The organism is Desulfonauticus submarinus, assembly GCF_900104045.1.
GTDB lineage: Bacteria > Desulfobacterota > Desulfovibrionia > Desulfovibrionales > Desulfonatronovibrionaceae > Desulfonauticus > Desulfonauticus submarinus.
Window position 1 is genome coordinate 1 of sequence record NZ_FNIN01000003.1, and the last position, 214,145, is coordinate 214,145.

The 214,145-nt window shown below is 32.2% G+C and carries 208 protein-coding genes, 8 tRNA genes and 1 CRISPR repeat array; of the genes, 81 read left to right on the forward strand and 135 right to left on the reverse strand.

Going from position 1 to position 214,145, the window contains the following annotated elements:
- From BLP60_RS04270 to BLP60_RS04280, 3 genes are all read left to right on the forward strand, one after another.
- Positions 1-317: CBS domain-containing protein (locus BLP60_RS04270; RefSeq protein ID WP_143338912.1), on the forward strand; the 317-nt coding region annotated here is incomplete at its 5' end.
- Between the two features lie 12 nt (positions 318-329).
- Positions 330-1,664: an ArsB/NhaD family transporter gene (locus BLP60_RS04275; protein WP_092063970.1), complete on the forward strand. Its 1,335-nt coding sequence runs from the start codon at positions 330-332 to the stop codon at positions 1,662-1,664.
- Positions 1,665-1,720: 56 nt separating this feature from the next.
- Entirely contained in the window at positions 1,721-3,643 is a 1,923-nt protein-coding gene (locus tag BLP60_RS04280) for a KUP/HAK/KT family potassium transporter (RefSeq protein WP_092063973.1), read from the forward strand.
- On the opposite strand, the gene BLP60_RS04285 is transcribed toward BLP60_RS04280, so the two are convergent.
- The 10 genes from BLP60_RS04285 to BLP60_RS04330 all read right to left on the reverse strand — a co-directional run bounded on the left by BLP60_RS04285 (position 3,627) and on the right by BLP60_RS04330 (position 14,459).
- On the reverse strand, positions 3,627-4,454 hold the full coding sequence (locus BLP60_RS04285) for a 2Fe-2S iron-sulfur cluster-binding protein (RefSeq protein ID WP_092063976.1): 828 nt from the start codon (positions 4,452-4,454) through the stop codon (positions 3,627-3,629). The genes BLP60_RS04280 and BLP60_RS04285 overlap by 17 nt on opposite strands.
- Before the next feature lie 13 nt (positions 4,455-4,467).
- On the reverse strand, positions 4,468-6,333 hold the full coding sequence (locus BLP60_RS04290; RefSeq protein ID WP_092063979.1) for an NADH-quinone oxidoreductase subunit NuoF: 1,866 nt from the start codon (positions 6,331-6,333) through the stop codon (positions 4,468-4,470).
- Between the two features lie 2 nt (positions 6,334-6,335).
- Entirely contained in the window at positions 6,336-6,830 is a 495-nt protein-coding gene (locus tag BLP60_RS04295) for an NADH-quinone oxidoreductase subunit NuoE family protein (RefSeq protein WP_092063991.1), read from the reverse strand.
- 1 nt (position 6,831) lies between these two features.
- Positions 6,832-7,350, reverse strand: coding sequence for a 4Fe-4S dicluster domain-containing protein (locus BLP60_RS04300; protein ID WP_092063994.1), 519 nt, complete (start codon positions 7,348-7,350; stop codon positions 6,832-6,834).
- Positions 7,351-7,469: 119 nt separating this feature from the next.
- Positions 7,470-9,377 carry a selenocysteine-specific translation elongation factor gene (gene selB, locus BLP60_RS04305; RefSeq protein ID WP_092063997.1) on the reverse strand — a complete coding sequence of 636 codons (1,908 nt, stop codon included), beginning with the start codon at positions 9,375-9,377 and terminating at the stop codon, positions 7,470-7,472.
- Between the two features lie 15 nt (positions 9,378-9,392).
- Positions 9,393-9,758 (reverse strand): hypothetical protein, encoded by a 366-nt coding sequence (locus BLP60_RS04310; protein ID WP_092064000.1) that lies wholly within the window; start codon positions 9,756-9,758, stop codon positions 9,393-9,395.
- A gap of 20 nt (positions 9,759-9,778) precedes the next feature.
- Positions 9,779-10,630, reverse strand: a complete 852-nt coding sequence (locus BLP60_RS04315; RefSeq protein WP_092064003.1) for a M23 family metallopeptidase — start codon at positions 10,628-10,630, stop codon at positions 9,779-9,781.
- Complete coding sequence (gene xseA / locus BLP60_RS04320) at positions 10,602-11,951, reverse strand: exodeoxyribonuclease VII large subunit (RefSeq protein WP_092064006.1); 1,350 nt, start codon at positions 11,949-11,951, stop codon at positions 10,602-10,604. Before xseA ends, BLP60_RS04315 begins: the two co-directional genes overlap by 29 nt.
- Positions 11,952-12,202: 251 nt before the next feature.
- Complete coding sequence (locus BLP60_RS04325; protein ID WP_092064009.1) at positions 12,203-13,606, reverse strand: sensor domain-containing diguanylate cyclase; 1,404 nt, start codon at positions 13,604-13,606, stop codon at positions 12,203-12,205.
- A 49-nt stretch (positions 13,607-13,655) separates the two neighbouring features.
- Positions 13,656-14,459, reverse strand: coding sequence for a TIGR00266 family protein (locus BLP60_RS04330; RefSeq protein WP_092064012.1), 804 nt, complete (start codon positions 14,457-14,459; stop codon positions 13,656-13,658).
- 208 nt (positions 14,460-14,667) lie between these two features.
- Here BLP60_RS04330 and xseB point away from each other — a divergent pair, with 208 nt between their 5' ends.
- From xseB to BLP60_RS04350, 4 genes are read left to right on the forward strand one after another with little or no spacing between them, the layout of a single operon-like run.
- Positions 14,668-14,871, forward strand: coding sequence for an exodeoxyribonuclease VII small subunit (xseB, locus tag BLP60_RS04335; RefSeq protein ID WP_092064015.1), 204 nt, complete (start codon positions 14,668-14,670; stop codon positions 14,869-14,871).
- Complete coding sequence (locus tag BLP60_RS04340; RefSeq protein ID WP_092064018.1) at positions 14,861-15,787, forward strand: polyprenyl synthetase family protein; 927 nt, start codon at positions 14,861-14,863, stop codon at positions 15,785-15,787. The genes xseB and BLP60_RS04340 overlap by 11 nt, the downstream gene beginning before the upstream one ends.
- 36 nt (positions 15,788-15,823) lie before the next feature.
- A complete protein-coding gene (gene ftsY / locus BLP60_RS04345) occupies positions 15,824-17,146 on the forward strand; it encodes a signal recognition particle-docking protein FtsY (protein WP_092064020.1) in 1,323 nt (440 codons plus the stop codon).
- A gap of 2 nt (positions 17,147-17,148) precedes the next feature.
- Positions 17,149-17,730 carry a TetR/AcrR family transcriptional regulator gene (locus tag BLP60_RS04350; protein ID WP_092064023.1) on the forward strand — a complete coding sequence of 194 codons (582 nt, stop codon included), beginning with the start codon at positions 17,149-17,151 and terminating at the stop codon, positions 17,728-17,730.
- A 74-nt stretch (positions 17,731-17,804) separates the two neighbouring features.
- Here the strand turns inward: BLP60_RS04350 and thiD are convergent, their stop codons facing one another.
- Genes thiD through BLP60_RS04365 form a run of 3 tightly spaced genes read right to left on the reverse strand, consistent with a single transcriptional unit; the run spans position 17,805 to position 21,664 of the window.
- Positions 17,805-19,157, reverse strand: coding sequence for a bifunctional hydroxymethylpyrimidine kinase/phosphomethylpyrimidine kinase (gene thiD / locus BLP60_RS04355; protein ID WP_092064026.1), 1,353 nt, complete (start codon positions 19,155-19,157; stop codon positions 17,805-17,807).
- Between the two features lie 24 nt (positions 19,158-19,181).
- The gene (locus tag BLP60_RS04360; RefSeq protein ID WP_092064028.1) at positions 19,182-20,870 is read right to left on the reverse strand and encodes a glutamine--tRNA ligase/YqeY domain fusion protein; all 1,689 of its coding nucleotides are present in this window, start codon (positions 20,868-20,870) and stop codon (positions 19,182-19,184) included.
- A gap of 50 nt (positions 20,871-20,920) precedes the next feature.
- Entirely contained in the window at positions 20,921-21,664 is a 744-nt protein-coding gene (locus BLP60_RS04365; RefSeq protein WP_159427683.1) for a biotin--[acetyl-CoA-carboxylase] ligase, read from the reverse strand.
- A 134-nt stretch (positions 21,665-21,798) separates the two neighbouring features.
- Here BLP60_RS04365 and BLP60_RS04370 point away from each other — a divergent pair, with 134 nt between their 5' ends.
- The gene (locus BLP60_RS04370) at positions 21,799-23,493 is read left to right on the forward strand and encodes an ABC-ATPase domain-containing protein (RefSeq protein WP_092064034.1); all 1,695 of its coding nucleotides are present in this window, start codon (positions 21,799-21,801) and stop codon (positions 23,491-23,493) included.
- A gap of 13 nt (positions 23,494-23,506) precedes the next feature.
- Here the strand turns inward: BLP60_RS04370 and nadD are convergent, their stop codons facing one another.
- Genes nadD through BLP60_RS04390 form a run of 4 tightly spaced genes read right to left on the reverse strand, consistent with a single transcriptional unit; the run spans position 23,507 to position 26,032 of the window.
- Positions 23,507-24,166, reverse strand: coding sequence for a nicotinate (nicotinamide) nucleotide adenylyltransferase (gene nadD / locus BLP60_RS04375; RefSeq protein ID WP_092064037.1), 660 nt, complete (start codon positions 24,164-24,166; stop codon positions 23,507-23,509).
- Complete coding sequence (locus tag BLP60_RS04380; RefSeq protein WP_092064040.1) at positions 24,163-24,957, reverse strand: ABC transporter permease; 795 nt, start codon at positions 24,955-24,957, stop codon at positions 24,163-24,165. The genes nadD and BLP60_RS04380 overlap by 4 nt, the downstream gene beginning before the upstream one ends.
- Positions 24,945-25,583, reverse strand: coding sequence for an ABC transporter ATP-binding protein (locus tag BLP60_RS04385; protein ID WP_092064043.1), 639 nt, complete (start codon positions 25,581-25,583; stop codon positions 24,945-24,947). The genes BLP60_RS04380 and BLP60_RS04385 overlap by 13 nt, the downstream gene beginning before the upstream one ends.
- Before the next feature lie 11 nt (positions 25,584-25,594).
- Positions 25,595-26,032 (reverse strand): CoA-binding protein, encoded by a 438-nt coding sequence (locus BLP60_RS04390; protein WP_092064046.1) that lies wholly within the window; start codon positions 26,030-26,032, stop codon positions 25,595-25,597.
- A 102-nt stretch (positions 26,033-26,134) separates the two neighbouring features.
- Here BLP60_RS04390 and BLP60_RS04395 point away from each other — a divergent pair, with 102 nt between their 5' ends.
- The 11 genes from BLP60_RS04395 to BLP60_RS04445 all read left to right on the forward strand — a co-directional run bounded on the left by BLP60_RS04395 (position 26,135) and on the right by BLP60_RS04445 (position 37,022).
- Positions 26,135-26,542, forward strand: coding sequence for a gamma-glutamylcyclotransferase family protein (locus BLP60_RS04395; RefSeq protein ID WP_092064049.1), 408 nt, complete (start codon positions 26,135-26,137; stop codon positions 26,540-26,542).
- 102 nt (positions 26,543-26,644) lie between these two features.
- Complete coding sequence (locus tag BLP60_RS04400; protein WP_092064052.1) at positions 26,645-27,739, forward strand: inositol-3-phosphate synthase; 1,095 nt, start codon at positions 26,645-26,647, stop codon at positions 27,737-27,739.
- 60 nt (positions 27,740-27,799) lie between these two features.
- Positions 27,800-28,516, forward strand: coding sequence for a rhomboid family intramembrane serine protease (locus BLP60_RS04405; RefSeq protein ID WP_092064055.1), 717 nt, complete (start codon positions 27,800-27,802; stop codon positions 28,514-28,516).
- 23 nt (positions 28,517-28,539) lie between these two features.
- Positions 28,540-29,364, forward strand: a complete 825-nt coding sequence (locus BLP60_RS04410) for an SDH family Clp fold serine proteinase (protein ID WP_092064058.1) — start codon at positions 28,540-28,542, stop codon at positions 29,362-29,364.
- A 345-nt stretch (positions 29,365-29,709) separates the two neighbouring features.
- Complete coding sequence (locus BLP60_RS04415; protein ID WP_092064061.1) at positions 29,710-30,435, forward strand: pyridoxine 5'-phosphate synthase; 726 nt, start codon at positions 29,710-29,712, stop codon at positions 30,433-30,435.
- A gap of 1 nt (position 30,436) precedes the next feature.
- Positions 30,437-30,808, forward strand: coding sequence for a holo-ACP synthase (gene acpS / locus BLP60_RS04420; RefSeq protein ID WP_092064064.1), 372 nt, complete (start codon positions 30,437-30,439; stop codon positions 30,806-30,808).
- A gap of 64 nt (positions 30,809-30,872) precedes the next feature.
- On the forward strand, positions 30,873-32,435 hold the full coding sequence (locus BLP60_RS04425; RefSeq protein WP_092064067.1) for an NAD(P)H-hydrate dehydratase: 1,563 nt from the start codon (positions 30,873-30,875) through the stop codon (positions 32,433-32,435).
- A gap of 10 nt (positions 32,436-32,445) precedes the next feature.
- Positions 32,446-32,907 carry a tRNA (adenosine(37)-N6)-threonylcarbamoyltransferase complex ATPase subunit type 1 TsaE gene (tsaE, locus tag BLP60_RS04430; protein WP_092064070.1) on the forward strand — a complete coding sequence of 154 codons (462 nt, stop codon included), beginning with the start codon at positions 32,446-32,448 and terminating at the stop codon, positions 32,905-32,907.
- Positions 32,908-32,925: 18 nt separating this feature from the next.
- Positions 32,926-34,146 carry an aspartate kinase gene (locus BLP60_RS04435; protein ID WP_092064073.1) on the forward strand — a complete coding sequence of 407 codons (1,221 nt, stop codon included), beginning with the start codon at positions 32,926-32,928 and terminating at the stop codon, positions 34,144-34,146.
- Positions 34,147-34,170: 24 nt separating this feature from the next.
- A complete protein-coding gene (gene cimA / locus BLP60_RS04440; protein WP_092064076.1) occupies positions 34,171-35,793 on the forward strand; it encodes a citramalate synthase in 1,623 nt (540 codons plus the stop codon).
- On the forward strand, positions 35,793-37,022 hold the full coding sequence (locus BLP60_RS04445; RefSeq protein WP_092064079.1) for a replication-associated recombination protein A: 1,230 nt from the start codon (positions 35,793-35,795) through the stop codon (positions 37,020-37,022). Before cimA ends, BLP60_RS04445 begins: the two co-directional genes overlap by 1 nt.
- Before the next feature lie 55 nt (positions 37,023-37,077).
- Here BLP60_RS04445 and BLP60_RS04450 read toward each other — a convergent pair whose 3' ends face one another.
- The 15 genes from BLP60_RS04450 to BLP60_RS04520 all read right to left on the reverse strand — a co-directional run bounded on the left by BLP60_RS04450 (position 37,078) and on the right by BLP60_RS04520 (position 53,104).
- Entirely contained in the window at positions 37,078-37,932 is an 855-nt protein-coding gene (locus BLP60_RS04450; protein WP_092064082.1) for an adenine nucleotide alpha hydrolase family protein, read from the reverse strand.
- Positions 37,933-37,955: 23 nt separating this feature from the next.
- Positions 37,956-38,741 carry a hypothetical protein gene (locus BLP60_RS04455; protein ID WP_092064085.1) on the reverse strand — a complete coding sequence of 262 codons (786 nt, stop codon included), beginning with the start codon at positions 38,739-38,741 and terminating at the stop codon, positions 37,956-37,958.
- Between the two features lie 31 nt (positions 38,742-38,772).
- Entirely contained in the window at positions 38,773-39,159 is a 387-nt protein-coding gene (locus BLP60_RS04460) for a response regulator (protein WP_092064088.1), read from the reverse strand.
- Positions 39,160-39,193: 34 nt separating this feature from the next.
- Positions 39,194-41,743: a PEP/pyruvate-binding domain-containing protein gene (locus tag BLP60_RS04465; RefSeq protein ID WP_092064091.1), complete on the reverse strand. Its 2,550-nt coding sequence runs from the start codon at positions 41,741-41,743 to the stop codon at positions 39,194-39,196.
- 73 nt (positions 41,744-41,816) lie between these two features.
- The gene (locus BLP60_RS04470) at positions 41,817-42,584 is read right to left on the reverse strand and encodes a TIGR02186 family protein (RefSeq protein ID WP_092064094.1); all 768 of its coding nucleotides are present in this window, start codon (positions 42,582-42,584) and stop codon (positions 41,817-41,819) included.
- Between the two features lie 2 nt (positions 42,585-42,586).
- Entirely contained in the window at positions 42,587-43,513 is a 927-nt protein-coding gene (locus tag BLP60_RS04475; RefSeq protein ID WP_092064097.1) for a sulfite exporter TauE/SafE family protein, read from the reverse strand.
- Positions 43,514-43,516: 3 nt separating this feature from the next.
- Positions 43,517-43,906 (reverse strand): hypothetical protein, encoded by a 390-nt coding sequence (locus BLP60_RS04480; protein ID WP_092064100.1) that lies wholly within the window; start codon positions 43,904-43,906, stop codon positions 43,517-43,519.
- A 300-nt stretch (positions 43,907-44,206) separates the two neighbouring features.
- Positions 44,207-45,556, reverse strand: a complete 1,350-nt coding sequence (locus BLP60_RS04485) for a sigma-54-dependent transcriptional regulator (protein WP_092064103.1) — start codon at positions 45,554-45,556, stop codon at positions 44,207-44,209.
- Between the two features lie 35 nt (positions 45,557-45,591).
- On the reverse strand, positions 45,592-46,998 hold the full coding sequence (locus BLP60_RS04490) for an ATP-binding protein (RefSeq protein ID WP_092064106.1): 1,407 nt from the start codon (positions 46,996-46,998) through the stop codon (positions 45,592-45,594).
- Positions 46,999-47,024: 26 nt separating this feature from the next.
- Positions 47,025-48,353: a DNA repair protein RadA gene (radA, locus tag BLP60_RS04495; RefSeq protein WP_092064109.1), complete on the reverse strand. Its 1,329-nt coding sequence runs from the start codon at positions 48,351-48,353 to the stop codon at positions 47,025-47,027.
- A 2-nt stretch (positions 48,354-48,355) separates the two neighbouring features.
- The gene (locus BLP60_RS04500) at positions 48,356-49,186 is read right to left on the reverse strand and encodes a DUF3426 domain-containing protein (protein WP_092064112.1); all 831 of its coding nucleotides are present in this window, start codon (positions 49,184-49,186) and stop codon (positions 48,356-48,358) included.
- Between the two features lie 14 nt (positions 49,187-49,200).
- Positions 49,201-49,719: a hypoxanthine phosphoribosyltransferase gene (gene hpt, locus BLP60_RS04505; protein WP_234970951.1), complete on the reverse strand. Its 519-nt coding sequence runs from the start codon at positions 49,717-49,719 to the stop codon at positions 49,201-49,203.
- 22 nt (positions 49,720-49,741) lie between these two features.
- Positions 49,742-50,209: an N-acetyltransferase gene (locus BLP60_RS04510; RefSeq protein ID WP_092064117.1), complete on the reverse strand. Its 468-nt coding sequence runs from the start codon at positions 50,207-50,209 to the stop codon at positions 49,742-49,744.
- On the reverse strand, positions 50,206-50,670 hold the full coding sequence (locus BLP60_RS04515; RefSeq protein WP_159427684.1) for a TlpA family protein disulfide reductase: 465 nt from the start codon (positions 50,668-50,670) through the stop codon (positions 50,206-50,208). Before BLP60_RS04515 ends, BLP60_RS04510 begins: the two co-directional genes overlap by 4 nt.
- A gap of 28 nt (positions 50,671-50,698) precedes the next feature.
- Positions 50,699-53,104, reverse strand: a complete 2,406-nt coding sequence (locus BLP60_RS04520) for a homocysteine S-methyltransferase family protein (RefSeq protein WP_092064123.1) — start codon at positions 53,102-53,104, stop codon at positions 50,699-50,701.
- Positions 53,105-53,299: 195 nt separating this feature from the next.
- Here BLP60_RS04520 and BLP60_RS04525 point away from each other — a divergent pair, with 195 nt between their 5' ends.
- Genes BLP60_RS04525 through rpiB form a run of 6 tightly spaced genes read left to right on the forward strand, consistent with a single transcriptional unit; the run spans position 53,300 to position 58,177 of the window.
- The gene (locus BLP60_RS04525) at positions 53,300-54,238 is read left to right on the forward strand and encodes a sigma-70 family RNA polymerase sigma factor (protein ID WP_092064126.1); all 939 of its coding nucleotides are present in this window, start codon (positions 53,300-53,302) and stop codon (positions 54,236-54,238) included.
- The gene (locus BLP60_RS04530; RefSeq protein WP_234970952.1) at positions 54,231-54,977 is read left to right on the forward strand and encodes an HD domain-containing protein; all 747 of its coding nucleotides are present in this window, start codon (positions 54,231-54,233) and stop codon (positions 54,975-54,977) included. The genes BLP60_RS04525 and BLP60_RS04530 overlap by 8 nt, the downstream gene beginning before the upstream one ends.
- A complete protein-coding gene (locus BLP60_RS04535) occupies positions 54,970-56,631 on the forward strand; it encodes a tetratricopeptide repeat protein (RefSeq protein ID WP_092064129.1) in 1,662 nt (553 codons plus the stop codon). The genes BLP60_RS04530 and BLP60_RS04535 overlap by 8 nt, the downstream gene beginning before the upstream one ends.
- Positions 56,632-56,640: 9 nt before the next feature.
- A complete protein-coding gene (locus BLP60_RS04540) occupies positions 56,641-57,381 on the forward strand; it encodes a hypothetical protein (protein WP_092064132.1) in 741 nt (246 codons plus the stop codon).
- Positions 57,382-57,388: 7 nt separating this feature from the next.
- Positions 57,389-57,721, forward strand: coding sequence for a hypothetical protein (locus tag BLP60_RS04545; RefSeq protein ID WP_092064135.1), 333 nt, complete (start codon positions 57,389-57,391; stop codon positions 57,719-57,721).
- A gap of 15 nt (positions 57,722-57,736) precedes the next feature.
- Positions 57,737-58,177 carry a ribose 5-phosphate isomerase B gene (gene rpiB / locus BLP60_RS04550; protein ID WP_092064138.1) on the forward strand — a complete coding sequence of 147 codons (441 nt, stop codon included), beginning with the start codon at positions 57,737-57,739 and terminating at the stop codon, positions 58,175-58,177.
- A 63-nt stretch (positions 58,178-58,240) separates the two neighbouring features.
- Here the strand turns inward: rpiB and BLP60_RS04555 are convergent.
- A tRNA-Lys gene (locus BLP60_RS04555) sits at positions 58,241-58,316 on the reverse strand.
- 144 nt (positions 58,317-58,460) lie between these two features.
- On the opposite strand from BLP60_RS04555, the gene BLP60_RS04560 reads away from it, so the two are divergent.
- The 4 genes from BLP60_RS04560 to BLP60_RS04575 all read left to right on the forward strand — a co-directional run bounded on the left by BLP60_RS04560 (position 58,461) and on the right by BLP60_RS04575 (position 63,812).
- Positions 58,461-60,254: a protein-disulfide reductase DsbD family protein gene (locus BLP60_RS04560; protein WP_092064141.1), complete on the forward strand. Its 1,794-nt coding sequence runs from the start codon at positions 58,461-58,463 to the stop codon at positions 60,252-60,254.
- Between the two features lie 95 nt (positions 60,255-60,349).
- The gene (gene murJ / locus BLP60_RS04565) at positions 60,350-61,888 is read left to right on the forward strand and encodes a murein biosynthesis integral membrane protein MurJ (RefSeq protein WP_234970953.1); all 1,539 of its coding nucleotides are present in this window, start codon (positions 60,350-60,352) and stop codon (positions 61,886-61,888) included.
- Positions 61,889-61,890: 2 nt separating this feature from the next.
- Positions 61,891-63,090, forward strand: a complete 1,200-nt coding sequence (locus BLP60_RS04570; protein ID WP_092064144.1) for a DUF1015 family protein — start codon at positions 61,891-61,893, stop codon at positions 63,088-63,090.
- Positions 63,081-63,812: a tRNA1(Val) (adenine(37)-N6)-methyltransferase gene (locus BLP60_RS04575; RefSeq protein WP_092064147.1), complete on the forward strand. Its 732-nt coding sequence runs from the start codon at positions 63,081-63,083 to the stop codon at positions 63,810-63,812. Before BLP60_RS04570 ends, BLP60_RS04575 begins: the two co-directional genes overlap by 10 nt.
- Positions 63,813-64,032: 220 nt before the next feature.
- Here the strand turns inward: BLP60_RS04575 and BLP60_RS04580 are convergent, their stop codons facing one another.
- On the reverse strand, positions 64,033-64,395 hold the full coding sequence (locus BLP60_RS04580; RefSeq protein ID WP_092064150.1) for a CGGC domain-containing protein: 363 nt from the start codon (positions 64,393-64,395) through the stop codon (positions 64,033-64,035).
- A 178-nt stretch (positions 64,396-64,573) separates the two neighbouring features.
- Here BLP60_RS04580 and BLP60_RS04585 point away from each other — a divergent pair, with 178 nt between their 5' ends.
- The 5 genes from BLP60_RS04585 (at position 64,574) to BLP60_RS04605 (ending at position 70,678) form a co-directional block, all read left to right on the forward strand.
- Positions 64,574-67,045, forward strand: a complete 2,472-nt coding sequence (locus tag BLP60_RS04585; protein WP_092064153.1) for a sensor histidine kinase — start codon at positions 64,574-64,576, stop codon at positions 67,043-67,045.
- Between the two features lie 21 nt (positions 67,046-67,066).
- Positions 67,067-67,705 carry a response regulator gene (locus BLP60_RS04590; protein ID WP_092064156.1) on the forward strand — a complete coding sequence of 213 codons (639 nt, stop codon included), beginning with the start codon at positions 67,067-67,069 and terminating at the stop codon, positions 67,703-67,705.
- A gap of 115 nt (positions 67,706-67,820) precedes the next feature.
- Positions 67,821-68,339 (forward strand): TRAP transporter small permease, encoded by a 519-nt coding sequence (locus BLP60_RS04595; RefSeq protein ID WP_092064159.1) that lies wholly within the window; start codon positions 67,821-67,823, stop codon positions 68,337-68,339.
- A gap of 21 nt (positions 68,340-68,360) precedes the next feature.
- Positions 68,361-69,644, forward strand: a complete 1,284-nt coding sequence (locus BLP60_RS04600) for a TRAP transporter large permease (RefSeq protein WP_092064162.1) — start codon at positions 68,361-68,363, stop codon at positions 69,642-69,644.
- A 38-nt stretch (positions 69,645-69,682) separates the two neighbouring features.
- Entirely contained in the window at positions 69,683-70,678 is a 996-nt protein-coding gene (locus tag BLP60_RS04605; protein ID WP_092064165.1) for a TRAP transporter substrate-binding protein, read from the forward strand.
- Positions 70,679-70,782: 104 nt separating this feature from the next.
- On the opposite strand, the gene BLP60_RS04610 is transcribed toward BLP60_RS04605, so the two are convergent.
- From BLP60_RS04610 to BLP60_RS04695, 18 genes are all read right to left on the reverse strand, one after another.
- On the reverse strand, positions 70,783-72,135 hold the full coding sequence (locus tag BLP60_RS04610; protein ID WP_092064168.1) for a DNA methyltransferase: 1,353 nt from the start codon (positions 72,133-72,135) through the stop codon (positions 70,783-70,785).
- 2 nt (positions 72,136-72,137) lie between these two features.
- The gene (locus BLP60_RS04615) at positions 72,138-73,565 is read right to left on the reverse strand and encodes a cobyrinic acid a,c-diamide synthase CobB (RefSeq protein ID WP_200779105.1); all 1,428 of its coding nucleotides are present in this window, start codon (positions 73,563-73,565) and stop codon (positions 72,138-72,140) included.
- A gap of 43 nt (positions 73,566-73,608) precedes the next feature.
- Complete coding sequence (locus BLP60_RS04620; RefSeq protein ID WP_092064174.1) at positions 73,609-73,851, reverse strand: dissimilatory sulfite reductase D family protein; 243 nt, start codon at positions 73,849-73,851, stop codon at positions 73,609-73,611.
- 71 nt (positions 73,852-73,922) lie between these two features.
- Complete coding sequence (dsrB, locus tag BLP60_RS04625) at positions 73,923-75,086, reverse strand: dissimilatory-type sulfite reductase subunit beta (RefSeq protein ID WP_092064177.1); 1,164 nt, start codon at positions 75,084-75,086, stop codon at positions 73,923-73,925.
- Positions 75,087-75,141: 55 nt separating this feature from the next.
- Entirely contained in the window at positions 75,142-76,464 is a 1,323-nt protein-coding gene (gene dsrA / locus BLP60_RS04630; RefSeq protein ID WP_092064180.1) for a dissimilatory-type sulfite reductase subunit alpha, read from the reverse strand.
- A 149-nt stretch (positions 76,465-76,613) separates the two neighbouring features.
- Positions 76,614-77,234 (reverse strand): tetratricopeptide repeat protein, encoded by a 621-nt coding sequence (locus BLP60_RS04635; RefSeq protein ID WP_092064183.1) that lies wholly within the window; start codon positions 77,232-77,234, stop codon positions 76,614-76,616.
- Between the two features lie 18 nt (positions 77,235-77,252).
- Positions 77,253-77,624 (reverse strand): hypothetical protein, encoded by a 372-nt coding sequence (locus BLP60_RS04640; RefSeq protein WP_092064186.1) that lies wholly within the window; start codon positions 77,622-77,624, stop codon positions 77,253-77,255.
- Positions 77,621-78,337, reverse strand: a complete 717-nt coding sequence (locus tag BLP60_RS04645) for a CxxCxxCC domain-containing protein (RefSeq protein ID WP_200779106.1) — start codon at positions 78,335-78,337, stop codon at positions 77,621-77,623. The genes BLP60_RS04640 and BLP60_RS04645 overlap by 4 nt, the downstream gene beginning before the upstream one ends.
- Before the next feature lie 93 nt (positions 78,338-78,430).
- Positions 78,431-78,619: a ferredoxin gene (locus BLP60_RS04650; protein WP_092064189.1), complete on the reverse strand. Its 189-nt coding sequence runs from the start codon at positions 78,617-78,619 to the stop codon at positions 78,431-78,433.
- 84 nt (positions 78,620-78,703) lie between these two features.
- Positions 78,704-79,861, reverse strand: coding sequence for a sulfate reduction electron transfer complex DsrMKJOP subunit DsrP (gene dsrP, locus BLP60_RS04655; RefSeq protein WP_092064192.1), 1,158 nt, complete (start codon positions 79,859-79,861; stop codon positions 78,704-78,706).
- A 13-nt stretch (positions 79,862-79,874) separates the two neighbouring features.
- Positions 79,875-80,621 carry a sulfate reduction electron transfer complex DsrMKJOP subunit DsrO gene (dsrO, locus tag BLP60_RS04660; RefSeq protein WP_092064194.1) on the reverse strand — a complete coding sequence of 249 codons (747 nt, stop codon included), beginning with the start codon at positions 80,619-80,621 and terminating at the stop codon, positions 79,875-79,877.
- Positions 80,621-81,001, reverse strand: a complete 381-nt coding sequence (dsrJ, locus tag BLP60_RS04665; RefSeq protein ID WP_092064197.1) for a sulfate reduction electron transfer complex DsrMKJOP subunit DsrJ — start codon at positions 80,999-81,001, stop codon at positions 80,621-80,623. The genes dsrO and dsrJ overlap by 1 nt, the downstream gene beginning before the upstream one ends.
- Positions 81,002-81,004: 3 nt before the next feature.
- Positions 81,005-82,621, reverse strand: a complete 1,617-nt coding sequence (dsrK, locus tag BLP60_RS04670; protein WP_092064200.1) for a sulfate reduction electron transfer complex DsrMKJOP subunit DsrK — start codon at positions 82,619-82,621, stop codon at positions 81,005-81,007.
- Positions 82,622-82,626: 5 nt separating this feature from the next.
- Positions 82,627-83,649, reverse strand: coding sequence for a sulfate reduction electron transfer complex DsrMKJOP subunit DsrM (gene dsrM / locus BLP60_RS04675; protein WP_092064203.1), 1,023 nt, complete (start codon positions 83,647-83,649; stop codon positions 82,627-82,629).
- A 31-nt stretch (positions 83,650-83,680) separates the two neighbouring features.
- Complete coding sequence (locus BLP60_RS04680; protein WP_092064206.1) at positions 83,681-84,196, reverse strand: RsbRD N-terminal domain-containing protein; 516 nt, start codon at positions 84,194-84,196, stop codon at positions 83,681-83,683.
- 211 nt (positions 84,197-84,407) lie between these two features.
- Positions 84,408-85,748: a trypsin-like peptidase domain-containing protein gene (locus BLP60_RS04685; RefSeq protein ID WP_092064209.1), complete on the reverse strand. Its 1,341-nt coding sequence runs from the start codon at positions 85,746-85,748 to the stop codon at positions 84,408-84,410.
- 30 nt (positions 85,749-85,778) lie between these two features.
- Positions 85,779-86,633, reverse strand: coding sequence for a zinc metalloprotease HtpX (gene htpX, locus BLP60_RS04690; protein ID WP_092064586.1), 855 nt, complete (start codon positions 86,631-86,633; stop codon positions 85,779-85,781).
- 11 nt (positions 86,634-86,644) lie between these two features.
- The gene (locus BLP60_RS04695; protein ID WP_092064212.1) at positions 86,645-87,088 is read right to left on the reverse strand and encodes an Hsp20/alpha crystallin family protein; all 444 of its coding nucleotides are present in this window, start codon (positions 87,086-87,088) and stop codon (positions 86,645-86,647) included.
- Between the two features lie 210 nt (positions 87,089-87,298).
- On the opposite strand from BLP60_RS04695, the gene BLP60_RS04700 reads away from it, so the two are divergent.
- Positions 87,299-88,594 carry an ATP-dependent 6-phosphofructokinase gene (locus tag BLP60_RS04700; RefSeq protein ID WP_092064215.1) on the forward strand — a complete coding sequence of 432 codons (1,296 nt, stop codon included), beginning with the start codon at positions 87,299-87,301 and terminating at the stop codon, positions 88,592-88,594.
- Between the two features lie 9 nt (positions 88,595-88,603).
- Complete coding sequence (locus BLP60_RS04705; protein WP_092064218.1) at positions 88,604-90,043, forward strand: UTP--glucose-1-phosphate uridylyltransferase; 1,440 nt, start codon at positions 88,604-88,606, stop codon at positions 90,041-90,043.
- A 40-nt stretch (positions 90,044-90,083) separates the two neighbouring features.
- On the opposite strand, the gene BLP60_RS04710 is transcribed toward BLP60_RS04705, so the two are convergent.
- From BLP60_RS04710 to BLP60_RS04720, 3 genes are read right to left on the reverse strand one after another with little or no spacing between them, the layout of a single operon-like run.
- Positions 90,084-91,001 (reverse strand): patatin-like phospholipase family protein, encoded by a 918-nt coding sequence (locus BLP60_RS04710; protein ID WP_200779107.1) that lies wholly within the window; start codon positions 90,999-91,001, stop codon positions 90,084-90,086.
- A 1-nt stretch (position 91,002) separates the two neighbouring features.
- A complete protein-coding gene (locus BLP60_RS04715) occupies positions 91,003-91,371 on the reverse strand; it encodes an acyl-CoA thioesterase (protein ID WP_092064224.1) in 369 nt (122 codons plus the stop codon).
- Between the two features lie 3 nt (positions 91,372-91,374).
- Complete coding sequence (locus BLP60_RS04720) at positions 91,375-92,394, reverse strand: DUF1786 domain-containing protein (protein ID WP_092064227.1); 1,020 nt, start codon at positions 92,392-92,394, stop codon at positions 91,375-91,377.
- Positions 92,395-92,532: 138 nt separating this feature from the next.
- On the opposite strand from BLP60_RS04720, the gene rfbB reads away from it, so the two are divergent.
- The 19 genes from rfbB (at position 92,533) to BLP60_RS04815 (ending at position 111,587) form a co-directional block, all read left to right on the forward strand.
- A complete protein-coding gene (gene rfbB / locus BLP60_RS04725; RefSeq protein WP_092064230.1) occupies positions 92,533-93,549 on the forward strand; it encodes a dTDP-glucose 4,6-dehydratase in 1,017 nt (338 codons plus the stop codon).
- The gene (gene rfbD, locus BLP60_RS04730) at positions 93,539-94,399 is read left to right on the forward strand and encodes a dTDP-4-dehydrorhamnose reductase (RefSeq protein ID WP_092064233.1); all 861 of its coding nucleotides are present in this window, start codon (positions 93,539-93,541) and stop codon (positions 94,397-94,399) included. Before rfbB ends, rfbD begins: the two co-directional genes overlap by 11 nt.
- Positions 94,400-94,520: 121 nt before the next feature.
- Complete coding sequence (gene hrcA, locus BLP60_RS04735) at positions 94,521-95,543, forward strand: heat-inducible transcriptional repressor HrcA (RefSeq protein WP_092064236.1); 1,023 nt, start codon at positions 94,521-94,523, stop codon at positions 95,541-95,543.
- 23 nt (positions 95,544-95,566) lie between these two features.
- Complete coding sequence (gene grpE / locus BLP60_RS04740) at positions 95,567-96,142, forward strand: nucleotide exchange factor GrpE (RefSeq protein ID WP_092064239.1); 576 nt, start codon at positions 95,567-95,569, stop codon at positions 96,140-96,142.
- Between the two features lie 93 nt (positions 96,143-96,235).
- A complete protein-coding gene (gene dnaK / locus BLP60_RS04745; protein WP_092064242.1) occupies positions 96,236-98,140 on the forward strand; it encodes a molecular chaperone DnaK in 1,905 nt (634 codons plus the stop codon).
- 89 nt (positions 98,141-98,229) lie between these two features.
- Positions 98,230-100,245 (forward strand): penicillin-binding protein activator, encoded by a 2,016-nt coding sequence (locus tag BLP60_RS04750; protein WP_092064245.1) that lies wholly within the window; start codon positions 98,230-98,232, stop codon positions 100,243-100,245.
- Complete coding sequence (gene gatC, locus BLP60_RS04755; RefSeq protein ID WP_092064248.1) at positions 100,232-100,516, forward strand: Asp-tRNA(Asn)/Glu-tRNA(Gln) amidotransferase subunit GatC; 285 nt, start codon at positions 100,232-100,234, stop codon at positions 100,514-100,516. Before BLP60_RS04750 ends, gatC begins: the two co-directional genes overlap by 14 nt.
- Before the next feature lie 75 nt (positions 100,517-100,591).
- On the forward strand, positions 100,592-102,052 hold the full coding sequence (gene gatA, locus BLP60_RS04760; protein WP_092064251.1) for an Asp-tRNA(Asn)/Glu-tRNA(Gln) amidotransferase subunit GatA: 1,461 nt from the start codon (positions 100,592-100,594) through the stop codon (positions 102,050-102,052).
- 1 nt (position 102,053) lies between these two features.
- Positions 102,054-103,091, forward strand: coding sequence for a tRNA 2-thiouridine(34) synthase MnmA (gene mnmA / locus BLP60_RS04765; protein WP_092064254.1), 1,038 nt, complete (start codon positions 102,054-102,056; stop codon positions 103,089-103,091).
- Positions 103,081-104,331, forward strand: a complete 1,251-nt coding sequence (gene mtaB / locus BLP60_RS04770; protein WP_092064258.1) for a tRNA (N(6)-L-threonylcarbamoyladenosine(37)-C(2))-methylthiotransferase MtaB — start codon at positions 103,081-103,083, stop codon at positions 104,329-104,331. Before mnmA ends, mtaB begins: the two co-directional genes overlap by 11 nt.
- A 181-nt stretch (positions 104,332-104,512) precedes the next feature.
- Entirely contained in the window at positions 104,513-105,043 is a 531-nt protein-coding gene (locus tag BLP60_RS04775) for a DUF4416 family protein (protein WP_092064261.1), read from the forward strand.
- A 13-nt stretch (positions 105,044-105,056) separates the two neighbouring features.
- Complete coding sequence (locus BLP60_RS04780) at positions 105,057-105,932, forward strand: YicC/YloC family endoribonuclease (protein WP_092064263.1); 876 nt, start codon at positions 105,057-105,059, stop codon at positions 105,930-105,932.
- 4 nt (positions 105,933-105,936) lie between these two features.
- Positions 105,937-106,203 carry a DUF370 domain-containing protein gene (locus BLP60_RS04785; protein ID WP_092064266.1) on the forward strand — a complete coding sequence of 89 codons (267 nt, stop codon included), beginning with the start codon at positions 105,937-105,939 and terminating at the stop codon, positions 106,201-106,203.
- Positions 106,187-106,807: a guanylate kinase gene (gene gmk / locus BLP60_RS04790; protein WP_092064269.1), complete on the forward strand. Its 621-nt coding sequence runs from the start codon at positions 106,187-106,189 to the stop codon at positions 106,805-106,807. Before BLP60_RS04785 ends, gmk begins: the two co-directional genes overlap by 17 nt.
- Positions 106,804-107,496, forward strand: coding sequence for an orotidine-5'-phosphate decarboxylase (gene pyrF / locus BLP60_RS04795; protein WP_092064272.1), 693 nt, complete (start codon positions 106,804-106,806; stop codon positions 107,494-107,496). Before gmk ends, pyrF begins: the two co-directional genes overlap by 4 nt.
- Entirely contained in the window at positions 107,493-108,263 is a 771-nt protein-coding gene (locus BLP60_RS04800; RefSeq protein ID WP_092064276.1) for a tetratricopeptide repeat protein, read from the forward strand. Before pyrF ends, BLP60_RS04800 begins: the two co-directional genes overlap by 4 nt.
- 14 nt (positions 108,264-108,277) lie before the next feature.
- Complete coding sequence (gene recJ / locus BLP60_RS04805) at positions 108,278-109,972, forward strand: single-stranded-DNA-specific exonuclease RecJ (protein WP_092064279.1); 1,695 nt, start codon at positions 108,278-108,280, stop codon at positions 109,970-109,972.
- Positions 109,969-110,727, forward strand: a complete 759-nt coding sequence (locus BLP60_RS04810) for an alpha/beta hydrolase (RefSeq protein WP_092064282.1) — start codon at positions 109,969-109,971, stop codon at positions 110,725-110,727. Before recJ ends, BLP60_RS04810 begins: the two co-directional genes overlap by 4 nt.
- Positions 110,728-110,738: 11 nt before the next feature.
- Positions 110,739-111,587, forward strand: a complete 849-nt coding sequence (locus BLP60_RS04815; protein WP_092064285.1) for a damage-control phosphatase ARMT1 family protein — start codon at positions 110,739-110,741, stop codon at positions 111,585-111,587.
- A 113-nt stretch (positions 111,588-111,700) separates the two neighbouring features.
- Here the strand turns inward: BLP60_RS04815 and BLP60_RS04820 are convergent, their stop codons facing one another.
- The 6 genes from BLP60_RS04820 to BLP60_RS04845 all read right to left on the reverse strand — a co-directional run bounded on the left by BLP60_RS04820 (position 111,701) and on the right by BLP60_RS04845 (position 116,391).
- A complete protein-coding gene (locus BLP60_RS04820) occupies positions 111,701-113,083 on the reverse strand; it encodes a Ni/Fe hydrogenase subunit alpha (protein WP_092064288.1) in 1,383 nt (460 codons plus the stop codon).
- Positions 113,084-113,089: 6 nt separating this feature from the next.
- Entirely contained in the window at positions 113,090-113,836 is a 747-nt protein-coding gene (locus tag BLP60_RS04825) for an NADH-quinone oxidoreductase subunit B family protein (protein WP_092064291.1), read from the reverse strand.
- A 17-nt stretch (positions 113,837-113,853) separates the two neighbouring features.
- Entirely contained in the window at positions 113,854-114,684 is an 831-nt protein-coding gene (locus BLP60_RS04830) for an FAD/NAD(P)-binding protein (RefSeq protein WP_092064294.1), read from the reverse strand.
- The gene (locus BLP60_RS04835; protein ID WP_092064297.1) at positions 114,674-115,720 is read right to left on the reverse strand and encodes a 4Fe-4S dicluster domain-containing protein; all 1,047 of its coding nucleotides are present in this window, start codon (positions 115,718-115,720) and stop codon (positions 114,674-114,676) included. The genes BLP60_RS04830 and BLP60_RS04835 overlap by 11 nt, the downstream gene beginning before the upstream one ends.
- Before the next feature lie 134 nt (positions 115,721-115,854).
- Positions 115,855-116,304: a tRNA (cytidine(34)-2'-O)-methyltransferase gene (locus tag BLP60_RS04840; protein WP_092064300.1), complete on the reverse strand. Its 450-nt coding sequence runs from the start codon at positions 116,302-116,304 to the stop codon at positions 115,855-115,857.
- An 11-nt stretch (positions 116,305-116,315) separates the two neighbouring features.
- Positions 116,316-116,391, reverse strand: a tRNA-Val gene (locus tag BLP60_RS04845).
- 209 nt (positions 116,392-116,600) lie between these two features.
- Here BLP60_RS04845 and BLP60_RS04850 point away from each other — a divergent pair.
- Positions 116,601-116,677, forward strand: a tRNA-Arg gene (locus tag BLP60_RS04850).
- 76 nt (positions 116,678-116,753) lie between these two features.
- On the opposite strand, the gene BLP60_RS04855 is transcribed toward BLP60_RS04850, so the two are convergent.
- The 15 genes from BLP60_RS04855 to BLP60_RS04925 form a co-directional block, all read right to left on the reverse strand.
- Positions 116,754-117,854: an SLC13 family permease gene (locus tag BLP60_RS04855; RefSeq protein WP_092064303.1), complete on the reverse strand. Its 1,101-nt coding sequence runs from the start codon at positions 117,852-117,854 to the stop codon at positions 116,754-116,756.
- Positions 117,855-118,026: 172 nt separating this feature from the next.
- Positions 118,027-118,248 carry a hypothetical protein gene (locus BLP60_RS04860; RefSeq protein WP_092064306.1) on the reverse strand — a complete coding sequence of 74 codons (222 nt, stop codon included), beginning with the start codon at positions 118,246-118,248 and terminating at the stop codon, positions 118,027-118,029.
- 268 nt (positions 118,249-118,516) lie between these two features.
- A complete protein-coding gene (locus BLP60_RS04865; RefSeq protein WP_092064309.1) occupies positions 118,517-118,744 on the reverse strand; it encodes a hypothetical protein in 228 nt (75 codons plus the stop codon).
- A 12-nt stretch (positions 118,745-118,756) separates the two neighbouring features.
- Positions 118,757-119,518: an RNA methyltransferase gene (locus BLP60_RS04870; RefSeq protein ID WP_092064312.1), complete on the reverse strand. Its 762-nt coding sequence runs from the start codon at positions 119,516-119,518 to the stop codon at positions 118,757-118,759.
- A complete protein-coding gene (locus BLP60_RS04875; protein ID WP_092064315.1) occupies positions 119,511-120,521 on the reverse strand; it encodes a DUF933 domain-containing protein in 1,011 nt (336 codons plus the stop codon). Before BLP60_RS04875 ends, BLP60_RS04870 begins: the two co-directional genes overlap by 8 nt.
- Before the next feature lie 9 nt (positions 120,522-120,530).
- Complete coding sequence (gene secF / locus BLP60_RS04880; RefSeq protein ID WP_092064318.1) at positions 120,531-121,586, reverse strand: protein translocase subunit SecF; 1,056 nt, start codon at positions 121,584-121,586, stop codon at positions 120,531-120,533.
- A 13-nt stretch (positions 121,587-121,599) separates the two neighbouring features.
- Positions 121,600-123,198 (reverse strand): protein translocase subunit SecD, encoded by a 1,599-nt coding sequence (secD, locus tag BLP60_RS04885; protein WP_092064321.1) that lies wholly within the window; start codon positions 123,196-123,198, stop codon positions 121,600-121,602.
- Positions 123,199-123,298: 100 nt separating this feature from the next.
- Positions 123,299-123,664 carry a preprotein translocase subunit YajC gene (gene yajC, locus BLP60_RS04890; RefSeq protein WP_092064324.1) on the reverse strand — a complete coding sequence of 122 codons (366 nt, stop codon included), beginning with the start codon at positions 123,662-123,664 and terminating at the stop codon, positions 123,299-123,301.
- 79 nt (positions 123,665-123,743) lie between these two features.
- Complete coding sequence (locus BLP60_RS04895; protein WP_092064327.1) at positions 123,744-125,003, reverse strand: class II fructose-bisphosphate aldolase; 1,260 nt, start codon at positions 125,001-125,003, stop codon at positions 123,744-123,746.
- A 269-nt stretch (positions 125,004-125,272) separates the two neighbouring features.
- Positions 125,273-125,350, reverse strand: a tRNA-Glu gene (locus BLP60_RS04900).
- Positions 125,351-125,365: 15 nt separating this feature from the next.
- Positions 125,366-125,439, reverse strand: a tRNA-Gln gene (locus BLP60_RS04905).
- Positions 125,440-125,576: 137 nt separating this feature from the next.
- Positions 125,577-125,984, reverse strand: a complete 408-nt coding sequence (queF, locus tag BLP60_RS04910; protein ID WP_092064330.1) for a preQ(1) synthase — start codon at positions 125,982-125,984, stop codon at positions 125,577-125,579.
- Positions 125,985-126,061: 77 nt separating this feature from the next.
- Positions 126,062-126,919, reverse strand: coding sequence for a protease modulator HflC (gene hflC, locus BLP60_RS04915; RefSeq protein WP_092064333.1), 858 nt, complete (start codon positions 126,917-126,919; stop codon positions 126,062-126,064).
- A gap of 2 nt (positions 126,920-126,921) precedes the next feature.
- Entirely contained in the window at positions 126,922-127,980 is a 1,059-nt protein-coding gene (gene hflK / locus BLP60_RS04920; RefSeq protein ID WP_092064336.1) for an FtsH protease activity modulator HflK, read from the reverse strand.
- A 144-nt stretch (positions 127,981-128,124) separates the two neighbouring features.
- A complete protein-coding gene (locus BLP60_RS04925; RefSeq protein WP_092064339.1) occupies positions 128,125-128,706 on the reverse strand; it encodes a hypothetical protein in 582 nt (193 codons plus the stop codon).
- A 283-nt stretch (positions 128,707-128,989) separates the two neighbouring features.
- Between BLP60_RS04925 and BLP60_RS04935 the strand changes: the two genes are divergently transcribed.
- From BLP60_RS04935 to rnhA, 3 genes are read left to right on the forward strand one after another with little or no spacing between them, the layout of a single operon-like run.
- Positions 128,990-130,366, forward strand: coding sequence for a phosphomannomutase/phosphoglucomutase (locus BLP60_RS04935; RefSeq protein WP_092064344.1), 1,377 nt, complete (start codon positions 128,990-128,992; stop codon positions 130,364-130,366).
- A gap of 1 nt (position 130,367) precedes the next feature.
- Positions 130,368-130,850 (forward strand): hypothetical protein, encoded by a 483-nt coding sequence (locus tag BLP60_RS04940; RefSeq protein WP_092064347.1) that lies wholly within the window; start codon positions 130,368-130,370, stop codon positions 130,848-130,850.
- On the forward strand, positions 130,837-131,298 hold the full coding sequence (gene rnhA / locus BLP60_RS04945; protein WP_234970954.1) for a ribonuclease HI: 462 nt from the start codon (positions 130,837-130,839) through the stop codon (positions 131,296-131,298). The genes BLP60_RS04940 and rnhA overlap by 14 nt, the downstream gene beginning before the upstream one ends.
- A gap of 46 nt (positions 131,299-131,344) precedes the next feature.
- Here the strand turns inward: rnhA and BLP60_RS04950 are convergent, their stop codons facing one another.
- The gene (locus BLP60_RS04950) at positions 131,345-132,409 is read right to left on the reverse strand and encodes a phosphotransacetylase family protein (RefSeq protein WP_092064350.1); all 1,065 of its coding nucleotides are present in this window, start codon (positions 132,407-132,409) and stop codon (positions 131,345-131,347) included.
- A 176-nt stretch (positions 132,410-132,585) separates the two neighbouring features.
- Here BLP60_RS04950 and rnc point away from each other — a divergent pair, with 176 nt between their 5' ends.
- On the forward strand, positions 132,586-133,281 hold the full coding sequence (rnc, locus tag BLP60_RS04955; protein WP_092064353.1) for a ribonuclease III: 696 nt from the start codon (positions 132,586-132,588) through the stop codon (positions 133,279-133,281).
- Between the two features lie 63 nt (positions 133,282-133,344).
- On the opposite strand, the gene BLP60_RS04960 is transcribed toward rnc, so the two are convergent.
- On the reverse strand, positions 133,345-134,283 hold the full coding sequence (locus tag BLP60_RS04960; RefSeq protein WP_092064355.1) for a flagellin N-terminal helical domain-containing protein: 939 nt from the start codon (positions 134,281-134,283) through the stop codon (positions 133,345-133,347).
- A 109-nt stretch (positions 134,284-134,392) separates the two neighbouring features.
- On the opposite strand from BLP60_RS04960, the gene BLP60_RS04965 reads away from it, so the two are divergent.
- Positions 134,393-134,737 (forward strand): flagellar protein FlaG, encoded by a 345-nt coding sequence (locus tag BLP60_RS04965; RefSeq protein WP_159427685.1) that lies wholly within the window; start codon positions 134,393-134,395, stop codon positions 134,735-134,737.
- Positions 134,738-134,788: 51 nt separating this feature from the next.
- Here the strand turns inward: BLP60_RS04965 and BLP60_RS04970 are convergent, their stop codons facing one another.
- Genes BLP60_RS04970 through BLP60_RS04980 form a run of 3 tightly spaced genes read right to left on the reverse strand, consistent with a single transcriptional unit; the run spans position 134,789 to position 138,788 of the window.
- Positions 134,789-136,447: a flagellar hook protein FlgE gene (locus tag BLP60_RS04970; protein ID WP_092064362.1), complete on the reverse strand. Its 1,659-nt coding sequence runs from the start codon at positions 136,445-136,447 to the stop codon at positions 134,789-134,791.
- Positions 136,448-136,470: 23 nt separating this feature from the next.
- On the reverse strand, positions 136,471-137,160 hold the full coding sequence (locus BLP60_RS04975) for a flagellar hook assembly protein FlgD (RefSeq protein ID WP_092064365.1): 690 nt from the start codon (positions 137,158-137,160) through the stop codon (positions 136,471-136,473).
- 17 nt (positions 137,161-137,177) lie between these two features.
- Complete coding sequence (locus BLP60_RS04980; protein WP_159427686.1) at positions 137,178-138,788, reverse strand: flagellar hook-length control protein FliK; 1,611 nt, start codon at positions 138,786-138,788, stop codon at positions 137,178-137,180.
- On the opposite strand from BLP60_RS04980, the gene BLP60_RS04985 reads away from it, so the two are divergent.
- Entirely contained in the window at positions 138,787-139,779 is a 993-nt protein-coding gene (locus BLP60_RS04985; RefSeq protein ID WP_092064592.1) for a tRNA dihydrouridine synthase, read from the forward strand. The two genes, BLP60_RS04980 and BLP60_RS04985, sit on opposite strands and share 2 nt — an antisense overlap.
- A gap of 123 nt (positions 139,780-139,902) precedes the next feature.
- Positions 139,903-141,606 (forward strand): FAD-dependent oxidoreductase, encoded by a 1,704-nt coding sequence (locus BLP60_RS04990; protein WP_092064370.1) that lies wholly within the window; start codon positions 139,903-139,905, stop codon positions 141,604-141,606.
- Here the strand turns inward: BLP60_RS04990 and BLP60_RS04995 are convergent.
- The 11 genes from BLP60_RS04995 to BLP60_RS05045 form a co-directional block, all read right to left on the reverse strand.
- Positions 141,603-142,055, reverse strand: a complete 453-nt coding sequence (locus tag BLP60_RS04995) for a metal-dependent hydrolase (protein WP_092064372.1) — start codon at positions 142,053-142,055, stop codon at positions 141,603-141,605. The genes BLP60_RS04990 and BLP60_RS04995 overlap by 4 nt on opposite strands.
- Before the next feature lie 69 nt (positions 142,056-142,124).
- On the reverse strand, positions 142,125-143,300 hold the full coding sequence (locus tag BLP60_RS05000; protein ID WP_092064375.1) for a SufB/SufD family protein: 1,176 nt from the start codon (positions 143,298-143,300) through the stop codon (positions 142,125-142,127).
- The gene (locus tag BLP60_RS05005; RefSeq protein ID WP_092064378.1) at positions 143,288-144,049 is read right to left on the reverse strand and encodes an ABC transporter ATP-binding protein; all 762 of its coding nucleotides are present in this window, start codon (positions 144,047-144,049) and stop codon (positions 143,288-143,290) included. The genes BLP60_RS05000 and BLP60_RS05005 overlap by 13 nt, the downstream gene beginning before the upstream one ends.
- A gap of 51 nt (positions 144,050-144,100) precedes the next feature.
- On the reverse strand, positions 144,101-145,693 hold the full coding sequence (gene coaE / locus BLP60_RS05010) for a dephospho-CoA kinase (protein WP_159427687.1): 1,593 nt from the start codon (positions 145,691-145,693) through the stop codon (positions 144,101-144,103).
- Positions 145,694-145,750: 57 nt separating this feature from the next.
- A complete protein-coding gene (gene argB / locus BLP60_RS05015; protein WP_092064384.1) occupies positions 145,751-146,626 on the reverse strand; it encodes an acetylglutamate kinase in 876 nt (291 codons plus the stop codon).
- Positions 146,627-146,640: 14 nt separating this feature from the next.
- Positions 146,641-147,138: a bifunctional nuclease family protein gene (locus BLP60_RS05020; protein ID WP_092064389.1), complete on the reverse strand. Its 498-nt coding sequence runs from the start codon at positions 147,136-147,138 to the stop codon at positions 146,641-146,643.
- A complete protein-coding gene (gene miaB / locus BLP60_RS05025) occupies positions 147,138-148,460 on the reverse strand; it encodes a tRNA (N6-isopentenyl adenosine(37)-C2)-methylthiotransferase MiaB (protein ID WP_092064392.1) in 1,323 nt (440 codons plus the stop codon). Before miaB ends, BLP60_RS05020 begins: the two co-directional genes overlap by 1 nt.
- Positions 148,457-149,041 carry an adenylyl-sulfate kinase gene (locus BLP60_RS05030; RefSeq protein ID WP_092064395.1) on the reverse strand — a complete coding sequence of 195 codons (585 nt, stop codon included), beginning with the start codon at positions 149,039-149,041 and terminating at the stop codon, positions 148,457-148,459. The genes miaB and BLP60_RS05030 overlap by 4 nt, the downstream gene beginning before the upstream one ends.
- 18 nt (positions 149,042-149,059) lie before the next feature.
- A complete protein-coding gene (locus BLP60_RS05035) occupies positions 149,060-150,139 on the reverse strand; it encodes an aminoglycoside phosphotransferase family protein (protein ID WP_092064398.1) in 1,080 nt (359 codons plus the stop codon).
- Positions 150,140-150,182: 43 nt separating this feature from the next.
- Positions 150,183-150,500 carry a divalent-cation tolerance protein CutA gene (gene cutA / locus BLP60_RS05040; protein ID WP_092064401.1) on the reverse strand — a complete coding sequence of 106 codons (318 nt, stop codon included), beginning with the start codon at positions 150,498-150,500 and terminating at the stop codon, positions 150,183-150,185.
- A 115-nt stretch (positions 150,501-150,615) separates the two neighbouring features.
- Positions 150,616-153,351: a PD-(D/E)XK nuclease family protein gene (locus tag BLP60_RS05045; RefSeq protein WP_092064404.1), complete on the reverse strand. Its 2,736-nt coding sequence runs from the start codon at positions 153,349-153,351 to the stop codon at positions 150,616-150,618.
- 155 nt (positions 153,352-153,506) lie between these two features.
- On the opposite strand from BLP60_RS05045, the gene BLP60_RS05050 reads away from it, so the two are divergent.
- The 3 genes from BLP60_RS05050 to BLP60_RS05060 all read left to right on the forward strand — a co-directional run bounded on the left by BLP60_RS05050 (position 153,507) and on the right by BLP60_RS05060 (position 155,531).
- Positions 153,507-153,583 (forward strand) — tRNA-Met (locus BLP60_RS05050).
- Between the two features lie 113 nt (positions 153,584-153,696).
- Positions 153,697-154,797, forward strand: coding sequence for a glycosyltransferase family 4 protein (locus BLP60_RS05055; RefSeq protein ID WP_092064407.1), 1,101 nt, complete (start codon positions 153,697-153,699; stop codon positions 154,795-154,797).
- A complete protein-coding gene (locus BLP60_RS05060) occupies positions 154,794-155,531 on the forward strand; it encodes a UPF0280 family protein (RefSeq protein ID WP_092064410.1) in 738 nt (245 codons plus the stop codon). Before BLP60_RS05055 ends, BLP60_RS05060 begins: the two co-directional genes overlap by 4 nt.
- Positions 155,532-155,554: 23 nt before the next feature.
- On the opposite strand, the gene dnaA is transcribed toward BLP60_RS05060, so the two are convergent.
- From dnaA to BLP60_RS05110, 10 genes are all read right to left on the reverse strand, one after another.
- Entirely contained in the window at positions 155,555-156,898 is a 1,344-nt protein-coding gene (dnaA, locus tag BLP60_RS05065) for a chromosomal replication initiator protein DnaA (protein WP_092064413.1), read from the reverse strand.
- Between the two features lie 369 nt (positions 156,899-157,267).
- Positions 157,268-159,910, reverse strand: a complete 2,643-nt coding sequence (locus BLP60_RS05070; RefSeq protein WP_092064416.1) for a chemotaxis protein CheA — start codon at positions 159,908-159,910, stop codon at positions 157,268-157,270.
- 10 nt (positions 159,911-159,920) lie between these two features.
- Positions 159,921-160,292, reverse strand: coding sequence for a response regulator (locus BLP60_RS05075; protein ID WP_092064419.1), 372 nt, complete (start codon positions 160,290-160,292; stop codon positions 159,921-159,923).
- Positions 160,293-160,988, reverse strand: coding sequence for a chemotaxis protein CheW (locus BLP60_RS05080; protein WP_092064422.1), 696 nt, complete (start codon positions 160,986-160,988; stop codon positions 160,293-160,295). It lies immediately after the preceding gene.
- On the reverse strand, positions 160,985-161,746 hold the full coding sequence (locus BLP60_RS05085) for a ParA family protein (RefSeq protein ID WP_092064425.1): 762 nt from the start codon (positions 161,744-161,746) through the stop codon (positions 160,985-160,987). The genes BLP60_RS05080 and BLP60_RS05085 overlap by 4 nt, the downstream gene beginning before the upstream one ends.
- Positions 161,746-162,144 carry a PilZ domain-containing protein gene (locus BLP60_RS05090; RefSeq protein ID WP_092064428.1) on the reverse strand — a complete coding sequence of 133 codons (399 nt, stop codon included), beginning with the start codon at positions 162,142-162,144 and terminating at the stop codon, positions 161,746-161,748. The genes BLP60_RS05085 and BLP60_RS05090 overlap by 1 nt, the downstream gene beginning before the upstream one ends.
- On the reverse strand, positions 162,141-163,019 hold the full coding sequence (locus BLP60_RS05095; protein ID WP_092064431.1) for a CheR family methyltransferase: 879 nt from the start codon (positions 163,017-163,019) through the stop codon (positions 162,141-162,143). Before BLP60_RS05095 ends, BLP60_RS05090 begins: the two co-directional genes overlap by 4 nt.
- 2 nt (positions 163,020-163,021) lie before the next feature.
- On the reverse strand, positions 163,022-164,968 hold the full coding sequence (locus tag BLP60_RS05100; protein ID WP_159427688.1) for a HEAT repeat domain-containing protein: 1,947 nt from the start codon (positions 164,966-164,968) through the stop codon (positions 163,022-163,024).
- Positions 164,969-164,987: 19 nt separating this feature from the next.
- Positions 164,988-166,085: a protein-glutamate methylesterase/protein-glutamine glutaminase gene (locus BLP60_RS05105; RefSeq protein ID WP_092064437.1), complete on the reverse strand. Its 1,098-nt coding sequence runs from the start codon at positions 166,083-166,085 to the stop codon at positions 164,988-164,990.
- Between the two features lie 10 nt (positions 166,086-166,095).
- On the reverse strand, positions 166,096-167,586 hold the full coding sequence (locus BLP60_RS05110; RefSeq protein ID WP_092064440.1) for an HD domain-containing phosphohydrolase: 1,491 nt from the start codon (positions 167,584-167,586) through the stop codon (positions 166,096-166,098).
- A gap of 48 nt (positions 167,587-167,634) precedes the next feature.
- Between BLP60_RS05110 and BLP60_RS05115 the strand changes: the two genes are divergently transcribed.
- Positions 167,635-167,712 (forward strand) — tRNA-Pro (locus BLP60_RS05115).
- 4 nt (positions 167,713-167,716) lie between these two features.
- On the opposite strand, the gene BLP60_RS05120 is transcribed toward BLP60_RS05115, so the two are convergent.
- A complete protein-coding gene (locus tag BLP60_RS05120; protein ID WP_092064443.1) occupies positions 167,717-169,063 on the reverse strand; it encodes a UDP-glucose dehydrogenase family protein in 1,347 nt (448 codons plus the stop codon).
- Between the two features lie 401 nt (positions 169,064-169,464).
- Here BLP60_RS05120 and BLP60_RS05125 point away from each other — a divergent pair, with 401 nt between their 5' ends.
- From BLP60_RS05125 to BLP60_RS05150, 6 genes are all read left to right on the forward strand, one after another.
- Entirely contained in the window at positions 169,465-170,094 is a 630-nt protein-coding gene (locus tag BLP60_RS05125; protein ID WP_159427689.1) for a phosphatase PAP2 family protein, read from the forward strand.
- Positions 170,064-171,656, forward strand: a complete 1,593-nt coding sequence (locus BLP60_RS05130; protein WP_159427690.1) for an ArnT family glycosyltransferase — start codon at positions 170,064-170,066, stop codon at positions 171,654-171,656. The genes BLP60_RS05125 and BLP60_RS05130 overlap by 31 nt, the downstream gene beginning before the upstream one ends.
- A gap of 3 nt (positions 171,657-171,659) precedes the next feature.
- Entirely contained in the window at positions 171,660-172,043 is a 384-nt protein-coding gene (locus BLP60_RS05135; RefSeq protein ID WP_092064595.1) for a flagellar basal body rod C-terminal domain-containing protein, read from the forward strand.
- 246 nt (positions 172,044-172,289) lie between these two features.
- Positions 172,290-172,703 carry an Hsp20/alpha crystallin family protein gene (locus BLP60_RS05140; protein WP_092064452.1) on the forward strand — a complete coding sequence of 138 codons (414 nt, stop codon included), beginning with the start codon at positions 172,290-172,292 and terminating at the stop codon, positions 172,701-172,703.
- A gap of 11 nt (positions 172,704-172,714) precedes the next feature.
- A complete protein-coding gene (locus BLP60_RS05145) occupies positions 172,715-173,083 on the forward strand; it encodes an Hsp20/alpha crystallin family protein (RefSeq protein ID WP_092064458.1) in 369 nt (122 codons plus the stop codon).
- Positions 173,084-173,111: 28 nt separating this feature from the next.
- Complete coding sequence (locus tag BLP60_RS05150) at positions 173,112-173,576, forward strand: Hsp20/alpha crystallin family protein (protein WP_092064461.1); 465 nt, start codon at positions 173,112-173,114, stop codon at positions 173,574-173,576.
- Between the two features lie 70 nt (positions 173,577-173,646).
- Here the strand turns inward: BLP60_RS05150 and BLP60_RS05155 are convergent.
- Positions 173,647-173,736 (reverse strand) — tRNA-Leu (locus tag BLP60_RS05155).
- A 214-nt stretch (positions 173,737-173,950) separates the two neighbouring features.
- On the opposite strand from BLP60_RS05155, the gene BLP60_RS05160 reads away from it, so the two are divergent.
- Positions 173,951-174,970 (forward strand): radical SAM protein, encoded by a 1,020-nt coding sequence (locus tag BLP60_RS05160; protein ID WP_092064464.1) that lies wholly within the window; start codon positions 173,951-173,953, stop codon positions 174,968-174,970.
- Here the strand turns inward: BLP60_RS05160 and BLP60_RS05165 are convergent.
- The 18 genes from BLP60_RS05165 to mraZ form a co-directional block, all read right to left on the reverse strand.
- Complete coding sequence (locus BLP60_RS05165) at positions 174,967-175,221, reverse strand: DUF6899 family protein (protein WP_092064467.1); 255 nt, start codon at positions 175,219-175,221, stop codon at positions 174,967-174,969. The two genes, BLP60_RS05160 and BLP60_RS05165, sit on opposite strands and share 4 nt — an antisense overlap.
- Positions 175,222-175,506: a MoaD/ThiS family protein gene (locus BLP60_RS05170; RefSeq protein ID WP_092064470.1), complete on the reverse strand. Its 285-nt coding sequence runs from the start codon at positions 175,504-175,506 to the stop codon at positions 175,222-175,224.
- Positions 175,490-177,151 (reverse strand): radical SAM protein, encoded by a 1,662-nt coding sequence (locus BLP60_RS05175; RefSeq protein WP_092064473.1) that lies wholly within the window; start codon positions 177,149-177,151, stop codon positions 175,490-175,492. The genes BLP60_RS05170 and BLP60_RS05175 overlap by 17 nt, the downstream gene beginning before the upstream one ends.
- A 45-nt stretch (positions 177,152-177,196) precedes the next feature.
- Entirely contained in the window at positions 177,197-178,411 is a 1,215-nt protein-coding gene (gene ftsZ / locus BLP60_RS05180) for a cell division protein FtsZ (protein ID WP_092064476.1), read from the reverse strand.
- 62 nt (positions 178,412-178,473) lie between these two features.
- Positions 178,474-179,703, reverse strand: coding sequence for a cell division protein FtsA (ftsA, locus tag BLP60_RS05185; RefSeq protein WP_092064479.1), 1,230 nt, complete (start codon positions 179,701-179,703; stop codon positions 178,474-178,476).
- 15 nt (positions 179,704-179,718) lie between these two features.
- The gene (locus BLP60_RS05190; protein WP_092064482.1) at positions 179,719-180,510 is read right to left on the reverse strand and encodes a cell division protein FtsQ/DivIB; all 792 of its coding nucleotides are present in this window, start codon (positions 180,508-180,510) and stop codon (positions 179,719-179,721) included.
- Between the two features lie 24 nt (positions 180,511-180,534).
- Positions 180,535-181,404: a UDP-N-acetylmuramate dehydrogenase gene (gene murB, locus BLP60_RS05195; protein WP_092064485.1), complete on the reverse strand. Its 870-nt coding sequence runs from the start codon at positions 181,402-181,404 to the stop codon at positions 180,535-180,537.
- On the reverse strand, positions 181,401-182,756 hold the full coding sequence (gene murC, locus BLP60_RS05200) for a UDP-N-acetylmuramate--L-alanine ligase (RefSeq protein ID WP_092064488.1): 1,356 nt from the start codon (positions 182,754-182,756) through the stop codon (positions 181,401-181,403). The genes murB and murC overlap by 4 nt, the downstream gene beginning before the upstream one ends.
- Positions 182,746-183,816, reverse strand: a complete 1,071-nt coding sequence (murG, locus tag BLP60_RS05205) for an undecaprenyldiphospho-muramoylpentapeptide beta-N-acetylglucosaminyltransferase (RefSeq protein ID WP_092064491.1) — start codon at positions 183,814-183,816, stop codon at positions 182,746-182,748. Before murG ends, murC begins: the two co-directional genes overlap by 11 nt.
- A gap of 2 nt (positions 183,817-183,818) precedes the next feature.
- Positions 183,819-184,931, reverse strand: a complete 1,113-nt coding sequence (gene ftsW / locus BLP60_RS05210; protein ID WP_092064494.1) for a putative lipid II flippase FtsW — start codon at positions 184,929-184,931, stop codon at positions 183,819-183,821.
- Positions 184,915-186,228, reverse strand: coding sequence for a UDP-N-acetylmuramoyl-L-alanine--D-glutamate ligase (murD, locus tag BLP60_RS05215; protein WP_092064497.1), 1,314 nt, complete (start codon positions 186,226-186,228; stop codon positions 184,915-184,917). Before murD ends, ftsW begins: the two co-directional genes overlap by 17 nt.
- A gap of 10 nt (positions 186,229-186,238) precedes the next feature.
- The gene (gene mraY / locus BLP60_RS05220; RefSeq protein ID WP_092064499.1) at positions 186,239-187,315 is read right to left on the reverse strand and encodes a phospho-N-acetylmuramoyl-pentapeptide-transferase; all 1,077 of its coding nucleotides are present in this window, start codon (positions 187,313-187,315) and stop codon (positions 186,239-186,241) included.
- Positions 187,315-188,673, reverse strand: coding sequence for a UDP-N-acetylmuramoyl-tripeptide--D-alanyl-D-alanine ligase (locus BLP60_RS05225; protein ID WP_092064502.1), 1,359 nt, complete (start codon positions 188,671-188,673; stop codon positions 187,315-187,317). The genes mraY and BLP60_RS05225 overlap by 1 nt, the downstream gene beginning before the upstream one ends.
- 17 nt (positions 188,674-188,690) lie before the next feature.
- Positions 188,691-190,115 carry a UDP-N-acetylmuramoyl-L-alanyl-D-glutamate--2,6-diaminopimelate ligase gene (locus tag BLP60_RS05230; protein ID WP_092064505.1) on the reverse strand — a complete coding sequence of 475 codons (1,425 nt, stop codon included), beginning with the start codon at positions 190,113-190,115 and terminating at the stop codon, positions 188,691-188,693.
- A gap of 7 nt (positions 190,116-190,122) precedes the next feature.
- A complete protein-coding gene (locus BLP60_RS05235) occupies positions 190,123-192,063 on the reverse strand; it encodes a penicillin-binding transpeptidase domain-containing protein (RefSeq protein WP_092064508.1) in 1,941 nt (646 codons plus the stop codon).
- Positions 192,060-192,326, reverse strand: a complete 267-nt coding sequence (locus tag BLP60_RS05240) for an FtsB/FtsL family cell division protein (protein ID WP_092064511.1) — start codon at positions 192,324-192,326, stop codon at positions 192,060-192,062. Before BLP60_RS05240 ends, BLP60_RS05235 begins: the two co-directional genes overlap by 4 nt.
- 8 nt (positions 192,327-192,334) lie before the next feature.
- The gene (rsmH, locus tag BLP60_RS05245) at positions 192,335-193,261 is read right to left on the reverse strand and encodes a 16S rRNA (cytosine(1402)-N(4))-methyltransferase RsmH (RefSeq protein WP_092064514.1); all 927 of its coding nucleotides are present in this window, start codon (positions 193,259-193,261) and stop codon (positions 192,335-192,337) included.
- 3 nt (positions 193,262-193,264) lie between these two features.
- Positions 193,265-193,720: a division/cell wall cluster transcriptional repressor MraZ gene (gene mraZ, locus BLP60_RS05250; protein WP_092064517.1), complete on the reverse strand. Its 456-nt coding sequence runs from the start codon at positions 193,718-193,720 to the stop codon at positions 193,265-193,267.
- 231 nt (positions 193,721-193,951) lie between these two features.
- On the opposite strand from mraZ, the gene pyk reads away from it, so the two are divergent.
- Positions 193,952-195,355 (forward strand): pyruvate kinase, encoded by a 1,404-nt coding sequence (gene pyk, locus BLP60_RS05255; RefSeq protein ID WP_092064520.1) that lies wholly within the window; start codon positions 193,952-193,954, stop codon positions 195,353-195,355.
- Positions 195,352-196,332 (forward strand): HD-GYP domain-containing protein, encoded by a 981-nt coding sequence (locus BLP60_RS05260; protein ID WP_092064523.1) that lies wholly within the window; start codon positions 195,352-195,354, stop codon positions 196,330-196,332. Before pyk ends, BLP60_RS05260 begins: the two co-directional genes overlap by 4 nt.
- Before the next feature lie 12 nt (positions 196,333-196,344).
- Here the strand turns inward: BLP60_RS05260 and BLP60_RS05265 are convergent, their stop codons facing one another.
- Both BLP60_RS05265 and BLP60_RS05270 read right to left on the reverse strand, forming a co-directional pair.
- Positions 196,345-196,584 carry a YlcI/YnfO family protein gene (locus BLP60_RS05265; RefSeq protein WP_092064526.1) on the reverse strand — a complete coding sequence of 80 codons (240 nt, stop codon included), beginning with the start codon at positions 196,582-196,584 and terminating at the stop codon, positions 196,345-196,347.
- Between the two features lie 61 nt (positions 196,585-196,645).
- Positions 196,646-197,077 (reverse strand): putative toxin-antitoxin system toxin component, PIN family, encoded by a 432-nt coding sequence (locus BLP60_RS05270; protein WP_200779108.1) that lies wholly within the window; start codon positions 197,075-197,077, stop codon positions 196,646-196,648.
- 89 nt (positions 197,078-197,166) lie between these two features.
- Here BLP60_RS05270 and rfaD point away from each other — a divergent pair, with 89 nt between their 5' ends.
- Positions 197,167-198,141 carry an ADP-glyceromanno-heptose 6-epimerase gene (gene rfaD, locus BLP60_RS05275; RefSeq protein ID WP_092064529.1) on the forward strand — a complete coding sequence of 325 codons (975 nt, stop codon included), beginning with the start codon at positions 197,167-197,169 and terminating at the stop codon, positions 198,139-198,141.
- A gap of 58 nt (positions 198,142-198,199) precedes the next feature.
- On the opposite strand, the gene BLP60_RS05280 is transcribed toward rfaD, so the two are convergent.
- The 4 genes from BLP60_RS05280 to rsfS form a co-directional block, all read right to left on the reverse strand.
- Entirely contained in the window at positions 198,200-199,846 is a 1,647-nt protein-coding gene (locus BLP60_RS05280) for a methyl-accepting chemotaxis protein (protein ID WP_092064532.1), read from the reverse strand.
- A 137-nt stretch (positions 199,847-199,983) separates the two neighbouring features.
- Entirely contained in the window at positions 199,984-200,211 is a 228-nt protein-coding gene (locus tag BLP60_RS05285) for a hypothetical protein (RefSeq protein WP_092064535.1), read from the reverse strand.
- A gap of 3 nt (positions 200,212-200,214) precedes the next feature.
- Entirely contained in the window at positions 200,215-201,732 is a 1,518-nt protein-coding gene (gpmI, locus tag BLP60_RS05290) for a 2,3-bisphosphoglycerate-independent phosphoglycerate mutase (RefSeq protein WP_234970955.1), read from the reverse strand.
- A gap of 11 nt (positions 201,733-201,743) precedes the next feature.
- Positions 201,744-202,112, reverse strand: a complete 369-nt coding sequence (gene rsfS, locus BLP60_RS05295; protein WP_234970956.1) for a ribosome silencing factor — start codon at positions 202,110-202,112, stop codon at positions 201,744-201,746.
- 513 nt (positions 202,113-202,625) lie between these two features.
- On the opposite strand from rsfS, the gene BLP60_RS05305 reads away from it, so the two are divergent.
- Positions 202,626-203,423, forward strand: a complete 798-nt coding sequence (locus tag BLP60_RS05305; protein ID WP_092064544.1) for a lysophospholipid acyltransferase family protein — start codon at positions 202,626-202,628, stop codon at positions 203,421-203,423.
- A gap of 296 nt (positions 203,424-203,719) precedes the next feature.
- Here BLP60_RS05305 and BLP60_RS05315 read toward each other — a convergent pair whose 3' ends face one another.
- Genes BLP60_RS05315 through dksA form a run of 3 tightly spaced genes read right to left on the reverse strand, consistent with a single transcriptional unit; the run spans position 203,720 to position 205,966 of the window.
- On the reverse strand, positions 203,720-204,136 hold the full coding sequence (locus tag BLP60_RS05315) for an iron-sulfur cluster assembly scaffold protein (RefSeq protein ID WP_092064550.1): 417 nt from the start codon (positions 204,134-204,136) through the stop codon (positions 203,720-203,722).
- 5 nt (positions 204,137-204,141) lie between these two features.
- Positions 204,142-205,593 carry an NFACT RNA binding domain-containing protein gene (locus tag BLP60_RS05320; RefSeq protein WP_092064553.1) on the reverse strand — a complete coding sequence of 484 codons (1,452 nt, stop codon included), beginning with the start codon at positions 205,591-205,593 and terminating at the stop codon, positions 204,142-204,144.
- A 10-nt stretch (positions 205,594-205,603) separates the two neighbouring features.
- Positions 205,604-205,966 carry an RNA polymerase-binding protein DksA gene (gene dksA, locus BLP60_RS05325; RefSeq protein ID WP_092064556.1) on the reverse strand — a complete coding sequence of 121 codons (363 nt, stop codon included), beginning with the start codon at positions 205,964-205,966 and terminating at the stop codon, positions 205,604-205,606.
- Between the two features lie 402 nt (positions 205,967-206,368).
- Here dksA and ald point away from each other — a divergent pair, with 402 nt between their 5' ends.
- Positions 206,369-207,490: an alanine dehydrogenase gene (gene ald / locus BLP60_RS05330; protein ID WP_092064559.1), complete on the forward strand. Its 1,122-nt coding sequence runs from the start codon at positions 206,369-206,371 to the stop codon at positions 207,488-207,490.
- 29 nt (positions 207,491-207,519) lie between these two features.
- Here ald and BLP60_RS05335 read toward each other — a convergent pair whose 3' ends face one another.
- Positions 207,520-208,266, reverse strand: coding sequence for a Mut7-C RNAse domain-containing protein (locus BLP60_RS05335; protein WP_092064562.1), 747 nt, complete (start codon positions 208,264-208,266; stop codon positions 207,520-207,522).
- A gap of 4 nt (positions 208,267-208,270) precedes the next feature.
- On the opposite strand from BLP60_RS05335, the gene BLP60_RS05340 reads away from it, so the two are divergent.
- Positions 208,271-209,518 (forward strand): M48 family metallopeptidase, encoded by a 1,248-nt coding sequence (locus BLP60_RS05340; RefSeq protein ID WP_092064565.1) that lies wholly within the window; start codon positions 208,271-208,273, stop codon positions 209,516-209,518.
- Between the two features lie 8 nt (positions 209,519-209,526).
- On the opposite strand, the gene BLP60_RS05345 is transcribed toward BLP60_RS05340, so the two are convergent.
- A complete protein-coding gene (locus tag BLP60_RS05345) occupies positions 209,527-210,894 on the reverse strand; it encodes a DNA recombination protein RmuC (RefSeq protein WP_092064568.1) in 1,368 nt (455 codons plus the stop codon).
- 54 nt (positions 210,895-210,948) lie between these two features.
- A complete protein-coding gene (locus tag BLP60_RS05350) occupies positions 210,949-211,152 on the reverse strand; it encodes a hypothetical protein (protein WP_092064571.1) in 204 nt (67 codons plus the stop codon).
- 129 nt (positions 211,153-211,281) lie between these two features.
- On the opposite strand from BLP60_RS05350, the gene BLP60_RS05355 reads away from it, so the two are divergent.
- Complete coding sequence (locus tag BLP60_RS05355) at positions 211,282-211,479, forward strand: hypothetical protein (RefSeq protein WP_092064574.1); 198 nt, start codon at positions 211,282-211,284, stop codon at positions 211,477-211,479.
- Positions 211,480-211,740: 261 nt separating this feature from the next.
- On the opposite strand, the gene BLP60_RS05360 is transcribed toward BLP60_RS05355, so the two are convergent.
- Complete coding sequence (locus BLP60_RS05360; protein WP_092064577.1) at positions 211,741-213,561, reverse strand: YcaO-like family protein; 1,821 nt, start codon at positions 213,559-213,561, stop codon at positions 211,741-211,743.
- 124 nt (positions 213,562-213,685) lie between these two features.
- Positions 213,686-214,118: direct repeats of the CRISPR family, unit length 30 nt; unit sequence ATTTCAATTCCTCGTAGTTACTCTGAGAAG.
- Positions 214,119-214,145: the final 27 nt, after the last annotated feature.

Here is a 214,145-nt window from a genome sequence, read left to right on the forward strand (position 1 = left end):
TAAGAAAATGCATTGAAAAGGTAGAGGCTAAAAAAGCAAAAGATATTATGATTACTGAGTTTGTTTATTTAAAACCTACTGATCATGTTATGGAAGCTGAGGCCTTGATTGTAGAAAGAGGAATTAATTCTTTGCCAGTTTTAGATGAAAACAAAAGACTGGTGGGCGAGGTCAATCGCAGAGATATTTTAGCCTACTTTTCTAGTATCTGCGAGTACTGTGCCTTAAAAAATTTCCAAGCTGTGGATGTTAGTACCATTGATTGTCCTGAAAAAATTCAAGAGTGCTATGCCAAGCTAATTGCAGAAGAACAATAAAGGAGGACTTTAATGTTTTGGACAGCTACACTCATTTTTATCATTGCTTATGCAGTGATTGTCTCGGAAAAGATACATAAAACAAAGGTGGCTCTTTTTGGCGCAGCCTTAATGTTAATCTTTAAAATCCTACTACAACATGAAGCCTTTCATGACATTGAACTAGGCGTGGATTGGAATGTTATCTTTTTACTTATTTCGATGATGATTATTATTAATGTCATGACTAAAACTGGCGTCTTTCAATATGTAGCTATTAAATCTGCTAAATTTGCCAAAGGAGAACCCTTTAAAATTATGGCTATTTTCGCCATTATTACTGCCATTGGCTCGGCCTTTTTAGATAATGTCACTACTGTCTTACTCCTAGCTCCGGTTACTTTACTTATTGCTGAACAATTAGAGGTTGATCCTGTTCCTTATCTTATCACTGAGGCATTAGCATCTAATATTGGAGGTACTGCAACACTTATCGGAGATCCTCCTAATATCATGATCGCATCTAAAGCAGGGCTCAATTTTATGGATTTTATTATCCATCTTACTCCTGCAATTATTATCATCTTTACTGCTTGGTTAATTGTTTGGAAGTTTATCTTTGCCAAAAGACTGCATGTAAAAGAAGAAAATAAAAAGAAAATTATGGCTATGAATGAAAACGAACTTATCACTGATCCTCTTCTGCTCAAAAAATCTCTCGCAATCCTAGGTTTAACCATTGTAGGCTTTATCTTGCATGGCTTCTTTCACTATGAACCAGCTACTGTAGCCCTTATGGGTGCAGCTACTTTACTCCTCATCTCTGGAGAAAATCCACATGATATTCTCGCTGAAGTAGAATGGCCTACTATCTTCTTCTTTATCGGCCTTTTTATTATCATTGGCGGTATCGTAAAAGTAGGTCTTGTAGAACTCATGTCTAAAAAAATGATCGACTTAACTAACCCTCAACCCAATAATATGCTCACACTCTCTATGGTTATGGTCTGGTTCTCTGGAATTGCCTCTGCCATTGTAGATAATATCCCCTTTGTCGCTACCATGAACCCTCTTCTCATTGACATGGTCCACCAAGTATATGGATTAACCTCCCAAGCTACCATGGAACATATCCAACATGCCGCCATGATGCCTGTCTGGTGGTCTCTAGCTCTTGGCGCTTGCCTCGGCGGTAACGGCTCGCCTATCGGCGCTTCCGCTAACGTCATCGTCGTCGGAATGAGCGAAAAAGCAGGTCACCCCATCTCCTTCATCAGATTCCTTAAATATGGAGCTGCTGTTACAGCTATGTCTCTTTTACTATCCACCATTTATATTTATATACGTTACTATGTTTTAGGAATATAATATCTTTTCTCTTCAGGGGACAAAAGTCCCCTGAAAGAGAAAAAAAGGAATCTAATATGGAATCAATATTAGAAGAAGAAAGCTCTAAACAAATAGGAACACTTTTTCTTGCTTATTTGGCTATCGGTGGAATCTTAGGAGATATTGGAACTTCTCCTTTATATGTTATTTCTTTAACTTTTAAAAACTTAACTATTTCTAAAGAAAATGTAATGGGAGTATTGTCCTTAATCTTTTGGTCTTTTATGTTTCTATCGGCTAAATATGCGGGACTAGCTCTTAATTTAGATAACGATGGAGAGGGTGGGACATTTACTCTTATGCATCTTATTCAAACAGAGGCCAATAAATTAAAAAAATCTATTCTCAGATATAAATTTACTTTTATCATAGGGTTTGCATCTATTCTCTCCATGATTTGTGGTGCACTATTACTTAGCGATGGAGTTATTACACCTTCAATTTCTGTTTTAGCAGCTGTAGAAGGCATTGAGGTAATCTATCCCCATTTAGCAGAATTTATTTTACCCATTGCCACAATAATTTTATGTGCCCTATTTTTCCTGCAAAAACGAGGTACAGAAAAAATAGCTAAACTCTTTTCACCTATTATTATTGTCTGGTTTGTATCCATTGGGCTTGTAGGATTAAAAAATTTGGTAGAGATGCCTTGTTTATTAAAATCCATTAACCCATATTATGCGCTTCATTTTATACTATCTCATCCTTTAAGTATAGTGTTCCCTATTTTAGGCTATGTAGTATTATGTATCACAGGTGGAGAAGCACTTTATGCAGATGAAGCCCATTATTCCAAACCAGCTATTCGCATAGCATGGGGAGTAGCTGCTATTTGTCTCTTAATCAATTACTTAGGGCAAGGAGCTTTTATCTTAAAACATCCTCAATCTCAAAATCCATTTTTTGATATGAGTCTTCCTTTTGGGCATGCATTTTATATATATCTTTTAATCTTAGCGACCTTAGCTGCTATCATAGCCAGCCAGGCTATGATTACAGGCTCGTTTTCTACTTATAAACAAGCAATGGAGCTCCGTATGCTTCCACGTGTAGAAATCAGAAATACTTCTCATAAAACAGCAGGGCAGATATATATTCCTACTGTAAATCGCGCCATGTTTTTAGCCTGTCTCACTACAGTATTTATATTTAAAAAATCAGACGCCTTAGGTGATGCGTATGGCCTTGCTGTGACAGGTGCCTTTATTGGAACAACTTTAATGATGACCATGCTTTTATTTTTAAAAAACTATCAACAACAAAAAAAGTTCTTTATGATTTTACCACTGCTTTGCATTTTTTTGATGTTTGATTCTGCTTTTTTCTTTTCTAACCTTGGAAAAATTCCAACTGGAGGATGGTTTCCTCTAATTATAGCTACTTTCTTGGTTCTGACAATGCTTGCTTGGAAACATGGATCTTTACTTCTATATTATGCCATACCCAAAATGCCTTTAAAAAAATTTGTAAATACAATAAAAGAAGAAAAACCTCTTGTTTTAAAAGGTACAAATATATACATGACTTTAAACCCAAATGAGGTTCCTGGATGTCTTTTAGAAGAGGTAAAAGAAGGGTGGATAAAACAGACTGTACTTTTTGTTAGTGTGCAAAACACCCATCTTCCTTGGGGCATTCATTATGAAAAAAAATTATTAATAAAAATGAAAGATATTGAAATATATCAAATTATAATAAATAAAGGTTATATGAGGCTTTTTGTAAATGTTCCTAATATTATAAAAACCCTTGGTTTTGAAACACAACCACGACGTTTTGTATTTAGCCTTTGGAATCCAATTATTACAGAAACTAGCTGGAAAAAATTACTGCTTCAATACTTTCGATTAATTTACAAAAATACCTCTTCTTTAACTACAAGATTTGCTATCCCCACTGAAGAATTATTATATATAGGAAAAGATATTAAATTGTCTTTCCCTAAAAATAAGAGCTAATTATATCTCCAGATTCTTCTCTATCCCAATCATCAAATGCAAAAAGGGCATCTTTTGCGCCATCTTCAAACTCAGATGCCATATTTTTACGTTTACATTGGGCACACAATTTAGGATATGCCAGAACCATTTTATGGCCAAATTTTCTACGACTAAAGGCAAGATTCTTTTTGGTAGTAATAGGTGCACCACATTCCTCGCAAAAAATCAACTCATGTTCAGCAATAAGTTTAGAACCCATTTTAATTTGGCGAATATGTTTATTATCCAGTAATTTAATATGTCCTGTAGGACAGACAGAAGCACAAGCACCACATCCCACACATGTCTCTGAAAGTTCTTCAAAAGGAGTTGTCATATGAAAATCATAGCTTCTATCAGCCATACACAAGGCTGATACTACATGTTCAGAACACACTCTCACACATAATCCGCATCTAATACAATTATCAGCTACAAAACATTCATATTTATGCTTTATTCCATATTGGTCTGCTAATTTTAGCAATACATCAGAAGAAGGACATCTTGTTAAAAGAAGTTCTACAATAACTCTTCTACCTTCTCGGACCAGGTCTGTATCTGTATATACCTCTAAACCGCTTTTAATGGGAAAATTACAAGCAGTAACTAACTTACTCCTACCTCTATCCTTTACTTCTACGGTGCAAATTCTACACATTCCTTTTGGATCTACTGCTGGATGATTACAAAGGGTAGGAATATATATGTTATACCTTTTAGCTACATCTAAAATATACTCTCCTTCTCTACCTTCAACTTCTATATTATCAATTTTAAAATTTATCATTTTAAACTCCTACCTAATTGGAATTACCTGGCATTGGATGAATACTATCAAAATTACAAGTACGATAACATTCCCCACATTTAATACACAAAGAAGTATCAAGTATATGTGGTTGTTTTTTTTCACCTTTAATTGCATCAACAGGACACTTTCTAGCACATATACCACACCCAACACACTTAGTTTCATCAATTTTAAACTGAAAGAGTTCTTTACAAACCCCAGACCGACAAAATTTATTTTCTATATGTTCTAAATATTCATCCTCAAAATACTTCAAAGTGCTCAGTACAGGGTTAGGAGCAGACTTTCCAAGACCACATAAAGAAAATCCTTGCATTACCTTTCCTAAACTTTTTAATTTTTCTATATCTTCTTTATTGCCTTTACCTTTAGTAATTCTATCCAAAATCTCTTCCATTTGCACTAATCCCTCTCGACAAGGTACACATTGCCCACAGGACTCTTCCACTAGAAAATGAACAAAATACCTAGCAACATCTACCATACAATTAGTTTGATCCATTACTATCATTCCACCAGACCCCATAATAGAACCAAGTTCGCTTAAACGCTCAAAGTCCACAGGCTCTTCTAAATATTTAGCAGGGATACAACCTCCAGAAGGTCCACCTGTTTGTACTGCTTTAAGTTTTCTATTTTTAGGAGTACCTCCTCCTATCTCATAAATAATAGTCTTCAAAGAAGTTCCCATAGGAACTTCTACTAATCCTACATTATTAACAGAACCTGTTAAGGCAAAAACTTTTGTGCCCTTTGATTTTTCTGTACCTAAATTAGCAAACCATTCCCACCCATTTACTATAATATCTGGAACATTAGCATAGGTCTCTACATTATTTAAATTAGAAGGAGAGTTACGAAATCCCTTTTCCACAGAACGAATATATTTGGCCCTTGGTCTTCCAACCCTTCCTTCTAAAGAAGCCATTAGAGCTGTTGATTCTCCGCAAACAAAAGCTCCTGCCCCTGTGGAAATTTTCAAATCAAAAGAAAATTCTGTACCTAAAATATTTTTGCCTAATAAACCTAAGGATCTTGCTTGTTCTATAGCTCTAGTAAGAGTTTTCACAGCAAGAGGATATTCAAACCTCACATAAATATATCCTTGCTTTGCTCCTATAGCATAAGCAGCTATCAACATTCCTTCTAAAACTCTATGAGGATCTCCTTCTAAAATAGAACGATCCATAAACGCACCAGGATCTCCTTCATCAGCATTACAAATAACATATCTTTCACCTTCATAAGAAGCACAATATTGCCATTTTAATCCTGTTGGAAATCCTGCTCCACCAAGACCCCTCAGACCTGATTTTTTTACTTCTTCAATAACCTCTGCAGGAGTCAAAGAACTTAAAACTTTTACTAAACCTTGATAAGATCCATGCAAAATAGCTTCATCTATCTCAAAAGGATCAATCTCTCCAATATTTTTTAAAACGCGTCTTGTTTGCCTAGAATAAAAAGGTATTTCATGAGCTTTAGGAATTCTCTTTTTGCTCCTAGCATCTTTGTAAAGTAAAGAGGGAATAAGCTCTCCCTTTTTAATAGTTTTCTCTATAATTTCATCAACATCCTTTAATTTTACTCTTTGATAATAAATATCTTCTGGAAATAAAATAACTAATGGCCCTCTCGAACAGAAACCATGACATCCTGTAGCCTTAATCTGAGGTTTCACCTTTATATCTAAACCACTTTGTTTAATTTTTTTCTTAAAAGCCTCTAATACTTCGACACTTCCACTAGCTTGACATCCCGTTCCACAACAAATGGTAATAAGTGAACTTGTATTATCATTCTCACTCTTTAATTTTTGATAATATTCTTTAAACTTATCAATTGAACTTAACATAATTATTCCCCTTGGGACAATTCTTGTATCACTTTATTTAATTCATTTTGATTAGTATTTGGGTAATACTTTCCATCAACTACAGACACCATTGCTAAAGCACATGCTCCCACGCAATTAACCGTCTCAATTGTAAAATTTCCATCCTCTGTTGTTTCTCCTGGAGAAATATTCAAATCTTTACATATATTTTTTACTACCTTGTCACTACCTTTTAAATGACAAGCTGTTCCCGTACAAATTTGAATTATATGCTTTCCTCTTGGTTTTAAACTAAATGAAGAATAAAAAGTAACTACTTCATAAATATGAGAAATTGGTAAGTTTAATTTTTTAGAGACATAAAGCAATGCATCCTTTGGCAGGAAATTATATTCTTTTTGTATAGATTGTAAAATCATTATAAGATTTTCTACATTACATTTATATTCAACATCTATAATATTGTCTAGAATCTTAAAATCTATTTCTATTTTTTTACATTTGCAATTGCCCATACTATCTCCTTTCTAACATAGAAAGAGGTTCTTGAACAACCTGTAAATCATATAATTTGGTATTTATCTCTTCTAAAGTTCCAAAGTGTAAACAACCTGTGGTACAATTTTCTACACATACAGGCTGCAATCCCTGCTCCAGTCTATCCACACAAAAATCACATTTAACTACAGTATTAGTAGTTGGATCCCATTGAGGCGCTCCAAAAGGACATGCAACTATACAACTCTTACACCCAATACACAGAGACCTATCCAAAGAGACTATGCCGTCCTTTTCTCTTCTAGCTAAAGCACCTGTAGGACATGCCTTTACACACCAAGGATTATCGCATTGAAAACAAGAAAGAAAAATATTTGCTACTTTTACTTTTCCCTGAATTATTTTTGGTCCAAAAGTAAAAATCTGACAAGGCTTGGGAATAGGGCTAGTCAACTGTTTGTTTTGCTTACAATGAACCTGACAACTCAAACACCCTATACATTTAGAACGATCATGAAAAAGATAATACTTACTCATCTCCCCTCCACCTTTTTTTGATTTTGGGGTAATATTATTCCATATTTTTTTTTGCTGTCAATTAAAAGGAAAGATTTGTCAGGTTAACGTTATCTATTTTCCATAAACGGTTGTTAGACTCAACTTTTTTTCCTAAGAACCCGTTTATCACCTATTCTCATGGTTATTTTTTGGCGATCAAAATACTCTAAAAGGGGAATAGTATACTTCCGAGACAAGCCAGTAATAGATTTAAAATCAGCAAGAGTCATTTCCTGTTGTTTGGCAAAAAAATCTAAAAGCAACTGCTTAAGTTTTTCTGCTATTGAAACTGCATAATAAAAGTTATTATTTATTTTAACTATTTTCTTTTCTTTCTCTAAAAGAGCTAAAATTTCATTTAATTCCTTAGTATCTAGCTTAAATTTATCCTTAATTTCTTTAAAATTGGGAGGATTAAAGCCAGATGTTTCTATTATCTTAAATATTCTCTCTAATAAATCTCTCTTTTCACCTTTTACTTTTACTTTATGTGAAAACAATTTAATAAATTTATTTTCTATCTTTATCTTATTTTCTTTTGTTAATTTATCTATCAGAAAATTAACTAATTTATCAGAATAATTTTTACCCCAACTTGAAAGAAGTTGACTCCTAGTTATACCTTCTAACAATTCATTTTTACTATGAAATTGAGTTAAAAAATCTAATAAACTGTTGCTTAATTTTTCTACTACTCTTTTTCCTACATACAATTTTATATCTTTTTCCACCAGAAAAACTTCCTGTTTAGAGCTTAAAATTTGTAGCTCCTTTTGCAAATCTTTACTTCTCAAATTAGTTAAAATTAAAAGTTGATCAAAATTAAGTCCTTTTATTCCCTGTCTATTTAAAACATTTAAAATGAGCTGACTAGCATTAAGATTAACTAGATTTTTAAAATATTTTATTTCTGGTGAACGTCTTTTTAAAGATACAGACATAGGATCTAAAACAATACCACCACCAATAGTTCGCAAAGGGGAAAATGAACGAATAACAAACCTATCTTGAAATACCCCCACCATTGGTTCAGGAAATCTGACTTGTGCAAGCGCTTTTTCTCCTGGCTTTAACTCATCTCTATCCAAAAGATAAATTCTAGCTAAAATTTCTTTTGAACCATGATGAAAATGAATTTCTGTTCTATGTTTAAGTGGTTTAGCCGCGGTGGAAAGACAATGCAATTCAATTGTCCACACTTTAGAAGGAAACAATGTTCCTGGTCTTGCTAAAACATTTCCTCTGTCTATCTTTTCTTTTTCTATACCTTGAAGATTTAAGGCTGTTCTTTCTCCTGCCTGAGCAACTTCTTTACTTTCAGAATGTACTTGAACACTTCTAACTTTTGCTAAAATACCTTTTGGATATATTTCTATATCTTCTCCTGTTTTAATTTTTCCTGAAATTGTAGTCCCAGTAATAACAGTTCCATGTCCATGTAAGGTGAATACTCTATCTACAGGCAACCTAAAAACATCAAAAATTCTATTTTTCCTTATCTTTTGAACCTGTTCTAAAATAACTTGTTGCAACTCTTGCAAACCTTTTCCAGTATGAGAAGAAACAGACACAATTGGAGCATCTCTTAAAAATGTATTCTTTAAATACTCTTGCACTTCTTCTTTAACTAAAGTTAACCATTCCTCATCTACCATATCCACTTTGGTTAATACGACCAGCCCTCTGTTAATTCCTAAAAGCGAACATATTTCTAAATGTTCCTCTGTTTGGGGCATAATTCCTTCATCTGCAGCTACCACCAAAAGAACAAAATCAATACCAGCCGCTCCTGCAACCATATTCTTAACAAACTTCTCATGTCCAGGAACGTCTACAATACTAACCCTTGTTCCATCTGGTAAATCCAAGTACGCAAAACCCAATTCAATAGTTATTCCTCGCTTTTTTTCTTCTGCCAATCTATCACAATCTATCCCTGTTAACGCCTTGATAAGGGTAGTTTTGCCATGATCAATATGACCAGCAGTTCCCATAACTATTGGCATAAAAAACTCCTTTTATTATCCTTTATTTAATAATAAAATAATTTTTTCATACTTTTTAGGAATCAATACTTTATTGCCTAAAGCATATTTAGGAATAATAATATTTTTTACTAATTTATCAATCCACAATTTAGAAACAGAAATCTCTCTAAAATAAAAAAAGTTTGTCTTGTCAGAGCAAATTATCTTATATCCTCTTACACAAATAAATATATTTTCCTTTTCACCTTTTAAATATAACTGTATATAAATACTCTTATTCTTAGAATCTAATCTTATCTCTTTTGCTTCTCCGTATTCTTTTATTTTTTCATTAATAAAAGTTAATATCAAAAAAGAAACTGCTCTATCTTTTCCAAAAGTTAAAATATCTTTTAACATATCTAATTCTCTTTAGAAACCTAGTTACTCTTAAACAAAGGTATTGGATTTACTGCTCTACCCAAAACAAATAAACCAAAATGTAAATGTGGTCCTGTGGCTCTGCCTGTTTTCCCAGCTAAACCAATAATCTGTCCTGCTTGCACTATCTGGCCCTTTTTAACTTTAAATCTATTTAAATGCATATATAAGGAGTATACTCCAAGACCATGATCTACAACAACTGTATTTCCACCAAAAAACATTTCCTTAATCAGAACAACCTTTCCTTTAGAAAAGGATCTAATAGGCGTATTTAATTTTGCTCTAAAATCAACACCTCTATGATAAGAACGTATATTCCCATTTAACACTCTTTTTACCCCAAAAGGAGATATTACTTTCCCTTGAACTGGTCTGATAATTTTATTTAACAGTTGGTATGGTGTAATCCTGGTTAAAATAAAATTTAATTCTTTTTTTTCTTTTTGTATTCTTTTTAAAGTATAAGAATCAAAATAAACCATTTTTTTAGGCAAAGTTAAATATTGCACAGCAAATCTTTTAATTATTGGACTAATTTCATATCTTTCTTTTTTTATTATATCTTTTTCTAAATAAAAAATTTTTAATACTTTTATTTTTTGCTCTCCAATATTCATGCCCAATAAAACTTTAGTCTGTCCTTTCTTATTAAGTGGAAGAGTTAAAACTTTTTTATCATATTCTATCCATAAAGCATCTACTGTATCTGAATAATCAAAAACAACCTCAAAAACATCTCCCTGAGATACCTGGGTAGGACAAGTTATTTTTACTTTTGCAAATGCTAATGAAATCCAACATAATAGTATAAACCATATACTAACAAATTTTAGCTTCTTTACTTCCATCTTTTACTCTAATCTCCACTTTTTCTCCTGTTTTTAATTGACGAATACTCTTTACAATCTCTCCACTACTTTTAATCTTAACTAGACTATAGCCTCTATTTAAGGGCAAAAACGGATCTAAGTTAGAAATTTGATTATTGAGAAGTTTTAACTGATTCTCTTTTTTAGTTAACAATTGTAAACAGTTTTGAATTAAATTCTCTTCCAACCCTCTGATCTTCTGAAAATATAGTTTAAAATATTCAGGACTAAAAAAAGATACTATTTTTTGTTCTAACGCACTGAAGTCCTTTATTTTTCTTGTTAAAAATAAGTTAAATTTATTTTCCAAAATTAATTGAAAGGAATTAAACTTATCTTCTAAAGACTCTATTTTTTTAAAGGGATTTAAAAAAGAAAATTCTCTTATTTTGTTACTCAAATTATGTTCCTTTTTATATAAAAAACCGTCAATAGCTTGCCATAAATTTTCCTCTAACTGCTGGACTTTAGAAAATAATTCTTGTTTTTTCATCCACAAAAGTTGAGGAACATGGCTAGGAGTAGATGCTCTTTTATCTGCAACCAAATCAGCAATAGTTGTATCTATTTCATGCCCAATACCTGTAATAATAGGAATCTTAGAGGAAAAAATTGCCCGAGCTACTTCTTCTGTATTAAAAGACCATAAGTCTTCTAAAGATCCTCCCCCTCTAATTAAAACCAATACTTCAGCTTTTGCATGAATATTAGCAATTTCAATTGCTTTTACTATCTGAGAAATACTCTCTTCTCCTTGAACGCTTGTAGGATAAAGGATAAACCTCTTTTCAAGCCCATATTGACTACTTATAGTAAGAAAGTCTTGCAATGCCGCAGAGTTTGGAGCAGTAATAACTCCAACAATTGTAGGATTAAAAGGTATTTCTTTTTTAGTGTCAGGAGAAAACAAACCTTCTTGTGCTAATTTTTCTTTCAACTTTTCAAAAGCCAAAAACAAAGTACCAGTTCCTACTTCTTGGACAAACTCTATAATTAACTGATAACGTCCTCTAGGAGGATATACATTTAATCTACCCGCACAAAGTACTTCTTGCCCATCTTTAAGCAACGTTTTAAGCTTAGAAAATCCTAGCTGATTTCCTTTAAACCAAACTACATCTAAACATGCACCTTCATCTTTTAAAGTAAAATAAATGTGGCCAGATGAGGCAACAGTATAGTTAGAAATCTGTCCCTTAACCCACACAAAAGGAAACTTACTTTCTAAAATATCCTTAATACCTTGAGTAAGTTCAGAAACTGAAAAAATATATGGGGATGAATTTATTATCTTATCCATATTAAAACCATAAAGTTAATCTTCTAATTTAGCTTACAAGTTAACTAAATAGATAGCAACCTTATCAAAAGGGTTATTCTACCTAATATTCTACTCGACCTTTAAACTTATTAACATATACACAGTTTTTTAGAAACCATGCTTTTTAGAAAGAAGTAATATCAATGGAATTTAAGGTATATATTAAAAAATAGAAAGGCTCTGTTCATTTACAAACAGAGCCTTTTCTTAATTAGATATTTTTGCAAAGTCTAATTAGGTAATTCCTTACATTTTACCTCAGATGAAGTACAGACCATATTTCTCCCACTATTCTTAGCCAAATAAAGAGCCTGATCTGCTTCTAAAATAAAGTTTTCTGCAGGAGTAAATGGACCAGGACGTAGACTAGTTACACCTATACTTACAGTTACCCTAAATTTTTTTCCATCTGCCGCAAAATAAGTTTTTTCTATCTTTTCTCTAATTCTTTGAGCCAATATCCAAGCACACTCTTCAGTAGTTTCTGGCAAAAGAACTACAAACTCCTCTCCTCCATACCGTGCTACTATATCTGTCTCCCGCACACTAGTTTGAACAAGATTAGCTATCTTTTTTAAAACCATATCTCCAACTAAATGCCCATATTTATCATTAATAGACTTAAAAAAATCCACATCTAATAGCAAAAGTCCTAAACTTCTTCCATTTCTTTGATGTCTCTTTATTTCTAAACGTAAACTTTCTTCAAAATGTCGTCTATTGTATAAACCTGTTAATCCATCATGATCTGCTCTTACTTTAATTTCCTCAAATCTAAGAGCATTTAAAATAGCCAGGCCTAAATGATTACAAGCACTGTGTAAAACTTGCACTTGATCCTTTCCCAATCTACCTCTTTCAGGACTTAAAACAACCAAACATCCATAGACACTTTTTTGACTTTTTAAAGGAACTAAAATTACCTTATCGCGACTAAAATTTTTTATATCTTTTATCTTAAATAAGTTTAACTGAAATTCCTTAATCTTATGATGGAATCTCTCTGCCAAAGAAAGTAGAAATTCTTGCCAAGCCATGACATTTTCTTGATTACCTTGAGGTATAAAACATTGGACAGCGTCAGCATCACTGCCCCACCAAAATATCCCGCCCACACCTTCTGTAGGCAATACATTTTCTAATTCTTCTCTGGCTATCTGAAAAATCCTTTCCACATCTAGACATTCATTTGCTCTAGTCAAAATTCGGTTTAAAAAAGTAAGCAAAGCATTTTTACGCGCTAAAATTTCTCTCTCCAAACTAATTTCTTTAGTCATATGTAAAATATCTGTATATAACTCAAATAAATCTGTTGCCTTCTTAATTAAAGAAACAAGTTGAGTCTTTGTAATGGGGTGGGTTAAAACTCCTAGAAAATTACTTGGGAACTCATAAATATTATCTAAATCACTTTTCTGACTAACAATAAAAACAACTTGCCCTTCCTTTAAAGACAAAAAGTTTCTATTTTTAATTGTTGTTAAATCTATAAAATAAATAGGCCAAAAAGAAAATATAGAAGATTCATTAGATAAATCATCTACCCATTTACGAGGTGCCTCTGGCAAAAAGGAATCTAATTTATTAAATACAGATTTTTCTTTTCCAACAAAAATAAAGCCTATTTCCTGCATTTTTTCCTCCTTAAAAAATAAAATGCAAGAAATAGGCCTACACTTCTAATTATTCATCATCAAAAGAATCATCAAAGCTATCTTCCATATCATAGGAAGAATTTTCTTCCCCACTTCCCCAAGTATTATTTTTTGCAAAACCAAATCTACTTCCCCCACTACCTCCAGAAGGAGTAGGAATAGGTATAAAAGGAAGTAACCATCTACCAAATTCTCCAGGATTTCTAGATTGAATATAAACTTCTCCAGGTCCACTAAATTCTAAAACTATGCCTTCACCGCTAAAAATAGAAGAAAGCCACCCACCAGCTTTAGTTATTTTATAATCAGTATCACTACTAAAAGCTACCAAATGGCCATTATCCACTATAAATTTCTCTCCTGAGGCAAGATTAATTTTTTCTAATCCCCCAAAACAGTTCAAAAATAAATTTCCTGTTCCCTCTACTTTTATTAAAAAAAATCCCTCTTTATTTAAAAAACCTTTAGCTAGTCCCTGAAATTTAACATCTAGATTAACATCTGGAGTAGCAGCCAAAAAAGCACCTTTTTCTAAAATAAATCCTTTAGAACCATCTAAAGTTAGCTCAGCAATAGAACCAGGTGATTTTGGAGCTAAAAATAGATGGCCTGACTGTTCTTGAGCTTTAAAATATGTATTAAAAAAACTTTCTCCTCCCAAAAATTTAGCTTTCAGACTTTTAAAAAGCCCTCCTCCACTTTTTTTTACCTCCATTTTTATAGCTTCTGTCATTGCAACCATTGCTCCTGGTTCAGCTTTAATCTCCTCTCCTGGATCTAAATTTACCTTTAACAAAGCATAACTTCCTTGAAATAAAATCTTTGTCTTCATCCTTATTCTCCTATTTAACTTTTATTAAAAAATTTACTTAAATTTTAAATATCAGGTTATTTTTAAAAAGTTAACTTAAAATTTAATAAAAACGCAATTTTACCTTTATAAATCCCATTTTTAGTTTTGAAAAAAACCTTGAGAAAATAGCTATATTCGGCTAAATAAAAATATTCTATCCTAAAGGAAAGGATGCTTAGGAATTTATATGGCCACTACTAATTCATTTGACAACAATCTAAAAAAACTTGAAGAAATAGCCAATTTATTAAGCCAAGATGATCTGCCTTTAGAAAAAGGTATAAAACTTTTTAAAGAAGGGATGAAAATTATTGCCAAATGTAAAACCCAACTTCAAAAAGCCAAAGATGAAGTAGAAACCTATCTTCAACCTAAAGAAAATGAAACCTAATAAAACATGCGGAAATTGTTCAAATAATTTTTTTAAAAAAAATTTAGCGAGGTGGACAGATACTATAAATACTCACCTTACTAATATCTTAAAAAAATTATCATGTCCTACTGAACTCAAAAAAAGCGTTGACTATAGTTTAATGGCAGGAGGAAAACGAATTAGACCTATACTCTGCCTAGCATGGGCAGAAATGTTAGGACTGGAAAAAAATAAAATCCTCAATTTTGCTTGTGGATTAGAATTTATTCATACATATTCTTTAATTCACGATGACCTTCCATCTATGGACAACGACGATCTTAGAAGAGGAAAGCCTACAAATCATAAAGTTTTTGGCGAAGCCATGGCAATCTTAGCAGGAGATGCCCTTTTAACTCAGAGCTTTGAACTCATGGCCAATAATCCTATAAAACCTAACTATATCTTAGAAGCAATCTTGCAAGTAAGTATTGCTGCTGGTCCTCAAGGAATGGTAGGAGGACAAGTATTAGATTTGAGTTTAGAAAACCAACGTCAAACTTCTTTATCTCAAATTCAAGAAATGCACCGACTAAAAACTGGGGCTTTACTAGAAGTAGCTTGTGTAAGTGGAGCTATTTTAGCCCAAGAAGTAGGTGCTAGTAAAACAGATATTAAAAATGCCTCTATTTATGGCCGAAACATTGGCCTTGCCTTTCAAATAGTTGACGATATTTTAGATGTAATTGGTGACGAAAACGTATTAGGAAAACCCGTAGGGAGTGATATTAGACAAGGTAAATCAACATATCCCTCTCTTGTGGGTCTTGAAGAAAGTTATAATTTAGCTCAAAAAATTATTCAAAATGCGTTAGAAAGCCTTCAAAATTATAAAGGAAATACAAAAATTTTTTTAGAAGATTTAGCTAATTATATTATAGAAAGAGCGCATTAAAATACTTTTAATTTTTAATTTGTAAGGAAAGGGAAAATGGGATTTTTTAGTAAAATTAAAAAACTTTGGAAAAAAGATAAACAAGATCAAACACAAAAAATACAGATTGAAGAAAAAAAGGTTCCCACTCAAGAAACTCAGGAAATATCTTCTACTCCAAAAGAGGATTTAGAACAAAAAATATCTCTTGCTTTAGCCCAAGCTGAACCTAGATTAAGTATTTGGTTAGACATTTTACTTCAAGATATAGAAACCAAGGGAGATGAGCTTTGGTCCCGACTTGAACTTTTTTTCAATAAACTAGAAGTACCCCAAAAAGAAGCCTCTGATTTTATTGCAAAGTTTAAAGACTGGCTTGATAAAATGGAATATGAACATATTAGCGAGTTCCGTTCAGAACTTCAGTATCGCCTTGCTTTAGCCCTTGACCTAGAAGATGAAGAAGATGAAAGAAGCAGGTTATTTATAAAACTATCCGAAGGTCTATCTAAAACCAAAGCTCAGCTTTCAAAACAAATAAATAATCTCATTAGTTCTTCTTCTCATTTTGATACAAACTTTTGGGAACAACTAGAAGAAATTTTAATCATGGCCGATGTGGGGTTTAACCCTACTTTAAAATTAATTGATAATTTAAAATTACGAGCCAAAGAAATCTCTCCTGGAGACCAAGAAGCCTTTAAAAAAATTTTTGCTCAAGAATTAGCTTCTTTATTTCCAAAACCCAGTAAAAAGTTAATAGCTCTCAAACCAGAAGTGGTTTTACTAATAGGAGTAAATGGAGTTGGTAAAACAACCACAATTGCTAAGTTAGCTTATAGAGCTCAAATGCAAGGGAAAAAAGTATTAATGGTTGGAGCAGATACTTTTAGGGCTGCTGCTATTGAACAACTCAAAATATGGGCAGATAGAGTAGGAGTAGGATTTTATTCTAAAGAGCATGGCTCTGATCCTGCAGCAGTAGCCTATGAAGCTATGGACAAGGCTTTAAAAGAAAATTTTGACTTAGTACTTGTAGATACAGCAGGACGGCTTCACACCAAAGTAAATTTAATGGAAGAACTCTCAAAGATAAAAAGAGTGCTTAATAAAAAGCATCCAGGTTCTCCACATCGAACCATCTTGGTTTTAGATGCTACTACTGGTCAAAATGCCCTTTCCCAAGTTGACTTGTTCTCAAAATCAGTTCCTATAGATGAAATAATCTTAACTAAATTAGATGGTACTGCAAAAGGTGGTGTAGTTGTAGGTATAGCCAGTGAATATAATATTCCTATTACTTTCATTGGTTTAGGTGAAAAGATGGAAGACTTAAGACCATTTGATGGTAAAAGCTTTGCCAAAGCTTTATTAGATTAAAAATGGGAAAAAATAAAAAACAACAAATTTTAAATACAGCGCTTAAACTCTTTGCTTTACAAGGATATGATGAAACAACAACAGTTCAAATATCCAAAGAAGCAGGAGTAACAGAACCTCTTCTTTACTATCACTTCAAAAATAAAGAAGAAATTTTTACTCATATCCTAAAAGCCATATTTTCTGAATACAAAGAAATGATATCCAGACTTCCACAAAATACAAACTGCGAGTTTGAAAGGATTGAGAACCTAATTCGACTCCATTTTAATATTGCAGAGGTAAGACCTTTAGAAGGAAGACTTATACTTGCTCATTGTCCTGCAAAATTAAAAGAAAATAATCACTTCTGTGCTAAAATAATAGAAGAACAAAAAGAACTTCTTTTAAATTATTTATGTGATTGTCTTCAAAAAGGAATCTCTAAAAAAGAATTTAAAAAAGTTCCTGTTATAGAAACATCACTTGTACTTCTATGCTTTATAAATGGATTATTTCGCAAAAAACTTTTTGAAGCAGAAGAAAACCATGCTTATGAAGAAGTTGCCATCTCGTTTTGTCGTAATAGTCTTCTAAATACTTAACCAACGCTTTTAAAATTCAAAATCAACTCCATCCTCTCTTACTAAAATAGCCATCTCCTTACTCTTAATTCAAATTAATTCAAATAAAACAATATATCTTTTAAAAAAGCCAAAAGTTCTTTTTTGTTTGAAGCAAGAATTCTAACAATTGGTTCTTTACCTATATCTCCTGGATCGGCAATAAAGTTTATATTTGTTTGTGAATTTTCTCTAAAAACCTTAGCTACTCCCCAAACTAAAGTAGAGCCCTCTTGCTCTTTAACCTCTTTTGGCTCATCTTTCCTATTAAACCAAAAAATTGTATGACCAGATTTTTCAATAGCCTCTAAAATATTCTGGTTATAACGGATATTAATTGCCCACCTTAAGCTAGAATCAAATTTTAAAGCAGTTAAAACAACATTTGCCATATGAGAAGACGCTCCAAAAATTATTTCACCAAAAATAAGTTCTCCTGTATTCTTAACTGAAATCCTTCCATCAAATCCCAACACGTGTTGCTTATCTTCAGCAAATGGCAACGCACAGACTATATTTGTTCTTACCTCAGGGATAAGTTTGGGGAAACCTTTTAATTTCTGCAACTCTAAACGAAGAGCTCTAAAGTCTTCTATAAGTTCTTGTTTGGCTTGTTCTCTAAGCCAAGAGGCTAAATGGTTTACAGGACCGTGTCCTTGACCTAAAGAATAGGCTCCAGCCAAAGCAGTTAACAAAAATTTTCTCCCCAGTTCTACACTCTGTTTTAAAGTAAATCCATGTCCTAAAAATGTACTAATAGCTGCAGATAAAGTACATCCTGTTCCATGATTATTTTTAGTTTCTATTTTACGAGATTTAAACTCAAACACTTCTCCTGAAGATAATGCCAATCTATCACAAATAATCTTGTCTTCTAAATGCCCTCCTTTTAATAAAACAGCTTTTGCTCCTAAATCAAAAAATTTTTCAAAAATATAATCATAATCTTTTTCTCCCCTAAGAGGAATCCCAGTAAATAGCTCTGCTTCTGGAATATTGGGAGTTATAATAGTAGCTAAAGGGAAAAGATATTTTTTAAAGCTAAAAATTGCACTTTCTTCTAAAAGTTTATGTCCACTTTGACTAACACAAACAGGATCAACCACTAAATTAAAATTATTCTTTTTTAATACAGAAGAAATACCTTCAATAATATCAGCAGAAAACAACATACCTGTTTTTATACTCTGAACAGGCAAATCTTCCAAAACTACTTCTAATTGTTTTAAAACAAATTCAGTCTTTACTGGCTCTATGCCAAAAACTCCACAAGTATTTTGGGCAGTTAAGGCTGTAATAACACTTGCTCCATATCCTCCACACAGAGTAATAGTTTTAAGATCAGCTTGAACACCTGCCCCACCACTACAATCAGAACCAGCAATAGTTAAAATAACTGGAATATTCATACTAAAATATCTCTTTTTCTTTATCTATTTTTTATTCAACTTTGCTTCTATTTTAGCCCAAGAATCCCTTAAAGTAACAGTTCTATTTACAATCATTTGGGTTGGTGTAGAATCTTTATCCACACAAAAATAACCAATTCTTTCAAACTGGAAGTGATCTCCTACTTTTAACTCAAACAAAGCAGGTTCAACAAGAGCCTTTACAACCTTTAAACTTTCAGGATTAAGTAATTCTTTAAAAGATTTACCTTTTTTTTCCTCTAAACCTGGATTTTCTACTCTAAATAAACGATCATACAATCTAACGATAATTTGTCTAGCATGCCGAGCAGATACCCAATGAATGGTTCCCTTTACCTTTCTCCCATCAGGAGAAAAGCCTCCTTTTGTAGCAGGATCATAAGTACAATGAAGCTCAACTACCTCACCATTTTCATCTTTAATAACTTCCTGGCAAGTAATATAATAGGCATACCGCAACCTTACTTCTTTGCCAGGAGCTAAACGAAAAAATTTTCTAGGAGGATTTTCTCTAAAATCACTCCTTTCAATATATATTACTCGACTAAAAGGAACTTTCCTTGTTCCTGCAGATTCATCTTCTGGATTATTAATTGCTTCTAATTCCTCTTCTTTATCTTCTGGATAATTAGTAATAACCACCTTAAGAGGATCTAGCACGCCCATAAATCTTAAAGCTTTTTTGTTTAGATCTTCTCGTACACAGTGCTCTAGCAAAGCATAATCCACTACACTATCACTTTTGGCTATTCCAATACGTTCACAAAAATCGCGAATAGAATCAGGAGTGAATCCCCTTCTACGCATACCAGAAATAGTAGGCATTCTAGGGTCATCCCAACCATCAACTATATTTTCCTGCACTAGCAAGTTTAATTTTCTCTTACTCATAATGGTGTAACTAAGATTTAAACGGGCAAACTCTATTTGCCTAGGTCTAGCAGGCGTATTTAATACTTCCAAAAACCAATCATATAGAGGTCTATGATCTTCAAACTCTAAGGTACAGAGAGAATGGGTAATACCTTCAATTGCATCTGACAAACAATGAGCAAAATCATAAGTTGGATAAATACACCATTTCTCTCCAGTGCGATGATGGGGAACTTTTTTTATTCTATAAATAACAGGATCACGCATATTTAAATTTGGAGAAGACATATCAATCTTTGCTCTTAAAACGCACTCTCCTTCTTTAAATTCTCCTTTTCTCATTTTTTCAAATAAGGTTAAATTTTCTTCAACACTACGATTTCTATACGGACTTTCCTTACCTGGTTCTGTTAATGTCCCCCGATATTCTCTAATTTCTTCTGGCGAAAGATGACAAACATAAGCCTTTCCCATTTTAATAAGAGAAACAGCATATTGATAAAATTTTTCAAAATAATCTGAGGCAAAATATAAATGTTCGTTCCAATCAAAACCAAGCCAACGTACATCTTCCTTAATGGATTCAACATATTCAGGACTTTCTTTTTCTGGGTTGGTATCATCAAATCGCAAATGACACCGGCCATTATATTCTTGGGCTAAACCAAAATTAAGACAAATGGATTTAGCATGTCCAATATGCAAATATCCGTTTGGTTCTGGAGGAAATCTTGTAATAATTTTTTGATGTTTACCAGAAGCTAAATCTTGCTCAATTATTTGCCTAATAAAATTACTTTTTTTAATTTTTTCTTCCATAAAATTCTCCTTATCTTTTCCGATCTCTAAGAAAATCCAACATATATATTTTATTCTAATACCTTTATGATAGTTCCTGAACCTATTTGACTAATTTCTCTATCTTGAAATAATTCTAATTCACCTCGAAAGTTAACCCCAACAATTCTTCCCTCTATTTGCTCAGTTCCATTCCATACTAATACTTTTTTTCCACAAAAAGCTAAATATTTATTTAATTGCGCTTGAAATTCTTCTCCAGCAAACAAATCAAGTTGAGAAATAAGATCCATACAACATGACTTTAACTTTATCCAGAACAAAAAAGGGTCTTGCTCTGATACAACTTCTCTTAAATTGCCAGGCGGAAATAAACCTTCTCGTTCAAGTTCATCCATCTTAGGACAAAAATTGAGATTTAGTCCAATTCCCACTAAAAAACAGTTATATCTCTCTTCTACTAAAATTCCTCCAACTTTTTTTTCTTTCAAAATTAAATCATTAGGCCATTTTATTTTTACAGGTACATTCAGCTGATTTAATGCCTTACATAATAAAACTCCTATACCTAAAGAAATTAATCTTTCCTCCCAAGGAAAGGCCTTCCATAACCAAGAAACATAAATATTACCTTTCTTTGAAATCCACTTCCGTCTAAACTGCCCTCTTCCCTTTGTTTGCTCATAAGCAAAAACACTATCTCCTTCTTTTAATTCTCCTTCCTTAAAAAGCTTCCAACCAACATCCATTGTGGACGAACATTTATCAAATACAAATATCTTTTTTTTATTCTTAACTAAATAAATATTTTTCAAGAGTTTTAACCTTTCTCTCAATTTAATGAAAAAATTTTTTCAAAACTTCTAAATAGACAAAATAACTTTAACAAGCTTCCAGTTCTCGTATTTAATCCTTGCCAAGTCTTATAAAAATAAATACTTTTTTTAGTATGAGCAGTTATCAAAATCTCAAAATTATCTTAAAACGCATTCATGGTAAAGGGTATAAAGCATACAAAGAAATAAAAGGTAATTATCTCTTTCCTGATTTTATTCTGTTTATAGATCATGTGCAGGCCGACCCATTTGCATCTCCATCCAAAATTAGGATCAGAGTCTCACAAAAAAAAGCCCTCTTCCCTAAAAATACCTATACGCCTAAAATTAGGGCTATAGCTCTAGCTGATTACTTAACTCGAAAATTTCATGATGAAGCAAGTAAAAGTTGTTCTAAAAAAGGAACAGGGAAAAGTGGATTAATTTTAATAGATAAATGTGGTCAAGAAGTTTTAGAAAGATCTAGCTGTAAAATTACTTCAGAATATGTAGAAGTAAGATTTTATATAGGTCTTCCAGCCAAAGGAAGAACTATATTAGGACAAGAAGCTGAATACATTTTCTATAATCTACTACCTAAATTAGTTCAAAAAACTCTACTTTATCCCAACCTAAACTCAAAAGATCTTCAAGCTCACATCACCTGTATAGAAGACCAAAGTTGGCTTCGTTCTCAACTATCTAAAAATAACCTAGTGGCATTTATTGCCAATGGAGCTATTTTACCAAGAGAAAGCGGAATCAGCGATAAACCATTACCCACTGCCATCCCTTTTATGTCTCCTCCTTCTTTGGAGGTAGAATTTAACCTACCTAATAAGGGGAAAATAAAGGGAATGGGCATTAAAAAAGGTATCACCTTAATAGTGGGAGGTGGATTTCATGGTAAATCAACCCTATTAAAAGCCTTAGAAAAAGGTGTTTACAACCATATTCCAGGTGATGGAAGAGAATTTGTTATTACAACGGAAAGTGCTGTAAAAATAAGAGCTGAAGACGGCAGAAGTATAATTAAAACAGATATTTCTCCTTTTATTTCTAACCTACCCTTTAATCAAGATACTACTAATTTTAGTACCCAAAACGCAAGTGGAAGTACATCTCAAGCCGCAAATATTATTGAAGCCATTGAAAGCAAAACTTTTCTTTTACTTTTAGATGAAGATACTTGTGCTACAAACTTTATGCTTAGAGATACAAGAATGCAAGAACTTGTAGATAAAAAATTTGAACCAATAACACCATTTTTAGATAGAATTCAAGAATTATATAAAAATTTTTCTATCTCCACTATATTAGTTTTAGGTGGGTGTGGAGATTATTTTGATGTTGCAGATACTGTTATTATGCTTAGAAACTATCAAGTAGTTGATGTGACATTAAAGGCAAAAAAAGTAGCCAAGCAAATTCCTCTTCAACGAAAGTCAGAAAAAATAGTTCCATTTACTACTATAAGACCTAAAATACCTCAAAAAAATTGTTTACAAGAGTTCAAAAAAGGGAAAGTTAAAGTAAAAGATATATATACTATCCTAATTAACAGAGAAAAATTAGATCTAACAGCTTTAGAACAATTAGTAGCAAAAGAACAAACCAATGCCATTAGTTATATATTAAAAAAACTTGCTCACCAAATTTCATCAAATCAATCCCTTATTTCTCAAATAGAAAAAATTCTAGAAAAGATAAATAAAGAAGGATTAGATATTTTAAATTTAGGGAATCAGCACCCAGGTAGTCTTGCTTTACCTAGAAAACAGGAAATATTTGCTGCTTTAAATAGGTATCGAAATCTAAAAATCAAATAATAAACATATATACTTATTTAAAAATATCTTTTTGCCAGCATTTCTCTGCAATTATCTTATATTTATTTAGCAAAATCTCTACTTCTCTAGGAACCAAAAAATTAATATTCCTTTTTGTTAAAAACTTTTTTCTAATTTCAGAAGAACTGATATAAATATTCAAACAATTTAATAAAAAAATTTTATTATCATTTTTACTCCAAGAGTAATTATCTATCCTCTTTGCTCTTAAATAGATTTCTGATGTTTCTTGAATTTGGCGAAGAGCAATTTCTTTTCTTCTAACCACTATTAAATTAGCATAATTAATGAGCATATTTCCCTGATACCACGAAGGTAAAGAAATAAAATCTATATCTCCTAAAATAAAATAAAAATCTCTATTAGAATACTCTGTTTTTAAATATTTGAGAGTTCTTACTGTATAAGAAATTCCACCTAACTTTTGTTCAAGGTCTATCACTTCTAAATTTGAAGTATTTTTAGTTGCCTCTACAAGCAACTTAAATCTTAATTCAAAAGGTAAAAGTCCTTCTCTTACTTTATGAGGAGGAATAAAAGCAGGCATAAACCACACTCGATCTAGATCAAATTGTTCTAAACACTCTATACCCAGTCTCAAATGACCAATATGAACAGGATTAAAAGATCCACCAAGAATGCCTATTTTCATTTTCTTTCTTTAAAAACTTCTAATTTTAAACATCCAAAGGAATCAAAACAGACCTTCACTGTAAAAAGAATTCCCAAAACAACTCCCAAAAAACCTGTGCTTAGAATAGCTAACATTATCATAATTTGATACTTTATTGCTATCTCAGGACTTGCTCCACCTAAAATAACTCCTGTCATCATTCCAGGTAAAGCCACTATGCCCATCGTAGCAATGGTAGCAATAAAAGGTTTTAAAGCTATTTTAACCCCTTCTCTTAAATAAGGTAAAATAGCTTCATAAGTAGAAGCACCCAATCCCAAGAGATAAAAATAACTCTTTTGATTTTCTTTAATTTGACCATATAAATAAGACAAACCAATAATATTCCCCCTTAAACAATTTCCCAAAAGCATTCCTCCTAAAATAATAAAATATCTTGCTTCAAAAATATTAGGTAGTCTTAATACGAAATGATTTAAATATAAAACTAGAAGAAAGGTAGGAATAGAAAATGCAATCAAAAGAGGAAAAAATACTTTTGATACTTTTAAAGGAGTATTTTTAACAACTGAAAAAACAGCCGTAACGATCATAACACAAAACCATACAATATTTATAAAAACATTATTCCACAAAAATAAATATTTTAAAAAAATACCAATTAAAAATAGTTGTATTGTCATCCTGACAACAGAATTAGCAATATTTTTAAAAAGACCAAATTTATACACATAATCTAAACAAAATGGTATAAAAATAAGTAAAAATACAAAAAATAAAGAAGAAAGTCCTATATCTATAGTATCCACTCTTTTTTCTCCACATCAAAAATTTTTGCTTTTAAATGTTTTTGCCACTCTATATCATGAGAAATACTTATAACGGTAATATCTTGTGTATTGAAAAAATACTCAACTACTTTTTGTTTTAATTTTACATCTAAGGAAGAAGTTACTTCATCTAAAAAAAATATTTTTCTTTTTAGTAAAACAGCAATAGCTAAGGTTAGACGCTGTTTTTCTCCTCCAGAAAGATCATCTATCTGTTTTTGAAATATATCTTCATTCAGTTCAAATAATCTTAAACAATGAATGATTTCTGTATTTTTTGGCTTTAGACATGAATTGTGTTTTAATGAAAACACAAAGTCAATAAAATGACTTACTTTTTGATTAGGAAGAGATACTCTTTGGTCAACATAAGCTATTTTTTTTCTAATTTTCCAAATGGAATTAGAAGTAACTGGTTCTCCATAAAAAATAATCTTCCCTTTATCAGGCTGCTTAAATCCAAGTGCTAATTCAAATAACGTACTTTTCCCACAACCAGACTTTCCAATCAAAACAATTTTTTCATTAGAAGAAACTTTAAAATTAAAATTAGAAAATATTATTTTATCTTTAAATTTTAAATCAATGTTTTTAAATTCTAACATCTATTTATCCATTATCTTGTCTTTAAAAGTATATGAACTTTTTTAAAACAAAAATTCATTACTACATTAAGTCCCTTTTCTTTTGCCAAATTATAAGCATCTTGACTAATAATCCCTTCTTGCATCCAAATATTAGAAACACCTTTTTGCAAAGCTTGATAAATAATTTCCTTAACAGCCTCTGGCTTTCTAAAAATTACAGCCGTATCTATAGAAAAAGGAATATCCAAAAGAGAGGGATAACATTTTTGTCCTAGAATTTCTGTCTGTCCTGGGTTTACAGGCACAACTTTAAACTCTTGTTTTAAAAGATAAGCAAAGACTTGATGACTAGGACGCTCTTTTTTAGGACTAGCACCAATTATAGCTAAACTTTTTGTCGCTTTGACAATATCAAATGCTTCTTGTGGCACTTGACTATAATCAGGTAAAACACATTCTTGAACCATGATTCTACTCCTTTGTTAAAATCCAATTTTAATCTTTTTTTTCTCTATAAATCAACTAAATACTTTCTTGTCTCATTTTTAAAAAGCCAATATAATAAGTTTATGAAAGAATTTATTTTTGTTTATGGTACATTAATGGCTAAAATCAACCACAAAATGCACTTTAAATTTCGCCAATACACATCCTTTGTAGGACAAGGATTTACCTATGGAAAACTTTATCTTGTTTCCTATTACCCTGCTTTAATCTTAGATAATTCTCAAAAAAATATAGTAAAAGGAGAAGTTTACCAAATAGAAAACCACAATCTTTTCAAATGGTTAGACAAATATGAAGGATTATTTGACAAACCTCCTCTCTATTTTAAACAAAAGATAAAAGTCTTTTTATATCCTAAACAAGTCTCTCTTTTAGCCTGGTGTTATATTTATGCTCGCTCTAGTAAAAAACTAATATTTCTTGAAAAAGGAGATTTTTATTTTTTTTGGCAAAATAGTCATGCTAGTTAAAAACAAAATAAATTCAAATACCTTGACTAATAAAAATTTAGAACCAATATTTAATATTTAAACACCAAACCTAGAAACTCAGGTGAGGGGGGAGGAAAACATATGGCTCAAAAAATCAAAATAGGCATTGTTGGAGTTGGCAACTGTGCCAGTGCGCTGATCCAGGGAATTTATTACTATAAAAATAAACAGCCTGAAGATGCTATTGGTTTAATGCATTGGGAAATAGGAGGATATAAGCCGTTTGATATCGAAATAAGAGCAGCCTTTGATATTGATGCAAGAAAAGTAGGAAAAGATGTTAGTGAGGCAATATTTAGTCCTCCAAACTGTACAACAATCTTTTGTCCCAACATACCGCTTATAGGGACAAAGGTCCAAATGGGACAAATCTTAGATGGATTTTCAGAACACATGAAAAATTATGATGCCAAATACACATTTGTTCTTTCTGATGCGCCTCAGTTATCTCAAGAAGAAGTAGTAAATATTTTAAAAGAAAACCAAGTTGAAGTTCTTTTAAATTATCTGCCTGTTGGTTCTGAAGAAGCCACAAAATTCTATGCTGACTGCGCTCTAAAAGCTGGGTGTGCATTTGTAAATAATATTCCAGTATTTATTGCCAGCAACCCTAAATGGGCTTCTAAATTTAAAAATGCAGGCTTGCCAATTATTGGAGACGATATCAAATCCCAAGTAGGAGCAACTATTGTCCATAGAATTTTGGTTGATCTATTTAAAAAACGAGGAGTAAAATTAGAAAAGACATATCAATTAAATACAGGCGGAAACACTGACTTTTTAAACATGTTAAACAGAACTAGATTAGCTTCAAAAAAAGAATCAAAAACAGAAGCTGTACAAGCAGTTACTGCTAAACGCCTAGTAGATGAAAATATACATGTAGGGCCAAGCGATTATGTTGCTTGGCAAAAAGACAATAAGATAGCGTTTATCAGATTGGAGGGAAAATTGTTTGGAGATGTACCTATGAATCTAGAACTCAGATTGTCAGTAGAAGATTCACCTAATTCTGCAGGCGTGGCTATAGATGCAATTAGATGCGCAAAACTAGCTCTAGATAGGAAGCAAGGAGGAGCTCTTGTAGAGCCTTCTGCTTATTTCTGTAAACATCCACCGATACAATTTACTGATGACCAAGCCAGAAAACTAGTAGAAGACTTTATAAATGCGTAAATAAAGTTGATAAAGCTATTATATTAACTTAGGATTAAAAATAAAATCAAGGATATTTTTATGATTCCATTAAAAGACTCTATTCCTCATAGAGAAACCCCTTTTGTAAATTACTTTATTATTGCGTTAAATTGTTTAGTGTTTTTATATGAAACTTCTCTTTCCCCTGCGGAACTAGAAACACTTTTCCACAACTTTGGACTTGTTCCTGCAAGATATACTCATCCTGTATGGGCAATGTTTACAGGATTATCCCCTCATAATTACTTGCCTTTTTTTACCAACATTTTTCTTCACGGCGGTTGGTTCCATCTTATTTCTAATATGTGGGCCTTGTTTATATTTGGAGACAATGTAGAAGATAGATTAGGCCATAAACGCTATTTATTATTTTATTTATTATGTGGAATAGGAGCTAATTTATGCCATTTTATGCTCAATGCAGATTCTACTCTCCCAACTGTAGGGGCATCTGGTGCAATTTCTGGAATAATGGGAGCCTACCTCATTCTTTTTCCATTTTCTAGAATTATTACTTTAATTCCTATTTTTTTCTTGCCTTATTTTATTGAAATACCTGCATTTTTCTATTTAATTGCCTGGTTTTTTATGCAAGTATTTTCTGGTGTATTTAGCCTAGCTAATCCTTATGCATCTTCAAATATTGCATTCTTTGCCCACATAGGAGGTTTTATTATTGGAATAGTGTTATTACCTTTATTTAAAAACAAAAATTATAGAACATGGTATCCAGATGAGATTTATTTTAATGTTTAAAAATAAAAAATAAGGAGAAAATTATGCATTACATGGATTTATTTTGGCTATTTTTTATTTTATCAGCCCTTCAACCCATTTTAAAACAAAAAATGCTAGAAGCAGCCAGACAAAGACTTATTGCCAAAATTGAAAAACAACGAAAATCAAGAGTTATTCTTTTAATTCATAGGCAAGAAACCATGAGTTTACTCGGGTTTCCTGTATTTCGTTATATTGATATTCAAGACTCAGAAGAAGTTTTACGGGCAATTCATTTAACAGATCCAACAGTTCCTCTAGACATAGTTTTACATACTCCTGGAGGATTGGTCTTAGCCTCCCTTCAAATTGCAAGAGCCTTAAAAAAACATAAAGGAAAAGTAACTGTATTCGTTCCTCATTATGCAATGAGCGGAGGCACAATGATAGCTTTAGCTGCCGATGAAATTGTAATGACAAACTCTTCTGTTTTAGGGCCTATTGATCCTCAACTCGGCCAATATCCTGCAGCATCTTTGCTTAGAACAACTGAAAAAAAGCCTGTAGATAAATTAGAAGATCAAACTCTCATCATGGCTGACATGGCCAAAATGGCAATTAAACAAGTAGAAGAAGCTGCTTATGACTTACTTATCAAAAATTATCCTCAAGAAAAGGCTAAAGAACTAGCTAAAATTTTATCTGAGGGGAGATGGACACATGATTATGCTATTACATTTGAAGAAGCTCAAAAATTAGGTTTAAAAGTTAATAACAATATGCCCCAGGAAATTTTGCAACTTTTAAGTCTTTATCCCCAACCAGTGAAAAAAGTTCCCAGCGTGGAATATCTTCCAATACCTAAAAAAGACATTTCTTCAAAATAACAAAATTAAATGTACTCTTTATTAAAACTTGTTAGGAAAGGGGTAGTCCCCTTTCCTAACAAAACAAATAACAAATATGATATTTTCCTATCAATAATTTTGTGAATAAATTATTCAAAAAAACTAAAATAAAAAAACTATCTAAAAAACTACAACTTTTAAATTTTTATCAATTTATACTCTATAATTATCACCTATATCCTTAAAAAAAATCAAAGAAAAAATTCAAAATTATCTAAAAAACTTACAACTTAATTTAAGCAACCAACTTCTTTCTTTCCTTGACCTCTATAATAATTCGGTATAAAAAATTATATTTATTAAAATTTTAATCTGGGGGATATAATGCCAAGACTCTGTGTAAATGTAGATCATGTCGCAACTTTAAGGCAAGCTCGATTGGGTATAGAGCCAGATCCTCTTACTGCAGCTCATATGGCAGAAATTGCAGGAGCAAGTGGAATTATAGTCCATTTACGAGAAGATAGGCGCCATATCCAAGATCAAGATGTTTACAACCTTAAACAAAGTTTAAAGACTCATCTCCATTTAGAAATGGCTGCTACTCCAGAAATGCAACAAATAGCTTTACGCATAGAACCATATATGATTTGCTTAGTTCCTGAAAAAAGGCAGGAACTAACCACCGAAGGTGGCCTAAACTGTCTTGCTCAAACAGAACACCTAAAAAAATATCTTTTACCTTTTAAAGAAAAAAAAATTTTGACCAGTCTTTTTATTGACGCTGATATAGAACAAATTAAGGCAGCACAACAAATAGGAGCAGATTATATAGAAATACACACTGGTCATTATGCTGATGCAAGTTGTTATACAGAACAAAAAAAAGAATTTGACAGAATATTAAAAGCTATTGAATACGCTCAATCTCTAGGCCTAAAAGTAAATTTAGGACATGGGTTAAATTATCACAATATTTTAGCTTTTGCTAAAGTAAGAGGAATCGAAGAATATTCTATTGGACATAGCATTATTTCCAGAGCAATATATGTAGGTATTTCTAAGGCTGTGGAACAGATGGTTCAAATAATAAATAAATTTTTAGATTAAAATGATCTTAGGGATTGGATTAGATGTAGTTGAAGTAACAAGAATAGAAAAAATCTATTCTCGTTATAAAGCTCACTTTATCAAAAAAATATTAACTCCAAAAGAAAAAGAAAAAATAAGCAAACCAGAGGTTCTATATTTAGCATCAAGATTTGCTGTTAAAGAAGCTGTAGTAAAAGCTATTGGAACAGGATTTAGAGCAGGAATAGGCTTTCAAGATATTGAAGTAGTAAATTCCTCTGATGGTAAGCCAAATATAATTTTAAAAAACAAGGCCCTTGAGGCCTTTAAAAATATGGGAGGCAAATTCATTCATGTTTCTATTACTCATACCAAATTAATAGCATCAGCAGTAGTAATTATTGAAAATTAAATATTTAGAAATGAGATGTCCAAAAGCGAATAATAATAGTCGCTAAAAAAGAGAGGTTATTTATATGTTTCAACCATTACCTACCCCCAAAGAAATGGCAATGTGGGATAAGATGGCAATAGAAGATTTCAACATCTTACCAGAAATCTTAATGGAAAATGCCAGTCAAGAAGCTCTTTATATTTTAAGAGAACAATTCCCTTCCTTAAAAGGAAAAACTGCTCTTATCTTTGCAGGCTCTGGGAATAATGGTGGTGATGGTTTTGCTTTGGCCAGACATTTGGTCAACCATGAAGTAAAAGTCATGATTTTACACTCCAAAAGACAAAAAGAATATCGAGGGACTACTGCAGGATACCACCTAAAACTAGCCAAAAAAATGGATATTCCATTAATGCACTTACCTGAATATAATATGGATTTCTTACCTCAGGTAGATATTGTAGTAGATGGGTTATTAGGCACTGGCTTTAAAGGACATTTAAGATCTGAATATGAAAAATGGATAAAAAAAATCAACAAAATTGGAGAAAAGGCTTTTGTCTTATCCTTAGATATTCCTTCTGGACTAAATGGGGAAACAGGAAATCCTTCTCCTTTAGCTGTAAAAGCTGATGTAACAATCACATTTGAAGAAGCAAAATTGGGTCTTTTTTTACCACCAGCCAAACCCTATGTAGGAACATTAAAAATAGGAAAAATCGGTATACCCAAAAAAATAAAAATAGAAAATCCGTGCACCCATTATGCACTAACCCATAAAATCTTAAATTTACTTTCCCTTCCTCCAAGTACTTTACATAAAGGTAAAGCAGGACATGTCTTAATAATAGGCGGATCTCCAGGACTTTGCGGAGCCCCTCAGCTAGCTGCCCTAGGAGCCTTAAGAAGTGGGGCTGGACTGGTTACAGTAGCATGTCCTCAATCTTTAAAGACTGAAGTAAAAGGATGTTTCCCAGAAATAATGACTTTATTTGTTAACAATTCAGACTCTTATCTTGGACCGGAAACATTAGAAATTATTAAAGAAAATCTCTTTAAGTTTAAAGCTGTTGTATTTGGACCAGGGCTGGGAAGAAATAAATCTTGTCTTGAATTATTAAAATCATATCTTTGCTTAGAAAACTACCCTCTTACTGTATTTGATGCTGATTCGCTATATTTTTTCGCATCTTATCCTGAATTATTTGATATGATAAAAAACAAAAATGAAGTCATTTTTACCCCCCATCCTGGAGAAATGGCTAGATTCTTTGGAAATAAAGCAGAAGATATCAATCAACAACGCGCAAAATATGCTTATGAATTTGTAAATAAGTATAAAGTTAATCTTATCCTAAAAGGCGCAGCAACCATTGTAGCTGTGCCAGGAAAACCACTTTATATTTCCCCTTTTGCTACTCCTAACTTAGCTTTAGGAGGCTCTGGCGATATTTTAGCAGGTATTTTAGGCTCTCTTTTGGCACAAGGTTATTCTCCTTTAAATGCTGCCTGTTTAGGTGTGTATATGCATGGTCTAACAGGACAATATTTAGGAGAAAAGTATCCATATCGCGGCAATTTAGCGCAAGATATTGCCAATTCTCTTCCTCTTGTATTGGCCAAAGTAATTAAGCAAAGTAATTAATTATAAAAATATGAAAATAAACAATCTTAATCTAAACAAAACACAAAAACTTGCTCACCTTTTAGGAAATATATTTTCTTTAACAAATAAATGGCCTATTATTCTCTTAGAAGGAACCTTAGGGGCTGGAAAAACAACCTTTGTACGTTTTTTTGTAGAAAATTTCCCTCAAGGAGAATTGGCAGAGGTCGGCAGCCCTAGTTTTAATATTTTAAATCTCTATCCCACTATTCCAGAAATAGCTCATCTAGATCTATATCGTCTTTCATCGCTGGGATGGGATGATTTTTTGGAGGAAATTATTTTTGATCCATTTAAAATTAAATTGATTGAATGGAGTAATTTTTTACCTAAATCTATTCAATTAGAAGACTATCTAAAAATCTCTATTCAAATAGAAAAAAATTTACGCACTTTTAGCTTTACGGCCAAAGGAAGTGGACGTAAAATACTTTCTCAACTCAATGTTTAGGGAAGAGGTAAAAAACTAATGGAAATTATAGTTCAAAAATTTGGAGGAACTTCTGTAGCCAACCTAGAGTGCATGCAAAAAGTTAAAGAAAAGGTTTTAAAACCTTTAAAAGAAGGGAAAAAAGTAGCCATTGTATTGTCTGCCATGGCCGGAGAGACAAATCGTCTTATAGAAATGGCTAAAAAATGGTCAAAATATCCTGACCCAGCTGAAATGGATGTACTTGTATCTACAGGGGAACAAGTTTCTATAGCTCTTTTTACCATGTTATTAAAAGATGCAGGGATTAAAGCACGCTCATTACTAGGATATCAAATTCCTATTCGTACTGATAGGGATTTTGGAAGAGCAAGAATCTTAGATATTGATGAAGAAAAATTAAGAAATTACTTCAAAAATTATGATGTATTAGTAGTAGCTGGGTTTCAAGGATGTGACTGTGAGAACAGAATAACTACTTTAGGAAGAGGCGGATCTGATACAAGCGCTGTAGCTTTAGCAGCTGCTTTAAAGGCAAAAGTGTGTGAAATCTACACAGATGTGGATGGCGTGTATACAACAGATCCAAACATTTGTTCTTCTGCTCGCAGAATTGACAAAATTGCTTATGATGAAATGCTTGAAATGGCGAGTATGGGAGCCAAGGTGCTTCAAATTCGCTCTGTAGAGTTTGCAAAAAAATATAATGTGCCTATTCTAGTCCGCTCTACTTTTAAAGATGGCCCTGGCACATTAGTAACTAAGGAGGATCCAAATATGGAAGCTGCTATGGTCTCTGGTATTGCCTATGATAAAGACCAAGCCAGAGTAACGTTAGTAGATGTTTATGATCGACCAGGTGTGGCGGCAAATATATTTGAGCCAATTGCTGCTGCAGGAATAGTAGTAGATATGATTGTCCAAAATCCAAGTAGAAATGGCTCTACAGACATGACATTTACTGTTCCAAGAGGAAATGTTGAAGAAACTGTTAAAATTCTTGAAAAAATAAAAGATAAATTAGGAGCTAAAGAGATTCTAACAGACACCAATGTATCAAAGGTCTCTGTAATCGGCGTTGGCATGAGAAACCATGCTGGAGTAGCAGCCATAGCTTTTTCTGCTCTTAAAAATGAAAATATAAACATTATGATTATCAGTACATCTGAGATTAAAATTAGTTGTTTAATTGAAGAAAAATATACAGAATTAGCTGTAAGAACTTTACATGAGGCTTTTGGATTAGAAAAAGAAGAATAATTAAAGACAAATAAAAAAAGAAAAATGAAAACAGTTAAAATATATGACACCACTCTAAGAGATGGTACACAGGCAGAAGATGTTAACTTCTCTGTAGAAGATAAGATCAGAGTAGCTCAAAAATTAGATGAGCTTGGGGTTCACTATATTGAGGGAGGCTGGCCAGCTTCTAATCCCACTGATGAACGTTTTTTTAAAGAAATTCATCATTATGCCCTAAAAAATGCCAAAATTACTGCCTTTGGAAGTACTCATGCAGTCAGTAAAAATGCAGACAATGATCCAAATTTAAAATCTCTCATTGCATCAGGAGTAGATGTAATTACTATATTTGGCAAAACATGGGATATACATGTTAAAGAAGCCTTAAAAACCACTCTAGAAAAAAATTTAGAACTCATTAAAAATAGTCTGTTATTCTTGAGACCAAAAGTAAAAGAACTTTTTTTTGATGCAGAACATTTTTTTGATGGCTTTAAGGAAAATAAAGAATACACCCTAGCCTGTCTGAAAAAAGCATTGGAAGGCAAAGCAGATGTTTTAGTACTTTGTGATACTAATGGAGGGACCACTCCTAGCGAAATTAGACAAATCATCCGAGAAGTAAAAAAAGAACTTCCTCATGCAAACCTTGGTATTCATGCCCATAATGACTCTGAATTAGCTGTTGCCAACAGTATCATTGCTGTTGAAGAAGGGGCAATTCAAGTTCAAGGCACAATAAATGGATATGGAGAACGTTGTGGCAATGCAAATTTATGTTCTATTATACCTAATCTTCAATTAAAATTAGGATATGCTTGTTTACCAGAAGACAATTTAAGATTACTCACTTCAACTTCTTTATTTGTATCTGAAGTTGCCAACTTACCATCTTTTCATAGACAGCCATTTGTAGGCAAATCTGCATTTGCTCATAAAGGCGGAGTACATGTGAGTGCTGTCAGAAAAAATCCTCGTACTTACGAGCATATAAAGCCTGAATTGGTGGGCAATAAACAAAGAATCCTACTTTCTGATTTAGCAGGACAATCCAATATTCTTTTTAAAGCTAGACAATACGGATTTCATCTGGATAAAAATGATCCTTTTGTTTTAGAACTTTTAGCCAAATTAAAAGAACTTGAAAGTCAAGGATATGAATACACAGCTGCAGAGGCTTCTTTTGAGCTATTATTAAATCGAGTGTTAGGAAGAGCTCGCACTTATTTTACTTTAGAAAATTATAGAGTATTAGAGACAAAACGCAAAAAAGAAGAACCTATATCTGAGGCCACTGTAATGGTTAGAGTAGGAGGCATGTTAGAACATACTGCAGCAACAGGCAAAGGTCCTGTAAATGCTTTAGATAATGCCCTTAGAAAAGCCTTAGAAAAATTTTACCCTTGTTTAAAAGAAATGCACTTAATAGATTTCAAGGTAAGAGTATTTTCTTCTTTAAATCGAGATTTGGCAGGAACAGCCTCAAAAGTAAGAGTTCTTATTGAATCTGGAGATCCTAAACATAGGTGGATTACTGTGGGTGTTTCTTTTAACATCATTGAAGCAAGTAGACAGGCTCTAGAAGATTCTCTTAACTATAAATTATTTAAATCTGACCAAGAAAAATTAACCAAAGCTTTAAAGGAAGCCAGTGAGGGCTTTTAGTGAGTGTACACACTCCATTAGCTGAAAAGCTAAGACCAAACACCTTAGAAGAATTTGTAGGCCAAAGTCATTTAAAAAATAGAATTAAAGCTATTATTCAGGCCAAAAGGCTCCAAAGTTTACTTTTTTTTGGACCGCCTGGATGTGGAAAATCTACCCTTGCTATTCTTTTAGCAAAATCTTGGAATAAAAAATATCTTAGAGTAAGTGCCCCAGAAATTGGGCTATCTGGGTTAAGACAGAAAATTAAAAATATTGACATCCTCATTCTAGACGAAATTCATAGATTCTCAAAAGCTCAACAAGACTTTTTTTTACCTCTTTTAGAAACAGGAGAAATAACTCTACTTGCCACTACTACAGAAAATCCATCTTTTAGCATTACAAGACAACTATTATCTCGCCTCCATGTACTAAAATTAGCTTCCCTAACTCATCAAGAATTACTCTCTTTAGCCCAAAAAGCAGTCTCCTACCTAAACATCTCCATACCTAAAGAAAGTTTAGAAATATTAATCTCCCTTAGCGGAGGAGATGCTAGAACTCTCTTAAATTTAATAGAATATCTTTCTAACCTAAAACCAAATGATTTATCCCCTGCTAATCTAAAAACTATTTTACCTGAAATTGTAATAAAAGGAGATAGACAAGGAGATAGTCATTATGAATTAATTTCTGCTCTAATTAAATCTATTAGAGGAAGCGATCCTGATGCTTCATTATACTATTTAGCCTGCTTATTAGAAGGAGGAGAAGATCCTCGATTTATTTGTAGAAGACTCATTTTATCTGCCTCAGAAGATATTGGATTAGCAGATCCTATGGCTTTACCTTTGGCAGTTTCCTGTGCCGAAGCTATTGACCTTATAGGTATGCCTGAAGGTTTTATTCCTCTGGCAGAAACTGTAGTTTATTTAGCTCTAGCCCCAAAATCCAATTCCACCTATGCCGCCTATCTCTCAGCTCAAAAAGAAGTTCGTTTAAATGGACCTAAACCAGTACCCTTACACCTAAGAAACCCATCTACACGCCTCCATAAAGAATGGGGATATGGCCAAGGATATAAATATCCTCATGCTTATCCTGGCTCATATGTAGCTCAAGATTACCTCCCCGAAGGATTAAAAAATAGACAGTTCTATTTTCCAAAATCAGAAGGCATGGAAACTCGCTTAAACCTTTGGTTAAAACAGAAAAAAAAACAAATTAATATTAAAAAAAGTAAATAATAAATGTAATACCTATTTTTTCATACTTTTTTATTATTTCTAACTTCATAAAACACTACCGTAAAAGCAAAATAGAAGAAGGGGTATTATTAATCAGATTATTTATTCTATCATTGGGAATTAATTTCTTTAAAAATGATTGCTGGCCTACCCATAAAGCTATAATATCTTTTTGAGCAACTTGATTTAAAAAAGAAGGTAAAACACTCTTGTCCACTACTTCTAACCAAACAGAAATATCTTGTTTTAAATAATACATAAGAAGATCTTTCATTGTTTTTTCCACTTTAACCTTCATGGTATTGTTCTCTGCTATACCCACAATCTTTATATCTGCTCTATATAAAGTAGAAAGCTGGTTTATTAATTCTAAAGACTCCTGAGTAATGTGACTATTATCTAAACAGCAAACAATTTCTTCTGGAGTTTTATTTTCCTTTACAATCAAAACAGAACAGGAAACTTTATTTGCTATAAGCGCAGGAATATCTTTTCCTCGCCATTTACAATTAGTATTTTTGTCACATCCTATTACTAATAAAGACGGCTTAACCTCTCTCACCTGATTTAAAATTCCATCTATATAATCCCCAGTACAAATAACTGCTTTTAATTTTTTTCTCCCCTTTTTGCTTTGAAAAATAAAAGAATTTTTGTCTTTAGGGCTAAATTCTATTTTTTCTGGTAAATTATATGGACAAAAGTTACCATCATAATAAGAAATTATTGTCTGTAAGTAATCAATTGTTGTCTTTACTATAGAGCTATTTCTTATATCAAAAGATTCATCTCTTTTTTCTGGAAAACCAAGTAAAGTAATATCACACCACGTATTCAAAGCTATTTTTGAAATCTCGTGAATAACATAGGAACTATAGGGATAATTATCTATAACTACTAAAATATTCATCTTCCATCTCCTTTTTTAATTAATTACTTCCAGAAAATAAGACTAGATATGGGACTATGAACTAAAATATCTGTAATAGCTGTTTTGGGTCCTTTTTTATCAATCAAAGAAACAACCATATCTCCTTCTCTAAGCATGTGGCCAATATCTTGACTTGTACCCTCTACTTCTAAAACATCTGGTGAATCTAATCCATAAGCATTAAATATATCTTTTACTTTATTAATCGGAAAATCATTATTTTTTTGTTCAAAACATCCATATTTATAACAAAGTAAAGTAAGCTTATATGGAAGATGTTTATATAAATTAGCATAATTAGAAACAAGCAACTCTACATCAGAATATTTATCTATCAAAAAATAAACATTTTTATATTGAGTTATATTCTTCACTAATAACACAGGAACCATTACATTTTGCACTAATTCACTTTTCAAAAAATCATAAAAACTATGAAATCCAAAAGAAGCAAGCATTCCTATTGCAAAAAGATCATATATACCTCTTTTAATCTCTTTAATAATCTCTGTTTCAACATTTCCAACTACTACTTTCACTGCAGATAATCCCCTGCAGTTATTAATTTCTGTCTTAATAAATCCTTCAATAATACTTCTACTTGTATCTTGAATAGTTCTTTCCCATGTTTTCCTCACCCAACCTACGCCCACAGGATAATGATCTTGTTCTTTTGCTTCTACATGAAAAGGCTGGATAGACATTGGAACTAAAAGAGAATGTTTACAAATATAACGCAAACTTATACTTGAAGCTAAATTATCATCTAAATATATTAATACATTCATCTTACGCTACTCCTCTTTTTAAAATCCTGATTTAATTTTGTGTTTTTATTTTTTCTGCAGCTTTATTTAAGACTTCTTTTAATTCACTTAATCTAAAAGGTTTAGCCAAAAAATCAAAAACTCCTCGTTTAAATGACTCTTTAGCTGTATCCATAGTTGCAAATCCTGTAATTACAATAACCTCTGTTTTAGGATTTAGTTCTTTAACTTCTGTTAAAAATTCTATTCCATCTATACCTTCCATTTTTAAATCTGTAACGACTATATCAAAAGGATGTTTTCTAAACCTCTCTAATGCATCAATACTTCTTGTAAAAGTCTCTACTTTATACCCAGCCTTTTCTAAAGAAGGTTTTAGTCTCTTAGTAACAATAGGCTCATCATCTAAAACTAAAACACTTATCTCATCTTTTGACATAATAAAAAACCTCCTATAAATATATAAAAATATTTTACTCTACATTTTTAATAATACTACTAAAATCTTCTAAAAAATAATCTATTTTCTTTTCATCTATTAATTTTACATCTAATTGTCTGGTATAAGATACTAAAACACCTAAAATAAAAATTTTCTTTAAAATATATTCTTTCATCATACCTTTTAACCTTCCTATTACTAAATCACCTTTTACTGTAGTAAGAAAATCATTCTGTAATAGTATCTTTTCAATTAATCTTGCTCTTCTGCTTCTTCTTTCATTCTCTGTAACTCCTCCAAAAAATCGAAAATAAATATAATTATCAGAAGCATTCTCTCTAACCAACGTATCCAACATGGTAAAATGATAACCTAACCGCAAACTTATATTTGCATACTCCTTTGATACTACAGCTAAATTTTGACCTACAAATTTAGGATCAGCTAAATGGGGAGAAAATGTTCTACTCAAACTAGACATAAATCCTCTAAAATCAACACCTATAGGTTCTCTTGACCAAATATTAGAATAAGAAGCTCCTTTTATAAAAGTCTTCAAAGGCAAAGAAGATACATCTTTTATATCAACCTCTTTCAGGTCTGGAGGGAATTCCTGATCAAGGTCTATAATAATTAAGTCCAAAGGAATTGCTGTTTTTAATTTTTTAGCAGAGCTATCTCCGTTTACATTAGCATAATAATTTTTTTCTATTAACTCTTGCACAGCCTTTTCATGAATAAAACGAATAATATCATGAAGAGTTCTACAATTTTCTGCCTTAAAATTTTTATCTCCTGCTTCTATCAAGTTTAAGGGAGATACTTTTTGAAAAATACGCTTTAAAATTCTATATTCTCTAGTTTCTTCAAACTTATCTTCCACAAAATCATAATAACACATATGTTTCAAAAGACCTTTATAAACTATATTATCAGTAGCATTTAAAGTAATCTCTTCACCATCTTGAAGGACTTTAGTAGCAATTTTTGTATTTACAACCATAGGAACTCTAAATTCTCTTGCAATTGTAGCCAGATGTCCTACTGGAGATCCCCTATCAGTAATAATTCCATTTACATATTTTATAAATCTGGCCAAACGAGGAGAAGGATATTCTGCTACCAAAATTTTGTCATGTAGTGCCTGTGAATCTATATCTAAATCTTTAGAAACTTTAAGGACTTCCCCAAAACAAATTCCTTGCTGAACAATATTACCTTTTTGAGCAAAAATTATTTCCAAGTTATCTTGTTTCTCTTTTAAATCACAATGTAATACCACATCCCCTAAATTTAAATGACGAGATTGCAAAATAATAAGATTATCATTTTGATCAAAACAAAATTCTATATCTTGCGGATGCTTAAAGTAACGTTCAAGTTTGCATGCAGTACAAGCAAGTGTCTTAATTTTATCTTCATCTAGACACGCTTTATCTACATATTTTTCTTCTACCTCGCTTTCTATTAATCTTTTTGTATTAGTATCAAAAATAGTAGTATGTTGTTTTATTCCTATATTCATCCCCAAAATATCATAAGGAAAAGTTCTTTGGACATAAAATACGTCTCCCTCTCTTCTTCCTCCTACAATATCAACTGCCAAGCCATAAATAGCTGCAATAACCATCCTATCTAGTTTATTCTCACTGACATCTAAAGTATAAACTACTCCACTCACTTTAGGATTTAACATCACCTGACATCCAACTGCCATAGCAATCTCTCTTTCTCCAAAATCTTTATCTCGTCTATATTCCATAGCTCTTCTAGAGTAAGTACTAGCTAATACTTTTTTATAAGCTTCTATCAAACCTTTCTCATCTACTCCTAAAAAACTAGAATATAAACCAGCAAAAGAATGTTCGCTGTCTTCTCCAATACAACTACTGCGAACTGCAAAATATAATTCATCTACATTTAGTTTATTTTTTAACTCTTGAATTGATTGTTTTATTTCTGCTTCAAAATCATCAGTAAGCTCAACCTGTAAAATTTCCTCTTGTAAAAGTTTTGAAGCATCATTAAGATCAATTTTTTTGTTTCTCCATAATTCTAATATCTCTTGTATTCTCTCAGAGCGTTTACTTGCATGTACAAAAAACTTATATCCTTGAGTAGTAATCACAAATCCTTCTGGTGTAGGTAAACCCAAAACATTTTTAATTCGTGCCAAACAAGCATTTTTTCCTCCCACAACATCATCCATTCCTTCTTCTATATCCTCATAAAATATAGTATAATTGTAATCAGGAATATATACATTTCCTTTTAACTCTTCTTGCAAGCCATCCTTTATTTCAGCATATTTATCAAATAATTCTCTATATTTTCCAGGGGAAATAAAGTCTAAGTTTGAAATCATTTTATATACATTATCTAAAAGTTCCAAAGTCCTATCAGAAATAAATTTACTATCAAAAATATACTCTCCACTTAAGACTTCTCCCATTTCTGACATAATCTCCAAAGCTCTATTATTCGCTCGAATAAGACGTTGAAAGTGAATAAAAAGCTTTCTTAAAGGAGGACCCTTAGGCCCTCCTTTTTTAGAAAAAAAACTCAAAATATTTTTAAACATGAATCCCCCGGAAAATTATGTAAAATCTATTTTTTAAAACAAAAATTAAAACTCAATAAAGACTTTTTAAAAATTAATGAGCTCCTCCCTTATCTTTAAATAAAAATCCCATAAAAATACCTGCAAAAATTGCTATTATTACAGATAGTATACCATAGATTAAACTATGATTAAAGGCCATATTACTTATAAATGCGGGAAATCCTGTTAATTTAATCTGAAAATTATCAGACTCTGTTTTTACAATCTTTAAGTCAGGGGTCACCTCATAAACCTTAATAGTGTAAACACCAGGGACAATACGAGAAGGGAGATGAACCTCAACATGATATTTTTTCTTTTCAGCCGTGATATTACTATAAGTCACTTGATCTTGATATATACCATATAATTTATCTCTTTGTTTTAATTTTAAAAATTCATTAAAAAGACTTTTTTTATCTTTTGGAATAGGATTAATCTCTAGTCTAGAATAAACTTCCTTATAACCAAGATTTAATTCATCAAACTTCTCTTGAGATAGATGGGAAAGAGATTTTGGCAAATACATTAAGTAAATGGAAGGAACTCCCTTAAAGGCATAATGACCAACAGTCATCCAAAAAATACCCCATACTTTACCTTTTTGTTTAAATTTTTCTTCCTTATCGCTTCCTAACACCTCTACTACTACATTATTATTGCTATTTACTTCTCCACTAACATAGAGCTTAGCTCCATTAAATGTTGTATTGATATTTATTTCTCTTGGATTATGCAAAAAAGCATGTGCAGCAATAGAGTAAAAATTAAAAATAAAAAGAGATAAAACTAATATTATATTAAATCTAAATCTTAACATTTCTAGTGTCCTCCTGCATAAGCTAAAAGAATTTCTGGTCTACTCAAAAGGCCATATAGCATCTTCAACATTACTAAAATAACAATACTAGCCAAAATTATCTTTAATTGATCGCCTTTTAAATTCTTGCTAATTCTAGTCCCAAATTGAGCACCAATAGTAGAGCCTAAAAGAAGTAAAACAGCTAATACAAAATCAACAGTATGGTTAGAATATGCTTGCATAACCGTAACATTAATACAGGTAAAAAGGATCTGAAACAGACTTGTACCAACTACTACATGCATGGGCATTCTAAGCAAATAAACCATTACAGGAACCATTATAAATCCTCCTCCAACTCCCATAATAGCAGCCAAAATGCCTACAAACACGCCTAATCCAAGAGGAATTAAAGCAGACATTTTAATCCCAGATTTTTGAAAGTTTGTTTGAAAAGGCAAGGTTTTCATTAACTTGGCATACAAAGATTCTTTTGGTTCCTTAGAGGTAGCAATAGAATTGCTCCCACCTTTAAGAGACTGTAAACTCTCTACAAACATATATCCACCAACAACACCGAGCATTATCACATAAGTAATATTGATTAAAAAATCTGCATTCCCAAGGGCTTTTAAGACTTTAATAATATGTACCCCTATATCTCCACCAACAACACCTCCTATTAATAATAACATACCCATTTTAACATCTACATTACCCAACCTATAATGTGCAATGGTTCCAGAAGTTGATGCACCTACAATCTGATTAGAATCTGAAGCTGCAGCAACAGTTGGAGGAATACCAAACATAATAAGTAAAGGTGTCATTAAAAAACCACCACCAACTCCAAAAATTCCTGAAAGTAAACCTACTAATCCTCCTAATCCAAAAACTATTAAAATATTTACGCTGTTACCTGCTATTGGCAAATACATATGTAACATATTTTATTCTCTCCTTTCATATTTTTTTACAATTTCTAACTCACATCCATATTTATACCTCAATTCTTTTGCTATTTTTACAACTTCAGTATTATCTTCATTAGTAAAACTTAAAATAACAATATCTATAGATTTCTGCTTTACAAAATTCACAATCTCTTCTTTGAAATTACCACTACTTTTACAGTAAACACTTCTCACCTCCTTTACTTTTTTATTTAACATTTTTTTAATTTTTCCCTGATAGGTAGAAACACCTACCTTTATATTCTCTTTAGGAACAATATCTAAAAAATAAATTTGTCCTTGCGTACGTTCTGCCACCTGCATGCCATGAAAAATAAGCCACAAATCAATCTTACCATTTAAAAAAGGGATTAATATTTTTGTCATGGACCTTACGATGGCATATATTGTGCCAAACACAACATATTAAAATAATTACACTTTTTTAAAAAAGAAAAATAAAGAAAATTTCAAAATGAAACCCTAAAAAATAAAAAGGGGAATAAGAAAAGAAAAAAAGGCAATGAATCCCTATAACAATTTAGGATTGTTTCATTTCTAAGGCTTAATTTCAAAATGAAACCGCAAACGCGGTTTAAGATAAAAACTCTTTTAATTAAAAGATAAAAATAGAACTATTAGCTATATTATATTCAAAAGAAAGAGAATCAGATAGGCTTATCTAACTTAAGAAGATTTGAGATTAAATTTTTTTATTCTTCTCCATAAAGTAGTTTTAGGTAATCCTAAAATTGCAGCAGCAGTCTTTTTATCATATCCTGTAAATTCAAGAACCTTTTTAATATGTTTTTTTTCAACTTCTTCTAAAGACAATAACACATCACTATCTATTTTATCTAAATTAACAAGAGTTAAATCTGAGGGTAAATGTTTTGCTTTTATCTCATCTCCATCTGCAAGAGCCACAGCACGTTGGATAATATTTTCCAGTTCTCTAACATTTCCAGGAAAATCGTAATTGAGCAAGATTGTATATGCTTCTTCTGAAAGTCGTTTTATATTCTTGCCAAACTTTGTATTGTATTTAGTAATAAAATGAAAAATAAGGGGTTTTAAATCTTCCTTTCTTTCAGAAAGTCTAGGTAAATGTAAGGTAACAACATTTAGGCGAAAAAATAAATCCTCTCTAAATCTATTATCGTCTACTAACTTTCTTAAGTCTTTATTTGTAGCAGCAATAATTCTGATATCTAAATCAATTGGTTTGGTAGAACCTAATCTATAGATTCTTCTTTCTTCTATAACTTTTAATAACTTTACTTGGAGTTTAAGAGGCATATCCCCTATTTCATCTAAAAAAACTGTTCCTTTATGAGCAGCCTCTAATAATCCTTTCTTACTAGAACTTGCTCCTGTAAATGCTTCTTTATCGTGTCCAAAAAGCTCATTGGCAATCAGATCTTCTGTAAACGCTCCACAATTTATAGCGACAAAAGGACCTTTTTCCCTTGTACTCAACTCATGAATCATATGAGCAATCATTTCTTTACCAGTGCCAGTCTCACCTTGTAGCAAAACATTACAATTTAAAGGTGCTATTTTTTTAACCATATCTAAAATTTCAACCATCTTAGGACATGTAGCAATAAAATTATTCTGAGATCTATTTGCAACAATTTGTTTTAAAAAAGCATTTTCCTGTTTTAATTTTATTTTTTCTAAAAGAGAACCCACAGTTAATTCTAATCTATTTTTAGACACAGGTTTTACTAAATAATCACACGCGCCTTGTTTTATTGCTTTTACAGCATTATCTATTGTAGAATCTCCTGTAACAATAACAATTTCTATAGATTTTTGAAGACGAGTAAGATATTCTAAAATTTTAAAACCATTTATATCAGGTAGCCCTAAATCTAAAAACAATAAATCATAATCTCGTTTTTCTAATTTAGCTAAAAAATCAGCACCATTATAAAAAACATCAGTTTGAATTGAAAATTTACTCTGAATAATTTTTGTTACCCGCTTACAAAAAATTTTATCATCATCTAAAATAGCTATTTTAGGCAACATATAAAAATCTCTCTTTCTCACATAACATCATTAAATTACGCGTCTTCTTCACAAGGAAAATAGACAAAAAAAGTAGTTCCTTTATTTTTTTCTGTCTCTACTCTTATCTTTCCGCCATGCTTTTTTACTATTCCATAAACAATAGAAAGCCCTAATCCAGTACCCTTACCCACTGGTTTGGTAGAAAAAAATGGATCAAATATTCTATCTAAAACATCAGGTGGCATACCTACTCCACTATCTTCCACAGCTACTTCAACATATCGCTTTCCATTTAATTCTGTTTCCTTTGTACTAATCTTTAAATAACCACCCTCGGGCATTGCCTGAATTGCATTCAAAAACAAATTTATAAAAACTTGTTTTAAATTATCATAATTACCCTTTATCTTAGGAATATCCTTTTTGAATTCAGTAATTAATTGAATATTAGAAATCATAAGTTGATTTCTGACCAATTTTAAAGAAGATTTAACCACCTCTTGAATGTCTAAACTTTCATCTGCATCTTTTAACTTACTTCTTGAAAAATCTAACAAATTTTTTACCACCGTACTAGCTCGTCTTGCCTCTTCTATTATATCTGAAAGCATTTCTTCTCGTTCTTCTACAGACAAATCCTTCCATTCGTCTACAAGCATCTCAGCAGTAAGAGAAATATTGTTTAATGGGTTATTTAATTCATGAGCCACTCCAGAAACCAATGTACCTACTGATGCTAATTTTTTGGCCTGAAGTAGATCTTTTTCTCTTGCTTCAAGCTCTTTTATCATCAAGTTAAAAGCCTCTATAATTGGCGCAAATGAAGACACTCTATCTTTTACTGTAGGAATATAACTAAAATCACCATTAGCAATTCTAATGGTTGTTTCTTGAATAAATTTTATCTGTTTTAATAAAGTATAAGTTATGAAAATTAAAAAAATTATTAATAAAGTACCAAATAAAAACATCAAAACAGAAGGTATTAATAACAGCCTATTTAAAGATTTATTGACATATACCTTATTTACAGAAAGTATTTTTTTTGCAATAGTTAATATTTCGTGACCAAGTTCTCTTATTTTATTCACATTAGGTTTTTTCTTATTCTTTACTTCAGTGATAATTTTTTTATATTCAGCAAGTTTTTCTTTTAAATCAACAATGCATTTTTTACATTCTGGAAATTTCTGTTTTAGCATAAATTCATTTGAATCTTTTTCTATTTTACTAATATAAAGCAAAACTTCACTTAAATCATTTACATCTATACCAAAAGCAAAATTCTTTTCATATCTTCTAAGTTCAAGAACATCTTCCATAAAATCATGAGCCCGTTCTAAAGAATTTAATTCTTCTTTAAACACATTCATATTATAGATATAAGCAATTAAATGAAAAATAAGGAAAATAGCAGAGGCCGCTGTAATTAAAATAATCCGAAGCTTAAGGTCTTTCATCTGTTACCTCTTATCTTAAATTTCTATTAAGCAAATAATATTTTATGCATATCTTCCAAAGACTTTAAAGCCTTACTAGGGGCAAAAATAGGGGCATATCCAAGTCGTTTAGCCTGGCGCATTCTAAGATCATGTCCTAAAACATTTCTAATTTGACCATTTAAATCTATCTCTCCCCAAAATACACTCCCTTTGGGAAGAGAAGTATCATAAAAAGAAGAAAGCACTGCTGCGCATAAAGCCAAATCCAGGCCAGGTTCCTTTATTTGCAATCCTCCACCAATCTTAACATATACATCTTTATCTTTAAGGTTTATCCTAATTTTTTTCTCTATTACAGCCAGAAGTAAGTTTAAACGGTTTTGGTCTATTCCCTGAGAGACCCTGCGAGGCATAGCTAAAAAAGAATTATTAACAAGAGCCTGTACTTCTACTGCTAAAACCTTTTGACCTTCTAAGGTAAGGGTAAGGGCCTGGCCACTAAATGATTTCTCTCCATCTTGGAGAAAAAATGTTGCTGGATCTTTAACAACTTCTAACCCATTTGTTTTCATTTCTAAAATAAGCACTTCATCAGCAGGCCCATATCTATTTTTCACTACTCTTAAAATTCTAAAAAGATGCTCTCTATCTCCCTCTAGGTACAATACACAATCAACCATATGTTCTAAAAGCTTAGGTCCAGCAATAGTACCGTCTTTAGTTACATGGCCTACTAAAAATAAACATAAAGCACTAGATTTTGCTAAAGAAATCAATTCTAATGTCACTTCCCTAACTTGAGAAGGACTACCTGCAACAGATTCTAAATTAGAACTAGTAATAGTTTGAACAGAATCAACTACAGCAAAATCATAGCCTTGTTTTAAAATAGACATTATTTCTTCTAAACTAAGACTATAAAAAAAATATAAATTTTCTGATTCAATGCCTAAGCGATTAGCTCTACTTTTAACCTGAGCCAAAGATTCTTCGCCACTTATATAAATTGTTTTTAACCCTTTTCTAGCTAAAAAACCTGCAAGTTGTAAAAGCCAAGTAGACTTGCCAATTCCAGGCTCTCCTCCTAATAAATACACTCCTCCTCTTACCAGACCTTTTCCTAAAAAGGTATCTATCTCTTTTATTTTTGTAGAAAAATATACTTCCTCTTGAGGTAAATTTTTATCAAGAGAACAAATAGGAGTAGAAATTTTTAAATCATTTAAACGATTACTCTGAATAGAAGAATGTTTTTTAGAAAAAAAGATTTGTTGAAGAGAATTCCACTCCCCACAATTAGGACATTGTCCATACCAGGTTAAAAACTTACTACCACATTTTTTGCAAATATATTGCTTTTTTTCTTTTGCCAAGGCTATTTCTTTTTAGGTGGATTTTTTACATCTATAACTTCTAAACCAAATTCTTGTACATTTTCAGGAGGATTATAAAAAACAACCATAAACGGAACTCTTCCACCTGGTTTAACAAAGGTATTATTAGTCAAGATGCCAATTTTTGAGTTTAAAACTCCTTCTAATTCATCTTTACTCATCATTTGTAATTGAAACAAAGAAGCACTATTGCCAGCTAAAAATTCTTTTTTTTCTATTATATTCCCTTTATCATCACTAATAGTTGCTCTAATTTTTATTAATTCTTTTGTTTGATTAAAATTATTAACTGCCTCTCCCTCTATAACAAATAACTCTCCAATCTTTTCATTTTTTACAAAATATTGTTTTACATTTTCTAAAGCAATATTTTTAACCTTTTCTTCTAATTGCTTCTTATTGAGCTTACTTTCTACTTTTCCTGAAGTAGGAAAAATCCATGACTTGATTTGAGGATAAAATAAGTATCCAGCAATACCTATCAAAATCAAAACAACAGTAAGAAAAACAATGATAAATACTTTTTTCTTATTTATCTTCTTATCTTTTTTTACCTCTTCGGCTTCCTCTATATTTACTCTATATTTTTTATCAGACTGGACAGTCAAACCAGAAGAAACTGATTCCTCTTCAGGGATAGCAGTATCATCTATTTCATCAAGCTCTAGTTTATCATCAACAGGCTCATCAGGCTTATCTGGCTTATATGGAAAAATATGACCACATTTAGAACACTTTAACTTTACTCCTTCCTTTACCTTATCATCTGGCAAATTATATTTAACTTTACACTCGGGGCATTCAACTATCATCTAACTTCCCCCTTTTAATTAAACTTAAGTTCAAACACTCCAGAAAGATTTCTATATTGTTCTGCATAATCAAGCCCATAACCAACAATAAATCCTTTTTCCAGCGAAAATCCCACATAATCTACCTGAACATCTATTTCCCTACGTTCTCTTTTATCAATTAAGGCACAAATTTTCACACTTTTTGCCTTCCGAGCTGTCAAAACTTTTTTTAAATAAGCCATGGAATGGCCTGTATCAACAATGTCTTCTACCAAAAGTAAATGTTTTCCTTCTACTGAAATCTCTATATCTTTGGAAAACACCACTTTTCCAGAACTACTAGTCTTATTTGCATAACTTGAAAGACGAACAAAATCTACTTCTAAATCTAACTTGATCTCCCTCACTAAGTCAGCAAAAAACATAAAAGCTCCTTTTAAAACACAAACAACAATTAAATCCTTCTCTTTATAATCTTGAGTAATTTGTTCTCCTAATTCTTTTACGCGTTTAGAAATTGCTTCAGAAGTAAACACAGGCATAAGCTTCATAGTCTCCTCCATGTAAAAAATATTACATCTCTATTAACATTGCAATTTCATCACATTCTGGGAACTTTGGGCATTTAAGACAATCTGCCCATACTTTTTGAGGTAAAACATTTTTATCCACTACCTTAAAACCAAGGTGAGCAAAAAAATTCTTTTGATAAGTTAACACAAAAACCTTATAAATACCTAAAGTAATTGCTTCACTAAGACACATCTCAACTAATTTTCTTCCCCAACCAGACCCTTGCTTATCTCTGCGCACAGCCAAAGACCTAACCTCTGCCAAATTATCCCAAACAATAGTCAAAGCACAACATCCATAAATATCTTCTGTGGTTCTCTCTGCCAAAACTAAATAATCTCTTAATTGAGAATACAACTCACTATAGGATCTTGGCAAAAGTAAACCCTCATTAGCATAATCCATAAGCAAACCATGAATTGCCTTAACATCTTTTATCCTAGCTTTGCGAATATAAAGGGAATTCACTGTAAAAGCTCTCCTATTTTTCTATTTAACTCATCAAAAGAAATATATCCCTCATGAACATAAAGCTTTTGTCCATTTTGATTATAAATTATTAATTTAGGTAAACCACTAACCTCGAAAACACGAACGACATCACCTCTTCCTAAAAAAACAGGATAATTAAAATTTACTTTATTTATAAAGTTCAAATACATAGCTGGACTTTCATCCAAAGAAACTCCAAGTATTGAAAGCTCTGCCTGGTCATATACTGTTCTAAGTTTTATTAAACCTGGTATTTCCATTCTGCAAGGTGGACACCAACTTGCCCAAAAACTAACTAAAACAAGTTGGCTTCTGGCTGTGGCAATCATTGAAATCACATCACCTGACTTCACAATTTTAATCTCTTTAGCTTTAAGGGTTACACTAGAACTCAAGATAAAACTTATTATCACACAAAATATAAAAAATCTTCTCATATATCCTCCTAAACTAAAACAAACTTCCTCAATTAAAAGCTTCCTCCTTGGCATTAGTAATAAGCTCTTTAACTAATTTAACTGCTGCTACAGCATCCTCTGAGTAACCATCTGCACCTATTTTTTTAGCAAATGCCTGAGTTACTACAGCTCCTCCCACAATAACTTTACAGTCCAAATTCTGTTCCTTAACTAACTTAATTGTGTCTTCCATTCTAACCATAGTGGTAGTCATAAGAGCAGAAAGCCCAATAATCTTTGCTTTCTCCCTTTTAGCAACCTCTACTATTTTAGTGGCTGGCACATCCTTCCCCAAATCAATAACCTCAAACCCATGATTTTTTAACATTAAACACACAATGTTCTTACCTATATCGTGAATATCACCTTCAACTGTAGCCATTACGATTTTAGGCCCTCTTCTCCCACTTTCTTTTTTTAACCAAGGTTCTAAAAAGGCCACTCCTTCTTGCATAGCCTCTGCACTTAAAAGAAGTTGAGGAAGGAAATATTCTCTTTTCTCATATTTCTCTCCCACTTCTGTAATTCCAGGAATCAATTCCTCATTTAATAATGCAAAACCACTTTTATGTTCTATTTCTCTTTTTAAAATCTCAATTAATTTCTCTTTATCTCCTGCAATAACTGCATCTTTTGCATTTGAAATTATTCTTTGTTTGGAAATTTTTTTTTCTACTCTAGACTCTCCAACTTGCCAATTTGAAAACACATTTACAAACTCTTTGGCTTGTTTATCTTTATTTAACAATAGATTAGTAGTATAAAATATCTCTAAAATCTTAGACGAATTAGGATTAACAATACAGCTACTAAGACCATTTGCGATAGCCATAGCCAAAAATGTTGAATTTATTAATTCCCTGGCAGGCAGACCAAAAGAGATATTAGAAAGGCCTAAAGTTGTTGGGAATCCTTGTCTAGTACAGTACTTTATTACCTCTAAGCAGGCTTTTGCTGCTTCTGGTTTAGAAGATACAGTTAAAGCCAAGGCATCTATCAAAATAAGACGTTTAGAAATACCTAAATCTAGGCATTTCTTTATCATCTTTTCTATTATAGCTATACGTTCTTTAGAAGTAACAGGGAGTTTTTTCCCCTCTAAAGGCAACAAAATAAAAGGGGCTCCATAATCTCTACATAAAGGCCCAAGTTTTTCTAGTCTTCCTTTTTCTCCACTAATAGAATTTATCAATGGAGAACCAGGGTAAATCTGTAAACTTTTCTCAATAGCCAAAAAATTTGTTGAATCAAAACAAAGAATAGGATCAAATCGTTTAACAAGTTCAAAACCTAACCTTGGTAATATTTTATCTTCTTTAACTAAGGGAGCACCAACATTTACATCTAATACCTTAGCTCCTGCCTCTAACTGCTCTTCTCCAAGTTCAAGAGCATAGTGCAAGTTCCCGCTTTGCAACTCCTCTGTAAGAATTTTCTTGCCTGTAGGATTTATTCTTTCTCCAATCAACACTGGTTTATGTTCAAAACCAAAAAATACATATTTTGACCTTGAAGTAAGAGCAAACGAAGTATGCGCAGAATTCTTTTGAAATTTAAGAGAACTCAGTAATTCTCTTAAAGAGGCAATATGTTGAGGAGTCGTCCCACAGCATCCACCAAGACATTTCACCCCCATTTTAGCAAATTCAAGCATTTGAAAGGCAAAAGGCTCTGGTTCCAGTTTAAAAACAGTTTTCCCATCCTCCAAAACAGGTAATCCTGCATTTGGTTCCACTAAAATAGGCGTAGAAGATACTTCTAACATTTCCTGAACAATAGGGAGCAGTTCCTTAGGCCCAAGGCTACAATTAATAGCAATAAAATCGACATTCATGTTCAACATTGTTAAGACAAAACCAGTAGGTGTTGTGCCTGTAAGAGAAGTATTTCCCTCAAAGGTCATAGAAATACCAATAGGAAAAGAAGCATCAACCCGTCTTGCAGCCACAACTACAGCCCTAGCCTCAGCTAAATCAAAATGAGTTTCTCCTAAAATCAAATCTACTCCACCTGCGACAAGCCCTCTTATTTGTTCTTCAAAAGCATCGACTAATTCTTCAAAGTCCACATCTCCTAGAGGTCTAAGCATTTTCCCTGTAGGCCCTACACTTCCTGCAACTAAAGCTTTCCCTTGAACTGCCTTTTTAGCTAACAATGCCATTTTTTTATTTACTTCAAACACATTGTACTTAGAGGGAAGTTTAAATCTATTAGCTCCAAAGGTATTAGTAGTAATCACCTTTGAGCCTGCTTGAACATAAGCTAAATGAGCATTTACAATGACTTCTGGTTTACAAAGAGCAAAAATTTCTGGCATTTCTCCCGGAGGAAGTCCTTGACCCTGTAAAAGAGTACCCATCCCGCCATCAAAAAGAATAAACTCATCTGAATTTAAAATTTCTCTAAACTTCATAAATCTTACCTATTTAAAAATACTTAACTTTCTTACATTAAGCCTAGACAAATCCCATTTTTGTTTTAACAACAATAAATCTTAGTTTATTATATTAAACCAACATGTATTTGGGTTTTCATAGTGTAAAACCTTGCAAAGGACAAATAAAAAATATACTCTCCCTATTAACAAACAACTTAGGATAAATTTTTTATGAACTTTTCTCGCCAAAAATTACCCCAAACTCTTCCTGAAAAATCATTAAAACTAAAAACGAACAAAGGTGGCTATCCTCAAATAAAAGATAGCCTTAGCTTATATTTAAAAGAAATTAATAATTTTCCTATACTCTCTCCAGAAGAAGAAATAGAACTAGCCAAAAGATATCATGAAAAAAATGACCAAGAAGCTGCCTTTAAGCTTATTACATCTAATCTTCGTCTAGTAGTAAAAATTGCTATGGATTTTCAAAGAAGATGGATGCAAAATATCTTAGACCTCATTCAAGAAGGCAATATTGGGCTTATGAAAGCAGTCCAAAAATTTGATCCAGATAAAGGAATTAAATTCTCATACTATGCATCCTTTTGGATAAAGGCCTACATTTTGAAATTTATTATGGATAACTGGCGGATGGTAAAAATCGGAACAACCCAAGCCCAAAGAAAGCTCTTTTATAACCTAAACAAAGAAAAACAACGCCTAGAAGCAATGGGTATTGTGCCTGACGCGGAAACCATTTCTTCAAACTTAAATGTCTCAGAAAAAGAAGTCATAGAAATGGGAAAACGAATGGGACAACAAGACCTCTCTCTGGATATGCCGTTAAATGATGATGAAGAATTTACTCCTCTGCATGTCATTCCCGCATTAGAAGGAACTATTGAAGAAAAACTTTTTCAAGAAGAAACCGCCAATATTCTTCAAGAAAAATTAAAAACACTCTTGCCTAAGTTAAATGAAAAAGAAAAAGACATTCTAGAATTAAGACTACTTGCAGAAAATCCTTTAACCCTAAGAGAAATTGGAGAAAAATACGGAATTACTAGAGAAAGAGTACGCCAAATTGAAGCTAGATTACTCCAAAAAATCAAAAAACACTTAAAAGAAGAAATTTCTGACTTTTCTAAGGATTGGATTTTAGATGCATAAGATATTTGAACAGTTAAAAATAGAGGCTAAAAAAATAGCAAGCCAAAATATGCCTAAATTTTATACTCTTTTTGTAAAAGAGCAAAGACAATCTCATGCATTTTTCTTTGATAATCCTTTAATATATAGATTGCGAGAAGATGTTTTACCTTTTTTGCTAGACAAAACAGGTCATGGCATTGACCATGCTAAAAAAGTAGCTATTGATGCAAGCACGCTCATCCTACTAGAATGTAAAAAACTACCTCAAAAAACAGTAAAAAGACTGTTTCTTTTAGCTCAAATAGCAGGCCTACTCCATGATATTTGCAGATATGAACCCAATCATGCTCAAAAAGGAGCAGAACTAAGTTTAAAAATACTTGAAGAATATCCTTTGGATACAGTGGAAAAGCAAAGTATTGCCTTTGCTATTCAAGAACATGAGGCATTCTCTTCTCAAAAACAACCAAAGGATGAATATCAAGAAATAATTAGTGCTGTATTATACGATGCAGATAAATTTCGCTGGGGGCCAGATAACTTCACAACAACTTTATGGGAAATCTCTACTACAAAAGAATGGTCTCCACTAGACTTAAAAAACAAACTTCCTCAGGCATTAGACTTTATTTCTAAAATAAACACTACTTTTCGCACCAATACTGGCATGCACTTTGGTCCAGAAATAATTGAGTGTGGTCTCAATATTGGGAAATATATGTATCAAACTCTCAACCAACTGGAGAATTATGCGTAAATTAATACTTTTTATTCTAACTATATCCTTATGTTTCTCCTGTGCTAAACAGGTAAATAAAGCTACCTCCTCTTCCCAACCTCTAACACCAAAAGCGCAAAAAATATATACATTTCTTAAATTTTGGAGGCTAGAGGAAAAAGGTTTATTTGAAGAAGCAAAAAAACAAGCTGATAAATTACTATCTCTTGCACCATGTCCCTATGTTTACTTAGAAGTAGCCAACTTTTATTGGAGAAATTTAAAATTTGAAAAAGCCCGCAACATCTTAAAACAAGGGATTCAAAAATGGCCAAAAGAAAAGAATCTTTACCTCTCTCTTGCTAAATCATATTTAGCAGAAAAACGTTTTCAATCAGCCCAGACCACTCTTGAAACTTATTTGCAACTCTGCCCCAAAGACTATTCTATTTATCCTGAAATTGCTGCTATTTATATAGAAACAGAAAACTATACCAAGGTAATAGATTTACTTCAAAAACTTCCTGCTTCTCAACACACTAAAATAACTCTCTATTATTTAGGACGAGCTAACTTTGAACTAGGAATGGCTTTAAAAGCTGAAAATTATCTAAAAAAAGCCTTAAAAAAGGATGAAAACTTTTTTCAAGCATGGGCAGAGTTAGCTTATATTTATGAAAGTACAAAAAGATATGCAGAAGCAGAAGAAGTATACTCAAAACTTCTTCAAGAAGAAAACAATAATGAACAATTAATTTTAAGACTTATAAAGTTAAATCTAAAGTTAAACAATTCTAAAAGAGCACTTAACTTCATCAAAAAATATAATTTATCTTTAGATAATAAATTAAATGCTGTTTTAGATTTCATAGATTATAAATATTACAACATAGCAAATAAATTATTGGATGATATTGTAAAACAAAATGGATATTCAGATAGGATATACTTTTTCTATGCTTTATTATACTATGAAAAAGATAAAAATATAGATAAAAGCATTTATTGGCTAAACAAAATAGATAAAAAAAGTAAATATTATAATAGAGCTCTGAAATTTAAAATCCAAATGCTACTAGATAGTAATAAAATTAAAAAAGCTAAAGAAATTCTCTCTAAAGCTTTATCTTTTTTCCCTAAAGACAAAGAGTTTGTTATTCTTGAAATAAATCTTTTTGAACAAACCAACCAATATAAAACAGCCTTAAAAAAAATCAACAAATATCTTCAGATATGGCCTAAAGAAAAAGAATTACTATATCGCAAGGCTTTAATTCTAGAACACTTAAAAAAACGGGAGCAAGCTCTTAGGTTAATGCAGAAGGTAATCTCTCTTTATCCAGATTATGATCCAGCTCTAAATTTTGTAGGCTATATTTTAGCAGAAGAAGGTAAAGACTTGGATAGAGCAAAAGTCTTAATAGAAGAAGCTCTAAAACTTGATCCTGAAAATGGATATTATCTTGACTCCTTAGCATGGGTTTATTTTAAACAACAAAAATATCAAAAAGCATGGAAAATAATCCAACAAGCGGTAGACAAAGTAAAAGATGATCCTACCATTTGGGAACATTATGGGGATATAGCCTTTAATCTAAGGCTATTTAACAAAGCCAAACAAGGATACGTTAAGGCCTTAAAATTAAAACCAAATAATCTAAAACTTAAACAAAAATTAAAACAATTAAAATAAAATAAATCTGTGAAGATAAAATTTTTAATAATTCTGTTTACCTGCTTTTTATTATCTTTTTCTTGTACGGTTAAAAAAGTAAGAAAAATTTCTACGTTAAGCGTATGGGAAAATTTTATATCTCATCAAAAACAGCTTAACACTATTAATTCGTTTCTTTTAAAAGGAGCTGTACATATACGCGATAAAAATAAAAAACATCGTCTTATATATACTTGCTTTGGGAAGTTCAATAAAATTATTCGTTTTGATATATCATCTTCATTAGGGCAAACTCTTTCTATGTGGCAAGTTACTCCTCATAATTTTTTAGTATTCTTTCCTTATGAGAAAATAGCTTATACTTCTAACAATCCTAATTTAGAACTAATAAAACTTGGATATCCACTGCCCTTTAATTTAAACAAAACTGTTGAGTTATTATTAGGAAAAATAAGTATCATTACAAAACCAAGGTCAATATTAATTGAAAATAACACAATTAAGTATATTTTTAACGACAATAATATCAACTCTCTAACTATAAATCACAACGGCACAATAAAAGAGTTGGTTTTACAAAATTATAAGATTAATTTTTTAAAATACAAAAAAATAAGTTCTTTCTATTTACCAAGTAAAATATATATATATGGTCCTAAAGACTTTTTTCTTAAAATATATCAAAAAAAAATAAAACCTACATTCAAACTTGACAAAATTGAACTAACTCTTCCAAAAGAAGTACAAGTTTATCAAGTCGTAAACTGAGGTTAATATGTTAAAAAAAGTAAAAAATTTATTCATAATTTATTATGTAGGCGTGCGTATTTGCTTTAGTGAAATTGCTTTAAGTATCCTAAAATGGTTAAAAAAAATCGAACTAACACAGCTACAAAAAAGGCTAAACATAGAATATACTCTCTTGGGTAAAGAGATAAGTGAGCTTAACACCTTAAATAACCCAATTATAACCCTACATCTTGAACAAATAAAATTTTTAAAAAAAGAAATAGAATTTTTAAAAAAAGAACATGAAGCGCACATTAGCCATCTTTTAACTGCCAGAAAAACAAAAATAAGTTATTTTATAGATTCAAATTCTAAATAAGGAAAGGAGAATACCATGGAAAACAAAAAAATTCTTGTCTTTGGATCAGACCATGCTGGAATAAACCTAAAAAGAACCCTAATGGACTTCTTTCATCCAGAATTTGAAATACTTGATGTTGGGACAAAAGAAACAAGCAGCTGTGACTATCCTGTATATGCCAGAAACCTATGTGTAAAAGTGCTAGAACACCAAACACTAGGAATACTGATCTGTGGAACAGGTATTGGAATGAGTATCACAGCCAATAGGTTCAAAGGGATTCGCGCAGCTCTATGTATTAATGAATATATGGCCATTAAAGCAAGAGAACATAATGATGCTAATGTTCTTTGCTTAGGAGAAAGAGTTGTAGGCGTAGATCTAGCTAAACACATTGCCTCTGCTTTTATAAAAACTAAATTTGCTGGGGAAAGACATCTTAAAAGAATCGAGTTAATAGAAAAGCTAATTTAAATACTCAGGAACACTATCTTAAGGTGCAAGGAGAAAAAAGAAATTAAAAGAGGGGATAAAAAATGGTGGGCTACCAAGGACTCGAACCTTGAACCAACGGATTAAGAGTCCGCTGCTCTACCAATTGAGCTAGTAGCCCAACCAACGAGCTAAGTTTTTTATAGCTTATAAAAACTATTGTCAACCAAAAAATAAATTTTTAATATAAAATAGAAATGCAAAAGGATTAAAAGATATTTATCGTTAGGATATTATTTAAAAAATCAAAACTAACAAAAATCTTATGCAACTATCTAAATACTCCAATCTTAATAAAAATAAAAAAATTTTAAGTCTATGTATTCTTTTTTTAATTTTTTTCTTACAGGTTCAAAATATTTTTCCTCAAAAACTTAAACCTTATAAATTTAAATCATCTATTTATTTTTCAACACAATCCAAAAACAACATTTTTGTTTTTTGGATAACGCCTAAAAAAAACTGGCATTTTTATGCCCCTAGTAAAGGGGATCATCAGCAGTCTACGCGTATAACTGCTTATATAGATAATATACAACTACCTGTTTACTATCCACCTGCCTCCTATATTCCTAATCCTATAGATCCTCGTGAATCAATTGCGGTGTACAAAAATGCAACTCCTTTTTTTATTATAATACCTTCTTCTCTTTTATCAAAAAAACTATACCTCCATCTAAAATTACTATTATGCTCTGCAACCAAATGCTTTCCCCTAGAACAAAATATTGAATTTACTTTAAAATATCCTAAAAAAAAGATTCCTTCCTCTCTTCAAAGTATTCTCTCTAGGTCTAAGCCCAAGATGTTCTTCAAAGCACAACCTTCTCTCCAAGTTTATAAGCAACTTCCTAAATTTTCTCCTCAACCTATTTTTCCTCACTTAGAAACCAAAAGCCTAACTCAAGCAATTCTATTTGGTTTTTTAGCAGGACTTATTTTAAACCTAATGCCTTGTATACTACCTGTAATAGGTCTCAAATTAAGAGCTTTTCAAAGCATTTTAACTCAACAAAAACAAATAAAAATATTTAAAACCCATAACTTCTTTTTTATTTTAGGTATCTTAACCTATTTTTCTATATTAGCCCTATTCTTGGCTTGGACCAAAGTCTCGTGGGGAGAAATTTTTCAAACTCCTAAGTTTATACTGGGAATCTTATTTTTTATCTTTATTTTAGCTCTTTCGATGTTTGAATTATGTCAGCTACCTATGCTAAATCTTAGCAAACCAAGCCCACACTTAAAAACAGAAGCTTTCTTAACAGGACTTTTTATAACCCTTTTAGCAACGCCATGCAGTGGCCCTCTACTTGGCGGGGTATTAGCTTGGACACTTAACAATTCTCCTTTAATAACGTTTATTGTCTTTATAAGCATAGGAATTGGTTTGTCTTTCCCATATATTATTATAACTTTTTATCCTAACCTTATCATCTTTTTTCCAAAAACTGGAAAATGGAATCTTTTGTTAGAAAAAATAATTGGATTTTTACTTCTAGCTACTTGTATATATTTACTATATCTACTTCCATCATTATTTTTATTTAAAACATTGATAGTTTTATTAACTATATCATTTCTTTTATGGATATACAAAAATTTCTTAATTAATAATAGTAACCATATTATCAAATTTTTATATAAAATATTATTTGTAATTTATTTGATGACATCTATATTATGGATATCTAACATAAATAAAAATGATAATATTTGGACAACTTACAAAACTAATACCTTTCTAAATATCATCGGTAAAAAACATATATTAGTAGATTTTACAGCAAACTGGTGTCCAACATGTAAGGTATTAGAAAAAACTGTTCTAACAAAAAAATTTATAAGAAAATTACATAAACAATATGATATTATCACAATTAAGGTGGATTTAACTACTAATAACATTGAAGGAAAGCAGCTTTTAAATGCTCTAAATAGCCAAAGCATTCCATTGGTGGCTTTTTTCCCTAAACAAAATCCCTTACGACCTATAATATTTAGGGATGTATTTACTCAAAAATTGATAGAAAAAACTCTTAGCAAATATTTCAAATAAACTTTTTATAATGTGTTGATTTTACATGCTTTTTAAAAAACTTGATTTATGTCCTTCAACTATCTACACCAACGCAAAAACCAGGTAATATCCTTGTGAATATTCAAAAGAAACATAACGTATCTCTAGCTAAAAATACTTTTATTGTAGCTTCTATAACCTTATTGAGCCGTATTTTAGGCTTTCTTAGAGATTTATGTCTTGCTATAATTTTAGGAGCTGGGCCTGAAGCAGATGCTTTCTTTGTTGCCTTTAGAATACCTAATTTATTGAGAAGGTTATTTGCTGAAGGCTCTCTTAGTATGGCCTTTATTCCTGTCTTTACCAAAACTAACTCTAAATATGGTAAGGAAAAAGCCTTTTTAGTTGCTCGCTCTCTTCAACTCTGGCTTCTTATTATTTTAGGTTTTATTGTAACAATTGGCATTATATGGGCATCTCCTCTCGTAGGAGTCATTGCTCCTGGGTTTAAAGATAAACCAGAAATTTTTAATTTAACCGTAAATCTTACTAGAATCTGCTTACCCTATATTATTTTTATTTCTTCAGTGGCCCTTTATATGGGGATACTAAACTCTTTTGAACACTTTTTTTTCCCAGCCTTAGCTCCTTGTGTATTGAACATTACTTTAATTGGAGCTGCTCTTATTGGCTATTCTTTTAAATTTCCCATAAGTTATTCTTTAGCTATAGGCGTATTTTTTGCGGGAGTACTGCAAGCTCTTAGCCAATTTCCTATTCTTAAAAAACATGGATTTTCACTTAAAGGACCTATCAATCTGTTTTCTGAAGAATTAAAGAAAATATTTTTTCTTATTCTTCCCACTATTTTTGGAGCCGCAATATATCAAATCAACATTCTTTTAACTACTCTATTGGCCTCATTTCTGCCTCAAGGTTCTATTTCTTATCTCTATTATGCTGATAGATTAGTCCAATTTCCCTTAGGAATATTTGGAATTGCGATAGGTACAGTTGCCTTACCGTCTTTTAGTCTTTTGTTAGCTCAAAAGAAATGGAGAGAAGTTGAAAAATCGCTTTCTTTGGCTATTAATTTAAATTTATTTATTATTTTGCCTGCAGTAGCAGGTTTAATTGGATTTTCTAATCCTATAATAAAATTACTCTTTGGTCATGGATCTTTTACTGACCAGGCTGTAACTTCTACAGCTTATGCTTTAATAGCCTATGCTGTAGGACTACCAGCATTTTCTCTTACTAAAACCCTAGTTTCAACTTTTTATGCTTTTGAAGATACTAAAACCCCTGTATATTCAGCTTTTTTAAGCCTAATTTTAAATATTAGTTTAGGTTTTTTACTGATGCAATACATTCAACATATTGGCCTTGCCTTAGCTGTATCTATTGCTTCTTGGGCAAACATTGTTTTTTTAATCTATAAACTCCGTCAAAAATTAAATTTCTCATTTGATTTAAAAGAAATATCTATCTCTTTTTTTCTAAGTCTTACTATTTTATTGATTGCACACTGGTTAAGAAAGTTTAGTCTATGGTCACTAACAACAATTCCCTTGATTGCTATAAATTATTTAATTATATCCTACTTTTTTAAAGCTAATTCTGCGAAATTAATTGTCTCCACTTTTATTCAAAATATATCTAGGAAGAGGTAGAAATGGATACATTTATTCCTTTAAAATTTTTTACTTATAACTGGGAAAAAGGGCTTAATCCAGATTCGATAATCACACCACCTTATGATGTCTATGGACAAAAACAAAAAGAAATATTTGCCCAAAAAAGCTCATATAATTTTGTTCACTTAGATCTTCCTCAAAGCTATTTAGAAGCTAAAAACTTACTTTTAAACTGGATTCAAAATGAAATTCTTATTCAAAGTCCTGCTCCTTGTTTTTATTTAATGAAAACAAACTATAAAATAGGACAAAAAAAGCTAACACGTTGGGGAATATTTGGAGGATTAAAACTATCTCCATTAGGAGAAAAAAATATTTTTCCTCATGAAAAAACATATCCCAAAGCAAAGCAAGATCGTCTAAATTTAATGGAAAAAACCTCTTCTCAACTCAGTCCAATCTTTGGAGTTTATGCAGATAAAACTCTCTTTTTAACACACTTAGGAGAAACAATAGAGGAAATATCTCCTATATTAACCTATAAAGAAAATGAACAAATAGAACATATCTTATGGAAAATACCAAAAAAATATAACCAAGAAATTAAACTTTTTTTCCAAAAACAAAAGTTTTTTATAGCAGATGGACATCATCGATATGAGACAGCTCTGGCTTATAAACAAAAAAAAGCCAAGCCAGGGCCATGGGATTATATCTTTATCTATTTAAGTAATATTACCTCTCCTGGCGTTGAGATACTTCCCTATCATAGGATGTTAACTTGGGAAGAAAAATTTAATTTTCAAAAAGTCATTCATTCTGCTCAAGAACTATTTGAAGTTAAAGACTTAACAGAAACAGGTAGCAATCCTATTGCAAACAATTTTGACTTTATTTTAAAGCAAAAAACAAATCAATTTGGCTTTAAATTCAAAAAACCTAGAACAAATTATTTTTATAATTTAAGTACTTATCTTTTAGATGAATTTATTTTAAAAAAAGAACTTAATTTAAATGAAGAAAAAATAAAAACAGGTAATTATATAAAATACACACCTTTTTTAGAGGAAATTGAAGAGAAATTATCTCAAAATAAAATCCAAACAGCCTTTTTAGTAAAAAAAGTTGATCCAGAACTATTTCAATCAATTGCACTTAGCAATAAACTTATGCCAAGAAAATCTACTTATTTTTACCCAAAAGTACCTAGTGGATTATTATTTTACTCATGGATTTAATAGAATTTCCAAAAATTTTAAAACAACCTAAAACACAACAAGGATTTCGTTTTGCTATTGATTCTCTTCTTTTGAGTTGCTTTGCAAAACCCAAAAAAAAATGGAAAATTTTAGATCTTGGATGTGGATGTGGAGTGATAGGTTTAGGAACTTTATTACTTAATCCTAACTTAAATTTAAAAGTTTTTGGATTAGAAAAAGAAATTTTTATGGGTATCTTAGCTTATAAAAATGCCTCATTATTAAACTTAAATGACCATTATAAAATAATTATAGGTAACATAAAAGACACTAAAAAACTTTTTAAAGTGAATGACTTTTTTGATCAAATTATCTTAAATCCACCATATAGACCTATCGGAAAAGGAAAACTATCGCCAGTTTCTGCTAAAAATAAAGCCAAGTTTGAATACGAAACTTCTCTAAAAGACTTTATAAAAGGATGTAAAATACTACTTAAAAATAAAGGAGAGCTGGTTTTATCTTACCTTTCTGAAAATATTTCCTACCTTATAACCACATTAAATTGCTATAATTTTGTAATAAAAGAAATGCTTTTTATTCATCCCAGAAGCAATCAAAATGCTAAAATTGTACTCATAAAAGCCATCAAAAACGGAAATCCTGGAACAAAAATTCTTCCACCTTTAATTCTTTATCAAAAAAATAAAAACAATATTTTTACACCTCAAGTAAAATCTTTTTGTCCTTTCTTAAAATAAAAATCATTTTCTGAGCTAAAACACACAGTTAAAAATTTAATTTTAACAAAACATTATCAGGGCAAACACTCTAAAAAATTGTTAAAGAACCACTTCCTAATAATATAAAAAATTTTAAAAATACAACTTAACCTATCTAAAATTTAATGTGTTTGCCCTGCAGTAGATTAAAAATTTTAGTTCATTTTACTCCTCTAATACGAATCTAAATAAGGTCAACCTAACTAGAAAAAATATTTTCTGGCTTGTAAGGATGGGTACCCATTACCACCTCGATGCCAGCTTTAGCTTGTATTTTTTTCACTAACTCATCTTTATACGGACAATTATTCATGCAAAATGCAATATGAATCTTAGTTATTTGTTCTTTTAATGGCATATTCCATAATTTCAATTGAACCAACCTAGTAACAATAACTGAACCAGGACATCCTCCACAATTTAACAACCCAACAATTTCCGCATCTTTACCATATCTAGCGAATTCTCCTTCTCTCCGATTAAAAGCAACCAAACACCTTGAGCAACCAATACATACATCATTCATAGCCATTTTACAGCCTAAAATTAAAATCTTTTCCATTTTTGCAACCTCCCATAAATTAAGTTTACCTAACTTTTAATATTATCCTTTTTTCAAAAAGTCTATTCCCTTTTAGAATAGGCCATACAAATAAAAAATATCAAAGTTAACCTACTTGAAAATAAAAACAATTCGTTTATACTTCTTTCTTAACAAAAATAACTAACAACCTTATCGTATGCCCACACAACAAAATTATTCTGATTACTCAAAAATAAAATTTGTAATTTTCACTTTATCTATTTTGACCTTTATTTTTGCCGCAATTGGTGGAAGTATATACTACTTTAAAGTCAGAAATTCTTTATTAAAAGAAACTAGACAAAGATGTATAACCACTGTTGACAACGTAAATCAAAATATATCTCTTTTTTTAAGAAAATATAAATTAGCAGTAAAAACACTCAGCAATTTAGAAGAAATAAAAATATTTTTTATTAATCCATCTCATAACAATTTAAAAAAAATAAATTATATCTTAGATGTTTTTTCTACTTCCTTTCAGACAGAAGCATGTTATTTAATGGATATTCATGGAAATACTATTGCATCTAGTAACAGACATACAAAACATAATTTTGTGGGAAAAAATTTTTCTTTTCGACCATACTTTAAACAAGCAATGCAGGGAAAATTATGTGTATACCCTGCACTAGGTACGACATCCCATAAACGAGGAGTTTATTTTAGTGCTCCTATTTACGGGAAAACTTTATCTCATCCAATAGGAGTTGCAGTAATCAAAACCCCTATTGAATATTTAGAATCGAGCTTTCTTGCAAGATTTCCTGGTATTTTCTTTTTTATAGATCCAAATGGTATTATTTTCATCTCAAATAAATCTAAATGGCTATTTCATTCTATTACCCCTCTAGATGCAAAAACTATTCAAAAATTAAAAGCCAGTAGGCAAATGGGCGATGGACCTTGGCCTTATAGTGGCTTTAAGTTCCTTAAAGATAAAGCATGGGATAAGTCCTCTAAAGAATATCTTGTATTTAAAAAAGAAATATCTTTTTTTCCTGGCTGGAATATCTTCTATCTCTTAGAAATGAAATATATTTTAAAAAATCTTCATAAACCTATTATCGAAATAGGTGGACCAGTCATTTTGATTATTATGTTTTTAATTGGAATTCTTGTTTATTTTCTCTCTAAAATAGCACATAAGGAATTAAAAAAAAGAGAATTAGTAGAAAAACAACTTCGCATTAGTGAAAACAAATATCGCTCTATTTATCATAAAACACCAGCAATGCTTCACTCTATTGACCGAAACTACAGACTTCTGCGAGTAAGTGATTTTTGGTTAGAAGCTACAGGATATTCTAGAGAAGAAGTAATCGGCAAAAAACTAACAGAATTCTTTACTCCCTCTTCCAAAAAAAGGGCTGAACAAAGAATACTACCAATTTTTTTTAAAAAAGGATTTTTAAAAAATTTTCATTATCAATTTGTAAAAAAGAATGGTGAAGTTATGGATATATTATTATCTTGTTATGGAATCAGAAATGAACACGGAGAGGTTGTTGAAACTTTGGCAATATCTGTAGACGTAACTGAAAGATTAAAAGAACAAAAACAACTTAGAGAGGCCAAGAAAAAATTAAGTCAGTACTCTAGGCAATTAGAAGAACTTGTAAAACAAAGATCAATGGAAATAGATGCTATATTAAGATATACTCCTTCCATTATTTATTTAAAAGATAAACAATTAAGATATAAATTAGTCAATCCTGGCTTTGAAAAATTATTTCAAGTCTCAAATGAATGGATACAAGGCAAAAAAGACGAAGAAGTTTTACCTAAAGAGATAGCTATACAATTTGAAAAAAATGATAAAAAAGCATTGCAACAAAAAAAGTATATTCGTTCAAAAGAGATAATAAATATAAATAAACATTCTTATACATTTTGGTCCATAAAATCACCAATTTGTACTGATAATGGAGAAGTAACAGGAGTTGTCGGAATATCTACAGATATTACAGAACTGGAAAAAACCCAAAAAAAACTAAAACAACTTTCTAAAAACATTATAAAAAACCAAGAAATTGAAAGAGCTAGAATAGCTAAAGAACTCCATGATGAATTGGGACAAATTTTAACTGTTCTTAATATGGATGCCCATTGGCTAGAAAAAAAATTAAAAAAAATAGATGACCAGGCAGCCTCAAGAGCTAAGTTGATGCAGCAATTGATAGATAAAACCATTGACGAAGTAAGAAATCTTGCTTTTCAATTAAGACCAAGTACACTAGACCATTTAGGTTTAATAGAGGCCTTAGAATCACTTCTATCAGATTTTGAAAAAAGAACCAACATTGTATATACTTTTACTAAATCAAGAATACCTGAATTAGATGACACCACAACTACTGCTATTTATAGAATAGTTCAAGAAGCAATAACTAATGCTATTAGGCATGCTGCTGCTCAAAAAATAGATATCTCTGTTTCCTATAATGATACTCACTTACAAATTCGCATCAAAGACAATGGAAAAGGATTTGATACAAAAAGTAATAAAAAATTCTCAGGATTTGGAATTGTTGGAATGAAAGAACGTGCTGAGTTAATTGGTGGTAAAGTTGTTATTATTTCCAAGCCCAATAAAGGAACAGAAGTTATCTGTACTATTCCAGTTTAAAAGTAAACAAGGGGTAAAACAATGAACTCTCTAATAAAAGTGATTATAGCAGATGATCATTACATAATGTTAGAAGGTCTAAAGAGAATTATCGAAGAGTGTCCTGATATGGAAGTAGTTGGAACTGCTCTGGATGGCAAAGAAGCCATAAAAATTATTTTGGAAAAAAAACCAGATGTCGCCATTGTGGACATATCTATGCCACATTATGATGGCTTAGAAGTAGTTGATATGATAAAAAAACATCTTCCTAAATTACCTATATTAATTTTAACTATGCACGAAGAAGAACAATATGTATTTAGAGCTATAGAGATAGGAGCTATGGGATATATCACTAAAAAAGCTGTGTCCACGCAATTAGTAGATGCTATTAGAAAAGTACATGCAGGTAAACGCTATTTGCCAGAAGATGTTGCCGAAGTAATTGCCTTAAAGATAGCCCAGGGAAAAAATAAATCTCCCATAGACTTATTATCTACGCGAGAATTACAAGTATTAAAAAGGATCGCTCTTGGACAAACAAATAGAGAAATAGCAGAAGCCTATAATTTAAGCGTAAAAACTATTGATACCTATAGACAACGAATCTTAAAAAAATTAAAACTCCGAAATAATGCGGATATCTCCCGTTTTGCTATTTCTTTAAAATTAATTTAAATTTAAAATGTAAGAAATTTTCTTACACTAAAATCACAAATATTCCACTTTTAATCTAAAAGTATTTTTATATACTTCTAAGATTAATAATTATCTAAGTAGAGGAGATCAAGATATGCTCGCAAAACTGGACAAGGCTATTTCTTATTTTTCTCTAGTCATAATGACAATTTGCATGTCTGTAGCAACCATAGTTGCTTTTATTAACGTAGTTTTAAGATATCTTTTAAACACATCTCTTCCTTGGGCAGGAGCCTTAACCGCTTATCTATTTATCTGGTCAGCCCTATTTGGGGCAGCTTATGGATTTAGAACAGGAATGCATATTGGTGTAACTATTATAATTCAAAGTTTAAAACCAAAGATAGGAAAGATCCTGCTCATCATAAATCTCATCATAATTTTATTATTTTTAATTTGTTTTACCAAATGGGGAATAGATTTTATTATCTTCAGTATAAACCTACATCAAATTGATATAGATCTCAGAATACCCTTCTGGATTATCTATTTATGTGTACCACTTTCTCTTTTAATCTCTACTTATCAAGTTTTTTTAAAGTTACTTAAAACTATACGCACACCAGCAGACAAGTTTAGTTATGATCAAATTATGCAAGATCAAAATCAATAGAATATAAAAGGAGAACAAGTAATGTCAGCACTTACTCTTTTTGGCTTATTATTTTTATTCCTATTCATGGGCATTCCAATTGCAGTAGCCCTTGGTCTATCTACAGTAGTCTCTCTGCTTATTTTTACCTATGATCCCCCAATGTTAGTAGCCCAAAAATTATTTGGCTCTCTTGATAAATTTGCCTTAATGGCCATCCCTTTATTTATTCTAATGGGAAATTTTATGTCCCATGGCGGAACAGCCAAACGAATTATAAAGTTTGCAAGAACAGTAGTAGGCCATATACCAGGAGGTCTTCCTATCTCAGCAATTTTTGCTTGCATTATATTTGCTGCAGTAAGCGGTTCTTCCCCTGCCACTGTGGCAGCAATAGGCTCTCTTATGATAAGTTCTATTAAAGAAGACGGCTACTCCAATGCTTTTTCAGTAGGATCAATTGCCTGTGCAGGTTCTTTAGGTATTCTAATGCCTCCTTCTATTGTTTTAATTGTATATGGTATCACTGTGGATCAATCTATAGGAAAATTATTTATGGCCGGAGTTATGCCTGCTATTTTTCTAGGCGGTATGCTCATGCTAGTAACTTATTTAGCTGCTAAAAAAGAAGGAAGAGAAAAATTACCCAGAGCTTCTTTAAGAGAAATTTGGTCAGCTTTTAAAGATGCAATCTGGGGACTGTTGGTTATTATTATTGTTATTGGAGGAATTTACGGAGGCCTGTTTACTCCTACAGAAGCTGCTGCTGTATCTGCTGTTTATGCTTTTTTTGTATCCAAATTCATTTATAAGGATTTAGCTTGGAAGGATATTCCAAAAGTTATTAAAGCTTCAGCAATCACAGCTGCAATGATTATGTTTATTATTGCCAATGCTATGATCTTTGCATACTTTCTAACCATAGAACAAATTCCTCAAGCCCTAACTCAGTGGATAATTAGCCTAAATTTAAATAAATATTCTTTTCTTATATTCGTTAATGTTTTACTTTTAGCTGCAGGGAACTTTATGGAACCTTCAAGTCTTATTATGATTCTTGCTCCTTTAATTTATCCCATTGCTGTAGCACTAGGAATTGACCCCATTCACTTAGGTGTTATAATTACCGTTAATATGGAAATAGGTATGCTTACTCCCCCTGTGGGACTTAATTTATTTGTGGCAAGCGGTATTTCTGGTTTATCATTGCAAGAAACCATAAAAGCATCTTTGCCTTGGTTTTTTGCTCTTTTAGTAGGTTTAGCTATAATTACATATATTCCACAAATATCACTATTTTTACCTAATATTATTTATGGTGGTTAATGTTTTAATCATATCAAAAATTTTAAGGAGGTTTTCTTATGCAAAGTAAAGTAAGTGTTTTTATTTTAGCGTTAACCTTAACGCTAGCATTGGCTATAAACCCAGCCATGGCTAGAACCTATGTAATTAAATTTAGCCATGTGGTAGCAGTGGATACTCCTAAGGGCAAAGCAGCAGAATATCTTAAAAAAATAGTAGAAGAAAGAACAAAGGGAAAAATTAAAGTACAGGTATATCCCAATGCTGCCTTATATGGGGATAGAGAAGCCTTAGAAGCCTTAAAAATGAACGCCATTCAAATGGCTTGCCCAAGTTTTTCTAAATTCACTGGTTTTGTCCCAGAACTTCAAATATTTGATTTACCTTTCCTTTTTGAAAATACAGAACACCTTCATAAATTTATGGATAGTAAGGTAGGGAAAGAATTATTAAAAGGTGTTTCTAGAATGGGACTCATTGGATTAGCATATTGGGACAACGGTTTTAAACAACTTACTTTAGATGATAATCCCATAAGATTACCTAAAGACATTAAAGGTAAAAAATTTAGAATTATGTCCTCTAAAGTATTAGAAGCCCAATTTAAGGTAGTTGGAGCAAGCCCTCAAGTATTACCTTTTTCTGAGGTTTACAGTGCTTTACAACAAGGTGTTGTTGATGGACAAGAAAATACTATCTCTAATATTTACACTAAAAAATTCTATGAAGTACAAAAATATATGACTATAAGTAATCATGGATATCTTGGTTATATGTTAGTAACTAACCAAATCTTCTGGAATTCACTACCTCAAAATCTGCGAGACATCCTTAGCTCTTGTGTAAAAGAAGCAACCAATTACGAAAGAAAGCTAGCTGCTGAACTAAATCAAGAACAATTAGAAAAAATTAAGGCCTCTGGTAAAGTACAAATTCACTACTTAACTCCAGAAGAGAGAAAAGTCTGGAAAAAAGCTATGATGAAAATCTATCCTGAATTTTACGATGTAATCGGTAAAGAAAGAATAGAAGAAGCTCTTAAGTTAGCTCCATAAACCTTCGTCTTTAAACAAAATTAAAAAGCCGAGAGAAATTTAAATTTCTCTCGGCTTTTTTAATCATTCATTAAAAATATTTTCACTAAACTAAAATAGCAAATTTATTTCATTTTAATAAATTGAGTATATTCTGTTCCACAAAAAGAAATCACTTTAATCTTTACTACTTTTTTCTTAATTTTTAAATAAGGAGATTTAAGCTCTATATTTCTATTAAATCTAGTTCGAAAGCTAAACCAAGTTGGAACAAATTCATCCCTTCCCTCCACATCAATTGCCCAAAAATCTATCCAATCAGACCATTTATTTATTTTTAACTTCTTACTAAAACTTTCATCTTCTTTTAAAGGAAAAAAATCTTCCAAGCAAAAACAATACTTCTTACTATTTTTTAAAATAGTTATTTTAAAATAATTGCCAATAATATTAAAACGATGTTCTTTTTTTACACTTACCTGAAGATCAAATATAGTAGGCTTAAGGGAATTTTGCTGCTCTTGTTTTGTTATTTTTACTATCTGAAAATTAGGTTTCTTAACTCTTTGTAAAAGTCTTTTTCTACATACATGAATAGGCCAAACTCCTTTATCACATCCTATCCACCTTCTTCCTAATTTCTCTGCAACTACTAAAGCAGTTCCTGAACCACAAAAAAAATCAGCAACAATATCACCTTTTTTACTAGAAGCTAAAATTAAACGCTCTAATAGTTCTTCTGGTTTCTGAGTAGCATATTCTACTCGTTCTGGGTGATTGCCTCTAAGTGCAGGAATATCAAAAACATCTCTACAATAAACTAAAGTATATTCTCCCTTAGAATCTTTTTTTATATCTATATTAGAAAAACCATATCTATGTTTTAAATATGATTTCTCCTTTTGCGGACTCCAATAGGCTTTGTTTCTATTTTTAGTATAAAAAAATATAACATCATGTTTTTTGCTAAAACCTATCTTTTCAGGAACTCCCCCTGTTTTATAGAACCAAATAATTTCATTAATAAAATTATCTCTTCCAAAAATTTCATCTAATAAAATTCTTACATAAGCACTTACTCTATAATCGACATGAACATAAATGCTACCTGTTTCTGACAAAATTTTATGCATTAAAATTAAACGAGAATAGAGCATATTAAGATATGAATTAATACCTGTTTTCCAAACATCATCATAACAAGGAAAATTAATTAATTCTTTTTTCTTATTATATGAAGCATCTCCAATACTTCGCTTTAAATAAAAAATAGAATTAGTGGCAAATGGTGGATCAATATAAATTAAATCAACTTTTTGTTTATTTTTCAAAAGCCAAGTTAACAAAACTAAATTATCGCCGTGATAAAGAATATTTCTCCCTTGAAAATATTTTTCTAAAACACAAAAAATATATTCTTTTAGATTAGGATAAAAAAGATGTTGTTTTTCGGGCCACACAAGACAGGGATAAGTCATATTTACGAGGCAATAATTTTAGGTGCAGGTAATGTATTGCTTTGTTTATACAACTGATATTGTTTAGCTGCTAAAACAAAGTTTCTAGCCCATTTTGGATTTCCCAGAGCATGGATATGAGTATAGCTTGCAAATACATTTTTATAAATTATTCCATCTTTCCCAGAACACACTCCAACTCCTCTTGCTAAATTTAAAGCAAAATCTAACTCAATCCTTTCATTTAAACAGTAAGAATAATGAAATTCATGTCCTAATAATTTATAACCTTTTGGGAAAAACGGATTTTTTAAATTAATCTCTCCTTCTACATAACCATGTCCTTTGGGTTTTTTCTGCACTCCAATATCTATGGGGAAAACATTTGCCATTTGATAAGTGTTCTCGTGAAAGGTAATACTGCGACTTAAAAACATCAATCCGCCACACTCTGCATAAATAGGTAATCCTGAGTTCGCCAAATTATTTAATAATTGTCTCTTAAATCTATTATTTTCTAATTGTAAAGCAAGGGTCTCAGGGAACCCTCCTCCAATATAAAGTGCATCTATCTCTGGCCAAGGACTATCATCTAATAAACTTAAAAATTTCAATTTAGCCCCTGCAGCTTCTAATGCCTTAAAATTTTCTTCATAATAAAACCAAAAAGCAGAATCTTTTACAATACCTATACAAACTTCATCTTTATTAATTCTATTAAACAAAGGAACTTTAATCTTATGAAATAAGGGAACCTCTTGAGCAATATTGATAATTCTCTCTATATCAAGATTATCTTTACATACTTTAGATAATGTTTGAAAAATTTTCCCAACCTCTTGATTATATTCTTGATCAGAAATCAATCCCATATGGCGTTCTGGAATAGGATTAGTTTTAAGCTTAGGTAAAATTCCAAGTACTGGCACATCAGTATAATATTCAATAGAATCTCGTAGAATTTTTCTATGTCTTGGCCCTGCTGTTCTATTTAAAATTACTCCTGCTAAGTTTAAATTTGGCTCAAAAGAATTTATGCCCAAGACAATAGCTGCCATTGTTCTAGTAATCTTTGTACAATCTACAACTAAAATAACAGGAATACCTAGCAACTTAGCTAACTCTGCGGTAGAAAAAGAACCATAAATATCCTTACCATCAAATAAGCCTCTATTGCCTTCTACTAAGGCCAGATCAAAATCATCTCTAAAACTAAAAAAAAGATCCTTAACTTTGTTTTTAGGAAACAAAAAAGGGTCCAGATTAGATGCCTCACTGCCAACAGCTAAACTTAGCCATTTAGCATCAATATAATCTGGACCCTTTTTAAAGGCTTTTATTTTATAACCTTTTTCAGTTAAAACTCTACCCAGTCCTAAACTGACTAAAGTCTTTCCTGAACCTCCTCTTAAACCCGCAAGTAAAAATCTCGGGAAACAACTCCTTTCCACCTGCTCTTGCACCTCAGTTGATATTCAGCAGGTGGCAAAAATTTTACTCACCTTCTTCTTCTGCATGCTGTTTTCCAGCACCAGCTAAACCATACATAGTAGTACTACCACTAGACCAAAATTCTAATACACCTTCATTAATAAGCTCTGTCAACAATTTTTTAACAGCCCTGCTTTTCATATCAGGAAGAAGTTTAGTAAAATCATTAAAATAAAATTTAGTTTTTTTACCTTTTTTAGACTCTAAAAATTCTAAAATTTTTTGTTTTGCTTCTGCATTATCCATAAAACCACACCCCTTTTTAAGGTTTTAGGCGCCCCCAAATTGAGAGCGCCTATAATAAAACTCTACTAACTCTAGAACTTAAACTGAGTTGTATGTCTCCAAGTATAGTAAGCAGGATCACGGAAATCATCAATAAGATGATGGGAGAATTCTAATTCACAAAGTTCAAAGAATCTTTCCCAACCAATTCTCTCTGCCCAATCACCAAAACGTTCATATTTTCTAGCATGTTTAGCATAAGTATCAACTAATTTACGCATAGTTTGAGCAAGTTGAGGCCAACGAGGAGTCTCGTTTGGAATAAAAGCAACAATAACTTTAGAGAACTTTGGTGGGGTAATGCAGTTAGAAAGCTTACCACCTGCCATAATAACAATACCATCACCTTCCTTATCTGCCAAAGGCAAGCAAGGACACATAGTATAACAGTTACCACAGAACATACATCTTTCTTGTTTAATAGCAACAGTCTTTACTTCTTTTTCCTCACCGCTTTCAGTAGTAATCTTTGTTTTAGTTGGACGAATAGCACCTGTAGGACAAGCAGCTACTGCCAAAGGAATCTCACAAAGATTATCTAACCACTCATGGTCAATTATAGGTGGTTTTCTGTGATAACCTAAAATAGCAATATCTGAACAGTGTACAGCACCACACATATTCAAACAACATGCCATAGAAATACGCAACTGTGCAGGAAGTCTCATTTTCTGAAAATCTTCAAATAATTCATCCATCACAACTTTCACTGTACCAGAAGCATCAGTTGCAGGGGTATGACAATGTACCCATCCCTGGGTATGTACAATATTGGTAATACCAGCACCAGTACCACCAACAGGGAACTTATAACTACCACCAGGATGTTTACGAGAATTCAAATCTTCTTTTAATTTTCTAGCTTTATCCAAGCTATCTACCATAAATTCAACATTATTTCTGGTAGTAAAACGTACATAACCACCACAATATTCATCAGCAATCTCGCAGATCTCTTTGATGGTTTCAGTACTTAAAAGACGAGGAGAACCGCAACGTACAGTATAAACCTCATCACCACTTTCAGCCTTATGCATTAAAATGCCTGGCTCTATGATCTCATGCCACAACCATTTGCCTTTATTTTTCTTAATAATTGGAGGCAGAAATTCAGCATAATGTCTTGGACCAATATCAGTAATTCTGCCTTCCATTGGCTTATCAGGATTATAATATCCAGAAGGAACAAAGGTCATTTTAAACCTCCTCTTAATTTCTCTAGTTAATTAACTTGCCTTTAAAAACAATCTATTATCTTGGATGGAGTTTTCTATATTCATTAATATCACGTTGCCATCCACCAGGAACTTCTTCCTCTTTCCAGAAAATATAAGGATTATGTCTTGGCTCTTGAACATGTTGAGGAACTGGTTTAATTCCTGTTACCTCTAGGAGCTTTTGTAAGCCTTGTCTCTTCATTAATTCACCAAGACGCTCACGGTTTTTACCTTCTTCCATCCACCAATCCCAAATATTCTCAATAATCTCTTTAATTTCATCATAAGGAGGCTCTGCCTTAATAAATGGAACCAACAAAGAACCCATTTGAGCACCATCCAAAATAGGAGCTTTTGCGCCACAGAAAATAGAAAGACCTCTATCATCTCCAATGCGCAATGCTCTAGGCATAACCCTAATACAATGCATACATCTTACACATTCTTTATTGTTGATGACAAGCTTGCCATCTTCTAAACTCATACATTGGGAAGGACAAAGATCTATTACTTCCTTCTGAATATCAAAAGGAGTATCATCTTCATGAGCACCAGCATTTGGCTTTAACTCTCCACCAATGTAGGCAGCAACTGCTTCTTGATCAATCTTAATATCATCTCTCCAAGTACCAATAAAAGACATATCAGAACGAGCAATAGAAGCAACACAACCCATAGGACAACCATCAAATTTAAACTTAAACTTATATGGGAAAGCTGGCCTATGGAGCTCGTCTTGATATTCCATTGTTAATTGATAACATAACTCCTGAGTATCATAACAAGCCCATTCACAACGAGACTCACCCAAACAACAAGCAGGAGTTCTCAAGTTAGAACCAGATCCACCCAAATCTTGCTCAAACTCATGAGTTAATGTCCCAAAAATCTCTTCCAACTGCTCAGTTCTTGTTCCCAAGAAAACAATATCACCAGTAGAACCATGCATGTTAGTAAGGCCAGAACCTCTAAAATCCCACAAATCACAAAGTTTTCTTAAATACTCTGTAGTGTAGTATTTACCTGCTGGTTGGTTAACACGAATGGTATGGAAATGGGCAACCCCAGGGAACTTTTCAGGTTGGTCACAATAACGTCCAATAACACCACCACCATAACCGAAAACACCTACGATTCCGCCGTGTTTCCAGTGGGTAGTGCCATCATTATAAGACATTTCCAATACACCCAACAAATCATCACACACATCCACAGGGATCTGATAGGGCTTCCCTGCCTTTTCCATTGCTTCGGCATTTTTATGCCTGAACTCGGATTGTCTCTTAATTTCAGAGACAAAACTTGGCCATGGACCGCTCTCAAGCTGATCCAACAATGGGGTTTCATGTTTAGGCATTTCAATCCTCCTTAAAATAGTGGTTAATACCTTTTTAACTCCACCTATTACCTTAATAAAATCACCCTTCCTTTAGGTGAATTTATTAATCTACATTAACTTTGTGATTTTTCCCACAATAGCTATTTTTTGTCAACCCAAAAAAGAAGCTAGACTTGATTATTTAAGGCCTTTTCTAACTCCTCTAAAACCTCTGGAGCCACCTCATATCCTGTTTCCTGAGCCTTTTCAAAATACTCTTTTGCTTTATGATATTCTTTTAACTCCATATAAGCAAGTCCTAAGTTATTATAGGCTGGACCAAACATAGGCTGTAATTCTATTGCCTTAGTAGCATTTTCAATACATCTTTCATAGTCACCATCCATAAGATAAGCACTAGACAATGTAGTATATGCCTGAACAAATTTAGGATCTAAAGATATTGCTCTTTTTAATATTCTTATAGCTTTATTTATTTCACCTTGTTGCAAATAAACAAAACCCATATTTCCATAAGGAACTGCAAATCTAGGACGAATTTCACTTGCTTTTTTATTATACATATAACAACTATCAAGATCTCCTTCGTGCATTGCAATACCACCCAATTGGACATAAGCTTCTGCCATCTCTGAGCTACACATAATAGCATCCTTAAAGGCATCTTTTGCTCTTTCAAAATCTCTCTTGGTTAAATAAGCAACTCCCAAATTATAATGATGTATAGCACAATCTGGACTCTGAACTATTTTTGCCTTTAAATCAGAAATATATTCTTCTATGTTCACCTTATTCTCCTTTTTTTATTAAAATTCATCCTCATCAATAGAATGACCTTCTTTCTCTAAAAGACGATGGTACCAAACAGCAAAAAAATACATCCCTTTAACCTTATCATCTCTATTTACTAAGCCCTTACACATTTCTAATACACCTTGTTTAAAGGCATTACTTTTCTCTCCAGCATTCATCTCAGAAATAAATTCCTTAAACAATTGACCAGAAGTTCGTTTAGTAACATCTGTTTTTTCTTTTCTAGGATCATTAGGTTCTTGAAAAGGATCCCATTTATCATATCCTATTCTATCTATAAATCTTTTTCTTCGAGGAGATAAAGATTCATAGATAGCTCGCTTTTGCTGTTCTTGTTCTGAATTAAGAACTAGCTTTCCACTCATTTATCTTCTCCCAATACCCAAGCATTTGGCCTTACTTTATTTTGCTCTGTCTTATTATCTAATTTTTTCTTAATAATACCTAAGTAGTTTGCATCATATTCTGTTAATAAGGCCATAGATACAGGGACCAAGACAGTATGTAAAGCTGTATATTTTGTATTCAAATTTTGTACTATTTCTTGACTTAATAGGAATAGACTCTGATAAATTTTTTCCATATATACCGTAGGGTACTTTTCTCCTCCTTTAAAGCCAGATAAAGAACAACAATGTGCTTTTCCATATATATTTAAGGGAATACCATAAACTCTACATGTTGCTGGTCGATAAGGATATAATTCACATTGCTTATCCTCATTTAAAAGAGGACACTTTACTTTGTGTTTTCCAATTTCTGCAAAAATTTCCTCTTCAGAAGCACCTTTCTGTTGCATTTTAAATGCTAATCTTTTAATTTTATATATTTTTCTATCCGCTTTATCAGCATCAATCAAAATTCTATTTCTTTTTTTCTCTGTTAATTGCTTAAAATGATGATTAAGATATAAAGCTTCTATTAAATGCAAATCAAACAAAGCATAACAACAATCACAACACCCTGTGGCACACTTTACTTCTTTTGGATATTTTTCTTTAACTTGAGCAAAAACTTTATCTAGCCCCCTTAATATTTCTTCATATCGCTCAAAATAAGGGGTAAAATCAAAATCCATATTTATACTCCATTGATATCATTAAACTTTTTTAATAGAAAAAAAAGAAAAGGGGCCAAGAGAACATGGCCCCTTTTTTACAAAATATAACTATTAGACTTCTTCAACTGTAATAGCACTCTGTTCACATACTTCAACACAAGATTCACAGCCAAGACACTCTTCTTCATTAACTGGAGTGGCTTTTCCGTCCTGAAGTTCATAAACTTCTACAGGACATACATCTACGCATTCGCCACAACCAATGCACTTATCAGTGTCTACAGTTACTTTCCAAGCCATTTTAAAACCTCCACTTAAATTTTATTTAGTTAAAATAAACCTTTTTAGCTTTACGCAATAAAGCCAGCTTATGTCAATAAAAACTTATCCTTCAACTTCCTTTTTTACCCCAATAGCTACTTTATAAAGAATAGTTAAAATCAAAAAGCCTGCACAATATACACCAAAAGTAACCAAAAGCTCCAATTTAGTGGGCGCATATTCCACTATCTCTTCTAAAGGATTTGGAGTAAATCCACCTGCAATCATTCCAAGGCCCTTATCTATCCAACAACCTAAAAATACTAACAAACAAGCTATTGCCAGAACATTATCTGATTGTCTATTTTGAGGAAAAAGAAGAATAAAAAACGCACCCAGACCTGCTAACATAGCTACCCACATCCAAGCTACATATGTAGAATGCCCATCTAAACCTACAAATAAGTATTTTAAGTGAATCATATGCCCAGGAATATTACTATAAAAAGCTGTAAATACTTCTAAAGCTACAAAAAACAAGTTTATTATTGTCGCATAAGTAACTATTTTAGCTAAGCTTTGGATTGCTTCTTTTCCTGGATCCCATTTAGTAAAAATCTTCACAATATAACAAAGCAAAATAAGAAAAGCAGGCCCTGACGCAAATGCAGAAGCCAAAAATCTAGGAGCTAAAATAGCAGTTAACCAAAAATGTCTTCCTGGTAAGCCACAATATAAAAACGCGGTTACTGTATGAATACTAACAGCCCAAGGAATGGAGATATAAATAAAAGGTTTAATCCATTTTGGGGGTTCAACTCCTTTATGCTCGGCCTGTAAAGTTACCCAACCAATTAAAATGTTTAAAAATAAATACCCGTTTAAAACAATCATATCCCAAAATAAAATAGAGCCAGGAGTAGGATGAAGCAAAACATTTAACATTCGTTGAGGTTGACCTAAGTCAACAACAATAAAAAGCAAACACATAGAAACAGCTGCAACTGCCAAAAATTCACCTAAAATTAATACCCTGGCAAAAGGTTGATAATGATGTAAATACTTTGGAATAACCATCATAACTGCAGATGCAGCCACACCAACCAAAAATGTAAATTGAGCAATATAAAAACCCCAAGAGACATCTCTGCTCATTCCTGTTATGCTAAGACCTTCTCTCATTTGAAAGGTGTAGGCAAAAAAGCCTATAGCCACCCCTGCTAAAAGAAGGCCAATCCAACCCCAATAAAGTTTACTTCCTTTAATTGCTTTATCTAACATGACCTTTCACCTCTCATATTAAGTAGTACACACAAGGGAGTGTTCCTAATTCTGGTTTACGTGTAATAGCATACCTTTCAGCCAACACCTTTCTTACTTCTGAATGAGGGTCATTTAAATCTCCAAAATAAATAACCCCTTCTGCAGCCTCTACACAATAAGGCTTTTTCCCTTCATCTAACCTTTCATAACAGAATAAACACTTTTCCACTACACCTTTTGTTCTAGTTGGAAAATTAATATTCTCCTCTTTCAAAAACTTACGCGGATCATAGAAATTAAAACTTCTAGAACCATAAGGACATGCAGCCATACAATACCTACACCCTATACAACGGTGAAAATCCATCATCACTATGCCATCTTCTCTCTTAAAAGTAGCTTTAGTAGGACAGACTCTCACACAAGGCGGGTTGTCACAATGGTTACATAAAGCTAAGGATTTTTTCTCTGGATACTCACTTAAGTGTACCTTATCCCCCATCTGACCAGGAAATAAATGATGAAAGGTTTCTATCCAAATCCACTTAATCTCTTTTTTGTTTGGAATATGGGGAATATTGTGAGCCTTATTACAGGCATTGATACACTTTTCCATTACTTCTTCAGTAAGTTTTTTAGTATCAATTGCCATAGCCCACCGTTTTCCCTTACCATGGGCTCCTCCATGCTCTGTTGCTCTAAGCAAGCTTGGACACAAACTCCAGCCCAAGGTGGCTAACCCAATTGTCCTTAGAAATTGTCTTCTGTTGCTTTTCATTATTTCTCCCCCTTTGGTGCCACATGGCAGTCCCAACAATAGGGAGACACTGCCAAAGATGTATGACATTGATCACAAAACTTCTCTTTACTTTCATGACACTTCATACAGGTTTTACTTAAACTAATATGAATCTCTTTACCTGTTAAGCGACTCTTATATTTTGTAATATGTTCACGTACATACATATCTCGCCATTCATTTAATAATTGCATATGATCAGCTCGCATGAATTCCACACTTTCCACACAAGCCTTACTTTTGGGCTGCTCTAATTTTGGCCTTTGATAGGCTGCACTTCCAATATTATACCAAAAAGGAAACGTAAATAATGCCACGAAAATGGCTAATCCAGCTAGAATTTTTCCTCCATCATACATTTGTTAACCCTCCTTACCTGGTAAGGGTTCTCCCCTCAAATCTGTCTCTCGTTCTTTTTCCCCTGGCAAAATAAGGGCATTGCCCACCAATTCATGAACTCCTGTAACATCTACCTCAGGTACCCAATACTCCATTAGTGGAGGCAAGGCAGCCCTATCAATTGCACAAATACAAGCAAGCATGTTAACCCCATGCTTTTCATGAACATGCTTAACAGCATTTGCCCTTGGAAGACCACCTAAAAATCTAAGCTCTTCTATTTCACCAGCATTTAAACCAGCACCACTACCGCAACAAAAAGTCTGTTCCCGAATAGTATTTTCAGGCATCTCATAAAAATGGTTACAAACATTTTTAATCACATAACGAGGCTCTTCTAACAATCCCATACCTCTGGAGGGATTACAAGAATCATGGAAAGTTACTTTTATATGGTCATTTCTACTTTTATCCAATTTTAACTTTCCATGTTTTATTAAGTCTGCTGTAAACTCAGTTATATGAACCATTTTTGTAGATTTAGCATTTTCAAACTTAGTGCCAGTAATCGGATTTACAGGTTCCTCTAGAAAATCAGCTGGACCATTCATTGTATCCATATATTGATGGATAACACGCCACATATGTCCACATTCGCCACCTAAAATCCACTTTACACCAAGTCTTTTGGCTTCCAGATACATTTTAGCATTAAGCCTTTTCATCATTTCATGAGAAGTAAAAAAGCCAAAATTACCACCTTCAGAAGCATAAGTACTCCAAGTAACTTCTAAACCATATTCTTCTTTTAAATAATGAAACAACATTAAATAACCCATACAAGTATATGTGCCTGGGTCTGCAAAAACATCTCCTGAAGGAGTTATAAATAAAATATCTGCTCCCTTTTTATTAAATTCAGGTTCAGGACGAATTCCTGTAATATCCTCAATATCATCACAGAAAAACTCTAACATCTCTTTAAAGGCATGAGGTTGGATGCCAAGATGGTTACCAGTTCTGTAACAGTTGGCTACAGGAGTAGCGATCCAGTCAGTATTAAGTCCAAGCAAATTGGTGAGCTCTCTGCCTATAATTGTAATTTCTGCCTGGTCTATACCATAAGGACAGAAAAGAGAGCACCTTCTACACTCTGTGCATTGATAAAAATAATACCACCACTCTTTAATAACTTCTTCTGTTAGCTTTCTTGCCCCTGCAAAACGACCTAATATTTTACCTGCTGTTGTAAATTCACCTCTATAAATGGAGCGCAAAAGTTCAGCCCTTAAAACAGGCATATTCTTAGGATCACCTGTGCCAATAAAAAAATGACACTTGTCAGCACACGCTCCACAACGAACACAAATGTCCATAAAAATTTTAAAAGTTCTGAACTTATCTAACCTATCCTTCATGCCCTGGCGAATAATTTCCATCCAATTTTCTGGCAGCTTCCAATCATCATCCAGAGGACTCCATTTGCGGGCATGAGGCATGCCAACATACTCAAGGCTTTTAGGGTTAGCAGGATAACAATAACGACCTTGTTTGATTTCCACAGGAATGTCCATCCATTCTCTCTTGGGCATCCTGTGAGAAATCTGGGAAAATAATTTTCTTGCATTTGGTAGAGCCATAGGTACTACTCCTTACTTTCAGCTGGCTGTTGTTCTAAAGGTTTTTCTACAGGTAACCCAGCCTCAACCATTTTTTCTCTAAATTCATCTTCATAAGCTTCATAAGTATGAACCTTAACAGGATAATTCCAAGGATTAATATGCCTTTTCATCCTGTTATTATTAGCTAAATTTCGTGTGGGGCTTAAGAAAACTCCACCCATATGCATAAGTTTACTTAAAGGAAAATATACAAGCAATACTGAAACCAAAAACACGTGAATATAAAAAATTGCACTTACACCTTCAGGAATAGTTGGCTTTAAAGTAACCAACCCCATTGTAAGTTGCTTAATACCAATCACATCAGTTTTTACAAAATAGCGCATTAAAATACCTGATATTACAATCCCAAAAATTAAGAACAAAGGAAAATAATCTGCTGGTAAGGAAATATAGCGAATTTTAGGCACCACTAGTCTTCTTAATAAAAGATACCCTAAAGCAACCAAAATAACTACATCTGTCATATAAATGTGAGGAGCTCCAATTTGAAGCATCCCGTCAACCTTATCTAGAGCCTGAAAAATAAAAGGAACAGGCTCAGTAAAGAACCTCATATGACGAACAAAAATAGTTAAAAATGAATAATGAAACATCAAAGCAAACAACCACAACCATTTAGAAGATGCATAGGCAAGTTTTGGACCATCGTAGAGCTCAACTTTAGTATTACGAAAAAGAGATCTAAAAGTGACCACTTCAAAAAACATACGTAAAATAACGCCCCACGTGGTAGAAGGGTTGTCAATTTTATTTTGCTTTATCCAGGGCAAAGAAAATTCCTGACCCGCTGTTGTAGGAATTCTAAAAGGAACAGGAGACTTGCCCCATTTAACAACCCTCAACACAAAACCTACAATAAAAAAGAGCACGGCCACATAGGGTATAACCACCCCAAATAAATAATGGAGGCCCAATGCTCCTGCCCCTAATAGGGCAATTAACACCAATCCAAAGACCAAGAAGAGTGAATAAATCGCTTTCATCTACCAATACCCCTCTTTAAGTTTTATTTTTTTACAACTCCCCTACCTCTTTTATAAGTCCAGCTCTTTCCAAGAGCCTATGCACCCTCGAATTCATATAATTAGCCTTTTGACTCCATACTTTTTCTCTACACTGCATATAAAGATCAAAAGCTAACCCAACCAATTCATCTGTCTTTTGCACAAACTGGTTGTATTCCTCATAAAGATTTTGCTTCTTTATATCTTTTTTAAGAATATCCCAAACCACTCTTTTTAAAGAAAACACAAAATTAAGAGCTAAAGACGGGGAAAACTCTTGCAAAGAACGAATACGTACAATTCCATCTACCCAATCCAAAAGTTCTTTGGAACTTTTTTCTTTTAAAAGTTCATCAAAAATTCTTTCTAGATTTAAACGAAAGGTATTGCCTACAGGATTGGTAAATTTATTTAGATTAGATTTGAAAAATTGCGCAGATTCAGGTGGATAGCTAGAAAGCAAATCTTCGAACCAATGATTTAAAATCGTTTTTTTCTTTTCTTTAAGTAAAGAATAAAATTTCATAAAAGTTACTATCTCCTTTCATTCATACCGATTGAAAGGCTTATTAAACTAGCCTGGGTTTATCGTCAAGATAATTTGGGAAAATATTAACAAGAGAAAGCCGCAGCTTTAGACTACTTTAACTTTAAAATAATTAAGAAAGTAAAAAAATTTTAAAATCAAGTCATTTTCTTAAAAAAGTAACAACTAGCCACTCTTCTATATGAAACATTTAGATTCTTAAGTGTACATAATATCCCTGTCCATCCCTAACTACTAAAAATAAAACTCTATTTTTTAATCTCAGCCTGCTAAAAAGCATTGCCATTTGTTTTACGCTATTTACCGCTATTCCTCCAACCTTTATAATTAAATCCCCGGGATGAAGTCCTAAAAGAAAGGCAGGAGTACGAGAGTAAACTTTTGTAACCACGACACCTTTTTTCCCTCTTCTATCTTTAACTTCTATTCCCCATCTTTTTCTCATTAACTCTAAACACGTAGAGGAAGTAAGAGGGCTTAAAAAAAGTTTTTGTTTTATTATTTTTCTCTTATGCCAAATCCATAACCTAATCTCGTCTTTAGAGGTAAAATTTTTTAATAAATCAATATACTCATCTTTATCGCCTATCTCGTAGTTATTAATTCTAACTAATACATCTCCAGGTTTTAAGCCAATTTTAAAACCAGGTGTATTTGGAAAAATTTCTGTAACCAAAACACCTTTAGCTTGCTTTAGCCCCAAATAAGAGGCAATCTCGGGGGTAACATCTTGAGCCATTATGCCCAGCCAAACAGGTTGAACATATCCTCTTACTACTAAATCTTTTTGCACATTTTTAGCCTTGTCTATCGGAATGGCAAAGCCTATTCCTTGGGCCTCCTTATAAATAGCTGTATTAATACCTATTACCTCTCCTAAAATATTTACTAACGGCCCTCCACTATTACCTGGATTAATAGCTGCATCTGTTTGAATAAAGTCTGTAAATAATCCCTGAGATGTTTTAATTGTCCTTTTTAAAGCAGAAACAACCCCTGTGGTTACAGTATGACCAAAACCATAAGGATTCCCAATAGCAATAACTGTCTCTCCTATCATCAAGTCTTTAGAAGTACCAAGCCTAGCTACAGGCAACTTGCCCTTACCCTGAATTTTTAAAATAGCTAGATCAAAATCTGGATCAGAACCAACAAGTTCTGCCTTATATTCTCGACCATCTAATAATTTTACTGTTATCTGATAAGCTCCTTCTATAACATGAGCATTAGTTAAAACATAACGGCTTACGTGGTCGATAATAAATCCTGAGCCTAAACTTTTTTGAACAAATTTTTGTTTAAAATCTGGAGGGAAAAAATCATCAAAAAAAGAAAATCCAAAAATAGAAGAAAATGGATTTATTTCTTGCTCTATTATTTTTTGTGTATAAATATTTACTACACTAGGAGAAACATGTTCAACTGCTCTTACTATAAGATTTTTTCTTAATTCAATGCCTGGTTGAGCAAAAACACAAACATCTAAAAAGGCAAAAAATATCCCTATTAAAATCCCTATCTTTTTTAGCATATCCTACCTCTATAAAAAATTCATACTAACTTAAAAACTATACCTCATCTCTCTAAGCCTTCTTATTCTTTCTTGAATTGGAGGATGGGTACTAAATAAAGCCATTAAACTTTCTCCACGAAGAGGATTTACAATAAACATATGGGCTGTGGCTGGGCTAACTTGTGCAGCACCCATATGACGAGAATAGGCGTCTAATTTTTCTAAAGCTGAGGCCAAATATTCAGGATTTCCACACAAAGCAGCTCCTGTTTCATCTGCAAGATATTCTCTTGAACGAGAAATTGCCAATTGAATCAACATAGCAGCTATAGGAGCTACTATTGCCATCACTAAGGCTAATAGTGGATTTCCTCCATCTTCCTCATCACTTCTTCCAAAACCAAAAATAACTGCCCATCTTACCATACTAGCAACAAACATAATTACACCTGCCAAAGTAGCGGCAATTGTCTGAATTAAAATATCTCGATTTTTTATATGACCAATTTCATGGGCTAAAACACCTTTTAACTCTTCTTGAGATAAAATTTTTAAAATACCTTCTGTTACAGCAACTACCCCAGTATTTGGATTTCTGCCCGTAGCAAAGGCATTGGGAACATCCTGAGGTAAAATATAAATCTTTGGTTTTGGAATACCTGCTTTTCTCGCTAATTCTTCTACTATTTGATGTAAAAAAGGAGCCTCTTGTTCGCTCACTTCTCTTGCCTGATACATTGCCAACACAATCTTATCACTAAACCAATAACTACCGATATTCATCATAAGAGCTAAAATAAAAGCTATAATCAATCCTTGCTCTCCACCTAATGCTCTTCCAAAAAACAAAATAATAGCAGTTAAAAAAGCAAGAAATATAAAAGTCTTAATTTGATTACTAATCATAGATGCTATTATCCCTCCTCTATATTAATTTTGATATTCTTAGATATATGTTTCTTTTTCAAAAGACTAATTACTAAAATACCTTTTTGAAGTTTAGCGCTAATTTCTCTCGTATCTACATATTCTGGAACAATAAATTTTCTAGCAAAAGGCCCATAGGAACGCTCTAAAAGATGATATTCACTGCCACATACATCTTTTTCCAACCTACGTTCACCATAAATACGTAACTCTCTTCCCTTTATCTCTACCTCAATTTTTTCTTCCGCAATGCCAGGAAGCTCTATTTCTAAAACAAAAAATTCTTCTGTTTCATAAATATCTGTCTTGGGTTTCCACAAGGCACATTCGCTTTTCTCTTCTCCTTTACTTTCCACTTCATCCATCAACCGTAAAATTTCATCCCGCATATTTTGAATCTCTAGCCATGGATTTAAAACTAACTTAGCCATTTTTAAACTCCCTAACTTTATTCATTTATTAGTTATTAGTAGTGTAGATAAACACCCTTATAAAGCTGTCAACTAAAATATTTTAAGCAAATTTTTTAAACCTTTAAAATAATCACTTACTTGCTCTTTTTTTAAAAAAAGCTTAATAATAATTTTACTAATAAGATAAAAAAAATTTTGTTAAACACATACAAAGGGGGATAAGTTACAATGAGTTTAAAGAAAAAATTAAATACCTTAGTAGAAACTTTAGGCCAAGCAAAAATTCATTCGCCCTTAAAAACTTGTCGTTTTATTAATGAAAAAAATACTCTAACCCTTCCTATTCCCAAAGAACTATTAGATGAAAATGACCAGGGACCATACTCTATTGTATGTGAAGAAGCAGGTCCGCGCCAACTTCTATATTTTGATCCACCTAAAACAAAGTGCGCAATTGTGACTTGTGGTGGACTTTGCCCTGGAATCAATGATGTAATTCGTTCTATTGTAATGACGTGTTATCATAATTATAACGTCGCCTCAGTTGTAGGAATCCGTTACGGCTTACAAGGACTTATCCCCAAATACGGACACCCCCTTGTAGAATTAGATCCATCTACTGTGAGCAATATTCATGAATTTGGTGGAACAATACTTGGCTCATCTAGAGGACACCAATCCCCAGAAGAAATTGTAGATAGTTTAGAAAGATTAAACATTAATATTCTTTTTATGATTGGTGGCGATGGTACAATGAAAGCAGCTAGGGCTATCTACAAAGAAATCAAAAAACGCAAACTTAAATTGAGTGTAATTGGAATCCCTAAGACCATAGACAATGACATTTACTTAGTTTCTCAAACTTTTGGCTTTGATACTGCTGTAGAAAAGGCAACAGAGGCCATCCGTTGTGCCCATACTGAAGCCATTGGAGCTCCAAATGGAATTGGAATGGTAAAGTTAATGGGCAGAGAGTCTGGATTTATTGCAGCCCAAGCCACATTAGCTTTAAAAGAAGTAAATTTTGTCTTAATTCCTGAAGTTCCGTTTAATATTCATGGGGAAAATGGTTTTCTTAGTCATCTAGAAAAAAGAATTTTATCCCGAGGTCATGCTGTAGTTGTTGTAGCAGAAGGAGCAGGACAAGATTTATTTGACAATTTAGGAACAGATGCTTCAGGTAATAAAAAATTAGGAGATATTTGTGCAGTATTAAGAGAAGAAATAAAAAAATACTTTACAAGTAAAAATATACCCTATACTTTAAAATTTATAGATCCGAGTTATATTATTCGTTCAATTCCAGCTAATGCAAATGATCGAGTATATTGCGGTTTCTTAGGACAACATGCAGTACATGCAGGAATGAGTGGAAAAACAAATATGCTTGTCAGTAGACTACAAGATAGATATATTTATTTACCTATTTCAATAGTTACTCAAAAAAGAAGAAAGTTAAATCCTAATTCTAATTACTGGAGTGCAGTATTGTCCTCTACAGGACAACCTTTAAATATGGAATAAGGAGATAATATGACCTCAAGTATAGATTGCATTACTAATACAGATACAGAACTTTTATCTTATTTTAAACCATTTGCTTTAAAAATGGAAAGTCAAGGTATACCTCCTATTGTTATCAATCTATTCAAGTGTTATTTTTCCCAACTTTTATTTGGAAGCCAAGGCAAATTAACTAAAAAAGAAATCCTTCCTTTAAAAAAAGATGAGTTAAAAACTTTAAAGCAGGTCTCAAAGTATACGTCTGTGGGGAAAAAAGTCCTAAAAAAATTAGTTGTTTTTAAATTAAATGGCGGATTAGGCACAACAATGGGTTTAAAAAAACCCAAAGGACTTATTCCTGTAAAAAATAATAAAAACTTCTTAGAATTAAGCATAGAACAAATAGAAATACTTCGCTCTAAACATAAACAAAACATTCCTCTTATTTTTATGAATAGCTTTTATACTCATGAAGCTACAATGAAATTTCTAGAAAAAAACTTAAATACAGAGGGAATTCCTTCATCCTTTGTCCAAAACAAATTCCCTCGAATTTTTAAAAAAGACCTTTCTCCAGCTAAGTGGTCTAACGACCCTCAATTAGAATGGAACCCCCCAGGACATGGAGATTTTTATACAGCTTTATTTACTACTCGACTATTAGATATTTTACTTGATAAAGGATATCAGTATGCTTTTATATCCAACTGTGACAATTTAGGAGCTAAATTAGACTTAGGCATTCTTGGGTATTTGGCCAAGGAAGAGCTTTCATTTATTATGGAGGTAACAGAAAGAACACATGTGGATAAAAAGGGCGGACATTTATGTAGATTATTAAAAAACTATCGTCTTGCCTTAAGAGAACTTGCTCAATGTCCATCAAATGAACTATCCGAGTTCCAAAATATCAAACTCTACTCTTTTTTCAATACTAATTCTTTATGGTTAGACTTAAAACAAATTAAAAAAATATTTTTACGCCATAAATTAATGCCCCTTGACCTAATTATTAATGAAAAACATATTGACTCAGCAGATTCTTCTTCTCCTCTAGTCTACCAACTTGAAACAGCTATTGGTTCAGCTATTTCTGCCTTTGACTTTGCTGAAGCTATTAATGTTCCCAGAAATAGATTCTCTCCTGTAAAAACAACTTCGGATTTACTTTTAATTCGTTCTAATTGTTATAACTTAGATCAAGACAAAAACATTACTTTACGCAATACTCAAGATTGCCTTCCCAAAATTATTTTGGATCCAAAATTTTACAAAAATCTACATGATTTTGAGAAACGATTTCCTTATCCCGTTAAAATACAAAATTGTTCACAAATAGAAATTTATGGCAATATATTCTTTGGTAAAAACATTATTTTTAAGGATAAAGTTAAAATTATAAACAAAACTGACAAAGAAATATATATAGAAGATAAAACAATAAGTAGCGAGTTAATTATAGAAAATTAATTCTGGGAAAAATAAAAAAGTAATCTATTTTAATCTGGTATTAAATTTTATCAATATTAAGTGATTTTAATAATTTTTTAGTTTCTAAGTAACCCATTTCTATCCCTTCTTTGCCTTTATGAAAATCCATAAAGCCTATACTTCCCAAAGAAGGTCTAATTAAAAAGTCAGGAGGACAAACTTCAAAAAGAATATTCGTAAGCCTTTCTTCCATCACAGTAATTGAAGTATGCATTATCTCAAAAATATGAGGTATATCCTCTGCCTTGGTCATCCAAGATTTGACTTCTTCTAACAAAGGTATTTCTATTTTGGACAGTTTATTTTTCACCTTTTTAGAAATCTTTTCTAACCACTCACTATCTTTTTTATTATTTAATAATTTAATCTCTATTTGAGCTTTCTTATTTTTTTTGCGTCTATAATTTAAATCTACAGCAAGCACTTTTTTAGCACCTAAAGATTTTACCACATTCACAGGAACAGGATTAACTAATCCTCCATCTACAAGACATTTTTTATTTTTTATGACAGGTGTGAAAATAGCAGGGACAGCTATACTGGCTCTAACAGCTTCTATAGTAGAGCCTGTTTTTAAAACAATTTCTTCTCCTGTATATAAGTCTGTGCTTACAGCAGCAAAAGGAATCTGCAATTCTTCTATTTTAGATGGCAAATATTGTTTTAGAAAATCAACAACCTTTCTTCCATCAATTAAACCATTTCTTGGGAAAACTAAATCTACCATAGATAATACGCGCTTCCAATCCATTTTTAAAATATCTTTAGCAAAATCGTCTATTTTTCCTGCAGCATAAACAGCTCCTACTAATGCCCCTATACTTGTCCCAGCTACCCAGTTTATTTTTAATTCAGATTCCTGAAGAGCTTTTAAAACCCCTATATGAGCCCATCCTCTAGCAGCACCAGCACCTAAAGCAACACCTATTTTCTCCATATTAATCTCCATTCTTTTTAGGTAAGGGTATTTTTTTACCTTGCTCATTAACCCTTACAAAAGTCACTTTTGTATTAAAAACCAATATCTCTTCTGTTGCACCAGGTGCATCAGCATATACATTTACTTGATATGTTGCTGATGTATTGTGCTGTTTATATAATTTAATATCAAAACGCAAAATAGAACCATTTACTACAGGTTTTTTAAATTGAATCTCATCCATAGCAATAGTTACCATTCTACATCCTGTAAATTCTTTAGAAGCTGCTAGCCATGCGAATTCATCCACCCATTTTAACATCATTCCACCAAAAAGATAGCCATGATGATTTAAATGTTCTGGTCTCACAATAACATATGTTTCCATTTTTTATCCCCTGTTTATATGTTGAAATCCTTTTAAAAGTCCAAAACATCCAGCTAACATCATATCTCCGCCAGGACATAAAAACTCCACATCAAACTGGGACAGCTTAGATCTTCTAGGACCAAGAACAAAAATAGGACCAAAATTTACAGGCAAATCTATAAGCACACATCCATGCCCATTAGAAGAAAATACATCCTCATTCTTTAATTTTCCCTTTTTAAATAACTGAATATCTTCCCAAATTTGTTCACCTGTTCTTAATCTTGTATGATGCTCATAGACACCATATACTTCACTTTTATACACTAAAAACCCCAAAACATGGCTATTACCTATATTGACAATACAAATACCTTGCTGCTCTTGCAATTCTTCTACTTTAGAATCAAACATTGCACCTAAAATAGCACAGACTCCTGTATCCGCCACCAGACCTTGTCCTATACTTTGTCTCAAAGAAAATAGTCTATTTAATTCAATAGGAGGAAAATCATATAATAAGGAATAAATATTATTATTTTGAGAAATAAATTTTTCCCACAGTTCGAATCTTCCTTTTCTATTACTTTTGTGAGGGAAAAATCCATGGTCTTGAGCACAAGCTAAAATAATATCTGGATAATCTAAGTTTAAGACATTTAAAAACGTCTGCCAAAAACTAGGAGAAAAGTCTGTGAGATAAATCGGTGCTGCACCCTTTGGAGGGTTCTCTACAATCTCTATCCCCATTTTTTTAACTTTTTCTAAATCATCAGCTAAAGAAAAGTATGCATCTTTAGCCACAAAAACTTTAAAACCTGCTTTTAAATGTTCAAATAAAGCAAACTTATATCCTCCTCCCATATTTTTACCATAAAGAAATATATCCTTTTGCTTGGCAGTCAAATTTCGAATTTGAGTAGCTATTTGCATAGCAGGAGAAGGCAAAATGAACTTAGGACAATTTTCTATTTCTACTCCCTCTTGAAAATAAAGAACATCTTGAGTTCCACTTCCAATATCCAAACATAAAATATTCATATAGACTCCTTAACCAACTAAAATAATTTAAAAAATAGATTACTTTTATCCAAATATTCTTTTACCCATTTTCATAACTTGACAGAAATACAATAATTGTCTCAGTTAAAAGGAGCAATTATTTTTTTGGAGCTTAAGATGAAAATCTTAATTACAGGTGGTGCAGGATTTATTGGCACCAATTATATATATTACTTATTTGAACACTATCCTGATATTACTGTTATAAACTTAGATAAACTAACTTATGCGGGAAATTTAATCAATCTAGAACCTATTCAAAAAAAATGGGGTGGGAAAAAATATTTTTTTATCCATGGAGATATTGTAGATAAAGAGCTTGTTTTAACTATTTTAAAAAAATATGAAATAGAAATTATTATCAATTTTGCAGCAGAATCTCATGTGGACAGGTCGATAAACAATCCCTATCCTTTTGTGCAAACAAATGTTTTAGGTACTCAAAACTTATTAGAATGTGCTAAACAAGTTCAAATAAAAAAATTTATTCATATTTCTACAGATGAAGTATATGGTTCTCTCGGCAAAAACGGCAAATTTACAGAAGATACTCACTTACTTCCCAATAGTCCATATTCTGCCTCTAAAGCAAGTGCAGACCTATTATGTAGGAGCTATTTTAAAACCTATAACTTGCCAGTTATCATTACTCGATGTTCTAATAATTATGGTCCTTATCAATTCCCAGAAAAATTAATTCCTCTTGCATTTCTAAAAGCAATTCACAATCAACCTATTCCTATCTATGGAAAAGGGACCAATATAAGAGATTGGATTTTTGTCAAAGATCACTGTAAAGGTATTGATCTTGCCCTTAAAAAAGGAGTACCTGGAGAAATTTACAACTTAGGTGGCAATGCAGAAAAACAAAATATTGAGGTAGTAAAAGCTATTCTAGATTTTTTGGGGAAACCCTACTCGCTTATTAAATTTGTCCAAGATAGACCAGGCCATGATTTTCGTTATGCCATGGATTTCAGCTATGCCCAAAAAACACTTGGTTTTAAGCCAAGTGTTAATTTTGAACAAGGGCTAGAAAAAACTTTAAAATGGTATCAAAATAATATTCAATGGATACAACAAGTTCAATCTGGAGAATACTTAAAATTTATGGAAAAGTGGTATGGAAAATAAAATAGCTCTTATTTTAGGTGGACAAACAGGTTTATTAGGTCAAGCAATTACAGATATCTTAAATAAAAACAAGTGGGAAGCAATTTCTCCAGCTAAAAATAAATTTAATATATTTTCCTCTGAAGAACTTAAAAATTTTATTCAAAAACACCATATTTCTTATGTTTTTAATACCATTGCTTATACTCAGGTAGACAAAGCAGAACAAGAACAAAAAAAAGCAATAGAATTAAATAGAACATTTCCTGTAATTTTAGGCAATGTATGTAAAGAACTAGGTATTTATCTAATTCACTATAGCACAGACTTTGTATTTAATGGGCAGAAAGAGTCTCCGTATGAACCAACAGATCCTCCTTGTCCTCTAAACATATATGGGAAAACAAAGCTGGAAGGAGAAAAAAATCTTTTGGAAATAACAAATCTAAAACTTTTAATTATCAGAACTGCTTGGCTTTTTGGTCAAGGAAAAGTTAATTTTGTAAGTAAAATTTTAAATCTTGCTAAAGAAAAACAAACTTTAAATGTAGTTCACGATCAAGTTGGATCTCCTACCTATACTTATGATTTGGCAAAATATTCTCTTCAACTTGTAAATACCAATGCAACAGGAATTTTTCATATAGTAAATTCAGGTCAAGCATCGTGGTGCGAACTTGCTCAAGAAGCTGTACATTGTTTAGGCCTACAATGTAAAATTATTCCTATCTCCTCTCATGAATTCCCCCAAACTGCTAAAAGACCAACCTATTCGGTTTTAAGCACAAAAAAATTCACAGAACAAACAGGAATAACTCCTCGCCCGTGGGTTCAAGCATTAAGAGAATATCTTTATTCTTTTCACTTTTAACTTTTTATTCAGTAAAAATTTTCTATATGTCATTTTCCCTCTTGCTTGACACCTAAATTTCTCATAATTAGTTTTGTATTTACCTATAAACTATCAACGTAAGCCTCAAAAGGACAAAACCATGTTAACACCAAGAGAACAAGAAGTATTAAATACCATTGTAATAAATTTTCTCAAAACCAAAAATCCTATAGGCTCTCGTACAGTAGCAAAACGTTCTACTCTTAATTTAAGTGCTGCTTCTATTCGAAATATCATGGCAGACTTATCTGAAAAAGGATACCTCAGACAACCTCATACTTCTGCGGGTCGAGTTCCTACAGGAAAAGCAATTCGATTATATATAACAAAACTATTTACTCCTGCTCCTTTTAGTCATCAAGAAAAAAAACAAATTGAAAATAAATTAAAACAAAATATGCCCGACCTTGAAAAAACTTTAAGTAGCGCGAGTAAACTTTTATCCTCTGTCTCAGAACAAGTAAGTTTGGTCTTGTCTCCTCAAAAAAAATTAACTCATTGGAAACAAATAGATTTTATGTGGATAAAACCTGGTTTAGTTTTATCCATTTTAGTTCTAGAAGAAGGACTTGTTCAAAATAAAATCATTCAAGTTAATAAAGATATCACTAAAGATGATTTAATCAAATTTAGTAATTTTTTAAATGAAAAATTTAAAGGTTTACCTCTTTATATTGTAAGACAAAAAATACTAGAAGAAATGCAACAAGCACATGCTAAATTTGAAAATCTTTATCAAAAAGCTATGCAGGTAGCACAAAAAACATTTGATGATAACAATCGTAAAGTTTTTGTAGAAGGTACTATCAATATATTGGATAAAGAACAAATAAAAGATATTCAAACAATGAAAGAATTATTTCATTTTTTAGAAGAAAAATCTAGACTTCTAGAAATATTAGATAAAACAATAGAAGAAAATGGATTAAGTATATTAATCGGAGAAGAAGATCTAGAATCATTAGAAGACTATAGTGTTGTATCATGCCCTTATTCCATAAAAGATGAAGCTTATGGTGTAGTAAGTGTAATAGGTCCTATCTATATGAACTATCCTAAAATTATTCCACGTGTTGACTTAATATCCAAAGTGCTTACTGAAATATTTCAAGAATTCTATTAAGATAAGTATAAAACGGAGGACATATGAGTAAAAAAGAAAAATCTCAAAAACAGGACATCTCTTCTAAAAAAACACAAGAGAAACAAGACAAAGACAAAGAAATTTCTTTAAGTAACGAAGAACTAAAAAAACTATGCGAAGAAAAAATATGTCCTGAATGTGCTCAGCTAAAAGAAAAAGAGGAGTTGGTATTAAGAACTTTGGCTGATGCAGAAAACTTAAAAAAACGCTTAGCTAGAGAAAAGGAAGAGTTTTGTAAATTTGCCACTTCTACTCTATTGGAAGACCTTTTACCAATTATAGATAACCTGGAACTGGCTCTAAGCCACTCTCAAAAACAAAATGAATGTGCGAGTTTAACTGAAGGCATAGAAATGACCCTAAAAATGTTCAGAGACGTGCTTAAAAAATATGGTCTAATCCCTGTAGGAGAAGTTGGTGAAAAATTTGATCCAAATATTCATGAAGCAATGGCCCAAGAAGAACGAGAGGATATGGAGGAAGGTATGGTGTGCCAAATGTATCAAAGAGGATACAAACTTCATGACCGACTTCTTAGACCTGCAAGGGTTATTGTTAGCAAAAAGTGTGCAAAATAATATTTTTTTTCAATAAAAAGTCTTTACAAATGAAAAATTAGACTTAACTTTTGAAAACAATAAAAAAATTAAGAAGATAGGAGGATTTAAAAAATGGGTAAAATTATTGGAATAGATTTGGGTACAACTAATAGCTGTGTATACTTTATGGAGGGAAAAGATCCTAAGTGTATTACTAACCCTGAGGGCGGAAGAACCACTCCTTCGGTAGTTGCTTTTACAGATAAGGAAAGACTCATTGGAGAAATTGCAAAAAGACAAGCTATAACCAATCCAGAACGCACTGTATATGCTATTAAAAGATTAATGGGTAGAAAATTTGATGATCCATTGATTCAAAAATGGAAAGAACGTTGTCCATATAAAATTGTACCTGGACCAAACGGAGATGCATATGTTCAAATTGGCGACAAAAAATATAGTGCTCCTGAAATTTCAGCGATGATTTTGCAAAAACTAAAAAAAGATGCTGAGGAGTTTTTAGGAGAGAAAATTACAGAAGCAGTTATCACCGTACCAGCATATTTTAATGATAGTCAAAGACAAGCAACCAAAGATGCGGGTAGAATTGCAGGTCTTGAGGTGAAGAGAATCATAAATGAGCCTACCGCTGCTTCTTTAGCTTATGGAATGGACAAAAAAAAGAATGAAAAAATTGCAGTTTATGACCTTGGAGGAGGAACCTTTGACATTTCTATATTAGAAGTGGGAGATGGTGTAGTAGAAGTAAGAGCAACAAATGGAGATACATTTCTAGGTGGAGAAGATTTTGATCAAAGAATTATTAATTACTTAGTAGATGAATTTAAAAAAGAAAATGGAATTGATCTTTCTCAAGATAAAATGGCCTTACAACGCTTAAAAGAAGCAGCAGAAAAAGCCAAAAAAGAATTATCTAGCTCTTTAGAGACAGATATTAATCTGCCTTTTATTACAGCAGATCAAACAGGTCCCAAGCATTTAAATATTAAACTAAGTAGGGCAAAATTAGAAAAATTAGTAGAGGACTTAGTAGATAGAAGTATTGAACCATGTAAAAAAGCCTTAGAAGATGCTGGATTAAAACCATCTGATATTGATGAAGTAATTTTAGTAGGTGGAATGACCAGAATGCCATTAGTTCAGAAAAAAGTGGCTGAATTTTTTGGTAAGGAACCACACAAAGGTGTTAATCCAGATGAAGTAGTAGCAATGGGTGCTGCTATTCAGGGTGGAATATTAAGTGGAGATGTAAAAGATGTATTACTCCTAGACGTTACTCCATTATCTTTAGGCATTGAAACTTTGGGAGGAGTATTTACTAAATTAATAGAACGCAATACCACAATTCCCACCAAAAAAAGTCAAATCTTCACCACTGCTGCAGATAACCAAAGCTCTGTAACTATCCATGTATTACAAGGTGAAAGACCAATGGCAGCAGACAACATGTCTTTGGGAAGATTTGAGCTTACTGGCATTCCTCCAGCTCCCAGAGGAGTACCTCAAATAGAAGTAACTTTTGATATTGACGCCAACGGTATTGTAAATGTTTCAGCCAAAGACTTAGGTACAGGCAAAGAACAGTCTATTCGTATTACTCCTTCTAGTGGTTTATCTGAAGAAGAAATTCAAAAACTTATCAAAGAGGCAGAAGCTCATGCAGAAGAAGATAAGAAAAAACAAGAACTTATTGAAGCTAGAAACCAAGCAGACTCTCTTATTTATACTACAGAAAAATCTCTCAGAGATTTAGGAGATAAAATAGATGCTACTCTAAAAAGTGAGATAGAAAATAAAATAGAAACGCTTAAAAAAGTAATGCAGCAAGATAATGTAGAAGACATTAAAAAAGCTTCAGAAGAACTTGCTCAGGCATCACATAAACTAGCAGAAAAGTTATATGCCCAAAAAACAACACAAAACCAAGGACCAGAAGCTGGTCCTCAACAAAATACCCAAACCAACAAAGATGATGGAGATGATGTAGTAGATGCTGATTATACAGAAGTAAAATAACTATGACTTGACAGTGTTTCCTTATCCCACCTATAAACAGGCCTGGATTTTACATCCAGGCCTTATTTTTTATTTAAGGAAATACGCTTATGTTATATTCAATTACTAAAATTTTTAAACTTATTCTTGTTGTTTTATGTATAGTAATCTTTAGTGGTTGTGGGAAAAAATTTATCACTGCTCCTACAATATATGAAAACAAAAAAGAATTACAAGCTCAACAAGCCCTAGAAAATAAAGAATGGCTAAAAAGCAAACAGTTATTCTCCCAATTATTAAACACACCTAATTTAGGACCTGAAAAAAAATCTATTTATCTAAAAGGTTTAGCAATAAGCTATTTTCACACAAACGACTGTTTTAATGCATCCCACAGTATTAAAACCATTTTTAGCATCAACCCATCAATGCAAAATGACTGGGAACTAAATAAGATATTATTTCTTTGTATGCAAAAAAACTATGGAAACAGTACAGCAGAAGAACATATATTAAGATTATGTTTAGATAAAAATAGAAATTGGGAACTTAGACAAAATGCAACATTATTTTTATTTGATTTTTATTTAAAACAAGAAAAAGCATTAGAAGCTATTTTAAGTTTAAAGGAAATAAGTCAAAATACTCCACAAGAACATTTAGGTGAGTTAGAAGAATCCCTGTTCAATTTTTTAAAACAAAAAGATTTCAAATCCTTAGAAAAGTTAAAAGAAAATTGCTCAACTCAAAGTTCTTTTCCAGAAAATGTAATTCTCTTTAGTTATTTTTATATCCTATCAAAGGATAATCCTACTAACTGGCCATTTTGCTGGTCAAGATTAAAATCCATACTAAGGCAAAACACTCTCCATTCTTTACTCTTCTCAGAACTTGTAACCCAACTGGAAGAAAAATGGGGTACGCCTGAACAAGAACTAGTGCTTTTACTTCCTTTATCTGGCCCTTATGCCCATTTTGGCTGGCAAATATTTAAAGGAGCTAGCCTAGCCCAATGGCAACTAATGAGTGAAGGACAATCTTTAAAAATAAAAGTGATTAATTCTTTTTCTAACAATTGGATAAAAGAATTGGAAAATTCATCTGGCCAAATAGTTGGGGGACCCATTGCCCCCAACAAAATTTCTAAAGTCTTTGAAAACAATCTTGAAAAAGAAAAAATCTTCTTTGTATTTTCTCCAAAAGTAAAAGAAGAGGGGAAAACCATATGGCGTTTTTTCCCTAGCAGTAGGGACCAAATACGGGCTTTACTTAATACTTGCACTTATAAGTTAGGGATTTCTCGTTTTGCTATCCTCTATCCAGAAGAAAACTATGGCAAAAAAATGGCTAAAATTTTTCTTCAGGAAATTTCTAATTCTACTTATAATGAAACAAACGCCACCGTAACTGGTTTGCTAAGTTATCCTGCCACTAATCCTAAAAAATGGGGAGAAAAAGTTGCGAAATTTTTAGGAATAGAAGCAAATACATCTGAAGAAGAACTTGATCCTAATTCAGAAGAAAAAAAGCAAAACAAAGAAATTTTTCCTGAACCAGATTTTGATGCTGTTTTTATACCTGATAGTTTCTCAAGAGTAAGGGCAATGATTCCTTACTTCTTTTTTTATAATGAACCAACATTATATTTTTTAGGCCCAGCACTATGGGATAATTCTAGTCCCTTAAGCTCCTTAGAAAAAAACTACTTTGCTCTTTCAATGTACCCAGGGCCGTGGTGGGACAGCAACCCATCTGCAGCCACAAGCCTACTTCAACATTTATTAGATAGTAGTGCCCAAGGTAAGGCAAATTTTTGGGTAGCACTAGGATTTGACTTTGTACGTTTTTTTGCTTCTCTACCTCAATTAAATATAAATTTACCCCCTGCAGAAATAAACAAATTTCTACAAAAAGCTAAGGACTTTAATTGGAGCATGGCTCCATTCTCTTGGAATGAAAGTGGGTTGGCTACTCAAAAACTTTACCTATTTAGTGTATTATCTAAAAATAAAAAATTGCTAGATCTGAAAAAAATACAAAAAATTAGAAAAGAAAGAATAGAGAAAAAAATACAACAAAAAGAAACTCAAAAAAATAATGAGGAGAAAACAAATGTCTCTTTCTAAAGATCAAGTTAAACAGATAGCTACTCTTGCAAAGTTAAAATTACCTAAAGAAAAAGAAGAACTATACCAACAGCAACTTACAAAAATACTAGATTATATGAACAAATTAAATGAACTAGATACAACTAATATAGAGCCACTTTACTCTCCTTGCCCCAATACAAGTATTTTTCGGGAAGATATGGTACAAAAAAATATTCAAAGAAAAGATATTTTACAAAATGCCCCAGCTACAGATGATGAATTTTTTATTGTCCCAAAAATTATTTAAACAGAAAACTACAAATTTTTTATTAAAAATCTAAATATCATTGTAGCATAAGAATAACATATATAAGGAGCCAGCATGGAACTGACAGATAAAACTTTAATAGAAATAAAAGACAGCTTAGCAAAAAAAGAAATAAGTGTTTTAGAGTTAGTTACAGCATGTCTAAAAAAGATAGAACAAACAGAAAAAAAAATAAATGCATTTATAACTCTAAGAAATGAAGAAGAACTACTTGAACAAGCTAAACAGTTAGATAGTGAAGGCTATGACCCCCAAAAACCTCTTTGGGGTATTCCTATTGGAATAAAAGATGTGTTTACTACAAAAGGGATTAAAACAACTTGTGGGTCTAAAATCTTAGAAAATTTTGTTCCTGTATATGATGCTGAAGTAGTGACACGATTAAAAGAAGCAGGAGCAATTATTTTAGGTAAACAAAATATGGATGAATTTGCCATGGGCTCTTCTACAGAGAACTCTGCTTTTGGCCCAACTAAAAATCCATGGGATATAAGTCGAGTTCCAGGTGGCTCTAGTGGCGGGAGTGCAGCAAGTGTAGCAGCAAAGCAATGTTTTGCTGCCATTGGAACAGATACAGGAGGATCTATCAGACAACCAGCCTGTTTTTGCGGACTCGTTGGAGTAAAGCCAACTTATGGCAGAGTTTCACGATACGGATTAATAGCTTATGGTTCTTCTTTTGACCAGGCAGGTCCATTAACTAAAACAATAAAAGATGCTGCTCTCATTCTAAACGTCATTGCAGGACATGACCCTAAAGATTCAACTTCTCTTCGGGCTCCTGTACCAGATTATTTAGCTCAAATTAAACATACAAGTTTAAAAGGAGTAAGCTTTGGAATCCCTAAAGAATATTTTCAAAAGGGCCTAGATCAAGAAGTAGAAAACTCTATCTTAAAACTTATAGATATCCTTAAACAAGAAGGCGCTGAAATAAAAGAAATAAGCCTACCTCATACTGAATATGCAATCGCAACTTATTATATCTTGGTAATGGCTGAAGCTTCTTCTAATCTCGCAAGATTTGATGGCGTTCGTTATGGTTTTAGAGCAAAACAAGCGAATAATTTAAAGGAAATGTATGAACTCTCTAGAACCTATGGATTTGGAGATGAAGTACAAAGACGAATCATGCTGGGTACATATGTATTATCTGCTGGATATTATGATGCTTATTACAAAAAAGCAGCTCAAGTAAGAAGAATTTTAAGAAAAGATTTTGATATGGCCTTACAAAAATGTGATTATATATTAGCGCCAGTAAGTCCCACCCCTGCTTTTAAACTAGGTGAGCATAGTCACGATCCTCTAAAAATGTATCTCACTGACATCTATACTATTTCATTAAATTTAGTTGGTCTTCCAGGAATAAGTTTACCCATTGAAGTCGGAAAGCTCTCAGGTCTTCCGCTTGGTATTCAATTAATAGGTAAATGGTTAACAGAAGAAAAATTATTCCAAGTGGCTTTTAATATAGAACAACTGGTAGATTCTTTATCTTATCCTAACGTGTAAAATGAAAATTGGTGTATTATTAAGTGGTGGTATTGATAGCCTTTATACCACCATTTTACTAAAAAAAATGAACCATGAAGTAATTGGCATCTATGGTTCATTTTTTCATTCTCCAAATCAAAACACTATTTGGGAGAACCTAAAGCTACTCTCTAAAACACTAAATTTTGAGCTTCACAAAATAGAACTTCATTCTGAATTTCAAAAACTCATCATAAAGCCTTTTATCAAAGATTACATACGTGGATTAACACCTAACCCTTGTGCTCTTTGTAATCCAAAAATCAAATTTGGACTCCTGCTTCAAAAGGCTCTCAAATTAGGAGTAAAAAAGATAGCTTCTGGGCATTATGCAAAGATTATTACAAAAAACAATAACACATTTTTGTTTAGAGGGGATGACCCCACAAAAGAGCAAAGCTATTTTTTATCCCTTTTGCCACAAGCAACCCTTAGTCATTTACTTTTCCCTTTAGGGGAGCTTAAAAAACAAGATGTTGTTCAAAAAATAAAAGAATATAACTTATTCCATTTTACTACAAAGGAAAGCAATGAAGTCTGCTTTATTCCGAGTAACTATCGAGAATTTTTGCAATCTAATGGTATACATTTAGATAAACCTGGGCCAATTAAACTCTTAGATGAAACCTTATTAGGTACTCATAAAGGTTTATGGAACTATACTTTAGGACAACGCAGAGGTATTGGAATCCCTTATAAAGAGCCACTCTATGTCCTAAAAAAAGATATCTCCACCAACACACTTTATGTTGGCATTAAAAAAGAACTTCAAGCTAAAAGCGTGGTAGGAATAAATTTTAATTTTTTAGAACAAGTGCAAAACTGGCCTTCAGAAATATATATTCAAATCCGTTATCGTCAAAAAGCTAAAAAAGCTATTTTAAAAAAACAAGAAAAAGATACGCTTTACTTTGAATTTAAAGAACAAGAAGAAAAACCAGCTCCAGGACAAATATTAGCTGTATATACCAAGGAAGGACAAGTACTAGGAGGAGGAATTATAAAAGGTGAATTTTAAAACTTTTTTTATTAAAACCCTAGGTTGCAAGGTAAATCAATATGAAACTCAAGCTATTATAGAAATTCTTCAAAATCAAAATAAGATGCTTGTTTCAGAACAAAAAGCAGAAGTTATTATTTTAAATAGTTGTGCAGTAACACAAGGTGCCTTTACTGATCTAAAAAAAAGTGTACGGCATTTTGTTTCTATCAATCCCACTGCTAAAATCATTGTCATTGGCTGTGCAGCCCAAGTATTAAAAGACAAAATTAGTTTATGGCCTGAAGTCAATACCATCATTCCCCAGGATAAAAAATTCTCTTTTTTCCAAAAAACTTCTTTTAATAATCCTTTTCCCAATATAAATAACTATTTTAGAGCCAGAGCAGTTTTAAAAGTCCAAGACGGTTGTTCTCATCACTGTACTTATTGTATCGTACCTCTTACTAGAGGAAAGTCCATCAGTAGAAAACCTAAAGACATCCTATTAGAAATCAAACGCCTTGCTCAGGCAGGGTTCAAAGAAATTATTTTAAGCGGTATAAATCTTAGACAATATGGACGAGATTTAGAAAATAAAATGAATTTTTGGGAATTAATTGATTTTTTAGGTAATAATTTTAATTTTTTAAAACACAACATAAGAATACGCTTAAGTTCTATTGAACCTGCAGATCTAACTACACAAGCCCTACTCATTTTAAAAACACATCATTTTATCTGCCCTCATCTTCATATTTCTTTACAAAGTGGAAGCAATACCATTTTAAAAAAAATGGGAAGAGGTCATTATAAGGCAGAAAATCTTTTAGATTTCTGTGCCAAACTCAACTCTATTTGGCCTATTTATGGATTAGGGCTAGATTTATTAGTAGGATTTCCAGGAGAAACAGAGCAAAATTTTAATCACACTTATGAACTAGTGAATAAGTTACCTCTAAGTTATGCTCATGTCTTTCCATATTCTCCCAGACCCAATACCAAGGCTATTAATATTCCCGATCAAGTGCCTCAAACCTTAAAAAAACAGAGAACAAAATTATTAAGGGAATTGGTGCAAAACAAAAGAAAAGATTTTTATCAAAAAGTCCTTAAATTACATGAAGTTAATGTTATCGTAGAAAACTCCAACCTAGGAACCACAGAACACTATCTTCAAGTAAAGTTTACTGAGCCTACTAACAAGCCCATAAAATCTGTTCAAAAGGCAAAACCTATCAGGATCGAAAATGACCGACTTTTAGTAAAGTTATTCTAACAATCTGGCTAGTAAAACCAATAAATCCTAATAGTTTTCAATCCTAATTTATCTATAAAATTCCAATAATTATCTATCTTAACAATCTATTTGAACTTGAGTTTAAAAATGGTTAACATATTTAGTTATCAACTGAAGGGATTTATTATCCCTAAACTTAATTTTTAAAATTTAATAAATCATGAGTACACCTAAAATTCCTTCACCAGGAAAAATATTTCTTTCTATTTTAAGTGCCAAATGGGAAAAATTTTGGCCTGCTCTACTTTTAACTTTAGAAAAAAAATGGGGCAAAGCTGATTATTTATCCGATTTAATTCCCTTCTCTCAAACCAAATACTATGACGCTGAATTAGGAACTCCCATTTTTAGAAGAGTTTTATCCTTTTCTAATCTAATCCCGTTAGACCAACTGGTTTCATTAAAACAATTTACAAATCAACTAGAACAACTCAATCTTCAAAATAATAATAGAATTTTTAATCTAGATCCAGGTATCATAACTTATGAAAGATTAGTTTTAGCTACAGGAAAAAATTTTACTCATAGAATTTATCTTAAAGAAGGAATTTTTGCAGATCTAACCCTTATATATACCAAAGGGAAATGGCAAACTTTGCCTTGGACATTCCCAGATTATGCTACCCACGAGATGCAGCAACACTTAACCAACATAAGAAACATTTATAGACAACAGCTTCAAAACAAATAAGGGAGACCTTTTTATGAAAAGTATGACTGGTTATGGTAAATATGCCTTAGATAAGGATGACTATACTATATCCTGGGAAATAAAAAGCGTTAACAGTCGTTTTTTAGACATTATATTTAAAACTCCTTACTATCTTTTAGGAGAACAACCCAAATGGGAAAACACTATACGATCTATAGCTAAAAGAGGAAGAATTGAGCTATATTTAAACTTAACGTTTAAAAATCCAGATTTTATTAATCTAAAATTCGATCAATCCCAAGCCCTTGCTATGTTAAAAGAATTAGAAAGTATGTCCAAATTAACTGCTCTGAGCTTTAAGCCCGATTTAAATTTATTTTTAACTCTTTCTCATCTCTGGAAAAATAAAGACCAAGACATTCCTTTAGAACTTAAATCAGACCTTATAATGTCTTTAAAAGAAGCCTTGTGTATTTGGGATAAAAGTAGAACAAGCGAAGGAGCAAACTTAAGTAAAGATATCGCTAATCACCTTCAATATATTCAAGATTTGCTCTTAAATCTTGAAGACACTATAAAAACAAATGTGAAAAATAAATTTCAAGAACTTAAAAAAAGAGTTGAACAGTTATTACAAGACATAAATATCACTATTAATGAGGACAAACTATTAACAGAATTAGCTATAATGGCAGACAAATTAGATGTGTCAGAAGAAATATCTAGGCTAAAAAGTCATCTGAGTGCAATTGAAAAAATTAAAAATAATCAAGAAGTAGGAAGAAAACTAGATTTTTATCTTCAAGAATGCTTTAGAGAAATAAATACTTGTGGAAACAAAGCTCAAAATTCCCAAATAAGCCAAATAGTAGTAGAAGTAAAAGCAACTTTAGAAAAAGTACGTGAACAAGCCCAAAATCTGGAGTAAAAATATGAAGACTTCTCTAAAGTTAGTTAATATCGGCTTTGGTAATAGTGTAGTAAAAGATAGAATTATAGCAATATTTAATCCTAATTCTTCTCCTATGCGAAGATTAAAAGAAGAAGCAAAAGAAGATTACCGATTAATAGATGCCACTCAGGGTAGAAAAACGAGGTCTATCATAGTGACAGATTCAAATCATGTAATATTATCTGCAATTCACACAGAAACAATTGTACAAAGAATACAGGAAGGAGAAAATGGAGAAAATAAATAGAAAAGGATTACTTGTAATTATAAGTGCACCATCTGGTGCTGGAAAGTCTACTCTTATATCTCTTTTAAAAAGAGACTTTCCTAAATTTGAATTTTCTATATCTTATACAACAAGAGAACCTAGAGTTGGTGAAATACATGGAAGAGATTATTTTTTTGTTTCTAAAAAAGAATTTATTAAATTAAAAAAAGAAAATTTTTTTGCAGAGTGGGCTGAAGTACATGGGAATTATTATGGAACACCCAAAGAAGCTGTTTTAAAGGCATTAAAACAGGGAAAAGACTTACTATTTGATATAGATGTTCAAGGAGCAATGCAAATAAAACAAAACTTAAATAAAGGAATTTTTATATTTATTTTTCCTCCTTCTTTAGAAGAGTTAAAAAGAAGGTTAGAAAAAAGAAATACAGACAGCCCAGAAACAATAAATATCAGATTAGCTAATGCCAAAAAAGAAATACAAGAAGCTAATATTTTTGATTATTGGATTATAAATGATAAATTAGAAGCAGCATATTTACAATTAAAATCAATTATTATTGCAGAAAAACTGCGTCCTTGTTTTTTCCCAGATCTACCTAAAAAAATTTTGGAGCAAACATGAGTGAAATAATTTTAGCTTTAGACTTTGATACAGAGGAAAAGGCTATAGCATTTGCATCTTTAGTTCAAAAAGAAATAAAATGGGTAAAAGTAGGTTTAGAACTGTTTTGTAAAGCAGGAACAGTTATTTTACCTAAACTAAAAGATTTAGGATTTAACATTTTCTTAGATTTAAAATTATTTGATATTCCAAACACTGTAAAAGGAGCAATCAAAAATATTCTAAAATTTCACATTGATATGCTTACTCTCCATTTATTAGGTGGAGAAAATATGATAAAAGAAGCAGTAAATGTTAAAAATTCTTTAAGGCCAAAGTGTCTTATATTGGGAGTTACTATTTTAACAAGTTTAAGTAAAAACGATTTAGTATGGTCAGAAAGCAGATCGATTTCAGATGTCGTTCTAGATCTTGCTCAAAAAGGATTAGGCTGGGGAGTTGACGGAGTGGTTCTTTCTCCTTTAGAGTTAGAAGTAGTGGGAGAAAAGCTACCTCGGTTAACTTTGGTGACTCCAGGAATCCGTTTAACTACAGATAAGAAAGGTGATCAAAAAAGGGTCTTATCGCCTTATCAAGCAACATTAAAAGGTGCTGATTTTTTAGTAATTGGCCGAAGCATCACTAAAGCCAAAGACCCTCTACAAATTATAAAAACTATAAAAAAAGAGATCAAAAGGGCAAAACAATGAGTGAAGAAAAAAATAATGGCACTCAAAAAGAAAAAATTAAAGGTGTTTTTTCCACACAAGTATTAACTAGAATAGGCACAGGCACAACACAAAGAAAAAGTATCCAAAAATCTTACTGGTTTGCTGAAGAACAAGAAGATGGAACCATTGAAATTCAACCTTTAAATGTTAACTATGTTCCTTCTGGACCTAAGAAACAAATTTCTAAAGATGAATTCTTAGACAAATTCGCTCCTGAGCCTGAATTTTATATTCAAACAGTTTATCCTAAAATGCGGGAACTTACTAAAACTATTGCTAGAGCAGAAAGACATCGCAAAAGAGGTGAAACCTATAGTGCAGAATATGAATTTAAAAATGCCCTAAACATAGATGAAGAAAATATTAGAGCTAATTTTGGCCTTGGTCTTACTTATTTAGAAAGAGGAGAAAAAGAAAAAGCCAAAGATGTATTTGAAAGATTAGTAAAACTAGATGCTGCATTTGAAGAAGAACATAAACATCTATTTAATGAATTTGGGATAAATCTAAGAAAACAAAATATGTATGAAGAAGCTGTTCAATATTATGGTAGGGCTCTTGAGCTTACCAAAGATGACGAACACCTTCACTACAACATTGCAAGAGCTTATTTTGGGTTAAACCGCATAGACAAGGTAATTTATCATTTAAAAGAAGCCCTTTCTCTAAATCCAGAATTTGAAGAAGCGAAAAAATTTTTAGAATTCCTTAAGAAAAAAGGTTTATTAAAAAAACAACCCCAATAAGAGATTAACATTAAATGAAATGGAAGCTAAAAAACACCTCTCCTGTTCCAGAGCAAATAAAACAAACATGGCAGCAAATAGGAATATCTCCTATTTTAGGAAAAATTCTTTACAATAGAGGAATTATCCAAAAAGAAGATATTGAAATATTTTTAAGTCCTAGTCTAAAATACCTTCCCCCTTTAGAAGTGTGGCCAGAACTTTTAGATACTGCTTATTTTCTTACAGAAGAAATTAAAAAAGGGAAAAAAATAGCTATTTGGGGAGATTATGATGTAGATGGTATTACCTCTACTGCCCTTTTAAAAGATTTTTTTGCTAAAAAAAATATCCATACTCTTACTTATATTCCCTGTCGTTCTGAAGGATATGGTTTAAATTCCTATGGAATAAAAAAACTTCAGGAACAAGGGACAGACATCCTTATAACTGTAGATTGTGGTATATCTCAATGTGAAGAAGTAAATTTTGCAAACTCATGTGGTTTAGACGTTATTATTACAGATCACCACACTCCTCCTCCTATCCTACCAAAAGCAAAGTTCATATTAAATCCCAAATTAACTCATTCAGAGTATTTTGACTTAGCAGGTGTAGGTGTAGCTTTCTTACTGGCTGCTGCTTTAAATCGTTTTTTACCAGGACCTAAATTAGATATCCGATTATTCTTAGACTTGGTAGCCTTAGGAACAATTGCCGATGTAGTGGAACTCTCTAGAGTTAATCGAATCTTGGCTAAAAATGGGTTATTAGTTTTAAGTGAAAGCAAACGTCCTGGTATTATTGCTTTAAAAGAAAAAAGTGGATTAAATGGGAAAAAAAATCTTGGAAGCGGAGACATTGGATTTATCTTAGCCCCTAGAATAAATGCCTGTGGACGTTTAAAAACACCCAAGCCAGCCTTAAATCTATTACTTACTCCAGATATAAATGAAGCCAAATTATTGGCAGAAGAATTAGATGCACTAAATAACGAAAGAAGAACAATTGAAGAAAATATTTTAGAACAAGCTTTAAGCCAAGCAAAAAAATTATTACCTGCTTCAGGATTAGTATTATTTTCTCCTGAGTGGCATGAAGGAGTCATCGGAATAGTAGCATCTAGAATTGTTCAGGAGTTCTATAGACCATGCATTATTTTAACCCAAGAAGAAAACATATTAAAAGGGTCAGGACGAAGTATTCCTGAAGTAAATCTCTATGAAACCTTGGAAAAAATTTCTCCATTATTAGAAGGATTTGGTGGTCATAGAATGGCTGCGGGTTTAAAATTAAAAAAAGAAAATCTTTTACAATTTACTCAAAATTTTACTCAAACCATTGAGCAACATTTTGGAGATAAATTTTCTCCTACTTTAAATCTAGATGCAGAAGTAAATTTTAATGCCCTAACTCCTTCTTTTCTCAAAGAGCTAGATATGCTTCAGCCTCACGGCCCTGGAAATCCCAAACCCTTATTTTTGAGCCCACCCCTTAAAGTCAGAGCTCAAAATTTTTTTGGCAGTGAAGAAAATCATTTAAGCCTACTTTTACGTGATGAAAAAAGTAATCTCAACTTAGAAGGTAAAATTTGGCGCCAAGGGCAAAAATATAAAAATCAAAATTTTATAAACCATCAAATTAGATTAGCTTATCGTCCTACTTTAAATAACTTTAATGATCTTTTGAGTATTACTTTACAAATAGAGGAAATTCTAGAAATCAAATGAGCAAAAAATTATTAAATTGCCTTCTGCTTCATGGATTTGGAGGACAGCCATTTGAACTTAAAGAGTTAAGAGATTATCTAGAAAAACAAAATATAAAAACAAAACTTCCTTGCTTACCTGGACATGGTTTAACATTAGAAGACTTTAATAAAACCAGATACAAAGACTGGCTTTTAGCGGCAAAACAAGAATTCCAAAGTTTAAAAACTGGATCTACACCTACTATTATTATTGGCTTTTCTATGGGTGGAACATTGGCTTTGAATATAGCCCAAGAACTGGCCGTAGATGGATTGGTTATTATTGCAGGTCCTGTATTTTTAACTCGTATCTTTCCTCCTCTTTACTCAGACTGGCGGCTATTTTTTGTACCTTTTTTAAAACATATAAAACCTATGTTTCCTGTAAATCCTCCACATCCAGAATCAAGACAAATAGCCCCTTGGAAAGGATATGAAAACTTTATCCCACTTTATCCCTTAGACAGTTTTTTAAAAGGCATGCGCAAGGTTAAAACACGGTTAAAATATATAACTTGTCCCTTTCAAGGCATTTACTCAACTGAAGATAAAACTGTACCTGTAGAAAATGCATTTTATATTTTAAAAAAAATTAATTCTAATAAAAAAGAACTTCACCTTCTCACTATAAAAGAAAACATTACAAGCAAGCATCTTTTACCAACACACCAAGAAACCAAACATATTGTATTTCAAAAAATCACTAATTTCATTCAACAAAATTACTTTTCATAAGGAGATTGCTCATGCAGACAACATTAGATTGTATTCCTTGTTTTTTACGTCAAGCTCTAAAGGCTGGACGCCTTGCCTGTCCTAATCAAGAAGAAGTTCATAAACAAATTATTTATAAATTTTGTGAATTAGTGCCTCAATTGGACCTAACTCTCTCTCCTCCTGCTCTTGCAGGAAAAATATATGGACATATTAGTAAAATAACTAAACAAAAAGATCCTTTTAAAGAATACAAACAAGATGCTAATAAAAAAGCTTTACAAATGTTACCTCAATTAAAACAAATCATTGATCAATCTCCTGACAAATTAAAAACAGCGTTACATATTTCTATTATAGGCAATTATATAGATGCAGGGATTGAAACTAACTTCAATTGGGAAGATGCCCTATTTAAAGAAAAAAATACTTTAGATGAACAATCTTTTCAATTATTCATTCAAAAACTTCAAACATCTTCCTCTATAATGATTTTAGGAGATAATACAGGAGAAATAGCTCTAGATACCCTTTTAGTTCAGGAACTCAAATCAAAAAGAAAACAAGTAATATATGTGGTTAGAGACAAACCTATTATTAATGATGCAACTTTAGAAGATGCACAAGAAGTTGGTATGACCAAATTATGTGAAGTTATTTCATCTGGAGTATCCTCTCCAGGAACTGTCTTAGAAAATTGTTCCCAGCAATTTATCCAATATTTTAAAAAAGCAGACATTATCCTCAGTAAAGGACAAGGAAACTTTGAAGCTTTAATAGACAAAAAGGATGGAATATTCTTTGCTTTTAAGGTAAAATGTCCTGTAGTTGTAAAACTAACAGGGAAAAAATTAGGAGAATCTGTGTTTTTTTATAAATAAAAACTTTCTAAAAGCAATAATAAAAGAACAAGCTTAGCTAACCATTCATAAAAACATTCATTTACCCCTATTTAAATGAAACATCATCTTATTGCTCTTATCTATCATTCCAATTATTCGTAAACAAAGCGAACAAGAGGAGTAACCTCTTGTGGATTCATTTCAATATAATGAGTAGAACAAGAAATACATGGATCATAAGCCCTTACTAACATACTTAAAGTAAGTTCAATTTCTTCTTCGCTTTTGCCTTTTAAAGTTGGAGCTATAGCATCAAAATCTTTTTGAATATTACCATGATTTTGATTTGTAGGGATCACACAATCAGCTTTTACTATTCTTCCTTCTTCATTGTATTCATAAGAGTGAAATAAAATTCCTCTCGGCACCTCCACTGCACCTATGCCTTTTCCCCATCTTGGTTTTATTTCTACTGGCTTTTCCTCTTTTAGTCCTTTAGTCAGTAATAAATCTATCAAGTAAATTGAGTCCTCTGTAGAATGAATGCACTCTACTATTTGAGCTAAAGTAATATAAAAAGGATTATGACAAAGAGGTATTAACCCAAACTTTTTAGCCATTGCCTTTGCTCTAGAACCTAAAAACTCATAATTAAGATTTACTCTGGATAAAGCTCCAACCATATAAGAATCTTTTAAATTTTTGCTCCACTTAGCTGTTGATTGAGGTACACAATATTCATTGGATATTCTATTATAAAAAGAATTTGGTTTTCTTTCATCTAAAGAGGATCCTATTTCTCCGTGATACATAGCATATTCGCCATTACTGACCAAAGCAATATATTCAGTGGGACGAGAAAAATTTGGATATTTTTCTTGTAAAACAGCAAAAAGATCTCCCAATTTTTCTAGCCATTCTAATGATTCTTCTAAATTTGCCTTTAATGTTTTTAGTTCTCCTACGGAAGGAATCTCCTCCATCCCTCCTGGGATAAGGCGTTGAGGATGAGTTGTCCTACCACAAATCACTTTACTAAATTCATTGGATAATTTCCGACATGCAATCAAATTTAAAAGCTCTTCCTTATGAGTTTTGGCTAAGGGAAAAACTGAGCCAACTCCAAGAAGGTCGGGCAAAACCAAATAGCCTATATGTAAAAGATGACTCTGCAAATTTTCAGCATGCAATGCTAACTTTCTAAAAATAAGGGTTTGCTCTGAAACCTGACAATTAAATGCCTCTTCTGTTGCTTGAATAGAAGCTAGTTGATGTCCAATAGAACATATTCCACAAATCCTTGAAACAATATGATGAATATCTGTATATGGACGTCCGACAACCATAGCTTCAAAGAATCTAGGAGCTTCTACTACATGCCACTCACACAATGTTATATTACCTTTTTTATCAATATGCACAATAATATTGCCATGCCCTTCTACTCTTGTAAGATGCTTTACTTCTAACTTTCTATTTTTTTTAGAAATTTCTTTATTGTTTTGCTGTTTTTGAGAATTTTTATTTTTTGTCATAGTCTTTTATCCCCGTGCTTTTAAAAAATGCCCCATATATAGACGCAACTTATCCTCTGCCTCCAGCCAATTAAAGCCATGTTCATCCATCACTTGTCTAGCTGCATCTAAATTGGCTCCTGGAGCAGGTCCTCTACATCCCCAACAGACACTTCCTGCTGTAATACACGCAGCATTACATCCTGCCCTTGTAACAATACCAAGACACAACCTACCTTGTTCAAATCTACAAATATTTCCTGCTTTTTTACACTCTACACACACAGGATAATCAGGAGGAACATAACTCTTCCCCAATAAAAGAGACTTTACAACCAAAACAAACTCTTCTTTATCAATAGGACAGCCATGAATCTCTCCATCCACTGGCACCACTGCACTAACAGGTCGAGCAGCATAGGTAGAATAATATCTGGCATAAGGACCATACACAATAGAGGTATATTCTTGTTTTGTTAAAAAATTTTTCAAACAATTAATCCCACCTATAGTGGCACAAGCACCTAACGCAATTAATATTTTTGCATTTTTCCTAATCTCTTTTATCCTTTGCTCATCTTCTGGACGAGTAATAGATCCCTCTACAAAAGCGATATCATAATCATCAACATGCTCGGTTTTTACCTCTCGAAAACTTACAATTTCTATATGTGAAACTATATCTAAAATTCTTTCTTCCAAATTAGCTATTTGCAGTTGATCTCCTTCACACCCTGCAAAATCAAAAAAAGCAACTTTTGGCTTAGCGGACATTTTTTTCCCCTTTTTAATTATATTGCTTCTTGTAAAGAGGCTATATCAGTATAACAAAACACAGGGCCATCTACACAACAACTAAGTCCATTAATCTGACAGTGTCCACATTTTCCAAGGCCACATTTCATTCGCCTTTCTAAGGAAACAAAAATTCTTCTCTCATCTATACCCAACTTTTTACACTCAGCAATAACAAACTTATACATTATCGGAGGACCAACCATTGCCACATAAGTATTTTCTGCATCTATTTTTATTTTTGGCAAAAGAGTGGTAATAACCCCAACATTTCCTTTCCATGTATCATCAGGGACATCTACAGTTTCAAGAACTTCTACGTCTTTACGCTTACTCATCTCTTCTAGCTGATCAATAAAGATGCGTTCTTTTGGATTTCTAGTACCTACCAAAACCATAATTTTCCCATACTCATCTCTATGCCTCAACATATAATTCAACAAGCTTCTCAAAGGAATAAATCCAAGCCCTCCTGCTACAAACAAAACATCTTGTCCTACAAATCTATGCATTGGAAAATAAGATCCATAAGGCCCACGCACACCAACTTTTGCCCCAACATTAAGATTATGCAAAGCTGTAGTAACAGTACCAATTTTACGCACAGCAATTTCAAAATGATGATGATCGCTTATAGGAGGCGAGGTAATAGAAAACGGAGCCTCTCCGACTCCAAAAATAGATAACTGAATAAACTGACCAGGTCTATGAGCCAAAGGTTTACCATTGTCTTGAGCAAACTCAAACAAAGTAACAAAATCCGAAAGTTTTCTCTTAGCCTTTAAGGTGGCAAGCCTAGGAACATATGGAGAAAATTTACTTTTCATAATTTAGGGCCTCCCACAAAATATTAAACACTTCCAATGGGTTTGCAATCTTTGCTGTACAAGCTTTAACGCATCGCCCACACCCAACACATCCAAGCTCTCCTAGCATATCGTAAATATATTTTCCTTTACGCATATATCTATGACGGTATCTTTCAAAGGCTTGTCCTCTAAAGTTATGCCCGCCAGCAATTTTGGCAAAACCCTCTAACATACATCCATCCCATGTCCTATATCTTCTTCCCTTTTCCAGCTTATCATCCACATCATCTTGGATATCAAAACAATAACACGTCGGACAAACAAAATTACAACTTCCACAGGCTAAACATTTTCTAGCCTTTTCCGTCCATAAATAAGAATCAAAACTTTTTTCCATTACCTTAGGTACTTCTTCCCAAGGATATTTTAAAATATTCTGCTTCTTAGCTAAATATAATATTTCTTTATGTTTTCTTCTTGCTGTTTCTTTTTCTCCTGCAGTGGCTTTATCTACTTTACCATTTACAAACAAAAGTTCTTCACCAAGCCCAGAACCTACTTCTACTAAAAAGGTAGCTGGCCCTATTTTTGTCCAATACAGATCAAATCCAAAATCAACTTGATCTGCATCTACAAAAGCCCAAAAAGCAGTATCTGAAACACGTAAAGGATCTAGTCCCATTATAACTGTACTATCTCGCCTTGCCCTATAATTTACATCTACACTGCCCATATCCATAAGTTGATCAAGTTGATTAATCGCTTTAATATCATAGGGATGAACTCCAAATAAAATCTGGGGCTTGCTTTTTATAATAGGCTTAGATTCATATGATTTTAAATCAAATTCTATTAAGTCCTCATATGGAGGAAACAAAAATTCCTTCAAAGGATTATAAATCACATCATAATCAAAGCAAACTTCTGCTCCTTCCTCATATTCTTCCAAAAAATAAAATTGGTCTTTTTTCTGTGGAACAAAAAGACGAAATTTTTCTTTCCACTTAGCAAAAAGACGGGGTAACTGTTCTAAATAAACAATATAAGTACTCATGGTAAATTCCCCATAAAATCCTATTATTTTTTATCCGCATTTTGCCCTTTTTTTTACTTTTTTTAGGTATGGTCAAATAAAAGAATATTTTCACAAAGTCTAGAACAAACAAAAGATCTGAAACAAGGTAATAATTAAAAGAAATTTAATTGACGATAGGCTTCGTAAACAATAATGCCTACGGCTGTAGAAAGATTCAAACTTCTTACCTTTCCCCAAATAGGAATGGTAATTTTATAAGGACTCTGGGCAAGGATAATTTCAGGAAGGCCTCTGCTTTCTGGTCCAAATACTAAAAAATCAGTTGGTTTAAATTTAAACTGAGTATAAACTAAACCTTCTCTAGCACTAGTAAATACTAACCTTTGTTCTGATTTAATATGTCTATAAAATTCACCCCAACAGGACCAAATCTTTACTTTCAGGAAATCCCAATAATCTAAGCCTGCTCTTTTTAAATGTTTATCATCTACCTTAAACCCCAAAGGCTCTATAAGATGTAAATAAGTATTTGTAGCTGCACACAGACGAGCAATATTACCTGTATTAGGGGGGATTTCTGGCTCAAATAAAACGACTTGCATATAAATAAAAATGGTGGGCGGTCGGGGATTTGAACCCCGGACTTCCACCGTGTGAAGATGGCACTCTAACCACTGAGTTAACCGCCCAACTATCTAAATTTTAGGTAAAATAAAACTTTAAGTCAAACATTCTAAATATAACATCCAAACAATTACCTAAAAAATTTATTTTAAATATCCTAAAGACAAATAGCAAGCATTAAAAAATAACAAACAATACTCCAACAATTTTTATTCCTTCTCAATTAAAACTTGACGCAATCTACCTTAATAAGTAAAAGGAAATCCTTCTGTTTGCGCCCGTAGCTCAGCTGGATAGAGTGCCGGACTACGAATCCGTAGGTCGCAGGTTCGAATCCTGCCGGGCGCACCATTAAAAATTATCTTTACATCTACTCTAAAATCCTTTTATTCCTCCAACAAAACAACAACTTTATTATTGAAAAATTTTAATTTAATAACTTAAATAAAATACATCCAATTATCAGCATAAAAAAACTTAAGAGGTGAAATTTTATGAGAAAGCTTTTTCTATTATTGTAGGATATATAAATATTATTTACGTATAATCTATAAGCAATAATATTTGCTAAGGAAGAAATTAAAGTCCCAAAACCACCTATATTAACTCCCCAAAGAAGATAATCCCATTTATTAGTAAAATCTGCCACCAATAATGTGCTTGGAACATTGCTTATAAACTGACTTAATAACAAGGATACCCAAAAGACCTGCTCTCCTGTATCAAATTTAAAATACAAAATATTCATTAAATTATCTGTAAAACCAAAAAAAATAAGAAATGTCAGTAATAAATAGTAGTCTATGAATAAACTTTTTATATCAAAAAAAATAACATACAGTATTATAATTATACCTAAATATATGGGCAACATCTTCATAATGCATAATATAAAAATTAAAAGAAAAATTAAATAAATATATCCCTTTATATTAGAAAACTTCCCTAAATTAACTGAGTTATTATCCATATTATTATCTTTATTTAAATATTTTTTTTGAAAAAATAACATTAAGCTTAAAAAAACAATAATAATATTTAACCATATAAAACTGGCTGTAACTTTAAAGAATTGATTTGGATTTAAATTATAAAACCAATAAAGAAACAAATTTTGAGGATTTCCAAAAGGGGTTAAAGAAGAGCCTGCATTTGAAGCTAATGCTTCTAAGATAATAAGATATTCTTTTCTGTCTATATCTAAACATAGAGTTAAGGGAACCACAATCATCAATGCAACGTCATTTGTAATAAACATTGCTAATATTATTGTAACTATAATTATTTTCAAAGGTAGATATGACGTATTATTTAAATAAGAAGATAGAACATTAAACAAATTAGCTCTTTCTAATCCTTTGATAATTACTAATAATACGCCTAAAATATAAATAATCTTAAAATCTTGAATGGAATAATAAGGGAAATGTTTAAGATATAAGGAAGTAGTCAATAAACCTAAAAAAGAAAACAGCAGTAGCCATTCTTTTATTATTCTTTTTAAAAAAGTTTTTACACAAAAGTCCAATCAATCACTCCAAAAATAATGTAAAATAACAACATCTTTTACATAAAAGATATATCTCACCATATAATAAATTTATGCAAAATATCACTTAATCTCTTAAGTAAAAATACCTAAGAGGTATTGTGTTTGAAAATATTGGGAGTAAATGAAGCTACATTAAAAACTAAAAAATTTAACTATGTTCTTCTAAAATCTTTTTAGCTCGCTCATGCATATTGGGATATAAATCTGCAGGTACACGATCTCTACCTAATTTTTTAAAAATCATATATCTAGCACAATTAGAATTATCACCTAGGCAATATTTTTTCTTATAAATACCAGCTAAACCTTTGGTATCTTTCATTTTATCGTTAAAAAAAGGACATTTTGGCAAACATTCACATTTAGACATACCAACCTCCTTCATTTTTAAGGAAAAATTTTACTATGTCCTTTATCTTAAAGTCAATAATTTTCTAAAAATTATCACCTTTTTATATTTTTTATATTAAAAAATTTTCAAATCCACTAAACTAAAAAACAAAACTCATTGGTTTACACTATTTATTATTTTTTAATTAAAAAATATTTAAAAAATAAAGTCGAAAAGAATTTAGAATAATTCAGTTAAGAAGAGAGGAATAAAAGAAATGCATATAAATAAAGAAAAAAATATATAATTAATCTTTTGTTCCCGTATAGATAAATCCTTTTGAAATCATTTTATAATATTTACCTTTATCTATAGCTATTACTTGCCCACATTCGCAATATATCTTATTTTTTATTTGATTAATATAATATATCTTTTTTATTCTATCTTTATGGCAACGTAAAACTTCTCCCTTGCCTATTTTGTAGTATTTCCACAATTTTTTTTTGCATCCAGAACATCGAATTATTAACATTTTTTAATAAATCTAAGAATCATCTTTATTTTTTGAACTTAACCATCTTATCTGTCTACATATTCCCATAAATAAATTATATTCATTTTTGCGCAAATTAACTCTATTAAAAAACCTTTTTATTGGCATCATAAAATAGTCAGGATTATTATCTTTATGAAGAAAATCTATCTCTAAAAGTGCATGTTTTAATTGTAAAAATAATGTCTGAAGATCTTTGGCTGTAGCTAGTTTTATATTTTTATCATGAATTGGTCTGGTTTTTCGTTCTGCCAAAAGTTTAAAATTTTCATACAAAATAATTAAAACTGCCTGGGCTAAGTTTAAGGACCAAGCGTCTGAGACTGTGGGAATACTAATAATCTGCCCACATATTTCTATTTCTTCATTAGTAAGCCCTTTATCTTCAGAACCAAAAACCACTGCTACGTTTCCTTCTAAACTGATAACTTCTTTTATTTTTTTACTTGCCTCTTCAGGTAAAAGAATGCCTTTTCGCCATCCTCCTATTCTAGCTGTGGTTCCAAAAACACTATGAAAATCTTTTAAAGCATCTGATAGCTGGGTAAAAATACTTGCTTTTTCTAAAATTTTCATACCCTTAGGAGTAGCCAAAGGACATGCTTTATCTAAAGAAAAATTTTGAGGTGAAACTAAATATAGATTTGGGCAGCCCATATTAGCGCATGCTCTAGCAACAGAGCCTATGTTTTCAGAAAACTTTGGCCTGACAAGAATAACTGTTAAGTTATTTAAAGGATAAAAATCAGACATTGAAACGAAAAGTTATAATATCTCCATCCTGAACAATATAGTCTTTGCCCTCTAAACGCAAAGCTCCCTTTTCTTTAGCTTGCTTAAAGTCACCATATTTTTCAAAATCAGACCAAGATAAAACTTCTGCTCGAATAAATCCCTTTTGCAAATCAGAATGAATAACTCCAGCTGCCTCTGGTGCAGTGCTTCCTCTTTTTAAAGGCCAGGCTCTAACTTCTTTCTCCCCAGCAGTTAAAAAAGTAATCAAATTTAAAAGGTTATAAGTACTTTTTATTACACGATTTAAGGCAGATTCTTTAATTCCCAAGTCTTCCATAAACATAGCAACTTCTTCAGGATCAGTAAGCTCTGCCATCTCTTTTTCTAACTTAGCAGATACCACAATATGAACTTGTTTATCAGCAGATTCAGGTACCTGCATACTCCCTATTTCATCTTCCGCTACATTCCAAGCATATAAAATAGGTTTTGCACTTAAAAAACAATATCCTCTAAGTTCTGGAGCTGTTACTAATTCGCTAAATCCTCGTAAGGGTTGTTCTTCTTCTAAAACTGTTTTTACCTTTTCTAACAATTGCTCTTCTTTAGGATCTACCAAATGCTTAGACTTTTTTTTATCTACAGCCATTTTTTCCAACTTTTTTTCCACTACAGCCAAGTCTGAAATCAAAAGGTCTGTTTCTATTGCTTCCCATTGAGATTTAGGATCATTTAAGCCACTAAACCCATCTAATACTGCTAAAAGACAGTCATAAGGTCTTATTTCATTTAAAATCCTTGCACCCAATCCTTGTCCTTTTCCTCCTCCACCTGGGATATCTAAATACTCTATTTCAGTATAAGTAATTTTTTTAGGATTAAATAATTTGGCCAATGGATCCAATCGAGGCTCAGGCACTTTAACCATAGCTCTGTTAACATTTATATTCTTTGCTCCTGCTAAGGCCAAAAAAAGATCTGTTTTTCCACTACCAGCAAAACCAAAAATTGCTGTTTTCATATATTAAACCTACTCCTTATCCTTTGCTCTGGTATCACCAAAACTCAATAAAATAGGACTGGCAACATAAATGGAAGAATAAGTACCAACTAAAATACCTATAAATAAAGCCAATGCAAAATCGTGGATTACTCCTCCACCAAAGATAAGCAAACATAAAACTACCATCAAAGTAGTACCAGAAGTTAAAATAGTTCTACTCAAAGTTTGATTTATACTTTTGTTAATAACTTGCGCAAAGGTCCCTATTTTTTTACCTCTTAAATTTTCTCTTATTCTATCAAATACTATGATAGTATCATTTAAAGAATAACCTATAATTGTTAATAAAGCAGCTACAATAGTTAAATCAAATTCTTTATTTAAAAGTGAGAAAATTCCTACTGTAATAGTAACATCATGAATAAGAGCAACTACCGCCCCAAGCGCATACTTTAATTTTAAATACCAACATAAAAACAAAGTAATTAACATGGCTCCAACTATTAAAAAACTAGTTGGTAAAGACACAAGCTTTAAAATATATACACCAAAACCAAGAGCTGCAGCCATAAGTGCAGAAAGAGCCCACTTATGTTCAAAACGACCAGAAATATAAATAGCAATTAATAAAACTGCATAAAACAAGGCTTCTAAAGCCTTATTTTTTAAATCCTTACCAACCTTTGGGCCAACCATCTCTAAACGTTGAATCTCAAATTTATTATTTTTTAAATTTTTATTTAAAGCTTCGGAAATAAGTTTTCTAACCTGCTCTCCACTTTGTTTTAATAAAGGCAAACGCAAGAGGTATTCATGATCGGTATCTGAGCCAAATCGTTGGATTACCAAATTTGGAAGCCCTGTATTTTTTAAAGCATCTTTTAAGGAGCGGACTTTAATATCTTGGTCAAATTTTATTTGCACCACCATTCCACCAGCAAAATCTATCCCATAACGAGGTCCACCTTTAATTAAAAGAGACACAATTCCTATTAAAATTAACAAACCAGATAAAGCAAAAGCAAATTTTCTAAACCCTATAAAATCAAAGTTAGTATTAGGTTTAATTATAGTAAGTCCCATTCCTTTAGCCCCCTTAAATATTTAAAGACTTAACTTCTTTCTTCCTAGACAACCACCACTCAAAAATAGCTCTTGAAACAAAAATAGCTGTAAACATAGAAGCCAAAATACCCAAAGTTAAAGTTACAGCAAAACCTCGTATTGGTCCTGTACCAAACTGATACAAAATAATAGCAGCAATAATAGTGGTTACATTCGCATCTAAAATAGTTAAAGTAGCACGAGAAAATCCTTCATCAACTGCTTTTCTTGCAGTAACACCTCGCCTTAATTCTTCTCTAATTCGTTCAAAAATAAGAACATTTGCATCAACAGCCATACCAATAGTCAAAATAATACCTGCTATTCCTGGCAAGGTCAGAGTAGCTCCAAATGCAGCTAACCCTGCCATAATTAAAATCAAATTAAAGATTAAAGCTATATCTGCAACCAATCCACCAAAGCCATAATAAATTAACATAAATAGAATAACTATTCCCCCGCCAAGCAAAGCAGAAAAGATTCCTTTCTGGATTGACTCTTGACCTAAAGAAGGTCCTACACTCCTTTCTTCTAAAATTTTAACTGGTGCAGGCAAAGATCCTGCTCTTAAAACAATAGCTAAATCATGAGCTTCATCTGTGGTAAAATGACCAGTAATACTAGCTCTGCCTCCAATAATTTTTTCTTGAATAACTGGAGCAGAATATACCTTTCCATCCAAAACAATTGCTAATCGTTTATTAACATTTTCTCCTGTAATTCGCTCAAAAATCTTTGCACCTCTGGCATTAAAAGACAAAGAAACATAAGGACGACCAAAAGAATCAAAAGCCACATTAGCATTAGTTATATATTCTCCTGTTAAAACAGGGGTATCTATAAGTACTATGGGATGTTTTGTTTCCTGACCAGAAGGAGTTTCCCTGTAGATATAATAAAGCTTTCTTCCCGGAGGTAATATTCCTTTTTTAGCCTTTTCTAAATCCACATTATCATCAACTAACATAAATTCTAGATGTGCAGTTTTTCCAATTACCCGAATAGCTCTCTCTGGATCATTTAATCCAGGGAGCTGAATCTGTATTCTATGATCTTCTTGCTTACGAATATCTGGCTCTGCTACTCCAAATTGGTCGATTCGATTCCGAATAGTTTTTACTGCCTGATCTAGTGTCATTTTAATTTGTTGTTCTTTATACTTTTCTTTAAAACTTAAAAAATATTTAACTTGCTCTCCCTGCACCTCTTTCTTTAAAATTTTTAGCATTGGAAAATATTTTTTTATTAATTTTTCCAAATCATTTGCTTGGGAAGACTTTAAAAGCGTAAAGGTTAAAGTGTTTGAATTATCTACCTGAGGTTTTAGAACAAAAATTCCCTTTTCTCGAGCCTCATCTCTTATATCTTCACCTGTTTGGGCTAAAGAATTTTTTAAGGCAGTATTCACATCTACCCCTAAAGTAAGATGTATTCCGCCTTTTAAATCCAAACCAAGGTTTATCTGATCATCTGGTAAAAATTTACCTAATGGAGAATTTTTAATTTTAGGAATAGAAGGCAAGGTATAAATAAGCCCCAAGACCAACACTATTAAAATAACAATAAATCGCCACCGCAAACTCATATTCATCCTTTTTACCCCTTTACCAAAATTTTATGCCCATAAACAAAAAGGGCTTGGCAATAAACCAAGCCCTTTTAACTAAAATTATCTACTTTGGCTACTTTTTCTATTTACCTTTTTTTGTTGACTTCCCTTCTGTTTTCTGTTTTTCAGGATTCACTACAGCAGCGATATAACCTCTATTTACCTTAACCTCTACATTATCAGCAAGTTGCACAGTAACAACCTCTCCATCTAAATCCACAATTCTTCCGTAAAGTCCTCCACCTGTCATTACTCTATCACCTTTACGAAGAGAAGCGAGCATCTCTTTATGCTGTTTTGCTTTTTTTTGCTGTGGTCTTATTAGCAAAAAATAAAAAATAGCAAACATCAAAAGTAATGGCAAAAAAGCTCCCAAAGGATTGGGCTGCCCCCCACCAGAAGCTCCACCTGCCTGACCCATAGCATGGGCAACACTCACCAAATCCATAAAACCTCCTATTTTCTAAGTAATTTCTCTCCTCTTCAAGTATTTTTTAAACTAAGTCAACTGATTTGTAGGTAAATTATTAATCATCATAATCACCAGTTCCTACGTCAGTACGCAAATCTTTCATTTGTTTAATTTTTTCTATAGTCCATTCTTCTGGATTTTCTATTCTTTTAGCTTTTGGACCAAGATCAAAACTGCCTGCTTCTAAAATCAACTCCTTGGCTATATCTGCACTATCTTGAGCATAAAATACATTTACCAATAAATCATACACAAAGTCTTCCACAGCTTTGGTCATTCTCTCTCTAACTTCTTTTGGTTCACTTAAAAACTTCATCTCAAAAGGAAGATTAAGCCATTTATAATTCTTTGCAGGCCATCCCTTTTCTTTTGCATAACTTACCATTTCTTGCCATAACTCATCTGTAACACCTTTATCCTTTTCTTTTATCAATTCTCCTTTATCATCCAATACTGCATTCCCATATTCGTCTACTTTTACACCCCAAGCAAGCATTTGCAAAGCCGTAGCTACATTAGCCTTAGTAGTAGTAGTCTTTGTAGCAATTTCTCTTAACCTGTCAGAATTGTTTCCAGATGTTCCATGCTGAGCACCAGAAACACCATAAGGCGCAATTGCCTCATGTATCTTTGCTGTCAAATCCACCTGGATACCTGCATTACTATCTTGAATGCCATGAGTGGTACCATTATTTAAAGCAATCCAATCAGGGAAAATATTATTTGCATTTAATCCCTTAATTAAAAAAAGAGCTTCTTCTGGAGTAGATAATCCTTCTTTGCCTTTAATTTCTCCAACTTCTGTCTCATATCCAGCCCAGGAAGGAACATATTTTGCTAATTCTATATTAGCTAGCAAATTATCTCTATCTGGCAAATGAGAAGCATCTATTGCAATGGAAGTAATCCCAAATTCAAAAAGAGATGGAATTTGCTTCTTTGCTAATTCAACGTCTTGTTGGCTTTTTATAGTAAAATGGTCTGCATGAATTGCAAGAGGAACAGTTATTCCAAGTTCATTTGCAACTGTATCTACATAGCGAGCAAGATTCCACATATTTATATGGCAATAATTACTTTCTGACTTAGCTATCTCTAAAATAATAGCAGCATTTGCCTTTTGAGCTGCTAACAAAACTCCTCTTAAAACAAAATAATTACGACAATTAGCTGCAATTGTCATACAATTTCCTTTTTTCAGCATTGCTCTATCTATAACTTTGCCACTGACCAAAAGTGCTTTACTATGAGGAAAAAGCCTTTTTATCGTGTCTGGTCTACCCAACTCTAAAACTTTTTCATATGTATCTGCCATCTTAGCCTCCTTTTAATTTTATAGAGTTTCAAATAAAAAAGAAATAACCTCGCTCTTCATTATTATAAAAAAATCCACCTTAAAACTTAATAGCCAAAGAATAATACTAATATATAGCGTGTCTTTTTACTTTTGCCTAAAAAATTAAACCTTGGCAAGAAAAAGAAAGAGTATTCTTTACAAAAAAATAATTACACTTAAAATCTAGAAGTCATAAAATAAAAAAGGCTTCTACCCTCTAAAAGGATAGAAGCCTTTTGTCTCTTTGTTGGCGTCCCCAAGGGGATTTGAACCCCTGTTACCGGCGTGAAAGGCCGATGTCCTGGACCGGGCTAGACGATGGGGACGCATATATAACTTTCTGGCTGGGGGACAAGGACTCGAACCTTGACTAACGGGGCCAGAACCCGTCGTCCTGCCATTAGACGATCCCCCAATCAAGAGGACATCTTCTTTATAGGCAGGACATTCTTCTGTCAAGATTTTTTTAATTATAATACCAAAATTTTAAAGAGCATTACCTCATCCCGAATGGAAAGAGGCTTTTAAACAAGAAAACAGTCCCCTGTCAACTCATTTTTTATAATGAGCCTCAACTTCTATTACTACTCCACCCCTAGGCTTAAATTTACCAACAACTATCATTTCTTTTGGCGAACACGCATTGACTAAATCATCTAAAATCCGATTAACCACTGTTTCCATAAATGTAGGTTCTTGCCTATAACTAAAAAGATAAAACTTTAAAGACTTGGATTCAATACAACGCTTATCAGGTCTATATTTAATAACAATTGTTCCATAATCAGGCTGTCCTGTCATAGGACAAAGGGAGGTAAATTCATCACTAATCAAAGTTACCCAATAATCTCTATTTGGGAAACGATTCGGAAAACTTTCCAATAAATCAGGACTTACTTTAGAGGGATATTCTGTTTTACTCTTTCCCAAAAGTTTTAAATCAGACACGTCATCAAACATGTTATCCCCTTTAAATTTTTATTTTTTGCTTAAATTATATAAGCCAACGTTAATCAAAAATCTAATTTTAACTTATCTTACTTACTTTTTTTAAGATATTTAAAAAATTCGCTATCAGGCGTTAAAATAAACTGGGTTTTGTTTTTTAAACTCTTTTTATAAGCTTCTAAAGAACGATAAAATTGATAAAATTCTGGATCCTTAGAAAATGCCTGAGCATAAATAGAAGTAGCCAAAGCTTCTCCTTCACCTTTTAAAATTTCAGCCTTTTCTGTAGCTTCAGCCAGCATCACAGTTCTCTCTCTATTGGCCATAGAACGAATTTTTGAAGCTTCTTCTCTACCCTCAGAGCGATAACGTTTGGCCTGCCGTTCTCTTTCAGCCCGCATACGATTGTATATTGCTCGCTCATTTTCTGGAGGTAAGTCAGCTCTTTTTATTCTAACATCTAGAATCTCAATTCCATAATCTTGCAACAGCTCATCACACTTCTTAGTTACCCTACGCATGATCTCAGCTCTTTTAGAAGAGACAATCTCTGTTAAAAGATACTGTCCTAAAGCAACTCTTAGCTGAGCATAAACAATATCATCTATTCTTGATATTCCTCTGGAAATCGTACGTACACTTTTATAAAAAAGAAGAGGATTTTTAATTCGCCAGCGAGAATAATTATCTACTACTAAATTCTTTTTATCTTTAGTTAAAATCTCAGCTGGTGGAGCGTCATATTCTAATACTCTAGAGTCAAAATAAATAACATTTTGGATAAAAGGTAATTTAAAATGAAGACCAGGTTTCAACGCAGAACTAACAGGTTTTCCTAACTCTAAAACCAATGCTGTTTCTGTTTGGTCTACAATAAAAACTGATTGCCATAGACCAAACAGAGCAACGGCTAAAACTATTAAAAAAATAGAACTTAATCGCCTCATACTTACTTACTCCCTTTTAATTTACCATTCTCATTCTTCAAAAACAAATAGGGAACAACACTTTTTGCAGCCTTATCACTTAAAATAATTTTATTAATCTGTGGATTAGATAATATCTTCTCTACTGTCTCTAAGTAAAGACGTTTTCTAGTTACATCTTTTGCGCGTTTATACTCTTTAAACACAGATAAAAATCTTGCTGTTTCACCTTTTGCTTTCCGTACTACACTCTCTTTATAGGCCTGTGCCTCATTTAATATCTGAGCAACTTCTCCCCTAGTTTTAGGTAAAATATCATTTCTATAGGCTTCTGCCTCGTTAATATACCTAATTTTATCCTCTTTAGCACTAGCCACATCCTTAAAAGCATCTATTACTTGACGAGGAGGATGAACATCTTGCAATTGCACAGCAACTATTCTAATACCACTATGATAACGATCTAAAATCTCTTGTAATAGCCTTTTAGTATCATTCTGAATAATAAGCTTCCCTGTAGTAAGAGCAGAATCAATATCATTATTGCCAATAACTTCTCTCATTGCAGCCTCTGCTGCATCTTTTACTGTCTTTTCAGGATCTGCAATATTAAAAAGATAATATTGAGGATCTTTTATCTGATATTGAACAATAAATTGGACATCTACGATATTTTCATCTCCAGTAAGCATTAATGATTCCTCTGGAACAAGTCTATATTGAATATTTTTTGAAATTAAATTTTTAGAAAGAGTTCTAAATCCTATTTCTACCCTCTGGATCCTGGTAACTTTGGGCGTCTGTACCTTTTCAATAGGATAAGGTAAGTGATAATGCGGCCCTGGAGGAGTAATGCGATTAAACTTACCAAATCGTTGTACTACCCCTACTTCATCTGGTTCTACAATATAAATACCACTTAAGAGCCACAAAAGAATGCCTATTAACAATAAAACAGACCCTCCAGGCAACTTTGACTTTAAATTACCAATTTTTTTCTCAAAGGAACTAAAGTCTGGCCCTTTTACTTGAAACGTATTTTTTTCCTTTCGCTGTTGTAATTTCTCCCAATCCCAATTCATAAAAAACCCCTTCTTGGATTCAACAATTTTTATTCAGTCAACGACTTATGGTATTACATACCCTTTTGTATAGCGTCAATCTCTTATCTTATATATTAGCTATAATTAATTTACTCTACTGATCTCGATTCAATCAAAAATTATTTATTTTAAAACAAGAGGATGTTTAATAATAGTACCCCAAAAATAAGCTCCCATAGCAGGATCCCCAGGATTTGGATGTCTAGCATCAACAATCCCATCAGGTACAGCTGGATGTTGTATTCTCAAATAAAAAGGCATCAAGGGTTTATTAGTCACTACTATTACTACCATATTTTCATATTTACTTTCTCTTGAATTAGAAAAATTAATTCTATATAGCATATATCTGCCCTGATATTTCTTATTTTGATAAGATATAGCATATCCTGATGAAGCAAAGGGATTATAACCGGTAAAGATCAAACTTCTAGAAACTCCATCTTGAGGGAATTTAATAGAAATAGTATACCTCTCTCCTCTTTTTACTACATAAGTAATTAGCTGTACATATTTTCCCTTATAAGAAGTTAATAAATATCGTTGAATATCTAAAGTATATTGTCTAAGATTAGGATTATTTTTTTGTACAGGGATAGATTGAGTATAAAGAACTCCTGACCAGTTCCCATAAATAGGAGCTGCTTCTAATATGCCTAAAAATCCACTAAAAAATAAAACCACAATAATTACAAACTTGTTCATAACTTTCTCCTTATATTCAAGGGGTCAAAATTATTATTCTACTTTTAAAGATAGCAAACAAAAGAAAATCTAGCAAGGAGTTAAAACAAAAAATAATATCTACATTCTCCACAACTTAATATTTTCTAACATATTAAATTTATATAAGAAATTATCTAAAAAGTTTAAACTTTGCGCCATTAACTTTTTATCTTGTCCCAAGTAAATTAATACATTGATTTTTTTATTTTTTAAATTTAAAAGTTTATAACAAATAAAAAAACAAAAAAAGGAGCTAATAAAAATGAAACCAATAAAAAAAGAAATTTTTAGAGCATATGACATTAGGGGTATTGTGGATGTAGACTTTGATCCTGAGTGGGTTGAAACTTTTGGTAAGGCCTGCGGCACCTATTTTCGTAAACAAGGAATTAGGCGTGTTGCAGTAGGTCATGACTGTAGACATTCTTCTCCTATTTACCAACAAAGCATAATAAAAGGTTTAACTCAAACTGGAGTTGATGTAATATTCTTGAATATGGTCGCTACTCCTCTTTTTTATTTTGCTGTTAAATTTTTAAACCTCCAAGGTGGAGTAATGATAACAGCTAGTCATAACCCCAAAGACTTCAATGGATTTAAAATTTGGGCTCATGAAAGTACTATTCATACAGATGAAATTCTCAAAATATATGAAATTATGAAGTCAGGAGATTTTTTAATTTCTGAGAAACTCCAAGGTTTGGCTACTGAAATGGATATTGTACCTGCCTATATTAATCATTTAACTAGTGATGGCAAACTACCACACCCTATAAAAGTTGTAGTAGATGGAGGAAATGGAGCAGCAGGAGAAGTTTGTGCTGAAGTCTTACGTAAATTAGGTGCAGAAGTAATAGAACTATACTGTGAACCAGATGGAGACTTTCCCAACCATCATCCAGACCCAACAGTATTAGAAAACATAGCTGATTTAAAACAAAAGGTTATAGAAGAAAACGCTCACCTAGGCATAGGATTAGATGGAGATGGAGATAGAATCGGAGTTTTAGATGAAACAGGAAATATTATTTATGGAGATAAACTTTTAGCTATTTTTGCTAGAGATATTTTAAAAAAACATCCTGGGGCAACTATCATAGGGGAAGTAAAGTGTTCATACTTACTATATGATGATATCAAAAAACATGGTGGAAAACCCATTATGTGGAAAACAGGACATTCTCTTATTAAAGCAAAAATGAAGGAAGAGGGTGCACTTTTAGCTGGAGAAATGAGCGGACATATGTTTTTTGCAGATAAATATTTTGGTTTTGACGATGCTATATATGCTGCTAAACGTTTAGTAGAAATTATTGCTCAAAACCCTCAAAAACCTCTTAGTACTTATCTAAATGACTGGCCACAAACTGTCACTACACCAGAAATTAGAATGCAATGCCCTGATAAAATAAAATTTGAAGTTATCAAAAAAGCTCAAAAATATTTTAAAGAAAAATACACAATAATTGATGTAGATGGAGTTAGAATTGTATTTCCAGATGGTTGGGGACTCTTAAGAGCTTCAAATACTCAGCCTGTTCTAGTACTTCGCTTTGAAGCAACTAACCAAGAAAGACTAGAGGAAATAAGAAAAATTATAGAAACACCACTTAAACAATGGATAAAAGAATTATCTTAAAATGAAATACACTAGAAATCACTTAAATCCATTTTTAAAAGCAGTCCTTTTAGTAATTATATTTAGTGGTACTGCCTTTTTATTTTGGAAAAATTATGAAAATGCTCTTACTAAAATTCAGAATAAACAATCTTTATGGGATCAAACCAAGACGTTAACAAGTTCAGAAAAACAACTTATCTATGAATTTGTACATTATTTTAAAGATAATTATGGACTTAAACTTAATATAAAAATCACCAAAGAGCATATCTATATACCTCATCTTGATAAACGCACTATCTTTATTGGAATTTGTCCTACTCAAAAAGAAGTTATCATTAGATTTCCTCCTATCTTAGAAAAAGCCTTGGGCATAAATTTTTTACGTTATTTACAAGAAAATTATTTCCAAAACCACTTTAATCCAAACCAATTACCACAAAGACTAGTTCAATGTCTTCAGTTAATAAAAACAAGGATCCAAGAAATTGAAAGTAAATAACCTGCCAGAAGTTTACCTATTTACTGATGGATGTTCTTTAGGAAATCCAGGGCCAGGAGGAATTGGCGTTATTTTAAAATATAAAAACAAATCTAAAAAAATTCAAAAGGGATTTACTTCTACTACTAACAACAGAATGGAGCTCCAGGCCATAATAGAAGGACTTATGGCCTTAAAAAAACCATGTAAGGTTACAGTTTTTACAGATTCTCAATATGTAGTAAAAGCCTTTAATGAAGGATGGTTAAAAAATTGGCTTAAAAATAATTGGAAAAATGCCTCTAAAAAACCTGTTAAAAATAAAGACCTCTGGGAAAAACTTTTACAACTCACTCAGAAACACACTGTTACTTTTGAATGGATTAAAGGACACAACAACCATCCAGAAAACGAAGAATGCGATTCTCTGGCCAAAGCTGCTGCTCAGAAAATAAAAGAGGAGGCATAAAAACCTCCTCTTCATTTTTACTCTAAATCAAAAAATCAAACGACTACTAAGCTAAACCAAGACCTTGCTTAATTGCATTAAAGTCAAGTAATGAACCTACCAACTTTGTTCCATGCTGAACTTTAATCACATCTCTTAACTTAACACGAGACAAAATTTCATCCATTTTCTTTGCTATAGTAAAAGTATCATCTCTTACTAAAATAATAGGCACTCCCAATACCTCTGCTCTGGTCATAATAATATCGTTGGGGTAGAGATTACCTGTTAAAATTAGACACTGACAATTTCCTTCCAACGCAACTAATTGAACATCAGATCTATCACCGCCTACAATAACTGCAGCTTTAGGATTCTTTTTAAAGTGAGTCATAAAATTTTCTACTTGCATTGTACCAATAAGAAAATTTTCTACAACTTTATCAGCCTTTTCATTGGCGACAATGATTCTGCCCCCTAAACGTTTGGCCAAATCTCCAATTTTAATTGCACCCATAAGAGGATCTTTTGGGATTACCCCTAGAACCTTAACTCCTTTACTCTCAAGAAAAGGAATAATCATAGAGTTTAGCTCTTCCATAAATTGATTCGGAATATCATTTAAAACGCATCCTAACATATTATCTTTTAGCTCATCTTTTAATACTGCTAGGTAGTCATAGTTCAACTCTTTATCAAAACGATCTATTACAAGAGTTTTAAAACCAAATTTTTTAACTAAAGTCACTCCATCTACATTACAATATCTACCAGAATACATACTTCCAGAGCCAGAAACCAACATTATATCCTTATCTTTACTCAACTCCTGATAAGCGGCTTCTATTTTTTCCATCAAATTTTTACATTGTCCACTAAAAGCCTTGATTTTAAAGTCATGATCTACGACTACAGGAGTAAGTTTTTCTGGATCTTCAGAAAGACCTAAAATTTCTTGCATAAAGAGAGCATCTTCATCTCCTAACTTATCACCAACTCTCTTTGGCATAGCACCTACTGGCTTCATATAACCTACTTTATATCCCTCTTGCTGAAATTTTAGTCCTAAAGTCATTGTCACTAGGTTTTTCCCAGAATATCCTGAGGTAGAACCAATATAGAGACTGACCATCTTTTTTGCCTCCTTTTAGTTTGCTTTAGCCACTTTTAATTAAAACAAACACATCCCTTCCCCAATCTCTACCTGGTGAGAGGATAAAAATCAAAGGTAAAAGGAAGTTGAATTTTTTCCCAATTCCTCCTAAAATTCTTTCACACAAATTATTTTTTATTAGGATAACCTAAAAAATGACAAAATACAAATCTCTTTTTAAAATACTAAACTACTCTTTTAAAAATAAAGACTTACTCATTCAGGCACTTACTCATACTTCATATGCTAATGAAACAGGAACTAAAGACAATGAGCGACTAGAATTTTTAGGAGATGCTGTTCTAGAACTTGCTATATCCGATATACTCTACAGTCAATTTCCTCAAGCAGAAGAAGGTAAATTAACTAAAGCTAGAGCATGCTTAGTTAATGAAACAAGCTTAGCTAACCTTGCAAGAAAATTAGAATTAGGAAAATTTATACTTCTTGGAAAAGGAGAAGAACTCCAGGGAGGACGAGAAAGAAACAGCATACTTGCTGATACTTTTGAGGCAATCTTAGGAGCTATTTATCTAGATAGCAAAAATTTTTCTCAAATTAAAAAGATTATCTCTAAACTTTTTTTCCCCTTATTACCCAAAAAAATAAATACTCTCACAGAAAAAAAAGACTATAAAACGCAACTCCAAGAATATACCCAAGAAAAATTTGGAGATAGACCAATTTATACTCTTATAGAAAGTAGTGGGCCTGACCATGCTAAAATATTTAAAGTCAAAGTTATTCTTCCAAACCCCCAAAAAACAGAAGTATTTGCTGAAGAGCAAAGCATAAAAAAAGCTGAACAACTAGCTGCTAAAAAAGCCCTTCAACTATTTAGACAGAAATAATTTCATAGGAGCCTGCTTACAAGCAGGCTCCTTATTATTTCGTGTCTTTGGTCAAAAAATTGACTACATTCCGCCACCAATGAGTTGCATAGCCATTCTAGGCAAACTGTTTGCTTGAGCCAACATAGCTACAGCAGATTGGGTCAAGATTTGATTTCGAACGAAATTAGTCATTTCTGTAGCTACATCTACATCTGAAATACGAGATTCAGCAGCTTGTAAATTTTCTGCCTGAATACTTAAATTAGTAATTGTATTTTGTAATCTGTTTTGCAACGCACCAAGAGCTGCTCTAATTTTATCCTTAGACACTATTGCTGCGTTAATAGCATCTAAAGCCTTTTGAGCTTCTTCTTGAGTAGAAATAGAATACCCACCTATATAATTAGAGGCATTTATATCTGCATTGTTCCCTAATCCAAAAGCAGAAGCAGTTGCTGCTCCAATAGCAATATAATAATAATCCTCGGCAGAATCATTACCTGTGCCAAAATGAATTTTTAAAGAACCTGTAGGATTTAAAACAGAACCATTATGGTCTAAACCCCACTCAGCAGGGTTCGTTCTAGCAGAAGACAAGTTACCATTTAAAAGATAAATACCATTAAAATCTGTAGCATTGGCAATTCTAGTAATTTCTGAAGCCATTGCTTGATACTCAGAGTCAATAATCAGACGCTGATCTGAAGTATAAGTTCCTGTAGCTGCTTGCTCTGCTAATTCCTTCATTCTAATTAACTTTTCATCAATAACCTGTAATGCTCCATCCGCAGTTTGAATGAGAGAGATTGCATCATTGGCATTTCTAATGCCCTGATTTATAGAGGCAATATCTGCCCTCATAAGCTCCCTAATTGCTAAACCTGCAGCATCATCTGCTGCCGTACCCACTCGAAGACCTGAAGAAAGCCTTCGCGTGGAAGTACTTAATCTGCTATAAGCAGCTGACAAATTTCTTGCCGCATTCATAGCCATCATGTTGTGGTTAATGACCAAAGACATTTTTTCCTCCTTTAAGTTTATTTATAAAAAAACATTCAAAATTAATACCAAAAACATTTCTAAAGTTTTTTCTTCTATGGTCGATTTAGAAAGAAAGGAGGATAAGGTTATGCAACTTGAAAAAATCTTTAGCGACGACCAGACCTATTTTCTTCCAAAATATATAAAACAATCTGAATCAACAACTATATCTTCAGCGAACCTAACAACAAAAAAAACTAGAGCAATGTCTAATAAAAAAATAAAGGACACTGCTCTACTTCTAAATAATTATTTAAAATCTCAAGGAGTTAAACTAAAGTTAGAAGTAAAAAACGAAAATAAGCTATTACAAGTCAATTTAATAGATACAAAAACCAATAAAGTAATCCAATCTATCCCGCCTGATACGATTCTAAAAATCGCAAAGCATCTAGAAAAATTAATAGGCGTATTTATTGATAAAAACTTTTAATTAAGAGGAGGGAATTTTAAACTTACCTCCTCTTAATCTAAATCTAAAAAATTATCGCTTTATCTGAATTAAAACACTTAGCATTCCATCTGTAGTAGTAATAGTCTTACTATTAGCCTGAAATCCTTTTTCAATAGTAATCATTTTTACAAACTCAGTAGCTAAATCAACATTAGACTGTTCCAAAGAATTAGAAGCAATAGTTCCTTTTCCTCCTGTTCCTGCTAACCCAGTAAGAGGAGGACCAGAAGAACGTGTTTCAGCAAATAAATTTCCTCCTTCTCTTCTAAGCCCATATTTATTATTAAAATCTGCCAAAGTTAGAGCATATAGCTGTAATATTTGTCCATTAGAATATCTTCCTGTAATAACACCATCTCTATCAACTGTTATGTTTTGTAAAAAACCAGCAGTATAACCATCTTGAGATTGGTAAATAGTAGTAGAACCTGTGCTGTAATTTGTAATCGCAAGGGCACTTCTTTCTGGGTCTTGGAATACGTTTAAATTATTTAAATTGGTTCCAATCAGGCTGGCATTATCTGTAGCATCGGCTGTTCCGCCTGCTGTGTCCCATCCAGCTTCTGATCCAGCTGGAGTCTCTGTTAAATCTCTGTTTCTCAATCCAAAATTCAGTTCAATGTTAGTAGCATCTGTGGAAGAAGTATAATCTGCATTAGTATTTCCTAAAAAATTAGCAGTGAATAAAGGATAGCCATTTTGAGAAAAATCAGCAGGCGTCCACTCGCTTAAATTTGAAGGATCATCTCCTGCTGCTACATTGCTTAAAGTAAAAGCACTCAGGTTTTCGATTTCACCAGCAGAGTTAAAAGTAAGAGAACCAATCATCAATACTCCCTTTTTGGTGGTATTAGCAGCTCCACTCCAAAAAGTCCTATTATCTTCATCAGGATTTACAGTAACCATATATTCCCAATATCTCCTACCACCCGTATTAGAAATATCATCACTAACAGGATCAAAATATACAGTTAAATTATGAGAAGTTCCATTTTCATCATAAACTTTAATAGTACTCTGATAGGCATATTGAGCATCTCCAAGAGGAGTATCTTGAGAAGCATCCCAATTATTAAACATAGCAAAAAAAGGATTTGTAGCGTCTGTGGCATGATCTTCGCTTCTAGAATCAAGGTTTACCACCATATCAACTCTTGAAGTAGCTTCTGGAGGGGATTGAAAGTTCTCTAAACGAATATCTGTAGGAGTTCCAACAGTTCTTACTCCTGTAGATTGATCAGCTGTGGTGGCAGATCCACTTGCTGGAGCAGAGCTATCTTCTTGTTGCACTTGCCATCCTTGCACTACATATCCATGGGGATCTACCAAATATCCCTCTTGATCAAACCGAAAGTTTCCAGCCCTTGTATAATACTCAATTTCTTCTCCTTTAGGAGAAACAATAAAAAAACCATTTCCTCCTATAGCCAAATCAGTGGATTCAGTAGTTGTTTCTAATGAACCTTGAGTAAAATCACCATATACTGCCCCAACAGCTACTCCTCTTCCCACTTGTCCTACTCCATTGGCTACGGTGATTTCCTGACTAAGTGCATCTTCAAAATGCATTCTAGAAGCCTTAAAGCCTACAGTACTTACATTGGCTATATTATTGCCAACTACACTCATACCTTCGCCATGGACTTTAAGTCCACTGGTACCTGAATATAAAGCTGCAGTAAGTCCCATATTACCTCCTCCCGACCAAAATTTTAATGATCGGAGTTTACAACCTCTTTTATATTATTAAAGTTTACAACCCTTCCATCCTCCAACCTTAAAACAGTGCCAGTAGTGGTATTTTGCACTCCAGCAACTTTTCCACTAACTTGAGTATCTACTAATACAGGCTGTCCGTGAATACCCTCAGCAGCAAAAGTCACCTTATATACTCCATTAGGTGCATCCTTACCTGTAAAATCTTTTCCATCCCAATGAAATTCATAATCTCCTGCTTGCCTTGCCCCTAAATTTGTAGAATAAATAATATTACCGAATTGATCGAAAACATTTACATACATATTTTTAGCTACATCATTTAAGGAATAATAAACAGTAGAAACTTTATCATCTTCTTTACTTAAACTATCCCCTTTAGCAGTAACTTCTTTTCCTATAAAACCAACTGCGCCTAACATTTGAGAAGTATTATTTGATTGGACCAATTTATTTATCCCTTCAGAAATGTTATTCATTTGCTCTAAACTTGAAAATTGTGCTAACTGGGCAATAAATTCTTTATCATCCATAGGATTTAATGGATCTTGATGCTCTAACTGAGTAACCAGGAGCTTTAAAAAATCATCTTTACCTAAAACTTTTTGTTCTCCTGTAGCCTTATAACCACTAGCTTCCATTTCTCGTTCATACGCTCCAATTAAACCGTTAACTGTTCTATCCATCCTACCTACTCCTTTTATTAGGCAAAAAGGCTAATTCCTTTAGTGGAAAAAATTTCCTCTTCTTCTCTATATAGCACATCATTTGCCAAATTTTCCCTGGTAAAATAATTTTGTCTTGCTAAGAAAATCCTCTGTTTAAAAAGCTCTCTTTTCATAGACTGATGATTTTCCCCATTTTGAGCAAATGAGAACTGATTACTTTCTTGTAAATTAGCCTTTACTTCTAACTTTTGAACCTTAAAACCTTGTTGTTCTAAATGAGCTTTTAATTGATGAATATGTTGATTTAAAATATTTCCTGTTTCTTCATGAGAAGTTTTTAAAAGCAGACTCACTTCATTTTTATTTACTTGTAAAATCAAACCTACTTGCCCTAAATCTGGAGGATCTAACTTTAAAATAATTCTAGCATTACCTTTAGAAATATTTTGTAAAATCCCACTTTCTACTTGGCTCCAAATATGACGCGATAATTTAGAAAAATTTTGTCCTTGCTTTATTTCTATTTTTTTATCTAAACCTTTATTATTAATACCTAATATGTCCAACTTCTCCTGAATCTTTTTTTGAAAATTCTTCTCGCCAGTTTTCTTTAATTTTAAATTTTTAGTATGAGACTGTGTATGACGATAATCTATTAACTCCTTTCCATCTTCTATTTCTGTAGATTTCAAATGAACTTTAGAATCTAAAGTCTGTTCTTGAAAAATCTTAATTTTACTTTTTTTAGATTGGCTATCTTTAGCAGACAGCAATATTTTTATTTCTTTATCTTCTTTTTTGGCATTTATATATTTATCTTTATTTCTCATCTTAACAGATGAACTTTCTAGTTCATCTTTTTTTAAAACAGAAAATATTCTTTTTAAAATTAATATTTTATTATCATCTACATTTTTTAATGTAATTTTTGAAAAATCTAATTTCTTTTGAGCTAAAGAATAAAAAGTTAAAATAAAATTTTTAAATCCGCTCTGATCTAAAGTACCATGAAATGGTTTAAGTTGAATATGTAAAGAATTTTTTATTCCTAATAAAGAAGAAAATGCTTTTAATTCAGCATAAGATAATTTAAATTCATGATTCTTAGGTAGTTTCTCTATCCTTTTAAACACATCCTTCACAAATCTTTTTATTTTACCTTTAGACAAAAGCAAAAACATCTTTTTACTTTCATCATCTGAAAAACCTATTTTTTGCAAAAATCCCAAAATAACTTCTTTATCTAAACGATCTACTTTAGATAAATTTAAAGAAATCTTAATATCTAAACAATGAAGCAACTTTGCCCAAGTTAACTCTCCCTTTTTTACTTTTTCTTCTAACAAAGATAGCTTTTCTTTAGACACCCCATAAGAGGCTAACTCTTCTCTTATCTGGGAAAAATCTTCCTCTTTTATAATTTGAGAAAATTTTTCACAGTTCTCTGCCAACGTAGAGATTTGTTGTGTTCTAGGGGTATTTTGTAGTTGTCCTTTATCCTGTAAGTGACTTTCAAAAAATGTTGTTTTCCCTTGTTCTTCCTGAAAAAGAAGAGAAAAATTTTTTTCTTGATCGGCTTCCAGTATATCTTTACCTTCAAACCACACAGCTTGGTTAGATTGTTGTAAAAGAGGAAAAATTTGCATGGCTTCACTCCTTTTCTCTAAGTTCAAACAAAAACCATTCCTAATACTTTCCCCTATGGTTGGATTAACACACCTCGCTTTAAGAAAAATCATTAGAGAGTTTGGGGGCTGCGCTTTACTTTCTATGGAAATGTGCAGTGCCAAGGCATTACCTTATGAAAATAGGGCAACTTCTCCTTATTTTAAATTCTTTGAAGAAGAAAAATATCAGTTAATATGCCAAATTATAGGAAATAATCCTAAAAAAATGGCTGATGCAGCTAAAAGAATAGAGCAGGAAGGATTATTTGGGATAGATCTCAATTTTGGTTGTTCTGTATCTCATATTTATAAACAACAAGCAGGCGCTTATCTTTTAGAAAATGTTTCTCTTGCCTCTCAAATAATAGAAGCTGTAAAAAAGGCGGTATCTATTCCTGTTAGTATTAAGTTTAGGCTGCCTACTCAATGTACAGAAAAAAAACTTATTCTTTTAGCTAAAATGTTTGAACAAAGTGGAGCAGATTTTTTAATTTTTCATCCCAGAATATATCCAGATAGAAGAAACCGCCCCCCTAGATGGGAATATATTTCGGTAGTAAAGCAAAGTGTATCTATCCCTGTTCTTGGCAATGGCAATGTGTTTAGCATAGAAGATGTAAAGAAAATGTTTCAGCAAACAGGTTGTGATGGAGTAGCTCTGGGTCGCATTGCAGCTGCTAGACCATTTATTTTTGCTCAAATCACTCAAGGATTTCAGCCAACAATCCAAACTTATTATTACATAGCCAGAAAAATGTGCTTGTATCTTTTCGAGTTTTACGAACCAACTAGAGCTCTTCGCTTATTTAAAAAATGGTTGCCATATTTTGGATCTAATTTTGATTTTGGACTAGAACTTATCTCTATCTTATCTAAGGCAAAAGATAAAAACGAGATACTCTCTAAATTAAATAAAATACACAACTTAAAAATTCTAAATAGACCAAATTTAATTTTAATTGGACAATAACTTTTAAATAAAAAAACTTGAAAAAAAATAAAGTATAGAGCAAAATTCAATCAACTATAACTACATTAAACATTAAAAAATAAATTAAAAAATAAATTTAAATTCCTAATAAGGAGTATATAAATGCAAAAAGTAGTAATAATTGGAGGAGTAGCTTTAGGACCAAAAGCAGCTTGCAGATTTAAAAGATTAGAACCAGAAAGCGAAGTTACAATCTTAGAGCAAGGAGAGTTTATATCCTATGGAGGATGTGGAATACCTTTTTATATTTCAGGAGAAGTAAGTGATCATTTGGAACTCCAAAGTACCTCTTTTCATGTAGTAAGAGATGTTAGTTTTTTTAAAGAGGCTAAGGATGTAAATGTACTAACTAAAATCAAAGCTCTTAAGATAGATAGAGAAAACAAAAGAGTAAAAGCTCTTAATTTAAAAACCAATAAAGAAATTTCCTTTGAATACGATAAACTAGTACTTGCCACAGGAAGCAAACCTAGGAGATTAGGGCTAAAAGGAGAAAATTTAAACAATGTATTTTATGTTAAAGGTCTTGAAGATGCTATTTTAATTCGCCAAAACATAACAAAAGGAGTAAATAAGGCTGTTGTCATAGGAGCTGGCTTTATTGGTTTAGAAATAGCAGAAGCCCTTACAGACTTATGGGGGATAGAAACCAGTATAATAGAATGTCAAAACCAAATCCTACCAGGATTTTTAAGCCCTGAGCTTGCCCAAGTAGCTTCTCATCACCTTAAAGAGCAAGGTGTTAACTTATACACTCAAGAACAAGTCAAAGAAATAAGGGGTAATCAACAAGTAGAAAAAGTTATTACAAACAAAAGAGAGCTAGAAGCAGATATAGTTATTGTAGCGCCTGGGGTTGTGCCTAATTCAGAACTTGCCCAACAAGCAGGATTGGAAACAACCGCTTGGGGAGGAATAATTGTAAATGAATTTTTACAAACATCAGACCCAAATATCTATGCAGGAGGAGATGTTATTGCTTTAAAAAACCTTATAACAGGAGAGTATGGATACTTTCCTCTTGGATCTTTGGCAAACAGACAAGGAAGAATTATTGGAAGCAATTTAGCAGGTGAAAGAAAAAAATTTAAAGGCGCAGTAGGTTCTTTTATCCTCAAATTATTTGATTTAGCCATTGCAGGAAGTGGCATTACCCTAAATAAGGCCATAGCATTAGGCAAAAAAGCCAAAAGTGGAATAGCTATTCAATTTGACAAGGCCCATTTTTATCCAGAAAAAGACCTCACTCTATTAGAGTTAGTAGTAGATGAGCCCAGCAAAAAAATATTAGGTATTCAAGGAATAAGTTCTAATGGCGATAGCTTAAAGGCAAGAATTGATGCGGTTGCTTCTATTTTATCTTTTGGTCCTACCTTAGAGGATATCAGCAACCTAGAAATATGCTATTCTCCACCTTTTGCAGCTGCTATGGACATCATTAATGTTATAGCAAATGTAACAGAAAACATAGTGGAACAAAAAAATATTGGGGCATTGCCCAAGGAATTTTTTGATTTTGTTAAAGTCGCTCTTACTTCTAAAGATAAAATTGTTCTTGATTGTAGAGGACAAGATAATGCCAAAGAATGGCTAAAAAAATATCCCCAAATTTGGCTAAACATCCCAACAGAAGAGCTGAGAAAACGAATCCACGAAGTGCCAAAAGATAAAGAAATTATGTTAGTGTGCAATACAGGTGCTCGCTCTTATGAAGCACAACTTATCCTGAGACAAAATAACATTACCAACACTAAAAATGTAATCGCAGGGATGGGATTTTTAACAAGATATGGTCTTAAAATTTAAAAAAGTTTTCTATCCAAAAGCAAATGAGAAAAATAACCAAACACAGCTGCTAAATAATAGGGGAAAAATTTAGTAGGCAAATAATGATAAAAAATATAAGGCAATATCAAAATAGGGAAAGGCAACAATAACATTGCCCACCACGTATGAGTCCAACTCCTATGCGAACCCAAAGCTGGCAGCATTGCGATAAAACCCAAGAGAGCTGCCAGCTTGTATTTAGCCTTTATTATTAAGGCTAAATCAAGACACACTAAAATCGCATAAAATAAATTCTGACCTTTTGAATCTGTATCTATATCAGGAAAAAGAGCCCCTAAAACACCTATACAAAATGCCATCGCCACTTCCACAAGGGAAGGACTCCACCACTTTAGCCAAATTGCTAGAAAAATTAACCCACCAACAAATAAACCACCAAAACCTATATGACCTTTATATCCTGGCATAACAAACTCTTAAGGCGCTCAAGCAAAAACTTAAGCGCCTATTTTTCCTACTTATTTCTAATCAACCACCTAAAACATATCTTTTTCTGTTTCAGCAATAATTTTATCAATACTTTGTTTTAACTTAGCTGGTAATCCCATGATATCTACATTCATAAAACCTCTAACAATAGTAGAAGTTGCTTCATCTTCATCTAATCCTCTTGCCATAAGATACTCTATCTCCTCCTGAGCTATCTTACCAACAGCAGCCTCATGGGAAAGTTCTACTCCACTCTTTGTACCTTTTAATTCAGGAATCGCATGAATAATTCCGTCATTTAAAATAAGGCCTTTACATTCTAAATGACCTTTTGCAGGCACACTATTCGCCTCTATAATTCCAGGAGCTATTATCTCACCACCAGTTGTAATAGCCCTAGAGATAATTTCACCTCGCGTATCCTCTGCATTTAATACAATTTTATTCCCAGAATTAATATACGCACCAGGAGGAGCAACTAAAATAGAGTTAAATCTAGCAACAGCTCCTTTACCATTTAAATAGATTACAGGAAAAGATTGTACTGATTTTACAGGCTTTAAAAGAATATAATTGCTCTGAAAAACTCCTCCTTCCTCTACAATACCTACTGTTCTTGGTCGTACATCAACCTGTTCCCCCCAGTTATGAACCATAGTAAAAGTCAATTTTCCACCTTTTTTAATATAAAACTCAGATATGCCTAAATGCAAAGCGCTTTTTACTTTATGAGAAGTAGCACAACCTGTGATAATATGTACTTCTGCTCCTTCTTCTATTACTATAATATTGTGTACACTTTGCCCTACATTTTCTCCTTTTATAAATAGACAAGATTGTACTGGTTCTGTTATTTTTCTACCTTTTTCAACTTTGATAAAATAACCACCATGTAGTTTCTCTGCAGCTAATTTTGTATATTCATCTTTATCCTTATTTACAGCTTTCCAAAAATATTCAGGAAGACCATCGTATTTTTCTAAAGCATCTTTTATATCTAAAATTTCTAATCCTTCTTGCTTTGTACTACAAGTAGCTTTTGAGTGATTTATATGTAAATACGTTCCACTTCTTTCTACTTCTTCTATATCTACCCCTGCCATCTCTAACTCTTCTCTATCCTGCTCAGATATTTGATGCAAACCATCTATCTTAACTTCTTCCCCTTCAAACTTAAACTTATCTAATTTTACTTCAGGATTTACCTTTTTTATTTTAGGCATCTTACACACTCCTTGTATCCAAATTTGCTAATATGTTCTAAAATATCTCTGGGTCTACCTTCACAACAAAGTTGACCATTCATTAAGACCTGGCCTCTATCTGCATTAATATAATCCAAAATATAACCAGTATGGGTAATAATAAGACCAGAAACTTGCCGAATTTTCTTTAATTCTTTCATAGGAATATCTGGTCTTGGTTCCATACCATTACCACTTAAAAGTTCTTTCACAATTTTACCAATAAGAGCCATATTTTCTAAATCCACTCCTGACTCAGGCTCATCAAATAAAAGTAAATCTGGTTTTTGAGCCATCAATTGCAAAAGTTCCGAGCGTTTAATTTCTCCTCCAGAAAATCCAGAATTTATATCTCTATCTAAAAAGTCCTCAAAATTTACTTTTTGAGCTAATTTTTTCACATCTAAGTCTTTATTTCGAGCACAAAGTCTTACTAAATCAGCTGTTTTTAAACCGTGAATAGTTGGAGGACGTTGAAAAGACATTCCTATTCCCAAACGAGCTCTTTCATATGTAGGTAAATGAGTAATATCTTTACCTTTAAAAACGATTTTACCCTTTACTACTTCATAACCAGAAAATCCCATCAGCGTCATTAGTAAACTAGTTTTACCAGAACCATTAGGACCAAATAAAATAAAAGTTTCTCCCGCTTTAATCTCTAAGTTCACACCCTTTAAAACTTCTTTATCGCCTATTTTAACATGAAGATCTTCAATAATTAACATATATTGCTCCTTTTTTTATTTATAGCTAGAATCCCCTTGCCTAAAAATCCATTAAAATCCTGTTTCTATCTTTTTTATTTTTTCCTCTACTAAAAAAATTTTATTTTTCACCTTACTTGCTTTTAGCTTTACTAACATATTTTTCAAAATTGCGGCTTTTTTCTGTAATAACTTTAAGTCTCCACTGTTGTCCACTACAAAAGTACACTGTCTTAACTTAACTTCTTGAGAAAATTGCCAACTTTCTATCTGCGTTATCTTTTCCTCACTCCATCCTCTTTTAAGAAGCGCTCTCCTTCTTTCTTCTTCTGGTCTAAAAACACCAACAAATACCACATTTTCATCTTTTGCAAATCTACTCTCTAAGTATAAAGGGATATCTCCCACCACAAAAGGTAAAAAATTCCTTGCTCTCACATATTCTTGCCATCGACCAAAAACTAAGGGATGTATTATCTTTTCCACTTCCTTTCTTAAATAAGAATTATCCTTTAAACACTTCCATAATTTATTTCTGTCTATCTCTTCATTAAAATTTAAAATCTCATCCCCCAGCATCTGCCTTAGAAGAAAATAACCATCTTTCCCCTTTTTGTACAGAGTGTGAACTATTTTATCCGCACTAAAAAAATCTTTATCCAAATATTTAGCTAATTCTGTTTTTCCACTTCCAGGCAAACCAACCAAAATCACTTTTAAAGGCTCTTGAAGTAAAAAGTATAACACTTGTTTAAAATCAAGAGGTAACTTACTTTGAAATGTCTTTATTTCTTTATTTGTTAGGCTAAAATTTAAAAAACTCGCATGAAGCATTTGTCTTTTTACTAACTTTTTTAATATCTTTGTCTTATAATCTTTAACAATAATTTCTCCACCATATGTTTTATCTCCTAAAATAGGACAGCCTATAGTTGTTAAATGCACTCTTATTTGATGGGTTCTCCCTGTAAAAATTTTCACTTTTAACAAACTATATTCTCCATCTGTCCAAATTACTTGATAAGCACTTTTAGCTGGTTTTCCTCCTTTACTCCGCACAGCCATTCTTGTTCTATTTTTTAGATCTCTCCCTAGAGGTAATTCTATTATACCTTGTTCTTTTTGGGGCTTACCTCTAACCAAAGCAAGATAAATCTTATCCACCTTGCGCGCAGAAAATAATTCCGAAAAATACATTCTACTTTGTTCGTTTAAAGCTACTACAAGCAATCCTGAAGTATCTTTGTCCAATCTGTGAACAATCCCTGGCCGTTCTCCTCCAATTTTTTTTAAAGAAGGAAAATGATATAATAAAAAATGAACCAAGGTAGGCTGTTTTTCAGATGGTGCAGGATGAACTGTCAAACCAGGAGGTTTATCCAATACTATAAAATCTCTATCGTGATATACTAAAGATAGTTCTCCTTTTTGAGGAGAAATTAATTCTTTGTTTTCAATATCCAAAGCACAAACAATCTTATCATTTATTTTTAAACGATAAGAAGGTTTTATTTGGAAATTATTATTTACGGAACAGAGCTGTTTATCTAATAATGATTTTACTTTACTTCTTGGAATATTTAATTTTTTACTTAAAAAAATATCAATTCTTTGTTTTTTCTCGCCTTTATAATAAAAAATAAAAGTTTCTCTCTTAGATTCCAAATCAACCACACTCTAAAATCAATTAAAATTAAATTCTTAAGGCATTGAAACCAAAATTTAACTAACTATTTGCGTACCTATGCCAGCTTTGGTAAACATCTCTAAAATAATAGAATTCTCTAACCTTCCATCTATAATATGAGTTTTCTCTACCCCTTCTTCTAAAGCCTCTAAACAACATTTTACTTTTGGTATCATACCACCCTTGATAATACCTTTATCCAATAATTCTATACTTTGTCGTTTTGTTAAAGAAGAAATTACATCCCCATTCTCATTTAAAATACCTGGAACATCTGTTAACAAAATTAACTTTGTCGCCTTTAAGCTACTAGCTACTGCACTAGCAACATAATCAGCATTTATATTATAAGTCTCTCCACTTTCATCAACTCCAACAGGTGCTAAAATGGGAATAAAACCTTCCTTTTGCAAAGAATTAATAAGAGCAGTATTCACAGAAACAACTTCACCTACTTTTCCTAAATCAATAATTTCAGGTGGAGCATTTTTTTTATCTATGATCATCTCCAACTTTCTAGCCTTGATTAAAAAACCATCTTTACCTGATAAACCAACAGCTTTCCCGCCCTTTAAATTAACTAAGTTAACTATTTCTTTGTTAACCTTTCCAACTAACACCATCTCTACCACATCCATAGTGGCATCATCTGTTATTCTAAAGCCTTCCTTAAAATGAGAGGGAATATTAAGCTGTTTTAACATTTTTCCTATCTGCGGCCCCCCTCCATGAACAACAACAGGATTTACTCCAATATATTTTAACAAAACAATATTTAGAGCAAAACTAGATTTAAGTTCTTCATCTATCATTGCGTGGCCACCATACTTTATCACCACAGTACGGCCATAAAAATCTTTAATATAAGGAAGGGCTTCTAATAAAATTTTGGCTTTTAAACTTTCTTCCATCTCTATCTTTGCCTTTACATTTTATATTTTGTTAAATCCAAATCATATTTGGCTAAAATTTCAGACCATTTTTTACTCTCTTCATCTTTTAAAACTTCTTGCCTATTTTCTTCCACTAGATGCTTAACTTCTAATAAAATATCTTCTTTGACCATAATTCTCACCTTTGCTCTAAGAGCTAGAGCAATGGCATCAGAAGGCCTACTATCTATAGATAAACAATTTTCTCCTTTTTTAATTATTAATTTAGCAAAATACGTAGATTCTTTAAGCTCTGTAATTTGAATTTCTTCTAAAACTCCTCCCATTTCTTTAATTGTATTTAAAAACAAATCATGAGTAAGAGGCCTTGGCATTTTTACATCATTTAAAGGAATAGAAATAGACATTGCCTCTAGTGCTCCAATCCATATAGGCAAAACATATTTTTCTTCTTTATCTTTTAAAATAATAAGTGGCATTTTAGTAGTTTCATCTAAAGCTAATCCAAATACCTTCATTTCTACAAACATTATCTCACCTCTCCCACTAAGGAATGTTTCTTAGCTTCAGTTATCCTTACTTTAACTAGTTCCCTTCTAATGTCCCTAGAACTCTCAATATTAACGACCCTGTTCCACAAATCTCGACCACGAAAATGAAGATTCGTTCCACCTTGGCGTTTACTTATTGTTTCTATTAAAACTTCTTCTTCTTTTCCTACTACTTGTTTATACTTTTTCTGCGTAATTTTTTCTTGAAGGGCTTGTAGTCTTATCAAACGTTCTTGCTTAACTTCTTCTGGAACTTTGTTCTCCATTTTCTCTGCTCTAGTTCCAGGGCGATCAGAATACTTAAAAGAATAAGCATTTTCAAACTCAACAATCTGCAAAACTTCTAAAGTTTGTTTAAAATCTTCTTCTGTTTCTCCTGGAAAACCAACAATCAAATCAGTAGTAAAAGAAATATCAGGTCTCGCTAACCTAAGTTTCTCGATTAAATCAAGATACCTTTTTTTAGTATATTTCCGTCCCATAATTTTTAAAATTCTATCTGAACCAACTTGCAGTGGTAAATGCAAATGAGGACACAATACTTCTAATTCCCCAAATAGTCTAATTACCTCTAAAGATAAATCTTTTGGATGAGAAGTAGTAAACCTAAGCCTTTTTAATCCATGAATTAACGCGACTTCTCTTAAAAGTTGAGCAAAACTAGTTCCATCTCCATACTTATCTTGGCCATAACTATTTACATTTTGACCTAATAACGTAATCTCTTTTGCCCCTCGTTCCACTAAAGTCTTGCATTCTGTTAAAACCTCAGCTTTAAACCTAGACTTTTGCCTTCCTCTAGTAAAGGGAACGATACAATAAGCACAGAAATTATCACAACCTTGCATAATATTTACAAATACACTTACATCAGCCTTTTCAGGAAATACCTTTTCCCTCTCTGGATAAAAATCCTCAAAAGAAAGTAAGCTAATTCTTTTGTGAGGAAAATTTAATAGTTCTTCAATCTTATCTGGAACTAAATATAGTCCGTCTGTACCAAAAACTAGACGCACATAAGGAAAACGCTCAAAAAATCCTTCTCCTATCTGTTGTCCTACACATCCTCCTACTCCTACAAAAAAACTAGGATTTTGTTCCCATTTCTTTCTAAACCTTCCTATTTCACTATAAACCTTTTGTTCAGGTTTTTCTCTTACACTACAAGTATTTAGCAAAACAAAGTCAGCTTCCTTCTCTTTTAAGGTCAAAGTAAAACCCCGTTTCTGCAAGCTTAAAATTAACCAATTAGAATCTGCCACATTCATCTGACATCCAAACGTAATAACACTAAACTTCATTGTAGATTATTCCTCTCAAGCCACTTTTTAATAAAAAAAATAACCTCTTTTTCTGCTTCTTCAAGACTTAATCTATCATTTTCTAAAATAAAATCTGCATTTGGATTTTCTTCAAAGTCTACATCCACTCCTATCACTTCTCCAAGACCAGGAAAAATTTTACCTGTTTTTTTTCTTTCCAAAGCCTTAGCATACAGGTTTGCCATTATCTTACCTTCAGGACGATTAGCCTCTCTTTGCATGGCTATTTCTAAAGAGCATTTTATATAAATCTCTGCAAAAGGGTTAAACTTTCTCCTAACCCTATCTCTAAACTCCAGTTTATAAGCAGCTCCATCCAAAATTACTCCTTTTCCCTGCTTTGCCAAATCAATCCCTTCATCACCAAACATTTTATAGGCTAACTCCCGTTCTTCTTTAGTGTATGTAGGATTAGGAAAATATTCTTTTCGTTTAACATCCATTTCTAAATATACAATATCCTGTGAACAAAATTTTTGTAAAAACTTAAAAGCTGCCTTGGATAAACTTGATTTACCACTTCCAGGCAGTCCTACAAACCATATTATCCACCCTTTCATAAGCTACAATGCCTCTTTTTACTCCATATATTTATTAATCTTCATATAATCAAAATTCTCATCTTCTAATACGTTTTGAATAAACCTAAAAAGCCCCTTTCTAACCTCTACGGGATGATTAGGATACCATTCAGGAGAGGCAATTACTAATCCTCTAAAAACATAAAAAGGAGCAATAAGTTTTAATATTTCTTTATCATTAGTAATGGATAAATACTCTTCCCAAAAAGTTAAATATAACTTCTCAAAAGGTCCAGAAAGTTTAGGCTGGTCATAAAGTCCAAACAATAAATAATTACAACTCATAGTGGCAACATCATCTGCAGGCTCTCCCCATTCACCTCTACTCCTATCTAACACACTAAAATCGAGATTATCACGTACTAACACATTCCAAGGATGAAAATCACCATGCACAGCACTCAAACGATGAGTAAATTTTCTAAACTTCCATCTCCAATCAATAAGTCTTTTTTCCAATTTCTGAAATTCCTCTGGAGTAAAATGCTCATAAGGATAAGGGTAGGCATCAATAAGGCCCCAGATACATTCTGAATGTCCAATAAGATCCCTAATTCTTCTTAAGTATAAATCTTCATCTTTCTTTTTTACAGAATGCACTTTAGCAAGCCAGCGAGCAAACTCTTTGGCTAAAGAAAAGTCCTCTTCTCTAACATCTCCTTTACGCATTCGCTCTAGATCAAGAAAATAATCATGTCCTTCTACTTTCTCTGTTAAGAGAAAAAACTCTTTAGGTTCCTTAACAGGAATAAGTCTTCCTCTACTATCAATATAACCTAACCCCATTGGTTTTACATGTTTATCCATACGAGCAGCACAGTCATACTGAAACATTAAAATTGCAGCTCTATCCCAATAAAATTGATGCCCATACTTATCTCCCTTCATAGTAGAAAGTACAAAGGAATTAGGTTTACCATTCAATTCAAAATGTACTAATAAAGGTTTGCCATAGCCAAAATCCTTCATTCCCTGTTCTTCTAGGGAACCAATCTCTCCTATACCTGTAAGTTTAGCTTGTTCTCCAAAAGCCTGCTGTAAATAATTCTCTAAAGATTGAAGATCTATCTCTTTCATGTCATTATCCTCCTAAACAATATTTATTGCAAAAATCAAAATTTTAGTTCACTTCACTAATAATCCAATCTAAAAAAGGTTTAGCACCATCTTCTATAGGTAAAAAAATAATGCACGGACACTCATAAGAGTGCATACTGCAAACCTTTTCTACTATTTTTTGCTTTAAGTTCCTCTTACTCTTGACTATTAAAATAGTCTCTTCAGATTTATCTATTTCTCCTTTCCACCAAAATAAAGAATAAACTTTAGGATAAATATTAGCACAAGCAATTAATTTATCTAAAAGTAATTCTTTAGCAATTTGTTTTGCCTCTTCTATATTGGGTGTAGTAATATACCCTAAAATGCACTCTGTCATGTTTTCAACCTCTCAAAAAAAGATAAGCTGAGAGTAAATATTTCCTTTTTACCTGTAAAGAGAAAAGAAAACTTATTTAATGATTTTGAACAACCTATCTTAACTTAACTAAAAATTATCGACCGACAGGACAAAGATAAAAATAACTGCAAAACAAACAATTTCTAGAATCCATAGTTGGTGAAAACTCCTCACTCTCTAACATATGTTCTATAACTATATCTATATATCTTGACAGCCGTGATTCAAACTCTATTTGTTTTGGATACTCATTTAATTTAAAAAAAGATCTTTCTTTTATCTCAAAATTAGATAATAAAACATAATTAGAAAAAATAGGATATTCGTTATAATTATTCGCTATTAAATATATATAAATAGGCAGTTGAAAATCAAATTTCTTTTCTTGTAAAAAAGAAAAGTTTATTTCTTTATTTTCCAAAAATAAATTTTTGTTAAACTTAATGTTTCCAGTTTTATAATCAAGAACATATAGGTCATCATCTCTTCTTTCCAACCTATCTACTTTACCAATTAACATTATTTTTTTATTTAAAACATTACTTTTAAAAGAAAACTGAAATTCTTTTTCTAAGTCCAAAATTTTTATTTTGCTATTTTTACTCAACTTTTCTAACCATATTAAATAATTAGATATCCTAGATAAAATAGTCTTTTTAATAAAAAAGGTCCTCTGTTGTTCAATATTTTGAAAAAAAGAATCATTTTCTAAAACATTATTTATAGACTCTTTTAATTTATTTAAATCAAATTTAAAATCAAAACCCTCTCTTTCTTTGTAAGGTAAAAAATATGAAAAGAGTATTTGATGAACAACTTTACCTATTTCTAAAGATTCTGAAATTTGCGAAGTTAAAACTCCTAAAATATAACGAAAATAAAAACTAAGAGGACAACGTAGATAATGGTTTAGAAGTGTAGCTGAAACATTTTGAGCAAGAAGATTATAAATCTTTTCTTTATCTTCTTTCTTTTTTTTAATTCCAGAAAATAAATTTAAATCAAAATTTTTTAACTTAATATCCAAAATTTTTATCTCAGGTTTTTTATTATTTTTTTCTTCCTGCCATATAGCCTCTTCTATATATCTAGATGGCATACTCTTTGTTTCATAAGAAGTAGTAGAAAAATTTTCAGTATAAAGAAAATAAACTTTTTTACATGAACTTACCAATCTCTTAAAATGATAATTTTGCAAAACTTCATGATGCTCTTTTGAAGGCAGACCTATTGCTTTCCTTATTTCCTCAGGAAATAAAGGATTCTGTTGCTTAAAAGATGGCAAACTCCCTTCCTGAGCCCCCAAAACATACAATTTTTTAAAACTTAAAAGTCTACTTTCTAAAAGACCCAAAACTTGCAATCCTTTTAAAGGCTCACCTTTTAAAGTTAAAAAAATACTATTTAGCCATTCTAAAATAAAATCCACAGCCTCATTTACTAAAAGTTTTTGTTCTCCCAAAATACTTTTAGAAATTTTTACCAGTATCTCTTTTTCCCAAAGTTTATAACACCGCTTAAAAAAAGAAAATTCTTCTGGTATATGTTTAACTATATCGAAAACACTTAAAAGAATTTTATTCCAAACCAATACTATTTGGTTCAGGTTTATTTTTTTCTGTTCTGCTAATTTAAGTACTGGCTCTAAAAAATTGCGTTCAAGATTTAAATAAAATTCAAAGTGTTCCTTTAGTATGATTTTTCCTCTTATAAATTCTAAATCTATATACTCTCTAGGAACTTGTGTGATAATTTTTTTTAAATACAACGCAGATTCAACATTAATAGCCTTTATATATCCATGAGTTAATAAAGCCTCTATATCTTGAACTCTTATCGCATTTCCTTGCACATATTTAACAACTTCTCCTAAAAAAAGAAGAAAAGAAAAAAAAGAAGTCCAACTTAATGAATACCCCATAGTAAAATTTACATTCTCATTAGGTAAAACAGATAACAAAGGAAGTAATAAATTAGAATCTGCTACTAGAATAGCCTCATTATCTGGATTTTTAGATAATTCTAAACATTTTGGAAGTTTATTTAATATGGTATGAAAATCAGGTCCCACCCAAAATTCATAGTCAGGAGAATCTTTTGAAACATCTTTAGAAATGATTTTAGGATTAATACCTAAAAAAGAAAACTCTCTTTTTAAAATAGAATGAATGTTACTTCCTTCTGTTTCCCAAAAACTTACTGCATCATGTTCAACTATAAGATGTTTAAAAATATGTCTTTCTGCTTTTGTTAAAGCAAAAAAACCTGCTAAAATAATTTTAAAATTCTTTAAATTTTTTTTTAATAAATCAAGATTTTCACTTATTAATCTAAACCTCATGCCAAGAGTATTTTTTAAACGTTTATCTAAACACTTCTTGATATCTCTATATATATTGGAAAAATTTTTTAAAAAACAATTAACTGTTTCTTGTCCTTCAAAAAAAAATTGTATATTTTCAGGAAAAACTAATTCTTGTTCTACTTCTTCAAACAAATCATATAAAAATCTCATCCAAGCAAAAGATAAATTTAAATTTTCATATTTTCTTAAAACTTCTGCACAAATACCTATAAACTCATAACAATCAATTAAACGATAAGGTAAAATTTGTATAGATTGCTCATTAATAAAGTCTTCTATAGAATAAATCCTTGGCAATAAAAACTCTTTTTGTTGCAGTTTTCCTAAATAATAACGCAGAAACAAACCAGCACGCCTAGATGGCAAAACTACACATATATCTTGCAAATCAGATAACTTAATCAAATAATTGGCTAACTGAAGCAAGAAAGTTTGTTCAGAAGGGACAATATAATGTTCTGCCATAATTTATACCTTGAAATTTATTTTTGATAATTTATTTTTAAAACAAAGCATAACAAATATCAAAAATAATTTCTCATTTAAAGCAGTATCTTAATTATCTATAAAAAAATCTTGACAAAAGTCTAAAAATCATTAAGTTTTCTCTTCTCGATTGACGCGGGGTGGAGCAGCTTGGTAGCTCGTCGGGCTCATAACCCGAAGGTCGGAGGTTCAAATCCTCCCCCCGCTACCAACACTTTTTTACCTATCTTTAAAAATATCTTTTCTTGCCTAAAATTAAGCCTCTTGCTAACTATCTAAAAAACTCCCCAATCTAGTGAAATTGAGAAAAGGATAAAATCTTTTATGTCTCAACAAAAACCTTGTATAGCTCTTTACCTTCCTCGTTTCAGTATCTATGGCGGAGTTGAGCGTTTTGCTTACAATTTGGCAGCTTATCTAAATAAAAATAATTTTAAGGTTATTTTTATTTGTGCCCGTAAAGAGATATCCCCTCCCCCAAACGTTAAAATTATTTGTACAGGTAGGCCTCCTCTTTCCAAAATAGGTAAAATGAGTTGGTATGCTTTTTTTGCCCAAAAAATAAAAAACCAAATCCATGCAGATATTCATTTTAGTTTAGGTAAAACTTTATCTCAGGATATTGTTAGGGTTGGAGGAGGACCTCTCAAAATATTTTGGGAATTGAGTCAAAAAGCCTACCCTGGCTTTGAAAAAAAAATTAAAATACTTCGACGTAAACTCTCTCCTGCCAATCAACTAACTTTTTGGTTAGAAAAAAAACAGTTTACTCAAGCTAAAAAAATTATTTGCGTCTCTGATCATGTAAAAGAATGGCTTCTTAAAGCCTATCCACACATTCCCTTAAATAAAATCACAGTTATCTATAATCTCCCAGATCTAAACAAATTTTATCCTCAACCCATGCGAAAAACTACTTTTAGAAAAAAGTACAACCTACCCTTAAATAAAAAAATTATTCTAACGGTTGCTACTAACTTTAAATTAAAGGGAATAGAATATTTAATAAAAAGTTTAAAATATCTACCGACCAATTACTGTTTAGCTGTAGCAGGTAAAAGAAATGCATCTAGTTATCTAAAACTTTCTAAAAAATTAAATCTAACCAAAAGGGTATTTTTCTTAGGACAAGTTAAAGAAATAGAATCTCTTTATCCTGCTTGTGACTTATTTGTTCTAAATTCTTTTTATGATGCGTGTTCTAATGCACTCTTAGAAGCCATGGCTTGTGGTCTTACTGCTATTTCTTCTATTTTTAATGGTAGTTCGGTCTTTTTAAATAGCAATAATTTAATAAATGACCCTGCTAACCCTCAACACATAGCGAATGTTATTCAAAATGCTTGTTTCATTCCCCTTAAAATTCCTTCTAACTTAAATATAGGGCTAAAACCATACAAACAAATAATAGAAAGTCTATTATGAACAGATACTTATCTCCAATTAGAAACTACCGAAAACATATTAAAACTAAAAACGAGTTATGTTTCCAAGTAATTTTAGAAGAAACAGACTTATTTATAGTAGCTGAAAAAAAATTAGAACTACCAATATTAGAGTATGTATCTTACTTAAGAAAACAAATAAAAACCTATATTGAACTGCACCCAGAATTTCTCACTTCTCTTATTCCATTACCTTTAGACTCCAAAGCCCCTCTAATTGTACAAAATATGCTTATTGCTGCTCAAAAATTTCAAGTAGGACCAATGGCTGCTGTAGCTGGAGCTATTGCCGAACAGGTAGCTACAAAATTCGTAGCCCACTCTCCCAACCTTATTGTGGAAAACGGAGGAGATATTTACATCTATTCGCAAAAATCTAGAACAATTGGATTACTTGCCCACCCTAATCAAAATATTTCTCTTGGTCTTAAATTAGATGCTTCTCAATTTCCTTGTGCCCTTTGCACTTCTTCGGGCAAAATAGGTCATTCTCTTAATTTCGGACAAGGAGATATTGTAGTAGTTATGGCCAAATCAGGAGCAGATGCGGATGCTGCAGCAACAGCATTAAGCAATCTTCTAAAAACTAAAAAAGACATATCTCCCATTTTAAAAAAAGCACAAGAGTTATCTCCTCTTGGAGTAAAAGGTCTATTTCTCCAATTAGATGAAACAATTGGAGCTTGGGGAGAGCTAGAATTAATTACATTTTAACTAATATAAAGAATTCTCAATCCTTAAATGCTTGTGATTCTCTCCAATGTCTTTTCTATTTGCCTTCCCAAAGGAGTTTGTCTATTTAATTCTTGTTCTACTTTAGCAATACCTTTTAAGACAGTAGAATGTCTTCGATTAAATCGGCGACCAATTTCTTCTAAACTCAAGTCTGTATATTTCCTGGCCAAGTAATAAGCAGTATTTCTTGCCCAAACATAATTTTTCTTTCTACTTTTTGATAGCAATGCTTCTATGGGAAGGTCATAAATTCTGGCCACATTCTTTAATATATATTCCAGGTCTATCACTGTCTCTTTTTCTAATGCATAATGTTTTAGAACATCCCTTGCTAATTCTAAATTAATCCTTTCTTTTAATAATTTAGCTTTTAAAACTAAATTATTAATACAGCTTTCTAATTGTCTTATATCACTTTGCACTCTACTAGCTATATACTCTCCAACATCTTTTGGGATACTAACCTGCATCTTTTTAGATTTATGATCTATTATTCTCAAAATTGTACCCATATCTGGTTTATTAATTACAGCCATAAATCCCTGACACAATCTAGAAACAAGCTGAGAGTCAACTCCATTTAATTCTTTTGGCAAAAACATACTAGAAAATACAACTTTCTTGCCCTGAGTTGTTAAAGACTTAATAGTGCATAAAAACTCATCTTGTAATTTTTCCTTATTTTGAAAAAAGTGAATATCTTCTATCAATAAAATATCTATCTGTTCTCTAAACCTTGCTTTAAATTGTTCAACCTGTCTCGCTTTAATAGCTAATACTAATTGAGAAGCAAACTCCTCTGCAGTTAAATAAGCAACCTTTACTCTGCTCTTATTAGATTTTTTCAAAAGCTCCAGTCCCATTGACTGCACTAAGTGAGTTTTTCCCAATCCTGGAGACGAACATAAAAACAGCTGATCAGAAGAAATACATGATTGACAAAAAGTTCTTGCTGCTAAAAAAGCCAACTCATTACAAGGACCGACCACAAAATCCTGAAATGAATAACGAAAAATACCCTTACCCTCTATTTTGGGTAAAATAGGTAAAGCCATCTCGCGCTCATCATGTTCACTCAAATCACTTAAAAAAGGAACTTTATGCTTTTTAGTCTTAGCTACTTTAATCTCTATAATTGGAGGTTCTCCTAAAACCTCAAAGGCAGCCTCTCGAATTGCATTAAACAACTTTTCTCTTACCCAAGAAGCCATAAAGTCATTACGAGCGGTTAAAGTAAGCTTAGAACCATCAATTTCTGCCTTTAAGGGTTTAATCCAAACCTTAAAAATCCCTTCTCCAAGACATTTTTCCAAAATATTTTGAATTCGTTGCCATGTGCTCATCATAGTTTCAAACTCTTAAAGAAAAGAATAAATAAACTCAACAAGGAATACCTCGGAAATAACCCCTTTTTTGACTAAAGCAACTTTCAATATAACATATTGATTTATTTAGAAAAATTATAAACACCAGCCAATTTCTAAGCTATAATACTCTTTTTCAACTTATCTCCTTTTCTCTAGTAAAGCCTTATAGAACTTCAATTGTCACCAAAGCATCAAAAAGTGTCGCCCAGACAAACTCTATTTTTCTTAAAATTTCTTCAAAATTCTTGTTTTTTCTTCTAGGCACATTAAAATTAATCTTTATCTTCAAATTAAGAAACAAAATTCTCTTCTTTTTTTGTTAAAGACCATAAAATTCAACTGGTTGTTTTATTGAATAAAAGAATGCCCTTTTTGAGTTGCTAGTTGATAAATTTCATTGGGGTCTAAAATAAGAATCACATTGCCATCTCCCATAATAGTTGCCCCAGAAATAGCTTGAACATCCCCCAAATATTCGCCTAAAGACTTAATAACTATTTCCTGTCGTTCTAATAAAACATCTACCACTAATCCTAATTTTCTTTCTCCTACCTGCAAAATAACTACAGGCAACAGTTCTCTATTTTCCTCTATTTTAGGTAAATTTAGTAGGTCTGCTAAATAAACTAACCCAAGTACTTCTCCTCTTAAAGTAATGGCCTTTCTTTTATTTATCTCACTTAAACTAGAAGCCAATATTTTGGTAGTTTCTGAAACAGCATCCAAAGGCAAAGCAAAAGTATCTCCTGAAACTTTTATCATAAGGGCATCAATAATGGCGAGGGTAAGGGGTAAAGTAATCACGAGTTTTGTGCCTTTATCTATCTCTGAAGAAACACTTACATTACCTTTTAACGCTCTTATATTATTTTTAACCACATCCATACCCACTCCCCGGCCAGAAATATCTGTCACTTTTTCAGCAGTAGAAAATCCAGGAAGAAAAATTAATTCTATAGCTTGCTGATCATCCATTGCTTCAGCTTCCTCATAAGTAATAAGTCCTTTTTCCAAAGCCTTTCGACGCATTTTCTCTGGATCAATCCCTCTACCATCATCTTCTACCTCAATCACTACAGAATTTCCTCTATGAGAGGCCCTTAACCAAACTTTACCTGGAATAGGCTTTCCCTTGGCCTTTCTTTCCTCTTCTGTTTCTAAACCATGATCCACAGCATTCCGTAAAATATGAACTAAAGGATCACCTATCAGCTCTATAACGCTCTTATCTAGTTCAGTATCTTCACCTTCAGTAATGAGTTCTACCGGCTTTTTGCTTTTTCTACTTAAGTCCCTAATTAAACGAGGAAAACGAGAAAATACTGAACGCACAGGCACCATTCTCACTTGCATAATAGTATCTTGCAAAGCATCAGAAATCCGAGCCATTGCATCAACACTCTCATTAAGTTTTAAAACAATATCTTGAACATTTTGTGTTTCTTCTAATTCCTTTGTTATCTGAGCAAAACGATTCCTATTAATAATAAGCTCTCCTATTAAATTCATCAATTGATCTAATTTTGTATGCTCAACTCTAATTGTGCTTATAATTTCTTTTTTCTTTTTTACTATAGGCTTACTTTCTTTTTTATTGTTTTCTAATTTTTTTATTTTATTTTCCTTATTCTCTAATTCATCTTTATTATGATCTTCTTCATTCTTGCTAGCAATAGAGGAAGTAGATATACTTTCTTTATCTTTTTGTTCCTTTGTTTTACTATATTTCTCTCTTTCTCTATCTTTATGTTCACTTTTTTCTTTATATTTTATAATATTTTTTTCTACTATATCTCTAAGAATTCCCTGTTCTTGATGAAGCAAATCTAACATTAAAGAAAAATCCACATTTTTATTTCTTGCATCATCAATAAGTTTAACAATACCTTTAGCATAATCACTAACTTCCTTAAACTCCATATAGGCAGAAGCATTTTGTATAGTCAAAAAAGATCTATACAATCCATCAACTAAATCTCTTTTTGATGGATCTTTTCTCAAATTATCTAATCCATATACAATATTGTCAAATTGTTGGTCTACTGTGCTTTTATATATTTCTAAATCTTCATCTTCATCCTTTCTAACCTCTATCTCTTGAGAAGCAGAGCTTATTCTTTTCTCTCTATTTATGTCTTTATCATCAGAATACGCAGCTAAACTTGTTAAAATTTCATCAATAGCAACTCTTTCTACCCAGCCAGAATCTCTATCTATACGCCCTATTAAATCACTTATAACATCTACACTTCTTAATAAAATATCAATTAATTCTGAACTTATTTCTATTTCTTTATTCCTAGCTTTATTTAATAAAGTTTCAGCCGTATGAGCCAATTTATTTAATTCTTCATAACCAATGATACCACTATTACCTTTTAAATTATGAAAGGCTCTAAAAATATCATTGATTAGGTCCTCATCTTTAGGATCTTTTTCTAACTTTACAATATTATCATTAAGTTGAGATATAATTTCTTCTGCTTCTTCAATAAAATCTAGGAGATGTTCTGGACTAATGATTGTTAGTTTATACCCTTCTCCTTCTTTACTTACTATCTGAGTTTCAGAACTTGACTTTTTATCTTCTGCACATAACTCTCCTTGCATAACATTTTCAATTCTCTTTAAAATTGGTTCTATATCCACATCTCCTTCTTGTCCTTGCTCTTCTAAATTATCTAATAATAAACGTAATGTATCTGTAGTCTCTAAAATAATATCCATTATCTCTGGAGTAACCTTCATCTTACCCTTACGCAATTCATCTAAAATATTCTCTCCTTTATGGGCAAGAGTATTGATCTTCTCTAGGCCTAAAAATCCTGAAGCTCCTTTTAAAGAATGCATAGGTCTAAAGATATCATCTAAAATAGATCGATCCTCTGGATTCTTCTCTAGATCTAAAAGTTTAGGTTCTATTGAATCCAAATGATCTCTACCTTCAACTACAAATTCTGTATACACTTCAGGATCGAGAAATTCGGCCATATTTTTCTCCTTATCCTAAAAGCATTTTTATATTTCTAACCAATTTTTCTGGCTGAGCAGGCTTTACCATATACAAATTAGCACCTAAGCCTAAAGCCTTATGAATATCCTTTTCCTGTCCTTCTGTAGATAAAACTATTATCGGCAAATCACGATACATCTCTTGTTCTCTAACAGTTTTAATAAAAGTAAAACCATCCATTCTGGGCATATTTACGTCACATACTATTAAAGATATATCTGGATTAGAATATAATTTCTCAAGACCATCAAGTCCATCTTCAGCAGTAGATATCTTAAATCCTTCTTTCTTAATAATAAAAGCAACTAAATTACGCACTGTTTTTGAATCATCAACAACTAAAATATGTTTTTGGGCCATTTATTCCCCCTTTTTTAAGGTTATTAGAAAATCTTTTAATTTTTGTAGATCTAAAATATGTACCATTTTATCTTCTTTTTTAATTATTCCTTCCACAAAATTACCTTCTGTATACAAACCTTTATCAAAATTCCATTCTATTGATTCACTATTAACTCTATACATAGATGCTATTAAATCACTTATAAAGCCAATTTTAATATCATTTAAATCACATATTAAAATAAATTTTCCTTTTTTACTTTGAGCGTTAAAAAGTCTGGACAAATCAATAACAGGAATTACTTTTCCTCTTAAATTAATAAGTCCTTTAAAAATTTCTCCTGAACCAGGAATTTTTACAGGTTTTATGTAACGAATAACTTCTTTCACAGATTCTACTGGTAAAGCAAACTCCTGTTTACCCAATATAAACCCTACAAATTGAAGCTCTTGTCTTTGCTTTTTTTTATTATCTTGCGTTGCCCCAGACCTAGCAAGCTGTTTTCTTTTATCAAAAACTTTTTTTTCTTCCTTATGTACCCGACTAAAATTTGGCTGCTTAAAATCTCTATTATTCTTATCTGGATGAATCTGTTTTTTTTCTTCTTGGAGAAAAAATTTTTCTAAAAGTTCTTTTTCTTCTTTAGCCAACTCTAGATCTCTTTCTTGAGAAAAATCCTGTAAAGTAAAATATTCTTCTAAAACTTTACTCATTGTCTTAAAATTTCTTTTGCAAGTTGCAAGTATTGAAAAGCCCCTCTACTTTTAGGAGCATATTCAAAAATAGTTTTACCCTCAGAACTAGCCTCTCTAAAATTTGTATCTATAGAGATGACTGTACTAAATAGTTTATCGCCCAATTTCTTTCGAAGCAAATTAAACACCCTTCGCGAAGCCTTAGTTCGTATATCGTACATGGTAGCCAAAATCTTAAAATTTACATTTCTCTTCAAGGCTATTTTAAGCAACCTAAAGGTATCAAAAATTAACTTTAAACCATGTAAAGCCAAAAAATCTGTCTGAACAGGAACAATTACCAAGTCAGCCGCGGCCAAGGCATTTAAAAGAATAACTCCTGTATGGGGAGGACAATCTAAAACCACGAAATCATAGTCTTTGGCATATCTTAATAACCATTTTTTAAGCAACCAACCCCTTCCAGGAGACCCTTTTAAATTCCCTTCTACCTCTGCCAATTTAATATGTGCAGGAACAAAGTCAAAGCGGAGAGTTTCTTTTTTATAAATCAAACTATCTTGCTGTTTTTCTGAGTTAGGTAAAAAAATGTCTAAAGCAGATGTTTTATAAGTACCAGGGAAAAAACCTAAATGAACAGTACCACAAGCATGGGCATCTAAATCCAAAACAAGGACTTTTTTACCCAAAATACTTAGGCCACAGCCTAAACTCAAAGCTGTAGTAGTTTTTCCTACACCTCCCTTTTGATTAGCTATGGCCAAGACTTTAGGCACTAGCCTTTACCCCTCTGTTCTTCCAAAAAATCTCTCAATGCCCTTAAATCATCTTCAAAAACATCAATAAATTTTACTCCTACCTCATAACCATCTATCTTTTTTTCTCCTATCCAAATCACTTCACCTAATGCTACTAACTCCTGTTCTGTTTCCACTTCAAATACTTTAAAAAAACTAGGATGAAATTTATTCAAGCTTGGTACTCTAATTTTTATTTGTAACTTGTCTCCCTTATCTAATTTACAAGGAAATATTAATCTAACCCCACCTTTCCCAATGTCCAAAGAATGCACTTCATACCACTTTTGGTTACCCAAAGGATATCTTAATAAAGATACTTTTACTTTATAATTTTTAGGTAGACGAAAATAACGTCTTCTATCTATTGCTTTCATTCTTTTTTGTATACGATACTACCTGGATGATGTATTGGTTTAAAAGACCTAGAAATATTGTGCAATGATTCTGAATGTCCTAAAAATAAATATCCTCCTGTAACTAAATTATCATAAAAAGAAGATATAACATTTTTTTTCACTTCATCACTAAAATAAATTATAACATTTCTACAAAATACAACTTGAGATTTTGGAATGCGTTTTATTTGAAATCTATCATTTAAATTAAGTTGAACAAAATCTACTAGTTTTGCGACCTTAGGAATAATTTGATATTTATCATTACCTATTTGCTTAAAATATCTTTGCAAAATTTTTGGAGGGGTAGTTCTGAGGGAATAAGGTGAATAAATTCCCCGTTTAGCAGCTTTCAACACACTACTTGAGAGATCATTAGCTGTAATCTTTATTTTCCACAAATCAATCTCAGACTTAAGAACTTCATGCAGAATAATAGAAAGAGTATAAGGTTCTTCGCCAGTAGAGCAGCCAGCGGACCAAATATGAATACTTTTATCATTTTGTTTCCGCTTAGTCTCTACAATCTCCTTTAAAATAATATCTTGAAACACTTTTAATTGAGGAGGATTTCTAAAAAAACTAGTTTCATTTGTTGTAATAACATCAAATAAACGATTTAATTCCTCTCGCCTCGAAGGATCATAGCGCAAAAAGTAATAATATTCTCCAAAAGTCTTTAAATTAAGGTCTCTTAGCCTATTAACCAATCTATTTTCTAGTAAATATTTCCTATTATCTCCTATATATATTCCTGTTTGAGCATAAATAAAATCTCTTAATTTAGAAAATTCTTCATCGCTTATCTTTATATCTTTACGCAAAGTAACAGTTTTTGAAAAAAGAGAACTCATCTTTATTTTTCTCCATCCCTTTGATATTTATCTAAAGCATTTTCCACTGCATCTTGAATTTCATAATCATCTATTTCTAACATATCTAAAAGTGATAAAAAAGCCTTTTCTGTGCGAAGCTCTCCCAATGCCTCTATGGCTTTTAACACTACAATTTTATTAGGATAATTCAAAAAAGAAATAATCTTATTTGTAATCTCTTCATTAATTTCTCCTTTTTCAATTAAAGCCTCTAAAGCCCGTATCTTTACCCAATCGTCTACATCATCTAAAGCCTCTACAAGATAAGACACAACATCCTTATGGTCACATTTACTCATAAGCTCTACTAAAGTTAGCCTTACTTCATTAGACTCATCTTTAAGCTTACTGCCTACTAAATCTAAAACTTCTTGAGACTTTTTACATAACTTAGCTAAAGATTCTAAAGCTACTTTTCTAATATCTACTACTTCATCCTCTAAAGCCTCTTTTACAAGATCAATATATTCTTCTGCCCTTAACTCTCCAAAAGCATATATTGCCATAAGTCGATGTAATGGGTCATTATCTTTAAAAAAGTTTTTAAACCCTTTTAAAACCTTATCTCCACCTATTTGAATCAAACTATCTAAAGCAGTATCTTTTACATCGTCCCAAGGATGATCTAAAAATTTAAATAATAATTCTACAAATTCCTCTCTCTTAAGCTTTCCAAAATATCTAAGAGCAGCCTTTAAAACATCGCCATCTTGATGTTTATCCAGTACCTCTAGAAACAACTCCTTGGTTTGAGGAAGGCAAATAAATTCTAAAGCCAATGCAATTTCTCTTTGAATATCTCTATCTTTTTTCCAAAAAACTTCTCTTAATTTTTCTTCTGCTACTGCTCCTCCTATTTGCTTTAACACCCTAATAGCAATTAAGTTTCTAGATGGAGAATCATCAAAAAGTGCTTCAAAAAGAGAAGAATTTGGACCAATTTCAGTTAAAGATTCTACTAACAAATCAACTACATCTTCCTTATGCACAGTATCTACTAAATGTTCTACATTTATTTGCTCAGCCAAATCCAAAAGTTTTTTAGTAGCCCGCTCATCTCCGATTTTTGCCAAACCAATAATAGCAACTTTTCTTGTATCTTCTTCCTCATCTTCTAAAGTTTCTAACAAGTAACTTAAATAAGACTGCCTGTTCTTCTCTAAAAAGAGTTGAAACGAGGTCTTACCCAACAATTTATAAAGAGCTTTAAATATTTTTGATTTTAAAGCCTGAGGGACATGTTCTAATTTTTTAGCTAAAAGAGGAACAGCCTTAGTAAATCCAAGTTCTCCTATTCCTTCCACAATCATAGAAGCCACAAGCTCAGAAGAAGAATCTAATCTCTCTACAAGAATATGAATACTATCCTCATCTCTAATTTTCACCAAGGCTTCAATAACTGCAAATTGGACCCATTCCTCATCATCCAAGGCTTTTGCCAAACATTCTACTGCCTCTTTATGCCCAATTAATCCTAAACTAACCGCAGCCTGGTATCTTACATTTGGATCTTTATCAGTAAGCAAAGAATTACATAAAGGGGTGATTGCTTTATATGAATCAGACCATCCCAAAATATCTGCCACAAAAATTCTAATATCTCTATCCTCATCTTCCAAATAGGGTATTAGAAGCTCTATGCCATCCTTCCCTGTCTCTCTTAGAATATCCATTGCTTGATTTCGCAAAGCAGCATCATCATCTTTTAAAAGCTCAATTAATGCACCTACAACTTCTTTTCCTCCTATTTTTCTTAACGCCAAGTCAGCTGCCTCTTGGACCCCTACATTTTCACTTCTAAGCAAAGGGACCAAAAAGGGAACAGCTTCTCTTAAATTCATCTCCCTAGCTTCAAATGCACCTTCTCTTTGTTCCTCAGGATTTGGACTTTTTAATAATTCAAGCACTTTTTCCTTTGTGTAATCCATATTCTCCATCCTTAAAGAGTTATTTGGGATTATCATTGTGAAACATATAGTGATAAATCAAATCAGGCATATCCTCAGGTGCACATACATTATCTGCAATATTTTCTTCTATTACCGCTCTAGGCATACCATACACAACACAACTCTCTTCACTTTGAGCCAAAATACGCCCATCTTTTCTTTTCAACTCTTTAGCTCCTCTTAATCCATCACTTCCCATGCCTGTTAAAATTATACCAATACCTCTTCTTCCAACAGCCCTAGCTACAGATGAAAACAAAACATCTACAGAAGGTTTATATAAGGCATCTCTAGGAAACTCACTAATTCCAACTTCTATATGGGTTATCTTTTGAATAATTTTTAAATGTCTTCCTCCTGGTGCTACTAAAGCCAATCCTGGCTTTAATGTATCTCCATCTTCTGCTTCCTTAACATCTAAGGAAGAAGTAGCATTTAGTCTTTTAGCAAAAGGGCCAGTAAAAGCAGGAGGCATATGCTGACCAATAACAATTGCAGCAGGAAAATCCTTAGGAAGAAGATTCAAAATCTTTTGCACAACGGGTGGTCCTCCTGTAGAAACTCCTATGGCCACTATATCTCGAATTTGCTTCTGTCCTTTATAAGATAAAACTTTTTGTTCTGTTTTTGCAAGTAATTTAATATCTTTTTTAACAGATTCAGGTGTTTGTCTCTCTTTTTTTATGTAAATTGCTTTATTTTTGGCTAAACTTTTAACTTTAGCAATTAACTCTTGTTCTATTTTTACAATTTCTAAACTAACTTTAGATAATTGTTTAGGAATAAAGTCAGCAGCACCCAGATCTAAAGCCTTTAACGTAGCTTCTGCACCTTCGGTAGTAAGAGAACTAACCATAATAACAGGGCGGGGATAATTCCTCATGATTTCTTTAAGAGCTGTTAACCCATCCATTACAGGCATTTCTATATCCAATGTTACAACATCAGGATCTAACGCCTTAATAAGCTCAAGACATTCTTCTCCATTTTTTGCCGTCCCCACAACATCTATATCAATATCTTTTTTCAACATTGTGCTTATTGCTCTCCGCATAAAAGCGGAGTCATCCACTACCAATACCTTAATTTTATCCATAACCAACACCCTAGTTTAAAAGCCTAAAAACACCTTTAAATTCTGAAACATTTTTAAGTTTTTCTATACCCCTATCTTTTACCAAAAAAAACCATTTATGAACTAAATCTTCATCCCATTGAGTTCCAGCTCCTTCAAACATTATTTTCTCTACTTTCTCCAAAGGCAAAGCATTACGATAAGACCTATTGGAAGTCATTGCTTCAAAAGCATCTACAACCGAAAGTATCTTGACTAATAAAGGAATTTGTTCACCTGTAAGACCCTCTGGGTAACCTTTTCCATCTATTCTTTCATGATGGTGATAAACTAAAGGCAATATCTCTTTTAAAAATTCAACTTTGTCTAAAATCTCCTTTCCTATTACAGGATGTTGCTTCATTATTTCGTATTCTTTATCAGTTAATTTTCCAGGCTTGTTTAAAATTTTATCAGGAATACCTATTTTACCAATATCATGGAGCATACCCCCTACATATAAAAGCTCAAGTTCTTTATCTCCTAAGCCTATAAATTTACCCAAATTAAATGCATATCTAGCCACATTTTCAGAATGACCCTTAGTATAATAGTCCCTAGCTTCTACTGCCTTAGCATAAGAGCTAATGATTTCTAAGTTTAAACTCCTAAGACGCTCAAAAAATCTGGCATTTTGTAAACTGCTAGCAGCATGCATACAAAAAATATTAATTAATTGTTTATTTTTGAGTAAAGAAGATATCTTTTCTTTATTCTCCTTTAATAACAACAATGCACCAATCTTTTCATTTTGCACTGTTAAAGGAATAATTAACAAAGAAAACGTCTTTTTTATATCTTTAAATGTATAACTATCATTAAAAAATGTACTATTTTCTTCTAAAACTGTAATCATTTTTTTACTTAATGGAAAAATAAATTGATAATTTTCTCTTAAAAATTTTCCTCTTATTACTTTTTGTTCTAATTTACCACTCCTAGAACTATAAAATGAAATTATTAAACTATCGGGATTAAAATTCCTTTGGAGATGATAAATAAATTCATATAAAATACCCTTAAAGTCTTTTATTCTATTTAAAGCACTACTAAGATTCAAAATTCTAACAACATTGCTTAACCTCTGTCTCTCTAATCTTCTCCTTCTTTCTTGTAAGACCTTTCTTACCTTAACAATTAAATGAGAAATATTAAAAGGCTTGGGTAAATAGTCAGCCGCTCCCAAACGAATACATTCCACTGCTACTTCTATAGTGCCAAATCCTGTCATAATTAGAAAATCAGCATCTAATTCTTCCTTTTTAGCCTGCTTTAAAAGTTCGATTCCATTCAAATTAGGCATTTTAAGATCGCTAACAACTAAATCTATATCCTTCTGTTCTCGCAAAATTTGAAGGGCTTTTTCTCCATCTTCAGCAGTAAAAACTTTATATCCCTCATCAAGCAAAGCATCTTCACAAATAAGCCTTAAGCTCTCTTCATCATCAACCACTAAAATCTTTTCCTGCTCTTTATCTTCCATCTTTTTGCCTCTTGTGTTTTTTACCTCTGTAAGCTACAATTATTTCTTCGGGATGTGGCTCAGTCTGGCTAGAGCGCAGCGTTCGGGACGCTGAGGCCCGGGGTTCGAATCCCCGCATCCCGACCATTTTTTACATTTTTTTGCCGTACATACGCCTTCCTATGCTAAAGTAGGCAAACCCCATCTCCCCCATAAACCGAGGAGAATAAAGATTTCTTCCATCAAACACAATTGGAGCCTTTAAACTCTTTTTTAATTTATCAAAATCAGGGTTTCTAAATTGATTCCACTCTGTAACCACTGCTAAAGCATCAGCTTGTTCTAAAGCATCGTATTGTTCATCTACGATTTCTACCAATGAATTATCCTTTAAAACATCTCTGGCTTTATCTCTTGCCACTGGATCAAAAGCCTTTATTTTCATTCCTAAAGCAGTTAACCTTTCTATTAAAACTAAAGCTGGTGCCTCTCTCATATCATCTGTATTGGGCTTAAAAGCAAGCCCCCATAAGGCTAAAACTCTATCTTTTACTCCACCTTGGGGTTCAAAATAATTAATAATTTTTAAAGGTAAAACCTCTTTTTGAAGATCATTTACTCTATCCACTGCTTGAAGTAATAACGGGTCATATCCATATTCTAAGGCAGTTGAAATAAGAGCTTTAACGTCTTTTGGGAAACAAGAACCTCCATACCCCACTCCTGGATAAATAAAATGATAGCCAATTCTATGATCAGAACCAATTCCCAACCGAACATCTCCCACATCTGCCCCTACTCTCTCACAAATATTGGCAATTTCATTTATAAATGAAATTTTTGTGGCCAGCATACAATTGGCTGCATATTTTGTCATCTCTGCACTTCTTACAGACATAATAATTAATTTTTCCCTGCTTCTCGCAAAAGGCGCATACAGAGTTTTTAGGAGTTCAGCTGTTCTAACGTTGTCAGTTCCCACTATCACCCTATCTGGTTTCATAAAATCATTTACTGCATCTCCTTCTTTTAAAAATTCAGGGTTAGAAACTACATCAAACTCTATGCTCACTCCTCTCTTTTTCTGCTCTTCTAAAATCAAACTCTTTACTTTGTCAGCCGTACCTACAGGTACTGTTGATTTATCCACCACAATTTTATAGTCTTGCATAAGCTTGCCGATATCTCTTGCAACTTGATAAACATAAGATAGATCTGCACTACCATCTTTCTTTGGTGGAGTTCCTACACAAATAAAAACAAATAAACTTTCTGCTAAGCCTTCCTCTAAATTGGTGGTAAAAATTAATCTTCCCTCTGCATAATTTCTTTTTACTAACTCTTCTAAACCAGGTTCATAAATATGGACTTCTCCTTGTTTTAATTTTTCTACCACCTGAGGATTTATATCCACACAAACTACTTTATTCCCCATTTCTGCAAAACAAGCCGCGCTTACAAGACCTACATAACCTGTACCAACAATACATACATTCATGAGCAATCCTCTCCTTTATATCAAAAATTACAATTTTTTGCTTTTAACAAAGCCTATCCTCATAGGTCAACCCAAAAGCCTTATCTACTATCCTATAAATATAATATTCTTCATTAAAAAAATCATTTTTGAATATTGAAATAAACTTAAAAACTACTTATCCTATAAGATAAAATTTTACTCATTAAGTATCTTTACAGATAAAAAATTGAAAACTAGTTTAAAAATAAAATCAATATTACTTTTACTTTTAAAGATATTAAAAAATTATTTCAAGATTAAAAAACTTTTCCTATTATGATAAATTGATTATATTGCTTTTTCTGCTTCACTTTATAAAATAAATTTTTGTCTCTCATTTATCTTGATTTTTAATACATTATATGTCATTTTTAAAAGATATGAGTAAAAAGACAATTTTACACTTTTTGCTTTTTTCTTTACCATTAATAATTCTTTTTTGTCTTATCTACTTCATAGGCAACGAACAAGAAATTTTTTTATTTTTCAAAAAAATACGTATTTCTTACCCAAATCTAACTATTTTTTTTAAATTTATTACTGAGTTTGGAAATCCTATTTTTTATATTGTATATTCTATTATTCTGCTGAAGGGAATAAAAAGACATAATTTTAAACTAATTTACTTTAGTTTAATTTATCTTGTAGTTCAAATCTTAATTTCTTTTTTAGGAGTTAGGATCTTAAAGATTACTCTTGGTCGACAACGTCCAGAATTTGGCTCTGCATTTACCTTTTTTTCCTTTGCAGCCAAAAATAATTCTTTCCCTTCTGGGCATACTACTGAAATTTATGGAGCAACTCTTCCCTTGGTTTTAAAACAAAAAAATATTTTACTCACCTTAAGTTTAGGTATATTTTCTGCTTTAGTAGGGTTTTCTAGAATTTACCTTGGGAAACACCATCCTTCTGATGTCTTAGCAGGCTACTTTTTAGGAAGTATAGCTGGATACCTTATTTATATCTTATGGAGAAAAAAATGCAAAAAACACAATATGTTAACAAGTTAGAAACTTTTCTCAACAAACTAACCCATTATCCCCTTCTACTTTTAACAGCAATATATTCTTTACATATTATTTTTACCTTAAATACCAGGGCGCTCTGGTTTTCAGATGAAGTACGATATGCAAATGTTTATGAAAATCTAATCAAGGCTAAAAAATGGCTTGTTTTATATCTAAATGGCCAGCCATACCCAGATAAGCCGCCTCTTTATTTTTGGTTTTTAGCCTTAATTTCATACTTAACATCTCTAAGCGGAGAAACTTTATTTTTTTTAGGCTCAGCAATAAGCGGCTTTTTCTATCTCATTCTAACTTATTTTTTAGGAAAAGTTACTTTACAAGATACTCAAAAATCTTTCTTAGGAGCATGTTTACTTCTAACTAATTTTTATTTCTTAGGTCTTATTCATTATTTTAGAATGGATTTGTTATTTGCCTCATTTATTCTCTTTGCTCACTTAACTATTTATCATTTTATAAAAAGCCAAAAAACTGCTTATCTTTATGCTGGGTTTGGATTGTCCTTTTTAGCCTTACTTACTAAAGGACCTTTGGGTATTCTTTTTCCTCTGCTCACTCTTTTTTGTTTTAGTTTAGTGCAAAAACAACCAAAATTATTTTTTAACAAACATGTAGGATTCGGAATTTTAGGAATTCTTTTGGGCGGATTACTTTGGCTATTAGGAGCTTATTATTTAGAAGGAAAAGAGTTTATCTCCAATATCCTTTATGACCAAATCTATAGGCGTGCCACTCATACATGGCATCATCCTCATCCCTTTTATCACTATTTATTAGTATTTCCTCTTGTTGTTTTACCGTGGACCCTTTCTTTTATAAATTTCTCTAAAAAAGAATGGCAAAACTTATCCCACGGAGAATTATTTTTATTGGTATTTTTTAGTTCAGGATTTACCTTATTATCTTTAATTAGTATTAAAATTGCGATCTATCTCTTACCTCTCTTTGCCCCATTTTTCTTACTTCTGCATAAAAACCTTCAAACAGAGTCGCAACTTCTTAGCAAAGTAATGGGATATTTTTTTCTCATTCTTGCTATAAGTTTACCCTGGATAAATTTTCTTCCTAATCTTCCTCTCAAAATAAACGGTCTATTGGGTTTAGCAGGTATCTTAGCAATTTTAAGTATAATTTTAATAAAAAAGCCAGTTCCTAGTAAAACTTTGCCCATTTTTTTACTTTTAACAATGCCCTTAATTTTTATTTATACAGGAAAATATATAGCGCCTTCTCTTGACAAACTCATGAGCCCTAAAGAACAGGCTCTTCAGATAAAAAAATACATTAAAATGGGTTATTATCCTCTAGCCTATAAAATTTATTCAGGAATTTATACTTATTATGCAAAACACAATATTGAAGAAACCAAAGACTTAACATATGTTGAAAAAATGCTTAAAGAAAAAAAGAAAATACTCTTGATTATGCCTGAAAAATATTTTAAAAAATGGAAAAGTAAACCTAAAATGATAAATATTGTTCATAAACAAAAAATTGTAGAAAAGGTTTACTATCTTATAACCAACCAACCTCAAGAGAGGTGAAAAATGAACATTTACCCATCTCTTTCAGCTCTAACGAGTTTTAGCACCTTGCAGGATGTAAGTGCTAATAATGTGGCTAATATAAACACTCCAGAGTTTAAAGCTAGCAGAGCAGATCTGCAAACAGGTCCAGAAGATAAAGGAGTATATGTATCTCAAATTATCCAAAGCTCTGAACCTGGCCCCTTAGTAGAAAAAATAGAATTAGAACAAAATGAAACCACTAATTATGTGGAGCAAAAAAACGTGTTAGTAGAGGGGAGTAATACGGATCTGGCCACAGAAATGGTAAATCAAATTATAAATGAAAATTCTTTTGCAGCTAATGTAAAAAGTATTCAAACCTATGATAACATGGTAGGCTCTATTATCAATATCTTTGCATAATAGACTTAAAGTTATTTTTTCCCTGCTGTTAAATTTTTACTAAAAAACCACTTATATAAATTTCAAAAATCAGAATTTCATATCATATCCATATGCCATAGCAGTGCTTGTTCCCCTAAATGCCCTTCCTAAACTCTATATTAACTGAGTCTAATTCAAGTTAAGAAAAAAATTAGGTCACCCTCTTGACTATTTTTCTTTTGTTTTTATTTATAAAAATGAAAATAAAACGTAGGAGGTGAACAAATGGTTATAGATTTAGGTACATTTTATGATTTACCAAGACAATTTGATCGTATTTTTGATGAATTTTTTCGTCCAAGTGTTATAAGTCAGAAAAGAATAGCTTATCCACCAATTAATATTTATGAAGATGAAGACAATATTTATGTCTACAGTGAGCTTCCAGGACTTGAAATTGAAGATATTGAACTTACATTAACTGACGGTAGCCTTGTATTAAAAGGAGAAAGAAAAATAGAACAAGGTAATTATTATCGTCAAGAAAGGCCAACAGGAGTATTTCAAAGGATAATAAATTTAAATGTTCCTATTGATGCAGATAATATTAAAGCAAAAATGAAAAATGGATTATTAGAAATAATACTCCCAAAATCTACTGCAAATAAACCTAAAAAAATTGAAATAGAAAGCAATTAAGGAGGAGTAAAATGACTCAAGCAATAAACAAAAAAGAACAAACAAAAGAAATTGTATTTTCTCCATACACAGATATTGTAGAAAAAGAAGAAGGTTTTTATATTCTCATGGATATACCTGGAGTAGATAAACAGAATTTAGACTTGGACTTAAAAGAAAATGAACTAGAAATAAAAGCAAAAGTAACATGGGATAAGCCAGAAAAGGCAAAAGATATTCATGTAGAATTTGTGCCAGGGGAATTTCGACGTCAATTTACTATTTCAGAAATTGTAGACAAAGATAAAATTAAGGCTCACTTAAAAAATGGAGTACTCAGCCTTTTCTTACCTAAAGCTGAAAAAGCTAAACCAAGAAAAATTAGCATTACTGCAGAATAAATAAAATCTTAAAAAGGAGGTGAGAGCCATGTTAGAAAAATTTGTACCAAGTTTAAGAAGAAAACAAGAAAGTGTTCTCACTCCTACGAGCAGTGTATTTGACTTATTTGATCAAATGGACAGAATGTTAAGAGAAACTTGGTGGGGCAATGGAGAGTTAAGTACTACTTTTGCTCCTGCAGTAGAAGTGAGAGAAAATGACGATGAGATAATCGTAAAAGCTGAAATTCCAGGCCTTGATACTAAAGATTTAGATGTAAGGCTAGAAAATAATTACCTTATTTTACAAGGTGAGAAAAAACAAGAATCTAAAAGTGAAAAAGACAATATTGTAAGAATGGAAGTAAGTTATGGTTCCTTTTATAGGGCAATTCCTTTACCTTCTGAAGTAGATGAAAGTAAAATTAAGGCAAAATATAAAAAAGGAGTCTTAACTATTACTTTACCTAAAAGTGAAAAGGCTAAAGCGAAAAAAATTGCTATTGAAGGATAGTTTGCAGAATTCACTATGATAATAAATAAAAAAAGCTGAAAGCCAAGAGCTTTCAGCTTTTTTTTATCTCTGGTGCCCGGGGCCAGACTCGAACTGGCACGGTACAATGTACCGAGGGATTTTAAGTCCCTTGCGTCTACCAAAATTCCGCCACCCGGGCGTCATAGGAAGAAGTCTTTTATACCTAAATGATTTCGCCGTCAACTTTTTTATTCAATTTTTACTAAATTAAAAATATCACTATCTTAAATTTTTTCGCTCTCTACTCTATCTCTACTCTATTCTAAACCAAAAAACTTTTTATTCATATTATTTATTATTATTGAAAAATAATTTAAACAGATATACATTTGTTTAGAAAAAGAGATTAGCCTATGATTTTAAAAAAATTTCTTAACCCTGTATTTTCTTGGATCCAAGTTGAGATTACTTCCAATTGTAATGCTCAATGTACCTATTGTCCTCATACTATTTTAAAACCTTACTGGATAAAAAGAGACATTCCTTTAAATATACTTGAAGCACTTAATCCACTTCTAAGGAATGTAGAACTTGTTTACCTTCAAGGCTGGGGAGAACCTCTACTCTATCCTAACCTATTAGAAATGATCTCCTACTTAAAAAATAAAAAAATTAAGGTAGGATTAACAACAAATGGGATGTTATTAAATGACAATATGTTAAACCAAATACTCTCTTCAAGGCTCGATATCCTAGCTTTTTCCCTTGCAGGTACAACTCCTGCGACCAATGATTCTATTCGCAAAGGCACTTCCTTTAAAAAAATTATATCATTAGCTCAAAACATAAAACATTATAAACAATTACACAATATTCAGACTCCAGCACTACATTTAGCCTATATAGTATTTAAATCTACCTTTAATGAACTAGAAGGTCTTTTATCTATTATAAAACAACAAATTTTTTCAGAAATTGTAATCAATCCTCTTACTTTATGTTTAACTCCAGAATTAGAAAATGAATTAATTTTTATAGAAAATCTTACAAACCAACAAAAAAAACTTTTAAATCTTTTAAAAAACATGGCCAAACGTTATAATACAAATTTAGCTATAAATCTTCTCCAAAAACAACATTCTCCATGTACAGAAAATATACAATGGTCAACTACGATTGGTTCTAATAAACAAATATACCCCTGTGTTTTTCACATGTTACCAATCAAAGGGAAAACAACACATTACTATTTTCATAAAAAATACTACTTAAAGCCACAAAACTTTGGAGACCTTAATAAAAATTCTTTAAAAGAAATATGGTGGGATAAGAAATATAGACTGTTTAGAAAACATCATTTAAAAAATAGACTAGAACCATATCAATGTTCTAAGTGCTATAAAAGACATATAAAAAGTGAAATTTTAAATTAAATATCTCCATTCTCTTTTATTTTTTTGTCTTCATAAGGTACTAACTTTCTTCTATACCATTCCAACTTAGCATGTTCCATAGCAGAAGAACACATACTAAGGTTTGCATAACTTTCTCCTATTCTTTCTATTAATAAGCAGCTTAGCTTATAAAAACAATAATTTAATTCTCCTTCATTTTTTATAGATTTTGCTATTTCTTCTAAATATTTATCAAACAATTCCCTTTTATTTTTGTCAATATAAGGCATTTAAAATCTCCTTTTTTTAGAATCTTTTATTCCAAGTAAATGTCTATATGGCCCAGGGATTCCTGGCGGAACTAGCCCTACTCTGTCTCCATCTTTTAATCTTGTATCAAATGGAACTATTTTCCCATTTACAAAACAAGCTTCTACTTCTTCATCAGATAAATTATAATATTCTAAAAGATCTTGTATTGTTTTGACAAAAAGAGGAAGTTTAACTTCTGTATTTAAATTCATCTCTTTTAGCTTAAAATATAAAGGACCAAAAGCATTAAATAATATCTTCATTTTTACCTTCTATAAATTTACTTATCCCACATTGAGAACACTTAAAGCAGTCTTTTTTACACGAACTTGTCTGTTTTTGTTTATAAAAAAATAAAAACTCTTTGTATAGATATTCTTTATTAATGCCTTGAATAATATTGTCCCAAGGAAATACTGTATCCTTATCTTTTTCTTTTAAATATTGTTTAATTTTTTTGTATTCTTTTTTATAGGCCTTAATCCAAGAGTTCTCATTTAAGGCAGTTTCAATAAATGAAAAAGTTTGCTCATCTCCTCTAGCTAATACTGCCTGAATGTGGGATAAAATAGGTTTTTCTCCACTAAATCTTATTCCTGAAAATTTTTTCACTATTTTTTTAAATTTCTTTATTTTTTCTTCTAAAATATCTAAATCTTCTACGCCAATCCATTGTAAAGGGGTCCAGGGTTTTGGTACTAAAATGCTAGCACTAATTTGGATTAAATCTAGTCCCTTTTTCTTTTTTCCTTTTGCCTCTGCTCTAACTTTATTTAATCTATTCAAAAAAATTTCTAGTTCTTTAAAATCATCTTCTTGTTCATTTGGAAAGCCTAAAATAAAATATAATTTTAAGGTGTTAAATTGTAATTTAGAAATATTACTTACTACTTCCCAAAATTTTTTCTCTGGAAACTTTTTGTTTATAGATTGACGAATTTTAAGACTTATACCTTCAACAGCCAAAGTAATACTTCTTATACCTTGTTTACGCAAAAAAATAAGAAAGTCTTTGTCTAAGGCTTCGATTCTAAGAGAAGAAAGACTAAATTTTATTTTATTTTCTGCCAACCAATATAAAAACTCTTTTAAATAAGGCCAATCAGTTAAGGCAGTGCCAACTAATCCAACTTTTTTAGGCTGTACTTTTTTTATAATCTCTTTAGCTGTTTTTAAGGAAATTTCCCGAAAAGGGCGATAAATATATCCTGCGGCACAAAATCTACAACCATAAAGGCATCCTCTATTTATCTCCAGTAAAAAAGTATCTGGGAAAGCACTTTTATTGGACACAAAAAGAGAATATGCAGGAAAAAAAGAAGATTGAAATACCCGTCTTGCTTTTTTTTCTTTTGTAAGAACACAGTCCCAACTAAGCGCCAACTCTACCAAATCATTTTTTTGAGCACCCTGTAAGTAAGCCCTTTTTAAATTTTGCAAAAGAGGTACAAAATCCTTTTCACTTTCTCCCACAAACATAAAATCAAAAGCAGGTAACAAGGGAAATGGATTAAGAAAGGCTAAAGGGCCACCACCAATTAAAAGAGGGAAGTGTGTTCTGTGTTGGGCTTTAAGAGAAAAGTTATGTTTCTTAAGATAACGCAAGATATTTAAAGCATCTAATTCAAAATTAAGACTAAAACACCAAATAGGGAAGGAGGAGAGAGGAAGATGATTGTCAAGGGATTTAAAATCTTTTTCATCTTCCCCTTGTCCACAAAATCGTTCTACTACAAAATCATCCTCTTTAATCAAAGATCTAAAAACAGCTTGCCAGCCCAGCGTAGAAAGAGCTAAGTTTTTTTTCTCAGGAAAAATTAAAGCTATTGGTAACCTTCCTCCCCACTCTCGGGAAGGAACCTTATCTCTACCCCAAAATAAAATTTCTTTGTCTAAATTAAAACTCAAAACTATTAATCAGCCTAATACCTAAATACCCTATAATTTATATTTTTAATCTGCCTGCATTCTAATAAATGTAGGAATTTCAAACTCTTCTTCTTCAAAAACAAAATCCTCTCCTTTTCCAGAATTATCTTCAGTAGGTTGAGTAAAACTTTTTCCTCTTTTTCGTAAGTATGCAGGCACTCTTAAATCTTCCTTATTCTCTATTTCAGGAGAATGAGGCTTTACTTGTCTTAATGCCTTTTCATTCTTTTTCTTTATCTCTGTAAAAGACGTTACCTTTTCTTCTGCAGGAGGTTGTTCTTCTTTATCCTCTATACCTGTAGCAATAACAGTAATTCTCAATTCATCTCCAATATTTTCATCAAGAACTGCTCCAAAATAAATTTTGGCATCTTCATGAGCAGCTTCGTGAATAATATCTGCAGCTGCACTAATTTCATCAACTGTTAGATCAGGGCCACAACTAACATTCATCAAAATACCTCTTGCGCCTTCAATAGAAACATCCTCTAACAAAGGACTATTAATAGCCTTTAAAGCTGCCTCTCTAGCCCTGCCTTCTCCTTGAGCAATACCTGTGCCCATCAAAGCTAATCCCATTTCTGACATTACAGCCTTTACATCAGCAAAATCTAAATTGATTAAGCCTGGCACCATAATTAGATCAGAGATACCCTTAACTGCATAATATAATACTTCATCTGCCTTTTTAAGCATCTCCAAAAATGTGGCTTTTTTGGAAGCCAAATTAAGCAAGCGATCATTTGGAATGGTTATAATACTATCTACAACTTCTTTTAAGTTTTTAATACCCTGTTCTGCAATGGCAAGCCGCCTTTTGCCTTCAAAATAAAAAGGCTTAGTTACTACTGCTACAGTTAACGCTCCCATTTCTTTTGCCAATTGGGCTATGACTGGTGCAGCTCCTGTACCTGTTCCACCCCCCATTCCAGCAGTAACAAAAACCATATCACTGCCTTCTAAAATTTCCTTAATAGCGTCTGCACTTTCTAAAGCTGCTTCCTTTCCTACCTCAGGATTAGCTCCTGCACCTAATCCCTTAGTTAATTTTTCTCCTAGTTGAATTTTATATTCTGCTTTAGAACTTTTAAGGGCTTGGAGATCTGTGTTCGCGGCAATAAAGGTCACGCCACGCATAGCAGAGCAAATCATATTATTAATAGCATTTCCTCCACCCCCACCAACACCAACAACTTTTATTTTAGCATTGCCTTCCATTTCTAACTCTAAATATTCCATTGTCTCCTCCTTCCAAAAATTTTAAACTTAGCTCAAATTATGGTCAATTTTATTTTCTAAGTTTAACTAATGTCTGAAAACCACTTTTTCATTCTACCAAGAACTCTGTTAAAAATATTTTTATCTCTAATTCTAAACTTACTTCCCTGAGCTATTTTTTCTGCTCCGTATTTTAAAAGACCAACAGCAGTAGCATACATAGGACTATTTACCACATCTTTTAGCCCACCTACATTTATAGGGCTAGCAACTCTAGTAGGTAAATTAAAAATTTGCTCTCCTAACTCCTGAATTCCATCAATTAAAGCAGCTCCGCCAGTAAGCACTACTCCTGCAGCTATAGATTTTTTAAAGCCAGAACGAACCAATTCCTGCTCTACAAGGACTAAAAGTTCTTCCATTCTTGGCTCACATATTTCTGCTAGAATATGACGTGATAACTTGCGAGAAGGTCTGCCTCCAACACTAGGTACCTCTATAACTTCATTATCCCTTACTAAATCAGCTAATGCGCATCCATATTTCACTTTTATTTGTTCTGCTGCTCCCATAGGAGTTCTCAAACCATAAGCAATATCACTAGTTAAATTTGTCCCTCCTATTGCTAAAACAGCTGTATGCCTGATAGAATCTTTAGAAAAAATTGCTATATCAGTAGTTCCTCCTCCAATATCAACTAAGGCAACTCCTATTTCTTTTTCTTCATCTGTAAGTACTGATTTAGCAGATGCCAAAGATTCTAAAACAATATCCTCCACATCTAAGCCTGCTCTATGACAAGAACGAATAATATTTTGAGCACTACTTACCGCACCAGTAACAATATGGACTTTAACCTCTAATCGCACTCCAGCCATACCAAGCGGATCTGCAATACCCCGCTGTTCATCAACTATAAACTCTTGAGGTAAAATATGAATCACTTCCCTATCTAAAGGAATGGCAACTGCCTTAGCAGCATCTATAACTCTATCCACATCTTTTGAACTAACTTCACCGCCCTTAACAGCAATTACTCCATGACTATTAAAACCTTTTATATGACTACCAGCTATACCAGTATATACTGAATGTATTTCCCTGCCAGCCATTAACTCTGCTTCTTCTACTGCTCTTTGAATAGAGCGAACTGTCTGGTCAATATTAACCACAACCCCTTTACGCAACCCTGTAGAAGGACTTGTACCAATACCTATTACATCTACTCCATCTTCTGTTACTTCACCAACTACACAGCAAATTTTTGTGGTGCCAAGATCCAATCCCACTACTAAATTATTGTCCCTGGCCATAAAAAGCTCCTTTGTTTAAGGCTTTAAAAAATGTCTCCTATAGGACACCCAAATCTTATTTCCTATTACTATTATCCTGTTAACTTTATTAAGTTCTCTTTTTGCACTTAAATCTGAAATAACTTTACTTAAAAAAATCGACTCTCTTCTAATATCGTTGTTTTCTAAAAAAATAGCTGTATCAATATCTTTTATAAAAAATTCTGTCTGAAAACTATCTACTACAATATGTTGTACTTGATCTAAGGAAAAAGGAAATCTTTTTTCTTTAAAAGCAACTATAATATTTTTCAAAATATTTTTATCCATTTCTGTTCTTAATTTTAAAATAGGAAGAGAAATATATTTAGAAGAATAAACTTTAGATATTTTATTGCCATTTATATCAGCGTAAAAAATATTATTATCATTATCTAATAATAAAAAACAAGGTTCTTTTTCCTCTACATAAATAGTAATTGTATCTGGCAGTTCTCTTTTTATCAAACAACTTTTAATCCAATTATTGGTATAAAGTTTATAATTCAACTCAGAAATATTAATACTTAAAAGATTATCTCCCAAATTTAAATTTAAAAAAGACTTAATATCATTATCAGTCAATATTTTATTTCCATAAATTTTAATATGCTTTATTGAAAAAAAACTAGTTGTTGTAAGATATGTATAAATTTTTAAAATAAAAAACAAAGATAAAATAATTATAAATATAGCTAAAATAAATGAAAATATAACTCGTAAAGATAATTTCCTTTTCTTTTTACTATGTCTTGTAATATAAGATGTTTTCATTGTATAAGTTGACATATTATTTCACACAATTTTTTATTCTCATAAATTAAGTAGAATTACCTCTAGGTCTAATAAAAATCCATATCGTTTTAAAACCTCTTCTTGGGCCTTTTTTATTAGATAAATAGCATCTTCTGCTCTTCCTTTACCCAAATTTAATAAAAAATTAGCATGCTTAGTAGAAAAACAAACATCTCCTTTTCTAACCCCTTTAAAACCGCATTCATCTAAGATTTGCCCAGCACTTTTTGTAAACGAAGGATTTTTAAATATACAGCCAGCACTTGGATAAGATAAAGGCTGGTTTTGTTTTTTCTTCAAATACCATTTCTGTGTTTCTTCTTTAACTTTTAAGCTGTCTTTTTTCTTTAAACACATAACAACATCTAAAATTAGATAGTCTCGTTGACCAAAGTCACATTTTCTATATTCAAGATTTACTTCCTCTTTTTTTATTTCTAAAATCCCATTGGGAGTCCAAACAGTTATTTTAGTCCATACATCTCCTATACAGTATCCAAAAGAACCAGCATTCATAGAAACTGCTCCGCCTAGACTAGCAGGTATCCCAACCAATCCTTCAATTCCACTCCAACCTTCTTTTAAGCATATCCTAAGAAGACTTTTTAAGTGATAAGAAGCATCAACCTGTATATATACTTCATTTTTATTTTCTTTTAATATTTTAATTTCCCTATGTTTTACTAACTTTACAATATCCCTTTTTACAAAAGGATAAAAAATAACATTTGTTCCATTACCAACAATAAATGGTTTTTTATCTTTTTTATAAAGTTCCTCCAAATATTTACAATCATTAATACCTTCTAATAAATATAAATTCCCTCCTTGAGATAATAATCTAATAGAGCTAAACTGACTTAAATCTGGATTTGATATTTTTCTCATTTTAAAAAATATTCCCCAACTTTATATACACTTCCTGCTCCAAGCGTTAAGAACAAATCACCAGGCTTTAATATATCTTTTAATTGTTCCCTTACTTGCTCAAAATTTTCAAAAAACAAAACATCTTTACCCATTTGTTTAATCCCCTGAGCCAGAGTAAAACCACTAATACCAGGGATAGGTTTTTCTGAAGCAGGATATATTTCTGTTAATAATAGCAAATCTGCTCCTTGTAAGACTTGGCAAAATTCTCCAAAAAGAGCTTTGGTGCGAGTAAAACGATGAGGTTGGAATAAGACAACAATTCTTCTTTTAGGATAACATTGTCTAGCTGTTTTTAAAGTTGCCTCTATTTCTGTAGGATGATGGCCATAATCATCTACAACCACAATGTTATTTTTTTCTCCTTTAATCTCAAATCTTCTACCCACACCTTGAAAACGCGATAGGCCTTTAAATATTTTTTGCTCTGGGATGCCTACTTCTAAAGAAATACCAATAGCTGCAAGTGCATTTAAAATATTATGTTCTCCTGGATGAGGCAAACAAACCTCTCCAAGTCTTTTATTCTTCCAAAAAACTTCAAAACAACTTCCTCGATCACACTCGTTTATTTTAGCTTGTAAATCATTATCTGGCCCAAAACCATAAGTAAGAACAGGCCTTTTTATTTTTGATATAAGCTCTCTAATATTTGGATCATCGCCACAAACTACATTAAGACCATAAAAAGGAACTGCATTCATAAAACGTAAAAATGCCTTTTTAATTGCTTCTAAATTTGGATAAAAGTCCAAATGATCTGCATCTATATTTGTTACTACATTCATTATAGGGAAGAGACATAAAAAAGAACCATCTGACTCGTCAGCTTCAGCTATAAAATATTCTCCTTTTCCTAAAACAGCATTACTACCAAAGGCATTTAAACGCCCTCCAATAATAACAGTAGGATCCAAGCCTGCTTCCTTAAAAATAGTGCCTAAAAACGATGTGGTGGTAGTTTTACCATGAGTTCCAGCTACAGCAATGCCTGTTTTTAAACGCATAAGTTCTGCTAGCATTTCTGCTCTAGGAATGATGGGAATTTTCTTTTTTTGGGCAGCCTTAATTTCTGGATTATTGTCTTTTACTGCGGTTGATTTCACTACAACTTGGGCCTTTTGAATATTACTTTCTTTATGTCCAATATAAATTTTAGCTCCTAAAGCTCTAAGTCTCTTTACACTAGCTCCCTCTACTAAATCTGAACCACTCACCTTATAGCCTAAATTTAACAATACTTCTGCAATCCCACACATTCCAGAGCCACCAATTCCTATCATATGTATTCTTTTTACTTTAATTTTCATTTACTAATTTCTCCAACTCCATTACAATATTTTCAGATGCTCTATTATACCCAAAACTTTGATATGCATTTGCCATTTGTCTTAATTTATGAGGACTATCCAATAGATCAGTAATAATAGCTGAAAGATTTATTTCTCCCAAATAAGGTTGCATAAGTATCATCCCAGCGCCTTGTTTTTCCAATACGCGTGCATTTTTTAATTGATGATCATGAGTAGCATATGGATATGGCACCAAAATACTTGGCCTTTTTACCACAATAAGCTCCGCAATAGTAGATGCTCCAGCTCTACATAAAACTAAATCAGCAAATTCATAAGCCTGTGGCATATCTTCAATAAAAGGCTCCACTTTGGCCTTTGGATAAATCTTATCATACACTTTTTTGACCCACTCAAAGTCTTTCTCTCCTGTTTGGTGCCAAATATTAATTTTAGCACTTTTTAACTCTTTCAAGCAATTTACAATAGCCTTATTAATAACAGTAGCACCTTGACTTCCACCAACTACTAGAAGATTTCTAGAAGAAAAATTCTCCTTTGGTTTTATTTTAAAAAACTTCTTCTGCACAGGATTGCCTGTTATAATAACTTTTTCTGATGGAAAAAGATGAAACTCATCTACAAAGGACAGAAAAACTCTATCTACTCTTTTTCCCAACAAACGATTAGTAACACCAGGAAATATATTTTGTTCATGAATAGCAGTCTTTATCCTCAGCAATTTAGCAGCTAAAACAGGAGTAAAAGCGGCATAACTTCCAAAACCTAACACTACATCAGGCTTAAATCTTCCAAGATAGAAAATGCTTTTAACCATTGATCCAATTAAAAGTATACCTTGCCCTATTCCCTTTAAACCTCTTCCTATAACCCCTTTAATGGGTAACCCCAAAAATTTATATCCCTTAGAAGAAACCAATTTTTTTTCAGGTCCGAATTTTCCACCTATAAACAAAATATCTATTTCTGGGAATCTAGCTTTCAATTCATCAGCTACAGCTAGGGCAGGAAAAATATGTCCACCTGTCCCGCCTGTTGCTAATACTACTTTTTGCATATTTAACCTTTTCTCTCTAACTTAAGTAAAATACCAACACACAAAAACGAACTTAATAAACTACTTCCCCCATAACTTACAAATGGCATGGTTACTCCTTTTGGAGGAAGAACCCCTAACACAACTCCCATATTTAAAAACATCCCAACCAACAAAATTAATCCTAAACCAAAAGCTAATAACTTGTTTTCTAAATCTTCTTGAGATAATACTATTTTTAGCCATCTCCAAAATAAGATAAGCACAAGCAAAAATACTATACTAAGACCAATAAATCCCATTTCCTCTCCCAAAATACTTAAAATAAAGTCATTGTGAGCCTCTGGAAGATAAAAAAATTTCTGTTTTCCTTCTCCCAATCCCACTCCTAAAAGACCTCCATTAGCTAAACCATAAAATGACTGGACTAGTTGATAACCTTTATCTCCTGGATCAGAAAAAGGATGTAAAAAAGCTTCCACTCTTTTAATCCTATAAGAAGCAGAAAAGATAAAAAACAATAATCCGCCTATACCTGCTATACCTAACCCAAACAATTTTCCTAAAGGTACTCCCCCTACAAAAGCAACACTTAGAAATAACAACAGTAAAAAAGCGGCTCCACCTAGATCTGGCTGCAAAATTAACAACGCACTTAAAAATAAAGTAATAACTAAAGGCGGTAAAATGCCAATTCCAAAACTCTGAATCTTATCCTGTTTATTAGCATAAAAATAAGCTAAATAAAAAACTAAAAATACCTTTACTATTTCCAATGGCTGAAAAGTAAAAAATTTAAAATCTAACCACCTTTTAGCATTACCTGCTTCTATCCCTAAAGGGGAACATACTGTTAAAGCCAAAAGACAAATACCTATACTCACAAAGACATATTTAAATTTTATCCAAAATTTCACAGGTATTTTTAAAGAAATCAGCATAATTATAATTCCAATAAAAAAGAATATAAGTTGTCTCTCAAAAAAATACAGTTTATTATTATAATTTTGTTTAGCTAAAATAGCACTTGAACTAAAAACCATTATCAATCCAATAATAGATAGTCCCAATACAGCTATAAGCAACCAATAATCTATATGACTATTTCTATTATAATCTTTAAAGCTGTTGACCATTTTCAAAGTACTTCCTGACTAACATTTTAAATTTATTTCCCCTATCTTTATAGTCTTTAAATAAATCAAAACTAGATGTTGCTGGTGAAAGCATTACTACTTCTGAGTCTTCTTCTTTTAATAAGTCTTCTCTTAATTCTTTAAATACATCTTCTAAAGTTTCAAACCATCTAATAGGACAACAATCATTCAATGAATTTTGGAATATATCTTTACTTTCTCCAAATAAATATATTTTTTTTACTTTGTTTTTTACAATATCACGTAACTCCTTTAAGTCTCCTCCTTTAAATATTCCCCCGCATAAAAGTCTAATTGGATTATTAACTGATTCCAAAGCAGCCTTTAGTGAGGCCACCGTTGTGGACTTAGAATCATTGACAAATGCAATATTTTTCCATTTCCAAAAAAATTCCATTCTATGCTCTGGAGGTCTAAAGTCTTTGCTATATTCTGCAAAGTCTTGTTCACTAAATCCTATATACCTCAAAGCTAGAAATGCTGCTTCCATATTAGCTTGGTTATGCTCACCTATTAAAAATTCATGTTGAAAACGATTAGAAGGTATAAAGTAAACTCTAGAACATGATAAATTCAATTCTTCTATTTTGGGTTTTAGCTCTAAAGGAAAAATTCCTATATCATTTTGTTTTTGTTTAATGAAAAGTTTTATTTTTGCCTCCCAGTACTCTTCTTCTGTTAAATGGAAATCAAGATGATTGGGAGAAAAATTAAGTAAAATCGCTACTTGAGGCCTAAAAGAATTACATCCCTGAAGCTGGAAACTACTAACCTCTAATATCAAAAAATCTACTTGCTCCCCTCCTAATACATACTCACTTAAGGGAACACCTAAGTTTCCTCCAGCAAAAACCTTTTTCCCTGCCTGTTTTAAAACATGAGCAATAAGCAAAGTAGTAGTGGTTTTTCCATTAGTTCCAGTAATTGCAATAATAGGTTTATCTACAAACCAAGAGGCCAACTCTAATTCCGAACAAATAAACGCATTGGAAGGAACAAAAGAACGGATACGATTTAAAGGCACTCCTGGGCTTAAAACTACAAGGTTTGCTCCTTTAAAATGTGATTTTTTATGTTCTCCTAAAATCAATTTTACATTTTTTTCCTCTACCCAATCTAAGATAGTAGAAGAGATTTTATTTTTATTCCTCTCTACAAGGCAAACATCTGCTCCTAAAGCCACAAGCAAATTAACTGCAGCTTGACCAGAACGACCACATCCTACAACAACTGCTTTATGTCCTTTTAATTGTCCTTTAAAAACAAGTTCTCTCACTTTTACCTCTTTACCTTAACTTTAAGGTACTCAAAGCTACTAAAGCCAATAAAATAGACAAAATCCAAAAACGCACAATTATTTTTGATTCTGGTATTCCCTGTAATTCAAAATGATGATGTAGCGGGGCCATACGAAAAATTCTTTTACCTTTGGTTAGTTTAAAATACCCAACCTGTAAAATCACAGAAAGAGTTTCTATTACAAAGAGCCCACCCACAATAACTAAAATTAGCTCTTGCTTACATAAAACAGAAATAAAGCCAAGAGTTCCCCCAAGACTAAGACTACCTACATCACCCATAAAAACATCTGCAGGATAGGCATTAAACCATAAAAAACCCAAACCAGCACCTACTAAAGCCGAGCAAAACACTGCTACCTCCCCAACTCCAGGGATATAAGCAATTTGAAGATACTTTGCTAAATTCACATGGCCTGCCACATAAACAAACAATGTAAAACATCCTGCACAAACAATACTTGGTCCTATTGCCAATCCATCCAATCCATCTGTTAAATTAACTCCATTAGAAGAACCCACCATAACAAAAACTGCAAAAAAAACATAAAACCAACCTAAGTCAGGATGTAAATTTTTAAAAAAGGGAACTAATAAACTTGTATTATAACCAGGCCAGTTTAAAAGTAGAGTGACAACACCAATTGAAACAATAACCTGTCCTAAAAACTTTCCTTTAGCACTCAATCCTTTATTTCTTTTCTTAATAACTTTTAAATAATCATCATACAAACCAACTAAACCAAATCCTACAAATACAAATATAGTCAACCAAATATATTTATTAGTCAAATCTGCCCATAAAAATACACTTATTAAAACACAAAAACCTATCAGCAATCCACCCATTGTTGGAGTGCCTTCTTTTTTCTTATGACACTCTACATCTTCTTGGATATATTGGCTACATCTAATGCTTTTTAACCACTTTATAAACTTTGGACCAAAAATAATACTTAACAATAATGCTGTTAATAAAGCATATATACTTCTAAATGTTATATACCTAAATACATTCAAGACAGAATAATGTGACGATAAGGGATATAAAAGATGATAAAACATTAATAACCAACCTCAAGTTTAAATTTATTTAATAATTTTTCCAAACCAATAGAACGAGAAGCCTTAAATAAAATCACTCCATCTTTAAAGTTAGAATTTTTATAAAAAGAAATAAATTCATCCTCGTCATTCACAATAAAGAAATTCTCTCGTCCATAGGTATCCTGAACTAATTTAGCACACTTACCTTTATAAAACACTACATCAGGTTTTATTGTTTTCAAAAACAAACCTAACTTATGATGTTCCACTTCTTCTCTTTCACCCAACTCAGCCATGTCTCCCAGAACAACTGCAAACGAACGATTTTTAGCCAGTTCTTTTGTTGCTAATAAAGAGGCTCTCATTGACATAGGATTAGCATTATATGTATCGTCAATAATAATGTATTTATCACTTTCTACAACTTTAAATCTTTGATTAGGTAAATTTAATGATTCTAAACCAGTTAGAATATCTTTGAAATCTAATTTAAAGTAAAAAGATAAATATAATACTGCTCTTAAATTTTCTTCAAAATGATTTCCCCAAAAAGGGAGTATTATTGTCCCTTCTTGATTATTATATTTGATTAAAAATTTACCCTTCCTATCTACTAATCCCATAAATTTAATATCTATATCTTCTCCCTTACTAAAAAACATCTTATTAATGTTATACTTACTCGTAGTTTCTTTCAAAGCCTTATTATCTCCATTTATAATAGCAACTCCATCGATATTAACATACTTTAACAATTTAGATTTATTTTCTGCAACTGTTTCTTCATCTTTAAGTCCTTGTAAGTGACATGGTCCTACATTCAAAATAAGAGCAATATCTGGCCTTAAAATAGATCCTAATTCATCCATATCTCTTTTATTATTTATTCCAACTTCTAAAAGCCAAATATCCTCTTCTCCTTGAAATTGAAAAATAGAAAGAGGAACTCCTATTTGATTATTCCAATTACCTAGATTTTTACCAACTTTAAATTTTTGAGATAACACAGCATAAGCGATTTCTTTTGTTGTAGTTTTACCGCAAGATCCTGTTATAGCTACTACCTTTGCTTTAGTATTTGTTCTTAAAAAACACGCAATATCGCCTAAAGCTTTTACTGTGTCGTTTACTAAAAGTACTGGAATAGAGGGGATAAAGTCTAAAGGTCTATGAACAACTAATGCTATTGCACCTTTTTTTTCTGCCTCTTTCGCAAAAGTATGTCCATCAAAGCGATCTCCACATAGACAAATAAACACATCTCCAGGCTCTACTGTTCTACTATCTGTTTTTATACTCTTAACTGGTATGTCTATATCTTCAAAATCACCAATAGCATTAGTAGCTTTTATTATATCATTTAAATTTAATTGCATACTTTAAAGTTTCCTTACTAATTATTATTTTCCTCTAAAATTTTAAACACAACCTCTTTATCTGAAAACGGATATTTTACTCCACAAATTTCTTGATAATCTTCGTGTCCTTTACCTGCAATTAGCAAAATATCTTGTTTTCCCAGCATGTTTAGTCCCTTAGAGATGGCTATCTTCCTATCCATTTCTACCAGATATTTAAACTCAGAAGAAAACCCTTTTATAATATCTTTAATAATTTCCTCTGGGGCTTCAAACCTTGGATTATCTGTAGTTACAATGGCGAAGTCAGCCCACCTAGAAACAGCTTTAGCCATTAAAGGTCTTTTGATTTTATCTCTATCTCCTCCACAGCCAAAAACTACAACCAACTTGTTAATAGGCAATTCTTTTAACGATTTGCATACATTTTCTAAGGCATCAGGAGTATGAGCATAATCTATAATCACACCAAGACCTTGTTCATTGTTGACCAATTCCATACGTCCTGGTGGAGGAGGACAACTTTCAAAAGCATAAATATTTTCTTTTAAAATTCCTAAAAATTCACCTACTCCCATTGCTGCCAACACATTTAAAAGATTATATTTTCCTATAAAAGGAAGCTCCAATGCAATATTTTTATCTCTTAATTGAAACGTAGCCTTTATCTTTTCTGGGAAAAGTTTATAATTTAATACCTTAAAATCATTTGAATGATGGAAACCATAAGACAATTTTTCTCCACTAAACTGGGTTAAAATCTCTTTTCCCCATTTACAATCTCCATACAAAACAGCTTTCTTAGCATATTGTTGGAATAATTTAGATTTTGCTTTAAAGTAATCTTGCATATCTTTATGATAATCCAAATGATCCTGAGTTAAGTTGGTAAAAACCCCTATTTCAAATTCTAAACCAGCTATTCTAGCTTGGCTTAAAGCATGAGAAGAAACTTCCATGCAAACTATCTCAACCCCAGTCTTTTCCATTTCAGCAAGCAATTGATATAAAGTTAAACAATCAGGTGTTGTCATAAATGACTTTTGTTCTTGTCCTGGCCACCTAACTAATACTGTTCCAATTATTCCTACCTTAAAACCAGCTTTTTTTAATAAATGCTCTAAAAAAAAGCATACTGTAGTTTTGCCATTTGTTCCTGTAATACCGATAAGCTTTAATTTCTGTCCACGAGGGAAGTAATAAGCCTTAGCCAATTCTCCTAAAGCTAACGATGGATTAGGATGATATATTCCTTTACTTCCAACTCTTTTTAACACCTTTTTATTTTTTGAGACTATATAAGATGCCCCTTTTTCCAAGGCCTCTAAAACAAATACACTTCCATCTATTCGCACTCCAGGAATAGCTACAAAAATATCACCTTTTTTAACTTTACGCGAATCAGCAACAACTCTTTTACCATTTTTAGCTAAATTGATTATTTCTGGCCAACTAACCATAAATTTCCTATTTTAATTCTTTAACATTATAAGTTAAAATTAAACTTACCTTCATTCCTTGTTTTAAAGGAACTCCTGGATGAGGTATTTGATTTTTCACAAATAATCCTTTTCCTTTTAAAGAAGGCACAACTCCTCTAGGTATTAAGATATCCAAAGCATAACGCACAGGCTTACCTCTAAGATCGGGTAAATTTTGAATATTTCTAAAAGAACAACTTTTTTTATTTACAGGTCGTTTAAGTTTTGAAACTCTATTTTTCTTATTAGAAACAACAAATATAGAATGGTCTTCTGCTCCTAACCTTAACACCATATCTCTAACTCCAGGGCCAGCAACAACAGATCCATAATAAGCATTTTGAGGTTCATCTATTAACATAAAAAGCACATATTTAGGATTACTTGCAGGAACCAACCCCATAAAAGAAGAAATATACGCTCCTTTTTTATATCCTCCATGAACCAAATCTGGCTTCTGAGCTGTGCCAGTTTTTCCACCTAATTCAACTTCTTTAAGCCTTAAATTTTTCCCTGTTCCATCCTGATTTACTACCTCCCACAACATTTTTAACACTTGTTTTACAACTTTTTTGGAAAAAACTTGATAAGAAATAGGTTTATCTAACTTTGGAGTCAAAACTAAACGCAAAGGAGTAAACATCCCTTTATTGGCTAAACTTAAGTAAGCTTGAACAAGATGCAATCCTGTAGTAGCCCAACTTTGTCCAAATCCAGATGAAACTAAATCTATTTTTGTCCATAGATTTGGGGGCCTAATAAGACTTTGTTCTCTCCCTGGTAAGGGAAGGCATACTTTCTTGGTAAACCCTAAAAGAGAAAGGGTGTGGTAATAATTTTCAGCTCCAAGGTCTAGAGCTATTTTACCTACTCCTATATTGCTAGAATACCTTAAAATCTTATTTACAGGTAACCAACCATATTCATGGGTATCCCGAATAAAAACCCTATTAATTTTCCACTTACCCTGTTCACAGTAATAAATAGTATTAGGACGACACTTTTTATGTTCTAGTGCAGAGGCTATTAAAAAAGTTTTGGCCGTAGACCCTGGCTCAAATAAATCCAAGGCTGCTCGATTTCTTCTTTTAAACGCAGAAGATTTAAAAAAAATATTTGGATTAAAAAAAGGATAATTAGCTAAAGCAAGTATCTCTCCTGTTTGAGCCTCTGCAATAATAAATTGCCCACCTTTAGCATTAAATTTTCTAACGGTTTTCTCTAAAATATCTTCTACAACAGCTTGAAGTTTAGCATCTATTGTTAAGACAACATCTTGACCATTTAAATTTGCATCCACAAAATTAAAACGAACAACCCTTCTCTTAGCATCCTTAAATACCAATGTATCCTTAACCTTACCCTTTAAGTAATTATCAAAACTTTTTTCTAATCCTTCCAGCCCTTTGCCATCTATGTTAGTAAAGCCTATAACCTGTCCCAACAGATGACCATGAGGATAGACACGAGCAAACTCTGAGGTGAGGTAAACCCCTTTTAAATGTAATTTTTCTATTTTCTTAGCCTTAACATCACTTATTTTGCGCTTAATCCAAACAAAATTTTTTCTACTTTTTAATTTTTTTAAAATTATCCAATAAGATTGTTCTAAAATATTCGCTAATTTTCTAGCTACAAAGGACTTTCTCTCTACTGCATAGGGATGAACAAACACAGAATATGTTTTTACACTTTGAGCTAACACCAAACCATTCCTATCTAAAATCTTCCCTCTATAGCCTTGAATCTTATTCTCCACAAAATATTGATTCGCAGAACGTTTTACTAATTCAGGTCCCCAGACAATTTGAATCCAAAAGGCTCTAATCAATAAAAACGACCAAACAATAAATAGTATAGTAGCAAAAATCCCTATTCTTAGGGCAAATCTCCTTTGAATATGAATATTAGAAAATCTATTTATCATTTCGCCAAAACCCTAACTTCCCCTTCTTTAGGAGCTCTAAAACCAAATTTTGAAGCCATTTTTTTTAAACGAGCAGGAGAGCGCAAAAAAGCTCTTTCTGCCTCTAATTTACGATTTAAGCTCTGTTGCACATTAATTTCTTTTTTTATTTTTTCATAATCATAGGCCATATCAGCTATAGAAACACTAAGCCAAATTTTATAAAAAATTAAAAAAAGAGTAGTAAAAATTAAAACAGTTAAAATAATATTTTCTTTTTTCATATCAAAATTTAAATTCTCTCAGCTACTCTTAATTTTGCACTCCTACTTCTTTTATTAAATTCTTTCTCACTATCTTTTGGAACAATTGGCTTACGTGTTAAAATTTTCAAAGTAGCCTTATGCTGACAATTACAAATCATTACTTCTGGAGGACAAATACAATCCTTTGCTTCTTGTTTAAAAAAATTCTTTACAATCCTATCCTCTAAAGAATGAAAAGAAATTATTGCAATCCTTCCTCCAGGAGTTAAATATCTAACAATTTTTTTTAGAAAATATTCTAAAGAATCTAGCTCTTTATTTACTGCAATTCTCAGCGCCTGAAATGTTTTTGTCGCAGGATGATTACGAGATTTACGTCTTCTTTTTATTGGATAAGCCTCTTCAACAATTTTAGCTAATTCTAATGTCGTTTCTATGCTTTTTTTACTTCTTCTATCCACAATAAATCTAGCAATCCTACCAGCCAAAGGTTCTTCACCATATTCCCGAATAATAGTTTTTAACCGCTCAAAAGAAGCTCTATTTACTAAATGAAAAGCTGACTCCCCCATATCTTTATTCATTCTCATATCCAAGGGACCTGGTTTTAAAAAACTAAATCCTTTAGAAGGATCATCTAACTGTAATGAAGAAACTCCTAAGTCTAAAATCACTCCATCTATTTTACTCCAACCTACAACTTTCAAAAAGTATTCAAAATCAACATAATTCCCTTGAAACAAATAAACCCTTTTTTGAAAAGCAGATAAATTTTTTTCAGCTTCTTTTAAAGCATCTCGATCTAAATCTATCCCTACCAGTTCTGCTTTACTTTTTTCCAATAAAGCCTTGGCATGACCTCCTAATCCCAATGTGCCATCTAAAATACGTTTTCTTTTTTCTGGTTCCAGCCAATAAATTATTTCTTCTTTTAATACAGAAATATGTTTCATCGCTTAAAATCTTAACTCAAAACCATTTTCAGCTAGTTTATCCATCACCAAATCAAAATTCTCTTCTACAGAGCGACGTTTTAATTCAAAGCGTTCCATATCCCAAATTTCAAACTTACGTCCAACCCCTGCTAAAATCACATCTTTTCTGAGATGTGCATATTCCCTTAAATAAGGAGGAACAAGAATCCTACCCTGTTTATCTAAGCAAACTTCCATTGCCCCACTTAAGAAAAAACGGTGAAAATCTCTAAATAATTTATTGGCCATATTTAACGAAGAAAAACTCTTTTCAATCTCTTCCCACTCTGGCAAAGGATATCCCACCACACACTGATCAAAATTAGTCAACATAATCTTTCCCTCAGGAGAAAGACGCAAAATCTCTGCTTTTATATCTGGAGGAAGCAATAATCTTCCTTTTGCATCAATAGTTCTGGGAGTGTGACCTCTAAACATTTATACTATCCGCCCACTTTTTACCACTTTTTACCACTTCTTTTCACCCAAGGCAAGTAAAAGTCAAGATAAATTTTAAAAGTTTTACAAAAAAATAAATTTATCTTAAAAAAAGAAAAAAATAGACTTGAACTGTTTATATCTTTTTATTTAAATAAGCTTAAAATTTAAAATAAGTAAGATAAATAGTTAGTAGGTTAGCTGCTTAACTTAAGCTATAAGGAGAGTTAAATGCGTACCAAAATTATTGCTACTTTAGGACCAGCTTCCAATAATGTAGAGGTCCTAAAACAATTTTTAGCTCAAGGAGTAAGGATTTTTAGATTAAACTTTTCTCATGGAAGTGCAAAAGACTTTGCCCCTCTTGTCCAAAAAATTAGAACTCTTGAAGAAGATCTAAAAGAGCCCATTACTCTTTTACAAGATTTATGTGGACCTAAAATAAGAATTGGCAAATTAAAAAAATCTCCTTTAACCATTCATAAGAATAGCTTTTATTTTTTAGGTAAAGGAGAAGAAACATCTGAGAATTTTATTCCATTTGAAGATAAATCCCTCTTAGAACATTTAAAACCAAATGATATAGTAAAAATAAGTGATGGCGGACTTTCTTTTGAAGTAAAAACAAATTCACCAACAGAACTCATTCTTGAAGCTAAAGACAGTGGGATAATAAGTTCAGGCAAGGGAATTACCTTTCCTGGGAAAAAATTAAAACTCTCTGCCATTACAGAAAAAGACAAACAGGACTTAATAGAAGGGCTAGAACTTGGGCTAGATGCTATTGCCCTTTCTTTTGTCCAAGGTCCCGAAGACATTGCCAAAGCAAAGGCAATCTGTGATAAAAAACTAGGTAGATGTGTACCCATCATTGCCAAATTAGAGCGACAAGCTGCCTTGGACCGATTAGAAGACATTGTATCCATTGCCGATGGGATCATGGTAGCAAGAGGAGACCTGGGTTTGGAATGCCCTCTTCCTCAACTTCCTTTTATTCAAAAAAAGATCATACGACTTTGTCGTAAAATGGGAAAACCAGTCATTGTAGCAACTCAAATGCTTTTATCTATGGTCAATAATCCAATGCCTACAAGAGCAGAAACCACAGATGTAGCAAATGCTATTTTAGATAGTACCGATTGTGTTATGCTTTCAGAAGAAACAGCCATAGGCAAATATCCAGTAGAATGTATAACCTACTTAAAACAAATCGCGGAAGAAGCAGAAAAAAATATCTTTAAAATAAGAAAACAAATAGATTTACCTGCTAATGGACATTCTGAAATGTTTATTGCCCATGCAGCGTGTATTTTAGCAGATAAATTACAGGCAAAAGCTTTACTTGCCCATACAAACTCAGGGACTACTGCAAGACTCCTCAGTTCATTTCGGCCCAAAGAATACATCTATGGACTCTGTCCAAATCCAACAGTATCAAAATATATGAATTTTTTTTGGGGAGTAATTCCAACTATAATTGATGAAAATCCTAAAGATCATTTACAAAGGGTAGAACTATATGTAGAAAATTCTTCACTTTTTAAATCTCAAGATGTATTGGTAATTACTGCAGGACATCCTAAGAAAAATGAAGAACATGCTCCAACTAATTTAATAAAGGTGTATATAAAGTGAGTAAAAAGTTAGATACAAATAGCCTTAACGAAGAGTTTTACCAAATATCTCCTAAAATTTTAGAAAGCTTTTCAAAATTTAGAATACCATTGGATCTCTATCTTTTTAAAGAAAAAATAGCATCTTTAGAACCATTTTATAAACGAGATTCAAGATTACAAGAGGAACAAAGAAAAGATATTTTAGAACGCGCGTCTCAAGGACTTTTATTTGTCTCAAGAAATGATCATTCTATTTACACCAAACACATAAGTAAACAACTAGATTTAATTCTTATAGATAAACATTTAACTCCTCTAGAAATTGTATCTATCTTAAAAATGGCTATCCCAGAAAAAATTGCTGAGTTTTATGAACAACCTGTTAAACCTGTATGGGAAGAACTGCAAGAAAGCGTAATTGTACTCCTAAAATATCTTCAAGAAGATCCTCACAGAATAAAAGGACTCATTAAAAATCTTTTTAAACAAAATAATGATCTTATCAAAACCACTTATAACGCAGGTATTTTAGGTCTAGCCATTACCTTAGAATCAAAACAAGATATTAAAGAAAAAGATTTAAAACACATTGCTCTAGGATTATTTACTTATGATTTAGGACTTTACCGAATACCAAAATTTATTCGAGAAAAAACAGCTAATCTGACTCCAGAGGAACAACAAAAAATAATTAATCACCCTATTTCTGGAGCAAAGTTAATGCGCAAATTAGATATCCGAGAAGAAACTCTTCTTAACTGCCATCTAGAACATCATGAATGTTTTGACGGCAGTGGTTATCCTCGAAAACTTAAAGGACAAGACATCAGTCTAAGCGGCAAAATATGTAGTCTTGCGCATTTTGCTGCAGAACTAATAACCAAAAACCTAACCCCTCACGAACTACTGGCCACTCTATCTAAAAAAAGTCAAAAATTTGCCCCCAAATTTTACAACACTCTGCTTAACATTATTACCAATATTTGGCTAAAGTAATTTTTTATGCAACTAGTAAAGTTTGTCATCTTCTAAGGGCTCAACATCTGGAACATCATTGAGTGCATTCAAAAACTTTTCTTTGGAGGCATTTTTTTGCTTTTCCTTTAAATATTCTAAGGTCATTAAAGCACTTATTTTTTCTGACAAAGCAGATACAATAAACTGATTAATTGATACTCCTTCTTTTTTAGATAACTCTTGAACAGTTTTATGAAGAGATTTTGGCAAATGTACGCTTAAAGTACTCATTTAAGAACTCCTATTTTCTTTAAAAAATCTTTTGCAGATAAAACCTCTATCCCAAATCCTTCTACCCCTTTAAAATCTCTAATATTATAGTCACTATATATTTACATTGAGCTCTTACTGCTAATTCAAGAATCATATCATCTTGTGGATCCTTTAAAACTGGACGCCATAAATAATAAATTTCATAATGTTTAGATACTAAACATAAATAATTTAAAATATCATCTATTTTTTCCTCAGATAACTTAATCTTTGAACGATTTCGTTCAATAATTGATTTATATTCAATAAATAAAGGTACTGATAAAGCAATCTCAAAATATCCTTCTCCTATCAGAGACAGGAGCTTAAATGAAGCTCCACGCCTCGAGTAAAGAGCTGCGAACAATACATTAGTATCAATAACTATTGATGGTATACACATAGTAATATGTGTATAGGATACTATAAAAATATCAACCCTAAAAAATTTTTTTAGACCACGCCGATTCACCTCTTATTTCCTAAAATTTTCTCTTTATTTTAAAGTCAAAAAACTCTATAAATCGAACCTATTCTATTTCTTAATAAAAGGAGCAATCAATGTATATTGTGACTGGAGGGGCAGGATTTATAGGAAGCGCCTTTGTATGGCAGCTAAACCAAATAGGGATTGATAAAATTCTTATAGTAGACAATTTAAGCACCTCTGAAAAATGGAAAAATTTAGTCGGATTACGCTATAAGGACTATATTCACAAAGAATCTTTTTTACCTTTACTCACCACAGAAAAATTAGGAAAAATAAAAGCAATAATTCATATGGGAGCATGCTCATCTACAACTGAAAAAGATGCTGACTATCTAATGTCTAACAACTTTCACTATTCTAAAACACTAGCTAAGTATGCGCTTTCCCATGATATTAGATTTATTTATGCCAGTAGTGCAGCCACTTATGGAGATGGTTCTAAAGGATTTGATGATAATGAAAAAGAATTAGAAAGCCTTCGTCCTCTTAATATGTATGGATACTCAAAACATATTTTCGATCTATGGCTTAAACGCGAAAATCTTCTCTCCCAAGTTGTGGGACTAAAATTCTTTAATGTATTTGGGCCTAATGAATATCATAAAGAAGATATGAAAAGTGTAGTATGTAAGGCCTACTTCCAAATTAAAGAAACAGGAAAAATAAAACTCTTTAAATCTTATAATCCAGACTATCAACATGGAGAACAAAAAAGAGATTTTGTCTATGTAAAAGATTGTACCAAAATAATGTCTTGGCTCTTAGAACATCCTAATGTAAATGGAATTTTTAATGTAGGAACAGGAAAAGCAAGGTCCTGGAATGATCTAGCAAAAGCTGTTTTTAGGGCTATGAATCTACCTGAAAATATAGAATATATTGAAATGCCCAAACAACTACGTGGCAAGTATCAATATTTTACTCAAGCCAATATGCAAAAACTCTCTGCCACAGGCTGCCCATGCGATTTTTTATCCTTAGAAGACGCGGTCTTAGATTATGTCCAAAATCATTTAAGCCAAGATTATCCATATCTTGAAAGTTAATTAAAAACTAAAGAGGTCAGCGTTCTTTTACGCTGACCTATATTTTTCAAACTTATTATTAACGCTCAAACTTTTTAATAATTCCTTTTAATTTTTCAGCCAAAGCATTTAACTGTTCTGCTCGTTCTCTTAAAACATCGCTATTTTGCTTTATCTCTTCTGATCGAACATGAACATTAGAAATATCTTTGGCTATTTCTTGAGACACTTCTGAACTCTGGGCTACATTTTGATTTATCTCCTGAATCCCAGCAGAAACCTCATTTATGTTTTCCGCAATGCCTCGGGTGGTGTCAGCTTGCTCTTGTACTCCCTCAGAAATAGTTATTACAATATCATTAACCTCTTTTATAATGTTTAAAATACTATCAATATCTTTTACGGCCACATCTGTAGATTCTTGAATAGCATGTATCTTTTTATTTATATCTTCTGTTGCCTCTGAAGTTTGTTTTGCTAATTCTTTAATTTCATTAGCCACTACAGCAAAACCTTTACCTGCCTCACCTGCCCTTGCAGCTTCAATCGTAGCATTTAAAGCAAGTAAGTTGGTTTGATTGGAAATCGCATCAATAGTAACTAAAATTTCTCCAATCTCTCTTGCAGCCTCTCCCAAAGTTTCTACATTTTCTGACGTAATTTGAGTATGTTGTACTGCTTTGGTAACAATCTCTTGAGCTCTGCTTGTCTTTTGAACTATTTCTCCAATAGTAATACTAATTTCTTCTGCACCAGTAGCCACGTTCGTTACATTATTAGAATTATTTTCCATAGCAGTAGCCAAAGAAGCCATATTGGCGCTCAGTTCTTCAGCAGCCGTAGCAACCAACTGCGATTTATCTCGCATTTCTTCTGAAGCCACATGTAAATTAGAAGATACAGAGGAAACTTCTTCTGCTGAAGTTGTAAGAGTCCTTACTCCATTCGCTAAATTATCAAAAATATCAGAAAGATTTTTCACCATATAGTTTAAGGTCTCACTAAGCTCTCCAATTTCATCTTTTTTAGTAATAGCAAGACTTTCTTTTAAGTTACCCTGAGATACCTTTTTAGCAAATTCAACCAATTTTTCTAAAGGAATAGTTATACTACTCTTAATCCAAAACCATATACCAATAATTGCAATCAACCCAAATAATGCTCCAATCCCCTCTGTTGCTAACAAAAAAGATACTTTTTTTTCTGCCTCCTTTTGCATGGTAACTACTGCATTATTCATTGCCTTTAAAAGCTTCATATTATAGTTTAAAATATGCTTAATTGCGCCTTCTTCTTGCGAGGAAACAACTATATCTAACTTATTCTTAAACACATCCCAAATTTGTTTAACCTTTTTAAGTTCAGTTAACGACTTTCCCTCTACAGCTTCAATATGCCTTTTCTCTCCATTTGGATCTAACGTAATAGGAACTTGTCCAGAATTAATAAGAGCATGTAATGTCATATCAAAAATTTTCATACTCTTATGCAATTCATTAATAATATTTTTATCTATTGTTCCTTTTTTAGCTTTTACATATAACATATTTACTATTTCTTTACTCATCTTTTGAGAAAGCATTCTTTGTCTTCCTGCCATATTAATCACAAAACCATCATCTTTTTGCTTTCCTACAACAATGAAAGTTATTGCCACAACAATCAAATAAATTATAAAAATAGATCCAATTGCTAACAATAATTTGTGCCTAATTTTTAAAGACATTGTTTCCTCCTCTTAAAATAAAGGATAATACATTTACATTTTAATTTTTAAAGATGATGATTTGAACAAATAATATATTTTGTTTTTATCTTTCCGTCAAGTTAGGAATAAAAATTTAGCCCAAAGTTTTAAAAATTTTAATTATAGCCTTCCCTTACCAAAGCAAGACCATGGACTAAAGCTGTTTTTAAATAGCATATTCCCTTCTCATCTACAGGTGCTATCAAAAACACTTGTCCACACTCATCACACTTAATTTGACTTACTTCTTTAGGTGCAATGGCAGGTACTTTACGACCACATCTAGGACAGGGATAAAAAAGTAAAATTTCAACTTCTGCTGGATGAACAAATTCTTCTTGCACTGTTTATTCTCCTATTAAACTATTTCCCGTCATTTCTTTAGGTTTTTCAATTTGCCATAAATGTAAAATTGTGGGCGCTATATCTCCTAATTTACCTTGACTTAAAAAACCAATTTTTCTCTTAGAAATAAGTATCAAAGGAACAGGATTTGTGCTGTGCGAGGTTTTTGGCTTATCCCCTTCTAACATATCTTCAGCATTACCATGATCTGCAGTAAGCAAAACCTGCCCACCAACCTCTAACATAGCTTGCACAACCTCTCCTACACACTTATCAACAGCTTCACACGCTTTTATAACCGCGGGAATAACCCCTGTATGCCCTACCATATCTAAATTTGCAAAATTACATACATAAAAATCAAATTCTTTTTGTTTTATTTTATCAATAAGTTTTTTAGAAACTTCAAAAACACTCATCTCTGGTTTTTCATCATAAGTTGCTACTTCTCGCGGCGAAGGGACAAGTATTCTTTCCTCTCCTGCAAAAGGCTCTTCTCTTCCGCCATTAAAAAAATATGTTACATGGGCATATTTTTCTGTTTCTGCTATTCTAAGCTGTTTTAATCCCAAAGTAGATACCACTTCTCCTAAAATATTTTTTAAACTCAGAGGAGGAAAAATAACAGGTAAAGGAAAAGTATGATCATATTCTGTCATAGTAATAATATTTAGTTTAGGAAACTTTTTACGTTGAAATTCTTGGAAATTTTTATCAAAAAGTGCTCTACAGAGCTGTCTTACTCTATCTGCCCGAAAATTAAAAAAAACAACTCCATCACCATCTTGCAAAAATCCCTGGCTTCCCTGAATAAATGTAGGCCTTACAAACTCATCTGTTTCGCCTTTAGAATAGGCTTCTTCAATGGCATTTATAGGTGAAGCAGCTATTCTCCCTTCACCTAACACCAAACAATTATAGGCTAACTCTGTCCTTTCCCAGTGCTTATCCCTATCCATTGCAAAATAACGCCCACTCAAAGATGCAATTTGGCCAAAATTTTCTGTTTCCAAAAAATTAACTAGTCTTTTAACATAATTTAATGCACTTTTAGGTGGAGTATCTCTACCATCTAAAAAACAATGAATAAAAACTTCTTTTATTCCTCTTTGTTTAAAAAAAGAAACTAAATAGTGCAAATGTTCTTGCAAACTATGTACTCCACCATCTGAAACCAATCCTAATAAATGAATTCTATTTGTGCTCTTTTTTATGTCCTCAGCTAGTTTATTTAAAACAAAATTATCTTTAATACTACCATCTTCTATAGCTTTATTAATGCGCACAATATCTTGATATACAATTCTACCTGCCCCTAAGTTCAAATGACCTACTTCTGAATTTCCCATCTGTCCTTCTGGCAAGCCAACTGCTTCTCCACTAGCTTGTAGCTGTGTATTGGGATAAGTTAAAAAGAGTTTATCTAAATTAGGAGTACTAGCCAAAGAAACAGCATTTCCTTCTCCAGCAGGAGCAAGACCAAAACCATCTAAAATTAATAGTAAGGTAGGAGTAAACACTTTATTTCTCCTTATAATTGAATTTGTTTTGCCTCAGTCCAAAAACCTTCTAAATTATAAAACATACGAACATCTTGTAAAAAAATATGGATAACAATATCATTCAAATCCAATAATATCCACTCCCCTGCCTTATATCCTTCCATGCCAAAATATTCAAAATTATATTCAGCAATAAACTGTAAAAGATTATCTGCCAAACTTTGAGCATGCCTCACATTATTAGCTGTTGCAATAATTACACCTTCAAAAACACTAGAAAACTTCTGTACATCTAATAAAAGAATATCTTCTGCTTTTTTCTCCTCTAAACACTTGCCCAATAATTTTAGTTTCTCTGTAAAATCCATTTGTTTTTTTTTATTCTTATCCTTTAACAAAATTATCCTCCTTAACCTTAACTTTGACTTTAAAATCAATTCAGTTTAGATTTTTTTTATAAAAAATACAAAATTTTATCCATAAAAAATATCTTTTAGCACCAATGATAATTTGTCAAGCGAAGATAAAAACACATTTTCAAATAGCTGGAAGTCTATGGTGTCTTATAGGCTTATGGCTTATACTAAGAGCTTTATTGTTTATCCCCTTTAAGGCTTTATGCTTTTTATATCCTTGTTTAGGTCTTATTTTCGGCTATTTTATTTTTTGTAAAATGTTTATTAAAATAGTACAAAAAAATATTTCCCGCATAAAAGAAAAAGAACCTCGCTGTTTTTTTGCTTTTCAATCTATTAAAAGCTATTTTATAGTCGCTATAATGATAACTTTGGGCATCATAATACGCCGCTTAGGAGTTGATAAAAAAATTATTTCTTTTATCTATGCCAGTGTTGGAATAAGCTTAGTAAAATCTAGTTTTATCTATTTTAAAGAAATTAGGAGATATAATAATGGAAATTTTACAGCCAACTGACACCTATCAAACTGATGTAAAAAAAAGAATACAATATTTTAGAACCATTCGATTTTACAAAAAAATTATAAAAATTGTATTTTCTGCTGCTTCTTTAGCTAAAAAAGGAATTTATAGTGATGAAGAATGGATAAAAAGTAGTGTTGATGTATTAAACGCTCTCGAAAGTGTTGGTTGTATTTTTGATATAAGAGGAAGAAATAATTTTTTTAATATACAAGGACCTTGCGTTTTTATAGGCAACCATATGAGCACATTAGAAACTTTTGTTTTGCCTTGTGTCATTCATCCATTTAAAAAAATAACATTTATTGTTAAAGAATCTCTACTTAACTATCCTGTATTTAAACACGTTATGAGAGCAAGAAAACCTATTGCAGTAACTAGAACCAACCCCAGAGAAGATTTTAGAAGAGTTATAAAAGAAGGGACATCAAAACTTAAAAATAATATTTCTATTGTAGTTTTTCCTCAAACTACCAGAGCAAATCATTTTGATGAAAAAGAGTTTAACTCTATTGGGATAAAGTTAGCTAAAAAGGCTAATGTTCCTGTGGTTCCCATAGCTTTAAAAACAGATGCCTGGGGCACAGGAAGACTAGTAAAAGATTTTGGCCCAATTGATCCTCAAAAAACAGTTTACTTTAAATTTGGGTTACCTATCTCTGCCCAAGAAGTCCAAAAAAATCCAAAAAGAGCACACCAACAAGTAGTTAACTTCATAAAAAAACAACTTAATAATTGGATAACATTAGAACAAAATAAAAAATGTTAGATAAGGAAAACATCCTAACTAAAATAATTCCTAAGCTAAAAAAACTGTATCCTAATGAAGGAATAATCTTAGCAACTTATAAAAGAAATAGGACTCTTACTATTATTTTTAAAGAGGAGTCCTATTTGTTCATTCAAAAAGGATATGAAAACAAAAGCTATTTTGTAAAGCCATCTCAGCTCAAAAAACAACTTAAAAAAGTTCTTAAAACAGAATTCCCCCGAAGTAGAAAAATAAGAGTTTATCCCTTGCGCGAACAGGATTTCTTGCAAAATCTAAAGAAGCTTTAGTATATTTTAGGGTTTTTGTAATGCTTCTTGAAGAGCTTTAATAGGAGGATATAACGCTCCATGCTTATCTAAAGGAAGTTTTGGGATAACCTGCAAAATATGTTTAGACTCTAAAGTTAAAGCTTGGTCTTTAGTCTTACCCAAAGCTAACTCACAAGCAACCTCTGCACATACAAAGTCAGAACCACATCCATCAGTATAAAAACTTATTTCCTTTATCTTGTCCTCTTCCAACACTATATATATCTCTAACACACTGCCACAGCTAGGCTTTACCTTTGCCATATGAGTATAAGTTTCTAACCTCCCCACAAAATTGGGATTCGTCCAGCGTTTAACAAATTCTTCTCCAAATTCAACAGTAGTTTCTTGATAAATCTTTTTCTGAATCTCATCGCAAATATTTGCCAACTTTTCTTGCATCTTTACTACTCCTTAGTTTCCAAATATCTTAACTTGGTTTCTAAATTCGGATCTATATCAATCCAAAAAGAATGTAAAATCTTATCTACTATTACCTGTCCCAAGGAAAGACCTTTGACTTTACGCACATTTTTCACTTCTGCGCACATTACTTTTCCTTTTTCAGCATTCTTTTGATAACTTGCCAATGCAGCTAAACACGCAGCTTCTTTAAGACTTTGTAAAGGAACCTCTTGTTTTTTGCTGTCTCTACGCAAGATTACATGTGCTCCTGGACCATCTTGGGCATGAAACCATAAATCAAAAGGACTAGCCACACTTAACAACTTATGGTTAGCTTTACTATTTTTACCCCTTAAAATTAAAAAACCATCAGAAGAAATAAAAGCCTTTATCTGAAGGCCTTGATATTTTTTAGGCACAAAAAAAGCTTTTTGTTTTATTTTTATCTCTTGTTTCTGTTTTATCCTAACATCTTGAAGTTGTTTTTGGATTTGTTGCTTTCTTTTTTCTATAGCTTTTAGTCCTCTTTCTCCTTTTGCAGCCTGTTTAAAAAAATTTTCCATATTTTCTAAAATTGTTTTTTTACAGTCTAAAAAAATTGTTATAGTATTACCTGTAAAATCTATAACATTTACTTTAGAAACCTTTTTATTCCTATCTAAGTTATATAAATTTGCCTGTAACAATTTTCCATATTCTAAAAGTTCTATTCTTTTTTTTAATTTTTTCTTATCTTCTTCTAGTTTTAATAAAATTTTTTTTAATCTCTTTTCTTCTCTGTTTTGTTGTTTTAATTTAGAAAACCTCTCTCCTATAATTTCCTTTAACTTATATTCTCCAAATATACTCAATGCTTCTAAAGGATTATCTGTTTTGGATATAACATTAGATCCTTGCTCCCATAAAAGGATATTATTTTCATAAATATAAAAGTCAAAACTTTTTTCTACTTGTAATTTTAAATAAAAGTTTTTTTTTCTTTCCTTAGATAAACTAGCAAGAAATTTTCTAAGAGGCGGAGAAATTTGAGGATATATTCTAAAAATTTCTTTATTAGAGTCTATTTCTTCTAAAGATGGCCAGATAACTTCTTCTAATATAGGTTTTTCAACAATTTTAGGCTCAGACTCTAAACTCAATTCAAGAAACAAATCCCCAAATCCCAGCCAAAATATACGCCTGGGCCAAAAAAAAGAAAAACTTTTTACTATTCTATTCTTACAGTGCTTTCTTAAAAACATTACCTTAGGTGATGGGGAGGATGGATTGTCTAAATTATTAGGACGCAAAAAGAAAAAGCCTCCCTTTTGGGAGGCATATAAACACAGAAACCCTTGTTTAGAAAATTTAAAAGTCCATAACTTAGGATAAGGATTATAAATTTTCTCTAATCGAGTAAATAAAATTTTTTGTTTTAAGCTTTCTAAAGCAAATCTACAAAAATTAGCTTCCATAAAAAGAACACTATCTCTTCAACAAAGCCTCTTCTTCCTCCTGTTTACTTTTACACTGAATACAAAGAGTAGTAACAGGCCTTGCTTTTAATCTCGCTAAACCAATTTCTTCACCACACTCTTCACAAATACCAAAAGTGCCATCTTCTATTCTAGCTAGGGCTTCGTCTATTTTCTTTACTAACTTTAAGTCCCTATCCCTTAAACGCAAAGTAAAGGCCCTATCACTTTCAGCAGTTGCCCTATCTGCAGGATCTGCGTATACTTCCACATCCTCGCTCATGTCTTCTAATGTACTTTCACCCTTAGCTAAAATTTCATTCTTCATTTCCAAAAGCATATTGCGGAAAAATTCATAATCTTGAGGCTGCATAAATTCCTCCCCTAAAAAATATATAGATTTATTTTATAACCATAAATTTTTAAAAAGTAAAGATTTACCCCAAAAAATCAAAGTTATCTTATCCAACTCTCATTAATCTATACTCAATTTTCTTTAAGTTATCTAAAAATACATTCCTGTTAGATAAAATTTTCCCATGCCTAAAGCTTAGCTTCTAGCTGTAAATAAATTGTTTAGAGGGAAAAAACACATAAAATGTGACTTCTGAAATTCTCCTCTATTTATTATCGAATAGTAGATATAATTTGTTATTAAAGTATAACTTACAAAAACAACGTAATATTTTTAGTAACACTGCAAAGGCATTTTGCTTGTCTTTATAATTTTTTAAGGATATAATATTTTTTTATATTCTACATAAGGAGGAAATATATGTTAATAGGATGCCCAAAGGAAATAAAAAACAATGAATATCGAGTTGGTTTAACTCCAGCATCAGTAAAAGCATATATTCAGCATGGGCATAAAGTATTAATTGAATCAGGAGCAGGCCTTGGCTCAGGTATAGGAGATGAAGAATATGTAAAAGTTGGCGCAACTTTAGTCGAAACTGCAGAAGAAGTATGGCAAAAAAGTGAAATGATTGTAAAAGTAAAAGAACCTCTACCTCAGGAATATCCATTAATGCAAGAAGGACAAATAGTTTATACATATTTTCACTTTGCCGCAGATGAAGAACTTACAAAAGCATGTTTAGATAAAAAAATTATAGCCATGGCCTATGAAACAGTTCAGGAGCCAAACGGGAATTTACCATTATTAAAACCCATGAGTGAAGTAGCAGGAAGAATGGCTCCCCTTATGGCAGCATTTTATCTTGCCAAATCTCAAGGAGGTTTAGGAGTTCTTCCTACTGGCGTGCCTGGAGTTTTGCCTGCTAATGTAGTAGTTATTGGTGGAGGAACAGTTGGTAGTAACGCAGCTAGAATAGCTGCAGGATTTGGTGCAAAGGTTACTGTCCTTGATATAAATGCCAATACCTTAGAGCATCTAGGCAATATAATGCCTAGCAATGTGTTTACTTGTTTTAGTGATCATGTCACCCTAGAAGCAAGCATTACAGAAGCTGATATTGTAATAGGTGCTGTACTAATCCCTGGGGCAAAAGCACCAAAACTCATTACAAGAGAACTTTTAAACAAAATGAAACCAGGAGCTGTGTTTGTTGATGTGGCCATAGATCAAGGCGGCTGTGCTGAAACTTCTAGGCCTACTACACACTCTGACCCAATTTTTATAGAAGAAAATGTTGTGCATTACTGTGTGGCTAATATGCCAGGAGCTTATGCCAGAACATCTACTTTTGCCCTAAACAATGTAACCATAAAATATGGATTAAAATTAGCAGACCTTGGCGTAGAACAAGCCTGCAAACAAGATAGTGTATTAATGAAAGGATTGAATATGTATAAAGGCATATTAACTTGTCCCCCTGTAGGAGCGGCATTTGGTTTAGAAAAAGAATGCAAACTACCTTCTGAAATTTTCCATTAAAAATAAAAAAATAGCCAGATAGGTAAAACCTATCTGGCTAACTTAAACCCATTTTTTAATAGACGTTTTCTCATATATTCAAAATGACTTCCCCGCCAGTAAATTTTTCCACATTCAGGACAGATAAAAAATTCATTATAATACTTTTTTGTCTTTGGCTCTAGCTTATCTAAAATTTTTGTTTTTTCTATTGGTTCTAAAACCGCATTACAACATAAACAACGTTTAAATATGTTCGTACCTTTTAAGCCAAAAACCCTTTTCACTTCTTTTAACTGTAAATCAGGAGATGACGACCTCAACAAATAGCCCCACTCCACCAATTTTCTTTTTAACAGTCCCCTATCCTTGGTGAGAACTACTCTTTGTTCTTGCCAAGCAAGTTGAGCAATTTTAAAATCATCCCAAATAGGATTGTAAAGTACATCCTCGCCAGCCATTCTCAATAAAGTGGCTAGCTTCCCCACATTCACATCACAAATAAATTTCAATTCTAAAAACCTTCTTGGCCTAAGAATACTTTTTTGACTAATATCCAAAGGCAAAGTATGATAATATACTTTAAACACATCCCTTGGTTTGGGAATATAAAAAAAATCAACTTCCTGTTGAAAACAAAAAATTTTACCTATTTCAGGATGAGGAATCCCAAAAGACTCTAAAATATCTTTGATAGAGGCTCGGCGTTTTAATGTATAACCAAAATTAAGATTATTATTTTTTAAAAAAAATTTATATTCAGAAGAAAAAATAAAATAAATTTTAAAAGAGGTCATAATAATGAATTCCTATTATTGGCAAATAATCATTTTAACTATAATCTTTGTACATTTGGGAATAAATTTATGGTTAGAAATTCTTAATATAAAAAGTTTAAAAACAAAAATCCCTCCTTTCTTGCAAGATATATTTTCTGCTGAAAAATACAAACAAAGTCAATCATATACTAAAGAACTTACCATTCTAAATTTAATAGAAAAAATAATTATAACATCTCTTCTAATTATAGCAATTAAACTAAATTTATTTAACTATCTTAATAAAATAAGCATCAGTATTTCTTCAAATTATCTTTTTCAAGGAACTATTTTTTTCTTTTTACTGTTTATATGCATAGAATTAATATCTTTTCCTTTTGAGTTGATTCAAAATTTTTATTTAGAAAACAAATATGGATTTAATAAAATGTCTTTCAAAATATTTCTTCAAGATAAAATAAAAACCTATATACTTTCTTTTTTACTAGGAGGCATATTACTAATTACAATATTTTTTATCTTTAAAAATTTTGGCAAGTTGGCTTGGTTGTATGCATTCTTAGGTGTTAGTATATTTATGTTTATAATTCAATATCTAGCTCCCAAAATTATTTTACCTCTTTTCAATAAATTTATCCCTATATCTGACAGCTCTTTAAAACAAAAAATCCATAATTTAGCCCAAAAAATAGGATATAAAATACAAGACATCTATATTATGGACGGATCTAAACGAACCACAAAAGCCAATGCATTCTTAACAGGATTTGGAAAATATAAAAAAATCGCTCTTTTTGACAACCTTGTGAATACTCTTTCCCATCAAGAAATAATTGCTGTGCTCGCCCATGAATTAGCTCATTTCAAGCTAAAACACATCTTTAAACAAATAATTTTGTCTTTAGCCAATTTAGCTATTTTTTTAATCACTCTTCAATTATTTCTACATCAACCTAATATATCTAAAGCACTTGGCATCGAATATCCTTCTATACACGCTAATTTACTTGCCTTTAGCTTAATATTTACACCACTATCATTTATTTTAGGTATTATGGAAAATTTTCTTTCTAGAAAATTTGAAAAACAGGCTGATATGTTTGCCCTTAAATTTGTAAAAAGCCAAGATCTTATTTCTGCTTTAAAAAAGCTCGCTCAAAATAATCTATCAAATCTAACACCTCATCCCATTTATGTATTCTTTTTTTATAGCCATCCGCCATTAACTAAAAGAATAAAATATCTACAACAAAATAGTTCCTCTATTTAATTACTATTTTACTTATCTAAAAATTTTACATTTTGGATTTTATCAAATTCACTTGATATTTTTTTAGTAGTTGTGTGAATATCTTTAACATCCTTAGTAACAATATCAATATGCTTAGCTAGTTTTTCCCATCTTTCTCTATATCTTCTAAAATTACTCGATAACCTTATTAATTCTTCTTGTATTTTTTTAGCATATTCTCTAGTTTTTGCATCTCTTATTAAAGATGAAATAGTAGTTAAAAGAGCCATAAATGTTGTTGGAGATGTAATCCACACTTTTCTATTTACTGCTTCTTGAATAATATCTTGATGTTTAGCATGTATCTCTGCAAAAACAGCCTCTGCAGGAATAAACATTATTGCCATATCCATAAGTTCTGAATGCTGAACATATTTTCTGTTAATATCTAAAATATGTTTTTTAATATCTTGTTTAAATTTTTGAACAAACTTTTTATCCTCAAACATTCTCTGATAATTTTCCAAAGGGAATTTGGCATCTACAGGCAAAGGTTTTTCATTTGGAATAAAAACTATTGCATCAGGAACTAAACCATCTTTTAATCTTGGTTGAAGTTGATAAATATTATCGTTCTGACCAAATACAGCCTCTAAAATATTTCTTAGTTGCACCTCTGCAAAAATACCTCTTGTCTTTTTATCCGTAAGAACATTTTGTAAAGAAACAACCTCAGTGGATAGTTCTTCTATTTTTCTCTGAGCTTCAGAAATCCTAGCAATACCTCCAATAATTTTTTCAAAAGTTTCATTAATATTTTTAAAATTATTATCCAAACGCTCATTAACTTTAGAACTAATTTCATTTAAACGCTTATGTACCAATTCATTTATTTCTTTAAAGTTAATATTTATATTTCTAAGAATATAGTCTTTAAATTCCTGTTGAGCATCTTTAAATTCATCTATTTTTTTTGTATTTGAATTTAAAGATGAAGATATATCTTCTCTAATTTCTTTAAAATTAGTCTGAAGTTGTCTAATCAATTTTTCATTTATGGTAATAAAATCCTTATTAAGATTATCTATTAAGTTCTGATTAAACTTCTGTTGACTAAGTTTAAACTCTTCTATTTTTTCTGTATTTGATGTTATTGCCCTATTTATAGAATTAGATATATCTTTAAATAAATTTAAAAAAGATAATTGAAAATCAGAAAAACTTTTTTCTATTTTAGAAAATAATTCACTATTTCTTTCTATTTGTTCTTGTGTTTGTTTATATTGCTCCAATATATTTTTATTTATATTATCTTGCAATAAATCAAATAATTTTTGAAATTGATAGTTTTTAAAAAACAAAAAAATCAAAAGTAGAATTATACAAGTAAGTAAAATTAAAAAAATAAATTCCATAAATACCCCTTATTGTATCTAAATTTTTTAGACAATTTAATCCTAAATTATAAATTATAACCCTTTAATCTGTTTTGTTATTTCTTTCCATGCTGCATGAGTATGTTTGGGCCATACTATACTTACAGCCTCTTCATAGGAATATCCTTTTTTCAATAATTCCTGAAATTCTTCCAAAAAAGGCTGAGACAAATTGCTCAAAAAAATATATTCTTCTTTGTATCTACCTAGTCGGAAATTCCCATCATATATACGCATCCTTTGCCAACTTATGATTTATCTTTTATAATAGAATTAAGTCTTTCTGGGAGATAAATAAAAATTTTTCAAACAAATCAAAAGCATTCTTTTAGCATCGGGAAAAATTTGAAAAAAATTAGCAAAAGCATGTTCTTTCCTCCTTATGCATGGTCATATGGGAGTGTATCAGTATGGTTGGACTTGGTTTTTGGAAAGCTTAGAAGCCGTGAAAGAATTGTTAAAATGAAAATTCCAAAAATTATAATAACTGGGGCAAGTAGGATAAAAAAGAAAAATAAATCCGTAGTGGCTTTAGCCCATATAACCCCTTTATCTGCCAAATAGGCAAAAAACAAAAGAAAAATTACAGCAAACTTTTTCCAGTGTTTGAAAACGAAAAATTTAAATTTATCCATCAAAAATAAAGATAGATTCTAAAGAAAGCCAAGTCAATCTGGCTTCAATAAAAAAATCCTTTTCTGATTTTGCCAAAGAAATAAAAAAAGTCAAAAAGAAATAAATAGCTTTTGAGAAGAAGCCAAAGCGAGCCCAAGCTGAAAAAGTCATCCTTTTTTACGAAGACGAGAAAAAGGAGTTCGTTGACTTCTAGGGCTGGTTCACCAATCTGCCCAGGCGCTTGAGAAGGTGGCGCTGGTCAACTGGGCGAGCTAACTTCTCCATACCCCTGCTTATCTTCAGCCATCCCTTTACATAACACGTCTTTCTGCACCCGCAGTCCCTGCAGTTCCACAAGCTGGTGCATCGGGGAATGGGCAAGCCCTCCAGCCCCTTACCCTCAGCCCCCTCTGGGTCTTTGGCCAGAAAACTGGCATAGTGGCCACGGACGAGGTGTCCAGCAGAGGCAGCATAGGGGTTGTACGCCAAGGATTCGCCGATGCGTCGGCTGATCTCTTGGTTACCAAGGCCCTCTGCCTTTAGCTCGCACACCGCTATCATCACCTCCAGCATCTGGGGATCAGGCGGCTGAAAGAACCGTTCCTTGACAAATGGTGAGCGCAACACTTGTGCGGCCCTGAACCAATCCTGAACTTCCATGAGCATTATTGCCAACACCAGCCTCAAATCCATCCACTCCATCACTGGCACCATGGCAAACAGATTTTCTACGATTTGCTCCAGGGACATTTCTCTGGGGCGCCACAGCTGGGCGCACAGCAGCCTGCTGCAACTACGTAGCTGCTCGGGCGAAGCCCAAGGTAAGCTGAAGAAAGTCTCAAGAACCGTGCGATAGTCCTTGAGCAGCAGTTGGAGTGCACCCTCATCCATGGTAAACATACGCGATAGTCCAGTGATGTACACATAATAAGTAGGCATTCCCAGAAACGAAAAATCCCGTACCATTACGCGCCGGCCCTCGCATTTGAGCTGTTGCAAAAGATGCTTAAGCATCTGAAAGTTGCTGGCCGTAGGGGGTAGGAACGCCTGGCGAAAGTTGCCAGTGGCAGGAGGATTCTCCAATAGGGCCCAAACCGTAAGCTGCGGCTGATAATAGTACCATGCAACGGGCAGATCTATTAGGCTGGACATCTGGTTAAGGTTGTGGGAGACTTGCTTGGATCGGCCCTGCAATGCCTCGGTAATGCAGCGCGCCAAGGCCACCTCCATCACGGGATCTGCCCCAAAGCCCAGGGCAAAGTCCCCTGTCTTCTCCTCTAAAATTATTACCGCCAGCACAGGCCAGCGCCCGCCCAAGGTCGCGTCCTTGACGAACACCTTGAGACCTCTGGCCAGCAGCTCTTCTACTAGCTTCCTTGCCACACCCCTGCCTAGGGGCAATTCCTCTAGAGGGATGGTCGGCAGCCCTCGCAGCTTGCCCGTGGCCAGTCTCTGAATGACCGCTCGCTCCATCACCTCGCAGCAGCCCTGCACCAGGGCCTCTTCTGGGGTGTTACCCGCGCACATCCCATTGCTCTGGGTGAGCTTAAGCATCAAGTCATAGGGGAGCCAGATAATTCTGTCCTCTGTAAGGTCGCAAAACTCCAGGCATTCAAGCTCATCAACAGGAGGATAGTAGCCTGGAGGTAAAAGTTCCTTCATGATCTGGGGATGACTGTCAACCACCAGTTCAGTGGGCATAGACTTGGGAAAAAAGAAAGAGGATTTGCTAACTATCAGTCCCAGATGCCGCAGCCTGACGTCGCAGTAGCACTGCAGCCTTTCTATGAACTCTCCGTAGGCACTAGCCAGGGCCAGCTCTCTGGTGCAGCCTTTGCCGTTGGAGAACATCGGGGCCAAAGTTGGTTCTGCCAAGTGGCAGGAAAAGCACCCTGGAAATGCCTGGTACTCTGCTACAATACATGGATTAAACCCCGCTGGTTTGAGCAGCCGACGAGCCCGGTCTATGGTCTTGTGTGCCGGGGCATCCTTGTGTGTTGCCCATTGAGCTACCTGGGAGTTTGAATCCATGATAACCTCCAAAACTCCAGGAGATATCCTGGCATATATAGGCCGGGTGCTAAGAGCCCATTTTAATTTCCCACAGTTACTATGAGAAAACAAAACAAGCAAGTTAAAAGAGTAAAGGAGCCAAGCTTCAATTCCTCGTAGTTACTCTGAGAAGGAAATTGAATTGTGGCGAAAGGGCAGAAACATGTGGAAGTTTCAATTCCTCGTAGTTACTCTGAGAAGAGAAAGAAGGAGTTTATATGGGATATTATTCTACCAGTTTCAATTCCTCGTAGTTACTCTGAGAAGCTATGTCTATCGGGAGAAAAGAGGTTGTATTTAAAGATTTCAATTCCTCGTAGTTACTCTGAGAAGCTAAAACCTTGTCGTTAAAAAAATCTATATTCTCCTTAAATTTCAATTCCTCGTAGTTACTCTGAGAAGTCTTTAAGTTTAAGATTACATGCCATTTTTATGTCAGCATTTCAATTCCTCGTAGTTACTCTGAGAAGAAATCATTAAAAGACCTTAGAGAACAAGGTCCGCAAATTTCAATTCCTCGTAGTTACTCTGAGAAGTTTTAAAAAAATTTTTTAAACCATATT

Coding starts and splice junctions, on each gene's coding strand:
- BLP60_RS04450 (WP_092064082.1), bottom strand. CDS start 37,932: ATGAATATTTTAGTAGTTATAGATAATTATCCCTATAGTTCCTATGTT.
- dnaA (WP_092064413.1), bottom strand. CDS start 156,898: ATGATGAGCACATGGCAACGAATTCAAAATATTTTGGAAAAATGTCTT.
- BLP60_RS04530 (WP_234970952.1), top strand. CDS start 54,231: ATGCATAAGATATTTGAACAGTTAAAAATAGAGGCTAAAAAAATAGCA.
- BLP60_RS05105 (WP_092064437.1), bottom strand. CDS start 166,085: ATGGATAAAATTAAGGTATTGGTAGTGGATGACTCCGCTTTTATGCGG.
- BLP60_RS05165 (WP_092064467.1), bottom strand. CDS start 175,221: ATGCCTTATATTGACAAAAATAAAAGGGAATTGTTTGATAAATATTTA.
- BLP60_RS04715 (WP_092064224.1), bottom strand. CDS start 91,371: ATGGAAACATATGTTATTGTGAGACCAGAACATTTAAATCATCATGGC.
- BLP60_RS04580 (WP_092064150.1), bottom strand. CDS start 64,395: ATGGAAAAGATTTTAATTTTAGGCTGTAAAATGGCTATGAATGATGTA.
- murC (WP_092064488.1), bottom strand. CDS start 182,756: ATGAAAATTAAAGTAAAAAGAATACATATGATAGGAATTGGTGGCTCT.
- gmk (WP_092064269.1), top strand. CDS start 106,187: ATGGAGAAAATAAATAGAAAAGGATTACTTGTAATTATAAGTGCACCA.
- BLP60_RS04395 (WP_092064049.1), top strand. CDS start 26,135: ATGAAAGAATTTATTTTTGTTTATGGTACATTAATGGCTAAAATCAAC.
- argB (WP_092064384.1), bottom strand. CDS start 146,626: ATGGAAGAAAGTTTAAAAGCCAAAATTTTATTAGAAGCCCTTCCTTAT.
- BLP60_RS05225 (WP_092064502.1), bottom strand. CDS start 188,673: ATGCAATTAAATTTAAATGATATAATAAAAGCTACTAATGCTATTGGT.
- ftsZ (WP_092064476.1), bottom strand. CDS start 178,411: ATGGAATATTTAGAGTTAGAAATGGAAGGCAATGCTAAAATAAAAGTT.
- BLP60_RS04290 (WP_092063979.1), bottom strand. CDS start 6,333: ATGTTAAGTTCAATTGATAAGTTTAAAGAATATTATCAAAAATTAAAG.
- BLP60_RS05360 (WP_092064577.1), bottom strand. CDS start 213,561: ATGGATTCAAACTCCCAGGTAGCTCAATGGGCAACACACAAGGATGCC.
- BLP60_RS04385 (WP_092064043.1), bottom strand. CDS start 25,583: ATGTTAGAATTTAAAAACATTGATTTAAAATTTAAAGATAAAATAATA.
- BLP60_RS04470 (WP_092064094.1), bottom strand. CDS start 42,584: ATGTTAAGATTTAGATTTAATATAATATTAGTTTTATCTCTTTTTATT.
- dsrB (WP_092064177.1), bottom strand. CDS start 75,086: ATGACCTTTGTTCCTTCTGGATATTATAATCCTGATAAGCCAATGGAA.
- BLP60_RS05140 (WP_092064452.1), top strand. CDS start 172,290: ATGGTTATAGATTTAGGTACATTTTATGATTTACCAAGACAATTTGAT.
- mraY (WP_092064499.1), bottom strand. CDS start 187,315: ATGTTTTATCATCTTTTATATCCCTTATCGTCACATTATTCTGTCTTG.
- BLP60_RS05135 (WP_092064595.1), top strand. CDS start 171,660: ATGAACATTTACCCATCTCTTTCAGCTCTAACGAGTTTTAGCACCTTG.
- BLP60_RS04415 (WP_092064061.1), top strand. CDS start 29,710: ATGCCAAGACTCTGTGTAAATGTAGATCATGTCGCAACTTTAAGGCAA.
- BLP60_RS05055 (WP_092064407.1), top strand. CDS start 153,697: ATGTCTCAACAAAAACCTTGTATAGCTCTTTACCTTCCTCGTTTCAGT.
- BLP60_RS04455 (WP_092064085.1), bottom strand. CDS start 38,741: ATGAATGTATTAATATATTTAGATGATAATTTAGCTTCAAGTATAAGT.
- BLP60_RS04585 (WP_092064153.1), top strand. CDS start 64,574: ATGCCCACACAACAAAATTATTCTGATTACTCAAAAATAAAATTTGTA.
- BLP60_RS04815 (WP_092064285.1), top strand. CDS start 110,739: ATGCAGACAACATTAGATTGTATTCCTTGTTTTTTACGTCAAGCTCTA.
- BLP60_RS04720 (WP_092064227.1), bottom strand. CDS start 92,394: ATGAATATTTTATGTTTGGATATTGGAAGTGGAACTCAAGATGTTCTT.
- BLP60_RS04710 (WP_200779107.1), bottom strand. CDS start 91,001: ATGGAGAAAATAGGTGTTGCTTTAGGTGCTGGTGCTGCTAGAGGATGG.
- pyk (WP_092064520.1), top strand. CDS start 193,952: ATGCGTACCAAAATTATTGCTACTTTAGGACCAGCTTCCAATAATGTA.
- thiD (WP_092064026.1), bottom strand. CDS start 19,157: ATGAATATTCCAGTTATTTTAACTATTGCTGGTTCTGATTGTAGTGGT.
- BLP60_RS04895 (WP_092064327.1), bottom strand. CDS start 125,003: ATGGCAGATACATATGAAAAAGTTTTAGAGTTGGGTAGACCAGACACG.
- BLP60_RS04360 (WP_092064028.1), bottom strand. CDS start 20,870: ATGGAAGAAAAAATTAAAAAAAGTAATTTTATTAGGCAAATAATTGAG.
- miaB (WP_092064392.1), bottom strand. CDS start 148,460: ATGAAGTTTAGTGTTATTACGTTTGGATGTCAGATGAATGTGGCAGAT.
- yajC (WP_092064324.1), bottom strand. CDS start 123,664: ATGGATTTGGTGAGTGTTGCCCATGCTATGGGTCAGGCAGGTGGAGCT.
- BLP60_RS05345 (WP_092064568.1), bottom strand. CDS start 210,894: ATGGAATTTATTTTTTTAATTTTACTTACTTGTATAATTCTACTTTTG.
- BLP60_RS05240 (WP_092064511.1), bottom strand. CDS start 192,326: ATGAAAAAAGAAAATATTATTTTAACTGTTTTAATTTTTACTACTCTT.
- BLP60_RS05095 (WP_092064431.1), bottom strand. CDS start 163,019: ATGAGTTCTCTTTTTTCAAAAACTGTTACTTTGCGTAAAGATATAAAG.
- hflC (WP_092064333.1), bottom strand. CDS start 126,919: ATGAGGCGATTAAGTTCTATTTTTTTAATAGTTTTAGCCGTTGCTCTG.
- gatC (WP_092064248.1), top strand. CDS start 100,232: ATGTCTCTTTCTAAAGATCAAGTTAAACAGATAGCTACTCTTGCAAAG.
- BLP60_RS05090 (WP_092064428.1), bottom strand. CDS start 162,144: ATGAAAGCAATAGATAGAAGACGTTATTTTCGTCTACCTAAAAATTAT.
- pyrF (WP_092064272.1), top strand. CDS start 106,804: ATGAGTGAAATAATTTTAGCTTTAGACTTTGATACAGAGGAAAAGGCT.
- BLP60_RS04865 (WP_092064309.1), bottom strand. CDS start 118,744: ATGTTAATAATTCGATGTTCTGGATGCAAAAAAAAATTGTGGAAATAC.
- BLP60_RS05130 (WP_159427690.1), top strand. CDS start 170,064: ATGCAAAAAACACAATATGTTAACAAGTTAGAAACTTTTCTCAACAAA.
- BLP60_RS04465 (WP_092064091.1), bottom strand. CDS start 41,743: ATGTTTAAAAATATTTTGAGTTTTTTTTCTAAAAAAGGAGGGCCTAAG.
- BLP60_RS04820 (WP_092064288.1), bottom strand. CDS start 113,083: ATGACAAAAAATAAAAATTCTCAAAAACAGCAAAACAATAAAGAAATT.
- BLP60_RS04400 (WP_092064052.1), top strand. CDS start 26,645: ATGGCTCAAAAAATCAAAATAGGCATTGTTGGAGTTGGCAACTGTGCC.
- BLP60_RS04775 (WP_092064261.1), top strand. CDS start 104,513: ATGAGTACACCTAAAATTCCTTCACCAGGAAAAATATTTCTTTCTATT.
- rfbB (WP_092064230.1), top strand. CDS start 92,533: ATGAAAATCTTAATTACAGGTGGTGCAGGATTTATTGGCACCAATTAT.
- murG (WP_092064491.1), bottom strand. CDS start 183,816: ATGCAAAAAGTAGTATTAGCAACAGGCGGGACAGGTGGACATATTTTT.
- cimA (WP_092064076.1), top strand. CDS start 34,171: ATGAAAACAGTTAAAATATATGACACCACTCTAAGAGATGGTACACAG.
- dksA (WP_092064556.1), bottom strand. CDS start 205,966: ATGCAGCCTCAAGATTATGAATTTTTCCGCAATATGCTTTTGGAAATG.
- xseA (WP_092064006.1), bottom strand. CDS start 11,951: ATGGATAAGATAATAAATTCATCCCCATATATTTTTTCAGTTTCTGAA.
- dsrA (WP_092064180.1), bottom strand. CDS start 76,464: ATGCCTAAACATGAAACCCCATTGTTGGATCAGCTTGAGAGCGGTCCA.
- BLP60_RS05280 (WP_092064532.1), bottom strand. CDS start 199,846: ATGTCTTTAAAAATTAGGCACAAATTATTGTTAGCAATTGGATCTATT.
- BLP60_RS04645 (WP_200779106.1), bottom strand. CDS start 78,337: ATGGATTTTGATTTTACCCCTTATTTTGAGCGATATGAAGAAATATTA.
- BLP60_RS04315 (WP_092064003.1), bottom strand. CDS start 10,630: ATGGAAGTAAAGAAGCTAAAATTTGTTAGTATATGGTTTATACTATTA.
- BLP60_RS05335 (WP_092064562.1), bottom strand. CDS start 208,266: ATGACCTCTTTTAAAATTTATTTTATTTTTTCTTCTGAATATAAATTT.
- rpiB (WP_092064138.1), top strand. CDS start 57,737: ATGGAAAACAAAAAAATTCTTGTCTTTGGATCAGACCATGCTGGAATA.
- dsrP (WP_092064192.1), bottom strand. CDS start 79,861: ATGTTAGATAAAGCAATTAAAGGAAGTAAACTTTATTGGGGTTGGATT.
- BLP60_RS04295 (WP_092063991.1), bottom strand. CDS start 6,830: ATGGGCAATTGCAAATGTAAAAAAATAGAAATAGATTTTAAGATTCTA.
- BLP60_RS05045 (WP_092064404.1), bottom strand. CDS start 153,351: ATGGCAGAACATTATATTGTCCCTTCTGAACAAACTTTCTTGCTTCAG.
- BLP60_RS04705 (WP_092064218.1), top strand. CDS start 88,604: ATGACCTCAAGTATAGATTGCATTACTAATACAGATACAGAACTTTTA.
- ald (WP_092064559.1), top strand. CDS start 206,369: ATGTTAATAGGATGCCCAAAGGAAATAAAAAACAATGAATATCGAGTT.
- BLP60_RS05355 (WP_092064574.1), top strand. CDS start 211,282: ATGTTCTTTCCTCCTTATGCATGGTCATATGGGAGTGTATCAGTATGG.
- BLP60_RS05150 (WP_092064461.1), top strand. CDS start 173,112: ATGTTAGAAAAATTTGTACCAAGTTTAAGAAGAAAACAAGAAAGTGTT.
- BLP60_RS04435 (WP_092064073.1), top strand. CDS start 32,926: ATGGAAATTATAGTTCAAAAATTTGGAGGAACTTCTGTAGCCAACCTA.
- BLP60_RS05315 (WP_092064550.1), bottom strand. CDS start 204,136: ATGCAAGAAAAGTTGGCAAATATTTGCGATGAGATTCAGAAAAAGATT.
- BLP60_RS04960 (WP_092064355.1), bottom strand. CDS start 134,283: ATGTCTTTGGTCATTAACCACAACATGATGGCTATGAATGCGGCAAGA.
- dnaK (WP_092064242.1), top strand. CDS start 96,236: ATGGGTAAAATTATTGGAATAGATTTGGGTACAACTAATAGCTGTGTA.
- BLP60_RS04390 (WP_092064046.1), bottom strand. CDS start 26,032: ATGGTTCAAGAATGTGTTTTACCTGATTATAGTCAAGTGCCACAAGAA.
- BLP60_RS04525 (WP_092064126.1), top strand. CDS start 53,300: ATGAACTTTTCTCGCCAAAAATTACCCCAAACTCTTCCTGAAAAATCA.
- BLP60_RS04500 (WP_092064112.1), bottom strand. CDS start 49,186: ATGATAGTTGAATGCCCCGAGTGTAAAGTTAAATATAATTTGCCAGAT.
- BLP60_RS05190 (WP_092064482.1), bottom strand. CDS start 180,510: ATGTCAACTTATACAATGAAAACATCTTATATTACAAGACATAGTAAA.
- BLP60_RS04325 (WP_092064009.1), bottom strand. CDS start 13,606: ATGCAGGAAATAGGCTTTATTTTTGTTGGAAAAGAAAAATCTGTATTT.
- BLP60_RS04750 (WP_092064245.1), top strand. CDS start 98,230: ATGTTATATTCAATTACTAAAATTTTTAAACTTATTCTTGTTGTTTTA.
- BLP60_RS04520 (WP_092064123.1), bottom strand. CDS start 53,104: ATGAAGTTTAGAGAAATTTTAAATTCAGATGAGTTTATTCTTTTTGAT.
- BLP60_RS05060 (WP_092064410.1), top strand. CDS start 154,794: ATGAACAGATACTTATCTCCAATTAGAAACTACCGAAAACATATTAAA.
- BLP60_RS05005 (WP_092064378.1), bottom strand. CDS start 144,049: ATGTTAATTATTGAAGATCTTCATGTTAAAATAGGCGATAAAGAAGTT.
- grpE (WP_092064239.1), top strand. CDS start 95,567: ATGAGTAAAAAAGAAAAATCTCAAAAACAGGACATCTCTTCTAAAAAA.
- BLP60_RS04535 (WP_092064129.1), top strand. CDS start 54,970: ATGCGTAAATTAATACTTTTTATTCTAACTATATCCTTATGTTTCTCC.
- BLP60_RS04680 (WP_092064206.1), bottom strand. CDS start 84,196: ATGAAATTTTATTCTTTACTTAAAGAAAAGAAAAAAACGATTTTAAAT.
- BLP60_RS04925 (WP_092064339.1), bottom strand. CDS start 128,706: ATGAACAAGTTTGTAATTATTGTGGTTTTATTTTTTAGTGGATTTTTA.
- BLP60_RS04620 (WP_092064174.1), bottom strand. CDS start 73,851: ATGGATAATGCAGAAGCAAAACAAAAAATTTTAGAATTTTTAGAGTCT.
- BLP60_RS04800 (WP_092064276.1), top strand. CDS start 107,493: ATGAGTGAAGAAAAAAATAATGGCACTCAAAAAGAAAAAATTAAAGGT.
- BLP60_RS04610 (WP_092064168.1), bottom strand. CDS start 72,135: ATGACTTATCCCTGTCTTGTGTGGCCCGAAAAACAACATCTTTTTTAT.
- BLP60_RS04280 (WP_092063973.1), top strand. CDS start 1,721: ATGGAATCAATATTAGAAGAAGAAAGCTCTAAACAAATAGGAACACTT.
- BLP60_RS04870 (WP_092064312.1), bottom strand. CDS start 119,518: ATGTCTGATTTTTATCCTTTAAATAACTTAACAGTTATTCTTGTCAGG.
- BLP60_RS05120 (WP_092064443.1), bottom strand. CDS start 169,063: ATGAATGTATGTATTGTTGGTACAGGTTATGTAGGTCTTGTAAGCGCG.
- BLP60_RS04810 (WP_092064282.1), top strand. CDS start 109,969: ATGAGCAAAAAATTATTAAATTGCCTTCTGCTTCATGGATTTGGAGGA.
- BLP60_RS04405 (WP_092064055.1), top strand. CDS start 27,800: ATGATTCCATTAAAAGACTCTATTCCTCATAGAGAAACCCCTTTTGTA.
- BLP60_RS04545 (WP_092064135.1), top strand. CDS start 57,389: ATGTTAAAAAAAGTAAAAAATTTATTCATAATTTATTATGTAGGCGTG.
- rsmH (WP_092064514.1), bottom strand. CDS start 193,261: ATGAAACATATTTCTGTATTAAAAGAAGAAATAATTTATTGGCTGGAA.
- BLP60_RS04475 (WP_092064097.1), bottom strand. CDS start 43,513: ATGTTACATATGTATTTGCCAATAGCAGGTAACAGCGTAAATATTTTA.
- BLP60_RS05075 (WP_092064419.1), bottom strand. CDS start 160,292: ATGGCCCAAAAACATATTTTAGTTGTTGATGATTCAAAAACAGTGCGT.
- BLP60_RS04330 (WP_092064012.1), bottom strand. CDS start 14,459: ATGAAGACAAAGATTTTATTTCAAGGAAGTTATGCTTTGTTAAAGGTA.
- recJ (WP_092064279.1), top strand. CDS start 108,278: ATGAAATGGAAGCTAAAAAACACCTCTCCTGTTCCAGAGCAAATAAAA.
- dsrJ (WP_092064197.1), bottom strand. CDS start 81,001: ATGTATGATGGAGGAAAAATTCTAGCTGGATTAGCCATTTTCGTGGCA.
- BLP60_RS04685 (WP_092064209.1), bottom strand. CDS start 85,748: ATGCTAAAAAAGATAGGGATTTTAATAGGGATATTTTTTGCCTTTTTA.
- rfaD (WP_092064529.1), top strand. CDS start 197,167: ATGTATATTGTGACTGGAGGGGCAGGATTTATAGGAAGCGCCTTTGTA.
- tsaE (WP_092064070.1), top strand. CDS start 32,446: ATGAAAATAAACAATCTTAATCTAAACAAAACACAAAAACTTGCTCAC.
- rfbD (WP_092064233.1), top strand. CDS start 93,539: ATGGAAAATAAAATAGCTCTTATTTTAGGTGGACAAACAGGTTTATTA.
- xseB (WP_092064015.1), top strand. CDS start 14,668: ATGGCCACTACTAATTCATTTGACAACAATCTAAAAAAACTTGAAGAA.
- BLP60_RS04590 (WP_092064156.1), top strand. CDS start 67,067: ATGAACTCTCTAATAAAAGTGATTATAGCAGATGATCATTACATAATG.
- BLP60_RS04990 (WP_092064370.1), top strand. CDS start 139,903: ATGCAAAAAGTAGTAATAATTGGAGGAGTAGCTTTAGGACCAAAAGCA.
- BLP60_RS05080 (WP_092064422.1), bottom strand. CDS start 160,988: ATGAGTAAAGTTTTAGAAGAATATTTTACTTTACAGGATTTTTCTCAA.
- BLP60_RS04300 (WP_092063994.1), bottom strand. CDS start 7,350: ATGAGTAAGTATTATCTTTTTCATGATCGTTCTAAATGTATAGGGTGT.
- rnc (WP_092064353.1), top strand. CDS start 132,586: ATGACAAAATACAAATCTCTTTTTAAAATACTAAACTACTCTTTTAAA.
- BLP60_RS05160 (WP_092064464.1), top strand. CDS start 173,951: ATGATTTTAAAAAAATTTCTTAACCCTGTATTTTCTTGGATCCAAGTT.
- BLP60_RS04425 (WP_092064067.1), top strand. CDS start 30,873: ATGTTTCAACCATTACCTACCCCCAAAGAAATGGCAATGTGGGATAAG.
- BLP60_RS04515 (WP_159427684.1), bottom strand. CDS start 50,670: ATGAGAAGATTTTTTATATTTTGTGTGATAATAAGTTTTATCTTGAGT.
- BLP60_RS04840 (WP_092064300.1), bottom strand. CDS start 116,304: ATGCAAGTCGTTTTATTTGAGCCAGAAATCCCCCCTAATACAGGTAAT.
- BLP60_RS05030 (WP_092064395.1), bottom strand. CDS start 149,041: ATGAAAGGGTGGATAATATGGTTTGTAGGACTGCCTGGAAGTGGTAAA.
- BLP60_RS04785 (WP_092064266.1), top strand. CDS start 105,937: ATGAAGACTTCTCTAAAGTTAGTTAATATCGGCTTTGGTAATAGTGTA.
- dsrK (WP_092064200.1), bottom strand. CDS start 82,621: ATGGCTCTACCAAATGCAAGAAAATTATTTTCCCAGATTTCTCACAGG.
- ftsA (WP_092064479.1), bottom strand. CDS start 179,703: ATGGCCAGGGACAATAATTTAGTAGTGGGATTGGATCTTGGCACCACA.
- BLP60_RS05020 (WP_092064389.1), bottom strand. CDS start 147,138: ATGTTTGTAGAAATGAAGGTATTTGGATTAGCTTTAGATGAAACTACT.
- BLP60_RS04310 (WP_092064000.1), bottom strand. CDS start 9,758: ATGTTAAAAGATATTTTAACTTTTGGAAAAGATAGAGCAGTTTCTTTT.
- BLP60_RS05230 (WP_092064505.1), bottom strand. CDS start 190,115: ATGGTTAGTTGGCCAGAAATAATCAATTTAGCTAAAAATGGTAAAAGA.
- secF (WP_092064318.1), bottom strand. CDS start 121,586: ATGGGACTTACTATAATTAAACCTAATACTAACTTTGATTTTATAGGG.
- BLP60_RS04695 (WP_092064212.1), bottom strand. CDS start 87,088: ATGGCTAAGTTAGTTTTAAATCCATGGCTAGAGATTCAAAATATGCGG.
- BLP60_RS04825 (WP_092064291.1), bottom strand. CDS start 113,836: ATGTCCGCTAAGCCAAAAGTTGCTTTTTTTGATTTTGCAGGGTGTGAA.
- BLP60_RS04340 (WP_092064018.1), top strand. CDS start 14,861: ATGAAACCTAATAAAACATGCGGAAATTGTTCAAATAATTTTTTTAAA.
- BLP60_RS04285 (WP_092063976.1), bottom strand. CDS start 4,454: ATGATAAATTTTAAAATTGATAATATAGAAGTTGAAGGTAGAGAAGGA.
- BLP60_RS04835 (WP_092064297.1), bottom strand. CDS start 115,720: ATGAGTACTTATATTGTTTATTTAGAACAGTTACCCCGTCTTTTTGCT.
- BLP60_RS04995 (WP_092064372.1), bottom strand. CDS start 142,055: ATGCCAGGATATAAAGGTCATATAGGTTTTGGTGGTTTATTTGTTGGT.
- secD (WP_092064321.1), bottom strand. CDS start 123,198: ATGAATATGAGTTTGCGGTGGCGATTTATTGTTATTTTAATAGTGTTG.
- BLP60_RS04570 (WP_092064144.1), top strand. CDS start 61,891: ATGGATACATTTATTCCTTTAAAATTTTTTACTTATAACTGGGAAAAA.
- BLP60_RS05340 (WP_092064565.1), top strand. CDS start 208,271: ATGAATTCCTATTATTGGCAAATAATCATTTTAACTATAATCTTTGTA.
- BLP60_RS04605 (WP_092064165.1), top strand. CDS start 69,683: ATGCAAAGTAAAGTAAGTGTTTTTATTTTAGCGTTAACCTTAACGCTA.
- BLP60_RS04575 (WP_092064147.1), top strand. CDS start 63,081: ATGGATTTAATAGAATTTCCAAAAATTTTAAAACAACCTAAAACACAA.
- BLP60_RS04485 (WP_092064103.1), bottom strand. CDS start 45,556: ATGTTGCCTAAAATAGCTATTTTAGATGATGATAAAATTTTTTGTAAG.
- gatA (WP_092064251.1), top strand. CDS start 100,592: ATGGAACTGACAGATAAAACTTTAATAGAAATAAAAGACAGCTTAGCA.
- BLP60_RS04350 (WP_092064023.1), top strand. CDS start 17,149: ATGGGAAAAAATAAAAAACAACAAATTTTAAATACAGCGCTTAAACTC.
- BLP60_RS04600 (WP_092064162.1), top strand. CDS start 68,361: ATGTCAGCACTTACTCTTTTTGGCTTATTATTTTTATTCCTATTCATG.
- BLP60_RS05145 (WP_092064458.1), top strand. CDS start 172,715: ATGACTCAAGCAATAAACAAAAAAGAACAAACAAAAGAAATTGTATTT.
- acpS (WP_092064064.1), top strand. CDS start 30,437: ATGATCTTAGGGATTGGATTAGATGTAGTTGAAGTAACAAGAATAGAA.
- BLP60_RS04490 (WP_092064106.1), bottom strand. CDS start 46,998: ATGAAAGACCTTAAGCTTCGGATTATTTTAATTACAGCGGCCTCTGCT.
- BLP60_RS04860 (WP_092064306.1), bottom strand. CDS start 118,248: ATGTCTAAATGTGAATGTTTGCCAAAATGTCCTTTTTTTAACGATAAA.
- BLP60_RS04950 (WP_092064350.1), bottom strand. CDS start 132,409: ATGGTCAGTCTCTATATTGGTTCTACCTCAGGATATTCTGGGAAAAAC.
- BLP60_RS05110 (WP_092064440.1), bottom strand. CDS start 167,586: ATGGAAGATAAAGAGCAGGAAAAGATTTTAGTGGTTGATGATGAAGAG.
- dsrO (WP_092064194.1), bottom strand. CDS start 80,621: ATGAAAAGCAACAGAAGACAATTTCTAAGGACAATTGGGTTAGCCACC.
- ftsY (WP_092064020.1), top strand. CDS start 15,824: ATGGGATTTTTTAGTAAAATTAAAAAACTTTGGAAAAAAGATAAACAA.
- BLP60_RS05070 (WP_092064416.1), bottom strand. CDS start 159,910: ATGGCCGAATTTCTCGATCCTGAAGTGTATACAGAATTTGTAGTTGAA.
- BLP60_RS04560 (WP_092064141.1), top strand. CDS start 58,461: ATGCAACTATCTAAATACTCCAATCTTAATAAAAATAAAAAAATTTTA.
- nadD (WP_092064037.1), bottom strand. CDS start 24,166: ATGAAAATAGGCATTCTTGGTGGATCTTTTAATCCTGTTCATATTGGT.
- BLP60_RS04980 (WP_159427686.1), bottom strand. CDS start 138,788: ATGCAAATTTTTCCTCTTTTACAACAATCTAACCAAGCTGTGTGGTTT.
- hrcA (WP_092064236.1), top strand. CDS start 94,521: ATGTTAACACCAAGAGAACAAGAAGTATTAAATACCATTGTAATAAAT.
- BLP60_RS04985 (WP_092064592.1), top strand. CDS start 138,787: ATGGCTTCACTCCTTTTCTCTAAGTTCAAACAAAAACCATTCCTAATA.
- BLP60_RS05170 (WP_092064470.1), bottom strand. CDS start 175,506: ATGAAGATATTATTTAATGCTTTTGGTCCTTTATATTTTAAGCTAAAA.
- BLP60_RS04410 (WP_092064058.1), top strand. CDS start 28,540: ATGCATTACATGGATTTATTTTGGCTATTTTTTATTTTATCAGCCCTT.
- dsrM (WP_092064203.1), bottom strand. CDS start 83,649: ATGAAAGCGATTTATTCACTCTTCTTGGTCTTTGGATTGGTGTTAATT.
- queF (WP_092064330.1), bottom strand. CDS start 125,984: ATGTTTGATGACGTGTCTGATTTAAAACTTTTGGGAAAGAGTAAAACA.
- BLP60_RS05350 (WP_092064571.1), bottom strand. CDS start 211,152: ATGCGTATATATGATGGGAATTTCCGACTAGGTAGATACAAAGAAGAA.
- hpt (WP_234970951.1), bottom strand. CDS start 49,719: ATGAAGCTTATGCCTGTGTTTACTTCTGAAGCAATTTCTAAACGCGTA.
- BLP60_RS04830 (WP_092064294.1), bottom strand. CDS start 114,684: ATGAAAAGTAAATTTTCTCCATATGTTCCTAGGCTTGCCACCTTAAAG.
- BLP60_RS04875 (WP_092064315.1), bottom strand. CDS start 120,521: ATGAAAACAGCAATTTTTGGTTTTGCTGGTAGTGGAAAAACAGATCTT.
- BLP60_RS04700 (WP_092064215.1), top strand. CDS start 87,299: ATGAGTTTAAAGAAAAAATTAAATACCTTAGTAGAAACTTTAGGCCAA.
- BLP60_RS05235 (WP_092064508.1), bottom strand. CDS start 192,063: ATGATAAATAGATTTTCTAATATTCATATTCAAAGGAGATTTGCCCTA.
- BLP60_RS05100 (WP_159427688.1), bottom strand. CDS start 164,968: ATGGATTACACAAAGGAAAAAGTGCTTGAATTATTAAAAAGTCCAAAT.
- BLP60_RS04940 (WP_092064347.1), top strand. CDS start 130,368: ATGAAATACACTAGAAATCACTTAAATCCATTTTTAAAAGCAGTCCTT.
- BLP60_RS04460 (WP_092064088.1), bottom strand. CDS start 39,159: ATGTCAAAAGATGAGATAAGTGTTTTAGTTTTAGATGATGAGCCTATT.
- BLP60_RS05000 (WP_092064375.1), bottom strand. CDS start 143,300: ATGCCTAAAATAAAAAAGGTAAATCCTGAAGTAAAATTAGATAAGTTT.
- BLP60_RS04975 (WP_092064365.1), bottom strand. CDS start 137,160: ATGGATAGAACAGTTAACGGTTTAATTGGAGCGTATGAACGAGAAATG.
- BLP60_RS04650 (WP_092064189.1), bottom strand. CDS start 78,619: ATGGCTTGGAAAGTAACTGTAGACACTGATAAGTGCATTGGTTGTGGC.
- BLP60_RS05265 (WP_092064526.1), bottom strand. CDS start 196,584: ATGAGTACTTTAAGCGTACATTTGCCAAAATCTCTTCATAAAACTGTT.
- BLP60_RS04595 (WP_092064159.1), top strand. CDS start 67,821: ATGCTCGCAAAACTGGACAAGGCTATTTCTTATTTTTCTCTAGTCATA.
- ftsW (WP_092064494.1), bottom strand. CDS start 184,931: ATGGTCAACAGCTTTAAAGATTATAATAGAAATAGTCATATAGATTAT.
- BLP60_RS05320 (WP_092064553.1), bottom strand. CDS start 205,593: ATGGAAGCTAATTTTTGTAGATTTGCTTTAGAAAGCTTAAAACAAAAA.
- BLP60_RS04965 (WP_159427685.1), top strand. CDS start 134,393: ATGCAACTTGAAAAAATCTTTAGCGACGACCAGACCTATTTTCTTCCA.
- selB (WP_092063997.1), bottom strand. CDS start 9,377: ATGCCAATAGTTATGGGAACTGCTGGTCATATTGATCATGGCAAAACT.
- BLP60_RS04970 (WP_092064362.1), bottom strand. CDS start 136,447: ATGGGACTTACTGCAGCTTTATATTCAGGTACCAGTGGACTTAAAGTC.
- hflK (WP_092064336.1), bottom strand. CDS start 127,980: ATGAATTGGGATTGGGAGAAATTACAACAGCGAAAGGAAAAAAATACG.
- BLP60_RS05125 (WP_159427689.1), top strand. CDS start 169,465: ATGAGTAAAAAGACAATTTTACACTTTTTGCTTTTTTCTTTACCATTA.
- BLP60_RS04780 (WP_092064263.1), top strand. CDS start 105,057: ATGAAAAGTATGACTGGTTATGGTAAATATGCCTTAGATAAGGATGAC.
- BLP60_RS04480 (WP_092064100.1), bottom strand. CDS start 43,906: ATGACAAAAATATTAATCCCTTTTTTAAATGGTAAGATTGATTTGTGG.
- BLP60_RS04370 (WP_092064034.1), top strand. CDS start 21,799: ATGAGCAGTTATCAAAATCTCAAAATTATCTTAAAACGCATTCATGGT.
- cutA (WP_092064401.1), bottom strand. CDS start 150,500: ATGACAGAGTGCATTTTAGGGTATATTACTACACCCAATATAGAAGAG.
- BLP60_RS05035 (WP_092064398.1), bottom strand. CDS start 150,139: ATGAAAGAGATAGATCTTCAATCTTTAGAGAATTATTTACAGCAGGCT.
- BLP60_RS04275 (WP_092063970.1), top strand. CDS start 330: ATGTTTTGGACAGCTACACTCATTTTTATCATTGCTTATGCAGTGATT.
- murB (WP_092064485.1), bottom strand. CDS start 181,404: ATGAGAAAAATATCAAATCCAGATTTAAGTCAGTTTAGCTCTATTAGA.
- mraZ (WP_092064517.1), bottom strand. CDS start 193,720: ATGTTTAGAGGTCACACTCCCAGAACTATTGATGCAAAAGGAAGATTA.
- BLP60_RS05305 (WP_092064544.1), top strand. CDS start 202,626: ATGGAAATTTTACAGCCAACTGACACCTATCAAACTGATGTAAAAAAA.
- mnmA (WP_092064254.1), top strand. CDS start 102,054: ATGAAAATTGGTGTATTATTAAGTGGTGGTATTGATAGCCTTTATACC.
- BLP60_RS04935 (WP_092064344.1), top strand. CDS start 128,990: ATGAAACCAATAAAAAAAGAAATTTTTAGAGCATATGACATTAGGGGT.
- BLP60_RS04640 (WP_092064186.1), bottom strand. CDS start 77,624: ATGAGTGGAAAGCTAGTTCTTAATTCAGAACAAGAACAGCAAAAGCGA.